The sequence below is a fragment of the Streptomyces sp. NBC_00203 genome (genome assembly GCF_045206325.1).
In the GTDB taxonomy this organism is placed as follows: Bacteria; Actinomycetota; Actinomycetes; order Streptomycetales; family Streptomycetaceae; genus Streptomyces; species Streptomyces lutosisoli.
In genome coordinates, this window is record NZ_CP108126.1 from 228,809 (window position 1) to 458,462 (window position 229,654).

At 68.6% G+C, this 229,654-nt stretch carries 195 protein-coding genes, 1 tRNA gene and 35 pseudogenes (2 of these 231 cut by a window edge); 134 read left to right on the forward strand and 97 right to left on the reverse strand.

Annotation, left to right across the window (positions count from 1 at the left end):
• Positions 1–660: the 3' portion of a nitrous oxide reductase family maturation protein NosD gene (locus tag OG975_RS01170; protein ID WP_406326734.1), read on the forward strand. The gene continues 441 nt to the left of window position 1, outside the view; only the last 660 of its 1,101 coding nucleotides appear in the window; its start codon lies beyond the left edge, outside the window; its stop codon occupies positions 658–660.
• A 46-nt stretch (positions 661–706) separates the two neighbouring features.
• On the opposite strand, the gene OG975_RS01175 is transcribed toward OG975_RS01170, so the two are convergent.
• Positions 707–1,090, reverse strand: coding sequence for a hypothetical protein (locus OG975_RS01175; protein ID WP_406326735.1), 384 nt, complete (start codon positions 1,088–1,090; stop codon positions 707–709).
• 105 nt (positions 1,091–1,195) lie between these two features.
• Here OG975_RS01175 and OG975_RS01180 point away from each other — a divergent pair.
• The 3 genes and pseudogenes from OG975_RS01180 to OG975_RS01190 form a co-directional block, all read left to right on the forward strand.
• Positions 1,196–1,665 (forward strand): annotated as a pseudogene (locus OG975_RS01180) (PHP domain-containing protein); the annotation flags it as partial.
• Positions 1,666–1,785: 120 nt separating this feature from the next.
• Positions 1,786–2,337 carry a GNAT family N-acetyltransferase gene (locus tag OG975_RS01185; RefSeq protein WP_406326737.1) on the forward strand — a complete coding sequence of 184 codons (552 nt, stop codon included), beginning with the start codon at positions 1,786–1,788 and terminating at the stop codon, positions 2,335–2,337.
• Positions 2,338–2,599: 262 nt separating this feature from the next.
• A complete protein-coding gene (locus tag OG975_RS01190; RefSeq protein WP_406326738.1) occupies positions 2,600–3,199 on the forward strand; it encodes a DinB family protein in 600 nt (199 codons plus the stop codon).
• Between the two features lie 145 nt (positions 3,200–3,344).
• On the opposite strand, the pseudogene OG975_RS01195 reads toward OG975_RS01190, so the two are convergent.
• Positions 3,345–4,558: pseudogene (locus OG975_RS01195) on the reverse strand (RNA-guided endonuclease InsQ/TnpB family protein).
• 51 nt (positions 4,559–4,609) lie between these two features.
• Here OG975_RS01195 and tnpA point away from each other — a divergent pair.
• On the forward strand, positions 4,610–5,038 hold the full coding sequence (gene tnpA / locus OG975_RS01200; protein ID WP_406326739.1) for an IS200/IS605 family transposase: 429 nt from the start codon (positions 4,610–4,612) through the stop codon (positions 5,036–5,038).
• A 463-nt stretch (positions 5,039–5,501) separates the two neighbouring features.
• Here tnpA and OG975_RS01205 read toward each other — a convergent pair whose 3' ends face one another.
• Entirely contained in the window at positions 5,502–5,846 is a 345-nt protein-coding gene (locus tag OG975_RS01205) for a hypothetical protein (protein WP_406326740.1), read from the reverse strand.
• A gap of 241 nt (positions 5,847–6,087) precedes the next feature.
• Between OG975_RS01205 and OG975_RS01210 the strand changes: the two are divergent.
• A pseudogene (locus tag OG975_RS01210) lies at positions 6,088–6,529 on the forward strand (IS630 family transposase); the annotation flags it as partial.
• A gap of 7 nt (positions 6,530–6,536) precedes the next feature.
• On the opposite strand, the gene OG975_RS01215 reads toward OG975_RS01210, so the two are convergent.
• The 3 genes from OG975_RS01215 to OG975_RS01225 all read right to left on the reverse strand — a co-directional run bounded on the left by OG975_RS01215 (position 6,537) and on the right by OG975_RS01225 (position 8,877).
• Positions 6,537–7,055 (reverse strand): hypothetical protein, encoded by a 519-nt coding sequence (locus tag OG975_RS01215; RefSeq protein ID WP_406326741.1) that lies wholly within the window; start codon positions 7,053–7,055, stop codon positions 6,537–6,539.
• Positions 7,056–7,093: 38 nt separating this feature from the next.
• Positions 7,094–7,381, reverse strand: a complete 288-nt coding sequence (locus OG975_RS01220) for a hypothetical protein (protein ID WP_406326742.1) — start codon at positions 7,379–7,381, stop codon at positions 7,094–7,096.
• A 206-nt stretch (positions 7,382–7,587) separates the two neighbouring features.
• Complete coding sequence (locus tag OG975_RS01225) at positions 7,588–8,877, reverse strand: RNA-guided endonuclease InsQ/TnpB family protein (RefSeq protein ID WP_406326743.1); 1,290 nt, start codon at positions 8,875–8,877, stop codon at positions 7,588–7,590.
• 28 nt (positions 8,878–8,905) lie between these two features.
• Here OG975_RS01225 and OG975_RS01230 point away from each other — a divergent pair, with 28 nt between their 5' ends.
• The 4 genes from OG975_RS01230 (at position 8,906) to OG975_RS01245 (ending at position 14,050) form a co-directional block, all read left to right on the forward strand.
• Positions 8,906–9,115 (forward strand): Arc family DNA-binding protein, encoded by a 210-nt coding sequence (locus OG975_RS01230; RefSeq protein WP_406326744.1) that lies wholly within the window; start codon positions 8,906–8,908, stop codon positions 9,113–9,115.
• A 434-nt stretch (positions 9,116–9,549) separates the two neighbouring features.
• Entirely contained in the window at positions 9,550–10,095 is a 546-nt protein-coding gene (locus OG975_RS01235) for a hypothetical protein (protein ID WP_406326745.1), read from the forward strand.
• Entirely contained in the window at positions 10,092–12,209 is a 2,118-nt protein-coding gene (locus OG975_RS01240; protein ID WP_406326747.1) for a SpoIIE family protein phosphatase, read from the forward strand. Before OG975_RS01235 ends, OG975_RS01240 begins: the two co-directional genes overlap by 4 nt.
• An 896-nt stretch (positions 12,210–13,105) precedes the next feature.
• The gene (locus OG975_RS01245; protein ID WP_406326749.1) at positions 13,106–14,050 is read left to right on the forward strand and encodes a hypothetical protein; all 945 of its coding nucleotides are present in this window, start codon (positions 13,106–13,108) and stop codon (positions 14,048–14,050) included.
• A 668-nt stretch (positions 14,051–14,718) separates the two neighbouring features.
• Here OG975_RS01245 and OG975_RS01250 read toward each other — a convergent pair.
• The 4 genes and pseudogenes from OG975_RS01250 to OG975_RS01265 form a co-directional block, all read right to left on the reverse strand.
• The gene (locus tag OG975_RS01250; RefSeq protein ID WP_406326750.1) at positions 14,719–15,468 is read right to left on the reverse strand and encodes a transposase family protein; all 750 of its coding nucleotides are present in this window, start codon (positions 15,466–15,468) and stop codon (positions 14,719–14,721) included.
• A gap of 414 nt (positions 15,469–15,882) precedes the next feature.
• A pseudogene (locus OG975_RS01255) lies at positions 15,883–16,284 on the reverse strand (transposase family protein); the annotation flags it as partial.
• Between the two features lie 16 nt (positions 16,285–16,300).
• Positions 16,301–17,395 (reverse strand): IS110 family transposase, encoded by a 1,095-nt coding sequence (locus tag OG975_RS01260; RefSeq protein ID WP_406326752.1) that lies wholly within the window; start codon positions 17,393–17,395, stop codon positions 16,301–16,303.
• A gap of 233 nt (positions 17,396–17,628) precedes the next feature.
• Positions 17,629–17,991: pseudogene (locus tag OG975_RS01265) on the reverse strand (transposase family protein); the annotation flags it as partial.
• 390 nt (positions 17,992–18,381) lie between these two features.
• On the opposite strand from OG975_RS01265, the gene OG975_RS01270 reads away from it, so the two are divergent.
• The 4 genes and pseudogenes from OG975_RS01270 (at position 18,382) to OG975_RS01285 (ending at position 21,140) form a co-directional block, all read left to right on the forward strand.
• Entirely contained in the window at positions 18,382–18,801 is a 420-nt protein-coding gene (locus OG975_RS01270) for an FKBP-type peptidyl-prolyl cis-trans isomerase (RefSeq protein WP_330301739.1), read from the forward strand.
• A 100-nt stretch (positions 18,802–18,901) separates the two neighbouring features.
• Positions 18,902–19,135 (forward strand): annotated as a pseudogene (locus tag OG975_RS01275) (transposase family protein); the annotation flags it as partial.
• Positions 19,136–19,323: 188 nt separating this feature from the next.
• Positions 19,324–19,887, forward strand: a complete 564-nt coding sequence (locus OG975_RS01280) for a DinB family protein (RefSeq protein WP_406326753.1) — start codon at positions 19,324–19,326, stop codon at positions 19,885–19,887.
• A 278-nt stretch (positions 19,888–20,165) separates the two neighbouring features.
• Positions 20,166–21,140 (forward strand): GNAT family N-acetyltransferase, encoded by a 975-nt coding sequence (locus OG975_RS01285; RefSeq protein ID WP_406326754.1) that lies wholly within the window; start codon positions 20,166–20,168, stop codon positions 21,138–21,140.
• A gap of 149 nt (positions 21,141–21,289) precedes the next feature.
• On the opposite strand, the gene OG975_RS01290 is transcribed toward OG975_RS01285, so the two are convergent.
• Positions 21,290–22,456, reverse strand: coding sequence for an acyltransferase family protein (locus OG975_RS01290; RefSeq protein ID WP_406326756.1), 1,167 nt, complete (start codon positions 22,454–22,456; stop codon positions 21,290–21,292).
• Between the two features lie 106 nt (positions 22,457–22,562).
• Here OG975_RS01290 and OG975_RS01295 point away from each other — a divergent pair.
• Positions 22,563–22,722 (forward strand): annotated as a pseudogene (locus OG975_RS01295) (IS5/IS1182 family transposase); the annotation flags it as partial.
• Between the two features lie 127 nt (positions 22,723–22,849).
• Here OG975_RS01295 and OG975_RS01300 read toward each other — a convergent pair.
• Positions 22,850–22,963, reverse strand: a pseudogene (locus OG975_RS01300) (IS5/IS1182 family transposase); the annotation flags it as partial.
• Between the two features lie 309 nt (positions 22,964–23,272).
• Positions 23,273–23,671 (reverse strand): hypothetical protein, encoded by a 399-nt coding sequence (locus OG975_RS01305; RefSeq protein WP_406326757.1) that lies wholly within the window; start codon positions 23,669–23,671, stop codon positions 23,273–23,275.
• 274 nt (positions 23,672–23,945) lie between these two features.
• On the opposite strand from OG975_RS01305, the gene OG975_RS01310 reads away from it, so the two are divergent.
• Positions 23,946–25,463, forward strand: a complete 1,518-nt coding sequence (locus OG975_RS01310; RefSeq protein WP_406326759.1) for a hypothetical protein — start codon at positions 23,946–23,948, stop codon at positions 25,461–25,463.
• 362 nt (positions 25,464–25,825) lie between these two features.
• On the opposite strand, the gene OG975_RS01315 is transcribed toward OG975_RS01310, so the two are convergent.
• Complete coding sequence (locus OG975_RS01315; protein ID WP_406326760.1) at positions 25,826–26,308, reverse strand: winged helix-turn-helix transcriptional regulator; 483 nt, start codon at positions 26,306–26,308, stop codon at positions 25,826–25,828.
• Positions 26,309–26,397: 89 nt separating this feature from the next.
• Between OG975_RS01315 and OG975_RS01320 the strand changes: the two genes are divergently transcribed.
• The 3 genes from OG975_RS01320 (at position 26,398) to OG975_RS01330 (ending at position 29,814) form a co-directional block, all read left to right on the forward strand.
• Positions 26,398–27,105: a nitroreductase gene (locus tag OG975_RS01320; protein WP_406326761.1), complete on the forward strand. Its 708-nt coding sequence runs from the start codon at positions 26,398–26,400 to the stop codon at positions 27,103–27,105.
• 519 nt (positions 27,106–27,624) lie between these two features.
• Positions 27,625–29,187, forward strand: a complete 1,563-nt coding sequence (locus tag OG975_RS01325) for a flavin-containing monooxygenase (RefSeq protein ID WP_406326762.1) — start codon at positions 27,625–27,627, stop codon at positions 29,185–29,187.
• Between the two features lie 351 nt (positions 29,188–29,538).
• Positions 29,539–29,814, forward strand: coding sequence for a hypothetical protein (locus OG975_RS01330; protein ID WP_406326763.1), 276 nt, complete (start codon positions 29,539–29,541; stop codon positions 29,812–29,814).
• A 53-nt stretch (positions 29,815–29,867) separates the two neighbouring features.
• On the opposite strand, the gene OG975_RS01335 is transcribed toward OG975_RS01330, so the two are convergent.
• Positions 29,868–30,077, reverse strand: a complete 210-nt coding sequence (locus OG975_RS01335; RefSeq protein WP_406326764.1) for an Arc family DNA-binding protein — start codon at positions 30,075–30,077, stop codon at positions 29,868–29,870.
• Between the two features lie 28 nt (positions 30,078–30,105).
• Here OG975_RS01335 and OG975_RS01340 point away from each other — a divergent pair, with 28 nt between their 5' ends.
• The 8 genes from OG975_RS01340 (at position 30,106) to OG975_RS01375 (ending at position 40,103) form a co-directional block, all read left to right on the forward strand.
• On the forward strand, positions 30,106–31,395 hold the full coding sequence (locus OG975_RS01340; protein ID WP_406326765.1) for an RNA-guided endonuclease InsQ/TnpB family protein: 1,290 nt from the start codon (positions 30,106–30,108) through the stop codon (positions 31,393–31,395).
• Between the two features lie 881 nt (positions 31,396–32,276).
• Positions 32,277–32,768, forward strand: a complete 492-nt coding sequence (locus OG975_RS01345; RefSeq protein WP_406326766.1) for a DUF2975 domain-containing protein — start codon at positions 32,277–32,279, stop codon at positions 32,766–32,768.
• Positions 32,768–32,989 carry a helix-turn-helix transcriptional regulator gene (locus OG975_RS01350; RefSeq protein WP_181648025.1) on the forward strand — a complete coding sequence of 74 codons (222 nt, stop codon included), beginning with the start codon at positions 32,768–32,770 and terminating at the stop codon, positions 32,987–32,989. The genes OG975_RS01345 and OG975_RS01350 overlap by 1 nt, the downstream gene beginning before the upstream one ends.
• Positions 32,990–33,100: 111 nt before the next feature.
• Positions 33,101–33,616: a transposase family protein gene (locus tag OG975_RS01355; RefSeq protein ID WP_406326767.1), complete on the forward strand. Its 516-nt coding sequence runs from the start codon at positions 33,101–33,103 to the stop codon at positions 33,614–33,616.
• Positions 33,617–33,895: 279 nt separating this feature from the next.
• Positions 33,896–35,158 carry a D-alanine--D-alanine ligase gene (locus tag OG975_RS01360; RefSeq protein WP_406326769.1) on the forward strand — a complete coding sequence of 421 codons (1,263 nt, stop codon included), beginning with the start codon at positions 33,896–33,898 and terminating at the stop codon, positions 35,156–35,158.
• 95 nt (positions 35,159–35,253) lie between these two features.
• Positions 35,254–36,087, forward strand: coding sequence for a hypothetical protein (locus OG975_RS01365; RefSeq protein ID WP_406326771.1), 834 nt, complete (start codon positions 35,254–35,256; stop codon positions 36,085–36,087).
• A gap of 741 nt (positions 36,088–36,828) precedes the next feature.
• Positions 36,829–38,940 (forward strand): trehalose-6-phosphate synthase, encoded by a 2,112-nt coding sequence (locus OG975_RS01370; protein ID WP_406326772.1) that lies wholly within the window; start codon positions 36,829–36,831, stop codon positions 38,938–38,940.
• Between the two features lie 572 nt (positions 38,941–39,512).
• The gene (locus tag OG975_RS01375) at positions 39,513–40,103 is read left to right on the forward strand and encodes an isochorismatase family protein (protein WP_406336109.1); all 591 of its coding nucleotides are present in this window, start codon (positions 39,513–39,515) and stop codon (positions 40,101–40,103) included.
• 73 nt (positions 40,104–40,176) lie between these two features.
• On the opposite strand, the gene OG975_RS01380 is transcribed toward OG975_RS01375, so the two are convergent.
• Positions 40,177–40,335 carry a hypothetical protein gene (locus OG975_RS01380; protein WP_406326774.1) on the reverse strand — a complete coding sequence of 53 codons (159 nt, stop codon included), beginning with the start codon at positions 40,333–40,335 and terminating at the stop codon, positions 40,177–40,179.
• A gap of 25 nt (positions 40,336–40,360) precedes the next feature.
• On the opposite strand from OG975_RS01380, the pseudogene OG975_RS01385 reads away from it, so the two are divergent.
• Positions 40,361–40,885, forward strand: a pseudogene (locus tag OG975_RS01385) (hypothetical protein); the annotation flags it as partial.
• Positions 40,886–40,961: 76 nt separating this feature from the next.
• On the opposite strand, the gene OG975_RS01390 reads toward OG975_RS01385, so the two are convergent.
• The gene (locus tag OG975_RS01390; RefSeq protein ID WP_406326775.1) at positions 40,962–41,102 is read right to left on the reverse strand and encodes a hypothetical protein; all 141 of its coding nucleotides are present in this window, start codon (positions 41,100–41,102) and stop codon (positions 40,962–40,964) included.
• A 111-nt stretch (positions 41,103–41,213) separates the two neighbouring features.
• Here OG975_RS01390 and OG975_RS01395 point away from each other — a divergent pair, with 111 nt between their 5' ends.
• Positions 41,214–41,570 carry a hypothetical protein gene (locus OG975_RS01395; protein ID WP_406326776.1) on the forward strand — a complete coding sequence of 119 codons (357 nt, stop codon included), beginning with the start codon at positions 41,214–41,216 and terminating at the stop codon, positions 41,568–41,570.
• Between the two features lie 58 nt (positions 41,571–41,628).
• Here OG975_RS01395 and OG975_RS01400 read toward each other — a convergent pair whose 3' ends face one another.
• From OG975_RS01400 to OG975_RS01410, 3 genes and pseudogenes are all read right to left on the reverse strand, one after another.
• Complete coding sequence (locus OG975_RS01400) at positions 41,629–41,766, reverse strand: hypothetical protein (protein WP_406326778.1); 138 nt, start codon at positions 41,764–41,766, stop codon at positions 41,629–41,631.
• Positions 41,767–41,769: 3 nt separating this feature from the next.
• Positions 41,770–42,006, reverse strand: a pseudogene (locus OG975_RS01405) (integrase core domain-containing protein); the annotation flags it as partial.
• 34 nt (positions 42,007–42,040) lie between these two features.
• Positions 42,041–42,169: pseudogene (locus OG975_RS01410) on the reverse strand (transposase); the annotation flags it as partial.
• A gap of 68 nt (positions 42,170–42,237) precedes the next feature.
• Between OG975_RS01410 and OG975_RS01415 the strand changes: the two are divergent.
• A pseudogene (locus OG975_RS01415) lies at positions 42,238–42,927 on the forward strand (IS5 family transposase); the annotation flags it as partial.
• A 33-nt stretch (positions 42,928–42,960) separates the two neighbouring features.
• Here OG975_RS01415 and OG975_RS01420 read toward each other — a convergent pair.
• A complete protein-coding gene (locus OG975_RS01420; RefSeq protein ID WP_406326779.1) occupies positions 42,961–43,326 on the reverse strand; it encodes a hypothetical protein in 366 nt (121 codons plus the stop codon).
• Positions 43,327–43,885: 559 nt separating this feature from the next.
• On the opposite strand from OG975_RS01420, the gene OG975_RS01425 reads away from it, so the two are divergent.
• From OG975_RS01425 to OG975_RS01435, 3 genes and pseudogenes are all read left to right on the forward strand, one after another.
• A complete protein-coding gene (locus OG975_RS01425; RefSeq protein WP_406326780.1) occupies positions 43,886–44,284 on the forward strand; it encodes a hypothetical protein in 399 nt (132 codons plus the stop codon).
• A pseudogene (locus tag OG975_RS01430) lies at positions 44,215–44,661 on the forward strand (transposase family protein); the annotation flags it as partial. The gene OG975_RS01425 and the pseudogene OG975_RS01430, both read left to right, overlap by 70 nt.
• 88 nt (positions 44,662–44,749) lie before the next feature.
• Complete coding sequence (locus tag OG975_RS01435; RefSeq protein ID WP_406326781.1) at positions 44,750–45,016, forward strand: LuxR C-terminal-related transcriptional regulator; 267 nt, start codon at positions 44,750–44,752, stop codon at positions 45,014–45,016.
• Here the strand turns inward: OG975_RS01435 and OG975_RS01440 are convergent.
• On the reverse strand, positions 44,934–48,464 hold the full coding sequence (locus OG975_RS01440; RefSeq protein WP_406326783.1) for a CHAT domain-containing protein: 3,531 nt from the start codon (positions 48,462–48,464) through the stop codon (positions 44,934–44,936). The genes OG975_RS01435 and OG975_RS01440 overlap by 83 nt on opposite strands.
• Before the next feature lie 70 nt (positions 48,465–48,534).
• Between OG975_RS01440 and OG975_RS01445 the strand changes: the two genes are divergently transcribed.
• A complete protein-coding gene (locus OG975_RS01445) occupies positions 48,535–48,891 on the forward strand; it encodes a hypothetical protein (RefSeq protein WP_406326784.1) in 357 nt (118 codons plus the stop codon).
• Entirely contained in the window at positions 48,888–49,784 is an 897-nt protein-coding gene (locus OG975_RS01450; RefSeq protein WP_406326786.1) for a hypothetical protein, read from the forward strand. Before OG975_RS01445 ends, OG975_RS01450 begins: the two co-directional genes overlap by 4 nt.
• 152 nt (positions 49,785–49,936) lie before the next feature.
• Here OG975_RS01450 and OG975_RS01455 read toward each other — a convergent pair whose 3' ends face one another.
• Together OG975_RS01455 and OG975_RS01460 are read right to left on the reverse strand one after the other, a co-directional pair.
• Positions 49,937–50,098: a hypothetical protein gene (locus OG975_RS01455; protein WP_406326787.1), complete on the reverse strand. Its 162-nt coding sequence runs from the start codon at positions 50,096–50,098 to the stop codon at positions 49,937–49,939.
• Positions 50,099–50,113: 15 nt separating this feature from the next.
• Positions 50,114–50,206, reverse strand: a pseudogene (locus OG975_RS01460) (hypothetical protein); the annotation flags it as partial.
• Positions 50,207–50,279: 73 nt separating this feature from the next.
• Between OG975_RS01460 and OG975_RS01465 the strand changes: the two are divergent.
• Entirely contained in the window at positions 50,280–50,489 is a 210-nt protein-coding gene (locus OG975_RS01465) for a hypothetical protein (RefSeq protein ID WP_406326789.1), read from the forward strand.
• Here the strand turns inward: OG975_RS01465 and OG975_RS01470 are convergent.
• A complete protein-coding gene (locus tag OG975_RS01470) occupies positions 50,474–50,854 on the reverse strand; it encodes a hypothetical protein (protein ID WP_406326790.1) in 381 nt (126 codons plus the stop codon). The genes OG975_RS01465 and OG975_RS01470 overlap by 16 nt on opposite strands.
• A 71-nt stretch (positions 50,855–50,925) precedes the next feature.
• On the opposite strand from OG975_RS01470, the gene OG975_RS01475 reads away from it, so the two are divergent.
• A protein-coding gene (locus tag OG975_RS01475; RefSeq protein WP_406326791.1) for an IS3 family transposase occupies positions 50,926–52,127 on the forward strand; the annotation gives its coding sequence in 2 pieces (ribosomal slippage) (positions 50,926–51,217 and positions 51,217–52,127; 1,203 coding nt in all).
• Between the two features lie 316 nt (positions 52,128–52,443).
• Here OG975_RS01475 and OG975_RS01480 read toward each other — a convergent pair.
• Together OG975_RS01480 and OG975_RS01485 are read right to left on the reverse strand one after the other, a co-directional pair.
• Positions 52,444–53,235: an alpha/beta fold hydrolase gene (locus tag OG975_RS01480; protein ID WP_406326792.1), complete on the reverse strand. Its 792-nt coding sequence runs from the start codon at positions 53,233–53,235 to the stop codon at positions 52,444–52,446.
• A gap of 174 nt (positions 53,236–53,409) precedes the next feature.
• A complete protein-coding gene (locus tag OG975_RS01485) occupies positions 53,410–54,453 on the reverse strand; it encodes a saccharopine dehydrogenase family protein (RefSeq protein WP_406326793.1) in 1,044 nt (347 codons plus the stop codon).
• Between the two features lie 127 nt (positions 54,454–54,580).
• Between OG975_RS01485 and OG975_RS01490 the strand changes: the two genes are divergently transcribed.
• Positions 54,581–55,516, forward strand: coding sequence for a helix-turn-helix domain-containing protein (locus OG975_RS01490; RefSeq protein WP_406326795.1), 936 nt, complete (start codon positions 54,581–54,583; stop codon positions 55,514–55,516).
• A gap of 9 nt (positions 55,517–55,525) precedes the next feature.
• On the opposite strand, the pseudogene OG975_RS01495 reads toward OG975_RS01490, so the two are convergent.
• The 6 genes and pseudogenes from OG975_RS01495 to OG975_RS01520 all read right to left on the reverse strand — a co-directional run.
• Positions 55,526–55,629, reverse strand: a pseudogene (locus OG975_RS01495) (IS5/IS1182 family transposase); the annotation flags it as partial.
• Positions 55,630–55,794: 165 nt separating this feature from the next.
• A protein-coding gene (locus OG975_RS01500) for an IS5 family transposase (protein WP_406326694.1) occupies positions 55,795–56,741 on the reverse strand; the annotation gives its coding sequence in 2 pieces (ribosomal slippage) (positions 55,795–56,307 and positions 56,310–56,741; 945 coding nt in all).
• 488 nt (positions 56,742–57,229) lie between these two features.
• Entirely contained in the window at positions 57,230–58,438 is a 1,209-nt protein-coding gene (locus tag OG975_RS01505) for a tyrosine-type recombinase/integrase (protein WP_406326796.1), read from the reverse strand.
• Positions 58,439–59,224: 786 nt separating this feature from the next.
• Positions 59,225–61,144 carry a hypothetical protein gene (locus OG975_RS01510; RefSeq protein WP_406326797.1) on the reverse strand — a complete coding sequence of 640 codons (1,920 nt, stop codon included), beginning with the start codon at positions 61,142–61,144 and terminating at the stop codon, positions 59,225–59,227.
• A gap of 147 nt (positions 61,145–61,291) precedes the next feature.
• Complete coding sequence (locus OG975_RS01515; RefSeq protein WP_406326798.1) at positions 61,292–61,930, reverse strand: nucleotidyltransferase domain-containing protein; 639 nt, start codon at positions 61,928–61,930, stop codon at positions 61,292–61,294.
• A 97-nt stretch (positions 61,931–62,027) separates the two neighbouring features.
• Complete coding sequence (locus tag OG975_RS01520) at positions 62,028–62,207, reverse strand: hypothetical protein (RefSeq protein ID WP_406326800.1); 180 nt, start codon at positions 62,205–62,207, stop codon at positions 62,028–62,030.
• 230 nt (positions 62,208–62,437) lie between these two features.
• On the opposite strand from OG975_RS01520, the gene OG975_RS01525 reads away from it, so the two are divergent.
• The gene (locus OG975_RS01525; protein ID WP_406326802.1) at positions 62,438–63,055 is read left to right on the forward strand and encodes a hypothetical protein; all 618 of its coding nucleotides are present in this window, start codon (positions 62,438–62,440) and stop codon (positions 63,053–63,055) included.
• A gap of 279 nt (positions 63,056–63,334) precedes the next feature.
• A complete protein-coding gene (locus OG975_RS01530) occupies positions 63,335–64,306 on the forward strand; it encodes a hypothetical protein (protein ID WP_406326803.1) in 972 nt (323 codons plus the stop codon).
• A gap of 783 nt (positions 64,307–65,089) precedes the next feature.
• Here the strand turns inward: OG975_RS01530 and OG975_RS01535 are convergent.
• A complete protein-coding gene (locus OG975_RS01535) occupies positions 65,090–68,737 on the reverse strand; it encodes a Z1 domain-containing protein (RefSeq protein WP_406326804.1) in 3,648 nt (1,215 codons plus the stop codon).
• Between the two features lie 988 nt (positions 68,738–69,725).
• On the opposite strand from OG975_RS01535, the gene OG975_RS01540 reads away from it, so the two are divergent.
• On the forward strand, positions 69,726–71,621 hold the full coding sequence (locus tag OG975_RS01540; RefSeq protein ID WP_406326806.1) for an SMI1/KNR4 family protein: 1,896 nt from the start codon (positions 69,726–69,728) through the stop codon (positions 71,619–71,621).
• Between the two features lie 618 nt (positions 71,622–72,239).
• Here OG975_RS01540 and OG975_RS01545 read toward each other — a convergent pair.
• Positions 72,240–75,218: a hypothetical protein gene (locus tag OG975_RS01545; RefSeq protein ID WP_406326807.1), complete on the reverse strand. Its 2,979-nt coding sequence runs from the start codon at positions 75,216–75,218 to the stop codon at positions 72,240–72,242.
• Between the two features lie 68 nt (positions 75,219–75,286).
• Here OG975_RS01545 and OG975_RS01550 point away from each other — a divergent pair.
• Positions 75,287–75,443: pseudogene (locus OG975_RS01550) on the forward strand (transposase); the annotation flags it as partial.
• A gap of 421 nt (positions 75,444–75,864) precedes the next feature.
• On the opposite strand, the gene OG975_RS01555 reads toward OG975_RS01550, so the two are convergent.
• Both OG975_RS01555 and OG975_RS01560 read right to left on the reverse strand, forming a co-directional pair.
• Entirely contained in the window at positions 75,865–77,688 is a 1,824-nt protein-coding gene (locus OG975_RS01555) for a TnsA endonuclease N-terminal domain-containing protein (RefSeq protein WP_406326809.1), read from the reverse strand.
• 529 nt (positions 77,689–78,217) lie between these two features.
• Positions 78,218–78,316: pseudogene (locus OG975_RS01560) on the reverse strand (3-oxoadipate enol-lactone hydrolase); the annotation flags it as partial.
• Between the two features lie 24 nt (positions 78,317–78,340).
• Here OG975_RS01560 and OG975_RS01565 point away from each other — a divergent pair.
• From OG975_RS01565 to OG975_RS01595, 7 genes and pseudogenes are all read left to right on the forward strand, one after another.
• Positions 78,341–78,772: pseudogene (locus tag OG975_RS01565) on the forward strand (TraM recognition domain-containing protein); the annotation flags it as partial.
• Positions 78,773–79,260: 488 nt separating this feature from the next.
• Positions 79,261–79,731 (forward strand): hypothetical protein, encoded by a 471-nt coding sequence (locus OG975_RS01570; RefSeq protein WP_406326810.1) that lies wholly within the window; start codon positions 79,261–79,263, stop codon positions 79,729–79,731.
• A complete protein-coding gene (locus tag OG975_RS01575; RefSeq protein WP_406326812.1) occupies positions 79,728–80,483 on the forward strand; it encodes a hypothetical protein in 756 nt (251 codons plus the stop codon). The genes OG975_RS01570 and OG975_RS01575 overlap by 4 nt, the downstream gene beginning before the upstream one ends.
• Before the next feature lie 74 nt (positions 80,484–80,557).
• Positions 80,558–80,848 (forward strand): hypothetical protein, encoded by a 291-nt coding sequence (locus tag OG975_RS01580; protein ID WP_406326814.1) that lies wholly within the window; start codon positions 80,558–80,560, stop codon positions 80,846–80,848.
• Positions 80,849–80,903: 55 nt separating this feature from the next.
• Positions 80,904–81,104 carry a hypothetical protein gene (locus OG975_RS01585; RefSeq protein WP_406326815.1) on the forward strand — a complete coding sequence of 67 codons (201 nt, stop codon included), beginning with the start codon at positions 80,904–80,906 and terminating at the stop codon, positions 81,102–81,104.
• 44 nt (positions 81,105–81,148) lie between these two features.
• Positions 81,149–81,817 carry a DUF317 domain-containing protein gene (locus OG975_RS01590; protein WP_406326817.1) on the forward strand — a complete coding sequence of 223 codons (669 nt, stop codon included), beginning with the start codon at positions 81,149–81,151 and terminating at the stop codon, positions 81,815–81,817.
• A complete protein-coding gene (locus OG975_RS01595) occupies positions 81,774–82,607 on the forward strand; it encodes a hypothetical protein (protein WP_406326819.1) in 834 nt (277 codons plus the stop codon). The genes OG975_RS01590 and OG975_RS01595 overlap by 44 nt, the downstream gene beginning before the upstream one ends.
• 131 nt (positions 82,608–82,738) lie before the next feature.
• On the opposite strand, the gene OG975_RS01600 is transcribed toward OG975_RS01595, so the two are convergent.
• Entirely contained in the window at positions 82,739–82,951 is a 213-nt protein-coding gene (locus OG975_RS01600) for a chaplin (protein ID WP_406326820.1), read from the reverse strand.
• Between the two features lie 206 nt (positions 82,952–83,157).
• Here OG975_RS01600 and OG975_RS01605 point away from each other — a divergent pair, with 206 nt between their 5' ends.
• The 4 genes from OG975_RS01605 to OG975_RS01620 all read left to right on the forward strand — a co-directional run bounded on the left by OG975_RS01605 (position 83,158) and on the right by OG975_RS01620 (position 86,695).
• Positions 83,158–83,289, forward strand: a complete 132-nt coding sequence (locus OG975_RS01605; protein WP_406326821.1) for a hypothetical protein — start codon at positions 83,158–83,160, stop codon at positions 83,287–83,289.
• 469 nt (positions 83,290–83,758) lie between these two features.
• Positions 83,759–84,553, forward strand: a complete 795-nt coding sequence (trpA, locus tag OG975_RS01610; RefSeq protein ID WP_406326822.1) for a tryptophan synthase subunit alpha — start codon at positions 83,759–83,761, stop codon at positions 84,551–84,553.
• Positions 84,546–85,013 carry a hypothetical protein gene (locus OG975_RS01615; protein ID WP_406326824.1) on the forward strand — a complete coding sequence of 156 codons (468 nt, stop codon included), beginning with the start codon at positions 84,546–84,548 and terminating at the stop codon, positions 85,011–85,013. Before trpA ends, OG975_RS01615 begins: the two co-directional genes overlap by 8 nt.
• Positions 85,014–85,426: 413 nt before the next feature.
• On the forward strand, positions 85,427–86,695 hold the full coding sequence (locus tag OG975_RS01620) for a hypothetical protein (protein WP_406326826.1): 1,269 nt from the start codon (positions 85,427–85,429) through the stop codon (positions 86,693–86,695).
• A gap of 51 nt (positions 86,696–86,746) precedes the next feature.
• Here the strand turns inward: OG975_RS01620 and OG975_RS01625 are convergent, their stop codons facing one another.
• Positions 86,747–87,769: an LD-carboxypeptidase gene (locus OG975_RS01625; protein WP_406326827.1), complete on the reverse strand. Its 1,023-nt coding sequence runs from the start codon at positions 87,767–87,769 to the stop codon at positions 86,747–86,749.
• Positions 87,770–87,862: 93 nt separating this feature from the next.
• Between OG975_RS01625 and OG975_RS01630 the strand changes: the two genes are divergently transcribed.
• From OG975_RS01630 to OG975_RS01670, 9 genes are all read left to right on the forward strand, one after another.
• Entirely contained in the window at positions 87,863–88,078 is a 216-nt protein-coding gene (locus OG975_RS01630) for a hypothetical protein (protein WP_406336780.1), read from the forward strand.
• A gap of 261 nt (positions 88,079–88,339) precedes the next feature.
• Complete coding sequence (locus OG975_RS01635; protein WP_406336111.1) at positions 88,340–89,611, forward strand: DNA cytosine methyltransferase; 1,272 nt, start codon at positions 88,340–88,342, stop codon at positions 89,609–89,611.
• On the forward strand, positions 89,611–90,735 hold the full coding sequence (locus tag OG975_RS01640) for a DnaB-like helicase N-terminal domain-containing protein (RefSeq protein WP_406326828.1): 1,125 nt from the start codon (positions 89,611–89,613) through the stop codon (positions 90,733–90,735). Before OG975_RS01635 ends, OG975_RS01640 begins: the two co-directional genes overlap by 1 nt.
• A 497-nt stretch (positions 90,736–91,232) precedes the next feature.
• Entirely contained in the window at positions 91,233–91,676 is a 444-nt protein-coding gene (locus tag OG975_RS01645) for a hypothetical protein (RefSeq protein ID WP_406326829.1), read from the forward strand.
• 215 nt (positions 91,677–91,891) lie between these two features.
• Positions 91,892–95,038: a tetratricopeptide repeat protein gene (locus OG975_RS01650; RefSeq protein WP_406326831.1), complete on the forward strand. Its 3,147-nt coding sequence runs from the start codon at positions 91,892–91,894 to the stop codon at positions 95,036–95,038.
• A gap of 1,068 nt (positions 95,039–96,106) precedes the next feature.
• Positions 96,107–97,657, forward strand: coding sequence for a hypothetical protein (locus OG975_RS01655; RefSeq protein ID WP_406326832.1), 1,551 nt, complete (start codon positions 96,107–96,109; stop codon positions 97,655–97,657).
• The gene (locus OG975_RS01660) at positions 97,654–98,475 is read left to right on the forward strand and encodes a hypothetical protein (protein WP_406326834.1); all 822 of its coding nucleotides are present in this window, start codon (positions 97,654–97,656) and stop codon (positions 98,473–98,475) included. The genes OG975_RS01655 and OG975_RS01660 overlap by 4 nt, the downstream gene beginning before the upstream one ends.
• Before the next feature lie 25 nt (positions 98,476–98,500).
• On the forward strand, positions 98,501–102,958 hold the full coding sequence (locus tag OG975_RS01665) for a hypothetical protein (RefSeq protein ID WP_406326836.1): 4,458 nt from the start codon (positions 98,501–98,503) through the stop codon (positions 102,956–102,958).
• Complete coding sequence (locus tag OG975_RS01670) at positions 102,955–104,016, forward strand: Wadjet anti-phage system protein JetD domain-containing protein (protein WP_406326837.1); 1,062 nt, start codon at positions 102,955–102,957, stop codon at positions 104,014–104,016. Before OG975_RS01665 ends, OG975_RS01670 begins: the two co-directional genes overlap by 4 nt.
• 39 nt (positions 104,017–104,055) lie before the next feature.
• Here OG975_RS01670 and OG975_RS01675 read toward each other — a convergent pair whose 3' ends face one another.
• On the reverse strand, positions 104,056–104,232 hold the full coding sequence (locus tag OG975_RS01675; protein WP_406336782.1) for a hypothetical protein: 177 nt from the start codon (positions 104,230–104,232) through the stop codon (positions 104,056–104,058).
• Between OG975_RS01675 and OG975_RS01680 the strand changes: the two genes are divergently transcribed.
• Together OG975_RS01680 and OG975_RS01685 are read left to right on the forward strand one after the other, a co-directional pair.
• Positions 104,200–105,804, forward strand: a complete 1,605-nt coding sequence (locus OG975_RS01680; protein WP_406336112.1) for an ISAzo13 family transposase — start codon at positions 104,200–104,202, stop codon at positions 105,802–105,804. The two genes, OG975_RS01675 and OG975_RS01680, sit on opposite strands and share 33 nt — an antisense overlap.
• A 72-nt stretch (positions 105,805–105,876) precedes the next feature.
• A pseudogene (locus OG975_RS01685) lies at positions 105,877–106,101 on the forward strand (transposase); the annotation flags it as partial.
• Positions 106,102–106,138: 37 nt separating this feature from the next.
• Here OG975_RS01685 and OG975_RS01690 read toward each other — a convergent pair.
• Positions 106,139–106,351: a hypothetical protein gene (locus OG975_RS01690; RefSeq protein ID WP_406326838.1), complete on the reverse strand. Its 213-nt coding sequence runs from the start codon at positions 106,349–106,351 to the stop codon at positions 106,139–106,141.
• Positions 106,352–106,516: 165 nt separating this feature from the next.
• Here OG975_RS01690 and OG975_RS01695 point away from each other — a divergent pair.
• Positions 106,517–106,714 (forward strand): annotated as a pseudogene (locus tag OG975_RS01695) (helix-turn-helix domain-containing protein); the annotation flags it as partial.
• Between the two features lie 3,327 nt (positions 106,715–110,041).
• On the opposite strand, the pseudogene OG975_RS01700 reads toward OG975_RS01695, so the two are convergent.
• Positions 110,042–110,652 (reverse strand): annotated as a pseudogene (locus OG975_RS01700) (IS5 family transposase); the annotation flags it as partial.
• A gap of 93 nt (positions 110,653–110,745) precedes the next feature.
• A pseudogene (locus OG975_RS01705) lies at positions 110,746–110,954 on the reverse strand (ISAzo13 family transposase); the annotation flags it as partial.
• Here OG975_RS01705 and OG975_RS01710 point away from each other — a divergent pair.
• The 4 genes from OG975_RS01710 (at position 110,892) to OG975_RS01725 (ending at position 115,662) form a co-directional block, all read left to right on the forward strand.
• The gene (locus OG975_RS01710; RefSeq protein WP_406336783.1) at positions 110,892–112,157 is read left to right on the forward strand and encodes a hypothetical protein; all 1,266 of its coding nucleotides are present in this window, start codon (positions 110,892–110,894) and stop codon (positions 112,155–112,157) included. The pseudogene OG975_RS01705 and the gene OG975_RS01710 overlap by 63 nt on opposite strands.
• Before the next feature lie 37 nt (positions 112,158–112,194).
• The gene (locus OG975_RS01715) at positions 112,195–112,953 is read left to right on the forward strand and encodes a hypothetical protein (RefSeq protein WP_406326840.1); all 759 of its coding nucleotides are present in this window, start codon (positions 112,195–112,197) and stop codon (positions 112,951–112,953) included.
• 54 nt (positions 112,954–113,007) lie between these two features.
• A complete protein-coding gene (locus tag OG975_RS01720; RefSeq protein ID WP_406326842.1) occupies positions 113,008–114,636 on the forward strand; it encodes an ISAzo13 family transposase in 1,629 nt (542 codons plus the stop codon).
• A gap of 261 nt (positions 114,637–114,897) precedes the next feature.
• Positions 114,898–115,662 (forward strand): SDR family NAD(P)-dependent oxidoreductase, encoded by a 765-nt coding sequence (locus tag OG975_RS01725; protein ID WP_406326844.1) that lies wholly within the window; start codon positions 114,898–114,900, stop codon positions 115,660–115,662.
• A 52-nt stretch (positions 115,663–115,714) separates the two neighbouring features.
• Here the strand turns inward: OG975_RS01725 and OG975_RS01730 are convergent, their stop codons facing one another.
• The gene (locus tag OG975_RS01730; RefSeq protein ID WP_406326845.1) at positions 115,715–116,323 is read right to left on the reverse strand and encodes a TetR/AcrR family transcriptional regulator; all 609 of its coding nucleotides are present in this window, start codon (positions 116,321–116,323) and stop codon (positions 115,715–115,717) included.
• Positions 116,324–116,703: 380 nt separating this feature from the next.
• Here OG975_RS01730 and OG975_RS01735 point away from each other — a divergent pair, with 380 nt between their 5' ends.
• A complete protein-coding gene (locus tag OG975_RS01735; protein WP_406336114.1) occupies positions 116,704–117,897 on the forward strand; it encodes an IS630 family transposase in 1,194 nt (397 codons plus the stop codon).
• 728 nt (positions 117,898–118,625) lie between these two features.
• Positions 118,626–118,930, forward strand: a pseudogene (locus OG975_RS01740) (transposase); the annotation flags it as partial.
• A gap of 37 nt (positions 118,931–118,967) precedes the next feature.
• Here the strand turns inward: OG975_RS01740 and OG975_RS01745 are convergent.
• Positions 118,968–119,576 (reverse strand): TetR/AcrR family transcriptional regulator, encoded by a 609-nt coding sequence (locus tag OG975_RS01745; RefSeq protein ID WP_406326847.1) that lies wholly within the window; start codon positions 119,574–119,576, stop codon positions 118,968–118,970.
• Positions 119,577–119,633: 57 nt separating this feature from the next.
• On the opposite strand from OG975_RS01745, the gene OG975_RS01750 reads away from it, so the two are divergent.
• A complete protein-coding gene (locus OG975_RS01750; protein ID WP_406326849.1) occupies positions 119,634–120,533 on the forward strand; it encodes an alpha/beta fold hydrolase in 900 nt (299 codons plus the stop codon).
• Positions 120,534–120,793: 260 nt separating this feature from the next.
• On the opposite strand, the gene OG975_RS01755 is transcribed toward OG975_RS01750, so the two are convergent.
• Positions 120,794–122,089: an MFS transporter gene (locus OG975_RS01755; protein WP_406326851.1), complete on the reverse strand. Its 1,296-nt coding sequence runs from the start codon at positions 122,087–122,089 to the stop codon at positions 120,794–120,796.
• A gap of 237 nt (positions 122,090–122,326) precedes the next feature.
• Between OG975_RS01755 and OG975_RS01760 the strand changes: the two genes are divergently transcribed.
• Together OG975_RS01760 and OG975_RS01765 are read left to right on the forward strand one after the other, a co-directional pair.
• The gene (locus OG975_RS01760; RefSeq protein WP_406326853.1) at positions 122,327–122,794 is read left to right on the forward strand and encodes a hypothetical protein; all 468 of its coding nucleotides are present in this window, start codon (positions 122,327–122,329) and stop codon (positions 122,792–122,794) included.
• 458 nt (positions 122,795–123,252) lie between these two features.
• Positions 123,253–124,514 (forward strand): annotated as a pseudogene (locus OG975_RS01765) (RNA-guided endonuclease InsQ/TnpB family protein).
• A gap of 157 nt (positions 124,515–124,671) precedes the next feature.
• Here the strand turns inward: OG975_RS01765 and OG975_RS01770 are convergent.
• Positions 124,672–125,889 carry an MFS transporter gene (locus OG975_RS01770; RefSeq protein WP_406326854.1) on the reverse strand — a complete coding sequence of 406 codons (1,218 nt, stop codon included), beginning with the start codon at positions 125,887–125,889 and terminating at the stop codon, positions 124,672–124,674.
• Between the two features lie 80 nt (positions 125,890–125,969).
• Here OG975_RS01770 and OG975_RS01775 point away from each other — a divergent pair, with 80 nt between their 5' ends.
• Complete coding sequence (locus OG975_RS01775; RefSeq protein WP_406326855.1) at positions 125,970–126,467, forward strand: MarR family winged helix-turn-helix transcriptional regulator; 498 nt, start codon at positions 125,970–125,972, stop codon at positions 126,465–126,467.
• A gap of 668 nt (positions 126,468–127,135) precedes the next feature.
• On the opposite strand, the gene OG975_RS01780 is transcribed toward OG975_RS01775, so the two are convergent.
• Genes OG975_RS01780 through OG975_RS01790 form a run of 3 tightly spaced genes read right to left on the reverse strand, consistent with a single transcriptional unit; the run spans position 127,136 to position 128,588 of the window.
• Positions 127,136–127,690, reverse strand: a complete 555-nt coding sequence (locus OG975_RS01780; protein ID WP_406326856.1) for a TIGR03086 family metal-binding protein — start codon at positions 127,688–127,690, stop codon at positions 127,136–127,138.
• Positions 127,687–128,229 (reverse strand): SRPBCC family protein, encoded by a 543-nt coding sequence (locus OG975_RS01785; RefSeq protein ID WP_406326857.1) that lies wholly within the window; start codon positions 128,227–128,229, stop codon positions 127,687–127,689. The genes OG975_RS01780 and OG975_RS01785 overlap by 4 nt, the downstream gene beginning before the upstream one ends.
• Positions 128,226–128,588 carry an ArsR/SmtB family transcription factor gene (locus OG975_RS01790; RefSeq protein WP_406326858.1) on the reverse strand — a complete coding sequence of 121 codons (363 nt, stop codon included), beginning with the start codon at positions 128,586–128,588 and terminating at the stop codon, positions 128,226–128,228. Before OG975_RS01790 ends, OG975_RS01785 begins: the two co-directional genes overlap by 4 nt.
• A gap of 730 nt (positions 128,589–129,318) precedes the next feature.
• Between OG975_RS01790 and OG975_RS01795 the strand changes: the two genes are divergently transcribed.
• On the forward strand, positions 129,319–132,921 hold the full coding sequence (locus tag OG975_RS01795) for a patatin-like protein (protein ID WP_406326859.1): 3,603 nt from the start codon (positions 129,319–129,321) through the stop codon (positions 132,919–132,921).
• Between the two features lie 51 nt (positions 132,922–132,972).
• Here OG975_RS01795 and OG975_RS01800 read toward each other — a convergent pair whose 3' ends face one another.
• Entirely contained in the window at positions 132,973–133,410 is a 438-nt protein-coding gene (locus tag OG975_RS01800) for a hypothetical protein (RefSeq protein WP_406326860.1), read from the reverse strand.
• Positions 133,411–133,929: 519 nt separating this feature from the next.
• The gene (locus tag OG975_RS01805; RefSeq protein WP_406326862.1) at positions 133,930–134,079 is read right to left on the reverse strand and encodes a hypothetical protein; all 150 of its coding nucleotides are present in this window, start codon (positions 134,077–134,079) and stop codon (positions 133,930–133,932) included.
• A 450-nt stretch (positions 134,080–134,529) separates the two neighbouring features.
• Between OG975_RS01805 and OG975_RS01810 the strand changes: the two genes are divergently transcribed.
• From OG975_RS01810 to OG975_RS01830, 5 genes are read left to right on the forward strand one after another with little or no spacing between them, the layout of a single operon-like run.
• On the forward strand, positions 134,530–135,795 hold the full coding sequence (locus tag OG975_RS01810; protein ID WP_406326863.1) for an acyl-CoA dehydrogenase family protein: 1,266 nt from the start codon (positions 134,530–134,532) through the stop codon (positions 135,793–135,795).
• Positions 135,792–136,604, forward strand: a complete 813-nt coding sequence (locus OG975_RS01815) for an SDR family NAD(P)-dependent oxidoreductase (RefSeq protein WP_406326864.1) — start codon at positions 135,792–135,794, stop codon at positions 136,602–136,604. Before OG975_RS01810 ends, OG975_RS01815 begins: the two co-directional genes overlap by 4 nt.
• Positions 136,601–137,371 carry an SDR family oxidoreductase gene (locus OG975_RS01820; RefSeq protein WP_406326866.1) on the forward strand — a complete coding sequence of 257 codons (771 nt, stop codon included), beginning with the start codon at positions 136,601–136,603 and terminating at the stop codon, positions 137,369–137,371. Before OG975_RS01815 ends, OG975_RS01820 begins: the two co-directional genes overlap by 4 nt.
• Positions 137,368–138,522 (forward strand): phosphotransferase family protein, encoded by a 1,155-nt coding sequence (locus tag OG975_RS01825; protein ID WP_406326868.1) that lies wholly within the window; start codon positions 137,368–137,370, stop codon positions 138,520–138,522. Before OG975_RS01820 ends, OG975_RS01825 begins: the two co-directional genes overlap by 4 nt.
• Positions 138,519–139,547 carry an SMP-30/gluconolactonase/LRE family protein gene (locus tag OG975_RS01830; RefSeq protein ID WP_406326869.1) on the forward strand — a complete coding sequence of 343 codons (1,029 nt, stop codon included), beginning with the start codon at positions 138,519–138,521 and terminating at the stop codon, positions 139,545–139,547. Before OG975_RS01825 ends, OG975_RS01830 begins: the two co-directional genes overlap by 4 nt.
• On the opposite strand, the gene OG975_RS01835 is transcribed toward OG975_RS01830, so the two are convergent.
• A complete protein-coding gene (locus OG975_RS01835) occupies positions 139,537–140,550 on the reverse strand; it encodes an AraC family transcriptional regulator (protein ID WP_406326870.1) in 1,014 nt (337 codons plus the stop codon). The two genes, OG975_RS01830 and OG975_RS01835, sit on opposite strands and share 11 nt — an antisense overlap.
• A gap of 433 nt (positions 140,551–140,983) precedes the next feature.
• Here OG975_RS01835 and OG975_RS01840 point away from each other — a divergent pair, with 433 nt between their 5' ends.
• Together OG975_RS01840 and OG975_RS01845 are read left to right on the forward strand one after the other, a co-directional pair.
• On the forward strand, positions 140,984–142,081 hold the full coding sequence (locus OG975_RS01840; RefSeq protein WP_406326871.1) for a hypothetical protein: 1,098 nt from the start codon (positions 140,984–140,986) through the stop codon (positions 142,079–142,081).
• 106 nt (positions 142,082–142,187) lie between these two features.
• On the forward strand, positions 142,188–142,535 hold the full coding sequence (locus OG975_RS01845) for a protein-L-isoaspartate O-methyltransferase family protein (RefSeq protein ID WP_406326872.1): 348 nt from the start codon (positions 142,188–142,190) through the stop codon (positions 142,533–142,535).
• 5 nt (positions 142,536–142,540) lie between these two features.
• On the opposite strand, the gene OG975_RS01850 is transcribed toward OG975_RS01845, so the two are convergent.
• Entirely contained in the window at positions 142,541–142,993 is a 453-nt protein-coding gene (locus OG975_RS01850) for a YbhB/YbcL family Raf kinase inhibitor-like protein (RefSeq protein ID WP_406326874.1), read from the reverse strand.
• Positions 142,994–143,103: 110 nt separating this feature from the next.
• Between OG975_RS01850 and OG975_RS01855 the strand changes: the two genes are divergently transcribed.
• From OG975_RS01855 to OG975_RS01865, 3 genes are all read left to right on the forward strand, one after another.
• Positions 143,104–143,664, forward strand: coding sequence for a nucleoside-triphosphatase (locus tag OG975_RS01855; protein WP_406326875.1), 561 nt, complete (start codon positions 143,104–143,106; stop codon positions 143,662–143,664).
• Positions 143,665–143,993: 329 nt separating this feature from the next.
• Positions 143,994–146,057, forward strand: a complete 2,064-nt coding sequence (locus tag OG975_RS01860; protein ID WP_406326877.1) for a DUF4139 domain-containing protein — start codon at positions 143,994–143,996, stop codon at positions 146,055–146,057.
• Between the two features lie 8 nt (positions 146,058–146,065).
• Entirely contained in the window at positions 146,066–147,628 is a 1,563-nt protein-coding gene (locus OG975_RS01865) for a mucoidy inhibitor MuiA family protein (RefSeq protein ID WP_406326878.1), read from the forward strand.
• Positions 147,629–147,804: 176 nt separating this feature from the next.
• On the opposite strand, the pseudogene OG975_RS01870 reads toward OG975_RS01865, so the two are convergent.
• Positions 147,805–148,166: pseudogene (locus OG975_RS01870) on the reverse strand (alpha-ketoglutarate-dependent dioxygenase AlkB); the annotation flags it as partial.
• Positions 148,167–148,551: 385 nt separating this feature from the next.
• Here OG975_RS01870 and OG975_RS01875 point away from each other — a divergent pair.
• Together OG975_RS01875 and OG975_RS01880 are read left to right on the forward strand one after the other, a co-directional pair.
• The gene (locus OG975_RS01875) at positions 148,552–151,098 is read left to right on the forward strand and encodes an ATP-dependent Clp protease ATP-binding subunit (protein ID WP_406326879.1); all 2,547 of its coding nucleotides are present in this window, start codon (positions 148,552–148,554) and stop codon (positions 151,096–151,098) included.
• A gap of 30 nt (positions 151,099–151,128) precedes the next feature.
• Positions 151,129–151,410, forward strand: a pseudogene (locus OG975_RS01880) (NAD(P)/FAD-dependent oxidoreductase); the annotation flags it as partial.
• A gap of 349 nt (positions 151,411–151,759) precedes the next feature.
• On the opposite strand, the gene OG975_RS01885 reads toward OG975_RS01880, so the two are convergent.
• Positions 151,760–152,749 (reverse strand): helix-turn-helix transcriptional regulator, encoded by a 990-nt coding sequence (locus OG975_RS01885; protein ID WP_406326881.1) that lies wholly within the window; start codon positions 152,747–152,749, stop codon positions 151,760–151,762.
• A 93-nt stretch (positions 152,750–152,842) separates the two neighbouring features.
• Between OG975_RS01885 and OG975_RS01890 the strand changes: the two genes are divergently transcribed.
• Both OG975_RS01890 and OG975_RS01895 read left to right on the forward strand, forming a co-directional pair.
• Entirely contained in the window at positions 152,843–153,241 is a 399-nt protein-coding gene (locus OG975_RS01890) for a VOC family protein (protein ID WP_406326882.1), read from the forward strand.
• A gap of 49 nt (positions 153,242–153,290) precedes the next feature.
• Positions 153,291–154,387 (forward strand): annotated as a pseudogene (locus tag OG975_RS01895) (IS481 family transposase).
• Between the two features lie 319 nt (positions 154,388–154,706).
• Here the strand turns inward: OG975_RS01895 and OG975_RS01900 are convergent.
• The gene (locus tag OG975_RS01900; RefSeq protein ID WP_406326883.1) at positions 154,707–155,375 is read right to left on the reverse strand and encodes an NAD(P)-dependent oxidoreductase; all 669 of its coding nucleotides are present in this window, start codon (positions 155,373–155,375) and stop codon (positions 154,707–154,709) included.
• 180 nt (positions 155,376–155,555) lie between these two features.
• Between OG975_RS01900 and OG975_RS01905 the strand changes: the two genes are divergently transcribed.
• The 5 genes from OG975_RS01905 (at position 155,556) to OG975_RS01925 (ending at position 160,988) form a co-directional block, all read left to right on the forward strand.
• Positions 155,556–156,041 (forward strand): MarR family winged helix-turn-helix transcriptional regulator, encoded by a 486-nt coding sequence (locus tag OG975_RS01905; protein ID WP_406326885.1) that lies wholly within the window; start codon positions 155,556–155,558, stop codon positions 156,039–156,041.
• Between the two features lie 149 nt (positions 156,042–156,190).
• A complete protein-coding gene (locus tag OG975_RS01910) occupies positions 156,191–157,900 on the forward strand; it encodes an FAD-dependent monooxygenase (RefSeq protein ID WP_406326886.1) in 1,710 nt (569 codons plus the stop codon).
• Between the two features lie 64 nt (positions 157,901–157,964).
• Positions 157,965–158,924: an MBL fold metallo-hydrolase gene (locus OG975_RS01915; protein ID WP_406326887.1), complete on the forward strand. Its 960-nt coding sequence runs from the start codon at positions 157,965–157,967 to the stop codon at positions 158,922–158,924.
• Between the two features lie 193 nt (positions 158,925–159,117).
• Entirely contained in the window at positions 159,118–159,903 is a 786-nt protein-coding gene (locus OG975_RS01920; RefSeq protein ID WP_406326888.1) for an MBL fold metallo-hydrolase, read from the forward strand.
• Between the two features lie 71 nt (positions 159,904–159,974).
• On the forward strand, positions 159,975–160,988 hold the full coding sequence (locus OG975_RS01925) for a zinc-binding dehydrogenase (protein ID WP_406326889.1): 1,014 nt from the start codon (positions 159,975–159,977) through the stop codon (positions 160,986–160,988).
• A gap of 344 nt (positions 160,989–161,332) precedes the next feature.
• On the opposite strand, the gene OG975_RS01930 is transcribed toward OG975_RS01925, so the two are convergent.
• The 3 genes from OG975_RS01930 to OG975_RS01940 are packed head-to-tail and all read right to left on the reverse strand — an operon-like array spanning position 161,333 to position 162,558.
• Positions 161,333–161,992: a TetR/AcrR family transcriptional regulator C-terminal domain-containing protein gene (locus tag OG975_RS01930; RefSeq protein ID WP_406326890.1), complete on the reverse strand. Its 660-nt coding sequence runs from the start codon at positions 161,990–161,992 to the stop codon at positions 161,333–161,335.
• Between the two features lie 58 nt (positions 161,993–162,050).
• Positions 162,051–162,251 carry a helix-turn-helix domain-containing protein gene (locus tag OG975_RS01935; RefSeq protein WP_406336115.1) on the reverse strand — a complete coding sequence of 67 codons (201 nt, stop codon included), beginning with the start codon at positions 162,249–162,251 and terminating at the stop codon, positions 162,051–162,053.
• 1 nt (position 162,252) lies between these two features.
• On the reverse strand, positions 162,253–162,558 hold the full coding sequence (locus OG975_RS01940; protein WP_406326892.1) for a TetR family transcriptional regulator: 306 nt from the start codon (positions 162,556–162,558) through the stop codon (positions 162,253–162,255).
• 235 nt (positions 162,559–162,793) lie between these two features.
• Between OG975_RS01940 and OG975_RS01945 the strand changes: the two genes are divergently transcribed.
• The 3 genes from OG975_RS01945 to OG975_RS01955 all read left to right on the forward strand — a co-directional run bounded on the left by OG975_RS01945 (position 162,794) and on the right by OG975_RS01955 (position 166,071).
• The gene (locus OG975_RS01945) at positions 162,794–163,786 is read left to right on the forward strand and encodes a zinc-binding dehydrogenase (protein ID WP_406326894.1); all 993 of its coding nucleotides are present in this window, start codon (positions 162,794–162,796) and stop codon (positions 163,784–163,786) included.
• A 69-nt stretch (positions 163,787–163,855) separates the two neighbouring features.
• Complete coding sequence (locus tag OG975_RS01950; RefSeq protein ID WP_406326896.1) at positions 163,856–164,206, forward strand: VOC family protein; 351 nt, start codon at positions 163,856–163,858, stop codon at positions 164,204–164,206.
• A 764-nt stretch (positions 164,207–164,970) separates the two neighbouring features.
• Positions 164,971–166,071, forward strand: coding sequence for a hypothetical protein (locus OG975_RS01955; RefSeq protein ID WP_406326897.1), 1,101 nt, complete (start codon positions 164,971–164,973; stop codon positions 166,069–166,071).
• A gap of 351 nt (positions 166,072–166,422) precedes the next feature.
• Here OG975_RS01955 and OG975_RS01960 read toward each other — a convergent pair whose 3' ends face one another.
• From OG975_RS01960 to OG975_RS01975, 4 genes are all read right to left on the reverse strand, one after another.
• Complete coding sequence (locus OG975_RS01960) at positions 166,423–167,025, reverse strand: sugar O-acetyltransferase (RefSeq protein ID WP_406326898.1); 603 nt, start codon at positions 167,023–167,025, stop codon at positions 166,423–166,425.
• A gap of 406 nt (positions 167,026–167,431) precedes the next feature.
• Entirely contained in the window at positions 167,432–167,896 is a 465-nt protein-coding gene (locus OG975_RS01965; RefSeq protein ID WP_406326899.1) for a hypothetical protein, read from the reverse strand.
• A 307-nt stretch (positions 167,897–168,203) separates the two neighbouring features.
• The gene (locus OG975_RS01970; RefSeq protein WP_406326901.1) at positions 168,204–168,638 is read right to left on the reverse strand and encodes a VOC family protein; all 435 of its coding nucleotides are present in this window, start codon (positions 168,636–168,638) and stop codon (positions 168,204–168,206) included.
• A gap of 192 nt (positions 168,639–168,830) precedes the next feature.
• A complete protein-coding gene (locus OG975_RS01975; protein ID WP_406326902.1) occupies positions 168,831–169,568 on the reverse strand; it encodes a VOC family protein in 738 nt (245 codons plus the stop codon).
• Between the two features lie 141 nt (positions 169,569–169,709).
• On the opposite strand from OG975_RS01975, the gene OG975_RS01980 reads away from it, so the two are divergent.
• The 7 genes from OG975_RS01980 (at position 169,710) to OG975_RS02010 (ending at position 177,725) form a co-directional block, all read left to right on the forward strand.
• A protein-coding gene (locus OG975_RS01980; RefSeq protein ID WP_406326904.1) for an IS5 family transposase occupies positions 169,710–170,584 on the forward strand; the annotation gives its coding sequence in 2 pieces (ribosomal slippage) (positions 169,710–170,054 and positions 170,057–170,584; 873 coding nt in all).
• A gap of 75 nt (positions 170,585–170,659) precedes the next feature.
• Positions 170,660–171,319, forward strand: a complete 660-nt coding sequence (locus OG975_RS01985; RefSeq protein WP_406326905.1) for a hypothetical protein — start codon at positions 170,660–170,662, stop codon at positions 171,317–171,319.
• A 227-nt stretch (positions 171,320–171,546) separates the two neighbouring features.
• Positions 171,547–174,291 carry an AAA family ATPase gene (locus tag OG975_RS01990; RefSeq protein WP_406326907.1) on the forward strand — a complete coding sequence of 915 codons (2,745 nt, stop codon included), beginning with the start codon at positions 171,547–171,549 and terminating at the stop codon, positions 174,289–174,291.
• A 96-nt stretch (positions 174,292–174,387) separates the two neighbouring features.
• Positions 174,388–175,212 (forward strand): alpha/beta fold hydrolase, encoded by an 825-nt coding sequence (locus tag OG975_RS01995; protein WP_406326908.1) that lies wholly within the window; start codon positions 174,388–174,390, stop codon positions 175,210–175,212.
• 19 nt (positions 175,213–175,231) lie between these two features.
• Positions 175,232–176,056 carry an alpha/beta fold hydrolase gene (locus OG975_RS02000; protein ID WP_406326909.1) on the forward strand — a complete coding sequence of 275 codons (825 nt, stop codon included), beginning with the start codon at positions 175,232–175,234 and terminating at the stop codon, positions 176,054–176,056.
• Positions 176,057–176,075: 19 nt separating this feature from the next.
• Complete coding sequence (locus OG975_RS02005) at positions 176,076–176,873, forward strand: alpha/beta hydrolase (RefSeq protein WP_406326911.1); 798 nt, start codon at positions 176,076–176,078, stop codon at positions 176,871–176,873.
• 60 nt (positions 176,874–176,933) lie between these two features.
• The gene (locus OG975_RS02010) at positions 176,934–177,725 is read left to right on the forward strand and encodes an MBL fold metallo-hydrolase (RefSeq protein ID WP_406326913.1); all 792 of its coding nucleotides are present in this window, start codon (positions 176,934–176,936) and stop codon (positions 177,723–177,725) included.
• Positions 177,726–177,806: 81 nt separating this feature from the next.
• Here the strand turns inward: OG975_RS02010 and OG975_RS02015 are convergent, their stop codons facing one another.
• Complete coding sequence (locus tag OG975_RS02015; RefSeq protein ID WP_406326914.1) at positions 177,807–178,394, reverse strand: TetR/AcrR family transcriptional regulator; 588 nt, start codon at positions 178,392–178,394, stop codon at positions 177,807–177,809.
• A gap of 169 nt (positions 178,395–178,563) precedes the next feature.
• Between OG975_RS02015 and OG975_RS02020 the strand changes: the two genes are divergently transcribed.
• Entirely contained in the window at positions 178,564–179,523 is a 960-nt protein-coding gene (locus OG975_RS02020; protein ID WP_406326916.1) for an alpha/beta hydrolase family protein, read from the forward strand.
• A gap of 145 nt (positions 179,524–179,668) precedes the next feature.
• Here OG975_RS02020 and OG975_RS02025 read toward each other — a convergent pair whose 3' ends face one another.
• Positions 179,669–179,812 (reverse strand): hypothetical protein, encoded by a 144-nt coding sequence (locus OG975_RS02025; RefSeq protein WP_406326917.1) that lies wholly within the window; start codon positions 179,810–179,812, stop codon positions 179,669–179,671.
• Here OG975_RS02025 and OG975_RS02030 point away from each other — a divergent pair.
• From OG975_RS02030 to OG975_RS02055, 6 genes are all read left to right on the forward strand, one after another.
• A complete protein-coding gene (locus OG975_RS02030; protein ID WP_406326918.1) occupies positions 179,811–180,002 on the forward strand; it encodes a hypothetical protein in 192 nt (63 codons plus the stop codon). The two genes, OG975_RS02025 and OG975_RS02030, sit on opposite strands and share 2 nt — an antisense overlap.
• Positions 180,003–180,332: 330 nt before the next feature.
• Positions 180,333–180,926 carry a TetR/AcrR family transcriptional regulator gene (locus tag OG975_RS02035; RefSeq protein ID WP_406326919.1) on the forward strand — a complete coding sequence of 198 codons (594 nt, stop codon included), beginning with the start codon at positions 180,333–180,335 and terminating at the stop codon, positions 180,924–180,926.
• Between the two features lie 138 nt (positions 180,927–181,064).
• On the forward strand, positions 181,065–181,802 hold the full coding sequence (locus OG975_RS02040) for an NADPH-dependent F420 reductase (protein WP_406326920.1): 738 nt from the start codon (positions 181,065–181,067) through the stop codon (positions 181,800–181,802).
• Positions 181,803–182,096: 294 nt separating this feature from the next.
• The gene (locus tag OG975_RS02045) at positions 182,097–183,437 is read left to right on the forward strand and encodes an NtaA/DmoA family FMN-dependent monooxygenase (RefSeq protein ID WP_406326921.1); all 1,341 of its coding nucleotides are present in this window, start codon (positions 182,097–182,099) and stop codon (positions 183,435–183,437) included.
• Positions 183,434–183,943, forward strand: a complete 510-nt coding sequence (locus OG975_RS02050; protein WP_406326922.1) for a flavin reductase family protein — start codon at positions 183,434–183,436, stop codon at positions 183,941–183,943. The genes OG975_RS02045 and OG975_RS02050 overlap by 4 nt, the downstream gene beginning before the upstream one ends.
• 123 nt (positions 183,944–184,066) lie before the next feature.
• The gene (locus OG975_RS02055) at positions 184,067–185,080 is read left to right on the forward strand and encodes an LLM class flavin-dependent oxidoreductase (RefSeq protein ID WP_406326923.1); all 1,014 of its coding nucleotides are present in this window, start codon (positions 184,067–184,069) and stop codon (positions 185,078–185,080) included.
• Between the two features lie 115 nt (positions 185,081–185,195).
• Here OG975_RS02055 and OG975_RS02060 read toward each other — a convergent pair whose 3' ends face one another.
• Both OG975_RS02060 and OG975_RS02065 read right to left on the reverse strand, forming a co-directional pair.
• Positions 185,196–185,351 carry a hypothetical protein gene (locus tag OG975_RS02060; protein WP_406326925.1) on the reverse strand — a complete coding sequence of 52 codons (156 nt, stop codon included), beginning with the start codon at positions 185,349–185,351 and terminating at the stop codon, positions 185,196–185,198.
• A 71-nt stretch (positions 185,352–185,422) separates the two neighbouring features.
• Complete coding sequence (locus OG975_RS02065; protein WP_406326927.1) at positions 185,423–185,587, reverse strand: hypothetical protein; 165 nt, start codon at positions 185,585–185,587, stop codon at positions 185,423–185,425.
• A gap of 110 nt (positions 185,588–185,697) precedes the next feature.
• Here OG975_RS02065 and OG975_RS02070 point away from each other — a divergent pair, with 110 nt between their 5' ends.
• The gene (locus tag OG975_RS02070; protein WP_406326929.1) at positions 185,698–185,859 is read left to right on the forward strand and encodes a hypothetical protein; all 162 of its coding nucleotides are present in this window, start codon (positions 185,698–185,700) and stop codon (positions 185,857–185,859) included.
• Between the two features lie 10 nt (positions 185,860–185,869).
• On the opposite strand, the gene OG975_RS02075 is transcribed toward OG975_RS02070, so the two are convergent.
• A complete protein-coding gene (locus OG975_RS02075; RefSeq protein ID WP_406326930.1) occupies positions 185,870–186,604 on the reverse strand; it encodes an alpha/beta hydrolase in 735 nt (244 codons plus the stop codon).
• A gap of 609 nt (positions 186,605–187,213) precedes the next feature.
• Between OG975_RS02075 and OG975_RS02080 the strand changes: the two genes are divergently transcribed.
• On the forward strand, positions 187,214–187,522 hold the full coding sequence (locus tag OG975_RS02080) for an acetyl-CoA synthetase (protein WP_406326932.1): 309 nt from the start codon (positions 187,214–187,216) through the stop codon (positions 187,520–187,522).
• A gap of 39 nt (positions 187,523–187,561) precedes the next feature.
• Here OG975_RS02080 and OG975_RS02085 read toward each other — a convergent pair whose 3' ends face one another.
• A complete protein-coding gene (locus tag OG975_RS02085; protein ID WP_406326934.1) occupies positions 187,562–190,219 on the reverse strand; it encodes a glycosyl hydrolase in 2,658 nt (885 codons plus the stop codon).
• Between the two features lie 103 nt (positions 190,220–190,322).
• A pseudogene (locus tag OG975_RS02090) lies at positions 190,323–190,778 on the reverse strand (L-tyrosine/L-tryptophan isonitrile synthase family protein); the annotation flags it as partial.
• 97 nt (positions 190,779–190,875) lie between these two features.
• Between OG975_RS02090 and OG975_RS02095 the strand changes: the two are divergent.
• Both OG975_RS02095 and OG975_RS02100 read left to right on the forward strand, forming a co-directional pair.
• The gene (locus tag OG975_RS02095) at positions 190,876–191,622 is read left to right on the forward strand and encodes a hypothetical protein (RefSeq protein ID WP_406326935.1); all 747 of its coding nucleotides are present in this window, start codon (positions 190,876–190,878) and stop codon (positions 191,620–191,622) included.
• Positions 191,623–191,896: 274 nt separating this feature from the next.
• The gene (locus OG975_RS02100) at positions 191,897–192,439 is read left to right on the forward strand and encodes a DUF1707 domain-containing protein (protein WP_406326937.1); all 543 of its coding nucleotides are present in this window, start codon (positions 191,897–191,899) and stop codon (positions 192,437–192,439) included.
• A 17-nt stretch (positions 192,440–192,456) separates the two neighbouring features.
• Here OG975_RS02100 and OG975_RS02105 read toward each other — a convergent pair.
• Positions 192,457–192,795 (reverse strand): annotated as a pseudogene (locus tag OG975_RS02105) (transposase); the annotation flags it as partial.
• Positions 192,796–193,245: 450 nt separating this feature from the next.
• Here OG975_RS02105 and OG975_RS02110 point away from each other — a divergent pair.
• Positions 193,246–193,797: an SMI1/KNR4 family protein gene (locus OG975_RS02110; protein WP_406326939.1), complete on the forward strand. Its 552-nt coding sequence runs from the start codon at positions 193,246–193,248 to the stop codon at positions 193,795–193,797.
• Between the two features lie 111 nt (positions 193,798–193,908).
• On the opposite strand, the gene OG975_RS02115 is transcribed toward OG975_RS02110, so the two are convergent.
• Positions 193,909–194,553: a DUF3592 domain-containing protein gene (locus OG975_RS02115; RefSeq protein WP_406326941.1), complete on the reverse strand. Its 645-nt coding sequence runs from the start codon at positions 194,551–194,553 to the stop codon at positions 193,909–193,911.
• A gap of 258 nt (positions 194,554–194,811) precedes the next feature.
• Here OG975_RS02115 and OG975_RS02120 point away from each other — a divergent pair.
• Both OG975_RS02120 and OG975_RS02125 read left to right on the forward strand, forming a co-directional pair.
• Positions 194,812–194,885: transfer RNA gene (locus OG975_RS02120), tRNA-Met, on the forward strand.
• Between the two features lie 155 nt (positions 194,886–195,040).
• A pseudogene (locus OG975_RS02125) lies at positions 195,041–195,387 on the forward strand (hypothetical protein); the annotation flags it as partial.
• Positions 195,388–195,454: 67 nt separating this feature from the next.
• Here the strand turns inward: OG975_RS02125 and OG975_RS02130 are convergent.
• Positions 195,455–195,985, reverse strand: a complete 531-nt coding sequence (locus OG975_RS02130; RefSeq protein WP_406336116.1) for a kinase — start codon at positions 195,983–195,985, stop codon at positions 195,455–195,457.
• Between the two features lie 344 nt (positions 195,986–196,329).
• Entirely contained in the window at positions 196,330–197,643 is a 1,314-nt protein-coding gene (locus OG975_RS02135) for an MFS transporter (protein WP_406326942.1), read from the reverse strand.
• A gap of 106 nt (positions 197,644–197,749) precedes the next feature.
• Between OG975_RS02135 and OG975_RS02140 the strand changes: the two are divergent.
• Positions 197,750–197,984 (forward strand): annotated as a pseudogene (locus tag OG975_RS02140) (transposase); the annotation flags it as partial.
• A gap of 109 nt (positions 197,985–198,093) precedes the next feature.
• Here OG975_RS02140 and OG975_RS02145 read toward each other — a convergent pair.
• The 3 genes and pseudogenes from OG975_RS02145 to OG975_RS02155 form a co-directional block, all read right to left on the reverse strand.
• Positions 198,094–199,200 carry a winged helix DNA-binding domain-containing protein gene (locus tag OG975_RS02145; protein WP_406326943.1) on the reverse strand — a complete coding sequence of 369 codons (1,107 nt, stop codon included), beginning with the start codon at positions 199,198–199,200 and terminating at the stop codon, positions 198,094–198,096.
• Positions 199,201–199,298: 98 nt separating this feature from the next.
• A pseudogene (locus OG975_RS02150) lies at positions 199,299–199,535 on the reverse strand (aldo/keto reductase); the annotation flags it as partial.
• Between the two features lie 209 nt (positions 199,536–199,744).
• On the reverse strand, positions 199,745–200,158 hold the full coding sequence (locus tag OG975_RS02155) for a VOC family protein (protein ID WP_406326945.1): 414 nt from the start codon (positions 200,156–200,158) through the stop codon (positions 199,745–199,747).
• Positions 200,159–200,324: 166 nt separating this feature from the next.
• Here OG975_RS02155 and OG975_RS02160 point away from each other — a divergent pair, with 166 nt between their 5' ends.
• Positions 200,325–201,332 (forward strand): helix-turn-helix transcriptional regulator, encoded by a 1,008-nt coding sequence (locus OG975_RS02160; RefSeq protein ID WP_406326947.1) that lies wholly within the window; start codon positions 200,325–200,327, stop codon positions 201,330–201,332.
• A 159-nt stretch (positions 201,333–201,491) separates the two neighbouring features.
• Here the strand turns inward: OG975_RS02160 and OG975_RS02165 are convergent, their stop codons facing one another.
• The 3 genes from OG975_RS02165 to OG975_RS02175 are packed head-to-tail and all read right to left on the reverse strand — an operon-like array spanning position 201,492 to position 202,851.
• Positions 201,492–202,220: a thioesterase II family protein gene (locus tag OG975_RS02165; RefSeq protein ID WP_406336118.1), complete on the reverse strand. Its 729-nt coding sequence runs from the start codon at positions 202,218–202,220 to the stop codon at positions 201,492–201,494.
• Positions 202,127–202,348 carry a hypothetical protein gene (locus OG975_RS02170; protein ID WP_406336119.1) on the reverse strand — a complete coding sequence of 74 codons (222 nt, stop codon included), beginning with the start codon at positions 202,346–202,348 and terminating at the stop codon, positions 202,127–202,129. Before OG975_RS02170 ends, OG975_RS02165 begins: the two co-directional genes overlap by 94 nt.
• Positions 202,258–202,851 carry an AMP-binding protein gene (locus OG975_RS02175; RefSeq protein WP_406326948.1) on the reverse strand — a complete coding sequence of 198 codons (594 nt, stop codon included), beginning with the start codon at positions 202,849–202,851 and terminating at the stop codon, positions 202,258–202,260. Before OG975_RS02175 ends, OG975_RS02170 begins: the two co-directional genes overlap by 91 nt.
• Before the next feature lie 400 nt (positions 202,852–203,251).
• On the opposite strand from OG975_RS02175, the gene OG975_RS02180 reads away from it, so the two are divergent.
• The 3 genes from OG975_RS02180 (at position 203,252) to OG975_RS02190 (ending at position 205,770) form a co-directional block, all read left to right on the forward strand.
• Entirely contained in the window at positions 203,252–203,848 is a 597-nt protein-coding gene (locus tag OG975_RS02180; RefSeq protein ID WP_406326950.1) for an SDR family NAD(P)-dependent oxidoreductase, read from the forward strand.
• Between the two features lie 1,055 nt (positions 203,849–204,903).
• On the forward strand, positions 204,904–205,356 hold the full coding sequence (locus tag OG975_RS02185) for an iron chaperone (protein ID WP_406326952.1): 453 nt from the start codon (positions 204,904–204,906) through the stop codon (positions 205,354–205,356).
• Positions 205,357–205,533: 177 nt separating this feature from the next.
• Positions 205,534–205,770 (forward strand): hypothetical protein, encoded by a 237-nt coding sequence (locus OG975_RS02190; RefSeq protein ID WP_406326954.1) that lies wholly within the window; start codon positions 205,534–205,536, stop codon positions 205,768–205,770.
• A gap of 151 nt (positions 205,771–205,921) precedes the next feature.
• Here the strand turns inward: OG975_RS02190 and OG975_RS02195 are convergent, their stop codons facing one another.
• The gene (locus OG975_RS02195) at positions 205,922–206,797 is read right to left on the reverse strand and encodes a PhzF family phenazine biosynthesis protein (protein WP_406326956.1); all 876 of its coding nucleotides are present in this window, start codon (positions 206,795–206,797) and stop codon (positions 205,922–205,924) included.
• A 119-nt stretch (positions 206,798–206,916) separates the two neighbouring features.
• Here OG975_RS02195 and OG975_RS02200 point away from each other — a divergent pair, with 119 nt between their 5' ends.
• Together OG975_RS02200 and OG975_RS02205 are read left to right on the forward strand one after the other, a co-directional pair.
• Positions 206,917–207,744, forward strand: a complete 828-nt coding sequence (locus OG975_RS02200) for an SDR family oxidoreductase (RefSeq protein ID WP_406326958.1) — start codon at positions 206,917–206,919, stop codon at positions 207,742–207,744.
• Positions 207,745–207,807: 63 nt separating this feature from the next.
• Positions 207,808–208,566 carry a PIG-L family deacetylase gene (locus OG975_RS02205; RefSeq protein ID WP_406326959.1) on the forward strand — a complete coding sequence of 253 codons (759 nt, stop codon included), beginning with the start codon at positions 207,808–207,810 and terminating at the stop codon, positions 208,564–208,566.
• 120 nt (positions 208,567–208,686) lie between these two features.
• On the opposite strand, the gene OG975_RS02210 is transcribed toward OG975_RS02205, so the two are convergent.
• Positions 208,687–209,040, reverse strand: coding sequence for a VOC family protein (locus OG975_RS02210; RefSeq protein WP_406326961.1), 354 nt, complete (start codon positions 209,038–209,040; stop codon positions 208,687–208,689).
• 87 nt (positions 209,041–209,127) lie between these two features.
• Positions 209,128–209,985: a class I SAM-dependent methyltransferase gene (locus OG975_RS02215; RefSeq protein ID WP_406326962.1), complete on the reverse strand. Its 858-nt coding sequence runs from the start codon at positions 209,983–209,985 to the stop codon at positions 209,128–209,130.
• A gap of 128 nt (positions 209,986–210,113) precedes the next feature.
• Here OG975_RS02215 and OG975_RS02220 point away from each other — a divergent pair.
• Positions 210,114–210,227, forward strand: a pseudogene (locus tag OG975_RS02220) (IS5/IS1182 family transposase); the annotation flags it as partial.
• A gap of 54 nt (positions 210,228–210,281) precedes the next feature.
• Here the strand turns inward: OG975_RS02220 and OG975_RS02225 are convergent.
• A pseudogene (locus OG975_RS02225) lies at positions 210,282–210,548 on the reverse strand (IS701 family transposase); the annotation flags it as partial.
• Positions 210,549–210,710: 162 nt separating this feature from the next.
• Positions 210,711–211,031, reverse strand: coding sequence for a hypothetical protein (locus OG975_RS02230; RefSeq protein WP_406336120.1), 321 nt, complete (start codon positions 211,029–211,031; stop codon positions 210,711–210,713).
• A 468-nt stretch (positions 211,032–211,499) separates the two neighbouring features.
• Between OG975_RS02230 and OG975_RS02235 the strand changes: the two genes are divergently transcribed.
• The 3 genes from OG975_RS02235 (at position 211,500) to OG975_RS02245 (ending at position 213,918) form a co-directional block, all read left to right on the forward strand.
• Positions 211,500–211,997 (forward strand): N-acetyltransferase, encoded by a 498-nt coding sequence (locus OG975_RS02235; protein ID WP_406326964.1) that lies wholly within the window; start codon positions 211,500–211,502, stop codon positions 211,995–211,997.
• Between the two features lie 359 nt (positions 211,998–212,356).
• Positions 212,357–212,776 (forward strand): YciI family protein, encoded by a 420-nt coding sequence (locus OG975_RS02240; protein ID WP_406326966.1) that lies wholly within the window; start codon positions 212,357–212,359, stop codon positions 212,774–212,776.
• The gene (locus OG975_RS02245; RefSeq protein WP_406326968.1) at positions 212,773–213,918 is read left to right on the forward strand and encodes an RNA polymerase sigma factor; all 1,146 of its coding nucleotides are present in this window, start codon (positions 212,773–212,775) and stop codon (positions 213,916–213,918) included. Before OG975_RS02240 ends, OG975_RS02245 begins: the two co-directional genes overlap by 4 nt.
• Before the next feature lie 196 nt (positions 213,919–214,114).
• Here the strand turns inward: OG975_RS02245 and pflA are convergent, their stop codons facing one another.
• From pflA to OG975_RS02285, 8 genes and pseudogenes are all read right to left on the reverse strand, one after another.
• Positions 214,115–214,852 (reverse strand): pyruvate formate-lyase-activating protein, encoded by a 738-nt coding sequence (gene pflA, locus OG975_RS02250; RefSeq protein ID WP_406336121.1) that lies wholly within the window; start codon positions 214,850–214,852, stop codon positions 214,115–214,117.
• 5 nt (positions 214,853–214,857) lie between these two features.
• Entirely contained in the window at positions 214,858–217,116 is a 2,259-nt protein-coding gene (gene pflB / locus OG975_RS02255; protein WP_406326970.1) for a formate C-acetyltransferase, read from the reverse strand.
• A gap of 146 nt (positions 217,117–217,262) precedes the next feature.
• Complete coding sequence (locus OG975_RS02260; RefSeq protein ID WP_327426079.1) at positions 217,263–218,186, reverse strand: carbamate kinase; 924 nt, start codon at positions 218,184–218,186, stop codon at positions 217,263–217,265.
• A gap of 9 nt (positions 218,187–218,195) precedes the next feature.
• Positions 218,196–218,711: pseudogene (locus OG975_RS02265) on the reverse strand (arginine deiminase family protein); the annotation flags it as partial.
• Between the two features lie 51 nt (positions 218,712–218,762).
• The gene (locus OG975_RS02270; RefSeq protein WP_406326972.1) at positions 218,763–220,244 is read right to left on the reverse strand and encodes an APC family permease; all 1,482 of its coding nucleotides are present in this window, start codon (positions 220,242–220,244) and stop codon (positions 218,763–218,765) included.
• A gap of 211 nt (positions 220,245–220,455) precedes the next feature.
• Entirely contained in the window at positions 220,456–220,896 is a 441-nt protein-coding gene (locus OG975_RS02275) for a pyridoxamine 5'-phosphate oxidase family protein (RefSeq protein WP_406326974.1), read from the reverse strand.
• Between the two features lie 134 nt (positions 220,897–221,030).
• Positions 221,031–221,717 (reverse strand): helix-turn-helix domain-containing protein, encoded by a 687-nt coding sequence (locus OG975_RS02280; RefSeq protein ID WP_406326976.1) that lies wholly within the window; start codon positions 221,715–221,717, stop codon positions 221,031–221,033.
• Positions 221,718–221,736: 19 nt separating this feature from the next.
• Complete coding sequence (locus OG975_RS02285) at positions 221,737–222,807, reverse strand: zinc-dependent alcohol dehydrogenase family protein (protein WP_406326977.1); 1,071 nt, start codon at positions 222,805–222,807, stop codon at positions 221,737–221,739.
• Between the two features lie 418 nt (positions 222,808–223,225).
• Here OG975_RS02285 and OG975_RS02290 point away from each other — a divergent pair, with 418 nt between their 5' ends.
• From OG975_RS02290 to OG975_RS02305, 4 genes are all read left to right on the forward strand, one after another.
• A complete protein-coding gene (locus OG975_RS02290) occupies positions 223,226–223,810 on the forward strand; it encodes a hypothetical protein (protein ID WP_406326979.1) in 585 nt (194 codons plus the stop codon).
• 36 nt (positions 223,811–223,846) lie between these two features.
• Positions 223,847–224,137: a dsRBD fold-containing protein gene (locus OG975_RS02295; RefSeq protein ID WP_406326981.1), complete on the forward strand. Its 291-nt coding sequence runs from the start codon at positions 223,847–223,849 to the stop codon at positions 224,135–224,137.
• 190 nt (positions 224,138–224,327) lie between these two features.
• Entirely contained in the window at positions 224,328–225,269 is a 942-nt protein-coding gene (locus OG975_RS02300; protein ID WP_406326983.1) for a pyridoxamine 5'-phosphate oxidase family protein, read from the forward strand.
• A 98-nt stretch (positions 225,270–225,367) separates the two neighbouring features.
• Positions 225,368–226,360, forward strand: a complete 993-nt coding sequence (locus tag OG975_RS02305; protein ID WP_406326985.1) for an Acg family FMN-binding oxidoreductase — start codon at positions 225,368–225,370, stop codon at positions 226,358–226,360.
• A gap of 249 nt (positions 226,361–226,609) precedes the next feature.
• On the opposite strand, the gene OG975_RS02310 is transcribed toward OG975_RS02305, so the two are convergent.
• The 3 genes from OG975_RS02310 to ppdK all read right to left on the reverse strand — a co-directional run.
• Entirely contained in the window at positions 226,610–227,491 is an 882-nt protein-coding gene (locus OG975_RS02310) for a universal stress protein (RefSeq protein WP_406326987.1), read from the reverse strand.
• A gap of 129 nt (positions 227,492–227,620) precedes the next feature.
• Complete coding sequence (locus tag OG975_RS02315) at positions 227,621–228,439, reverse strand: universal stress protein (protein ID WP_406326989.1); 819 nt, start codon at positions 228,437–228,439, stop codon at positions 227,621–227,623.
• Between the two features lie 28 nt (positions 228,440–228,467).
• Positions 228,468–229,654, reverse strand: partial view of a pyruvate, phosphate dikinase gene (ppdK, locus tag OG975_RS02320; RefSeq protein WP_406326991.1) — the end only. 1,444 nt of this gene lie beyond the right edge of the window; the window shows 1,187 of its 2,631 coding nt (coding positions 1,445–2,631); its start codon lies off the right edge, out of view; its stop codon occupies positions 228,468–228,470.

Genomic DNA, 229,654 nt, shown 5'->3' on the forward strand with positions numbered 1-229,654 from the left:
GCAAGGGTGACACACATCCAGGACACGCCCATGGCTCCGTGCTTCCGCAGTGCCAACTCCATCCTCATCGGCTACCTTCCGGTCGGCACCGGTTCGGCGGACATCCGCGATTCCACCATCACGGACTACCAGGGCTCCGGCATCGTCGTGCTCAACGAGGGCTCACGCGCCACCTTGGTCCACAACGTCGTGACAGGGCAGAAGCGACTGTCGACCGACGGGATCGAGTTCGTCGGGGCGATCGGCAGGATCGAAGAGAACGCCGTCAGCGACAACGGGTGCCGCCAGCCCGATCCGGGGTGCGGGACCGACTTCTTCACCCAGTTCCAGCATGCCGGCATCCTGGCGGGCGGCCCCGGGACAGTTATCACCAAGAACCGCCTCACTGGCAACCAACTGGGCATCTACGCCTACGACACGGCGGAGATCAGCCACAACAAGATCATCAACAGTGGGTTCTTCGGGATGGCCCTCCAGGACGGCTCGTTCACGGCCACCAAGGACACGATCCGGGGCGGGGCGGGAGGCGTGGCGGTCGTCGCCTCGGCCGTCGACACCACGGCGCGGCTGAACCACGTGGAGATCAAGAAGACCACGGGAGACCCGATCCAGAAGTTCGAGTGCTGCGGCTTCACCGCCACGGTGACCACCAAGCCGTAGCGCATGCCCCGCCAGACCCGGCGAACGTTCCCGGTCGCAGCACTGGCTACCGAGCCGCCTCGCGGAAGAGGGCCAGGAGGGTCTGGGCAGGCGGGGCGGCCGGGTCGAAGAACTGCTTGGCCAGCGCGGGTGGCACATCCGCTCCATGCATGCGGACCTCATGGCAGCTGAAGCAGAACGCCGCCTCGAACAACACCAGGTCGAGGGTGTCCTCGTATGCCCGGACGCTCCAGCCTGGCGAGAAGCCGCAGCGGTGCTGTTCGCTGCCGGGCAGGGTCTCGATCAAAGTCAGGGCATCGGCGGCCTCGCTCCCGGCCCAGTGGGTGACCACCTCGCCGGGGTAGGGGGCGCCCAGCTTGGTCGGGAGGGCGGAGATCCTTACGACTTCGATCAGCACAGTGGCTGCAACGGCTTGTGCGGGGAGCTGCATGGACGCAGTCTGCCTGCCAGGCCGACGGGCGCCTACAGCGTGTCCCATGAAAGGCAACCTGCCGCACGAAAGCGTGGGACGCCGAGACCCAGCACGCCACCCGTCGTGCGGTCCGGCTACTCGGCCCGGTTCGGCGCATCCCTGCCCGATGCCCTCGTACGACGAGCTGCCGAACGCGGCATGACGATGCTCGCGCTGACCGACCGGGACACCGTCGCCGGCATGGTCCGCTTCGCCAAAGCCGCTGCGGCCGCCGGGATACGGCCCCTCTTCGGGGTGGACGTCGCGGTCGCCCCGCTCCAGCCCCCGGCACCGCAGCGCGCACGGGGCCGTACGCCGGTCCGTGGCGGGGCGCACGTGGCGGAGGCCCCGCTGCGGGTCACGCTGCTCGCGCAAAGCGCGGCCGGATGGGCGCGGCTGTGCCGGCTGGTGTCCGCCGCTCACGCCCAGGCCGACGGCTCAGTGCCGGTCGTGTCCTGGCCGGTGCTGCGCGAGTACGCGGACCAGGACCTGGGGTGCTGCGCGGACCAGGACCTGGGGTGCTGCTCGGATCCTCTTCCACCAGGCCCACCTTGACGACATGTCACCGGGTACGGGTGGCCCGGCCGCGTTGGTGAGGGTGAGGCCCCGGGCCGGTGGGTTGATCGGTCGGCGAGTCTTGATCGCTTCTGAGCCTGCTGGTTAGGTTGGCCGGCATGACCGACCACAGAGCCCTCGCCTGGCCACCTGCCCCGATCAAGACCGAGCGGCTCGTACTCCGCGAGTCCGAGGCCCGGGACCGCGAGGCGGTCATCGAGCTGAACGCCTCACCAGAGGTGAGCACCTACCTCGGTGGCCCTCGACCGCGTGCCGAACTCGAACGCACGGTGCCCGAGGTGCCCGGGCGGCGCCCTGGCTTCTTCGTGGTCCAGCTCGACGGAGCGACGATCGGCACAATCCAGCTCGACCCGCACGCCTCCGAGCTTCCGGGCAGCAACCGCCGTCGGGAGGCCGGGGGGACCGGGCTCGGCTACTTGTTCCTGCCGGAGGTGTGGGGACGCGGGTACGCCACCGAGGCGTGCGCAGCGGCACTCGACTGGTTTGCCGGCGCGCTTCCCGGTGAGCCGGTGGTGCTCTACACCCAGACCGCCAACGTCCGCTCGATGCGCCTCGCGGCGAAGCTCGGGTTCACCGAGCTGGAGCGATTCGAGGCGTACGGCGCCGAGCAGTGGTTCGGCGTGTGGTCTTCGGTCGCGCCGCTCGCTTGAGCTCGTGCTCGACAGCGCGGATCCGCGGGGCCATCGCCCGACGGCCGCTCCCTGCCCCGTGGAGGAGCCTGCTGCCTATCCCACAGCTGGAGTACGCCTCCGGGGACGTCTCATTTGATGTTGTCGGTCAGCCGTCAACAGGAGCTGAAATACACCAACTTGGTCACCCTCGTCTGGTGTCCGCGTCTGAACCTGGAAGCAGCGTCGTGCGTTCTCCGATAGAGCCCGACTGATGTCAGTGCCGGGTGGAAGACTGCCCGGCATGATCGAACCGAATCCGAAAGCGGACCTTCTCCGTTACCTGCAAGACGGGCGTGACGCCCTGCTGTGGAAGCTCAATGGGCTCTCGGATTACGACATCCGCCGCCCACTGACCCCCACAGGCACGAACCTACTGGGGCTGGTCAAGCACGTCGCCGGCGTGGAGTTGGGGTACTTCGGCGACACGTTCGGACGGCCGTTCTTCGAAGAGGAGCCGCCGCCCTGGTGGTATACGGAGAACGCAGAACTCAACGCGGACATGTGGGCCACAGCCGACGAGTCACGCGAAGAGATCGTTGGGCTGTATCACCAGGCGTGGGAGCACTCCAACAGCACAATCGCGACGCTGACGCTTGACGCGATCGGTCACGTCCCGTGGTGGCCGGAGGAACGGCAAGAGGTGACGCTGCACCACATCCTTGTGCGCGTGATCTCCGATACTCAGCGGCATGCCGGCCACGCCGACATCGTGCGAGAGCTCATCGACGGAGCCGTTGGGTGCTTGGAGGGCAACGACAACATGCCACCAGGAGATCAGGCATGGTGGGAGAACTACCGGCGCCGGCTGGAACGCGTGGCGCGGGAAGTCGCCAACGGTTGATCTCGCCGTGCTGCTGCCGACGCAACCGGTTCCGGGGTCGGCCATGTGGCACCGTTCAGCTGGCTTCGGCCTGCGCTTTCGTGTGAGCGCAGCGGTACAAGTCTGCGTCGTGACTCCTCCCCCGGCTGAAGCCGGGGGCTTCTCGTTACGCCGGGTTGGCGTCGCGACGGACCAGCCCGGCCCGTAGAACATTGGTGGCTCCGACTGTGTCGGCGTGCGCGGTGTGGCCGCAGACGACGCAGTGGAACTTCTTCTGTGTGGGCCGGTTCTCCTTGGCGGTGTGCCCGTATTCGGGGCACTCGCGGGAGGTGTTGCAGGGGTCCACGGCGATCACTTCCCGTCCGGCGCTTTCAGCCTTGGCGTGCAGGATCGTCAGGAACACCCCCCATCCGGCATCGCTGATCGACTTGTTGAGTCCGGCCTTCGCGGCGGCCCCGTTGGGCAGGAACGCGCCTGCCTGTTCGGGGTCGGGCTTGGGTGCGGGGGCCTTGCTCATGTTGCGGATCTTGAGGTCTTCGTGCGCGATGAAGTCGTGCTCACGGACGAGGCCGAGGGCGGTCTTGTGTGCGTGGTCAAGGCGCTGGCGGCGGACCTTGCCGTGCAGCACGGCGACCTTGTCCACGGCCCGCTGGTGGTTTCGAGTGCGCTTGTCCCGGCGGACACGGGGAAACCGGCTCAGTGCCTGCTGTGCGGCTTCGAGCTTCGCGGCGGCCTGACGCCCGTGTCGCGGGTTGGGCACGAAGGCGCCGCCCGAATCGGCGAGGAAGCTGGCAAAACCCAGGTCGATCCCGACCACGCTGCCGGTCGCGGGCAGCGGCTGCGGCTGGGCCTGTTCGGCGGTGAGCACGACGAACCACTTGCGGCCTCACGCCTGACCGAGATCGTCTTGACCTTGCCGGCCACGGCGCGGTGCTGGTTGACCTTGACGTGGCCGACGCCTTGGAGGCGGACGCGGGTGACGGGATCGTGCGGGGTGGAGTCCCATCGGCAGCCGTCCCCGTCCTTGGGGAATTCCACCGTGTCGAACCAGTTGACTCCGCGGAACCGCGGGTATCCGGGCGTGTCACCGGATGTGACCCGGCGGAAGAATGCGGCGAACGCCTTGTCCAGGCGGCGCAATGTCGCCTGCTGCGAGGAGAACGACCAGCGGCCCTGACGCTCCGGGTCGAATGCCCGGATCTCCTTCAACTGCGCGGACTGCATGCCGTACTTGACGCTGGTCTTCGACGGGTGCCGCCAGGCGTCGCGCCGCTCCTGCAACGCCCCGTTGTAGAGGGAGCAGTGATCCCGCAGCATTTCGCCGAGGGCCTGGGCCTGGCGGACGGTGGGCCGCATGAGGAACTTGTACGCACGGATCATCCAGCCCACCCCCCTCCGGTCGACTCCTCTTGATCCTACTACACTTGGTATATGTCACCACGCTGGGAGCCAGATCCCGACATTCGACGGGGAAACCACGTCATCCACAACCTGCATGCTCACTTGGTGTTTGTCACCAAGTACCGGCGTAAGGTCTTCAACGGCGAGATGCTGACGCGCTGCGAGGCGATCATGCGGGACGTGTGCGAGAGCTTCGGCGCGGAGTTGCGCGAGTTCAACGGCGAAGGCGATCACGTCCACCTGCTCGTGCACTACCCGCCGAAAATCGCCCTGTCCAAGCTCGTCAACTCCCTCAAGGGCGTCAGCTCCCGATACCTGCGGGCGGAGTACACCGGCCGGATCAACCGGATCGGCACGGGGTCCGTCTTCTGGTCCCCGTCGTATTTCGCGGGGTCCTGCGGAGGCGCACCGCTGAGCATCGTCAAGGATTACATCGAGAACCAGAAGCGGCCTGTCTGACCGTCAGAACGAACGCGCAGAGAGCTCCGGCGCTCCGCGCCTCCGGGCCAGCGATCGCATTCCCGCCCGGCCTGAAGGCCGGGATTCCCTGCGAAGATCAAGGGATGGAGCGCGACGGCTGGTGCACGTCGGCGCGGGAGCGGCAATCTCACCTGTGACCAGCCGCGAAGCCAACAAGGTCATGTGAGAGAGCGAGAACGTTGCGAGAACGGGACAGCCGCAGCCGCCTGTTGATCCCTCCGGCTGCCGTTCGGCTCGGCGTGCACCGGCGCTCGGCCGAACGGCAAACCCGTTCACCACCCACCATCAGGGCTTCGTGACCTGCGGAAAGAGGATGTGACACAGGCGCTCACGGCGATGACGAGGAGCCTCACCCGTAGACCCGAGCCGCTGTCACCATGCCTCTGACGAATGCAACTGCCCCTCAGAGAAAGGAACTTGACCATCGTTCGGCGGGTTCACTTCACCCGCTTGGCTGGACAGTGATCAACAAAAGACCCTCGGGATCAGCGAAGTCCCTGGCGAGCTCCGCGGTGACGTCTCCGTTCTGCGGATCGTCGTCCGCGCGCTCCTTCAGATAGTCGTTCAGCCAGCGAACCGACGCCAGCACGTCCGGATCGTTCTTCCAAACGTCGCATGCCTCGCTCTGACCGTCCTTCGGCTCCGATTTCCAGCCGTCCTCTCCAAGACCCTTGATGTACTCGCCTGGAAAGAAGTCAGCCCGCTCCGGCCTGACGACGAGGTATCGGACCTCGTAACCCTCCGCCCCGGCGGGGTTGGACGTACTGATCCCCTTCAGCACCTCCATTTTCCCGACGAGTTGACTCTGGACCTCGGACGAAACCTGTTCTTCCTGGTCCAACTGGCCCCAGATCAGGGCTCCGCCGCCCCCCCAGCAGCAGGAACAGAAGCGTGGCCGCCGTGAAGAGGAGCCACCGACTCTTCCCTGTCATCGTCGGTCCGCCACCTCCCAGAACCGCAGCGCGACTTCGTAGCGCTTCCTATAGCCCGCCTCTCGCTCGAACATCAACGGCGCCCGCTCCTTGTGCCTTCGGGTCCTGCTCCGTGAGGAGGGCGTCTCGTTTCAACGCGTGAAGACCTGGAAGACCTCACGCGACCCGGACTACGCGGCCAAGAAGGCTCGCATCGAGCATCTTTACGCGATTGCCGATGGCGAGGTCATACCCGGGGAAGGCGAGCCCGAAGTCGCCTTCTGCATGGACGAGTTCGACCAGCTCAACTTCCAGCTCCACCCCAGCCGGCAATGGGCCGAACGCGGCGGCCGGCACAAGGACCCTGACCGCGGGGCCTCGGCCGCGGCGTCGGGCGACCTACACCCACCCGCACAGGGTTGGGCACCTGTTCGCCGCCTACGACCTCGCCGGCCACAAGGAACAGGGCAGCATGATCCGCCGCTACATCATCTGGCGGAACAAGTACGCCGCCGACGAACGTCTCCGCGAGGTAGTGGCCAGGGCGAATGTTGCCTGATGCGGCGCTAGGACCTGATCCAGGCAATCGAGAGGACCAGAGCCGTGCCGAGCACAGTGCCGACGGATTCCAGGATCGCGTGAACAACTAGGCCAGAGCGGTCAGCCACAGCCCAATCCCGGCCTGCATAGATCGGTATGTCCGTCACGAACTCTTCATCGTCTGCGAACGTCAGCCCTTCGATCTCGCCTCTCCCCCGCTGTCCGCCAGGCAGACGCCACGCTCCCCGGCATGGGCCGTTCCAGTCGCAGTGCACGTATCCTTCCGTCTTCGTCTGGTGCCCGTCGATGAACCGGTAGGTGTTCTTCGCGGCGAACCACAGCGGCAGCGCAAGCGCACACAGGCACACGACCAACATCACCCGCTGCCAAGGCTTGAGCCCAGTTATCAGATCTGCGCTCCACGACCATGGGCCCACGCCCCGCACCTCACCTTCCATGACCACCACATCGGATCCCAGATGGCCGACGGCGTTCCTCTCAAAGCATGGCAGGCCGCCACCAGCCGATTCAGGAAAGCGCACCAAGAGCCTCAAGCTGCCCGTCCGGCAACGGCAACCCGTAGTTACCCCACCGTGAACTCGACGTTCTCCTGATCGAATCGCTTTACGTCATCCACGCACAGAGGGTAGGCGCAGGCGGTTCCGCCCGTAGACAAGGCGAACATAGCCTGATGCGGCACTGGGGCCGGGTCGAGTCCGAGCACGCCGCCCTCTCCCCGCGCCGCACCGTCCGCCTCTTGCTCACCCATCCCGACCACCTGCGCGAGGACCAGCACATCCTGTGTGATCAACTCGCCGCCGCCTGCACCGAGATGACCGTCCTGGCCGCCCTGATACGCGACTTCGCCCAATTACGACCCCGGCCGAACACAACGTCAACATGCTGGCCCACTGGATCACCCCGACCCGGGCCGCCTCAACCGGACGGACAGCGCGAGCGCACGGAACTGCTGGAGATCCGCGATCTACCAGACGGGCACCGGGCCCTCCTCACGATCGTGGATGCGCGGTCGCCCCGACATTCGCAGAGCCTGGGTCTTTTGACATCCTCCCCCTCTTAAAAGAGGGGGATTCCAACCCAGGTGGGTTGAGGTTCACGGACGCTCGAACGGCTGGTGGCCGTTGTCGTCCCTCCGGCACCGGCTGAGCGCCGGGGGCGGGGAATCCCGCCCTGTCCTGCCGCGACGTTGACTGCTGCATTGGTGTCCGCGTTGCAGGTGAACCCGCAGGACACGCAGAAGAACTCGGCTTGGCTCTTGCGCGAGTTCTTCTCGATCCATCCGCAGGCGCTGCACCGCAGACTCGTATAGGGGGCGGGTACGTCCTCGACCCGGCCAGGGGCTTTGTGCTCCGTGCGTTGCCGGAGCAGGCCCCAGCCCTGGGCGAGGATCGCCCGGTTCAGCCCGGCCTTCTGCCTGACGTTCTTGCCGGGCTTCTCGACCGTCCCCTTCGCGGAGGCGGTCATGTTCTTGATGTTCAGCTTCTCGAAGCGCACCAGGTCATAGGTGCGGGCGAGCATGGTGCTGGTCTTCTCGCACCAGTCCTTGCGCCGGTCAGCTTCGCGTGCCTTGAGCTTGGCAACCTTGACGTACTCGGCCGTTTTCCGCTCGCTGCCCTTCGGCGCGCGAACTGCCCGCCGCTCGTGCTTGCGGATCCGGGCCCGCTCCTTGACCGTGAGCTGCGGGCAGTTCAGCCTCCGCCCGTCCGACAGAGCGGCAGTGATCTTCACGCCCCGGTCGATACCGATGATCTCGCCTGCGCCCGGGGCATCGATCGGCTCGGGGATGACGGCGAACGCAATGTGCCACTGACCGCCTCGGAAGGTGACGCGGAACGTCTTCGCCTTCGGCAGCCCGGCGCGGGTGAGCCTGAAGCGCACCCACCCACAGCCGGGCACCCTGACCTGAGCCCACCGCCGGTTCAGCTTCTGCACGACTACCGAGCGGCCCATGACCTGCTTGCCCGTCTTCGGGTTCAGCTTCGGCGACCCGTCCGCCTCGAACTCCCCAACCCGGTCGGTGCCGATGACCCGGAATCCCTCGTGCACGTACTTCCTGCGCCACGTCGGCTCACCGAAGCCGGAGGTGAAGCGGGCGTTCTTGGCCTGGGCGAAGTCCTTCAGGGCCTGCTGCTGCACATCAGCATTACCCGCACGCAGCCATTCGTTGTCACGCCGGGCCTCGGTGAGCTGGCGGCACTGCTCGGCGAAGCCGGGCGCAGCCCTGCGGCCCCGGTACCAGTGCGAATGCTGCTCCACGGCGAGGTTCCACACGTACCGGGCGTGCGCGCAGTGATCGAGCATGATGCCCGCCTGCCCGCCCGTCGGGTACATCCGGAAACGTGACATGCCGTCATAATGGCGGCAGAATGACGGCATGGTCAAGTTCACACTTCGTCTCCCCGAAGAACTCCACCAACGGCTGACCGACCAGGCAGACACCGACCGGCGGTCCCTCAACTCCGAGATGCTGCACCTGCTTGAGGTCGGCCTCAGCGTCATCTCTCCCGAAACGCCGGATCGCCCCGGCGGCGATCCGGCTTCCCCTGCCCCGCGACGCGGGAGCGGGCAATCACCCCAGCCCTGAAGGACCGGGCACCCCGCCCGAAAGCAAGGTGGTACCCGGAGCACATGAGCCTCTACAACGACTGGGAGTCGGCGCCGGCGGCAGCCGAAGCCGACCGGCTCGAAGGGGACGTCAGGAGGGCCAGCCACGGCAGGCGTAATTACTCCAGCGGCGAGTCCGCAATGTTCTGGCCGAACCGAGTGAGCAGGAGCGCGGCCGGACGCCGCGCTCTTCCCCCCTGCTCCGGAGCGGTTCTCGTCCGAGTTGATTGCGGTTCGACGCAGTCCTCCCTTGCCACCCTCACTGTCAGCGGCCGGATGTCTCTCCGCGTATCGGCTCGCGGCGGGCCCATCCGTACACGGCCTCTGGTTCGGTGCGTGACCGACCGCTGCCGGGCAGTGAGGCAGCCGCCGACTGGAGAGCGGGCTGGTGCTGCCGGGGTGACCATAGGAGGTGTGGAGGAAGCGCAGCTGGCAGCCGCCTTTGCCGGGCGGCTCCGGGAGCTGACCGTGGCGCCCTTTCTGTTCGCAGGCAGCGGCATGTCGTGGCGCTGCCTGGGGCTTGCGGGCCGGGAAGAGCTGCTGGAACAGCAATGCGCCGACTTTCTCCGGCCGCACGCCTACTACCGTGCCACGGCGGGCGCGGATCTGCCCGGTGTCGCACGTTTGAGCTCGGGACGTCCAGGAGCTGTGGTGGTCCGATGCGTACGCCGACCAACCAGTCGGCAAGGAGCCGGCGGACACCCAGTCGGCTCACAAGATCCCCCCGCTCCACCCACGCCCGGCGAGCTGGAAACCCCCGATCTGGTGGAGCTGGTCAGCTTCTCCCCCCTCCTCGACCCTGGCATGTACCAGCTCGATGAGCTGCGGGAGGGTCTGGCGGAGCACATGGATGACCGCGGGGCGGGGAGCACGCACAAGACCGGCTTCCACCTGCGCGTGTGCCTCTCCGACCTCCTGAAGCACGGCCCGGACTCTGCCCACATGGGAGGTGCGGGATGAGAGAACCGAACCCGGTCGAGGAACTGATCAGCGGCGCCGCACAGGACGCCGGCGGCTGGCTCGGCGCACTGCCAGTGGCACAGGTGGCCACCAGCGCCGACGGAACGATCGTGCGCTGGAACCGCGCCGCCGTCGAGCTGCTCGGCTTCACCCCGCAGCAGGTGATCGGACGGCACATCGCCGAGCTGTTGCACCCGGGCGCGGACCGAAGCCTTGGCCGGTCGCTATGGGAGGCGGCGGCCGGCGGCCGGGGGGTGATGGGCACGGTCACCGCCTGGCACCAGGACGGGCACCCCGTGGAGCTGGAGATCTGGGCAAGTCCCGTTCCCGACCGGCGTGACGACGCCTCCGCGATCCTGATCTTCGCCGCCGAGGCCCATACGGCCCGGCGTATCCGCGGATCGTCGGCGGTATGGGACGGATTGTTCGCCCGCTCCCCGGTCGGCATCGCCGTCCTGGACACACAGCTGCGATTCCTCCGGGTCAACCCGGCCCTGGAGCGAATGAACGGCCTGTCGGAGTCGGCACACGTCGGCCGACGCCTCGCCCAGCTGCTGCCCGAGGTCAACGCCGAGGACATGGAGGAGGCGATGCAGCAGGTCCTCGACAGCGGTGAATCGGTCTTGGACCGCCGCCACACAGGCCGCACACCGGCTGACCGCGACCGCGACCGCGTGTGGTCATGCTCCTACGTACGCGTCGAAGACCCCGGCGGCCGGGCCATCGGCGTCATCGCCTCCCTGCTCGACATCACTGACCAGCAGCGCGCCCATTCCGAAGCCGAAGCAGGACGGCGCAGGCTCGCTCTGCTCAGCGAGTCATCCATCCGGATCGGCTCCAGCCTGGACCTGGAGCGCACCGCCCAGGAACTCGCCGACCTCGCCGTTCCCCACCTCGCCGATGCGGTCACCGTCGACGTCCTGGACACCCTCGCCCACGGCGACGAACCCGGCATAGGCCTGACCGGCGGTGTCGCCCTCCGCCGCCTGGGCAAAGCCCCGCTGACCGGCTCCGCGGTCGCTGATGTCCTCGCCCCGCTCGGCCGCACCCTCGACTTCCCAGCGGCCGCCCCCTACACCCAGGCCCTCGCCGGGCGCCAGCCGTTCCTGATCGCCCGCCTCGACGAGAACGCCATCGCCCCCGCCGCCCGCCACACCAGCAAGCCGGCGCAGCTGCTGAAACTCGGCGTGCACTCGTTCATGATGGCCCCGCTCGTCGCCCGGGACCTGGTGCTGGGCGTGGCGACCTTCTACCGCACGCGATCAGTCAGCCCCTTCACCTCCGAGGACGTGACGCTGGCCGGTGAGCTGACCGCGCGTGCCGCCCTCAGCATCGACAACGCTCGCCTCTATCACCGCGAGCACGACACCGCGCTCACCCTGCAGCGCAGCATGCTGCCTCAGCACATCACCCCACCGCCCGGGATCGAGGTCGCCCATCGCTACTTGCCCGCCAGCGACGTCAACGAGGTCGGCGGCGACTGGTACGACGTGCTGCACCTGCCCCGAGGCAGAGTGGCCCTCCTCATCGGCGACGTCATGGGTCACGGCACCCAGGCCGCAGCCGTCATGGGACGGCTCTCCGCCAGCGTGCGGGCACTCGCCCGGCTCGACCTCGAACCCGAGGAACTGCTGCACCAGTTGGAAGCAGCCCTCGACGATCTCGCCGAGCCGATGCTCGCCACCTTCCTCTACATCGTGATCGACCTGACGACCGGCCGCTGCCGCATGACCCGCGCCGGCCACCCGCCGCCCGTCACCGTCAGCCCCGACGGCACCGTCCACGTGCTCGACCTTCCACCCGGCACCCCACTCGGTGTCGGAGGCACCCGCTTCACCACCACCGAGACCACCCTGGAACCGGGCAGCATCCTCGTGCTGTACACCGACGGCCTCATCGAGTCCCGCGGCAGCGACATCGACGAACGCCTCGCTGAACTGACCCATCTGCTCGCCCAGCCCCACCCGTCCCTGACGGGACTGTGCGACAACCTGCTCACTCACCTCTCGCCGGGCTCCGCCGACGACGACATCGCCCTGCTGATCGCCCGCCTCCCCGGCGGCGGAACCGACCCGCACCTGAGCACGGAAGCGTACGCACCCCTTCCTCGGTGATCCTCCGCCCCAGGCGGACCCAGTCGCCCAGCTGCCCCCCAGCGCTCGGATACGGTCCAGGCATGGACACATGAGACGCGGAGGCCGTACAGGCGCAGATACAGGAAAGGCTTTGCCGACGATCCGCCTTTCTGAAACCACCTTTGAGTCCCCCACCCGGTTGTGTGAAGAAGACCAGAAAACCGGTGTTGTCACCGTCCGGATCAGCCGTGAGCCGCAACTCGAGTTGTGCGAACCGGAGCGTTCCGAACTCGGCGACCGGTTCCGGCAGATCGAAGAAGCCTCGGTACGTATAAGTGCCTGTCAGGAACGTGGCGTCCATCACGATCTCCTGTCGGTTGCGACCGATGTCGCCCTATTTCACCCTGAGGGTCGTGGAGGCAGGCAGACCGCGACTCGGCAGCCGCCAAACTCGGCTGCGACTCGTTGAATTGGGGGCGGCTGTGTTCCGTAGACGTCGTACTCCGCAGACGGTGTCCCGGGCGCCTGCATTCCTGCTGGCTCGGCCAGACGCTGTTCGACGGATTTCCCGAAGACGACCCAGATGGGGTGTTTCGTCAACGGCGGCGGGAGACCTGATCTCTTTCCTTTTCACCGCCGGTGAGGAGATCTCTCTTCTGCGACTTGAGGACTATTCATCCCGGTGCGATATGACGGTGTGTCCGCATGCCCGGCACCGGCCGGTTGTGGCTTGATCGTCGGGCGGTCCCAGGCAGGGACCGGAACATCGAGCCCATTCGGCATCCCTGATCGAGGAGTCCCGAGCGTGAGACTGGCCATGCGCCATGGGGTATCCCCACGACGTGGCGCCGGGGCCACAGCCGAACGGCTGCGGCATCCGGTGCGGCGCAGCGCCCTCCTGCTCGCCATGGCCGGCGCTGCCGGCCGCTTTGGTGGTGCCCCTGGCCACGCCCGCCTCGGCGGCGCCCGTGACCGTCACCTTCACCCCCGGCGCCAACCAGCCCTTCACCGTCCCGTCCGGCGTCACCCAACTGACCATCACCGCCACCGGAGCCGCAGGACAGAACGGAACCAACGGAGGAGTGGGCGGTGACGGCTCCACCGTCACCGGCACCGTCAACGTGCCGTCGGGCACCACCATCCTCTACGTCAACGTCGACACCGGCGGAGGCACAGCGGGCGGCAGTTTCGCCGAGGGCGGCGCCGGCGGCGGAGCCAGCGACGTGCGCACCTGCGACTCCACCAGCCCCAGCTGTTTCCTCACCGGCGTCACCGCCACCGACCCCCGGCTGATCGTCGCGGGCGGCGGAGGAGGCGGAGGAGCCGGCGTTGACCTGTATCCCGCCCCCGAGACGACCGGAGGAGACGCAGGAGTTACCGGTCAGACGGGCGGCAGCAGGCCCAACGGTGGCGGAGGAGGAGGCGGGGGAACTCAGACGACCCCCGGCGCGGGTGGAGCCGCATGCGGAAACGTCGGCCCCGTAACCAGCACACCCGGCACCCCCGGTGGCGGCGGTACCGGCGGCAACGGCGGCGATCCTTACTCCGGCGGAGGCGGCGGAGCCGGCTGGTTCGGCGGCGGCGGAGGCGGCGGCTGCAACCAGATTCTCTCCGATGGGACGGAAGGGCCCGGTGGCGGCGGTGGCGGGTCCAACCGCGTCCCGGCGGGCGGTACCTCCGGACCTGCCACCGGCCCGGCTGCGGTGACCATCACCTACGAACAGGCCGACGGGAACAATGGCGGAGGCACCGGGTCGCTCCTGCCCATCAACCTCAGCGGCATCCTCCCGATGTTCAACAACAGCAGCGTCAACAACAACATCAAGAGCCCCGGCGCCGGCAACACCACCACACAGAACCTCGGCCTGAACACGCCCTGAACCACGGCACGCCGCTCAGGACGTGCGGTGAGGTGAGCGGCCGTCGATGGCGGTCCCGGCGGATGCCGACGGGACCGCCATCGGTCTCTCGCTCCGTGATCCGCGGCGGCAACGACTGCTGTCCGACCGCGACGGCCATCACGCCCAGGCCCATGGGCGGCAGCCGCGGAGCCTGCCCGGCTCCCGGTCGTGGTCGTCCTCCGGATCCGGCGGTGCGGCGGCCTGGCGGCGGGCTCCCGGGACTGATTAAGAAGAGCCTTGGACCCGCGGACTCACTCTCGTGCAGGCTCATGGCTGTGAGTGGTTGGCCCAGATCTAGACCGACGTCGTGTTGATCCAGAGCCGTTGGGACTTCTCCGACAACATGCCGGGGCGGACCGCATTTTGGTCGGATCGCCTGTCCGGGTGAGCACCGCGAGCCCAGATTCAGTGAGCTCTCTCAGCGTTGCCGCTCCAGGGTGAGGACGGCTGCGCAGATTGACGACATTCGATTCGGGCTGCATCGGGCTTTGCGGGAGATCCGCCAGGACTTCAGTCGTAGGACGCCGCGCTCGACCGGTGCCCGTGCCGCGGACAGCGCCCGGTTGACGGTCTGTTGGGTGCGCGCGAGGTCGCGTCCCGCGTCATGTCATCGGTCGAGGCTGTCACATTTGGGTCATTGAGCGTTTTCAGCGTTGCCTCTCCAGGGTGAGGACGGCTTTGGCGATGACGGTCATGCGGTTGGGGCTGATGTGGGATCTGCGGAAGATCTGCCAGGACTTCAGCCGTGCCATGGCGCGCTCGACCGGAGCCCTGGCTTGGGCAAGGGCCCGGTTGACGGTGTGCTGGGTCGGGGTCAGCTCTCCGCCTGGTGGCCGTTTGAGGCCGGTGGTGACCCAGGTGCCGGCGCCCGTGTAGGCGCGGTCGGCGAGGACGGGGACACCCTGGCGTTCGCAGATCCGGATGATCTGGTGGGTGCGGGCTGCGGTGAGATCGTGGGTGCCGCCCGGCAGGGCGGGCGAGATCCACAGCAGCTCGCCTGTCGGATCGGTGAGGACCTGGACGTTCACTCCGTGCCGGCGGTGCTTGGCCGAGTAGTCCGCGCGGCTGTCGCCGACGCGGTCGCACTCGGCGAGGGTTCCGTCGAGGAGGACGAAGTCCGGGTCGTTCTCGCGCAGGGTCTTCAGCAGACCCGGGGCCCGGTCGGCGAGCAGGTTCGTCACGGTGGTGACGTAGGCGTGCGCGGTGCCGACGGATATGCAGAAACCAGCCGCGATCCTTACGAGGGTGTCGTGGCGGCGCAGGTACACCAGAGCGACGAGTGCGCGCTGGTGCGGCGGGAGCTTGCACCGCCGGTCACCTTCGCGGGTGACGATGAGCATGGTGACCCACTCGACCAGGGCGTGCGGGAGGTCGAGTGCGGCAGAATAGGGAACCAACAGGGCTCCTGTGCCGGTGGGTTGAGACGTCGAACACCTCCCTCAACGGCACAGGAGCACTGTCTGTTGCGAAACCCATTCTCACGCCGCTTCCGTCATCCGACCGGTGACCACGCTGAAAACGCTCCGTGTTCGGCCATGAGCGCATGGAACTGCTGCTGCTCGTAAGGGACCCCGGGCGGTAGGGCCGCAACATGCCAGTGGACATGAGTGTTTCCTTGCTGCGACCCCAGCGACAGCAGATACACCCGCTCCGGCGCCAGCACTTCTTCAACCGCGAGCGCCACATGGCGCACGGCTGCATCATCAGCACGTAGCCGTCCTCGGAGAACCCGCTGACGACGTCTTTCACGTGCGCCTTGGGTGCGACGAGAACCTTTTCCGGCACCGTGAGCCACTGAGCCTTTTCCATTCTCAGTCTGAGCTGGCCAGATGGAGGGTGAGGACGGCTTGGACGATGCTCGTGATCCGGGTCGTCGAGCAGCGGAGCTTGCGGAGGATCCGCCAGGACTTGAGGGTGGCGATGGCTTGTTCGACCAGTGCCCGGACCTTCGCATGGGACCGGTTGACGGCCTGCTGACCGGCGGAGAGGCTGTCCCATCGGCCTCGGTAAGGGAGACGGACCGTGCCGCCTGCGCCCTGGTAGCCCTTGTCCGCCCAGCAGTTGATGCCGGCCTCGGCGAGAGCGTCGATGATGCCGTGCTCGCGTGCGGCCCGGACATCATGGACGGCACCGGCCAGGGCCGGTGAAGCCCAGAGGAGACGCCCCTTCGGGTCGGCGATGACCTGCACGTTCATGCCGTGCTTCTTGTGTTTGATGCCCCTATGTTCGTCAAGCTGCGGTGGCTGTGGTTGGCAGCGGGATGCTGGACCGGATGATCTTGTAGATCGCTCGGGCGAGGTACCGCTTCAAGCAACGGATGATCTCGCGTTTGGTCCGTCCTTGTGCCGTTCGCCGTGCGAGGTAGTCGCGGGTGCTGTCATGGCAGCGCAGGCGGGTAAGGATCACTCTGAACAAGGCCGCGTTGGCCTGGCGATTACCCCCTCGGTTGAGTCGGCGACGCTGAGTCTTGCCCGAGGACATCTCGACAGGGCTGGTGCCGCACAAGGCGGCAAAGGACGCCTCGCTGGCGAGACGTTCAGGGTTGTCGCCAGCTGCGATGAGCAAGGTGGCGGCGGAATCCTGGCCCACGCCGAACAGTTGCAGTAGCTCTGGCGCAGTGTCGTTGACCTGGGCGGTCAGGTGTTTCTCCAGGCTGCGGATCTCCTCGGTCAGGTGCTGAATGCGCCGGGCCAGCAGCCGCAGTGTGTACTGGACGGCGTTGTCGACGTCAGCCCGAGGGATCGGTTCGAATTGTGCGCACTGGCTGACCAGTGCTGTGGTGCTCAGCCCGGCCAGGTGCTCACGCAGTGCTGGGTCCGCCGATATGAGCACTGATTTGAGCTGGTTGATCGCCTGGGTACGGGACTTGACGGCAGAGTCCTTGGCGAGTTTGAACAGCCGCAGCATTTCCGCGGCCCCGTCGCCAGCCTTCGGTACGGTGGTTGCGCGCCCGGAGATGACCGAGCGGGCGGCGGCTTCGGCGTCCACGGCGTCACTCTTGCCGTGCCGGCGCCGTAGTGCACGGTCGGGCCGATTGACCTCGGTCACCGCGACCCCTGCCGCGCGCAGGTGCCGGCACAAGCCCGCACCGTAAGACCCCGTCCCCTCCACGCCAGCGCGCAGCACCGGGCCGAAATCTCTTGCCCAGGCGAGAAGCTCGTCATATCCGACAGCCGAAGCGGGGAATCCGCCGCTGTCCAAAAGCCGCCCGCCCTCTGTCACAACCGCGGCAACGTGCACGTCCTTGTGGGTGTCCACGCCGAGGATCACTGGCTCGGCAAACTGCTCGCTATTACGGGCTTGAGGCGTGACGGGCGCGGTCATAAGGCTCCTTGCCTGGCTTCGACGGTCGGATGGCCGACGCTGGCCCAGAGCAAGCAGTCAGGACTGTGACGGCGCTTTGCGGAGCAAGGCCCCTATTGAGACACGCATGCGCTGGACAAGCGGTAGCAGGCACCGCTCCGGCCGGTGATCGACAGACCAAACACAAGGCACCAAGGGCCAGCCAGAGTACGAGTCAGACCACCGGCCGAAGCGGAGCAGAACCCATACTCACAGCCCGAGTAGAAGGGACGGTCGGCGGCGATCCGGTCGATCGGCAGAAGCGTCCCGTCCAGGATCAGATACGCCTTCGTCGACGCGGCCCGTACTGCTTCGGCGAGCGTGGGGGCGAGGGCGGCCAGGAGCTCGACGGCCTCGGTGACATACCGGTAGACGGTGGTGGTGCCGATCCCGAAACCCGCCACGAGCTGGGCATAGGGCTGGCCATTGCGGAGGTGGGCGAGAGCGAGCAGGGCCTGACGGCCCGCGCTCAGGCGCCGCCATCGGGTGCCGAGAGCGCGGCGGTGTTCCCTCAGACGGGCGGCGAGGAAGCGGAGGGCAGAGCTGGACACGTCGACGCCCGACGGGTAGACAAGCATGCGAAGCCTCTGGTGGAGACGGTTCTCTTGGTCGAAAACCCATCTACCAGGGGCTTCATCCGTCTGTCAGGCCAACTTCCAAGCCGACGCCGGAGGTTGGAAAAGACTCACTGATCCATAAACGCGCGTGGTCAGCGTGGCGTAGACCAACTCGTGTCTGTAGTCAGGGTCTCCCTTGAGGAACGCGCAGACGAAACACGGCCCGAGACGCGCCCTGGTTTGGCCGGCTCTCCCTCCGGTACATCCCCCGGACGCGAGAGCCGTGTTCCGTGGCACGGGGTGCACCTCGGAGCATGGGCATTGCCGGTAGCGTGATCGCCTGCCGCATGGAATGTCCATGTGTCCGGCCGGCCCGTGCGAGGGATTCCGGTGGCGAGCGATGGGACCGCGATGAGCGAACTGACGAAGCCCAGAATCGAGGTTCCGGAGGGTGACGCGCCCACCGAGCTGACGATCCGGGACCTCGTGGTTGGGGACGGCCCCGAGGCGCAGCCGGGCAGGGTCGTCCAGGTTCACTATGTAGGGGTCACGTTCGCGTCCGGAAGAGAGTTCGACTCCTCCTGGGAGCGGGACCGGCCGTTCAAGTTCGCCGTGGGCGGTGGCAGGGTCATCAAGGGCTGGGACCGGGGAGTAAGGGGAATGAAGGTCGGCGGCCGGCGCGAGATCATCGTTCCCCCGCGTCTCGGTTACGGCAAGCAGTCACCCTCTCCGTTGATCCCGGCGGGCTCGACGCTGATCTTCGTCGTGGACCTACTCACGGTCGTGGGCGGGCCCGCCGGAGCGAGGCCCGGCTCGACCGGCTCGGCCTGAACCTGGCGCTCCTGAGAGGCCGGGGACACCCTGTCGCTGCCACGTATGGACAGTGGCACTCCTCGACAGACACCTCCTCAACCCGTGGCGCGCGAGATGGCGGCCCGTCACAGGCGCCGGCACCTGGGTCACCACCGGCCTCAAACGGCCACCATGCGGAGAGCTGACCCCGACCCAGCACACCGTCAACCGGGCCCTTGCCCAAGCCAGGGCTCCGGTCGAGCGCGCCATGGCACGGCTGAAGTCCTGGCAGATCTTCCGCAGATCCCACATCAGCCCCAACCGCATGACCGTCATCGCCAAAGCCGTCCTCACCCTGGAGAGGCAACGCTGAAAACGCTCATTGAACCCAGCCCAGCCAGCCGGGTTGTTAATGTCAAACAGCCGCTCGCGGCGGCGCGGCCCGAAGGGCACATCAGCCCCCAGCGTCATCTCCCGGTGCGGTACGCTCTCGCGGCCCACGGCCGGCGACGGCGTCCGCGAGGGCCGCAGCCAGGTCTCCGTTGTATGTAGTGTGCGGAAATGGCAAGAAGCGAGCGACTCGCGGACCAGCTGGACCGGCACTGGCACAAGAACCTGCGGCCACGGCTGGAGGGTCTTACCGACGAGGAGTACTTCTGGGAGCCGGTGCGCGGCTGCTGGAGCATCCGCCCGCGTGGCACGTCGGCCGCACCGATGTCGGCAGGTTCGGGGGAATGGACGATGGACTCCGCCTCCCCTGACCCGGTGCCGGCGCCGGTGACCACGATTGCCTGGCGGCTGGCGCACATCATCGTCTCCTGCCTGGGCTATCGGGTCGGATGGCACTTCGGCGGCCAGGGCGTCGACTCCCAGACATTCGCCTTCGCGGGGACCGCTGACGAGGCGCTGAAACAGCTCGATGAGATGTATGGCAGATGGAACGCGGGGGTCCGCGAGCTCTCGGACGCTGACCTGAAGAATCCGCCCACGGTGGGTCCCGAGCGGTTTCCCATGGAGGGCATCGTCCTGCACGTCAACAGGGAGCTGATCCATCACGGCGCCGAGATTTCCCTGCTGCGCGACCTCTACCGCTGGCAGGACGGAGCCGTACCGCGCCGAATATGACTTTCCGGTAACCGGCGATCGAGCTTCGGAAACCTACGTGGACTCCGTGACGCTCCGTGGCTGCGAGCTTCAGTGAGCCTTTTCCATTCGGCATTCCTCCGGCTCCTCGGAGGCCCCCGGCGGACCGGGGCCCAGCGGGTCGTCGACCGGCAGGAAGACGGCCGCCCGGTCGTCGGGGAACGCGGCCGCTCGATCCTTGAGGTACCGCCGGACCTGTCGCTTCGCCCGCGGCGCACGTCCGTGGTGCGATGGAACTGGGGGCGGAAAGGAGAGCGATCATGCCCGCAGCGAAGCGAACGAGTGTCGCCGCCTCGGTGTCGGTCCGCGCGCTGGTTGAGCCGGACCTGGATCGGGCCGACGAGATCTTCAGGGTCGCCTTCGGGACCTTCCTCGGGGCCCCTGAGCCAGAGACGTTCTTCGGGACCGCCGACTATGTCCGCACCCGCTGGGCGGCAGATCCACACGCGGCCTTCGCAGCGACCGTCGAGGGCGAGGTCGTCGGATCGAACTTCGCCGCCAACTGGGGCAGCGTCGGGTTCTTCGGCCCGCTGACCGTACGTCCGGATCTGTGGGACCAGGGCATCGGCAGGCGCCTTATGGAACCGGTCATGGCCTGCTTCGACACCTGGGAGAACCGCCACCTCGGCCTATTCACCTTCTCCCACAGTCCCAAGCACCTCGAGCTCTACCGCCGGTACGGTTTCTGGCCCCGATTCCTTACAGCCATCATGAAGAAACAGGTAGCCGTCAGTGCCGCAGTCCCCGGCCGAGTGCTGTACGGCGAGCTGACCGCCGCTGAGCGGCCCGACGCACTGAGCCTCAGTCGCGCACTGACGGGGGCCGTGTACGAGGGCCTGAGCTTGGAGCGCGAGATCATGGCCATACAGGCGCAGGGGCTCGGTGACACCATCCTCCTCGAGGGCGCCGACTCCGACCTCGACGGTCTGGCTGTCTGCCACTGCGGAGCGGGGTCGGAGGCCGGTGAGGACGTGTGCTTCGTCAAATTCGGCGCCGTACGCCCTGGCCCGGACGCCGCGGACCGGTTCGAACGACTGCTGAATGCGTGCGAGCAGCTGGCCACCGAGAGGGGACTGGGGCAACTGGACGCCGGAATGAACCTGGCCCGCGAGGATGCCTACCGGCGCATGGTCGACCGCGGTTTCCGTACCTGGCTGCAAGGCGTGACCATGCACAAGCCTAACGAACCTGGCTACAGCCACCCAGACGCCTACGTGATCGACGACTGGCGCTGAGTCCACCGCCATACTCGGCTTCGGGGAAGACCCGATGCCGTCAGGAGACGAACGACCGTCGCTGACCGCCCGTCACCGTTCCTACTGACCACGTCGGCATACCGCAGGGATCACGAGACGTCAGCCCCTACGACACCACGCTTTTAAGGTCAGTAGTCGGATACGGACGCTGTGCTGTGTTCAAGGCGGCCGGACGACACGGCGCGGGTGCCCCGAGCGAAGCGCGCCTGGATTGGCCGTTCGTACCGTCGATGGACCAGCAGAGCCACCACCTGCGCCGCCACCATCAACCCCGCTGCAAACAGGACGCCGTTCAGCACGGCGAACCGGTGATTGACGCCGACGGCCTGCCGGGCGGACATCAACAAGGGAAAGTGAACGATGTAGAGGGCATACGAAGCCTCCCCCAGCGTGACCACGGCCGGCCGGGCGAGCAAACGGCTCCGACCTTGGATGTCTCGCACGGCCAGCCCGGCAATGATCAAGGAGAAAGGCACGCCATAGCTGGCCCCGAGGCAATACGTCAGAGGAACGAATGGAGTTGCGGCGAGTACCGTCGCCAAGACTCCGATACGGATCGGCGCGTTCAACCGTGGCCAGGACCCCTCCTGGACGAGGCGCGCGGTGACGATTCCGAGCATGAACTCCGTCAATCGCACGGGCGGGAAGACGTAGGCGAACCAGAGCGCGTTCAGACCGAGCGGCCAGCCCGGGAGCGCTCGCCCACCGAGCGCCATCGCCAGTGCGGGGAACGTGAGGATCGCGCAGGAAAGGGCCAGCCACGCGCAACGCAGCCCGGTCCGGGTCAACCTGCGGGCAGCAGGAATCAGCACCGGGAAAAGCAGGTAGAAGAAAGCCTCGCAACAAACAGACCAAGACGGGTCGTTGAAGCCATTGAATACTTCCGGAGCAGGCACCCAGACCTTCACCAGGAACAGCTCTGCAGCCCCGCCCAGCACGGTTGCGCTGCCGCCGACCGCCATGGGGCTAGGGGCGGTCGTGACCACAAAGAAGAGCGCACCCAGAACCCAGCCCAACGCGTGGTTGGGGTAAATCTTCCCAAAGCGGCGTCGCCAGAAGGCTCGGGCACGATCCCCCGGCCGGTACGACCAGGCAAGTACGAAGCCGGAGAGGACAAAGAACCCGGATACCGCGGAGGTGGCAAGCGGCGCCGCTGGGACGGAAAGCACAGCCTGCAGTTTTTCGCTGAAGATTGCCGAACCCGACAAGGCATGGGCCATCAGGACACAGGCCGCCAGGAGGAAGCGCAACCCGGTCAGTGACGGAAGTCTTTCCGAGCCGGCAGGAGACAGCATGCGACCGTGTCTCCTTCGCTCCGGGGCACAATTTGATACCCAGTGAGCTCTTGCTCCCGGAGAGAGGTGTTCGAAGTCTCAACCCACCGGCGCTGGAGCTACCCGGTTGGTTCCCTATCCTGCCGCACTCGACCTGCCTCACGCCCTGGTCGAGTGGGTCACGATGCTCATCGTCACCCGCGAGGGTGAACCGCCGCCGCAAGCTCCCGCCGCACCAGCGTGCCCTGTTCGGCCTGGTGTACCTACGCCGCAGGTCGGTGACTGCGGTGCCCGGTAGCTGGTCAGGGTGGCGGCGTGAGGGTTGTTCGGGGTGGTCATGCTGATGTTGGGCGGATGTCTCGGGTGTAGATCATCTGTCAGCGGGCTCCTTCGAGGTTCGTCAGGACGATCAGGTCGTGCGTGCGGCGGGAGCTTGCAACGGCGGTCACCCTCGCGGGTGACGATGAGCATCGTGACCCACTCGACCAGGCCATGGGGCAGGTCGAGTGCGGCAGGACAGGGAACCAACACGGCTCCTGTGCCTATGGGTTGAGACGTCGAACACCGCCCCCAACGACACGGGATCCTCGTGCGTTGCGCGCCCTCCCCCGTCACCCGATCAGTGGCCACAGCGAAAGAGCTCAGTGGACGATAGAGCCACCGGCCGCCCACTGACGGCAGCTCCACTCCGCGGACTCCGCTCCGTCTTCCTCACCGAACTGCCGCCGCCAGCACAGGAAGTCGAGGTTCTTCCGCATCACCCGCGTTCGATCTGCTCAGAGGACAGCCCTGCCTCCCGGGCCAGATCCTCTGTGCTGCTCATCGACTCGGGCCGGCTCAGTTCAGCAGCGCCGAGATGCGCTCGACGGTCTTCTGACCCGCACGCTGCTTGATCAGGCCCTCCTTGGCAATCGCCCGCACGTGCAGGGTGGTGGTCCGCTCGCCGTTGCGAGTCGCAGCGACGGTGACCACCACCGGGTTCATGTTGAGGGCTCCGCCTCCGGTGAGCACGCGGAGCGTCACTCGGTCCGTTGCTGCCTCTACCAGTTCTGGGTTCGCGCCAGGGGACAGCTCGACAAGCACAGCGCGGACGCGTTCAAGAGCAAGGTCGAAACCCAGCGGCAGTTCGCGGTCGAACTCACTGATGTCGTTCTTGAGGAACCGGGAGGCGATCTTCCCGCCGCGGTTGATGCGGCCGAGGGCTTCCGCCAGGAGTTCGTCCTCTGGCTGCGGCATCCGGCGCCCCCTTCTTACCTGCACGATCGAAACGGCTCCGCCAAGACTGCTCTACCCCACCGGTGTTTTCAACGGCGGCGGTCCGTTGCCGCGTCTGTCCAACGCCTGCGAAGCGCCGTTGAGTCCCACCGCAGACGAGTTCAAAAGCTCAAGGAGCGCTTCAGTTGGCGGGTTTCGCCAAGTACCGCGCCAGGGACGTGCCCGGTGCCGCCACCAACTCGTTGACGTCGAAATCCAAGAGCCATTCGGTCACGGCCCAGGCAGGATGCCCTCTGTGAACCATGTCCTGTGCGGGCTCGCCGCCAATACCGCCCTGCCGCCCGAGCTGATCGACCGGCTGATCGCGGTCGCGGACGCCGACGTCGCCGCGGACCTCGCCGGCCGCGCGGACCTCTGCCATGCGCAGGCGGTTGCGTTGAGCTCACACGTTGAGGAGAGCGCTGTACGGCTTGCCTACGAGGGCCGGCTGACCGCCGCCGACATCGATCCCGCAGTTCAGCCGTACGCCGCCCTCGCCTTGCTCTACGAGCGTGCCGGCAGCCCCGAGTGGGCGCGCCTCCTCGCGGCAGATCCGGACTCTGAGTGTCGGGAGAAGCTGGCTGCCTGCTCCGGCCTCCCGGCCGACGTGGTGGAGACGCTCGCCGCGGACTCGGACGTACGAGTTGTCGCGGAGCTTGCGTTGTGGACCACGCCGGAAGTGGCAGCCAGGCTTGCAGGGCATCCGCACGCCGAGGTCCGCCGCGCGGTGGCGGCCAACGAGGCGACACCCCCGGGCGTACTGGCGGCGTTGATCACCGGTGAGGGGCTGCCTCCCGCGCAGCGGTGCCTGGTCTGCGACCGCGAAGCGACGCCGTTCGTGCACGATCCGCAGTGCCCGCGGCCCGACTGCGATCTGCTGCCGGGCGCCTCCTGCGACGGGTCCCACGAGTCCACCGTGCACGACATGCAGGAGGCGGCACTGCGGAACCCGGCGACACCCACCGAAGCCGCCGTCGGCTTCGTGGACCACCCTTCAATGCTGCTGCGCTGGGCGCTCGCCGCCAGGCCCGACCTGCCCTCAGAGGTGTGCGGACAGCTCGCCGTAGATCCCATTCCCGGCGTCCGGTCCAGCCTCGCCGAAAATCCCTCGATCGACGATGCCTTGATGCGCGTGCTGGCCAGTGACCGTGGCCACGATGTGCAGCGCAGGCTCGCACACAACACGCACGTGCCACTGGATGTGCTCATCCACCTGGCCGGCGCCACCAAAATCGGCGCCACCCTGCTGCCGCGTGTCGCTGCCGCCTCTCCTGCCGAGCTTGAGGAGCTGGCCCAGTCGCCGAACCCGGCCGCGCGGATGCTCCTGGCCCAACGACGCGATCTGCCGACCGAGATCCGGGACGCGCTGGCCACCGACGCCGACGCGAAAGTGGTCAAGTCCATCGCTCCGCACCCGGGCCTCTCCGAAGCACAGCTGCGTGCCATGGTCCACCGGCACGGGGTCCGGGTCGTTGCCAAGGTGGCGGCCAACCCGGACGCGACTCCGGCGCTGCTGGAACAGCTGACCCGGCACGAACCATCGGTACAGAAGGCGTTCCGTGAAGTCGCCCGGCATCGCAATGCGACGGCCCCGGCGCTGCTCGCCTGCTTGGCGGACAGACAGGCGAGGCCCATAGCCGCCGGCCATCCGGCACTCCCGCCGCCGGTCATCGTAGAGCTGCTCACCGACGCCGACTGGCAGGTAGCGGAAGCGGCAGCCGCCAACCCGTCGCTGCCGCTTGCTGTCATGTCGGACCTGGTGCCCTACCCGTAGTTGCCCTGTCTGCCACCTGGAACCCTCAGCCCCGCCAACGCAAGGGCCAACCCGTCAGATGAGGCGCACAAACAGCTGGCCCTCACGGTGTGGACGGCGTCGACGGCCTCGCTCAGAGACGGGATCCCGGTCCGCTGCTCGCGGTAGCCCATCCCGGCGGGCAGGGAGTCCGGCGCCTTGTCTGTGGACGGTCACGCAATGCGCCACGGCTGCGGTCACGGAAATCCCCGGGTCCTCGACCGGTTGCGCGTCCTCGCTCTGGCCGGTGCCTGAGCCGTCACCCCGCTCGCTCGCAGGCCCGTCGAACTGCCCGGCCGACCTCGTCACGAGTGGAGCAGGCCCCCGGTGGCTCGGACCGTCCGTCACTGGTCTGACTCACCTTGGGATTGGCTGAGGTGGGCGAGGATGCCTGGTCCTGGCTCCGGGATGATGTCGTGTGCGGTGACACCGGTTCCACACGTGTCGCAGGTGAGCCGCACATGGGCCTCGCCGGTGCAGTCTCGGTGGCGGTAGCGCGCGGGCGGTCCGTCGGGTGCCATGTAGGTGTCGCCCCAGTCCCTGATCGCGATAAGGATCGGGTAGATGTCGTGGCCCTTGCGGGTCAGGCGGTATTCCGGGTGGTCGCCGTCGTCCGCCTGCCGCCGGTCCAGGATGCCGTGCTCGACCAGCCGCCCAAGGCGGTCCTGCAGTCGGCTCCGGGAGATGCCCAGTGCGCTCTGGAACTCGTTGAACCGGCGAACGCCGGCGAACGACGCCTTCAGGACCAGCAGCGTCCAACGGTCACCGAGGATCACCAGCGGGCGCGTGATCGAGCACGGCAGGTCAGCAAGGTCTTCGTAACGCACACCACGACTCTACCCGGGCAGTTTCAAAACGAGACCACCCCGGCTAGTGTGCGGTCTCGAAACGAGACCACATTGGCGGAGGCGTCCCCTTGAACCCGACCAGCACCCACCCCGGCACCAGCACCGACCTGCACGAGGCGCTGAGCCGGATCCTCGCCGACCGGTTCACCTGCCGCCAGTTCCGACCCGACCCCATCCCCCGGGAGACCATCGACCAGCTGCTGCAGCTGGCCCAGCGCACCCCGTCCTGGTGCAACACCCAGCCCTGGCAGCTGCACATCACCGAAGGCGCCGCGACAGAGCGGCTTCGCACCAACCTCCTGGCCCACGTCCAGAGCCACTCGGAGTCGCCCGACTTCCCGTTCCCCGCCCAGTACACCGGCGCCTATCGGCAGCGCCGACGCGAATGCGGCCTCCAGCTCTACGGCAGCCTCGGCATCGTGAAGGGCGACCAAGAGCGAACCTTGCGTCAGCTGCTGCGCAACTTCGAGCTGTTCGACGCGCCGCACGTCGCGATCATCACCACCGAGGCCGACCTCGGCGTCTACGGAGCCGTCGACTGCGGCCTCTACATCAACACGTTCCTGCTCGCCGCGCACAGCCTCGGCGTGGCAGCGGCCCCGCAAGCCGCCCTCGCCGCCTACTCCGGCTTCCTCCGCGACCACTTCGGCATCCCGGACAACCGGCGCGTGGTGGCAGGCATATCCTTCGGCTACCCCGACCTCGACCATCCCGTCAACGCGTTCCGCACCAACCGCGAAGAGCCGGAGAACGTCGTCACCTGGCACACCGACTGAGACCGCACACACGGATCAGGCCACCAGGGGCGTTGCGCGCGACCGCCGCCCCTATGGGGAATCGTGACCGCGAGGGTGGGGAATTATGTGACGCTCAAGCCGCCTGAGGTGGGAATTACGTGGCCGTGCGCACTTGTCTGACGAGCCGGTATCACCGCCCACGACGCGGCCATCGGCGTCGTACAAGACGACCTGCTGGGTGACACCACCGGCAATCTCGTCGCGGGTGCTGTTAGTGACCTTGACCGACAGATTGTACGAGAGTGGGGCGTCCGTGTACCTGCCCGACCACGCCCCTACGCCGGTCGTGACCTGGGCGAACTCCGGAACGCCGGGAAGGCTCGCGCAACAGTTGGCGCAACCGACAACCGCAGCAGTTGGCGCAGCCCGGCGGGCGTCTGTGCTGGAGGGCGGTGTCGACCGAGCAGCAGAGGCTGGATGACCGTGTCTTCCTCGCATCCTCTCCCGTTGCTCCTGACAGGGGAGCTATAGCTCTCGGTCTTGGGGAGGAGCAGGCGTTTGCAGCACGATCCGTCACGCGGTGCGTCAGAAGGCAAGGATGCCCATGTCATCGTGGTCGGTGCGGGCTTCTCCGGCATCGGTGCCGCGATCCGGCTGCGCGAGCAGGGATTCGGTGACCTCCTGGTGTTGGAGAAGGCTCCACAGCTCGGGGGTACCTGGCGGGAGAACACCTATCCGGGCTGCGCGTGCGATGTGCCGTCCTCGCTCTACTCCTACTCCTTCAGCCCCAACCCCGGATGGAGCAGACTCTTCGCAGGGCAGCGGGAGATCCACGACTATCTCCGGACGACTGCGGAGCAGTACGGCGTAGGCGAAGCGTTGCGCTGCGGTGTCCATGTGCTGCGGGCCTGGTGGGATCGGTCCGCGGGGCGTTGGCGGTTGGAGACGACCGACGGCGACTACAGCAGCGAGGTGCTGGTCATGGCCACGGGCCCCTGGCACCGGCCACGGAGTCCTGAGGTGCCGGGGCTCGCCGAATTCCCCGGTCCGGTTGTCCACACCGCGCAGTGGGACCACACCGTGGACCTGGCCGGCCGGCGCGTGGCCGTGGTGGGGAGCGGGGCTTCGGCCGTACAGGTCGTCCCGGCCATCCAGGAACAGGCGGCAGCGGTGCACGTATTCCAGCGCACCGCCCAATGGATCCTGCCCAAACCCGACTTCCCGGTCCCTCGGGCCCTCAACTGGTGTCTGCATCATCTGCCCGGCGCGCAACGAGCCATGCGCAGTGCCCAGTTCAGGATGCAGGAGGGCTTCGGCTACGCCTTCCGCCACCCACGGCTCGTGCGCCCCCTGCAGGCAGCTGCCCGTGCTCACTTGCACCTCGCGGTCCGTGACCGGGGCCTGCGACAGGCGCTCACGCCGCACTACACCCTGGGCTGCAAGCGCCTGCTGACCTCGAGCACCTACTACCCAGCGCTGGCAAGGCCCCACGTCCACCTTCACCCCACCGCTGTGTCCGCCGCTCGCGGGAACCGCCTCATCGGCGCCGACGGCACCCAGACCGAGGCCGACGTGGTGATCCTGGCCACCGGCTTCCACATCGGCGAGCTACCGCTGGCACGACGCGTGCACGGCACGGACGGCCTGACCCTGCACGAGACCTGGGCCGAGGGACCCGAGGCCTACCTCGGCACCACCGTCAGCGGCTTCCCCAACCTCTTCCTCCTCCTGGGCCCCAACATCCTCAGCGGCTCCACCTCCGCCATCACCGTCCTCGAAGCCCAGCTCACCTACCTGCGCGCAGCCCTGACACACCGACGCCGGGGCGGCTACACCTCCCTGGACGTGAAACCGGCGGTCCAGGCCACGTACAACACCGCGTTGCAGGACGCGCTGCGCACGACCGTGTACGACGCCGGCCACTGCTCCAGCTACTACCTCAGCCCCAGCGGGCAGAACACCTTCTCCTGGCCCTGGTCCACCGGCCGACTCATCCGCAGCCTCAGCCACTTCGACCCAGCGACCTACACCCTTCAAGCACCCTCTCTGCCCAGCCCCCGGTCCGCGCCCATCACGCCGCATCACACCAGCACCGTCGGTAAGAACGAAACCTCCGCGTGACACAGCAGCCGCCACGACAGCCTCACGGCCGCGCCCGAGACACTCGTCTCCGACAACGGTCACGCCGCGAAGGGGCCCCGGCAAAGTCCGTGAGGCGAAACCCTCAGCGGGCCGCGCGGGGCTGGGCGCGAGAAGGGCGTGACACCGCCATAGTTAGACGGACAGACCGGGAGTCATGGCCTGTGGTCCTGAGTATGTCGATGACGGGCAGCAACGCCTGTTGGTGAGTTCCAGCAACGACCGGGTGGGGGTCGGCGTCTGGAATACGGCCACGTTCGGCATGGTCGAGGTGGCAGCAGAGGTCGGGCGGCTGGGGCGCCGTGTCCGGACTGCGGCCGCTTCTCGGACCGGGTGCACGACCGCTATCACCGTAGGTTGAAGGACCTTCCGCTCGCTGAACAGGGCTTCGTGATTCGGTTGACGGTCCGGCGTTTTATGTGTGGGGCGGGGGACTGTCCGCGTCGGACATTCGCCGAGCCGATCTCCAGGTTGACAGTCCCGTACGCATGGTTCACCACCCGGCTCAACCACGTCCTGGAGCGAGTGGGGCTCGCGCTGGCCGGGCGGGCCGGCGCCCGGCTGGCCGCTGAGCGGCTCGGGACCCCTCGGCCGGCGGGCCGAACGTAAGAAGGCCGCGCACACCCTGGTCCACCTTGCTTTCGGGCAGGGTGCCCGGTCCTTCAGGGTCGGGGTGAGTGCCCGCTCCCGCGTCGCGGGGCAGGGGAAGCCGGATCGCCGCCGGGGCGATCCGGCGTTTCGGGAGAGATGACGCTGAGGCCGACCTCAAGCAGGTGCAGCATCTCGGAGTTGAGGGACCGCCGGTCGGTGGCTGCCTGGTCGGTCAGCCGTTGGTGCAGGTCTTCGGGGAGACGGAGCGTGAACTTGACCATGCCGTCATTCTGCCGCCATTATGACGGCATGTCACGTTTCCGGATGTACCCGACGGGCGGGCAGGCGGGCATCATGCTCGATCACTGCGCGCACGCCCGGTACGTGTGGAACCTCGCCGTGGAGCAGCATTCGCACTGGTACCGGGGCCGCAAGGCTGCGCCCGGCTTCGCCGAGCAGTGCCGCCAGCTCACCGAGGCCCGGCGTGACAACGAATGGCTGCGTGCGGGTAATGCTGATGTGCAGCAGCAGGCCCTGAAGGACTTCGCCCAGGCCAAGAACGCCCGCTTCACCTCCGGCTTCGGTGAGCCGACGTGGCGCAGGAAGTACGTGCACGAGGGATTCCGGGTCATCGGCACCGACCGGGTTGGGGAGTTCGAGGCGGACGGGTCGCCGAAGCTGAACCCGAAGACGGGCAAGCAGGTCATGGGCCGCTCGGTAGTCGTGCAGAAGCTGAACCGGCGGTGGGCTCAGGTCAGGGTGCCCGGCTGTGGGTGGGTGCGCTTCAGGCTCACCCGCGCCGGGCTGCCGAAGGCGAAGACGTTCCGCGTCACCTTCCGAGGCGGTCAGTGGCACATTGCGTTCGCCGTCATCCCCGAGCCGATCGATGCCCCGGGCGCAGGCGAGATCATCGGTATCGACCGGGGCGTGAAGATCACTGCCGCTCTGTCGGACGGGCGGAGGCTGAACTGCCCGCAGCTCACGGTCAAGGAGCGGGCCCGGATCCGCAAGCACGAGCGGCGGGCAGTTCGCGCGCCGAAGGGCAGCGAGCGGAAAACGGCCGAGTACGTCAAGGTTGCCAAGCTCAAGGCACGCGAAGCTGACCGGCGCAAGGACTGGTGCGAGAAGACCAGCACCATGCTCGCCCGCACCTATGACCTGGTGCGCTTCGAGAAGCTGAACATCAAGAACATGACCGCCTCCGCGAAGGGGACGGTCGAGAAGCCCGGCAAGAACGTCAGGCAGAAGGCCGGGCTGAACCGGGCGATCCTCGCCCAGGGCTGGGGCCTGCTCCGGCAACGCACGGAGCACAAAGCCCCTGGCCGGGTCGAGGACGTACCCGCCCCCTATACGAGTCTGCGGTGCAGCGCCTGCGGATGGATCGAGAAGAACTCGCGCAAGAGCCAAGCCGAGTTCTTCTGCGTGTCCTGCGGGTTCACCTGCAACGCGGACACCAATGCAGCAGTCAACGTCGCGGCAGGACAGGGCGGGATTCCCCGCCCCCGGCGCTCAGCCGGTGCCGGAGGGACGACAACGGCCACCAGCCGTTCGAGCGTCCGTGAACCTCAACCCACCTGGGTTGGAATCCCCCTCTTTTAAGAGGGGGAGGATGTCAAGAGATGCTCGCCCAAGGCCACTCACGCCGGGCGATTGCCCGGCACCTGGGCTGGGGCCTGAACACCGTACTCCGGTACGCGAGCGCCACGCGCTGGCAGGACACCATCCGCGACAACCGTCCCCGACCCAGCAGGCTGGACCCCTACAAGCCCTGTCTGGAGCGCCGATTCGCCGAGGGATGCACCAGCGTCACCCGCCTACACTGCGAACTCGTTGCCAACAACGCGCCCGTCAAAAAAGATGGTCCGCTCCCACGTCGCCACTCTCCGCGGGGCTCCGACCGGCGCGCCGCCCCGGCCTCCGACGGTGCGCCAGATGACCGGCTGGCTCACCCGGCACCCCACCGCGCTGAGCGAGGACGACCGCGCCGGCCTGAAGGATGTCCTGGCACGCTGCCCCGAACTGGACACGGCTGCCGGGCATGTCCGTGACTTCGGCGAGAAGGCCCGGAGTTCGAGGACATGTACACCGAGGCCATGGCCCAGATCATCGAGGCGAAGCGCGAGGGCCGTGAGGTCCTTCCCTGAGGCGCCGGAGCCTGAACGGCCGGGCGAGGTCCTCGACCTGATGGCCGCGCTGAACGAATCCGTGGCCCAGGCCAAGGCGTCCCGCGGCGAGGGCTCCAAGCCGAAGCCGAATAGGAGGGCTGCGCCCCAAGGCTTCGGCGTAGTCGGATGGCGTCCGATTTGTGGCTAAGCGAGGTCGACTTCGGCAAGATCGAAACCCTTCGCATCGCGCCATGCCGCGGGAGGGGCGGCGGCACCCGCCATGGTGCGAAATCGCTGCCCGCCCTCCGACCCAACCCTTGCTTCATCTATCGAGATTCGATAGATTCCCATCGTATATCGATGGAAGGATGGGTCATGGGAGAGCTGACAGTGCGCGCGCTGCGCACCGTGCTCGTGGTGGTGCTCACCGGCACCGTGTTCGTACAGGCATTGATGGTGTGGGCGTTGGTCAGCGGGAGTGACCCGGAGGACGGGTCGCTCCCGCTGACCCCGCTGCGCGTGATCACGATCCTGGGCATCGGGACGGCCCAGGTCGCCCTGGTCTGTATATGGCAACTGGTAACGATGGTGCGACGCGGAACCGTGTTCTCCCACGCCGCCTTCCGGTACGTGGACGTCATCATCGGCGCGATCGTTGCGGCTGCCCTCGTGTGGTTCGCGGTCACGGCCCTGAATGCGCCCGGCCAGCGGGACGACCCGGGCGTCACCCTCATCATGGGCGGGATTGGCGTGGCCATCCTGGGAGTTGCGCTCATCGTGCTCGTGCTGCGGACGCTGCTCGCCCAGGCCGTCGCCCGCGACGTCGAAGCGACGCAGATGCAGGCCGAGTTGGACGAGGTGATCTGATGCCGATCGCCGTCGACATTGACGTGATGCTGGCCAGGCGGAAGATGTCCGTGGGTGAGCTCGCGGACCGCGTAGGGATCACGCCCGCCAACCTGGCGGTACTCAAGAACGGCCGCGCCAAGGCGGTGCGCTTTGCGACGCTCGCCGCGCTTTGCGAGGTGCTCAAGTGCCAGCCGGGCGACCTGCTTCGCTGGGAGGCCGAGGACAGCGCGGGCGAATGAACCCTGCCTGCCGACGCGTCATCGCCGATCCCGCTTGTCTTCGACCAACTCCGCGAGCATCCCGGGGCCGTACCCGGGGAGATCCCGGGCCTGCTGGAGCGTCTGGCCGAGGTGCTCGACCCTCGCGATCCGCGCGGCGTACGGCACGCTCTGGTCGTCATGCTTGCGCTGACCGCGTGCGCGGTTCTGGCCGGAGCGACCTCCCTGCCGGCGGTGGGTGAGTGGATCACCGACGCCCCGCCGTCCGTCCCGATCCGCTGCCCCCGAAGCGGTGCCTGCCGGCGGAGGCGACGGTGCGTCGGTTGCTGGGCCGCATCGACGGCGACGCGTTGGACCGGGCGGTGGGCCGCTGGCGGGCCGACCGGCGCGCTGGGGCCGACGGCCGGCTGCACGCAGTGGCGGACGACGGCAAGACCCCGCGCGGAGCGGCCAGGGCCACGGGCCGCAAGATTCATCTACTCGCCGCCTGCGACCACCTCTCCGGCCTGGTCGAAGTCGGAGAAGGAGTGGGTCCAGCCCCTCGACTTTCTTGTCGTCCAGGCGTTCGACCAGTACTTCGACGAGCGTCACGAGATCCTCGGGGCGGGTGTATTGGCCCAGGAGCAGGAGGCAACTCTCGTCGCGTAGCGGTTGGGAAGCAAGCTTCCCGCGTGGGCCATCCGGAGTTGCTCGGTCCGCTGATGGTCTTCCGCCGGTCGTCGGTGAACTTCGTGCCGCACTTTGCACACACGGGACGGCGGGCTCACGCTCGACTCTTCGGCGGCTTCACCCGAAGTGGCCCTGTACAGCGGCGCTGCCCAGGCCGCACAGGATGGCCTCGGGATCGAGTTCGGTGGTGCCGGCAGCGCTACCCAGAAGGCTGAGTAAGAAAGGCGTTCACGCCCTAGGAGGCATATAACCTACTGCATGAAGGCTGTCGTGCTGTGTGGCGGGGAAAGTGCCGAGCGAGACGTGTCTCTCGACTCTGGAATGTCGGTAGCTCGCGCGCTCATCGATCTGCGTTACGAGGTTACGGTGGTCGATCCGGCCGCAGATGAGCCATTCGTGTGTCGATCGAGCTGTGACCCCGGTGATCTGCCACAGACTACGGTCACTACTGAACTTCCGGTCACTGATGTGCCCGAGAGCCGGAAGAAAATCTTCGCTACGCTTACGTCGGAAGCGATGGTCGCTACACTGAAACTGGCAGATGTGGTATTTCCGGCGCTGCACGGGGGTTGGGGTGGCGACGGGCATGTCCAAGGACTACTGGAAATGGCCGATGTACCTTTCACGGGTGCGGGGAGCGCGGCGTGCAGTTTGGCGTGGGACAAGCAGCGAACACTACGTGTCCTGCGGGATGCAGGCGTCACTGTGAGCCCTTGGGAGGTGCATCGAACGGGCGAAAACGAGCATCAGCCTGGCGTGCTGAGTATGCTCGATGCTGGCCCTGTGGTGGTGAAGTGCCTCACCGGTACCAGCTTCTCAACCCTATTTGTGGCCGAAGATGCCGATGAAGTGGCTGCTGCTCTCGCGGAAGCCCCAGCGGGCGAGGAATGGCTTATTTCACCGTTTCTGTCGGGGAGGGAATTCACGGTCAGCGTCCTCGGCGATCGCATACTTCCGGTGGTGGAGCTTGAGTACAGCGGTCCACTGTACGACTTTGAAGCGAAGAACCGGCCAGGAGCATCGCAGCGTCTGTGCCCCGCTGAAATCACCGCCGAACTCCGGGATTTCCTGCAGGAACAAGCGCTACTCGCCCATCGCTCATTAGGTTTGGGCCCCGCTGAATACTCACGCGTCGACTTCCGCTGCAATAACCACGGAGAGCCCCACTGCCTTGAAGTGAACGCCTGCCCTGCTCTGCGAACTGGCGGTGGTTTTGCAACCGCAGCCAACGCCATCGGATGGTCCTTCCCTCAACTCATCAACGAGATCACCAGGCTGCCTCCACGGCCTCCATCTCCGGCCGACCTGGTCAGCCCGCCGGCGCCTTCGACCTGGAGCATGTCACCGGCGACGTCGACACCCGGTACGCGGATGGCCTCGAGTGAAATGTGGTCTGACCGGAGCTGCGTTGCCGTTGGTGATCTTCGCCTGTGTCGGTGCGTGGCTGGTTCTTGCCCGGGCCTGTTCCCATCCCGCTCTGCCGTCGTTGACTCTGGCGGGCAATGTGCCCGGCCTGACTGAGGGGAACGACTGAGATGACCGGTGTGCGGAAGATCGGCACAGGAGTACCTGCCGCCAGCAACTCGCAGAACCACGGGGCCCATGCCCCGGAGGGTATGACGCTCTTCGACCACATCTACGACCAGCCGGATCCCCGGGCCTACTTTCGCGTGCTGGGTTCGCTGGAATACCAGACGCCCCACCATGGGCAAGGCATCTTCCGGCGGGCCCTTTCGGCATACGAACAGACTGAGCCCGCGGCAGAACCGGCCACGGTGCTGGACATCTGCTGCTCATACGGCATCAACGCAGCCCTGCTCAACCACCATGTGACGCTGGATGACCTGTATGAGCACTACACATCGCCGCAGGCCACCGCGCTCACCACAGCCGAACTGATCGAGTGGGACCGCGACTACTACGCGGCGCGGCGGCGCCATGACGCGGCCCGGGTGATCGGAGTCGACATCGCCGCGAACGCCATCTCCTACGCACATGCCGTCGGCCTGCTGGAAGAAGGGTTCGCCGAGAACTTGGAAACCGCGGCTCCCTCCTCGGCCCTGTGCCGCGCGCTGCTGCATACCCGGCTGATTACCCTCACCGGTGGGGCGACGTTCCTGTCCCCACGTACGTTCAAAGCGGTCCTGGCCCATGTCCACGGCCCGGTGTGGGTCGCCGCGTTCGTGCTGCGTACCTGCTCGTACGCGTCCATCGCGGCGTACCTGACTTCGCACGGCCTGGTCACCGAGAAGACCATCACGCACACGTTTGCGCAACGACGCTTCACAGACGCAGATGAACAGCAACACGCGATCGCCGCGGTGATCACCGCTGGCGAAGACCCTCGGGGGAAGGAAACCTGCGGCTACTTCCACACCTCACTGCACCTCTCGCGCCCTCAGGAACACACGACGGCGTTTTTGCTGACCGACCTGATGCCGAGCCTGTGAGAGGACCAGCCCCACCCATGTGCGGGCACCCTGTTACTCGCAAACGAGGATCAACAACAGCATCAAGCCGCGGGAAGGCCCACTGCTGTCGGAACTCGTTAGCACTCCGGCCCCTGGCGAGCGCGCTGGTGCCTCCCAAACCGCTTCGGCAATCGCTACGACAGCGAGGGAATGGCCCACGGTTACGGGTCACCGGACGGGCCACGCCCCGCACACTGCTGCGGAAGCCCATCGCTGAGCCGCGTGGCGGTCGTGTCTCGTGGTGTAGTCACTGGCCCAGGGCAGTGGAGTGAAAAATCCGGGCCCCGCGAATGAGGTGGGCCGCGCGCGGCTAGAGCTTTGGACAACGGTCGTTGCGTGTGTGGTCGCGACAGCCCGATCGGATGGGACCAGCCGCGCGGTCGACGGTGGCCTCCACGCCGTGCCGATGTCGCCATGCCGTGGTCTTGGAGGTCCCTGTGTCGCCAGCCGACCCTGCCATCGATCGACTGGTGGAGGCCGCGCGCCATGCGCCTGCCGGCCTGATTGCTCGGCTCGTGGAAAGCGACGACTTTCGCGAGACGCGACTTGGGCAGGCAATCCGGGACCTTCAGAGAGCCCCATCGCACCCGGACGCAGCTGATGCGGGGACTGTCGTCGACCCGGTGACCCACGACCCTGGTTGGTGAAGCGCCCGCGCACTCCGGCACAAGGGCGGATTTTCGCGCTGCTGTAGCTGGTCAGGACCTGAAGGGACCGTCTGTGGGCGAGAAGACCGGCTCGGCCAGGGTGCTTGTGACCGACCTGGACGGCACGCTGCTGGGAGGCGATGGACACGATCGGCGCCGTCTGCGCGACGTCCTGAACCGGCACCCTGACATCACAGTGGTCTTCGCGACCGGACGCAGTCTTGCTTCCGTACAGGCGCTCCTGCGAGACGATCCCCTGGTCCCGTCCCCGCGCTGGATCATCGCCGACGTCGGGGCCAGCGTCATCGACGCCATCCGGATGGTCCACCTCGAAGACATACAGGCGAAGCTGCGCGCCGGATGGCCGGGCGCCCACCGGGTTCGAGCGGCGCTGCAGCAGTTCCCGCAACTCGTGTACCAGGAAGGCGTGCCCCAGGAGGGACGCTGCTCCTTCTATCTGAACCCCGAAGGTCTCTCGGACGACCTCAAGGCCACGGTGAAAGCGCTGGGATGCTCCTGGTCGTACGCCTTGGGCCGGTACTTTGACGTCCTGCCGGCCAGGGCGAGCAAGGGACGTGCAGTGCGGCTGCTCGGCCGCAGGCTGGGGTGGCCCCGGCAGGCGATGCTCGTGGCCGGGGACTCCCTCAACGACCTCTCACTGTTCTCCCAGGGCACGTACGCGGTCGTGGTCGCCGATGCGGAGCCCGCTCTGGCTGCCGGCATCCCACCGAGCAAGCAGGTCCACCACTCAGCCCTGGACGGAGCTGCCGCCGTCCTGGAGGGGATGGAACGCCTCGGCTGGCTGGTCCGCCGATCGGTGGTCGTCGGCTATCACCGCCCACCAGTGCGCTGGCTTGACGGCGGCTGGCGGCCGCCATCCAGTCCCAACGGCATCCTGCCGACTTTGCAGGCCGCTCTCACCGACGAGCGCCTGGACGCTGTGTGGGCAGCCGCCTATATCGGCGAGGCACCGCCGCCCGCCGAGCCCATGATGGCCATCGACGGCTTGCCGCTGTCCCTGCTGCCGCTGCGTGCCGAACGGTGGGCGGGTTACTTTCACCGCGTCTGCAAGGAGACGCTCTGGCCGGCCTTGATGTCCCAGCCCGGCCTCATCCAGGACCGGCCTGCCCACTGGGCCGACTATGAGGAGGTCAACGCCGCGTTCGCCCGCCATATCGGCTCCCTCGCCGCGCGGGGAAGCACGGTCTGGTTGCACGACTACAATCTGTGGCTCGTACCGGCCGTCCTCAGGGCCCAGCGGCCCGACCTGGCCATCGGGCTGTTCCACCACACGCCGTTCCCCCACCCGGACGTCTTCAGCCGCATTCCTGCAGCCGGGCAGCTGCTCAACTCGCTTGCATGCCTGGACTGGGCCGGCTTCCACACCGCCGACTGCGCCGACAACTTCCGTCGGCTCCTGACTAGCACCGCAGGGCCCACGCCGCGCGTCGGCGTGCACCCCCTCGGCATCGACCGCCAGGCCGTCGCAGACCTCGCCAGGACGCGCCCCCAGCCGCGGCAAGGGAAGGACGGCAGCCAGCTGGTGCTGTCCGTGGAACGACTCGACTACGCCAAGGCGCCCGTCCACAAGATCCGCGCACTGGATGCCCTCCTGGCCAGCTCGCCCCGGCTACGGGGACACGTGCGCTACCGCCTGGTCTGCCCACCGCCGGAGGTCGGCATCCACGCCTACGACTCCACACGCTCGGAACTTGAGAACGCGATCAACCGAATCAACCACCGCTGGGGCACGCACGGGTGGGAGCCCGTCGACTACATCCCCCGCAATCTGGACTTCCCCGAGGTCGTCGACCACTACCTGGCAGCCGACGTGTTCTGGGTGACCTCACTCGCCGACGGGATGAACCTCACAGCCCAGGAATACATCACCGCGTGCCACGCCATCAACCGTCCCGGCGTTCTGGTTCTGTCCCGTCATGCGGGAGTCGCGCAGCACCTGGGAACCGCGGCCTTGCTGACCGATCCACTGCGGCCACAGGACCTGGTCGACACCCTGCGCGCGGCACTGGCCATGACGGTGCACGAACGCGCCGCACACATCACACGCCTGGAGGGCCTGCTCAACACCCCGCCCCCAGCCGAGTGGGCCCACACAGTCATCGCCGCCATCCGTGGCGCCAGGGCATCGCTGCAGGGAGAGTCTAATCAACGGCGGATCTGCTGATCATGGAAGCGATGTGAGATGAACGAGGCCGCCGTGGAGCCTGAGGTGCAGGACCAGCCCGGCATCCGGCCAGCTTGGAAGCCAGGCGAATGCGCCACCTTCGGTATCGATCACGTCACAGAAAGTGGCGCACTGGAATGGGTCAACACGGACAGCGGGGCCCCGGGGATGTCATTGCCGAGGCGCCCGCGTCACCGCGGCCGGAGGCATGGCCACCGGCCTTGACTGACCATCGGCACAGCCGTTGACGCCGAGATTGATCTTGCTTGTCTGATCACTGAGCGTCCGGCGGGAGTGGGTGCTGAGGTGTGACCCAGCCCGGCCAGGGTTCTGAAGTGGCGACCTACGCGGGCCGATCTTCGGCGTCGGCACGAACAACGGCGTCACCCTGACCGGCGACCCGACCGACCCACCGCTCCCATTCCCTGTGGCCCCCGCGTGGGGACTGGAGGCCCGCTGCACCTCGTTGCCGCGCGCTGCGCCGGTCGGGTGATCGACCCGCGAGTGGCGCGCCCGCCCGTCGGCGGAAGGGCGATCATCGGGGAAAGGTTCAGCCGAGGGAAGGGCTTTCCATACGTCGTGCATTGATCATCGTCGATGTGCAGAAGGACTTCTGCGAGGGCGGCAGCGTTCTGGTGAAGGGCGGCGCGGACCGGGCCGCCGCTATCGCCGAGCTGGTCCGGCGCGCCGACGGGAAGAAGTACGCCTTCGTCGTCGCCACCCGTGACCACCACATCGACCCGGGCGCCCACTTCTCCGAGAACCGCGACTTCCAGGACTCGTTCCCTGTGCATTGCGTTGTCGGCAGCGAGGGAGGCGAGTTCCATCCGGACTTTGCGCCCGCCGTCGACTCCGGGCACGTCGAAGAGGTCTTCTTCAAGGAAGCGCACTCCGCCTCGAAGAGCGGTTTCGAGGGCTCGGCTCAGGATGGCACGACACTGTCCGCCTGGCTGAAGGCCCGCGACATCGCTGACCTCGACGTCGTCGGCATCGCGACCGATCACTGCGTGAAGGCCACCGCACTGGACGGAGTGCGCGCGGGCTTCACCGTGCGGGTCCTGCTCGACTACACCGCTGGCGTCGCCGCTGACACCACGCGCACCGCACTCGCCGAGCTGTGCCGGGCCGGTGTCGCGCTGAGCGGCGAACCTGTCGTCGCCTGAATAGGCCGGTTCCGCATCACGGACTCCTGGGTAGGCCCTGTATACGAGGTAGCAAGTAACCCGCCGGTAGCTTTCAGGGCTCCGTCGCGGCGCTCTTCTTCGGCTGGCGGAGCACGGTCTCCTCGCGGTCGAGGTGCCCGTAGACCGTGGAGCGGGGAACGTTGAATATGTCGGCGATCTGCTGGACGGTCTTCTCGCGGGCGTCGTAGAGCTGTTGATGGCGGAAATTCATCACTCAGGGCCGGGACACACCACTGATGGGTGATGATGTTGCGGCGAGCCTGGACCTGAGAAACTACGAACTCCTCTGGCCCGCATCGCTGTTCGCCTCTGACGGCGGGCGCATCCTTCGGTCCTCGAACTCCTCTTGGGAGGACCGGGCGAAATGGCTCATGGCGGAGGCCCTGGCCGACACGACTGCGGTCGCAGGCTTCGAGGACCTGCCCAACCATAGTGTGCCCACGGGCGACCCCTGGGCATCTACTGCAACCCGCTGGGGCAACCGGGCCGGGACGGACCAGCGGGAGTGGTTCACCGAGCTGGTCAGTCGTGCTGCCGAGATCCGGCACGCGGCCGTGCCCCGGCCCTACTGGCCGCAGCGTTGTGGCAGCGGGCTCTCCCACGACGGCAGCACGCCACGGGATATCCGGCGCGACTTCGCGCGGATCATCGGCGAGTTCGTCGACAACAGGTACCTGGTCGAAGTGTTCGGCGAGGAATGCGTCGACGACTCCAATGACCTGCCGGACGCCTCCGAGGTGATCGACCGGCGCCTCGGCGTCCTCGGCTCAACCCGGCCGCCAAGCACGGCCGGGCCTTCGGCTCCTACGGCTTCTACGGCTTCTACAAGTCCATCGGCTACACCCTCGGCCCGGCCAGACCGGCGGCGGTGATCAGCAGCCCTGCGGTGACGCCCCCGCGCGCGGTGAGACGGCCGCCGTCCAGGGCGCGTCCGGCCCGGGGCTGGACGATCGCGGCGCAGGCGGCGAGCACCGACACCGCAGCCCCGGTGCCCAGCGCCGCGGCGGCGGTGAGGTCGACCCGGCGTCCGCGCGCAAGGTCCTCGAGGAGTTCCTCGCCGCCGCGTCCTCGGGTCGTACCGAACGTCTGGTGGCGCTCCTCACCGACGACGCGACCGCGATCTCCGACGGCGCGGGCCTGTCCAGGACGCTGTGGCGCTACGAGACCCCCGAGCGCGTCGCCACCATGATGCGGACCGCCTTCAAACCCACTCCCGCGAAGCGGCGCCTGGTCGGCGGCTCGCCCACGATCCACATCGGGCAGGTCAACGGCTGGCCCGCCGTGCTCGTCGTGCTCGAGGACCGGATCGTGGGCGCCACGGCGTTCGAGATCAGCGACGGCAAGGTGGCGGAGCTGCACGGCTTCGCCGCCGCGGAACGGCTCGCCCGCCTCACCGGGATGTGGCGGCAGTGCGAATCCGACGCGGCGGCCATCGGCCAGGGGTGACCGGCGTCTCCGCCGCGTAATGCGCAGTTCCCGCGGATAGCGCGAGGCTGGGGCGGTATCACGGCGTCAAAGCCAGTCCGGTTTCGGTGTTGAATCCGTCGAGCAGTCCGGACTGGTACTGCATCCGTTTGAGGCGGGTGCGGGCCAGTACGGCGAGTTCATCGATGCTGGGGCCTTGACCCGGAATCTTGGACACGGGCTATGCGGCTGGGGCCAGGGTAGTTGATGTTGTGTCGAGTGCTGTTTCGTAGGCGATGGGACTGCGTTGTCCGAGGCTGGAGTGGCGGCGTCGGGTGTTGTAGCGGTGCAGCCAGCGGAACAGGTCGAGGCGGGCTTCGCGCTCGTCGGCCCAGACGCTGCGGCCCTGGAGCGTCTCCCGCTTGCAGGTCGCGTTGAAGGACTCGGCGAGTGCGTTGTCCGCCGAGCTGCCGACGGCGCTCATGCCCCCTGGGTCGGTTCGCCCCGGCCGCCCGTACCCAGTTCCGCAGCGTCTCCGGGTTGACTCCCAGATCCGCGGCAACCGACCTGATCGTCGCTCCAGGACGCGACTGGTACAGCGCGACCGCATCCGCCTTGAACTCGGCGGGGTAGTGCTTCATGACCACGAGATGTCCGTTCTCAGATCCTCAAGATCTAGTGTCTCGTGTGTCCAAGATCAGGGGTCAAGGCCCTCCTCTACGTCGACCGCACCGGCATTCCCTGGCGATACCTGCCACATGACTTTGCGCCGTGGGAGACGGTCTACGGCTACTTCGCCTCCTGGCAGAAGGAAGGCGTCTTCGACCAGCTCAACGGTCTTCTGCGTCGTCTGGTGCGGGAGGCCGAAGGCCGCGACGGCGAGCCAAGCGCCTGCGTGCTGGACGCGCAGAGTGTGAAGACCTCCGCGAACGTGCCCGCGGCCAGCCAGGGCATCGATGCCGGCAAGAAAATCGCAGGCCGCAAACGCCACATCGGGGTGGACACCCTCGGCCTGCTGCTGGCCGTCTGGGTCACCGCGGCGAGTGTCTCCGACAACGTGGGCGGCATGCATGTGATGTCCCGCATCGCCGCCACGAACCCCCGCGTGACCAAGGCCTGGGCCGACACCGGCTACCGCACCAAAGCCATCGACCACGGCGCCCGCCTCGGCATCGACGTGGAAGTCGTCCAACGCGACCCCGGCGTCAAAGGATTCAAAGTCATCCCCCGGCGCTGGGTTGTCGAGCGGACCTTCGGCTGGCTGATGCACCATCGCCGTCTCGCCCGCGACTACGAGGCCCATCCGCACCGCTCCGAAGCCATAATCCACATCGCGATGATTGACCTCATAAGCAGACGACTCACCCGCGAATCCACCCCGAACTGGAAGTACTCATAGCTGCCGGTTGACGCAGGCGGAACGCGGGCGCTCCTATCCGGTGGCCGGTCGCCGAGCCACACTCACCCGCGCGTCATCGCTCCTCATGGTCTGCGGCCAGCGCTCATCGATGACCATCGCCGCTCCATGGCAGGCGCCGCAGGCGTTCTCCCGCTCCAGCAACCACCCGTGGTCAGACGGCGACATGCCGACTTCCTGGATTCCGCACAGGGTCCTGTCGAAGATTCCGAAGGCGTGGGAGACGTCAGCAGGAAGGCCGTTCGCAACGGCCCTCTCCCAGCGCATCTCCATCGGCAGGTACGGCGGCCGCGCGATCTCGAACCACTCACCACCTATATGCGTGGCGGCGTAGCACCAGGAGCAGGACCAGATCTCCTCCTGCCACGCAGTCGGCGGCACGGGCCATTGCCACATCACGCTTCCACACACATCACACTCCACGAGCGGATCCTGACACGCTCACGCGCACGGCCACTAACCCATGGCCTGCCGGGACTTACCAAACACCCTTGCCAGGACAAAACGCTCTTTGAGACGTCGAAGCTCGCTCCACAACTGCCACATGTCGCCATGGCCGGCACGCTACTGGCTCCGACCACTCTGCGTATCCTGATCACCGCGGGCGCAAAGCCTGACATTGCCGGAGGGCAACTGTGGGCCTGCGCACCCTCGTTGTGGATGCCTGAAGCTGGTTGATTTACAAGCCGGTCAGGATCGAGCCGGACCGGCCGGTCAACCGACGCGTCTCCCCCGAGCTGACCGCTCAGTAGGTGCCCGATGACGACCTGCGTCGTCTGGCCGCATACAAGCTCCTCGCCGCCTACGACTCGCACCAGGCCGGGCAGCTCGCCGCAGTCGCCGGGGACCACAAGGCGACACAGCGTCTCGAGCTCGGCGACCCGTCCAAGCTCATCGACACCGCGCTCGGCTACTCCTCGGCTCCGAGCAGTCCATCGCGGTGCCCGGCGCCGAGCACGCCGAAGAGGAGCAGCCCCCCGAAGCCCTGCGGGCCGCCGAGGTGCAGGACCGGCTGCGGGAGTGGGGCGACAAGGAGCTGCTGCCGCTGCGCATCCAGCAGACCGAACGGTGTGCGGTCCGCGCCGGCGACGGCGTCTACACCCCCGCCTGGGACCCGGCCAAGAAGCGGGCGCTGCTGCGCTCCGTCGACCCCGGTTTCTACTTCCCCGAGTGGGAAGACGGCGAGCAGGACGCGCAGGAGCTCCCCACCCGGGTGCACTTCGCGTGGGAGCTGCCCGAGGACACTCGCCGCGGCCTCAAGCCCCGCCCCTTGCCGAGTGCGACCGGGTCGGCGACGGATGGGCCGACTACTCGCACAAGCACCGCCGGCACGGGGTGAACGTGCAGGTGGTCACCGATCCTGCCGGCCGGCTGCTGTAGCTCTCACCCGCCTTGCCGGACCGAGCCCACGACCTGACCGCTGCCCGCACCCACCGGATCATCCGCATCTGCGAGCGCCAGGGCGTCCCCATCCTGGCCGATCTCGCCTACCAGGGCGGCGGCCCCTGGGTGACCACGGGCATCAAACGCAGGCCCTGGCAGGAACTCACCCTCACCGAGAAGACCGTCAACCGGGCCCTGGCCACGGCACGGGCACCGGTCGAACGCGGCGTCGCACGCCTGAAGTCCTGGCGCATCTTCCGCAGATCCCGATGCAGTCCAAACCGCATGACGTCAATCACCAAAGCCATCCTCACCCTGGAGCGACAACGCTGAAGAAGCTCACTGATCAGGCTTTCCCCCGGGGCACCGCGACCGCATCGCCACGCTCACCCCGCGCCAGCGGGAGACGCTGCATCTCCTGGTGGAGGGTCTGAGCAACAAGCTGATCGCACGCGGGCTCCGGATCTCGGAACACGGTGCCAAACGGCTCGTGGCCAACGTCCTCGCCGAGATGAACTGCCCCAACCGCACCCAGGCAGCGAGAGACCAGCTCCGCGTCGGTCACCTGGACCGGCCCGAACGCGGGGGTGGCACCGTCCAGCAGCTCAGTCGCCGACGTGCACGTGCGCGGCCCACCGCGTCGGCACGGCCGTGTAGGCGTCCCTCATGCGACGTGAGGTCTCGGTGAGCGCGGTGGCCGCCTGGGCGGTGTCGGCGGGCCGGGTGCCGTGCGCGGTGAGCGCCTCGTACACCGCCACGGCGGTCTCGGTGCTGTCCGCGGTGTGCCACAGCGTGCCGATGACGCCGCGGAAGCCGGCGAGGTGGAACGCCGATGCCAGGTTCAGCGGCTCGTCCAGCAGCGCCGGGTCAGGACTGGCTGTGTCGCACGCGGACAGGAACGCGAGCTGCGCTTGCGTGGTGCGCAAGTCGCGCACGAACGACGGCACGAACATCCCGTTGTCGAGCATCAGCCCGCCGAGGTCGGGGTGCCCGGCGGAGCTGACCGCACGGCCGTGGCAGGCGAAGTGGGCGATCGCATGGTCGTGCAGGCCATCCTTGATGGCGTCCGCGGAGGCGGCGGAGTCCATGAGCACAGTAGAGCCGGGCAGCAGCGCGGCCACCGCCTCGGCCTCGTCGCGGGCGCTCGGCAGCGTGGGCAGGCCTTCACGCTCGCCGACGCCGACGACGAGCGCGGTGGGCCGGGGGTGCTGCCGCGGGGGCGTGTGGACGGTGTCAGCGAGCGCGGTGAGCGACGGCGTGTACGAAGCGACAATGCGGTCGAACACGGTCAGCCCCGCGCGGTCGCGGTGCCTGCCTGCCGCGTGCAGCGGCAGCCCTGCCATGACGCCGACCGGACACCACCACAGCCGCGAGTCCGCGACCCGATCCAGTACCGGCCCGGCCGTGGTGTCCCACAACCACTCCAGCACGGCGTGCACGTCCAGCTGTGCCTGCTCGCGCCGGTCGAACGAGCACCCAGGGGCCTTCACGTCAGCGAGCGCCGCCCGCAGCTTCCTGAGCTGGGCGCGGGCTGTACTTGAGGTCATCTGCCGCAACGGCACGGTCTCGACGGGCCGCAAGTAGTCGCCGGGAACGACGAGCGCGGTGCCCGCCGCGCTGACGATCACCGCGGTGTGCCCGATCAGGCGCTCGCGCAGCATCTCAAGGTCCGGAGGGATCAGCAGGTTCTCAAGCCCCCGCACCGCCCGCGCCCCCTGGATCAGCCCTTCCCGCCGCGCCGCGAGCCGCCTGATCCGTTCCACGGCCTGCGGCCGCGGATCCCAGTCCCTGGTGGAGGTCCGGCCGGCGTACTCCACCTCGATGTGGAACGTCAGGTCGGAGTAGAAGTCGGCGTCGGCGAGATCCTTCTCCACCCGGCTGAGTTCCTCGGCGAGCTCCGGCCGGATCTTGAGCAGCTTCGCCCAGCCGCGGCGGATTCCCCAGGCATCGCCGAACAGCACGGCCCGGCACTGTTCGAGCAGCTCCAGCGCCCGGTCCAGCTCGCCGGACCGCGCCCCGGCGTCCACCACACGGTCGGCGAGCCCGTCCAACTGCCGCACCGCCCGCAGCCGCTGACTTCGCGGCAGCGCCCGGCTGATCGTCGCGGGAATGGCTGCGATCACGCGTTCCAGCGCGTTCAGCGTCGTCGCCGGGTCCGCCTCGGCGAGTATGGCGGCCTGCCCCCGCTCGCACAGCATCCGGTGCTGCGCGGTGGCGGCCGGGTGCGTGCCGACCGCCCGGTAGTGGGCGATCGCCTGTTGGCGCAACTCGTCGGCGCGCGGTCCGCCGAACGTCGCGAGCGCTCGGGCCGAGCGCGCGAGTGCGAACGCCCGCAACGGCCACCAGTGGTGGTCCCGCGGCGTTTCGCGAACGGCTTTCTCGGCGAGGTCGAGCGAGTCGTCCAGTGCGTCCAGGTCGCCGCACTGGTGGTACCGGTGGTAGAGCAGGTCGGCGATCGTGCTTTCGATGCGCGGGTTGTCGGGGTGGTCGGGAGCCAGCAGTGCGAGCGCGGCGCGGTAGGCGCGTTCGGCCTCGCGAAACGGCTCGGCGTCCGTGACGTCGGTCGCGACCGCCTGCGCCTGCAAGGCGGCGGCGTAGTTGTAGAGCATTCCGATTCGGCGTACGTCGTCCTCGGGAATGGCGGCCACTGCCTGCGCGCCCGCCTCGACGGCCCGGGCGAACAGAGCGTGGTCCCCGGACTCGGCCACGTGCCGCGCGGCGGTGGACAATCGCGACCAGCGCAACGGGAGGTCCTCATCGCCGGGCGGGGTCAGCGCGACGGCCTCCTCCGCGACGGTGACGGCCTCCTGGCCGGCCGCCGGGTTGGCGCCGAGTTCGAACTGCCTGACCAGCGTGGACGCCAGGTTGGAGAGCCGCACTGCTCGCTGGCCTTCGTCGCGGGCGGGCATCTCCAGCACGGCGCGGGCCGCGGCGACCGCGACCGTCGCGTCGTCGGGGGAGCCGGTCTGGACGGAGAGGGTCTTCGCCGCGTGGGCGAGCGCTTCCAGCAGCTCGGCTCTGCGTGCGTCGCCGGGTGACGTGGTGAGCATCGCTTCGAAGACCGTGTCGCAGGCGAGCCCGATCGCCGCGGTGTCCCCGCCGAGCTCCCAGAGGTCGGTGTGCCGGTCGTAGAGGTCCAGGAGTACGTCCAGCCTGTCCTCGTGGTCGAGCGGCAGCCCGATGGCGAGCAACCACGCCTGGTCTCGCCGTTCCATCAGTACGCCAGGCCCGATGTCCTGCCGCCGCAAGGCTTCGACCTTGTCTCGCTGCGCCTGCAGTGCGTGGGGATCGCGGTGGCAGGTCCGCAGGAACCGCGCCACGTCCGGCCCGATGCGGCTGCTGACCTCGTGTTCGAGCTGAGCGAGCGCGGACAGGGTCACCGTGTTGCCGAAATCCCGCTCCAGCGCGTCGGCGAGGTCGCGGCAGGTGACGAACGCGCCTGCCAGATAGATCGGCGCGGCGCCGCTCGCGTAGAGGTCCGACTCGTACTGCGCGAGTTCGACCACGATGTCGCGCCACACCGGACGTTCGCGCAGTGCCAGCTGGGCGGCGGCCCGGTAGTCGGCGAGCACCTGATCTCGTCGCCTGCCCGCGTTCACCCGAGCGCGGGCGCGATCGACCAGTCGGCGGGCGCGTTGCGGGTCGGCGTGGGGCGTGCGGGCCAGCGCCCAGTCCAGCGCGTTGAGGACCTTCTCGGCGTAGTCGTTCGTGCCGTCGTACTCGTCGAGCATGAGCAGCAAGGCGCACTGGTCGACGGTGAGCGCGGCCTTCATCCGCTCGTCGTCCACAGCGTCCAGCAACGCGGTGTAGGCATTCACGAAGTCGACGAGCGACTCGGGGTCCTGGCATTCGAGGAAATCCGCCCGTGCCTCCACCAGCTCCCGGTACTGCTCCGCGGCGGTGACGGCGGCGACCACGGGATCGGCGTCCCCGCCCACGACGGACGCCCAGAACTCCCGGTCGATCAAACCGTCGAACCCGCTCTGCGCGCGGTAGCGGAGCCAGTACGCCTGCGCGAGGTGCGGCAACAGGTGCCGCGGGCACTGCGGCGGCGGCGGGAGGGCGGCGGCGAGCAGTGCGCCGATGTCGGCGGAAGACTCGAAGTTCTCGACCACCAACCGGACATCGTCGTACACGCGGTCCCCCGATCCGTTCCCTCCACGGTAGCGTTTAAGTGGATCGTGGCGAAGGGGGTTCGGAGTCGGCATGGCACCAACGAGCGGTCCGCGTGTCGGAACTCTTTGCGAGCAGGCGGGAGAGGCGTTGGCGGAACGCGCCGCGCGGTACGGCGTGGCGGACGTGCTGGCCAGGGTCGTCGAGGCGGCTTCCCGGGGCGCGGTGTCCGAAGCCGACCTCGACCTGCTCGACAGCGCCTTCGCCGAGCACGGCATCGACAACCTGACACGGACGTACCGCGACTTCGCCCGGTGGCCGGGACCACGGAACGTGGTCGTCACGGCATGGAAGTGCCCGACCGGCGCGTGCCCGCGCAAGGCGACCGACAAGCAGCCGTCGTGCCATCTCACCGGGCAGCCGTTCCGCGAGATCAGGGTCGAGCTGTGAACGCCTTCCTCACGGAGCTCGGCAAGAACCTGGCAGGTCGCTGGGCCGCCGTACTCGCACTGCCGGCCGCGGTGTTCGTGGCCGTCGTGGTGGCGGCGGTCGTACTCGGACCCTCGCACGCACTCGACATCGCGCTGCTGCGGACGCGGGTGATGGCGGTGTCCACGGGGCCGGCTCTGGTGTGGACCGCGGCGGGGTTCCTCGCCGCGACCGCCGCGGTGGGGCTCGCGGTGACGGCGTTGGGCGATGCCGTGATCTGCTCCTGGGGAGCGACGGGCACTGGCCTCGGCAGGCCGTTCACCGCGCTGCGCCACCGCCGCTGGCACCGGGCAGAGGCGAAGGCGGACACCGCGATCAGGGCGGTGCTGGCCGACCCGGACAACCGCCAGGCCAAGGCCAGGGCGCGTCGCGCCGTGCTGCGCCGCGACGCGATCTCCGAGACCGAGCCGAACTGCCCGACGTGGGCGGGCGACCGGCTACGTGCCGTCGCCGACCGCGTCCGCCGCGGCACCGGCCTCGACCTGACCACCACGTGGCCGCGGCTGTGGCTGGTGCTGCCGGACGCGGCACGGGTGGAGGTGACGACGATCCAGGAGCGGTGTGCCTCAGCCGCCCGCACGCCGGTGTGGACTTTGGCCTACCTGGTCGTCGGCGCGTACTGGTGGCCTGCGCTCGTGCCAGGACTTTGGCTGTTGTTGGTATCGCCACGGCGGATCCGCCGCTCGGTGGATGTGTACGCGGACCTCGTGGAGTCCTCGGTCGACATGCACAGCCGTGACGTCGCCCGCCAACTCGGGTTCGAGCTGACGGGCCGGCTGACCCCGGAGATCGGCGCGCAGATGACCGAGGCGTTCCAGAAACACCAGCCATCAGCCGATCCGGCCCACCAGTAATCCGACGCACTCTCACGGACCAGGATCCTGCGGCCCTGAGCCATCGTCCGCTTCTCCCGGATCTTGAAGTCCATCGCACCCCTACGGCTGGGGTGTTGCGACGACCACTAGAACCCAAGCAACCGGCGGGGCCGCTTCGTGTCACACAGCCCCTATGAGCGGGGTCCTGGCTGCAGCTGTTTGACCAGGTGGAAGACCTCCCGGGCCGCGTAGCGTTTGAGGCAACGGACGATTTCGCGCCGGGTCTTGCCCTCCTTGATGCGGCGCTCGCAGTAGTCCTGGGTGCGCGGGTCGACCCGCAGGCGGGTGAACACGATGCGATGAAGCGCGGCGTTGGCCTGACGGTCGCCGCCGCGGTTGGGACGACGGTACTGTCGGCGTCCCGAGGAACGCTCGACCGGACTGTACCCCGCACAAAGCAGCTGGTAGTGCTGGAAGGCGGGTGGTCCGGTTCGAGGGCTTCATCGTTGGCCGAGAGCGCGGTGCGCTGTGGGTGTGGACGAACTCCTCACCGAACAACTCACCGCCGCCGAACGCACCACGGAATGCCTGGACATCACTCGCGAGACGATGCTGGAACTGGCTGCCGAGGACGGCATCGAACCGCCCGAGCCGCTGCCGCCCGGCTACCGCGAGGTCCTCGCCGCCTTCGAACCTGCCCCGGACCCCACCTCACCCGCAACACGCACTCAGAGCTGGTTGTAGGTGTCGCACCAGAACCAGTCGTCAGCCTGTGACACCGGCACGTCGCAGGATGCCAACCGCCATTCGTCGTCAATAGTGCCGTTGTTGTCCTGGCGGTGGCCGTGGATCCAGACCTTGCCCTTGAACCACCAACCCGGCACCTTGGTCCACTTGTCCGGACTGGCCATCCAGTCGTGACAGACGCTGAGGTCACTGCCCTGGCTGGGGCCACAGACCTGGATCTGGTCCGAGTAGTGGGTCGCAATGACGACCTGCTGGCCGTTGGTGCCGGCCGCCGCGGAACTGGCACCCGTGAACATTCCGGTGACGGTCAGGACCGCCGCAGCCGCGATGAGACCAACCCTGCGTGTGGTCGGCGTGGGCATGCTCGGGGCCTTGACCCCTGATCTTGGACACACGAGACACTAGATCTTGAGGATCTGAGAACGGACATCTCGTGGTCATGAAGCACTACCCCGCCGAGTTCAAGGCGGATGCGGTCGCGCTGTACCAGTCGCGTCCTGGAGCGACGATCAGGTCGGTTGCCGCGGATCTGGGAGTCAACCCGGAGACGCTGCGGAACTGGGTACGGGCGGCCGGGGCGAACCGACCCAGGGGGCGCCGGGCGGAGGTGCCGGCGGAGTCGTCCACGCCGTTGGAGGAGGAGAACGCGGCCCTGCGCAAGAAGGTCCGCGAGCTGGAGGAGGAACGCGAGATCCTGCGCAGGGCGGCGAAGTATTTCGCCGGGGAGACGCGCTGGTGAACCGCTTCCAGTTCGTCGCCGACCATCAGCGCCGCTTCGGCGTGAAGCGGCTGTGCACCATCCTCGGCATCGCCCGCTCGAGCTTCTACTACTGGCGCAAGACCGCAGCCCGCCGGGCGGCCCGCCAGGCCGCCGACGCGAAGCTCGCCGCCCGGATACGCACGGTTCACCAGGACTCGGACGGCACCTACGGCGTCCCCAGGATCACCGCCGAACTGCGCGAGGGAGGCGAGTGTGTCAACCACAAGAGGATCGCCCGCATCATGCGCCAGGTCGGCCTGGCCGGACTGCGGCTGCGCAGGAAGCACCGCACCACCATCGCGGACCCGGCCGCCGCGAAGGCAGCCGACCTCATCGGCCGCGACTTCACCGCAGCAGCGGTGATTACGAAGTACGTCGGCGACATCACCTATCTCCCGCTGGCCGGCGGGAAGTTCCTGTATCTGGCCACGGTCATCGACCTCGCATCCCGGCGCCTGGCAGGCTGGGCGATCGCCGACCACATGCGCGCCGAACTGGTCACCGATGCCCTGGCCGCCGCCGAGCGGTGCCGCGGCAGCCTTGCCGGCGCCGTCATACACACCGACCACGGAGCCCAGTACACAAGCCGGGCGTTCGCCGACGCCTGCCGCCGGGCGGGCGTGATCCAGAGCATGAGCGCCGTCGGCAGCTCGGCGGACAACGCACTCGCCGAGTCCTTCAACGCGACCTGCAAGCGGGAGACGCTCCAGGGCCGCAGCGTCTGGGCCGACGAGCGCGAAGCCCGCCTCGACCTGTTCCGCTGGCTGCACCGCTACAACACCCGACGCCGCCACTCCAGCCTCGGACAACGCAATCCCATCGCCTACGAAACAGCACTCGACACAACATCAACTACCCTGGCCCCAGCCGCATAGCCCGTGTCCAAGATTCCGGGTCAAGGCCCGTCATGGCCGAGGCGGTTACCTGGTCTCCTGCGCCGGGAATTCGAGGCCAGGCGTTCGAGGATCTCGACGGCGCTCTTCGCTCAGGCGAAGGGGGCGGGGGGTCTCGCCCTGAAGGGAAGCCCCAGCAACGGACCGCCTGGTTCGGGTCCTTGGGCGTCACCGTCGAGCGGGTCCCGGCCGACAACGCGTGGTACTACAGCGAGAACACCGGGTTAGTTCTTCCCGGTTAATCCGGTTAATCCGGCAGCGTCGGCGGTCGGCGCGGCGGACCGGTCATCGCGGTGGTTCAGATGCCCGCGAGGAACTCCTGGACCGCGGTGGCGAAGCCCTCGGGGTCGGCCTGTTGGACGAAGTGGTCGGTGTCCAGCCGGCGGTAGACCGTGCCGGGGCGCCTGGAGCACATGGCATGGGCCTGTTCGGCGGGCAGGACCTGGCTGCGCAGCCCATGGATGAGGAGCGCGGGGCAGTCGGTGGCGAGCCACTGTTTCCAGTGGTCACCGTGGACAAGGTTCTCGGAGTCGACGGTGTCCTGCGGGTGGAAAGGCAGCCGCCAGCCGGCGCCGCCGGGCAGCGGGCGCAGCACGGGGCCGAGAACGGCGGCGAGGGGTCCGCAGGCGGCGGCCAGTTCCTCGCGGGTGGCAGCGGTGTAGGGGAAGTTGAGCACGAAGGCGAGGGGGCTGGTTCCGTGGTCGGGGAGGTCGACGGCGGTGTCGATATTGATCAGGGCCTCGACCAGTTCGGGGCGTTCGGAGGCCAGGTGGTAGGCGTTGATCGCTCCGAGGGAGTGGCCGAGGAAGACCGCCCGGTCGATGCCGAGGTGGTCGAGGAGGGCGAGGAGGTCGGTGAGGTAGCCGATGCGGGTGTATTCGCGGGCGCGCTGGGAGTCGCCGTGGCCGCGCTGGTCAGGGGCGATCACGCGCCACTCAGGGCCGAGGGCGGAGGCCAGGGCGGCGAAGGACGCGCCTTCGGAGAGGTGGCCGTGCAGTGCTACGAGGGGGCGGCCGTTGCCGCCGTAGTCCAGGTAGGACAGGGTGCGACCGTCGAAGGTCATGGTGGCACGGGTGGGCAGGGCGGTCATCGCGGTGATACTCCCTCGGTTCGAGGTGCGGGGCAGCGGGTTCTTGCCGAGGTCGACGTCTGAGGCGCTTGTTCTATACAACCGAATAGATGAGGTGGAGGGACCGGGCCCTGGGGCCGCGGCGCGCTCGGCGCGTAGGAAGCAGACGACAGCCTCGCGGGTGGAGGGGTGGGGTCAGGCGATCTGCTTCTGTGGGTTCAGGTCGAGGGTGATGTGCGGGGCGAGCGCGTGCAGGAAGTCCGGGGCGTCGAAGATCTGCCCGGCGGAGGCGACGCCGGTGGTCTTGGTGCGGCCGGTCAGGACGCGCTCGAGGGCCTCGGCGACCAGGGGCGCGGTGACCGCGTAAATGTCCTGGCCGCCGGCCGTGGCCCGGCGTTCGGCTCCGCCCGAGCGCACGACGACGTCGACGAGGAAGGTCTGGTCCGAGCGCCCGCTCTGGTCGGCGGCGGTCGGGGCCGGTGTGTCGGGGGTGGCGATGTCGCGGACGGCCTCGGCGGTCATGTAGGTGGTCACTTCGGGGATGGACAGGTGCTGGGGGACGGTGACGACGTCCGCCATCGTGAACTCCCCGATCACCTGCCGGGGCCCGATCGGGTCCGGGAAGGTCCACTCCAGGGTGGGTGCCTGATCGGTGCGGCGCTCCCACTGTCCGCCGCTGTAGCGCAGGCGGTGGTCGCCGCGCCGCTCGCGGGAGACCGCGCCCGAGAGCCGGGTGCCGGCGGTGGGGTGCCAGCTGCTGAGCGCGTAGGCGATGTGAGCCTCGTCGGCTTCGGTCCAGTCGCCCATCGCCGCGGTGGCCAGGAGGTCGCCGAGACCGCCGAAGAAGGCCATGGCCGGGACGATCACCGCTCCCGCGTCCCGGGCCCGCTCGCGGTAGTGGGCGAAGGTGTCGAGATTTGCCTCGAGTTCGGCGGCCACGTCCAGGTACGGGATGCCCGCGCGCAGCGCGGCCTCGATGACGGGGCCGGTGGTCGAGGCGAAGGGGCCGGCGCAGTTGATGACCGCCGCCGTTCCCGCCAGAGCCCGGTCCAGCGAAGCCGGGTCCCCGACCGACGCCACCCGGGCCTCCAGCCCGTGCTCGCCGGCCAGCTCCTCCAAAGCCTGCGCATTACGCCCCGACGGCACCGGGACGAACCCGCGCGCGGCCAGCTCGTCGACCACGAACCGTCCCGTGTGACCGTACGCGCCGAAAACCGCCACCAGCTGACCTGACCCCATGAGACTGCTCCCCTGCACCCGGACGCCCGCTGCGATGCTGATCCGCTGCGGCCTGACACCCCATCCTGTCCTCGCGGCAGCACCCCGCACGAGCGTCGGAAACGACATGCCGCGTACAGTTTCGGACATGCCCACTGTCGCGCTGGCCGTCACCGATGGCATGCTCCACTACGAACTGTCCGTGGCCGTCGAGATCTTCGGGTCCGACCTGACCCACATCGTGGACCCCTGGTACGACTTCGCCCTCTGCGGGAACGCCCCGGTGCGCGTCGACCGCTTCCGCCTTGAACCCGACCACGGACTCGACCACCTCGCGCACGCCGACACGGTGATCGTCCCCGGCTGGGCCGACACGGACCGCGAACCGCCACCCGAACTGGTCGAGGCGGTGCGCGCCGCTCACGCGGCCGGTGCCCGCGTGGCCTCACTGTGCACGGGCGCCTTCGTCCTGGGCGCGGCAGGACTGCTCGACGGGCGGCGCGCCACCACACACTGGGCCCACACGCGGGAATTGGCCCGGCGCCACCCAGCGGCCACCGTCGATCCGGACGTCCTCTACGTCGACAACGGCGACGTCCTCACCTCCGCGGGCAAGGCCGCCGCCATGGACCTGTGCCTGCACCTGGTCCGCCTCGACCACGGCTCGGCCAACGCCAACAAGATCGCCCGACGTCTGGTCATCCCACCCCACCGCGACGGCGGCCAGGCCCAGTTCATCGCCACCCCCCTCCCCGCCCCCGGCAACCACCCCCTGAGCGAACTCTTCCCCTGGGCGTTGGAGCGACTGGACCAACCGCTCACCGTGGAAGACCTGGCCCGCCAGGCCCGCATGAGCTCACGCCACCTCGGCCGGCACTTCAAACACCTCACCGGCACCACACCGCTGCAGTGGCTCCACACCCAACGCATCCGCCACGCCCAGGAACTGCTGGAGACCACCAACGCCACTGTGGACACCATCGCCGTGGCCACCGGTATGGGCACCGCCACCACCCTGCGCCGCCACTTCCACCGCAGCATCGGGGTCCCACCCGACACCTACCGCCGCACCTTCCGCCCCTGACACGGCATTTCATTTGGGGAGTCGGCGGTAGCAGAGGAGGGCAGCTGCGAGGGCGAGGAAGTGTCGGGCTTGCGCTCGTATCGGCGGTGGAGTCGTCGGCATCCGCCAAACCAGGCGGTTGAGTCGGCCGCGCGGCGAGGCGCCCGCCGTGGCAGGTCCAGGGTTCGACCATTCCGTGCGGAGCGAGTTCCGGGTCCCCCTGGTGACCGACCGGGCGCCACGGCGTCTGTTGGACCTGATCCTGGGCCGGCTGCGGGAGGCCAGCCTGTTGGTGCGGCCTAGGCCGTTTCTGATGGCTCTTGGACGGTGTCGCGGAGCCAGATGACGATCGCCGTGGCTGCCAGAGTGCCGTTGAAGATGTAGTCGCGCTTGTCATACCGGGTGGCCACCGCGCGGAACTGCTTCCACTTGTTCACGCACCGCTCGACCGCGTTGCGTTGACGGTACTGAGCCTTGTCGAAGGCCGGGGGCCGGCCGCCGGAGCGTCCGCGGTGCCTGCGGTGGGCCCGCTGGTCATCGGGCTGCGCGATCGTGGCCTTGATGCCACGCCGTCGCAGGTAGGCGCGGTTGTCGCGGCTGGAGTACGCCTTGTCGCCGCGCACCCGGTCCGGCCGGCTGCGCGGGCGCCCTGGTCCGCGGCGCCGGATCCGTAAGCCGTTCAGCACCGGGACGAACATCGGGCAGTCACCCCGCTGGCCGGGCGAGGTCAGCCAGTGCAGCGGGCGGGCCCGGTCGTCGGAGAGCAGATGAACCTTGCTGGTCAGCCCGCCCCGCGAGCGCCCCAACGCCTCGCGCCCATCGGCCTCCTCACGCGCCCCGCCCCCTTTTGCGGGTAGTCGGCCGGGGGCTTTCGGGGCGCCCCGGCCGCGTGCTGATGCGCCCGGCAAGAGGTCGAGTCGATGTTCACGGCCCACTCCTGCTGCCGGACCAACTGGCCGGCGAGCGCCCCGTCCGGGTCACCGGCATCCGCCTCGATCTGCAACTCCTCAAGGACGGCCTGCCAGGTGCCGTCGGCCGACCAGCGGCGATGCCGCTCGTAGACGGTCTGCCAAGGGCCGTACCGCTCCGGCAGATCCGGCCAGGGCACGCCGGTCCGGGCCCGGAACAACACCCCGTTGATCACCTTGCGATGATCCGCCCACTGCCCGCCCGGTTTGCCGTTGCCGGGCAGGAGCGGCTCGATCTTCTGCCACTGCGCGTCCGTGAGCTCGTGTCGCCGCACCATAAGGGCGTCCTGCCCGGCAACCCACGAGATCCACCCAGCCCACCAAGAGCCATCAGAAACGGCCTAGTGGCCAGCGCACCGATTCCACGCATGTCCTGGCCGCGGTGCGCAGGCTGAACCGGCTGGAGAACACCGCGGAACACTTGCGCGCCGCGCTGAACGCACTGGCCGCCGCGGCTCCCGACTGGCTCTCGACCCTGAGCAACGCTGAGGCCCCCTGCCAGCACCTGCCCGGCGGGGGCCTCAATGACCATCACGTGTCACGTTGCTGTCACCAACACCGTGGATACACCCGGACCACAAGGGCCCCACCTGCTTGAAAGACGTCGATCGAGACCACGTGGACGCCAGAAGACGGTTCCGACTACCTGTGCCATGTTGTCGCGAGGGAAGGGCCCAGGATCAGGACTGGAGCGTCTTCTGGCCCGTCAAAGCGGTATTGCAGGGTGTTCGTAGTCGTCTCACTCACCCGAGCACGCTCCCACGTCTCACATTTCTCTCACGACAGGGGTCGGGAGACCGGTCAGGCCGCTCCAGGTATCCGCCGCCGAGCGGAGGTCTTCCACGTCCGGCTTCACGTACCAGCGCTTCGTCGTCCTGACGTCGGCGTGCCCCGCCCAGCGGGCGAGAAGGTGGTCAGGAACCCCATGGTTCGCCAGGTAGGTGAAGCAACTCGCGCGGGCATCGTACAAACGCACACGCCGCAGCGCATTACCGGCCATGACCTTGTACGCCTGCTCGCGCAACTGCCGCACGTCGAGCGGTGCCCCGAGATCGTCCACCAGCACGTACCCGCTGTCCTCGTACGCATGCCCCGCCGCCAGCTTCTCGGCTGCTTGCTGGGCCTTGAAGCTCCTGATGGCTTCTCTGACGGGAGCGGGCAGCGGAAGGCTCCGCTTGCCGGTGAGCGACTTCGTGTCCTTCTCCACCACGGTCTTGTTCTCCATCAATGTGCGGGTGTTGGCAACGACCAGGGTGGCTTGGTCCAGATCCAGATCGGCCCAGCGCATGCCGCACACCTCCGCCGGGCGCAGACCCATCAGCGTGAGGAGGAATGGAGCGTAGAGCCGGTGGTCCTTCACGGCACGCACGAAGGCATGGACTTCCGCGACACTCCAGGGCGGCACCTCAGCCTTGGCCTGGCGCTCGGCCTTGCGCACCTTCCGGGGGATCGTGATCTCCTGGGCGACATTCACCGCGACCAGGCGCCGTGTCACGGCCCGGTTGAGGGCCTCCTTCAGCCGTGTGAGGGACATCTCCACCGAGGTGACCCCGAGCCCGGGACCGGCCTTCGTGTCACGTACGCGGCCCTCCCGAAGGGCCCACAGCATCCACGCCTCGACATCGTCCTCGGTGAGCTCTTGGAGTCGAATGCGCCCCAGCCTGCCCCGGACACGGTCCAGGGTCACCCTGTAGGTGGAGATCATCGCTTCTTCCAGGTCTTCTGCCTTCTTGGCGAGCCACTGATCGAGCCACTCGTTCACGGTCATCGTGTGGCGTGGCACGAGCGCCCCTTCGTGGCGCCGGACCGTGATACGTGCGTACTCGGCCTTCGCCTCCCTGAGCGTGCCAAAGGTACGGGTCAACTGCTTCCGCTTCCCCGTGGCCGGATGGGTCCCGACGTCGACCACAAATCGGTACCGAACCTGCCCCTTCGCGTTCGGCGGCAGCTTCTTGATCGGATCAGACAGAATCACTCACTCTCCTTGGGTGCGTGGAAACTCCCCATCAGCGAAGGCACCGCTGCATTTCAGCGAGCACCGCGGTCATCAGGGCAGCAGACAACGGTGCTCTCCCCGTCCGGGGCTTGCAGCGCTGTCTGCTTCATCCGCCACGGCTCCGCTGCCAAGCACAGCCGAGCGCGAACACCCTCAATGATCGGGACGATCCCCGGTTTCGGTAACCGGGGATCGTCTGCTATGTATCGCCTCGCGAGGCGAGAGCTTGTCCGTCGCGGCTATATCGACCGCCCTCGGAGGGCCACCCTGTCGAACCCAGGTCAGGTGGCACACGACGAGCGACAACGATCACCGGCGAGCAGGTCGGAACCGCAGGTCCTCGACACATTCCAGAACACCAACGATGCTGGCGACAGTCCGCGTTGCCGCTCCGCAATACAACGCTCAACCTCACCCACGCGTGTACTTCAGCGCGGGTGCACTGCTACGCGCTCAGCGATCCGACCGTGATCGTCTCGCGACTGCCGACACTTTCGTGAAGCGCGGCTGTCTCCTTGCTGCGCACCGATGGGGCTGGGCTCCCGGCGGCAGCAACTTGACCCGGCTCATCGGTGAACTCGTCGCCCGTCATGGACAAGTGGGGCAGCCGAGCAACCTCGCAGGCTCCCCGAAGGTGCGCTGGCGGCGCACGTACGAACAGCAGGGTCCCGGTGGCTGCTTGCAGGGTTGGGGTAGGAGTGATCGACTCATGCGTGCCGGCGTTCGGCGTCAGCTCGCCACGGTCGCCGTGTGGGGTGTCAGTGTTCAGCCTTCGGATGCCATGGCTGCCGTAGCCGCGGCCAGGATGCGGTGCAGGACGGGGACCGGGATGGCCGGGTTAGTGACCGCCGCGCCTGCCGTGTCGCGGTTGTGCAGCAGCCCGGCCTGGACGCGGGCCGGCAGCCGCGGATTGCGTATCGCGGTCCCGCGGACGTGGGCCGCCGAGTCGTTCAGCAGCCGCACCGCATCGGCCGGTGATAGCCGAGGGTCCTCGGCTGCGCGGCAGCGCACCTCGGCTTCGGGGTCGCGGGCCAGGCGCGCGACGTCGGCCGGCGTGGACTCCGGATCGTCCAGGGCCAAGCGGCGCATCCGCCCGCTGGGGTCGTCGGCGTAACGCAGTAGGCCGGTACGGGGGAAGTTGGGGTGGCTCCGGGGGCGGTCGGGGTGGCTGAAGCTGCCGTCCCACCAGTGCCAGACCTCCAGCAGCAGGTCGGCCGGCGCGTCGTCGCATGATTCGGCGAGGAACAAGCGGACCACCCGGTCCTCGTCCCGCGCCAGACGCTCCACGACGTCTGGTGGGAGATGTGCGGCACGGGCCACGCTGCGGCGGATGAGCGGATGGGACGACGCAGCCAGGCGGCGCATCGCGTCGGTGTCGCCTTGCAGGTCCGCGACCCAGGGCAGGGTGTGCGACATCAACGTCGGGTCGAAGACGTAGCGCGCCTGGGCGCGTTGCTCCTCGGTGAGGTCGGGGCGCAGTGCCACCGTGGAGCGGATGTCGTCGCGCGGATCCTGTGCCAGGACGGCGACGCCGTGCGCGCCCAGGCCCGGGTTGGCGGCCAACGCCCGGCGTACTTCCGTGTCCCTGTCCCGGACCAGCTCCGCCTCCAACTCGGGCTCGAAGCGGCACCGTTCGAGTGCATGCCGCTGGGCGGGTAGCGCGGCGAAGACCTTGCGGGGCATGGGGGTGTTGGTGTGGTGGGCGAGCAGCGCCGCCGTTCGCACCGCGTTGTCCGTGTCGGCAAGCAGCCGCTCCTGCAGCGGCGCGGTGAGGTCCTCCCACCGGGCGCAGGCAGCCGTTCGTACCCGTGGTTCGACGTCGGACGCGAGGCTGGGGAGGTGGTGTGCGGGGAGCCCCGGGAGTTCGGCGGCCAGGGCGCGGGATGGCCCGGCGAGGAGGTCGTCGTACAGATCCGCGGGAAGCTGGGCGCCCCAGGCGCAGGCATTCTCGGCCCAGAGCACGCGCCGCTTCGGCGACGGTTCGGCGCGGACCAGGCGTACCCACTGATCGGACGTGAGCTTGGGCCGGAAGGTGTCGGCGGGCCTCGAACGTACCCGCGGATCGGGGTGCGCCACGGCGGCGTCGAGGACGGCGGGCCGGTCACATCCGTGCAGGAACCCCTCGTCCACATCCAGCAGTTGGATCAGCAGCTCGTCCGTTGCGGCCGAATTGGACCCGATCCCGTCCGCCCAGTGCAGAGGCCACGCAGGCTGGCCGGGCACCGCCGCCCACACCTCGGCGCGCTCTGCCTCCGTCTCTCGCCCGGCGGCCATAGCGGCCCCCTCCAGCCGCTCCGGCAGGCGGTCGAGGGCCGTCACCCGAGGCCCGTCCGCACATGGCGCCTCCGCCAGCAACACCTGCCCGTCGAGGGAGAGCGCCACGAACCCGGGGTCACCGCTCAGCCCCGGCGCACCATCGCCGACGCAGCGGACCCGGGTCCACCAGGAGTCGTTCCCGCCGATCCGATGGCCCAGGACAGCCACCAGGAACTCACCGTCGGCATCGCAAAGACGGCGCCACCACGCGGCGTCGAGCCCTTCTCGGGTTGCGCCGTCCGGCGCCGCAATCCCCCGCGCGATTCGCCAGGCGGCCTCCGGTGGAAACAGGCCGCCCGGGAGCACATCCTCGACGACCGCGAGTCCGGCACGGACGAGCAGTTCCTGGAGTCCCTCTCGGTGCTGCACCCGGTCATGATCCCCGCCGGCTCGCGGCGGGACAAGGCCCTCAGCCCAGGCACAACCGACCCTCACCCGCGCATACGCCGGTCGTATCGACCGGCCCCACAGCAGGATCCGGACGAGCCCAGCCACTCAACCAGCAGCCGGTGCCACTCATCCCGCCAACTCCGCCAGCCACGGGTGCCCCGGATGTACAAGCTCCAGCCACCCGCTAAAGGTTTCCCGCCGCGCCCGGCCAAGCAGCGGCAGCACCCCTCGAAAGTCTTCCTGGTCCTTGGGCCGTTGTGCTTTCGCCTTAAACAACAGCACCAGCTCCGGTACCAGGTACGGAACCCCGTCAGCCGCGTGCTCAATGATCGAGCCATACGGTAGCCGCAGCCTCTCGTCCCGTCGGCAGATCCACGTATCGCCCTCGTGCGGCTCGCGGAAGACGTCAAACAGGAATTGGCCGCTCACCGGATCCCGCACCCAGGTCTGGTGCGTGGCCGCCAGTTGCTCAGATCCCGCTCCCGGCCAGACCCGCCCCGACCCCACCGCGTCAAACACGCACTCGGGGAAGCGGTGCCGAATCTCCAGGAATCCCGCCGCGGGCACAGTGATCTCCAGATCGCCGTGCGGCCGCGACTGCTTCCCGCGGAACAGGTCCAGCGCCCACCCCGCCGCGACGCACCAGGACGCCTCAACCCCATCAAGTCGTTCCGCAACTTGTTCCGGACTCCAGGCGTCCGCCCAGCGAGCCTCCAGCTCGTCCGCATCAAGCACAGCGCCGCCCGGCGGCAGGGAGTCAGCCATCGGCACAACGTACTGCCGAACCTGCCCCGGGTACGGCCGTCTTGTAGGCACCGCCCCGCAAGACCATGTCGAGGCGATCCGTAGGCCCGCGAGATCATCACGCCGATACGGGTTCACTACCAGGGTCGTTGGTGAAAACGCCGCTCGGGCAGAGTCTTTCGGCGAACGACTGGAAGTCATCGGCCAACGTGAAATCTGTTTTGAGGCCGATTCCGGCGACGTCGCCGCCCACACCACGCTCATCCAGCCCCTCTTCCCCACACAGGCCATCGCCCACGATCCAGGGTCACGCTCCCACGCTCCACCACGACACGACTACTGGGACTGGGTCGCATGATCGTGTTACGAGCTCTAAAGATCAGTAATCTCCCGCGACGGCGCTCGCGTGTGAGGCAGCGCACCACTGGAATCCCATGAAGCTCTCAACCCAACCCAATTAAATGACATCCCAGATTATCTTTCAGCTTCCACGAATCGCTATACCATGCTTGGGGATACCCTGAAGGCTTGAGAGCACACCCCTTCACAGCAGCAGGGGAAATCATGATCGACCTTATTTCAGCGTTAAGGGTGGGACAGACGGTAAGGGGATTCATCGAAGGTGGTCCACTTACGGACGCGTTAGCGGATCTCGGCCTAGAAGCGGCACTTGACGCCCTAGGGAAGTCACCAGACGCTCGCGATCGGCGCTCTCAAGTATGGTCAGCCGTCAACCATCTTGAGGCCGCGAACGCGGCGTACTCATCAGTGGTGAACAAGCGAGGCAAGTTCCTCACCTGGACGGCTCCTGCACACCTGGAACTCGTGGTAAACCGCAGAAGGTACATACTGTGCCTGATGGCTATATGTTACCGGTACCTCGAAGAGGAAAAATTATGCCATCAGGCTTTGCAACACGCAACCGCGAAAGATTATTACGAGCAATACCTGGACGAGCACAGCATCGCCCACATCCTAGGTATGCTACCAGTCGGATTCACGATGATAATCATTAACCCTTCGAACTGGTTCGCGCAGATTAGGGAGGGTTTTGAATTTAACAAAAAAGAAGCTGGGGAGGTTAGAGAAAAAATTCTCAGCCTCCCCCCAGGAGAACTACCCCCGCAGCTCCCCCCTCGAGGGTAACCTCACTTCCCGCGACGGCACTCGCCGTCACCGTCGGCAAACCAGACTGGGGCATCGATCGCGCTCTCCGCCTCGTCCAGCGCCATGACCGGCAGCCGCTGTTCCATGGACGCCCGTGCTCGTGATCAATGAGCAGCACGGTAGGTGTGTTCACGCGGGAAGGGGTGCCCCTGTGGATAATTCCTGCGTTGAGGTCTACTCCTGAAGGTGCGGCTCTGGCTCTGTGAACCTTCATGCAGTGAATTGCGATTGCTGAATCTGCCGCCCCAAGGAGGGAGCATGAACAAACATCCCGAATCGATCACTACAGCCCTATTTGAAGACGGTGCATCCTTCAACGCACTGACCTTCATCGTGAGCATCGTCGCGATCCTTGTGGCAGCAACCGCCGTCCTCTACCAGAGGAAATCCATACCCAGGAGGCGCCTGGACATCACAATCGGGGCTGTGGCTCCACTGGCATCTGCGACTTCAGTATCCGGCCTCGACATCTCGCACAACGGCACCTCGCTCACAAATCCACACATTACTGGAATTGAGCTTAAAAACTCGGGGAAAGTAGATCTGCCGAGTTCGCAATTCGACCAGAGCGAGCCGCTCGCCATCGACTTCCACGCTCCTATCGTAGAGGCAGTCCAGGAGGCCGACCCTCTCGCCACATTCCGCCCCACATGGAGCAAGTCGGGTTCGATCATCTCGGTTGGACCGACGCTACTTCCTCGGGGTTCCATCGCGAGCTTCCAAGTTCTTACCGATGGTGAGCCCAACATCACCACACAGGCAGAACTAACGGACACCGAGGTGAGTATTTCGAAGCGTGGTGCCACCGTCACGCCCCGGCCGATACTCGGAAAGCGGACAGGGCAAGCAGCTGTTGCGATTATGGCCGCTTTCGCAATATTTACTGGCGTAATGTCATTTAAACTGATCACGGAGGGAAGTTTAAAGACTACTAAAATTGAAATCGCCGAAGCTAGCGTCACGCCTGGGGGAAAGATAGCGGTCTGGGGTAAGAATTTCCCGTCGAATTCAATAGTTCTCATAGAGCTTCGCTGTATCGGGTCCGAGTATCACGATAAGACCGAAGTCGGCGCCAACAGCGAAGGAGGATTTAGGAAGGTAATCACTATACCCAGAAGGAACCCTAAGCCGTGGGAGGCGGAAAGTTGCGACGTTTTCGCGGTAAATCTTTACCCGTGGAACCAGAAGGATGTCATTTCCATGGATCATTTCGATCTTCAGGTGCCTTGATCACGTGGCCTCGTAGTGGTGTGCGCGTCCGCCGCGCCAGTGGATGAGCGGCACCCCGAGCGCGACGGCCTCCGCATCGTCCAGCCCGGCCAGCGGACGATGAGGCTACCTCCCCTTCCCCGTCAGCCCCTGCCGAGGAAGTCCCGTGCGCCGCGGAGCCTGGTGCTCAGTCGACGTTGCGTGGCGTTGCTGTCGAGGCGCACGTCCAGGGCTCCCAGAAGGTGCGTGTCGGCCCGGCGGCCAGCAGGCGGCAGGGAGGGCTCGATGCCCTCGCGCCACAGCCCTACGCCGCACCGCCCGCGACTACCGTCGCCCCCGCCCCCTGACCGCCCTCGGCCTTACCTGACAAAACCAGACAAGATCACTTCGTGCAATGCCCCTGGCCCATCCCCCGATCCCTGAAACCACCATCCCTGCACCTGCAGGGTGGCACCCCCGTCGCCAGCCGTCACGCAGCCGACATGCTCCATCGAGCTGGACATCGCCTTGCTCGACCGTGCGGCACGCGCACTCGGGACCGCCGGCCATCAGGAGACCGTCATCGCCTCCCTTGCCCTGGCTCTTCGGAGCCAGCAGCGGGCCGCGGAACTCCACCAACTCCGCGAGTACGTCAAGCGCATCGCTGCCACTGCCCAACAAGCGCTCCGAGCCGCAGGCTCCTCCCCTGCCTGACTGTGACGTCGTTCGGCAGGTCCTGGCGCGAAGGGTCTTCCCCGGGGCGGAGACGGCAGGCCGCTGACCGCGGACCGTCGGGACTGCCTGAACCGCACAAGACGCTTTCGCCTACCTGTCGATGATGGGGCGATCGGGCAACGAGGAGTCCTTGGCGCGGAATCGGACCAGAGGAGGTTGCGGAGCCGCTTCGTCCTTCGAGTCGCCAGGCGGGAGCAGGGTGAAGGCAAGAGAGACCTGGGACGGGTCGACCGGTGTGCCGGGCAGGTACGTGGTGTGTTGGTAGGCGTCACCCGCCTCCAGGACCGGGTAGAGCAATGCGATCCCCCTGCGATCCGGAAGGCTCGCACGAAGAGCCCGGGCGGCCAGGCGATGTGCGGGGCCGCTGATGGCGCCGAAGAGCGGCCCCCTACGCCGACTGCGGACGAAGAGGGAGAGCTCCGGGGACCCCAGCACAGATCCGGCCCGGCGCTGCGGCGGAGCTAGCTGGGGGGCGAGGATGAGCCAATCCTCGATGCCTGCACCGGTCGTGCTTGCGGTCTGCAGATAGGCGAGGTGCGGTGCAAAATTGCCAGGGGCCAGCCACTCCAGCCTGCTGAGCACCTCAAGGAACTGCGTGTGTCCGATGACAGTCGTGTACGCGGAGAAGGAGGTCTCCTGCCGGCTGCCGTCGGCCGGCACGGAGACGGGGACCAGGGGGCTCTGGAAGGTGCCAAGGATCGCGCGCCACCGCTCCGTGTTTCGGCGCTTCGCGCCGATGTCCAGGGGGTAGCCCGACGGTTCGATCCAGCTCCCCGGTGACCGGACCTCCACGAGTTCGGCATTGTGCATCTTGGTGGGACTCGTCGGCTTGAGCCAGGGCAGGTACTGGGCCACCAATGGCGGGAGTTGCGCCGGAGTGATCATCGGCTTGCCGTCCACCAGGTGTGCGTAGTCGGCGAGTTGAGACCGGAACTCCTCCTCATCGCGGCACATCGTTGCGAACGCCTCGTAGAGATCGATCTCTTTGTTCCCAGCAGCTTCACCGCGACTGATGTAGAGCCGGACCAGGTCGGCATAGCCTTCGCGGAAGCCGAACCAGCGGCCCATCTGCATCAGGGTGTCCGCCTGTGAGGCGGCACGGCGGTAGTAGCTGATGGTGAGGCCCTCGACGGTGAAGCCTCGGGCGAGCTTGGCGCCCCCGACTAGGATCTTCCATACGGGGCGCTGATCGAAGTCCACGCTGGCGCGCTCGATATCCCTGTCACCGTTGACGATGATCACAGGCTTCTCTGAGCCGTCGGCGATGCGGGCACGCGCGGCATCGATATACGGGATCAGCTCGTCGAACGAGACAGGGCATGCGAGGTCTTCGGCCCGGTGGGCGGATACGGGGGCAAAGTCCAGGTCGTAGAGCGCCCTCAGCCGATGAAGAGCCTCGGCCTTGAGTGGGCCGGGGACGTACCAGAGCTTAAGGAGACGATCCATGAGCTCGCGGTGGTCGGCGATGCGCACGGACTCGTGGACCAGCATGGTGTGGTGACGGTAAGCGATACTTCTCGGGTCGAGGGCTTCGCGGTACAGCTTGATGGCGCCCGACAGGACAAAGGCATCGAGGGCCTGTTGCAGAGAGGAGTCGTCGCCCGGTTCGGCTTCGTGGATGGCGCGGACATGGGCCATCTCCTGGGAGTTGGCGACCGTTCGCTCCTCAGGAGGAATGGCAGAGTCCACGTCGTGGAAGTCGCGCGCCCCCATGTACCCAGCCGGGCGGGGCAACGAGAGCACGAAGTCCTTTGGGAAGACGTCCTCCGCATCGTGCGGATCAATGAGGACATTGGCGAACGGCGTAGCCGTATACGCAACGTACTGGGCTCGGGGAAGCAGGCCAAGCAGTTCGGAGAGGAGTCCGTTGATGGCGCTGCGCGCACGGCCTTCACCTTGATGCCCAGGGTGCAGCGTATTGACCGATCCGTGGTCGGACTCGTCGTCCACGATCAGAGCCGGAATCTCCTGCAACTGGGCACCGAGTCTGCGCAAGTCCCTGATAATCGAGCCGAGCACGGCCTTGTTCTTCTTGACCACCATGAGCCGGGCGGCCGTGCGATGCAGGTTGGCCGGGTGGTACAACGGCAGCGTGGGGTCACGCTTCTCGAACTCGAGCGCGGTGATCCCCTGTTGCAGGGACTGGTAGTCGCTGTTCAGGGTTGTGAGTCGGAGAACGTCGAACGCTCCGTGGAGGGATGGAAGCCCGCCGTGAGTCAAGAACTCTCCCGCCCTCCACTCCGGCTCCAAGGCGTACTCGCAGTCCTCTTCGGGGGCTCCGCGCAGAATGTTCTCGCGACCGACCAACTCCTTGTCGATCCGCCGTTGTGTCTGGGCGCGGAGGATGTTGAGAGAGCCACTGAGGATGATGACCAATCGGTAGCCGGCATCGACGGCCTTGGCGACGACCCCAGTAATGCTGGCGGTCTTCCCGGACTGGACGTAACCGATGACCAAACCCTTGGACTGGTAGGCGGCAGCATCAGTGGGGTCCGCGAGACGCGCGACCACTTGGGTAGCGCTCTCTCCCACGGTGGCCACGGCCTCGGCGGTCCATCCCTTGATTTGTGCCAGGTAGCACTGGTAGGCGGGCCAGTACCAGGGGCGGCCGGGCTGGTGAGTGGGCGTGTACCACAGGGTGAACTCGCTACTGATGATGATCGGTCCTTCAGCGAAGGAGATCGGGATCAGCTCCGTGAGCACTCTGCGGGTCGCGGGCTCCAGTGCGAGGCGCTCATACACCGAGATGCGGCGCTCGGCAGTACGGGGTGGGGTGGATGTCCAAGCAGGCCGTTCCGCGTGGTCCCATTCGGTGAGGCTTCGTCGCCACAGAGCCATGAGCGGGGCAGCGGTTTCGCCTGACGCCAGGTGACTGCGGAAAGTGAACTGGCTCGCGTCCAGAGCACCGGCACCCGATACAGACAGATGGTCCTCGGACCAGTATTCGAGGGCGCGTGCGAGCGGACGGGGGCCGTTGGCGTGCATGGCTCCCAGCGCCAGGGAATGCACCTCGAGCGCAACGTCATCGACAGCGGCGTCGCCACCGACCTGTAACGGTACGAGTTCGTCGAGCGCGTCGCGATGCAGCTGATCCAGCCCCAGACGCCGATAGCTGGCCACGCGGCGCTCGGGGGTGCACGGTCCGGTGTCCGTCCAAGTCAAGGCCGGGGCGCGATCGTACTGGTTCAGCGCAGTGCGCCAGCGGCGATGGGTGTCGTGTGAGATGGAGGTGACGGCATCGCGTGCACCTGCCGCGCGTAGCGCGGCATACCGCTCCAATTCGCTGAGGAGGTCATCGGAGGTGTCGGCCAGCGGTCCGGTGGAAAGGCGCAGCTGAGTCTTCAGCCTGTGGTTCTCTGTTTGGGCCCGATCCAAGGCGCCCATCGTGGCCAAGTGCTGGAGGGTCGCCGTCTCGTACTGCACTTTCTGATTGAGCATGCGCGCCGTCAATGTCCGGATGCTGCCCTCTCCGTGCTCCGCCTTCTCCTCAGCCCTCTGGCTGTGGAGGTTCCGCAAAGTGGTGGCGTCTTCCGCGGTGAGACGGGTGCCGGCCAGCTCGATGGCCTTCTCGATGAAGTCTTTGGACGGAAGGCGGTTCCCGCTCAGATATCGGCTCACCACCGACACGCTCAGGTGATGTCGCCTGGCGTATTCCCTCAGGGTGATCTGCATGACCTCGAACGCACCGCGTAGGGCTTTGGCCAGGGCTTGATGGAGTTCAGGCAGCTCCTTGCTCAACTCCCGCAGGTTTCCGCCTGCCCAGTGTTCTGACGGCACCAGACAGTCCTACCGGTTGTTGGGCTGACTCGTCTCTGTTGCCAGGGATTTGGCAACAGACCTGGTCTGTTGCGCTGTGATCCGGCAACGCGTTGCCACGGGCGCACCAGAGTCCCGTGCGAAACGGTCGGGGCTCGGCCATGCCCGTGGCCCTGACCCGATGTGCGCGTCACGCACGTGAGGAAGGCGAACGATGCGAAAGCGTCCAAGGAAGTCGAAGATCTCCCCTCGGAATTCCCGACGTGCGCGTCGGATGATCCGCCGGGCCTGGCTGCTATTCGGCCGGTTCGTGCTCCGCGGTGCGGCGACCGCGTTGGGCGCCACGCTGGCAGCCTGGCTCACCTGGTGGGTACGGAGTCGTTGACTGGGGCTTCACCGCATGGGCCGAGGCAGGCGACTTCATGGTGCGCGATCTGCTCTCAGCGCGCCACCGCCCAACTGCATGCAGTACCTGGCATCTTCAACGAAGCAGGCCCCGTGCATTGAAGGCGTTACATTCCGTCACTCGCGATCAGGAACTTGCTGTCGCACCATGCGTGCCGCCTGCCACGTGAGCCAATGGACCATGTCCCCCTCACGTCACAAAGCCCCGCCAGGTGGATGCGGCGGGGCTCCGCCATCCCAAAGGCTGTCCCCGAACGCAGGAACCCCCGTCGCCACCTGGCCGACGGGGGTTCCTCAGCTGTCACGACAGCCCCTACAAGCGGGGTCCTGGCTGTGACTATCTGACCAGGTACAAGACTTTCCGGGCCGCGTCGCGTTGCCGGTACCGGGCCAACCGGGCGGTCAGAATCGTGAGGACGCCACAAAAATCGGCAGGCCCCTATCGGGACACGCCCCGCCAGCCCGGCACCGACAACGCACCATCCCCGACCAACCGCCGTCAAGAACGGACGGCGGATGCCTTCTGAGTGACTCGTTGTCAGTGGTGGCTGGCACGATCTCGGTCATGAGCGACGAGTCTTTCAACTGGCAGGACCTCCTCGGCCGTTGGCAGGAGGAGTGGGTTCCCCGCGCCGAGCACGAGGAGGACTGGGACGGCGGTCCGGGTCCCGTCAGTCTGGGCAGGCCAGGGGCGGACGAGGCCGCGATCACCACGGTCGAGAAGCGGCTGGGGAAGCGACTGCCGCCCTCCTACCGCCAGTTCCTGGCCGCGAGCGACGGATGGCGTGTGGAGCAGACGGCCGGGGTCTATCAGCTCGGTGGGATCGCGGACATCGACTGGTCCCGGGATCCGTACGAGTTGACCGAGGTGTACGAGGAGAATCTGGGCGACGACCCGCGCGAGCAGGAAGTCCTGCTCGCCGGCATGTGGCAGCGATCGCTGCGCCTGGAGACAGACTCCGATATGACGCTGGCTCTGCTCGACCCGGGCGACCGCGACGAGCACGGCGAGTGGGCGCTCTACATCTACAAGGGCTGGAGCGGTGAATACCCGGACCGCTACCCGTCGTTTCGTGCCTACATGGAGGCCATGTACCGGAGCTTCCACGGCGACCGGGTGGGGCGGCCGGGCTTCGAGAACGCCACCACTCGCGCCCAGGACGCCCGGGTCGAGGAGGCCCGCCTCCTCGCCCTGCGCGGACGGCATGAGGAGGCCCTGCCCTTGCTCGAGGAGGCGCGGTCCTTCGGACGACCGAACAGCGCCAATCTGCTGAACCAGTTGCAGCATCTGGCGGCTCCCCGCGCTCAGCGGGACTACGGCTCCCTTGTGGCTGACCCCCGCTATCTGCCCGAGCTCCTTACGGTGTCGGCCATCGAACCGGCCTCCGGCGAATGGCGACTGGGCGGAGACGACCACTGGCTGGGGATGATGGCCGCCCGTGGTGTCGACCGGGAAATCGCCGAGGACCTGTTGAGCGCGCTGCGCGACGGCACCCATCGCTATGCGCCGCCGGGTGCGTGGGGCCGGGCCGTCAACGAGGCCCGGGAGTCGGCCCGATGGGGAGCGACCGATGCTGCGTGGCGAATGCTGCGCGACGCGCTTACGCAGTGGATACCACCTGGGCCTTTGCTGCTCGCGCCCCTTGGCCTGCTCGCCGATCCGGTTCTGGGGTCGCTGATCACCCCGCAGCGCGGGCGAGAGATCCTCGCGACTCCGCGCGCAGGCGAGTCCGGGCCCGCTCCCGAGCCGGCGCCCGATCTCGACCCGCCGGGTCTCACCTGGCTGACGACGACCGGGATACATGGGCGGCCGTTCGATGCGTACCGCTGCGTCTGGGTCGAGGGCGCCGACCCCGCCGGCCTACCCGCTCTGATAGGCGACGAGGGTGCCGAACTGAGTGAGCCCGTGCACGCAGCCAGGGCGTACCGGCCGTTGAGGCAGAACCACGAGCGGGAGGGCGTCGAGCTCTGGGAGGACCGGGCCGCGGTCATGGCCGGCCGCTGCAGCGAGGGGTGGGCCTTCGCCTTCGACGGCCAGTCCCGCCAGGGCATCAACCACCTGTTCCAGTCCCCCGCCGCGGCCGCCTCCGCGTCGGGTCGCGCCGTGGTGGTGTGGCGTGAGCCGCAGCGGCACTTGGCTGATCACCCGGCCGCATTCCATGTCTCGGTGGCCGAACGCGGCGTGGAACTCTATGCGTTCACGGTGCGGGGCAACGACATCCGGCGCTCGGGTGCGATACCCAACACCCTGGATCCCGCGCGATTTGTCGGCTCACCTGACACCCATCTTGACCGAGAGGTACGCCTGTTGGAGACCCTGCACGCCGAACTGGGCATCTCGCTTCCCTGTTTCGCCCTGTCCCAGGGCAGCCTCCCTATGTTCACCACCCGGTCCTGGACCCGGGCGCCGCGCGAGGGCGAAGGCTTCGCCTACCTGGGCTTCGTACGGCGTCGCCCCTGAGGCGACGCTACCGCAGAGCCGCGACGACGGCCTCGGCCACCCGGGCGAAGAGGCGGTCGTCGTATTCGGCATTGTCACCCTGCCCAGCCGTACACCGTGGCTACACCGCCGCTGCTCCCCTGGGCAGCGCGTCCAGAAGCACAACAGCGCGCACCTGCCCCGGGAAACCATCAGCGCGTACCAGCGCGCCCGCGCACACCTACAAATACTCTTGAGACAGCGGCGAAACCATATCCGGAGGCACTGGCAGCAGCCCGGCCACGCTTCGCCCCATCCCAATCCCAGTGGTCATCTTCGACAACGACAGCTGCATGCCTTCTGGGGCGCCGAATCAACACGGCCCTTTCGGCGAGCTCCCTCCGGCGTACCACCGGACTGGTACGCAGCCACCCGCTCAACCGATCGCTGGCCCCTCCAAAGGAGCCACGCTCAACCACGGCCGCACGGATCGGCCGCAGTGAACGGTTCGGGCGGACGATCCGTCAGCCGGTCAAGTTCCACCGGCCCTGGCCAGCGGGACTACAGCCTCGCCCCATTCATCCCGCGGGTTACTTCGGAGGATCCACATCCAGCCTCGATCGCGCCAGCAGGGCGCTCCCAAACGACGCCCGCAGCAGGTCAGCCCGCGCCGCTAGCAATCTGCCCATCGGCTTCCAAACCATACTTGCGCAAGCGATCGCCTTCGTCGTGACGCCCTAGTTCCTTCAATAGATCCGCCATCTCGGCGATAGCGAACGGTTCTCCCGCCAAGATTGCCTTGCTGTACCAGGAAATTGCCTCCTCGCCCTTGGCTTGTCGCGCAGTGAGGAATGCCATGAGATGGAGCGCCGATGTGTGGCCTTGTTTGGCGAGCTTCTTCGCGCGCGACACTGCCTCGTCAACTCGCCCGAACTGTTCAGAAAGCCCTGCCATGCGCCAGAGGGCGAAGGCATGTCCTTGCTCAGCCAAGGAGCCCAGCCAACGCAGCGCCTCGTCCTCGCGCCCCGACGCGACCAGCAGCTCGGCGGCCGTGTGAAGCACTGCCATGTCCACACGCCTCTCGGGCTCCAGACACCAGCGCAGCGCGTCGTCAGAACGCTCTGCCTCCATGAGGATGTCGAGATATGCGGCTGAGGCGAATGGCCTGCCGACCGTCGCGAATGGCTCCAACCACGTTGCAGCTTGCTCAAGTCCTTCACATTTCATGGCCAGTTCAGCTCCGACACCGAAGGCCATGTCGTGGCCAGCGTCGGCCGCACGCTTGAAGGCCGAGAACGCCTCGGCCGAACGGCCGGCCTGAGCAAGTGTGTTGGCCGTGACCATCAGGTCGGTGGCGCCCCCTTGAGCCAGCTCGTTCAGCCAGGCAAGGGCCCTATCAGGACCATCGGTGTTCCACACCATGCCTACGGACTGCCGAATCGCGAGTGCGTCTCCAGAAAGTGCTGCTCGACGGTAGAACTCAAGTGCCTCTGCTAGGCGGCCGTGCTGCTGAAGCTTCTCACCGGCTTCGCGGGCGGCAGCGGCGTCACCGCGGTCGGCGAGTCCGCCAAGCCAGGAGATTGTCTGATCCGTACTGCGCGAGTTCGCTGTCAGCTCGACGACCCAGGAGAGCGCGAGCTCATCTTTGGCTTCGGCCAGTCGTGTCAGCTGGTCGACTACTTCATCCTTCTGGCCGAAAGCCTCCGACAACTCGACCAGGTTCGCATAGGCGTCCTCGTCCCTAGCCTCGACTGCGCGCTGATACCAGCGCAAGGCTTCCTGGTACTGCTCGGCTCGTTCCATCAGATCGCCCGCGAGCCAGGCAGTGCCTTCGATGCCCGCGGCGTCGGCACGCAGATGCAGCTGGAACGAGTATCGAAAGAGACCGCGGTTTCGGGCTTCCCAGGCCAGCCCGACAAGATCATTCACCTCTGCATGTTCGGGAAGCGCACTCCAGAGCGAAGCCGCAGCAGGCCCGGTCGCCCGACTCGACCGTCCGTGGTGATCGAGATAGTCGGCAAGACGAAAATGGGGTTCCGCGTGAACTGCCTGACCGGGACGGGGGCGCACCAGGCTGAGAGGACTGGTCGCACCGCGGCAGGGCTGTTGAAGCACGGAGAGGGTTTGGTCGAACCAACCCTCCCTCAGAGCAGACCATTCGTCATCGGTGAGATAGCCGACGGCAGCCAGTTCCAACAGCGTACGAGGCAGTGCTCCACTGCATCCGATCCGGCGGGCATCCATTGCTGCATGGATCACGGCCTGCGCGGGGGCCGGGGCAGTCGTATAGCGCTCCATGAGTGCGAAAGCAGCAGAGAGGTACTGGACAATCCGTCCGTCGCCGACTCGGTGAAGTGCCTCTGCCAACCGCCGGTCCTCGTATGCTGCTCTGCGCGCTTCCAGCAGAGCTGGCTCATCGAACGAACGGGGGACGAGGACACTGTGGCCGGCAAGCAGCAGGCGGGCTTCTCGGTGCCCATCCGGTGCGCCCGAAGCGGGCGGCAGGGTAAGCCTTTCCCAGTGCTCCGGCCAGGCTGTTCCCAAGACCACGACCGGGCCCCGGGCGGGATCCTTGAGTAGCTCCCTCAGCGCCGCGGCCACCTGCTCGCCCAGCTGAGGCGACGCCAGGTAGGGCTCGATTTCGTCGAACCAGACCACCGTCCGCGGCCCGACGGACAGCACGCCATTTAGGAGTGCCTCCGCTGGGCTTGGAGCAATCGGATACCAGAGTCGCCAGTCGCCCGGTAGCGCCTGGATAGCCTCCCAGCATGCTCGTGTCTTGCCCGTGGAGGAGTCGCCAACAAGTACAATCAGAGCGCTCTGTTCGGCGGTGGCCCGTGCGACGAGCTGGCCCACCCGCATGTCGTGTTCCCGGCTGATGTAGGCCGGCAGCGGGGACAGCCGGTCACCGGGTTCCCTCTCTTCGGCCTCGATGACGCGGTGCACCTCCAGAGCGAACGGATCGGTGAAGTCCCGGATCGGGGAGCCCACCACGGTATGGGTGTGCTGCGTGGCGGGATCCGGACCGTCTGCGCAGAACCCCTCTGCCGTCGCCCGCCCGAAGAAGCGGTCAACCAAGGCACGTTGTGGCAAGAGCAGGTCCGAGAGCTGCTGCCGGCCCCAGAGTTCAATGTCGAGTGGATGATAGTCCGTACGCAGTTGATGGAGCCGATCCTCCACCGCAGTGTCACCGGTATAGGCAGTGGTGACCAGCACGAAGCGAGTGGCGTCGAAGGGGCGGGTTCCTTCGACATACATCCGAACCGCATCTGAGAGGGCATCGGCGGTGAAACTCTGCCAGCGCTTGGCCTGATAGACGGTCAGGCTGCCATCGTCGAAGTACCCCACGACATCGATGCCGTGCTGCTTCTGCCCGTTCCTGCCGTACAACCTGGACCGGACCGCACCCTCAACTTCACGGGCCAGCGCCACGATCAGATGCTCGAGGCTCTCCCAGGACAACTGCTCTACCTGAAGGAGCAGCGGGGCTGTCACCGTGAGCGGCGGAGGAAGATCTCGAGGTGGATCCACAAGCCTGTGACCAGCATCGATCTCTTCCCAGAGTTGTTCCACGTCCTCTTCCCCCGAGTCGGCTGCGGGAATCGGCTCGGGGGGATCGTGCTGCGGGTTCGTCGTCATGCGGTCATGATGCATTCCGCCACTGACAATGGGACCAGATCCACGATCGGACGGCCCTGATAGCCGGGCTCTGGCATGACGAGGACTTCGCTGACTGGGACCCGCGCGACGGGCGCCCCGGCCGCTCACCCGCCCAGCTCGCCACCGTCTGCGTGCTGCAGTTCCTGCTCGGCCTGTCGGACCGGCAGGCAGGCAGCCGAAGCTGTTCGTTGCCGCATCGACTTCAACCCGGTCCGCCTGGGCAAGAACCCCACCCGGCCCAAGACCCGGATCCTCGCCGCTGGCGACGACGCCTGCCGGCTGCTGGAACGCCTCCACCGGAACGGCCCGCAGGCCGGGGCCCTGCGACAGATCGTCGTGCACACCCGTGGCACAGCACCTGAACGTTGCTGTCTATGTCCTCGCCACCGAGGGACAGCGGGCGCACATGGCCCAGGTACACCCCGTCCCCAGGGAAGTTCGCCCAAGCACCAGTCACACCAGGCCGAGCCTCGTTCCCTGGTCTCGCCGGCAGAGCCATGCCAGGGCATCAAACCGCATCGCACGTCGCCTACCGCCTGAGCGGCCTGCCCGAACCGAGGAACGGTCCTGGTGTGCTTGGTCCTGAACCCCGCATCATCCGCGCTGAGTTACTGCCTCACCGCATTCAACGCGAGGGGGCAGCGGGCGCGGGCCCGGTCTCCGCAGGTAGACGGTCGGGAGTGTGCACAATCGGCTCCGAGGGGGTGCCGAGGCTGTTTGGCGGTGGGGCCGGGCGGAGCCGGTAGGGACGACTATGCCATGTCCAGCCACGCTTGAGGATCAAGGAACACAGGCCCAACGTATCCAGGGGCAGCGATCCGGCTGCGGCTCGGACCTGTGGCCAGGAGAGTTCTCCCTGCGCCTCGAGGGCGGCGGCCAGTGTGGTCTCCAGACGCGGGTCGACCGTGCGTTGTTCGAGGAGTCTGCGGGTGCGGTTGCCATCCGTGGCCACGAGGCCCCAGCCGCGGTTCCGGCAGAACTCCACGGCGGCTCGGTACTTGGCGACATTGACGACCATCGCCATTTCGTAGACTGGTTTAACCTCGATGAGGATGCAGCGACCGTCCACGGTCGCAGCCAGGAGATCCGGGTAGTAGGTGCGCTGTTGCCCGGCGAACTGGTAGCTGATGGCCAAGGGCTGTTCCTGGTAGTACGCGATCTGCGGTGCGAAGCTGAGCAGTTGGATCACTCGCAGCTCCGTCTCCGACTCGTACGACACATCGCGGTCCAGCTTCGGGCAGTGCCATACCCCGAAGCGTCCTCGGTCGACGTTCTCCGTCTCTCGGAGAGCTTCCAATTCTGCATGTGGCGGGGCCGGTTCGGGGTCGCCGAACCAGTTGACTTCGTCGGCCAGTGCCGCCCAACGTCGGGTGGCACGTTCGATGCGCCCCTGTCGTGCCGCTTCGCGACGGGCAGTCTCGTGCCGCAGGATGCGTATCGTCGACGCCTCTGCGGCCAGGTTGTCCGCACGCACCTTGTCGGCGCCGGCCAGCCGTGCCAGAAGGGGTATCGCCTGCCGAGGCGCTACCGAGGACAGCAGCACGTCCGACAGGTCGAGTAACCGTTCCGCGGCCGAGGGACCCGCCTCGGACGGAACGCGCTCCACACAGCTCAACTCGGCCAGTACCTGTCGGAGCTTTCGGGAAGCCGGGGCGTCGGAGTTCGCCAGGCGGCGGATCGCCCTCGTCTGCAGCTGGCGAACCCGCTCCCGCGAGATGCCGAGGGCCTCGGCCACCTTCTCCAGGGTCTGGGCCGGTCGATCGTCAAGGCCCAGGCGGCAGGAGAGGACCTCCTGGTCCCGCTCAGCAGGCATCTCGCCCACGGCCGCGGCGACCAGCTCCCTCAGGACGAGCACCGTGTCGGCATCGCGTTCGGCGATCAGCGGCCAGTCGGCCGTCAGGCGCACGGCACCGGGGCACACGCATTCGAGCAGCCAGTGGTCCAGCAGCAGTGTTTCACCGTCGTGCCACAGCCGCCGGGCCGCTGTCCGCCGTACGGACACGGCTGTAGCCGCTAAGTCGTGAACCACTTGTCGGGCGAGGAAAACCTCGCGCCGTTCGGGACGCAGCACATGGCCGGTCACGTGCTCCCAGTCCGCCAGCACCTCGGCCGTCACGCCCGCCGCGGTAGCCGCCGAAGGCTCGGTCGAGGAATCCTTGCTGTGGCGCGCACGACGTTCACGGCGACGCCGCTCGGCACCCACGTCCTGCCATGCGTAGCCCGGCTCCGCGGCCAGCCGAGCTCTCAGCCACTCCAGCGGATCATCGACGGCCGAGCCGGACTGCGGAACGAACTGGTCCAGACGCGCGTGGACACCGCCCGCCGTACGGCCATGCCGCTCAGCAAGCTCGGACAGAGCCAGCCCTTCGCGCACACCTTCGACAAGCTGAGCCTCCTCCTGTTCACTCCAGGCACGGCCACGCCTTGATCCGGGCGCCTCATCCTGCACGCTCTCTCCCCCACAGTTCCGGCCGACTGTGGGGGCAGTATGCCCCCTGGTACCGACAACCCTCCGCTACGGGCCCCTGGGCTTCCGCGGCCGACCTGGCTGAGCGCCGGTATCAGCCGAATCAGCCTTCCTAACGACAGGTCACGTCGGATCGCTGTGGACCGCTGCCATCCTTTCAAGGCGTCTGGCAGGCATACCAATTGTTCCGGCTTCCTTTCCACCGCACCCATCGTGCGGTGAGCACACAGCCCCCATGAGCGGGGGCGTGGCCGTAGCTGTTCGACCAGGTGGAAGACCTCCCGAGCCACATTCCCCTGCAGGCAGCGGATGATCTCGCGCCGTGTCTTCCCTTGCCCGTCCGCCGAACACGGAGGCCCCCGTCGGCACCATCAGACGGGGCTCCTCAAATCACACGCGCTGTCACACGCGTGTCACCGACACCGTGGACGCACCTGGACTACAAGGCCCCACCTGCGTGAACGGCCCCAACCCAGACCACATGACCCCCAGAAGACACTTTCGCCTACCTGTGCCATGTGGTACCCAGTGAGGGACCCAAGATCAGGACAGGGGCGTCTTCTGGCCCGTCAAAGCGGTATTGCAGGGTGCTCTTCGGTGTCTCACTCACTCGCCTGACCCTCTCATCTGTCACCTGCAGAGCTACCGGCAGGGCCAGAAAGTCTGGGGCGACGCCGGCATGGACGCCATGTGGAGCGCCTCCACGATCAAGGTCATCGGGTCCGGAATCGACGACCCGGACTTCGCCGACAAGCTCAGCCGTCTGATCGGCGATCACGACGTCGAGACCACTTCCACCTCGACCTCCGAGTCCGGCAAGTCCACGTCCGTCAGCATGCGGCAGGAACGCATCCTGGCCGCCGACGCCATCCGGGCCCTGCCCAAGGGCACCGCGCTCTGCTTCGCCACCGGCATGCGCGCGGCCATGCTCGACCTGCGCCCCTGGTATCTCGAGCCCGGCGCCGACTCGCTCTCCGCCGCCTCCGCCCGGGCGTCCAAGGACATCACCGAACGCGCCGTGGCCAAGGCTGCCCCGAAACAGTCCGACTTCGGCAAGGCCGCATGAGTGCGACACCACGACGCGCTCGCCCTTCAGCCCGCTGGCAGTGCCGAGCCTGATCCGGTGGTGCAGAGGTCACGGCGAGCCTCGAACGCCGCGTTGATCGGCCGTGCTTGGCGAAGTCGCGCACCGACTACGGCCAGCAAGACGATCCACCACACCTGGAACCGCCCATGCCACAGATCCACGACGTCCCCGACGACTGGACCCCCGCTCACCGTTGCTGTCTGGAATGCGGCAACAGCAACCCCGACGTCACGCTGCGGGCCATCACCCACCCCGCAACGAACCAACAGGCTCTCGCCTGCACCCGGCATATCTCGGAGGTGTCCGCCGTCCTCGATTCCTTTGCATCCGCGCCAGGAGCACCGGCCGAGCAAGCGTCGGCGCCACTGCCCTCGCCGCCGGGTTCGCCCGGCCAGTCAAGACATCGCTGACCGCCCCCGCCCCTGGGAGACGCACTGCACACCTACGAACCCATCGATCTGCAGGACATGGAGCCGCACGAAGCCGTGGACGCGGTCGCCGCCGACCTGCGCGACCACCCGATCCCCGGCGACCGGCATGGCTTGTTCACCGCGAGCCGCCACATCGAGCTGCTGTGCGCCCTCGCCGGCCGGCTGGCAGGCGACGCCGAGTACCTCTACAACCACGACAGCGCAGGCGGGCCGGCCACGCCATCGGCCGAGAACCAGAGCCGGACGGCGGCGCATGTGGGGCGCGCCATCGCCCACTACACCCAGGCCCTCGCCCCGCTCGTCGCGCTCGCGCAGCCCGGGTCACAGGCCATGCTCCAACAGCAGCTCGACGCGATCGACCTGAACAGCCGCCTGCGTGTCCACCTCGACGACGCCGGTCGGGCCCTGGCCGAAGCCCGCGTCTGCCTTCGCCTGCGCCGTTCCACGACACCCGCCGCGACCGCCACCGTGCCCGTGTCAGCCCCGACCGGACGGCGCCGCTCATGAGCACGCTGCCCGCCGAACCCCTGCTGTTCGACGTGCCCACGCCCGTCGAGCGGCTGCTCCACCTCGCTGGCCAGTACACCCGGCACAACGACGCGCTCGACCTCCACCTTCGCGCTGCCACCGAGCCCGAGCCGCAGGCCCATGCCGCCTCCGCTCAGCGACCGGCGGCCGACACCCGCATGGCCGCCCGAGCCATCCACGGTCAACGGCTATACGAAAGCACCGAGTTGGCGGAGACAGTTGTGCGGCTGAAGCAGCTCGCCTTTCTCAGCGCCGCATCAGCGGACCACGGCGTACAGGTGGCGCGTGAACTGACCGCCCTAGCTCCCGAGACCACGGTGAGTTGCGCAGTGAGTCTCGCCTCAGAGACACGGCGCCGTCGCGGGGCGAGCGCCATCGCGCCAGATGTGCGGCTCACTTCCGACCAGCGCTCCGCCCTGGTGCAGATCGCCTCCGGCCACGTCGTGGCCAGCAGCTCCCTGGGACGGGAGTTCACGCGCTCCCGCGATCCCAAGGTCTTGATGAGCACCCTGCGGACGCTGGTGTCGAAGGGCTTGGCCGAACGCACTCCGAATTCCGCGCTGCCCGCCTACCGCGGTGGCCCGCCCCAGGACCGCGTACGCCTCACACCCGCCGGCGTCACCGTCCTCGCCGCCGGCATCGGCCTACCTGCGGCCGGGCCAGACACCGCTCTGGGCGCGACGCCCTGCCCGATACCCGCCGCCTCACAGGCCGCCACCCGAAGCCGCTGAACCGCCGCCCACAGGAGTCACCCATCCCCACGCCCCCACTCGACCTGCACGAACAAGTCCGCCAGCTTCGCCAGTTGGCCCAGGACTTCGAAGCCCTCCGCGCCCGCGTACGCGACGTCTCCTACACCCCTGGCGCAGACGCGCTGCGCCGCATCAGCCCTCTCCTGCTCACAGCACAGGACCTCACGGCCACCGCCCTGGTGCGTCTGACCGCGCTCGACAACAGTGCGTACGCCAACATCGCCGGCAGCCGCGCCAGCCTGGAGTTGCTGGCCTCGGTCGTGTCCTCTTCGTCGCTAGCCGGCACCGACCTCGCCCACGCGCTGCTCGCCAACCCCTACGAGGACCAGCAGACGGTTGTATGAGAGTTCCCAACGCGGACTGGGCGTCACACGCGTAGCCACCGACGACGGCGCACGCGTGTCCATCGCCACCTATCGGGCCCTGGCCAAGCACCGGATGGTCACCGCCGACACCAGCACCTCGCTGTACCACGGCCAGAAGATCACCGTCACCGAGCAGGGCCAGCGAGCCCTGGCCAAGCCACGCCCGCACGCCGCGCTGACCGCCGCCGCGACCGCCCCGCCCAAGGTCGCGGTGAGACAGGGGGTACGCCGGTGAACCCGTACACGCACGACGCCCGGGTCATGGTCTCGCCTCGGTACATGGCAGGCGCCGGAGACCGGATCGCCGACGTGATCGGCCCCCTCATCCACCTCTTCGGCTGGCGCCACGAGCACGACGCCGCCTCCGGGCACGTCAAAATCGACAGCCCCGACGGCAGCATGTTCCTCGACTTCAACCCGCTGCACCCGCTCGGTCGGTGGGTCACCGTTGCCCACCATGAGCCGTTCTGGGAAGTGATGTTCAGCAGGCAGGCGCCCCTGGAGGCGGTCGCCGCCGTCACCCAGGCACTGCCTCAGCTGCTCGGCGATGCCCGACACGCCGAGAAGACCCCGATCACAGACATGCCCCTGGAGCAGCTCGCCGAGCTGAACAACTGGTCCGCCGACGGCGGCATTCTCACCTCACCCGACCTGTACTGCAGCCTGCGGCACACGCCCGGCGAGGACATCCCCTGGCAGGTCGAGCACCTCTACTACGAAAACGAGCCGCTGGCCACCTTCACACAGGACACCCCCGAGGCGCTCGTCCGCAACTTCTTCGCCCACCTGGCCACGCCCTTGGCCGTGGAGCGGGCCTACGCCGATGTCCCCCTCAGCACACGGCACGCGGACAGCGCCCTGACCACCCCTGTCCGCGGCGCCTCGGTGAACCCGCACGTCCATCATGCCCTCACCCACCTGGACCGCGCCTCTGCACGCCGCCGCTGACGCCGCCCCGAAACGGAACCCCCTGCCCCAGAACATCGCGTCCACCGCCCCAGCCGAACAACTCCTGCTCCTGGGTGCCGACTTCACCCGGTACAACGACGCCCTTCTGCGACACCGGATCAACGGTCCCAGCCCCTCGACATTCCTCACCGCCCAGGCCGCCGCCGCCCAGCACCTGGCCCGGGCGGCGCTGGACATCGTGGACACCCTCAACGCCCAGCGGATGTACCACAGCCCCGTGATCCGCTCCGTGTACGCACGCGTGCGTCAGCTCGCTCACCTGGCCACGGACACCGCCGATCACCTTCTGGACGCCGCCGAAATCCTCGACAACACGCGCACCGGGCTCCCCGTCGAGATCGATGACTCGCTCCTGGTCGTGCTGACCGGCCAGCAGGCCCTCGGGGAGGCCGGCAGCCGCCTCACGCTCGTCAGAGATCTGACCGCGCTCGGGGCCGACGACGCACTCACGGCCGCCGAGGCGTACGTCGCCGAGCGGCTTCGCCGGGGCTTTTCGCTCCCTCACCAGCCACCCGTCCTCACCGCGGCCCAGAACGCCGCTCTGCGCGCCGTCGCACGCGGCGAGGTGACGATTGCCGACAACAGACCCTACGTCCGCGCCGACGACCTGCGCGTGACGATCAGCACCGTGCGCGCCCTGGAGGCCCGCGGCCTCGTGGCCCGCGAGGAGTGCCCGCTGTGGCTCACCGACGAGCGGGTCCACCTCACCCCTGGCGTTGTTCACGAGATTGAGCAGCGCTTGTTCACGACTTTGGAAGGCGTCCGGTGAGGGCGCTGTTCGAACTCCGCAGTGACCTCATGAACCTGCTGACGTGCCGTCGTTCTCGTGGTGTCTGGGGCCAACCGTTGCGGGGTGTCCCGGGCGCCAGGACGAGACCCGGGCGCCCGGGAGCGTCATCATCAGCAGGGGGCATTCCCGAGCACGTCGACGGCGTTGCACTCGAGCGTGACGGGGACATCCACGTACTGAACGTTGACGGGGAGGACCGAGATCCCCTGGGAGTTGACGACGTTGCCGAAGCCCGGGTCGGGGTCAGCCGCGGCGGCAGTCGCGCCTCCGAGAACGGCTGTGGCAGCTAGGGCCACGGCTGTGAGAACGGTGCGTATGCGCATAGCGCACTCCTCTGCGTTAGAAGGATCAATCGCATCAGGAGATGACCGCTTTGCGATCCGCTGAACCGACCCGAGTTCAAGATCACCCGTTCCAGTGCGCACGTGCCCCGCACCGCTGCGGGCTGTACGCCCGACGTCGTAGCTGTTCGATTCGCCAGCCCGGTGGCGGCGCCTTCCAAAGTCGTGAACAAGCGCTGCTCAATCTCGTGAACAACGCCATCACCCCCGACGGCTGCCGTGATCTCGCCGCCTCCTTCGGCCGACCCAAGCTCCTCGCACCCACCACGGCGCGACCCGCAGCGGCCCTGCCCCAGGCCACCGCCGGCCGCACCCGCTGACCCCCGCACCCGATCCTCGGGAGACCCCACGCCAACCGACGCCCCGTCCCGCACGACATCGCCCTCGCGCTGCCCGCCCAGGTCCAACGGACGCCACGCCCCGCGACGTCGTCGTCCACTTCACCCTGCGCTGTCTGGCCGCCCCGCGCTACGACCACCGGTCTTCCGGCGGCCCCGCGAACGGCATCGCCCAGTCACTGCGCACACGCCTCTACGGGCTGCCGGACGATCCCGGCCCCGTGCCGACCTCGCTCGACGAACTCTTCCAGTGAGGGACCGCCACACGCGACGGCGGACAGCACCCGCGAACTCGCCGACGGCCTGGACGACATCCACCCCGCCTTCGGCAACCGCCCCTCCTCTTCAGCAGAACCCCAGTCACACGTCGCAGCGCGAGCCCGGCTTCAGCGGCCGAGCGCCACCGCTGACCTGAAGCGACAGCACACCTACCGAGAAAGACACCATCCTGGTGACCACCGCCCCCCTCAACACGCTCCTCACCCAACAACGGTGCGCGCTGGGCGTGTTCATCCCTGCTGGCCTGCACCGGTCGGACACCCAACGCCGACAACTCGGCCGTCTCGCGGAAGCCGGGGCTGACCTGTTCGAGGTCGGTCTGGCCACCGCGGACGCGGTACTCGATGGTCCCGTCATCCAGGCCGCCTACCACCGCGCCCTGTCACACGGGAACGTCCTGGACCGCACCCTCCGTGCCATCGAGCACGCCGCGTCTCTGCGGCCGACCGTGGTCATGACCTACTGGGACCCCGTCCGTCGCCACGGCCCCGAACGCCTGGCCCGCCGGGTCACCGACGCAGGCGCCACGGGTATCATGGTCGTCGACCTGCCCGGTAACGAGACACTCCGGTGGCACGACACTGCGCGGGACGCGGGCCTGGACACCCCGCACCTCATCTCGCGCACCACACCCGACGCCAGCCTTCCGGCCGCGGTCGAGCGTACGTCCGGCTGGCTCTACGTACCCGCCAGCACGACCCTCACCGGCTACCAGGGCCCCCTCGACATCCCCGGGCTCGCCGACTTCGTCCAGCGCCTGCGCAGGACGAGCCCGCTGCCCGTGGTCTCGGGGGTGGGGATCTCCACCCCCGCCCTCGCAGCCCGTGTTGCCCCGCTGGTGGACGCCGTCGTCATCGGTACCCCCATCGTCCGCGCACTGATGGCTGGCCCCGGTCTGGCCTCCGATGTGACGGCCGCGTTCGCTCAGACCCTGCACGCAAGCTCGCTCGGGCAACACCATGGCTGACCGCCCCGGCCTGCCCGAGATCCTCGACCTGATCGAGGCCGACGCCCGCGACCTGCACCGGGCCCTGCGCACCAACACCATCGGTCACGTGCAGGCGCTGACGGCCAGGATCACTGACGCCCAGACGCTCTCCCACACTGCTCTACAGCTGTTCGTCAACCTCACACAGCAGCCTCTGCGCTCCGCGCCCGCACACCTGCTGCTCCTCGACCGCGTCGCGCACATCGCCAAAGCCGCCCAGGACGCGGGCGCCGAACTCAGCTCGGCGCTTACCCGCGCCATGGAGAACCAGCGCCGTCGAGCCCACGCCACACACGAGCCGCTCGTCCTTCTCCGTCCCTCGCCCCAGCAGTACGTCGAGTCAGCCACCGATCTGCTCGATGCCATCCCCGCTCTGTGTCAGGCCATCCAGCGCGACTCGCTCACGACGTTCAACATGCCTGCGAGCGAGTCCCGTTGATGTCCGACATTCGTACCCGTCACACCCAGGACTGCCCATTTCCAATCAGCCTCAGTTCCGCGCCCTCTCCCTGGGCGCGGGTCTGTACCGAGTGCAGCGTGTTGCATGCAGTCTGCGGCGGTACGGCATGGTTCTGTTCCGGTCCATGAGCGATCAACTGCGGGGGCTCAGCTCCCGCTCCGGGGTCTGGTTTCTGCGCCGCTGCGAGCCCGACCGGGTGGTGCCGTGGTACGCCTCCGACCCGGTGCTGGCTGAACGGGGCTGCATCGAACACGACCCGGTCACCGGCCTGATCCTCCTGCGCGGCAAACACTGGAAGGGCGTCCGCCACCCCGACGGCACCCCTCGCGCCGAAGGGGAACAGCGAACCGACCCCTGGGTGGTCACCACCCCCGGTCGTCACCGCCGTCACCGTGCTCCAACGTCTCCACGACGCGCGACTGCTGTTCCCCAACACCCTCCTCGTCAACGGGAAATCCGAGGCTGGACACCTGCGGGAACGCGTCGGCCGAGCCCGCAACGACTCCGGCTGCAACAAGGACATCACCGAACTGATCGACTGGATCAACGACTACTGCGCGGCCCGGCACCGCGACGACGCGATTCCCGCCGACCCCACCAATCCGAAGATCGCCCTCAGCCGCCTGCGCCGCACGCTCGCCTGGTTCATCACCCGTCGCCCCCGCGGCCTGGTTGCCGCCGCGATCCAGTACGGCCACGTCCGCGTCAACATGACCCTGGGTTACTCCGGCAACTACGCCTCCGGCTTCCCCGACGACCTGGCCTTCGAGGAATGGCTCGCCCGTCTCGAATCTCTCGCCGAAGCCCACGACCAGCTCCAGGCCGGCGAGCACGTCAGCGGCCCCGCCGCCGACACCTACCGCCACCGCGTCGCCGCCTCCGCCAAGTTCGCCGGCCGCATCCTGCGCACCACCCGTGAAGCCCACACCCTGCTCACCAACCCCGACCTTCAGATCTTCCCCGGCCAGGGCATGACCTGCGTTCTCGACCCCGCCCGCGCCGCCTGCCGGCTGAGTACTGACGAACGCAGCAGTCGCCGCACCCCCGACATCGACGACTGCAGACCCTCGTGCGTGAACATCGCCCGGACCGACCGCGACATCGACTTCCTGTGCGCGCGTCGACACCCTGCAGGCCATCGTCGACGACCCGCTCGCCCCACCCATCCGCCACGCACGCGAACAACACGAACTCGCCCGACTCCAGCAGGCCATCGCCAATCACCAGGGGCCCCGGCCATAAGCACCCACCGCACAGTCGAACGCGACGCCATCCAAGCGGCAATGCAACGCCTCCTGGCCGGCACGCCGACCCGCTCCACCGGCGCCCTGACCGTCGTCCAGCTCGCCGCCGAGGCCGGAGTCAAACGCTGGGTCCTCACCCACAAACACCCCGACCTCCGCATGGAATTTGAAGCAGCCCGGGAATCCGTGAACGGAATTCCCGCCGCATTCCAAACCCTCCAGGCCAAAGTCGACGATCTCGAAGCCGCACACAAACGGCTACGCCAGCACAACAGCGAACTGACCGAACGAAACGAGATCTATGCCCAAGTCATCCACGCTCTCACGACCGAACTCGCCCAACTCCGCAGAGCCCAGACACTCCCTCCCAACGTCCGGCGGCTCCCTACCGACACCACCGAATCGCCCCGCACCTGAGTCTCCGGCGCTCCGCGCCGAAGGAGCCGAGACGTGGGTACTCCGCGTTGCTCAGCCGACCGGTCCCCTCACCATGAGAGGCCGTACCGCCGGTTCAAGCAGCGACAGTGTCCGCTGCTGCGCATCGAGGCCGACGCGGATGCCGACCGGCATCGGCAGATTCGGGCCGGCATGTCCGAACTCGACGTTGCCCAGGACGGGGATGTCGCGGTCGCCGAGGACGTCGAGAACCAGCTCGGGGAGGGTCGGGGACGTGTCGGGCGAGTCGAGTCCGTCGATCGCGTGCGGGACGCCCACGACCATGCCGGAGATCCGGTCGAGGATGCCGGAGTGCCGCAGTACCTGCAGATAGCTCCACACATGCGATGCCTGGCCGCCCGCCTCCTCCCAGAAGAGCACCGCGCCGTCGAACCGTTCGAGCGGCAGCGCGAAACGTGTTGCCTGCGCCAGCGCGATGCGATTGAGCAGCCCGCCGATCAGCCGGCCTTCGGTGCGACCGGCACGCCAGCACTCCCACGACGGGGTGGCTGGCAGCGCACCGATCGCCTCGCCGCCGGTCAGCAGCGTCGAGTAGAGCTTTTCAAGTTCCGCTCTGCGTGCTGCTGACGCGGCCTGCCAGTGCCCGCCGAGTCCGAGGGTGGCCACGTCGGCATGGAATCCGACCAGACCCGTGCGCGCATAGAGCACCAGATGCAGCAGTGAGATGTCGCTGTAGCCGAGGATCGGCTTGGGGTCGGCCGCGATCGCCTCAACGTCGATCAGGTCGAGGTAACCGAGCGCCGTCTGGCCGCCGTCATGCGCGATGATCGCGCGCACCTCAGGATCACGCAGTAGTCCATTGAACTCCTCTGCGATCTCCGCCGGCCGCGTCGCGCTCCACCAGTGGTGCCGCCCTGCTTCGAGGAGCGGTGCCCGACGCACGCGGAATCCCATCCGCTCGATCACGACCACCGCCTGCTCGAGGTCAGGCTCGTAAGCAGCGTGGAGCGGCCCGGACAGCGATGCGATAACGACGAGATCTCCGGGCCTCAGGGCACGAGGGCGAAGCAGTTGAGGCAGTGCAGAACCGGTCACCGACGCAGTGTCCCAACACTCGCAACGTCACGCTACACATTTACCGATCGGCTCCCTCCCAGGTTGGAAAAGGCTCCGTGGAACGGAATTCCCGTGACTTTCCAAACCCTCCAGGCGAAATTCGACGACCTCGAAGCCGCACACAAACGACTACGCCAGCACAACACCGAATTCACCGAACGAAACGAGATCTATGCCCAAGTCGTCCACGCTCTCACGACCGAACTCGCCCACCTCCGCAGAGCCCAGACACCCCCTCCCAACGTCCAGCGGCTCCCTACCGACACCACCGCATCGCCCCGCACCTGAGTCTCCGGCGCTCCGCGCCGAAGGAGCCAAGAGGTGGATACAACAGCCCCGAATAGGTGACAGAGGCGCGGGAGTCCAATCCAGCACCCTCCTCGCCCTGTCCGCCCCAGGAGCCCTTCCCAAGGTCGACTACGCGATATTCGCCGACACCGGCTGGGAACCAGCAGCCGTCTACACCCACCTGAACCGCCTCGAACGAGAAATCGCCGCACCCGCAGTCGAACCGGTGCAAGACGACTTCGGACTGGCTTCTTGAGGCGGATCATCCTCGACCTGTTCGCCGGCCCCGGCGGCTGGAGCCACGCCCTCACCGTCCTCGGCGAGCGGGACATCGGCCTGGAGTGGGACGAGTGGGCTTGCAAGACCCGTGCCAGGGCCGGGCAGTTGACGATCCGGACCGATGTTGCCCGCTATCCGGCGTGGATCTTCTCCGGCCGGATCCTCGGGCTGATCGCCTCCCCTCCATGTCAGGCGTGGTCGATGGCGGGCAAGCGCCTCGGTCTGGTCGACCAGCCGCTCGTCCACCAGGCCGTCGCCGACCTCGCCGCCGGCCGCGACACCCGTGAGCAGCTGCTCGGCGCGTGCGCGGACGAACGGTCTCTTCTCGCGGCCGAGCCCATGCGCTACCTGCACGCGCTGAACCTGGTGGGCGAGCCCGAGTGGGTGGTCATGGAGGAAGTCCCCGACGTCCTTCCGCTGTGGCGGCAGTACGCGGCCATCCTGCGGACCTGGGGCTTCTCCGCCTGGACCGGGATCCTCAATGCCGCCGACTACAGCGTCCCGCAGACCCGGAAGCGCGCGATCCTACTCGCTTCCCGCGTACGCACCGCCGAACCCTCGCCTCCGACCCATGCGAAGGCCGCCGAGCCGGAGTCGCTGTTCGGCCCCGGCCGCGCCCGCTGGGTGTCCATGGCCGAGGCCCTGGGCTGGGGCGCCACTGACCGTCCCGTGCCCACCGTGTGCGCCGGGGGCGGTCCAGGAGGCGGCCCTGAACCCTGCCCCTCCGGCTCACGCAAGACCCTGACCGACGCCGGCGCCCGCGGCACCTGGGCACCCCACCCCGACTCCGAACTCGTCCTGGCCTCCCGCAGGGAGGGCTCCGGCTGGGCCGCCCGGCACGGCGCCCGCGAGAACCGCCCCGCAGATACTCCGACCCCCACGTTCACCGCCGAGGCGCACCGCTGGTCATGGTCACTACGCAGCAACAACCAGTCCAACGCCACCGTGCGCCGTGCCGACGAGCCCGCCGACACGCTGTTCTTCGGCCACCGCGCCAACGAGTGCACCTGGATCGCCGACACCGCCTCCGGTCTTCCGGACGGCGAGCACCGATCGGCGCCCGCCCCGATCAAGATCACTGCCCGGGAAGCGGGCGTGCTGCAAAGCTTTCCCGCCGACTATCCGTGGCAGGGCAACAAGGGCCAGATGTTCTCGCAGATCGGCAACGCCGTCCCCCCGCGCCTCGCAGCACACCTGCTCGCCCCGCACCTCAACAAGCCCTTCAACCCTGCTGACTTCGCCCTCGCCGCCTGATGACCCACACCCCCGAACCGGACGAGGACGACGACCTCGACCTCGCACCGGCACCGAAGCCCGTGCACTACGCCGAGCAGGCCCTGCTCGGCGCCCTCCTCCTCGAACCTGCGCGTCTGGCGGACACCGAGCCGCTGATCGCCCACCACTTCGACAGCCACACCCACGCCGCGCTGTTCACCGCGATCCGCACGCTCCCGCCGCCCGACCCCGACGACCACGCCAAGGACACCGCCTGGCTCAACGCGGTGCTGGACCACGCGCGTCCCCACGCTCCCGGCCTGAACGCCTCCTACCTCCACGCCCTCATCCAGTTCTGCCCGCAACCGAAGCACGCTGCGGCCTACGCCAGGATGATCCGCGCCGACAACGCCCGCCGGATCCTGCGCGCCCACGCCGAACGCCTCGCTTCCGCCGCGACCGACCCGGGCCTGCCCAACCGCGCAGCCACGACGCTCGGCCTGGCCGACGACATCGGCCGTGTCCTGGACTCCCTCGCCGAACAGTTCGCCCCGCACCCCGGCTCCTTCCCCCGCACGACATTCCCCCCGGATGTGCCACGGCAGGCCGACGAGGAGGACCTGGACGAAGAACGCCTCCTCCTGGCGACCGCCACCGCCTATCCGGCGGAGGTCCAGCAGATGCGGTGGCTGGTCACGGACGACTTCCTGCTGCCGCTGCACGCCGCGCTCTGGCAGTCCATCACGGCGCTGACCCACCGCGGCGACATGGTCGACCCGGTCACCGTCCTCGGCGAGGCCCAGCACCGCGGACTGCTCACCGACTCCCTCACCCCCAAAGACCTGATGGCCCTGGTCTCCACGCCCGCCGGCTCCCCCGAGCACTGGGGCGAGAAGATCCTGAAACGCGCCCTCCTCGCCCGCGCCCAGACGGTCGCCGCACGGATCACCGCCTACACCGACGACCCCGCCAACACCCCCCACCAGCTCATCACCGGCAGCCGCCGCGCCCTGGCCGACCTCAACGCCCTTCGCACCCGCTGGAACCGCGCCACCGCACCCACCCCCGCACCCTCCGCCAGTACCCCCGCGCGGTCGGCGCCGCGTCCCCAGGCCGGACCGCCACACCGGCCGACCGTCACCGCCGCGCGCACCCACCGATGACCTCAACCACCGGGCCGGGCCGGCCTCCACGGCCGGGCCCGGACTCGAAGCAAGCCCGACTCCATCTCCGCCAGCAACAACAACACAATGTCCACGTCCTGCCGATCGGTACGGGGGCCGGAGGACCGTGCTCCCGCTGCTCTGCACACAAATGAACCCAGACCCCCGGTCCCCGCTGAACGCCTCCTCCTGGCCGATCACCCGGCGAAGGGCTTCCGGGAGCGCGATGCTCGCCTTGACGGCTGTCGCCTGCGGCACTGCCCGGCTGGGTGGCTGCACTTCCTCGATGACGCCGCAGACGGAAGCAGCCTGGTCGCCGGTGCGTCATCGGCCCGCTGCCGGGTCTCGGCACGCGTTTGCCGTTGACCGGCTCTAACCGGCTCTCTCAGCCGGAGAGCACGGAAACCCGGCGAGCAACGGACACTTCGGATACCGCCGCAGGTGCCGCGGGGCTACGCTCAGGAGAGCAAGTGCGCTGCGCTACGGGGGTGTTTGTGATGGCGGGACTGTCGGGGGCAGCACGGGCTGCCGTCTGGGCGTCGGCGGGGCTGTGCGCCGCAGTGCTGGTCGGGCTCGCGGTCGTGGCCGCGGTGGTAGACCTGGACACGGCGGATCGTGCGGCCAGTGTGGTGGGCGCCGCCCTGGGCGCCGTGGGACTTCTCGTCTCGGTTTACGCCCTCTTCAGACCAACCCCAGGCCCGTCACCCTCGGGCACGGGTGCGACCAGGCACGTCCGCTCCCGCGGCCGCCGCGCCATGGCAGCCGGCGGGAACATCAACGAAAACACCTTCGGAACCCGGTCCACAGTCCGCCCGTCGGCGCCCACTGCAGCGCCCACGCCCCCGGTCGACGACGTCGACGTACGGGCACGCGGCCGTGACGCGCTGGGCGCAGGCGGAGACATCACCCGCAACGCCTTCGGCGACGACAGCCACAGCTGATGAGTGACGGCACACCACCGCCGGCTCCCCCTCACACCCACGTGGAAGTGGGCCGAAGAGGAATCGGAGCGGGCGGACACATCAAGTACAACGCCTGGGCGGCGGGCAGCTCGGTGGAGCACCACCAGCACTATCATCAGGCTCCACGGCCTGCCGTCGAATGGCCCGTGCGTATCGGCGCCCTGCCCCCGCGAGCCGGTTTTTACCAGCATCGCTTGGAGGAGGACATGCTGCGCCGATGGCTCGAGGGCGGCAGTACGGCCGTCCTGACCAGCGGTGAACAGGTGCTGTCTGGGATGGGCGGGGTCGGAAAGACCCAACTGGCTGTCGACCTCGCCCACTCCGTGTGGGACTCTGATTCCCCAGTGGATCTGGTGGTGTGGGTAGCGGCCAGCGAACGGCAGGCGATCACCGACGTCTATGCCCGGGCAGCACGCATGATCCTGACCGATCGCGAGATCGACCAGGACGAGGAACTGGTGGCCCAGGAGTTCCTCACCTGGCTGAGCACCACTGAGCGCAGCTGGCTAGTCGTCCTGGACAACGTCACGGCCCCTCGCGACCTCAACAGCCTATGGCCACCATGCACGTCGACTGGGCGCACCTTGATCACGACCCGCTCACGCGACGCCGCTTGGACCACAACGTCCCGCACAGTCATCCACGTTGGCGTGTTCACCGCCGAGCAGTCGCTCGCGTACCTGCGGCGGGCGCTCGACCGTACCGAACGTGGCCACCAGCATGACACGGACGCCCAACTGGCCGCGCTCGCTGATGAGATGGGCCATCTGCCGATCGCCTTGGCCCAGGCGGCCGCCTATCTGGTGGACGCCGACCTGGACGCGTCGGCCTACCTCGAGCTGCTGGCCGATCAGGCCCACTCCCTGGACGAGGCACTGCCACAGGAGGTCGCGCTGCCCGACGGGCACCGCGACCCCGTTCCAGCGGTGTGGGAGATCTCCGTACGGCGGGCCCAGGAGTTGCGTCCGACGGGGTTGGCGCGGCCTCTGCTGGAACTTGCCGGGGTACTGAACGGCGCCGACATACCCGATGGCCTGTTCGCCACGGAGGCGGCATTGGAGTACCTGGAGGCGCGACGCTCCGTCCCCGGGATGCGGGCGCCGAATGCGCGGGAGGTGCGGGAGGCGCTACGGGTTCTGAACCGGCTCAACCTGCTTGACCACAGCACAGGTGACACGGCTAAGGGCTGGCCTGGTCAGGTACGAATCCACCAGCTCGTACAGCGGTCCGTACGCGAAGCCACTCCTGACCTCTCCCAAGTCGTGCGGGCTGCCGCAGACGCGTTGGAGAGCTCGTGGCCGGAGACCGAGCGCGATCGGAGTCTGTGTCAGCGGCTGCGCGCGAACGTACCACCGCTTCGGCTCCATGGGCTGGAAGCACTGTGGCGGCCCGCGGCGCACCCCGTCCTGAACACGTACGGCGCCAGCCTCGGGGAGTCCGGTGCGTCGGCTGCTGCCGCCGAGTACTACGCGCACGTGTCCGTCGAGGCCCACCGCTTCCTAGGGGAACGGCACCCGCAGACTCTCAGCCTGCGGGCCTGTGCAGCGCATTGGCGCGGGCAGACGGGCGATGCGGCCGGGGCCGCAGCGGCTCTTGCGGAGCTGCTCCCCGAACAGGAGCTGCTCCAGGGGCCCCGCCATCCCGCCACCTTGACCCTGCGTGCGAACATCGCCGGCTGGCGAGGAGAGGCCGGAGACGCCGCTGGTGCCGCCCATGCCTTCGAATCCCTCGTGCCCCTGCACGAAGAAGTGCTGGGCCGCGACCATCGCCTCACCCTCAACGCCCGCCACAATCTGGCGGCCTGGCGGGGTAAGGCAGGGCATGCCGCCGGGGCGGCGGAAGCATATGCGCAGGTCCTGGCCGATCGGGAACGCGTGCTGGGCCCTAGCCATCCCGACGCCCTCAGCACCCGGCACAGCCTGGCGACCTGGCGGGGGCGGACAGGCGACCCGGCCGGCGCGGTGGCACTGTTGGAGCAGCTCGTGGCCGACTGTAAGCGCGTTCAGGGCCCGGACCATCTCAGCACCCTCTCCGCCCGCCACAACCTTGCCGACTGGCGCGGAGCCGCAGGGCGCCCTACCGAAGCGGTCGCCGAGCTGGTCCAGGTGGTAGCGGACATGCAACGCATACTAGGGCCCCAGCACTTCATGACTCTCGAGGCTCGTCACGACGTGGCCTCGCTGCGCGCCGAAGCGGGAAACCTGCGGGTCGCAATCACCGAGCTCGAGCAGGTACTGGTGCTCCGTGAGCAGACACTGGGCCGGGATCATCCGGCGTCCTTGGCCACGCGGCACAATCTCGCCGGCTGGCGAGGGGAGGCGGGCTCGGCAAGTGAAGCAGCGACCGCCTTCAACGCGCTGGTCGAGGACATGCAGCGCATCTTCGGGCAGCGGCATCCCGACACCCTGACCGTTCGCGGAAATCTCGCCAACTGGCTCGGCCTGGCAGGGAACCCCGAAGCGGCGATCGAGGTCCTAGAGGCACTCCTGTCCGATGAAGAGCGCCTCCTATCACCGGGGCATCCGGCGACGTTCCATACGCAGCACAATCTTGCCGTATGGCGCAGTGCGGCGGGTGACCAAATCGGAGCAGTGCGGGTGCTGGAATCCCTGGTGCCAGTCATGCAGCAGGCGTTAAGTCCCGACCATCCCAAGACCCTTGACGTCCGTCACGACCTGGCCTGTCTACGGATCGATGCAGGGCAAGCCGATGTCGCCGCCCGCGAGCTGGAGCAGGTTCTCGCAGACCAGCAACGCGTCCTCGGCCCGGACCACCCCAACGTGCTCACGACCGAGCGTAACCTGACTGCATTGCGCGAACAGCGGGGGAACGCCACCACCGCAGTTGGCGAAAATCACCGAGACTCTTCCGGCGGTACGGGCTCAGCGGATCCCGTGCACCGGCTGGTCGCCTCCGCCCACTCCCGCGCCATCGCTCTGGCCGACGCAGAAGACCTGCCTGGTGCGGTGCGCGTGCTGGAGGAGCTCGTGGCGGAGTTGCACACCACGGCCGACCCCGATCACCCAGCCGCCCTCATGGCACGCAACCAGATCGCCGCTTGGCGGGGCATCGCCGGTGACACCACCCGCGCCGTCGAGGAACTGGAAGCGCTCCTGACCGACATTCGGCGCGTGGCCGGGGAAGACCATCCGGCCACGCTGACCGTGCGCCATAACCTCGCCGCCTTTCACGGACAGGCAGGAGACATCCCCCGTGCCGTCGCCGAGCACACGCAATTGCTCAGCGACGAGATCCGCATCCTCGGCGAGAACCACCCACAGACCAAGAAGACCCGGGACAACCTAGCTCACTGGCACACACAGGCAGACGATTCCTCCTGATCAACCCTGACCCTTGATCAGGATGGGCCCCGCATCCCGGCCCCCTGCCGCAGCGCTACGTGGTCGACCTGTGCGAGTGCGCCTGGGAATGTCATGCACTGGGTGGGGCACCCTGGCACCACGAGGACTTCGATCTCCATATCTCCAGGCTGGCGTGCCTGAGCATGGCTCAGAGCACGAACCCGCCACGCGCTCACCAGAGCTCCACTCCACGAGGCCGCACGTCTCATCCGCCTGACCTATCTGGTCCACCGCGGTGGCCCCTTGGACCCGGTCACTGTGCTCTGGGAGGCCCAGCACCGCGGGCTCCTCGCCGACGGCCTCGCCGCCAGCGACCTGATGCACCTCGTCTCCACACCCGCTGGATCACCCGAATACTGGGGCGAGAGGGTCCTTCAATGAGCCCTGCTGGACCGCGCGTTCGCCGTCGCCACACGGATCACCGCCTACACCCAGGACCCGGCCAACACGCCCCATCAGCTGATCACCGGCAGCCGTGACGGGGAGTTCAAAGCGACCGTTGACACAGCCCGGCGCTGCCCACTGGCGCACCCGGCAGGAGTCCCATCTGATCCGCCCGCCACATCACCGGCTCCGTCGGCTTGGCGATCCCGCGCAGGGCCTCAGCGGACATCCGTCACGCGGCCACGACCAGGTCCTCGCAGAGGCAGCGAAAACACGGCGGCCGGCCCGCCAGGCTCCGCGCGTCCAGGACGAGTCCGGCCGCACACCGACATCGGCACCTTCACCTGCCACCAGGCCCCCGGCAGCCTGAGACTCACCCGCACCACGGGCGCCCTCCACCTGTGACGCCGCGGCACCCGAGACCCCCTCACCCGCTCGGGACCAGAAATCTACTCCGGCAACGGCTACACGCCATCCCTGACCGACAGCACTGGCAGGTTCGGCAGCTTCACTCTCGACCTCAAGCGAGCCCCCTGGGCTCCAATGCATTCACCGATAGCCACACCAGAATTAAGTCATTAGTTCGAATTCCACAGTCATTGTCAGTGCCGTGTTTTAGCGTGAACTCAGCGCACCAGAAATGAACTTGGGGGGACAGAACTGGTGATCTTCGAAGAGCCGTCGACAGTCTACGAGAGCATCACCTCACGGATCAGGGCCCTGGCCGTGGGCTCCCCACTGATGGCCCTGGACAACAGCAAGGCCAAGAAGGAACGCGGGTGGGACCGATACCGCATGGCCGAGCTGGCCTTGGCCGCCATTGACTTCGTGACACTGCGCACGGACATGACCTCGGCCGTGCGCCAGGAAGCTGTCGTGGAACACGTGTCCGAGTTCGCCGCGCTGCAGCTTCCGAACCGGACAGGGGAGGAGTACCGGGCGGTCGCCCGATGGGTGACCGAGCGGCTGATCAACACCGAAGAACGCGACCGCGCCTTCCACCACGAAGTCGGGCATGTGACCGACGACGGATACGAGACGCGCACAGCATCCTTCCAGATCCTCAAGGAAGTCCCCGATCATGTGGGGCAGGCCGCGCTCATCGCCACAGACGCGGCGATCACCGTGCTGGTGCATGCGATCGACGTCGACATCGCCTCGGAACAGATCGCCGCGGAGGCCAAACTGGAGGCCCTGCTCAAGCGTTCACGGATCAGCGAGGCGTGGCAGGCCGCCCAGAACGCACAGATCCACAGCATCCGGTACGCCAAAGACATCCACGGGCGCATCGAATCGATGAAGCGCAATGTGCGGGCGGTGGACTGGGACACAGAAGTCAAAGACACCGTCGATGAGGCTCTGGAGCACGTTCGCAGCCGGTCCGAGGCCGAGACGATGCAAAAGGAGCGGGTCAACCAGCTGTTGGAAGCCACCGACGATGGCCGCAAGCGCAGACAACTGCAGGACCTCGCAGAACTCATCCACGAGTGCTGGAAACGTCATGCGGTACTGATCAAGATGCTGATGGAAGTCGGTCCGGAATTCCGGCGGCAACAAGACCGTCAGGTATTCGTAGCTCCGGCGATTCACACCCGCGTACATCTGTATGAGCAGCTCCTTCAACCGGTGCTGGAGCTCTCCCTCGACGCGTGCCTGGGTCCCTTGGAGGCTTTCACTCGCGCGGTCATGGGGCCTGTGCGCCCTCGTGTGATGTACCTGCCTGACTACCTGGAGGGGCTCGCCCAGGTCGCCGACGAGGCCGGTGGGGAGCTGGTGCCGGTCCAGGACGAGTACGACTGGTCGCAGATCGATGCCCCTTCCGCCTTCGGCGACGAGCAGCACCACGTGGTGGACACTCTGCTGGCAGCCGTCACGGGCCAGGGCGTGCGGCTCTCGGCCCTGCTGGAGACCACGCGCCAGCCCGGCCCGGGAACAGGCCCGGACGCAGGAACCGACGAGCTGCTCACCCTCCGCGTCCAGCAGTTGTTCCGGCTCATTCCCGTGCGCCAGCTCGCCGGCGGCGAGGCTGCCGTGGTGGCCGTCGACGACGGCACGGTCCTGGATGACGAACGCTCCGGCGGCAGCGACTTCCTCCTGGTCCGCACCCGGAGCAACCCCATGACGCAGGAGATGGACACTCCACTGCCCGCGTTCCCCACACCGCGCCGCCCGCAAGGCCCTGACGCCCACTCGCTTGATCAGGAGAGTGCATGAACCGCCACGAGGATGCTGCCGAGGCTGCCCGGATGGTCGCCTTCGCCATGACCCGCCGCAAGGCGCCCGCTCGCTCCGGCGAATACGCCCGCCTCGTCCAACGCTTCGATACCGAGCCGGACTTCGCGCAGGTGGTGTGGAAGGTCGCCCAGGGATTCGACCTGAAAGTGCTGGAAGTCCATCCTCTGACCGGGCTGGTCCTGGGCACTACGCCCGAGACCGACTTCGCCGTGTCCATCTCCGACCTCGTCCCGCAGACCTCCGATCGCCCCCTGTATCTGCTGGCCCAGTTGACGATTGCGTCCATGGTCTTTCCCCGCCCCGAGGACCTCGACGATGACGAGCATGTCGGGCGGATCTCGGTCCGGCAGGTCGATGACGAGGTCCGCATCCGGGCCTCGACCATTGAACGCCGTCTTGCACAAACTGGCGAGGACGTCGATCCGCCCTCCGGTCAACCGGGGTTGGAGGGGCTGTGGCGGGCCTACCTGCGCCGCAACGCCACGGGCAAGACCAAAACGCAGACAGGCAGAGCGCCGCAGGCGTCTACAAGAGCCCTGGTGAAAAGGGCGTTCACTCATCTAGAAAGCCACGGCTTCGCAAGCAAGGTCAGCGACGAGGACGCCGGCACCTACGTCACCCACGTCAAGTACCGGCTGCAGATACGCGACCAGGCCGCGCGCGACATGCTGCGGGAACTCGCAGCGCTGGGCGTCGCAGCCCTGCCCACGGACGGCGCACCCAGCCACGCCCAGCCGTCACCGAAGGCACAGCCGTCGCCGGACGATGCCGTGCCGGCAAACGGCCTGTTCAGCTGACCGCCCTCCCCCAAGGACTCCTTCCATGTATGAGCTCAACCGCATCCTGCTGCGAAACTTCGGTCCCCGCGATGCCCGTTACGAGGACGTGCCGCTGGACTTCTCTGGTGTCGGCGCCGAGGTGGAGACCGCCTCGCTGATTCCCGACGCCGGACACGTCACCCAGCGCCCGGCACCCGCCAGCCTGGTCATGCTGCAAAACGGCGGCGGCAAAGGCGTCTTACTGACCGGCATCACCTGCACCACCATCCCCTTCCACCACCAGGATCTGGAGACGCTGCGCAACTTCACCATCTCCATGGCACAGCCCTCGCACGTGGTGCTCGAATGGGCCGACGCCCGCACCGGACGCCTGCTGGTTACCGCACAGGCCCTGGCCCCCGAGCGCGACGGCAAACTCCAGCGCTGCTTCTACAGTTTCCACCCGTGCGCGGCCCTGGACGCCGACCGGCTCCCCTTCCACCGCGAGGGGCACTGGACTCCGTACGAGGACTACTGCACCGAACTACGCGACTGGAAAGAACGCGTGGAAGCGCTCGAGCTGCACCTCGTCGACGGCCAGGAGAAGTGGGAGAAACACCTGCGCGGTCTCGGCCTGCAGCCCGAACTCTTCGACGTGCAGCGCAGGATGAACGCCAAGGAGAGCGACGCCGCCGCAGCCTTCACCACCAACACCGCCAACGCCTTCGTCGAATGGCTCCTGCGCAAGGCCACAGACGACGACCAGTACACCGAACTGGGCACCGCCTTCCACGGTTATGCCGCCGCGCACGACCAGCGTGCCCAATGGGAGAGGGAGCGGCACTTCGCGGTGGAGATGCACCGCGCATGCGAGGACGTCGCCGGCCTCCACGGCTTGTACTCACAGCATGCCGGTGCAGCCCAGAGCGCCGAGAAGCACCTCGTACACCTCACCTCTACGGTCCGTGCGCGTCACACCCAACTCACCACCACCGAGAGCGACAGAAACGCCGCCCTCAAGAATACTCACGGCTCGCTGGAGGCCGCGAAGAGCAGCAGCGCTCTCGCCCACGCGCGCGTCCGGCACGTGCAGTTGTGTGCCCACACTCTCGAGCTGGGCGAGATCACCGCTCAGCAGGAGGCCACTCAGAAGGAAAAGCAGGAGGCGCAGCATCAGAGCGCGGCGTGGGCGAGCGTACCGATCGCACTACGCCACGCACAGGCCCAGGACGACAACAACCGCGCCCAACAGGCCCTCGTCCAGGCCGAACGCACCGCCGCCCCCTACATCCAAGCCCTCGACACCGCAGCAGCAGCACTGCGCGCCGGCTACACCCGGGCCGAGCAAGAGGCCCGCGAAACAATCCGTACGCACCACCGTGTGACAGGCGAGACGCAGAAACAGATCGGCCAATGGCGTACCCGCAGCAACGAACTGCTCACCGCGGCGGGCGACGCGCAGGCAGAATCCCGCATTCTGCAGAAGCAGACCGACGACTTCGCATTACGCCTGAGTGCCGCCCGCGAGCTAGACCTTCTCGCCCCGCAGGAAAGCGCCGCCGATGCCGCCGCCCGCACCCGGGACGACGCGCGCCACAGCGAGCAGCTGCTCCGGGAAGCCGACCAGGCCCGCAAGAGCGTCAAAACCGAACGGGACCGAGCCCACACCGCGCTGTCGAAGCAACAACAACTGGCCTGGTCCGCGCGAGGAGCCGCGACGGCGGCACAGGAGGAGACCAGTCGGCTGCGCGCTCAAGCTGAGGACATTCGCAGCAACCCGCTGTGTGGCGAGCTCCTGGAGGCCAGCAGCGACGAACTGGGCGCCAGCGACGCATTGCGCTGGCTGAACGACCACGCCGACGCCCTGCAGCAGCTCGCCGAGCGCCGCTCCGGCGGGCTCGAGACCACACTCACACACAAGCGCATCGACCTGCAGAGCGATCAAACCCTGCTCGCCCTCCTCGACACCAGCGAGGGCCTGCTGCCCGCCGCCGCAGAGGTACGCGACCTGTGCGGAAAACTGTCGGAGCACGGGATCCACGCCGTGCCCGGCTGGCAGTGGATGCACGACAACGTCCCGACCAGCGAGCGCCAGCAGGTCATCAACACGCACCCCGACCTGGTCGGCGGGATCATCGTGGGCGGCCTTGACGGCCTGGACACCGCCCGGACCCTGGTGGAGCGCCTTCGCCCGCTGCCGTCCGCCGCCGTGACCGTGGGCACCGGAGAGCGGATGCTGAGCACTCAAGCAGCACCCGATGCGGGCCGGTTCGTGGTCGAACCCTCCCCCGCCCTCCACGACGAAGAAGCCGCCGCACACGAACGCGCCGCGGTCGATGCCCGCATCACCGAGGTCACCCGCGAGGTGAATTCGCTCAGTCAGCGCATTACCGCTGTACGCGACCTGCTCCGCCAGATCGCGAACTGGCGTGATGCCTGTGGTCTCCGGCCGGTGTCCGAGCTGCTCGGTCGACTGGAACTCCTGGAGACCGCTGCTGAGGAAGCCGAGAGCAAGCTGGCCGAAGCCCGCACCGCAGCAGGTGAGAAAGAGGCTGCGCTGCAGGTCGCCGAGGATGAATACGACCGCCGTACCGAAGGGCTTAAGGCCGCGCAGCAAATCGCCGAGAAACTGGCTCGCCTGGCGGAAGGGGAGTCCGCTGCTGACCAAGCACAGGCCCGGATCAAGGTCCTCACCGGTGAAAAAATCGCACGCGACACCCAACTCGAGTCCCTGGCGGGCCAGATCGATGAGGCGGACAAGGAAGTCCTGCGTCTCGCGCGCGCCATCGAATCAGCCGAGCAGGCTGCAGAGGGATACGTCCGGTCGCGCGAAAAGATCACCAGCACGTCCCAGGCAGAGCAGGCGCACGATGACTCCGGCGCACCGCTGTTGCCCCTCCCCTCTCTCCAGCACCGCTACCTGCAAGCGCAGGACGAACTGAGAGGCGTTGAGGTCGGCGAGGACCAGCAGGTGCGAGCGGCGACAGCGCAGAAGGCGCTGCTCGCCAGCCAGGAGGAATGGGACGAAGTCCCCGAATCAGTCCGGGGACTGGCCCTGGCCCACAGTCGAGATGGGCGGGCTGGTGACGCTGTTCAGCGCGACGCGATTCTGCGCGCCCTCACCGTCGAGATCGACTCCTACGACACGGCACTCCAGGGACTCCGGGATCAGGCGAGCCGGCTTGAAGAGCGTGTCAGGCATTTGGAACCGGCAGTCTTGCCTAACGACGAAGAATCAACCGCCTGGACCCCGGCCACCGTCGCCGAGGCCCGCGAGCTGGAAGTCAGGGCAGCAGGCGAACTGGGCACGGCTCAGAACGAGGAACGTCTAGCCCATGACGCCTTCAACACCGCTCGCCGCAATCAGACCAGTTCCACCAAGGACCTGGCGGCATTCGACCGGGTCCTGCCGATGCTGGAAACTGCAGTCCACGGCCTGACCGTCCCGCCGGACCAGCCGCCCTACAACGGCACTGCCGAAGCCGCCACATCCGCCGCCCGCCAGGCGGTCGCCGCCCACACCACCTGCCGGGACACAGCGCGCCAGACAGAGCGAAAGCTGGAAGGAAGCGTCAGCCGGCTCAAAGAAGTACCCATCGATGTCCGATTCGAACGACTCGACATCCCCCTGCGTACACAGATCTCCGCCCTGGACAGCCACCACATCCCAGCGATGGCCGCCACCTGGACCAACGCACTGGCTTCCCGCATCGCAGCCCTGACCTCAGACCTCGAAGGCATGGCCAAGGCCCGCGAGACCCTCGCCTCACACCTCAGCGGCCACGTCACCGACCTCCTGCAGCGCCTCGACCAGGCCAGCCGCTTCTCCGCCTTCCCCGAGGGAGACGCCCCCTGGTCCGGGCAGAAGTTCCTCACCATCCGCTACAAGAAACCTGACCTTCCTGCCCTCACGGCCCAGATGCACGAATCCATCGACGCGCTGGCCGGCAATCAGCGCACCCGCAACCTCAAAGGCATCGACGTCGTGATGCGCTGCCTCCTGGCAGCAGTCCCCCGCGGGTTCACCGCAGAGGTCATGAAGCCCAATGCCTCCCAGCGCCTGGACCGCGTCCCCGTCGAAGAGATGAGCCGCGTCTTCTCCGGCGGCCAGGAACTGACCGGAGCCATCCTCCTGTACTGCGCACTCGCCGCCCTGCGCACTTCGCCCGGCCCCCGCAGCCGTACCCGCAACGGCGGACTGCTCCTGCTCGACAATCCCATCGGCCGGGCCAACGCCGGATACCTCGTTGACATCCAGATGGAGATGGCCGCCGCCCTGGGAATCCAGCTGATCTACACCACCGGACTGAGCGACGAGGACGTCACCTCGCGCTTCCCCATGCGCATCCAGCTCCGCAACGATGCCGAAGCTCGAAGCGGCCTCGCCCTCATCCGGCTCGAAGAGCACGTACGCAACGCCCTCATCCCTACGCCGCGCATCGCCCCCGACCAAGACGCCGCTGAACCCGCCGGCATGCTCACCTCGGCACGCCTCTACAGGAAGCAGGGCGGCGCTCAGTGACCTCACCGCCAGACCAGGTCGAGGCGCCGCTCTCCCCCGCCGCGGCACAACTCAGCGCCGCTCTCCAGGCCCGCGCCGAACGCGTAACGGTCAGCCGGGCCAGCGTCATGGAGGCATTCCGGGAAGCTCTACCGGGCGCCGCCAGCGGCGACAACGCACGCAGCACCCTCGCCACGCTGCTGTATGAAATCGCCGAACACGGCATCATCGGCCTCCCCACCTCCCGCACCAAATGGGACGCCGGCCACCCGGCCCTTCCGGAACAGGTCCGGATACCCACCGCACAGTCGACGAAGCCCTCCAACCCACACCAGCATGTGTCATGGCGACCAGAACTCAACTGGGCCTACGATGCCCAGCTAACAGCGTCCCAGACCGAAGACCTCCTCGCCTGCAACCGCTGGTTCCGAGACTCCCACAACCAACCAGCCCGACGCATTCCGCTGCCCCTGCGCGAGCGCTCATACGAAATCTTCCGCTTCGAAAAACGCCTCGATACGCTGATCACCGGAGCGCTTTTTGCCCCGGGCAGACTGACCCTCGAGCAACTCGCTACCTACCGTGAACCGCCCCCGCTGGCCCATCGCAGGCTTGGTAACGGCGACACGGTCCTCGTAGTGGAAAACAGCGACACCTACGCCACCCTGCGCCACCTGCTCGAACCCGCCCCCGGCCGCATCGGATACATCGCCTTCGGTTCCGGACGAGCCTTCGAAGCATCCGTAGAAAACATCGCCGAGTTCCCCGACATCCACCGCATCGTCTACTACGGCGACCTCGACGCCGAGGGCATCGCCATCCCGGCAAGAGCCTCCATCAACGGCACACCGCACGGCCTGCCACCGATCGAACCGGCAACTGCGCTATACCGCCTGCTGCTCGCCCACCAACCCACTGTCGGCGACATCGTCGACATCGAACGAGCCCACAATCTAACTGCCTGGATCCCCGGAGAGCTTCAACCAGCAGTGCACACTCTGCTGACCAAGGGACTACGCCTCGCGCAGGAGGCAACCAGTCGGAACGAACTCAGCACCGAGCGCGACTGGCGATGGTGAGCGTTCTCTTAGGCACCGGTCGATCGAGACACCTACTGCTTAGGGCGTGCAGATCAATAACTCGTGGCTTTCCGGTTGATGGCTCGTTGGTCTGGCATGAGCGCGCTGGAGGAGCAACAGACCGTGCTGGCAGCCAAGTTCGGGGCGATTTTGCCGCACCTCGACGAGCGGCAGCGTCGCCTGTTGATAGGGGCGGAAGCCCAGTCCCTCGGTCACGGCGGGATCAGAGCAGTCGCTCGCGCCGCCGGCGTCCGTGGGGCCAGGATGTCTGCCGGAATACGCGAACTCGGCTCCGGAGAAGCCCCGTTGGGACGCATCCGTCGGCCCGGCGCCGGCCGCAAACGTGTCGCCGACCTGAACCCGGCCGTCCGCAAGGCGCTCCTCACGCTGGTCGAGCCCGACGTTCGCGGGGATCCCATGTCGCCGCTGCGCTGGACCACCAAATCCACCCGCAAGCTCGCCAAGGAGCTGACCCGGCAGGGTCACCGGATCTGTGCGGATACGGTGGGCGACCTCCTGCGTGAGGAGGGCTTCAGCCTGCAGAGCAACGCCAAGACTCTGGAGGGCAGGCAGCATCCCGACCGGGACGCGCAGTTCCACTACCTCAACGAGCAGGCCCGCGACCACCAGGACGGCGGGGCTCCGGTGATCAGTGTGGACACGAAGAAGAAGGAACTGGTCGGCCCGTTCAAGAACAACGGCCGTGAGTGGGAGCCGAGAGGCGAGCCGGTGCGGGTCGACACCCACGACTTCCCCGACCGGGAGCTGGGCAGGGCAGTGCCCTACGGCATCTACGACGTTGCCGCGAACACCGGCTGGGTCAACGTGGGCACCGACCACGACACCGCCGCGTTCGCCGTCGAATCCATCCGCCGCTGGTGGAACGGCGCCGGGCGGACCGCCTATCCCACGGCCGGCCGGCTGCTGATCACCGCCGACGCGGGCGGCTCCAATGGCTACCGCACCCGCACCTGGAAGACCGAACTCGCGCGGTTCGCTGCCGAGTCCGGCCTGACCATCACCATCTGCCACCTGCCTCCCGGAACATCGAAGTGGAACCGGATCGAGCACCGGCTGTTCTCCCACATCACCATGAACTGGCGCGGCAGGCCCCTGACCAGCCACGAAGTCATCATCGAAAGTATCGCCGCGACCACCACCAAGACCGGCCTGACCGTGCACGCCGAACTCGACACCAACCCGTATCCCACCGGCATCCAGGTCAGCGACGACGAGATCGCCGCCCTGCCGATCACCCGGCACCGCTTCCACGGCGACTGGAACTACACCCTCCACCCCCAACATCCACTGGACGCGACGGCGATCAACAGCACGTCAGACCAGGCCTCGGCGGACAAGCCGTCCCGCCTCACGCGGCGTTCGCTGCAGGACCCCGAACTGACCGGTATGACCCGCCGACAGCTCAGCGAGCTCATCGACGCCCTGACTCCCGCGCTGGAGGTTCAACGCGAGCAAGTGCTCCGCGCACGCCGCGGTCACGAGCGCCTGATGGCCCCCGGCACAGGTGCCAAAGCCAAACTCACCCCAGCCGACCGGGTCCTGGTCACCGTGCTCCACCTGCGCAAACTCGCCACCATGGACCTTCTAGGCCAGCTCTTCGGGGTCACCGCCATGACCATCAGCCGTGCGAAACAGGAAGTCCGCCCGCTCCTTGAGGCACACGGCCACCCCGTCAGCACCTCTACCGCCCGCCTCCGGACGCCAGCAGACGTCGCGACGTTCCTCGCTCCCGACCCCGCCAAGACCAAGGTCAAAAAGACGAGTTAAAGATCTGCACGCCCTTACAACGGCTAACACAATGAGGTGGATCGGCGCCGGTGACCGTGTCCGGGGCGGGAGTTGAGCGTTCGGCTCGGTCTGGGGACATCGCCGTGGACTGTGTCGGATGAGCTGTGGGATCGCCTGGAGCCGCGGCGCGAACGGTGCTTCCGGTACCTGGGCCGCAAGGCGTTAACGTGCCGGGATGTGTTGTGCGGGATTCTCTACGTGCTGCACACCGGTATCGCGTGGGAGTACCTCGGTGGTGGCTGCCGACGGAGAATCGCCCGCGCCAGAGATTGCGGCGGAGACCGGAAACGGATTCCGGGCCGCCGCCAGTGATTCAGCGAACTCCGTTGGAAACTGTCCAGAACAAAGTCAGGACGGCCACCTCCATGACGAGAACGCCGACGAACGTCGCGCCGCCACGCACAATGCTGCCGGCAGGATGCGTGCCAGCAAGCCACGAGAGTACGCCTGCGGCGATTCCCGAAATCAGGGCGATCACGGCGCCCATCGCCAGCGCAAGCACAAGAAGGGTCATCTGAATCGACACGGCCACTCCTCCGGTTCAGGGAACTCTGACCTGGACGATGGCCGCGAGGGCCAGCTGGCCGCGACCTTGCGTCGGACAGCGACCTACTGCTGCACTGGTCAGACATGTTTCCGCTGTCGGACGGGATCGGACACAAGCCGGACGGACGGACGGGTGGGTGAGGTCGTGAGGTCGGAGCCAGAAGGTATCCCGGAGGCGGTCTGCGATCTCAAACGCGCGCTCGGCAGGGCCTATCGGCGGAGGTACCCGTCGCTGCGGCAGCTCGCAAGCAAGGCGGGGATGTCGCCCGACACAGCGTCCCGGGCCATCAACGGGCCGATTGTGCCTACCCCAACCAGTTTCAAGAAGATCCTGCGAGCGTGCGGCCTGCCGGTACTTGATGACGGCCGGTACGACAACGATTGGGACAAGCTGTATCGAGCGGCGGCGAGCGCGAGAAATCCGATCGGTAGGCAGCGCCCCAAGATCGCCACGGCCCCGGCAGGTGACGCGTTGGGCCAGCCGCAGGAGATCGAAGAAAATCAACCGTATGTGCACAACAGCCACAGTCTGCTGGGGACCATGGCGCTAGCATGTCGTACGCAGGAAATGGAAGAATTGAGCCGGTGGAGCGATCGGTCCGCGACCGAAGAAAGCATTATGTGTGTTGCGGGTCCCGGCGGCCAGGGGAAAAGTGCGCTCGCCTGGAGCTATTTCTTGAATTCCGAACCCGCCGCCATTCGAATCTGGCACGGCTTCGGGCACGACGCAGACAATGCCGAGGGACTCGCGAGAACTTTGGAAGGCGCGTCGCGAGTTATGTTGGGCGAGGCTGCTGACAGGACGAGCGCCATCGCAAAATTGCGTCAACGAATGAGCGTCGTCGGTGGTGTTCTCGTTCTGGACGCTTTCGAGCATCTATACGGAACCTCTTCTAGGCTCATCGATGCACTCAGTTCAGAATTCCGGACGATCGCTAATCCACTCGCCGAAAATGTCATCCGCCAGTTCGCGGCGACGGAAAACGTCCGGATCATCATTACGTGCCGGGTGACGCCCGCATTCCTTGACGACCCGGCTTTGAATGCTGACGTGCGGCGTATCGATCTCGGCCCGATTGATCCGGCATTGGCGGCACCATTCTGGCAAAAATTGAACGTATCGGGAACCAGGAACGACCTGGCCACCGCGACCGCCGCCTTGCACGGTAGCCCCATCCTCATGCGGCTGGTAGCCCGCCGCATCCTCATGCGCCGAAACGGGCGAATCAATGAATGGCTCGTGCAGGACAGGGCTCGCATCAGCCTCGATCACGGAGACGAGCTGACACGTAACCTGATTCCACAGCAGATTCTGGAAGACCTGTCCGAGCCCGCTCGCCGGATGTTGCTGCTGCTGGCCGTCTCGCGCAGGAAGCTCAGCGAACAACAATGGACCGATCTTGCCGCCGGTCGTATGTGGCTCGGCATGGCGAGGAGTGAACCGGAGTCCGACGACGCTGACGAGGACCTGAAAGATGTCATACTTGCCCTGCGTGAAGCCGATCTGGTTCACCGAGATGACGCTGGCGACTATGACGTGCATGAACTACTCGCCGATACCGTCATTCAATCCGCCAGCGAAGAACTGGTGAACGACGCCTACCGGAAACTACTGTCGGCCGACGGTGAACTTTATCTGCCTGGCGCCGGTTGGAATTGGTCAGAGGTGTCACGAATGGGAGACCCTCGCGAAGTAGCGGCTAATACGGGTAAATTCCTGGCCTTTCTGGATCAAAATGCATATGAAAGCGCGTGGCACGTGCTGGGAACCAAGCTGTATCCAGCACTACGGCATAATCTGGGTGACCTTCGCCAACTTCGTGCGCTGGTCGCGTTCTATCAACTGGCCCAGATTCGAGCGGGGTCCGACAGATTCCAAGCGGCGTTCGCTGTTGATCTGGCAATGTCGGACAGCGACTGGCAGGAGGTCCTGAGGCTGCTGGGCGACGGTGATCGGCGATTTATGGATGCCGGTGATCTCTCGACGCGAGCCCTCGCGCGATCGGCGTTAAACGATTTTCAAGAGGCGTACAGGGATGGCACAGCGGCCTGGTTTCACGGATTGCGCGAGCTGACGCTCGACAATGCGGTGGAGAACGCAGAATTCATGATGAGTGACGACAGCGGAATTTTTTGGGGCTACGCCATCCACTGCTCCGGGTACCACAAGCACGTGGAAGCCGCGCTAGCGTTGAGTAGCGTACTTCGAGCCCGAGGCTATCTGCGGGTGGGACTGCTTGTCGCGTTGGAGTCCTTCCCGAGCGGCCACGTTCACCCGGGCCAGATCGCTCGGCACTGGCTGGAGATCGCCACGTTGCTCTCGGGTTGCGGCCGTGCCACCGCCGCACGCCGGGCGTTCGAACTCGCCGAGAGACACGCGCATGCGGACGGCATCAACGAGGTCATGCTGTACGTCAGAACGGTTGACCTGGAACTCAAGTACGACGCCGGCACAGAAATCTCGGACGGCGATTTCTTCGACGTCCTGATTGCTGTGACGCGCAGCGGGCACGGTGCCCTCGCGCGGCGACTGCTCGCACTTCGCGGAAACGAGGCGTCGCAGAACACACTCCTCGCATCAGTCGCATGGCAGTACGGCCTCGACATGAGCGATATTTCGGACCGTCCCTCAATAAATGAGGGCGCCGATGACCTCATGGGTGAAATAGAGCAGTTGTCGAGCCTGCGCAACCCCGGGCAATGGGTTGAATTCCGCATTCTCCTCGCAAGGCCGTGGGAGGAGGGGTTACGAGCTGGAAGTGAGAGCGAGGCCGCCCGTCAGCGGTATGACGAGGACGACAATGCCGATCAGTCGCAGGTCAAAGCGGAATTGTTCGAGGAGGCGTGGACAGAAGTCCTCGGTTTCGCCGGTGGCGCCAACGAGACCGTGGGGGACTGGCTCCGCCGGGTAGACGTCGAGATTGGTGGCGATGGAGAGTCCCACGCCGACTCCGCCCTCGCCTGCCGCGCGGCGACCGACCGGTTGGTTCTGGTCGAAGACGACAAAGATGCCGCGCTGTTACTGTCAAAGAGCTGGCGGTATGGCGATCCGAGCGCAGCTTTCGACTTGCTTTCGGCGGCGGTCTTCTACGAGCCGACAGGTGGTTTCGACTACATGAGCGAACAGCCCGTTCGCACTGCCATGATCGAAGCGGCTCGCGCCTCCGATAGCTTATGGGAAGCGGCGTCAGTTCTCACCCGCATGCTGAACATCGGCTGGGATAAGGTCACTCTGGCGCTTGAGGTGTCGAACATATGCCGCGAGGTCGGCGACTTCCAACGAGCCCTTTTGATCTCGCTGTCGGGCAACAATATGGTCAACGCGCTGGGTCCGGGCAGGCGCAGTGATCCGGACGACCCAGTCATCAGAGTGGCGTTGGTCGTCGGCGCCGGCTTCGACCTGATCGCCTGCGGCCTTCCAACCGATCATGCGGTGGACGCCGTGGAGAATGGATTGTCTGGCCGTCAGATGATCCTCGGCGGGCCGACGTCCGGTGCGCGGGTCGCGTTCCTCGGTGCCGACGCCCGGGATGAGGCATCCAACGGGGACGACTCGCCGGTCGGCGGTATCTGGGGCACGGTTCGATCTTTGGATCCTGGCACGCTCGAACGCTCGGCGCTGGAGCTCTTCCGCAAGGTCGTCGGCTCCGAGGGAACCGGCAATAATGACATCGATTCCTGGAGACGCCGACAGATGAGTAGGCTCCGTTCGCGGGAATTTCCAGACCCCGATCGGCTGGCCCGCAATGCCTTCGAGGCGATTCGTGGGCACTCGGCGCTGACCCAGAGACTCGATCAGATCTGACTGGGTGACGTCGTTGCGGTTGCCGCCGGTCAGCAGCACTGCCAGCGGGGTCCCGTGCCCGTCGGTGATCACCTGGTGCTTCGAGCCGGTCCGTCCCCGGTCGACCGGCGATGGGCCCGTGTGCTGCCCCCTTTTAGTGCCCTGACGTGGGAGGAGTCGACCACACAGCGGGACCAGTCCAGACGCGATGCCGCGTTCAGCTCGGCGAGCAGGACCTCGTGCAGTCGTTGCCAGACGCTGGCCTCGTTCCAGTCCCGCAGGCGGCGCCAGCACGTCATGCCCGAGCAGAAGCCCAGGTCCTTGGGCAGGTATTCCCACTGGATGCCGGTGTTCAGCACGTACAGGATCCCGCACAGCACCTCCCGGTCCGACAACGGCTTGCGGCCGGGATACCGGAACCTGCGCTCGCGTTGCGGAAGCAGCGGCTGCAGGCGGTCCCACAGCTCATCCGACACGACCCACGGCGACGTCCCCATACCGAGCCGAGCGCTCAACTACCGCTCCGGGCACGGCGATCAGGGCCGATCCACCTCATTATTGTGTTAGCCGTTGTAAGGGCCTGTAGATCGTTAACGTGTCGTATTGATCGTGTTGGGTGTGCTGGTTTGGGCGTGGAGCCGGGCTGGAGGAAGGAGAGGGCGGCCGGTGGGGTGGCCGCGGGCGGGATGACGATGCCATGTGCCTTGAGTAACCGCCTGTTCTTCAGAAGCGTGCGATGCATGGCGGTGAGGCTGGTGGCGAACAGTACGGCGAGGGCTCCGGCGGCCAGGGCGATCCGGCCTGCCTGGCCAGCGTGAAAGCCGTGGCTGATGACCACTCAGGGCGCGTACGATACGGGGCCATCCAGGCGGATGATTCCAAGATCGGACGAACCATGTCAGCGTTGACGGCTCAGCTTGATGACGGCCAGCTTGCCCTGATGACCACTATGGCTGAGCCCTACCTCAAGAAGGGGCAGTGGCCGGTCTGGCACTACGTCGAGGCTCAGCTCGACCGCCAGGGTCTGGATGCTGCGTCGGTTCTCAAGTCGTTGCCAAGCGTGGGGTCTCCGCTCATCGGGCAGCGTTCATATGGACTGGCGTGGTACGACCGGAACCAGCTTGCAGACGATAGCCGCCCGGTTCTCACGGTCGCCGCTGGCCTCCATGTTCCCCAACTTGAGCGCGTCTTCGGCGAGCATTTCATCACCATCTTGCAGTACCTGATTAAGTATCAGCAGGCCATGACTCCGTCACCGGACAAGGTGGAGAAGGGATATGTAACGTCGGACGACATCCGAAGGGACTTCTCCGCCGCGACGCCTGAGTTCCTGGGGGCACTGCCTGGTATCTTCCGCCACGAACCAGTATTGCGGAGCGGGTACTCGACGTGGGGCACCAGCAACGGCTGGCGGTTTGAGCTGAACCGAGAACTCGTCAAGTATCGGAATGTCAGCAACCTCAGTGAATATGTTTCACAGGTCACTGAAATCCTGCTTGAGGAGCGCCTTCTATTCGAGGCAACCCATTCCGGGGCTCAATACGCACAGAACATCATCATCGGCGCGTCGGAGGACCTGGCACCAACGGCTACTCCTGCCGTCACAGTTCCGGTCTACGTCAACGCTGGCCTCGTTGAAGAACTGGAGCAGAAGCAGGGTCAGGCCACCTGGAGTCTCGACAAGCTGTTGCAGTTGCTGCGCGAGCTGAACGACTGCTACGCGGAAGATCACGTCTATGCCTGCCATGCACTAGTACGGGCAGTCATCGACCATGTCCCGCCGATCCTTGGGGCCAACTCCTTTGAGTCGGCGGTCAGCAACTACAAGTGGACCCGGACCGACAAGAAGTACATGGCCCGGTTGCTGGAATTCAAGAACCAGGCGGATGATGTACTCCACCGGCGGATCCGCCCTAGCAAGGACGTCATCGCTATGCACGACCTGTTGCCCTTCGGGGCTTACCTCAACGCCCTGCTACGAGAGTGCATCGACAAGCTGTAGTGGTCAGCGCAAAATAGATCGTGGGAAAGGAGGCGGCATGGCGACAAAGGCAAAGCTGGAGGGCCATACCTTCGATTTGGATGCCTTGGTGGAAATCTTCCGCGAGGGCGACCCGAAAGTTAGCAAAGAGGAGGACGGCTACTACCTGAACTCGGCTGAGTTGGACGGCCTAATGGACGACGGTGGGCGGTTGTTCGAGGCAGCTACTCACCTTCTCCAGCGAGTGACAGGTGTGGCACGTGTCCTGGACAGCAGCTTTCGGCCCGTCAGTCTGCCCGGCACCTTCGTGGAGGATGACGGCACAGGTAACGGGCGGCGTCACCATATTGTGCAGGCTGACACTGCAGTGGTTCGGTCCAAGGCGTACGGCGTATTTCTGTCGGTGGGTGATGGACAGTCGCCACCATCTCAACCCCCGCCCCCACCACCGCCAGAAGGACCGCCGTACATGCAGTTGGCGCCGAGCCACGTCGATGTGGCCGAGACTCTAGAAATCCTGGGCAGGTCAAGCGTTTCACTAACCTGGATCGATCTCTACAAGGTCTATGAGATTGTGCGTGGCAACGTAGGGGGCGATAAACCGCTCAAGGCGACGCAGTGGGTGTCCAGTGGTGATCTGTCTGCGTTTACGGCATCAGCTAATCGACCTGATGTGAGTGGCAGCGAGGCGCGTCATGCGAGAGCTACCGGGACCGGGCTTCCGAAACGGACGATGAACCTGGCCGAGGGCGAGGCTTTCATCCGCAGTCTGGTATTGGCCTGGTGGAACTACCTCGGTGGTCAGCCTTCAGCCTAAGGGCTTGAAGGGAATCAAGGTGTTGCTTCCCGTCCTGAAGCTCGTTGGTGTGGTATGTGCATCCCGGATGAGACTCGTGATCAACTCGCCGTGAAGTTCGCGGTGTTGCTCCCACATCTGGACGAGCGGCAGCGACGGCTGTTGATGGCTGCGGAGGCCCGGGGGCTTGGGCACGGCGGTGTCCGAGCCGTCGCACAGGCCGCTGCGGTCAGCGAGACGACGGTCCGCAAGGGCGTGTTCGAACTCGAGGCTGGTGAGGAGCCTCTGGGGCGGGTGAGGCGTCTGGGCGGGGGCCGCAAACGGGTCGCGGATCTGAATCCGGGGCTGCGACCTGCACTGTTGGCGCTGGTTGAGCCGGATGTGCGGGGTGACCCGATGTCGCCGCTGCGGTGGACGGTGAAGTCCACGCGCACGCTTGCGCAGGAGCTGACGCGGGCCGGGCACCGCGTCAGTGCCGACACCGTCGCCGGCCTGCTGCGGGAGGAAGGCTTCAGTCTGCAGGCCAACGCCAAGACGATCGAGGGCAGCCAACACCCGGACCGGGATGCCCAGTTCCGCTACCTCAACGAGCAGGCCCGCGGGCACCGGGACACCGGCCAGCCGGTCATCAGCGTGGACACCAAGAAGAAAGAGCTCGTCGGCGAGTTCAAGAACAACGGCCGCCAGTGGCGGCCGACGGGTGAGCCGGCGCCGGTGAACGTGCATGACTTCGCCGACCCGCAGCTGGGCAAGGCCGTCCCCTACGGCATCTACGATCTGGCGGCGGACACCGGCTGGGTCAACGTCGGCACCGATCACGACACCGCCGCGTTCGCGGTCGAGTCGATCCGCCGCTGGTGGCGCGGTCAGGGCCAGCCCGCCTACCCGCAGGCGGCACGACTGCTGATCACCGCTGACGCGGGTGGCTCCAACGGCTACCGCACCCGGGCCTGGAAACTCGAACTGGCCCGACTCGCCGCCGAAACGGGACTGACCATCACGGTGTGTCATTTGCCGCCCGGCACATCGAAGTGGAACAAGATCGAGCACCGGCTCTTCTCGCACATCACCATGAACTGGCGCGGCCGACCGCTGACCAGCCACGAAGTCATCGTCCAGTCCATCGCCGCGACCACCACCCGCACCGGACTACGGGTGACGGCCGGGCTCGACACCAACACCTATCCCACCGGCGTCCGTATCGGTGACGCGGAGATGGCGGCACTGCCGCTGACCCGGCACGCTTTCCATGGCGACTGGAACTATGCCCTGCACCCGCAGCCCTGCCCTGCCGTCCCGGCGGCCCGGTCTCCGCAGGAGCCGGCCCCGCAGTGGGACCAGGCCCTGCTGTCCGATCCCGCCCTGACCGGCATGTCCCGGCGCCAACTGGACGTCCTCACAAGGACTTTGGCTCTCGACGGCGATGCCCGGCGCGGCCGTCCGCCCCGGCTTGCCTTCCCCGAACAGATCCTGGCCACCGTGCTCCATCTGCGGGTCGCCCTGGCCGCGGAACCTCTCGCCGTGCTCTTCGGCAGCAGCCGCACCGCGATGCACCGCACCCTCCTGAAGAACAGGAAACTGCTCGAGGCACACGGCATCGTCATCCCGCCCGCGACGACGCCACCCGTCGCCCTCGCGGCCCTCCAGTCTCGGGTCCTCGCCCAAACCAGCGAGCCCCACAACAAGATCAAGACGACGTGTTAATGATCTGCAAGCCCTTAGTGTGCGGTTCCGGAAGTCTTTCGGGGGTTGACTTCGGAGCCGGTCGCGGGTGTTTTCGTCGGCCGGATGTTGGGGCTGGATCATTTCACAGCGCCGGAACATCACACATTTTGGACTTGCAGGTCCAATTTTTTCGTCGCACAGTGGCACTCCGCCCTGGCTTTCCAGGGCCCCGACCGGCCGAACGCGCCGTGTGGTTCGGCCGTGCGGTTTTTAGCGGAGATCGAAGCAACGGAGTGGACCATGTCGATGCGCCTTGAGGGCAAGACTGCCCTGGTGACCGGAGCAACCAGCAACATCGGACGGGCCATCGCGGAGGCGTTCGCCGCGGAGGGGGCGCACGTCGTCGTCTCGGGCCGCAGCGCCGGACGCGGCAAGGAGGTCGTCGACGGCATCCGCACCCGAGGCGGCCGCGCCGACTTCGTACAGGCCGCCCTGGACGGTAGCGCCGCGGCTTCGCACGCACTGGCCCGGGAGGCGACGCGGGTCCTCGGCGGTGGCATCGACGTCTTGGTCAACAACGCGGGCATCTATCCCGGAGACGCCACAGCAGCCACTGATGAGAAGACCTTCGACCAGGTCTACGCGGTCAACGTGAAGGCCCCGTTCTTTCTCACCGCGGCCGTCGCACCCGCCATGGCGGAGGCCGGCAGCGGAGCGATCATCAACCTGGGCTCCTGGATCGCCCGCTTGGGCATTCCGATCGGCGCCCTCTACAGTTCCACCAAGGGAGCCGTGGAAACCCTGACCCGGGCCTGGGCAGCGGAGTTCGGACCGCAGGGCGTCCGGGTGAACGCGATCTCGCCGGGCGTCGTGCAGACGCCCACCCCCGGCGAGATCCACCCCGGCGAGGCCATGATGAAGGGCACCCCCGCAGGCCGGATGGGAACCCCCGATGCCATCGCGAACGCCGCCGTCTACCTGGCCAGTGACGAGTCGGCTTTCGTTCACGGCATCGTGCTTGACGTCGACGGCGGCCGCACAGCCGTTGCTGTCATCGCCGGCTGACACGCGCTATCGCCCTGGGCGAGGCTGATGTGTGAAGCGTTCTGGCGCCGGGTCACGGCACTGCGCTGCCCGCGCGGCGCAGGTCCGTGATCCCTTGGCTGAGAGCGGCGCGCAGGTGGGTGGACTGACCCGTCGACAGCAGGATGGACACGCCCCCTTGAATCGCGGCGAGCAGCGCGGCAGCCCTGGTATCGACATCGAGTGCTGCGGGAAGCTGGCCAGCGGCCTGTAGTGAGCGGATGCCCACCGCCAAGCTCTCCTGCCAGCGGCGCATCAACTCGATCACGATCGCTCGCGCGCCGGGGGTCGAGCGCCCGATCTGCAGAAACAGCGACCCGAGCGGGCACTCGTCCCCTTGGGCCTCATAGCGCTTGATCACCACATCCCGCCACTGCTCCCAGGCTTCCCACGAGTCCAGACAGCCCAGGTACGGCTGCTGGTCGTCCAGGACTTGATCTGCCTCGAACTGGGCAACCGCGACAAGCAGTTCGTCCTTGCCGGCCGGGAAGTAGTGGAACAGCTGACTCTTGCTGGTGCTAGTCCGCGCCATGATGTCGTCCAACGTCGCCGAACCGACACCCTTCTCCCGCAGCACCGCCGCAGCCCCCTCGACGATCCGGCTCCGCGTCGCCTTCCCCTTCGTCGTCAGCTCCCCGCGCATGACCCGCCTCCTCAAAATGGACTGCAAAGTCCACTGTAATCCGGCGTCCCTGCCGCGATCGACTGCAGCGAGCTACCAGAGGGGTGGGCGGTCGAAGTCCACTCACCGCTCGCGCCTCCCGGACCGTGTCACGTGCCCCAGAGTGCTTGAACGACCCCCATGGATATCCGCGAGGCAGTTCGTTCGGCAACGGCCCCTTCGTCCAGGCGTACCTGAAGCCTTCTGACGAACCCAGACAGCCACTTCTGCCGATCGGCTTGCCTGCCTTGCCTGTTACCTCCGCGCGTCCGATAGTCCTGACTGCCACAGAGCGGCACCTGCTGAAGAAGGCCGCCTGGGGGCACAAGACTCCGCACCAGGCCCGATTACCGGCGCGGATCGTGCTCTTGGCGGCTCGGGGCAGGTCCAACGCAAGTATCGCCGTCGAGACGGAGGTAAACGTGGACACGGTGCGCACCTGGCGGGGCCAGTTTGCCGAGGGCGGCCTGCCAGCCCTGGCCGACCGCAAGCGCAGCGGGCGGCCGGCCCGCTTCACCCCCGTACAGGTCGCCGAGGCCAAGGCCCTGGCCTGCCAGCTCCCGGCCGAGACCGGGGTGCCGTTGGCGCGCTGGTCGTGCCCGGAACTGGCCGCCGAGCTGACCGCCCGCGGCGTCACCGACAGCACCTCGGCGTCCACCGTGCGCCGCTGGTTGCGACAGGACGCCATCAGACCCTGGCAGTACCGGTCCTGGATCTTCATCCGGGACCCGGACTTCCGCGCCAAGGCCCAACGCGTCCTTGACCTGTACGCCCGCACCTACGAAGGCGAACCCCTCGGCGCGGACGAGTACGTGATCTCCAGCGACGACCCGACCCTGGCCCCCGGACAGGCCAGGGCGATGCGTGTCAACCACGAGTACGGACGCGGCGGGGCCCTGGCCTACCTGGCCGCCTACGACGTCCATCAGGCAAAAGCCTTCGGCCGTTGCGAGGCCACCACCGGCATCGTGCCGTTCATGGCCCTGGTCGAACAGGTCATGGCACAGGAGCCCTACGCGGGCGCAAAACGCGTCTTCTGGATCGTCGACAGCGGCTCCTCCCACCGCGGCAAGACCTCCATCGACCGCCTGGCCGCCCGGTTCCCCAACGCCGTCCTGGTCCACACCCCGGTCCACGCCTCCTGGCTGAACCAAGTGGAGATCTTCTTCTCCGTCATGCAGCAAGGTCGTGACACCCAACGACTTCACCGACCTCGACCAGGTCAGGGACCGGCTCCGAAGGTTCGAAGACCGCTACAACGCCACGGCACAGCCGTTCCAGTGGAAGTTCACCACCTCCGACCTGGACGATCTGCTGGCCCGTCTCGACCGGCACACACTCACCGACCGACACCAAGAATCCTCCGTCGCCCTGGTCGCCTGATCAACCCCCGAAGGACTTCCAGCGCCAACCACTTAGCGCAACACCCTAGCGACTCGGTCAGCCGACCAACGAGACCAAAGACGCCTCCACCAAGCCGACTTCACCGGACGCCAAGGAGCCGCTCGCATCCTCTAGTGAGAACGGATGGCGCGAGCGGCTTCTTCCATGACTGACGGCCCGTCAAAAATGCCTTACGGCGCATCAGATCGAGCGTCATTTCAGCGTCAAGATATCGCCCGTAACGCACACAATGCACAACGAGAAACCTGCAGGTCAGCGGCCCTTTTCGACAGGTTCAAGGATCGCGACGCACTCCACATGATGCGTCATCAGGAAGGGATCGGACGCAACGCCAAGCACAGCCCGTCACAGCAGTACGCCACGGCCACCGTGCCCGTTACCACGTCTCGGCTTCAGGTACTCGACAGCGGCGAGCCCGAGTACGACGGAGCCCACGAAGGATGCTGCAGCCCCTCTTGACCAGTCACAAGAAGAGTCCCTGCCGATTGTCCTGCGGGGCCCCTTTCTTGTCACCGGCGAGTCACAGCCCCTATGAGCGGGGGTCTGACTGTCGCTGTTTGACCAGGTGGAAGACGACTGATGATCAGCGTGAATGGTTCAGCCGGCTCGGTACAGAAGTCAACGCCGCGCTGCCCCGCGAGGAGAGCGCCGCGGTGGAGTGGATATGAGGGGTGGCAAGTCTCCGGCTCGAGAGGTTCTGAAGATGCGGGTGGCCCGCCAGTGTCGCTGGCGGGCCACCCGCATCTTCAGAACCTCCCAGCTGCGTACGAGTTCTTCATGCGCCACCGCGTACGGACTTATGAGCTCGTAACACGATCTTGTTGAACGGTCCTGGCCGGGCGTGACTGTTGTGACGGTCTGATCGCTCGGGTGGGTGTGTCTGCAGGGCATTCTGTATGTCCTGCACCAGGACATCGCCTGGCAGCTCCTGCCCCTGGAGCTGGGGTTCGGCTCGGGCAGACCTGCTGGCGACGCTTGGACCGCTGGCGGCAGGCAGGCGTCTTCGACCGGTTGCACCGCATCCTGCTCGCGGAGCTGAACGCGGCCGGCGAACTCGAAGGGACCCGCGCGTGCGTGGACAGCTCCCACGTCCGCGCCAAAAATGGGGAGACGGGACCGGTCCGTCGCCGGTCGACCGGCGGAAGACTGGCAGCAAACACCATCTGATCTGCGACGGGAAGGGCAGTCTCTGCAGATGCATTGGCGACGGAGTCGTTCCCGCCTATCGCGGCCCCGACGGTTCGGCCGGTCGATTCGGCGGAGCCTCGGCATTCTTTGCGGCGGCTGCCGCGACGGTTGCCAGGTCTTCGCCCGAGAAGCCGGCGCGGCTCAGCACCGCCAGAGATTTGTTCGTCGCCAGCGTGCACAACGCCAGCTCTGCCGCCTCCTGCTCACCGGCCCCCGCCGCCAGCAACGCCTGCTCCAGCCTCGCCCGCAAACCGTCGATCACGGCGCGGACCATCGCCCGGCCCTCCGCGTCAAGCGCCGGGAACTGCGTTGCCGACACCGTGAGCAGGCAGCCATCCGGGACCGTCGGGTCGGCGATACGGTTCAGGGCGACCTGCAGGAAGGCGGCCACAACGGCGCTCGGGCTCGGGTGGGGGCCGGACAGTGCCTGCTCGTACAGCGGGTGGTAAGTCTGCGCGTACCGTTGGAGGCTCTTGCGGAAGAGGGCGCTCTTGTCGCCGAAGGTGCCGTAGAGCGAGCCCCGGCCCAGGCCCGTGCCCTCGGCCAGGCGATCGATCGAGGCCTCCGAATAACCCCAGCGCCAGAAGACGTGCATCGCGCGTCGTAGCGCCTCGTCCACGTCGAACTGCTTGCGGCCTGCCATGGTCCGTCACCCTACACATCCTGTACCGATCGTTCAAAGATGGGTAGGGTCGACGGCATGACGAGCTTGAGTTCGCTGCGACTGCCTGACGGATTCCTTGACGTCTTCACCAGCCGGCTCGTGGAGGTGAACGGACTGCGGCTGCACGCGGTCACCGGTGGGGACGGCCCGGCGCTGCTGCTGGTCGGCGGGTGGCCCCAGACCTGGTACGCCTGGCGGGAGGTGATGCCCGCGCTCGCCCGTGAGCACACCGTCGTCGCCGTCGACTCGCGCGGTGCCGGGCTCTCCGACAAGCCCGACGACGGGTACGACTCCGGCACACTGGCCGCCGATCTGGTCGCGTTGATGGCCGCGCTCGGGCACGACCGGTTCGACGTGGTCGGCCACGACATCGGTACGTGGACCGGATACGCCCTCGCCGCCGATCACCCCGAGCGGGTGGGCCGGCTCGCCATCCTCGAAGCAGTGATCCCCGGCCTCACGCCGTCCCCGCCGTTCTTCGGCCCGGCCGCGGTCAACCTGAAGCTCTGGCAGTTCGGCTTCAACCGGCTCACCGACCTCAACGAGGAACTGGTCCGGGGACGGGAGCGGCTCTTCTTCGGCTGGCAGTTCGCCACCAAGGCCGCCACGCGGACCGCGATCCCCGCGTACGCCGTCGACGTCTACGTCGACGCCATCGCCGCGGATCCTCGCGCGCTGCGGGCGAGCTTCGCGTACTACCGGGCGCTGGACGAGACGATCGCGCAGAACGAGCAGCGCAGCAAGACCCGGCTGACGCTGCCGGTGCTCGCCGTCGGCGGCGCGCTGTGGAGCGGCGCGAATGCCGCCCAGACGATGCGGCTGGCGGCCGACGACGTCACGGAGGTCGTCCTCGACGACTGCGGCCATTACCCGGCCGAGGAGCAGCCGGTGCGGTTCGTCGAGATCCTGCAGGACTTCCTCGTGGCCAACCGGTAGCAGACACGCCACACGGCTGAACTTCGCGAACGACAGGCGGAAGCTTCACAAACTCCGCTACGTCGTCGAGCAGGGCTTCGCCCTCCTCCACCAGTTCAAACGTGGGTGCCACTACCTCGCCCAAGCCATCACCGAAGACCTGGCATCCATGCAGGATCACCAGGCGGCGTCCACACAGCAGACGACCGGCCCCGCACTCACCGCCGCCCAGTACGACGCCCTTCACACCACTTCCCTGGGCCCGGCATTTCCCCGGGGGGTCAATCAACGTTCCGATTGATCTCGATCCGCCGAAGCGAGGGCACCAGCAACGGCAAGAACATCGCCGCCGCTGCTACCCCGCCGCCGGTAACCGCGACCGTCGCGGTTCCGAAAGCCACGGCGAGGAAGGGCGTGGACAGCTGGCCGATGGGAGTGGGCATGAAAGACCAGAACTCGTCGTGGGCGCCGACCCTGGAGAGCAGCCGTTCCGGGATGTGGGTGTTGTTGACGGTCTCCCACACGACGGTGAAGAACTCGGCGACCACTCCCGCCACGAATGACCCCGCTGCCAACCAGAAAGTGTTCGCGCCGGCGCCGAGCAGGATCAGCGGGACGGCAGCCAGCGACATCGAGGCCAACGCTGGCCCCATCGGCCGTCGCACGGTCAGCTTCACCATGACCACGCTGGCCAGCAGCGCCCCGACACCGCGCGCGCTCAGCACCACACCCCAGCCCTCGGCGCCGATCGTGTCGTTGGCGATCACCGGACCAAGGATCTGCCAGACCCCCATGTTCAGGCCATTGTTGACGGCGAAGGCCGCCGTCACCGCCCAGATCCACGGCTGGGAGCTGAAGTAGCCCCAGCCTTCCCGCAGCGCGCCGAGCATCGTCGGATCGTCCGCAGTACGCGGCAGCAGGTCCGGCAGCGACATTCGGGCGAAACACGCGGCCGCCAAGAGGAAGGACACGGCGTCCGCGGCGATCGCCCAGCCGCCTCCCACGGAAGCGGTCAACAGACCAGCCGCCGTCGGACCGAGGATCTTCGTGGTGTTCCTGACGGACGCCAGCAGGGAGCTGGCCCGCTGGATGCCGCGTCCTACCGCGAGATTCGCGACGATGCCGCGCAGCGCGGGCTTGGTCAGTCCCTGGAAGACGCCGTTGAGGGCGGACAACGGCAGCAGGAACACCGGGTGCTGGTGGGTCAGGAGGACGAAGGCGACACCGGCCTGGGTGAGGCCGGCACCCAGACTGGTAACGCGGAGGACGGTGTCGCGCCGGTGGCGATCCGCGACACCTCCGCCGAGCAGTAGAGCCGCGACCATCGGGACCAGGGCCGCAGTGGTGACTGCGGACAGCCAGGCCGCACTGTCGGTGGCCTCCAGGACACCGAAGGCCAGAGCGACGGGCGACATGGCGCTGCCGGCCATGGAAATCGACTGCCCGCCCAGAAACCACCGGAAGGCAGCGGAGCGGAGCGGCCGCCCGGACGCGGGGCCGGTACTGGCTACCCGCAACGCCTCATCCCCGACAGATGGTTCACGGTCTCTGCTCTCTGACACATCTGCTGCAGGCACAAGGCGCCACCTTGTCAGCGCAGGCAGGACGCCTCAAGTGGTTTTGGCGCAGCGGTCGCGCCGCTTCGAGGCGTGGCCACAGCAGTACCAGGTCGAACCCCCAACCTGCCCCTGATCCCCCTGAGTTGAAAGGTCACACCCCTGTCTCAATTCTCAATAACTTGTCCCTTTCATGGAAATGCGCACCCGATTCCATGCCCGACAGCCCCTCGACCCCTCACGCCCCGGATCCGCCCCATGACCGCCACCGAACACCAGACCGCTCAAGCCCGCACCACCCGGAACTCACCCGGCACCACTGCGGGCGTGGCCTCACCGCTCATCGAGAGCGTGCCCGCCTACGCCGCCGACCCCGGCGACCGGTACACGATCTGGCACCTGGTCCGGCGGCTTCGCCGACGCAACAACGGCCGCCCACTCACCGCGCAGCAGCTCATGTCCGCACGTCAACGCACCCACGCGGCCGTCACCTTCCTGAACTGGCTGACGGCCCACGACCTCACCCTGGAGACCTGTCGACAGGCCGACCTCGACCGGTGGCTCACCGACGACTCCGCCACCCACCGCCAGACGGCCGGGCACTTCATCCGTTGGGCCCACTCCAACAAGCTCGCTACCGTCCACGTCCCCGCCGTCCGCTGGAACGTCCCCACTCAGCCGCTGGATGACGAACAGCGAACAACTACGCTGACCACTGCCGCATAGCAAACGGTGTCCACGACTCAGGGGGAAGCCCCACCCCCGCCGGAACGAGCCGACAGGGGTCCACATCAGTCACAGCGGTCGCATACGTGTCACCAACAGGGTCGACGCAGCTGCACCACAAGGACCTGAACAGGCCAAACGCTCCCGGCCTGGACCACGCAGACGCCAGAGACGGTTCCGCCTACCTACTCACCTGGTCCCTTGCGAGGAGGCCCCGGCGTTCACGCCGGGGAGGAATCGCATCCAGTGACAGCGACGCGGAGCGTCGCCGCATCCTGCTTCCCGGGCGCGGAGCGCCGCTGCGGCTTGCCCGGCGGAGCTGGGTGTAGGCGAACGCGTGTGCCTGTGTTCGCCGATGGGGGTGATCGCGGCGGGAGATGGGCGCGGATGTACGGATCTCGCACGTATGGTCGTCCGGCAGGGCTTGGGCGGCCGGAACTTGGACGGGGGGTGAGGGTGTGGCGGAAGTAGCAGGGGCCGACGGAGCGGGGCATGCCCGGTACACCTTCCGGCTTCGCGTGCGGTCCACCGCCCGCACGCTGCTGGCGGCGGAGTGGGACCGGTGCCGCTGGGTGTGGAACGAGTGCGTGGCCAAGTCGAAGCAGGTGCATGCCTGGAACAAGAACCGTCCCGAGGGCACCGACAAGCGCACCTGCGGCCCGGCGCAGCTCGACAAGATGCTGACCGACGCCCGTGCGCGCACGCCGTGGGTGCGTGAGGGCTCCAGTGTTCCGCAGCAGCAGCTCATCCGGGATTTCGGCAAGTCGAAGGCGAAGGCGCAGAAGGACATCTGTGACCGGGTTCCGCAGCACCGCCGGGCGGGGATGCCGCAGTGGAAGAAGAAGCGCGAGACGTTGCCAACGCTGAACTACACCCGGCGTGGCTTCCGTCTCAAGGACGGCAAGCTGCACCTGGCGGGCGGCATCGCCTTGACGGTGGTGTGGTCGCGAGACCTTCCGGCCGACCCGTCATCGGTGCGCGTATACCAGGACAGCCTTGGGCACTGGTACGCCAGCTTCGTCGTCCCCGCCGAGGTGGAGCCGCTCCCCGAGACCGGCCGCGTGATCGGCATCGACTGGGGTGTGAAGGAGACCGCGACCACCACCAGCGACGCCCATGACCTCGCACACGCCCGGCACGGGCAGAAGGCCAAAGAGAAGCTGACCCGGTACGACCGGATGATGGCCCGCCGCAAACCGAAGAAGGGGAAGACCGGGTCGAAGGGCTACCGCACAGCGAAGAAACTTCGGGCCAAGGCGCACCAGAAGGTCGCTCTGCAGCGCCAGGACACGGCCCGCAAGTGGGCCAAGTCCGTCGTCCGCGACCACGATGCCCTGGCCGTCGAGGACTTCAAACCGAAGTTCCTTGCCAAGACCACCATGGCCAAGAAGGCCGCCGACGCCGCCATCGGCGCCACCAAACAGGCCCTGATCGAGATGGGCCGCAAGCACGCACGCCGCGTGCACCTGGTACATCCCGCGCACACCACGATGGACTGCGCGCACTGCGGAGCGAGAGCCAAGCACGCTCCCCCACTGCCTTAAGGGCGTGGGGGGACCCCCAGCCGCTGGGAGAGCGCACCCACACCTGCACCGCATGCGGAACGGTGAGCCCACGCGACAAGAACTCCGCACGCGTAATGCTCGTCCGGGCTGGTCTCAACCCGGCTGGTGCTGAGGGCATAAGACCACCTGGGGCGCCGCCCCGGATGGCTGCCTGAGCCAGGAATCCCCTTCCCTTCAGGGAGGGGAGGATTCAATGTGGTCCCATCCACGGTGCTGGGCCTTCGGCATGGAAGGCCCAGATCCGCCCCGGCGGCGGAGCCGCAAAGTGTCACAGCCGGGAAGGGGCGGGGTGGGGGAAGCCGCCGCAGGCGGCTACGCCCCCACCGGCTGTGCCTGCGCCGGCTGCATGCCGAAGCTTCGTACGCCCGGCACGAATGCCGTGCCCACGCAGGCCGTCCCCACCAACCCCGCCGCAATCCACAGCGGCACCGAAGCCCCCCACGCACCGGCCGCCAATGGCGCCAGCACATAGCCCAGCGGCATCGCCGCAAGTGAAAGCAGCCAGTCGTACGACGTGACCCGGGCCAGTGCGACAGCCGGAATCGCCGCCTGGACCGACGTCTCCCAGACCGGGCCGAGGAAGCCGAGCCCGGCCATCGCAACGCCGTACGAGCCAAGCACCAGCGGCGCAGCGGCGCCTGCCGCCAGCAGGCCGAGCGGCAGTACATACGTCGCCAGCCCCAGGTTGGCCAGCAGAATCGGCCGCTTGGGCCTGGCCCGCCCGGCCATCAGTGAGCCGCCCAGCAGGCCGATCGCTCCCACCTGAAGCATCACGGCCCATACGGCCTTCCCGCCCAACTCCTCGTCGGCGAGGCCCGGTCCCAGGGTCATCAGGACCGCCGCGGCACCGTTCCAGGCCGCATGGCCGATCAGGCTCGTCCAGTACCAGTCACGGCTGCGGACCTCGTGCCAGCCCTCGGCCAGATCGGCCAGCATTTTGCGGCGTGGGATCGGCACGTGCCGTACGCGGATCACGGCAAGCATCGCCGCGCTGACGGCGAAGGACGCGCCGTCCAGCACGAAGGCCCAGCCGGGGCTTGCCGCGAGCGTCAGGACGCCGGCGAGGGCGGGCCCGCCGACGCGGGAGCTGCTGCTGACCACGCCGAGCAGCGCGTTCGCCTTCAGCAGTTCTGACGGCTCCACCGTGCCCGTGATCAGTGCCGGAAGCGTCGGCATCGCAAAGGCGGAGGCCGCGCCGCCGATCGCCTCGGCGACGGCGATGTGCCACAACTGTGCGTTGTCGGAGAGGAGTTCGTAACCGACGAACAGCTGGGCCGCGCACCGCACAAGGTCCGTGGTGAGCGCCACGGTTCGTGAGTTGAACCGGTCGCCCACGACGCCGCCGACCGGCAGGAGCAGGAGCTTCGGCACCATCGCACAGCCGAGGACGAGCGCCATGGCAGACGCCGAGCCGGTGACGCCGAGGACGGCGAAGGCGAGAGCGACCGGCACGACGGCGTCGCCCACGAGGGACAGGGAGCGGCCGATGAACAGCAGGCGGAAGGAATAGTTGCGCAAGGGATGCGGCATGCCCGCCAATGTAATTTGGTACCGAACTATTCGTCAACGAAATATCTTGTACCGAAGTACATCGCCGTATGCTGCAGGGCATGGAGCCCCAAGACTGGACCGACGAACACGTCGAGCTCTGGCAGGCCGTACTGCCCGATCTCGACCCGGACATCGAGGGCGCGGTCACCCGCATGAAGAGGCTCTCGGTCCATCTGCGCAGGGTGCGCGAGAAGTCCCTGGCCGACTTCGACCTGGATCGCCAGGAGTTCGACACCCTCCACAAGCTGGCCGGCCGCGGCGGCGACGCGACGCCCTCCGACCTCGCCGCCGACCTCGACCTGGCTCCGGCCTCGGTCACCGGCCGCCTGGACACCCTGGAGCGGCGCGGCTTCGTCCGGCGTACACCGTCGAAGTCCGACCGCCGCCGGGTCGATGTGGAGCTGACCGAGCTGGGCCGCGCGACCTGGCTCGGTGCGATGGATGTGCTGGGCGACGAGGAGTACCGCCTGCTGGGGACCCTCTCGAAGGGCGAGCGCAGGCAACTGGCAGACATGCTCCGCCGCATCATGGTGGTCGCCGAGGGCGGCGGCGCCTGACTGGGCTCTGCGATGCGCCGTGCGGCCGCGGCTGAGCCCAGTACGCGGCAAACGCCCGGCGGGATGCGATCGGGGATCGAGTCGTCGTTCGGGGGCCCAGCCAAGCGATAGAGGTGCTCACACCCGTGGTGGTCAGCCGCAGGGCGCGCGCGAGGGAGGCGACGATCTGGGCCGAAAGTGCCGTGGCGAGCACGCTACCGGCCGGCCTCGGGCGGACGGCTCGAAGTCTCCGCAGCCGCAACCGGCTCGCGGAGTAACGAGCGTGCGCCTGGCCGGTGTTGAGCGCCACGTCGTCCTCATCGCCGCCGGCCACCGTGGAGGAGTCCGCCGCCGTAATCGCGCCCGGTCCAGGATCGTGAGGTCACCTCTGGCACGCGCCGCCGTCCCCGGCAGCCGCGCCTCCCATAGCGGCGCCGGTCACGTCTCCCCCAGGTGACCGGCGCCCCGGGCGACCTGACCGAACCTCCCGGCGACCGTCACCGCCCTGTTCGCCGCGTGCGCGACGCTCTCGGTGACCCGGTGGGGTTCAGCGTCCCCGGCGACCACTCCAGCCCGGTGGATCGCTGAGCCATCACACGGCGACAAGGTCTCCGTCAGGCCCAGAGCCACTGGGCCCCTCCGATCCTACGAATGACCGGCGCGGACCCGCGCTGGAAGGCAGGACACGTTCAAGGCTTGCGGCCGATGAAGGCAAGCAAGCGAGTCTGTACGTCGGCGCTTTCGGGTACCTCGACCCGTGGACCGTACTGCCCGCTCTTGCGGAGCACGTCGTCCAGCGGCAGCATCCCGTCGAGCAACTGGGCGCACCTGTCGGGGTCGAGGCGCTCCTCCTGGCCGGTGGACCGCGCCAGGTCCCAGGTGTGCATGAAGACGTCGGCGGTGTAGAACCGGTCGACCGCCTGGTCCAGCGCGACCTCTCCGATGTGCGGGTTCGACAGCATCCTCTGCGCCGTGGCCGGATCGTCGAGGAGGGCCTGCACCCCGTCGCTGTGCACCGTCCAGGCCGCCACCGGGTCGTCGTCCACCGACGGCCCTTTCGGCAGTTCGACTCCGGCGCCGGCCTTCAGGAAGTCCGGGAACCACTCGACAAGGTGACGCACCACATCCCGGGCGACCCACCCCTCGCACGGCGCTGGGTTGTCCCATGCCCCGGGACGCACTCCGCGCACGCGGTCCGTGAATACCCCTGCGACGGTGCGGTGTTCATCGGCTGCCCTCGTCATGGTCTCAAGCCTTCCATCTCGGTACGTTGGTCGGTGTTGCCGCTCTGACGGCCGCTGAGCAGCTCGTCAAGCAGCTCGTAGCCTTCCCGGACGCCGCGTTGCATGCCGCTCTTGATCATCGAGTCGCGGGCTTCGATGGAGTCCATGAGGGATTTGGTGGTGACCCGGGTGCGACCGCCGAGGTCCTCGAAGGTGGTTGTCTCCAGGCTGACGCCGTCCGGGAAGCCGTCGTAGGCGAAGGTCTGCACGAGGCGCTCGTTGAGACGTACCTCGTGGAACACGCCGCGGAAGCCGTACTCCGTACCGTCGTCCTCGCGATGTACGTAGCGGTACGACCCACCGGTGTGCGCGTCGTACTCGTCGATCCGCATGGTGAGCCGACGCGGGCCGAGCCACTGAATGACCAGGTCAGGATCGGTGTACGCCCGGAACACGAGCTCAGGCGAAGCACCGAACTCCCGGGTGATGAGGATCGTGGGCAGAGCAGGGTCGGCCACGATGTGCGTCTCGTCCCGGCGATTGGTCTCCGCGCCGCTCATGATGCCGCCTCCTTCGTCGGGGTGCCCGTCCCCGGTTGCTCCTTCATGTGCTCGAGGACGGCATCGAGCCGGCGGAAACGGTCCTCCGCTTCGCGCCGGTAACGTTCGATCCATTGCGTCATCAGGTCGAAGACCTCGCCCTCAAGGTGGCAGGGCCGCCGCTGGGCGTCCCTGCTGCGACTGATCAGACCGGCGTCTTCCAGAACCCTGATGTGCTTGGACACGGCCTGCACCGTCACGTCGTACGGCGCGGCCAGCTCATTGACCGTGGCATCCCCGACGGCCAGCCTGGCCACGATGTCGCGCCGAGTCGGGTCGGCCAGAGCGGAGAACACTCGGGACAGCCGGTCGTCGGCCATCTCGCACCTCACATATTCAACTGATCGGTTGAATAACGCTACGTCCGGACCCGCGAAGTTGTCAACCGACTGGTTGAATAGCGGTCGACTCAGGAGGGTTACGACCTCCGTCCAGGATGTGAACGAGGTGTCGGAGGCGGGCGGCGCGGTGCGTCGCGAGTGGTGCCATGACGCAGATTCACCAGCGTGGCCGACAGCCGGTCGACGAAGACGAACTTGTGCTTCGCCCCTGCCCCCACAGCCCGCCTTCGCGGCCGAGCCACGAGCCGATCCCGATGCCGGTCGAGCCACAACGGCCCGACCTCAGCGATGAGTTCAGCGATCACATCCGGCGACAGCCCCACAGGCCGGTGATGCTGCCGAGGACTCAGTTCTGATTCGCTGGCCAGAACGCCGCCGGATCGCAGTGGGCCGGGCACGCCAGCAGGTAGACCTCGTTGCCAAGAAACAGCCCGTAGGTGTCGGCCCCAACGCTGCAGGCCTGCTCTGATTTGGCCAGGATGCAGGCTCGCCACGGGCGGTTCGCCGGCCCAGCAGTGCGGAGCGGTGATGGCGATGATCGCGCCGTCGGGACGGTCCGGGGAGGGCTGCGCCGCGTACAACGCCAACCACCGGTGGACCACCCGCGCCAGAGCATCGGCACGTCACACGCAGGAAGCGGAGGGCCACGATCGGGTGATAAACGCTTCCGGGTCCTTCCGCGGCGCTCCGCCCGGGAGAACCCTTGAACATGGGCAATACGACAAAGCTCGGACCCACTACCCAGGAACTGCGGATCGCCACGGCGATGACCGGCGGCGTAAGCCTGGCGATCTGGATGGGCGGCGTGGCCCGCGAGCTGAACCTGCTCCAGCAGGCGGCCTGGTGGCGTAACGCCCTCCAGGAGGACGATCCCCTGCCCGAGCCGGACGACACCGCCGGCGGCGACGAGCGGGCCAAGGCCCTGTATCTGCGTCTGCTGGAACTGCTGGACACCACCGTCTCCATCGACGTGCTGTCCGGCACCAGCGCGGGCGGCATCAACGCCGCGCTGCTGGGCCTGGCCAGGGCCAGGTCGTGGGACCTCGGGCCACTGCGCGACTTCTGGCTGAAGTCCGGTGCCTTCGAGACGCTGCTGCGCGACCCCGCGCAGAAACAACCGCCTTCGCTCCTCCAGGGCGACGGCGTACTGTTCCGCGAACTGCTCAACGGAATCAAGGAGTTGGGCCTGGCCTCACCGCCCGGGAAGCCGTCGCGCGGCACCGTCGCCGACGACGTCACCCACGGTACGCAGGTCTTCATCACCACCACGCTGCTCACCGGAGAGACGGGACGGTTCACCGACTCCTACGGCACCCAGGTCCAGGACGAGGACCACCGGGGCCTGTTCGTCTTCGACGAGCGCGTCCTGGGCAACGAGTCCGGCGAGCAGGCCGTGGCGCTGGCAGCCCGCAGCAGCGCCTCCTATCCGGCGGCGTTCGAGCCGTCGTTCCTGCCGTACGACACCCCGGTCGACGGGACCCGCGACGTTCCCGCGCGCCCTGCGATGAGGAAGTACACCAACATCACCCGCTCGCATTGGGCCGCCGACGGCGGTCTGCTGGCGAATCGGCCGATCAGACCGCTGCTGCGGGCCATCTTCGACCGGCCGGCGGAGCGTCAGGTGCGGCGCGTCCTCCTGTACGTCGTCCCCTCGGCCGGCGCCGCGCCCGACCCCCGTACGGCACCACCGCAGGAGTCCTTCAAGGAACCGTGGACCCTGGGCGAGGCCCTGATGAAGGACCTCGGTGCCGCGCTCAGCCAGTCCATCAGCGCCGAGCTGAGCGAACTGCGCGACCACAACGACCGCATGGACGCGATCCGGGACACCCGCCGCCGTATGGCCGAGCTCGGCGCCCGAGGGCGTATGGCGGCGCGGGCACTGGCCGAGTGCCGGGAGCGGCTCGGCGAGGACGAGGTGGCGGATGCTGCCGTGGGCCGGCTCCTGACCCCGCAGATGTACGAGGACTTCCGGATCCGGGAGGGCACCTGGCTGGCCCGGCCGGTGAACACCGCGCTGATGCGCGCCCTGACCACCCGGCCGGCCAAGGCGCTGGCTCAGGCGTGGCTGGCCGCGATGGCTCCGGGCGGCGGCGCGGAGGAGGTCTGCCGGGACGCCGCGGTGAACGCGGTCACGGCGCAGTGGACCTTTCCGGAGGCGGACGATCGAGGCGACGTGCTGTACGGGCGGCTGGCCGACTTCGGGGTGGCTCCGTTCGACGGTGCGAAGGCGACCGTGCTGGCGATGCTCCGGGAGGCGTTCGTGTGCTGCCCCGAGCAACGTACGGAGCTGGCGAAGGTCGTACGCCGGGTGCACCGGGCGTTCGTACCGGACAAGCGGCCGGACGTCGAGGAACTCGTCGAGCGTGCGATGAACGAGGGGCAGGCGCGCGGCTCGGCCCTTGGGGACGTGGCGGGCGACGCCGCGCGGGCGTACTGGGACCAGCGCGGCCGGCCGGCCCCTGCACCGCAGGACGGCGACGGGGAGGATCTCTCCCTCAAGGGCGCGTGGTCCAGGCTCGCGGCCGCCGTGATCCTGCTGCGAGAGCTGGTCCCGCGGCAGAGCGCCCAGCAGGCGGCGGTCGCGCCGCCGGTGGCCACCACGGCCCAGGGAAGACGTCAGCGGGCGGCCGCGGAACTGGGCACCTACTTCGGATTCCTTCCCGATGAGCGCGACGGCGTCGCGCTCGCGCTCTTTGAACTGCACGTGGCCACCCGTTCCGTGCTGTCCGTGGGCACCGAGGTCGAACAGCCGGTCGAACTGGTGCAGGTCAGCGCCGACACGCGGTGCGCGCTCGCACCCCGCCGGCCGACCGCCGCGAAGAAGCTGACCGGGCTGCAGCTGCACCATTTCGGGGCGTTCTACAAGTCGTCATGGCGGGCGAACGACTGGACCTGGGGCCGGCTGGACGGCGCCGGCTGGCTGGTTCACCTGCTGCTGGACCCGCGGCGCGTTCTCACCGTCGTACCGGACGCAGAGGGAGGGAAGAGTCGGGCCGAAGCGTTCTACGAACAGTTGCGCATCCTCTTCTCCGACGGCGAGGACCCGGACCAACCCATCGACGAAGCCCCGGACGGAACCGTCACCCGGCTCACCAAGGAGGCGATCTGCGGCGAGCTGCGCTTCCTCGACCACCCGGACGAGCGCGTGCCATCCAGCCTGCCCCTGACGTCGCTGTGGATCGCGCAGAGCTGGCAGCGGTGCGTCGCCGAGGTCGAACTGCCCGTCATCGCACGGGAGATGCTCAGTACACCGGCCACCCGGACACACCCATGGGCCACGCAGGTGCTCGACGTCGCAGGCAGCCCCGAGCGGGCCCGGGCAGCCGCCCAGACCGCGGTCGCCGCGGTGATGAGCGGCGACTGGACCGCGCAACAGCGGGAACTGATCGAGTGGGAACAGCGAGCCGCCGAACAGAGGAAACCGAGCAACGAGCAACAGCGGGCCGCCGGGCGGCGAAATCCGGGCGAGTCACCACAGCGAACCGCCCAGCCGCAGAAGCCGGTCGCCTCGGAGCGCCAGACCTACGACCCGGTCACACGCGCGGACCCTGCCGCCCTCGCCGCACTGCTGGCGTCCTGCCCGGTGCCCGACGAGACCTTCGCCGGCGAGCTGGGGCAGCCGCTGCTGACCCGCACCGTCAGCAAGGCCGTCGCCGTGGCCACCGCCGGGGTTTACGAAGTGCGCCGGATGCCGGCGCCGCTGAAACCGTTCCTCACCTCGACCCGCACCATCACGCTGGCCGGCTACCGCGCCTCCGCCCTCACCCGCGGCCGGTCCCGCACTCTCATCCTCACCGGCGCCGCCGCGCTGACCATCGGTGTCCTGTCGATGATCCAACACGTCACCTGGCTCGGCCTGACGGGCACGGTGCTCGCACTCCTCGGCTCCTATCTGCTCGTCCTCGGCACCTGGGCGCACTGGCGCAAGGCGCTGGTCGCCGCGGGAGCGCTCACCGTCGTGGTGGCGGTCTTCTTCACCGGCTGCCCGGTCGGCCGCCGCGTGCTGTTCGGCACCGGCGGCAACGACACCGGGGTGGTCGGCCGGGACGTCGTGCCGTGGCTGCGCACACCGTGGTGGCACCCGATCGTCGCGCTGGCCGGAATCGCGCTCCTGACGCTGCTGTTCAGCGGGGTGTTCACGGCGGCGGGGCGGGGGATCCGCCGCCGCGTCGACCGGCCGACGGGGGCGCCCACGACCGCCGGGCCGACATCACAGTCCGGCTCCGACTCCGGCGCCGAAGTGGCTACCGTCCAGACGAAGGAGCCTACCGGCCACACGGAGCCGCACTCCGGGCGGGGAAGCCCCAGGTGATACGGCCTCAGTGGTCCATCAGGGGCCGGGGGACGCCGATACCAAGGTGCTTCAGCTCGGCGCCGAGGAACGGGCGGCTGGCCGTCTGGGCACAGGTCGAACCTCAGCCGCCTTCTGGACCGGTCCGCAGCGTCTCGGCAGCGGGAACTCCCGGCCGTCCTGGGCGATGACCTTGGCCGTGGTGAGGCCCGCGAGGAGGCTGGTGCGGTGCCAGTCGACCACGTACGACCTGCCGTTCGGGCTGACGCACACGACCACCTCCTTGGTGTGGTGCAGGACCGCCAGGTAGTCCATCGGCACCGTCAGCCGCCGGGCGGCGGCGAGCGGGGGCGTGCCGTCCGCCGGCCGGATGCGGAGCACCGTGTCGAGCACCGGACCGTGGTCCTGCAAGATGGTCCTGCCACGCATCTCCAGGAACCGGGCACACACCAGGTGGCCGCCACGACGCGACCAGCGTCGGCCGACAGCGCCGAACCTGCCTGTTCGCACGGGAGTTGGTCCACCAACAGGCGGGGCTTCTCGCCCGGCTCGGTCACCGGTGCCCGGTGTTCGGGTCCTGGAACGCGACCGTCACCGGTATCCCGGCTTCCTGGAGCCGCCGTGGGCCGACTGCCCCACTTCCACGATCCGCGCCTTCACCACACCGCCCGCTGGACCCCGGTCACCCCGGCGAGCGAGCGCCCGTAGCCGAGCAGGGCCAGGTCGGCGGGAGCCGACCACCAGTACGCCAGCACCTCGTGACCGTGCATCAGATATCCACCCGGAACAGGCCGCTGCTCGCATCGACGATGGCTGTGAGCCGCCGGCCCACGCGGAGGGCGGGGTGGCTCGTGCGCTTCCACGTCGTGTCGAACGTCCGGAACCCCGACCCGCTGACCGCAGTTCGACCTCCGGGCCGGGAGTCTCTCCGTCCCAGTCGAAGTCGGTCAGGTCGGCGATCTCCGCGGTCGCCGGGGCTCCGGCGGCGTCGAGCCGCCGGTTCTGTTCCCTCTCGGTGGCGGTGTGGCATCAGAGGATGATCGCCACTCTGCGGCTCCGGCCGGGGCGGACCTCCAGACGAGGCCGCTCCCAGATGCGGTAGCGGGCGTCGTCGACGTAGCCGAACTCCTCCAGCACCCGGCCGTCGAAGGAGAGCAGGACGTGATCGTTCGCGGGCACGCATCGTCGTGCGGGTCTCGGTGTGCTCGCCGGGCACGGCGCCGATGTGGGAGGTGGCCTCGGCCTCGATGAGTTCCTGCAGCATCCGCTGGGCCAAGACCCTCATCAACTCGATTCCGTCCGCCGTACGCAGTGACTCCATCAGGCGGAGCAAGTCCTGCTGGGACAAGGCCATCGCGTCACCTCTCACCTCAACGAGCCTCTCTACTCGGAGAGTTGAGCGATGGCCCGACCCATGACCAGGGGCTACGCAGAGATCGCTGCTACACCACGTGGTGGGACACCATCACATGTCGAGCGCGAGTTCCCCCTCGGTGCCGACCAAGCCCTGCTGGACAGCCTCGCCGGGCGGCCTGTCGGGCCACGACCGACCAGGCCGTGTCGTCTCTGATCAAAAATGTGTCGTGCTGAGTCAAGAAGGTCGGCCGCCCGCCCCCTAGCGTGATGGCCATGGACTTCAGCCCTTCTCCGCGCGCCGCCGAACTCACCAAAGCTGTGCGGTCGTTCATCCGCGACGAGATCGCCCCCGTCGAGCACGCATTGCAGCTGCGCCAGGCCGAGGCGCGCCGCGCCGGCGGCGAAGTGGAGCTGTGGCAGGTGCCTCGGGAGATGCACGAGCTGCGGCGCACAGCACGGGAACAGGGGCTGTGGAACCTGTTCCTGCCCGCGGGGCACGAGGGGCCGTACGCGGAGCGGTTCGGTACGCGCGGCGGCACGGGGCTGTCGAACGTGGACTACGCCCCTGTCGCCGAGGCGACCGGGTGGTCGTTCCTGGCTCCTTATGTTTTCAACTGCAACGCGCCGGACACCGGAAACGCCGAAGTGCTGTTGCGCTACGGGTCCCAGGAACAGAAGGACCGCTGGCTCGACCCGCTGCTGGAGGGGCGGATCCGTTCGGCGTTCGCCATGACCGAGCCGGGCGTGGCGTCCTCGGACGCGACCAACATGCAGCTCAGGGCCGTGGTCGAGGGCGACGCCGTCGTCCTGAACGGCCGCAAGTGGTGGACCACCGGCATCGGGCACCCGGACTGCGAGGTCCTCCTCGTCATGGGGCTCACCGATCCGGACGCACCCAAGTACGCCCGGCACTCGATGGTCCTGGTCCCCCGGGACACTCCCGGGGTGAAGGTCGAGCGGATGCTGGACACCATGGGATTCCTCGACGAGCCCTTCGGCCACGGCGAGGTCTCCTTCACCGACGTCCGCGTCCCCGTGTCGAACATCGTCGCCGGCCCGGGACGGGCCTTCGAGATCGCCCAGGGCCGCCTCGGCCCCGGCCGGGTGCACCACGCGATGCGCATGATCGGCCTGGCGGAACGGGCTCTGCAGCTGGCCTGCGAGCGCGGCCTGGCCCGCACCGCGTTCGGGAAGCCGCTGGCCGACCTCGGTGGCAACCGGGAGCGCATCGCCGAGGCGCGCATCGCGATCGACTCCGCGCGTCTGCTCATCCTCGACGCGGCCTGGAAGCTCGACACCGTCGGCGCCGCGGGCGCGCTCAGCGAGGTCAGCGCCATCAAGGTCGCGGCGCCCCAAGTCGCCCAGCAGGTCATCGACTTCGCGATGCAGATCCACGGCGGTGCCGGCCTGTCCAGCGACTTCCCGCTGGCCGGTGCCTGGACCGCGGCACGGGCCGTCCGCCTGGCCGACGGGCCCGACGAGGTGCACAAGGGCGTCGTCGCCCGTATCGAGCTCGGCAGGCACGGGGCGTCCCGATGAGCCGCGGGCCCGGCGGCCGCCGGGTGCTGATCACCGGTGGCGCCTCCGGCCTCGGCGCCGCGCTCGCCTCCCGCTACGCCCAGCGCGGAGACCGCGTCCTCGTCACCGACCTGGCGGCCGAGGCCGAGGTACCAACGGGCGCGCTGTACCAGCGACTCGACATCACCTCGCCGTCGGAGTGGGCCGGCGCTCTGGAACGCGTCCGCCTCGACCTCGGCGGGCTCGACGTGCTGGTCAACAACGCCGGCATCGCCGCCGGCGGGCGCGTGGACCGCCTCGACGACGCGCACTGGCGGCGGGTCCTCGACGTCAACGTGCTCGGCGCCGTGAACGGCTGCCGGACCTTCGCCCCGCTGCTCAAGACCCAGGGACACGGCCACGTGGTCAACGTGGCCTCCCTGGCGGGGCTGGTCCACCCGGCGGCGATGAGTTCCTACGACGCGAGCAAGGCGGCCGTCGTCGCTCTCTCGGAGAGCCTGCGCCACGAACTCGGCCCGTGGGGCGTCGATGTCACCGTAGTGTGCCCGTCGTTCTTCCGTACGAACCTGGCCGCCTCCCTGGGAGGCGAGGACCCGTTGATGGACGAGGTCGCCGCCAAACTGATCTCCCGCGCGCCGCTCGGAGCCGAAGAGATCGCCGCGCGAGTTCTGAAAGGCGTCGACGCCCGCCGCTTCCTGGTCCTGCCCGACCGGTCGGCGCGGCTCGCCTACTGGACGAAGCGCCTGGCACGGCCCCTGTACGACCGTCGGATGCTCGCCTCCGGAGCGAAGATCCGGCAGGCCGAACTGCGCGAGAAGGCACCCGTATGACCCGTATGAACAGTCCGATCAGCAAGAACGGCGTCGTCCTCATCACCGGAGCGAGTTCGGGCCTGGGCGAGGAGATGGCCCGCCAGTTCGCCGCCCTCGGCTACGACCTGGCCCTGTGCGCCCGGCGTACCGACCGCCTCGACGCCCTCGCCGACGAGATCCGCCTCTCCACCGGACGCAGGGTCGAGACCGCCGCCCTCGACGTCACCGACAGCGTCGCCGTCGCGTCGGTCTTCCACGAGTTCGCGCAGCGGTACGGGAGCATCGACCGGGTGGTCGTCAACGCCGGCATCGGCAAAGGCGCCCCCCTCGGAACCGGAAGGGCCGATGCCAACCTGGCGACGGCACTGACGAACTTCGTCGGCGCGCTCGCCCAGACCGAAGCCGCCCTGGAGATCTTCCGCCGGCAGGGCCGCGGTCACCTCGTGCTCATCTCCTCCATGTCCGCACTGCGCGGCATGCGCAGGTCCATGACGACCTACGCGGCGACCAAGGCCGGGCTGGCCTCCCTCGCCGAGGGCCTGCGCTCGGAGAACATCAAGGGCCTTGACGTCTCGGTCGTCCACCCGGGATACATCCGCTCGGAGATGAACGCCCACGTCGAACAGAAGACCCGGTTCATGGTCGACACCGAGACCGGAGTGCGCGCGATGGTCGGGGCCATCGAGAGGCGCCGCGCCAAGGCATACGTACCGGCGTGGCCGTGGGTACCCATCGGGATCGCCATGAAGGTACTGCCTCTGCGGATCGTCCGGAGGCTCACATGAACGCCCGTACGAACAAGGGAAGTACCGACGTCGCCGGGGCGCGCCCGGTCCGTGACGAGGACTCCTTCGACGTCGCCGCCATGGCCGCCTGGCTCGCCGAGAATGCCACGCCGGGCAGCACGGACCTCGACCTGTCCGCCGTCCCGGAGGTGCGGCAGTTCTCCGGAGGCGTGTCGAACCTGACCTATCTGCTGCGTTACCCGGACGGCGACCTCATCCTGCGCCGCCCCCCGAAGGGCACGCACCGCAAGGGCGCCCACGACATGGGCCGCGAGCACCGCATCCAGACCCAACTCGGACGGCTGCTGCCCCACGTGCCGCGCACCGTCGCCCTGTGCGAGGACCCGGCGGTCATCGGCACACCGTTCTACGTGATGCGGCGCCTTATCGGCCCGATCCCGCGCAAGGACCTGCCACGCGGGGTGGTACTCGACCGGGAGCAGACCGCGGCCCTGTGCCGCAACGTCATCGACCTGCTCGTGGACCTGCACGCCGTCGACCTCACGGCCACGGGACTCGGTGACCTCGGCAAGGGCGACGGGTACGTACGCCGACAGGTCGAGGGCTGGTCGGAGCGCTACCGCACGGCACGCACCTGGAACGTCGGCAGCTTCGAGCGGGTGATGCGGTGGCTGGCCGACCACCAGCCGGCCGACCGCCCGCACACCCTGGTGCACAACGACTTCCGCTTCGACAATGTCGTACTCGACCCCGAGAACCCTACGCGGCCTGTCGGTCTGCTCGACTGGGAACTCGCCACTGTCGGCGACCCGCTCATGGACCTCGCGAACAGCCTCGGGTACTGGGTGCAGGCCGACGACGGGAGGTACATGCAGGCCTTCCGGCGTCAGCCCACCCACCTGCCCGAGATGATGACCCGGGAGGAGGTCGTGGCGTACTACTGCGCGCGCACCGGGACCGGCGTGACCCACCGGGAGTGGGCCTGGTACCAGGTCTTCGGCCTGTTCCGCGTCGCCGTCATCGCCCAGCAGGTCTATCAGCGGTACCTCACCGGGCAGACCACGAACAAACAGTTCCGCCTCTTCGGCGTCGCGGTCGTGCTGCTCGAACTGCGGTGCCGCCGCATCATCGCCACCGCCCGACGGATGTCCCCCGACATCGCCGACACCCAGGTAGGGAAGCAGCCATGACCTCGAACAGGGAGCCCAACGCCGTGCCCCTGACCCGTCGCCTCCTCTCGCCCCGCCGCTGGACGCCGCCCACGGCTCCCGCCGACGAAGGGCGCACACCCACCACGCGCCGCCTCGCCGTCGCCCGCCGGATCACGAGCGGCGGGCACGGCCCGGAGGACGTGATCTTCGACGGACAGGGCAGCCTGCTCACCGGTCTCGCCGACGGCAGGATCGTGCGCGTCGACCCGGCCACCGGTGCGTGCACGGTGGTGGGCGACACCGGAGGCCGCCCGCTGGGACTCGAACCCTCCGCCGACGGCAGCGTCCTGGTCTGCGACCACGACCGGGGGCTGCTGCGGATGTCCGCCGACGGCTCGGTCGAAGTGCTGGTCGACACCGTGGCGGGCCGGCCGCTCACCTTCGCCAGCAACGTGGTCGAGGGTCCGGACGGGACCATCTGGTTCACGGTGTCCACGCGACGCTGGGACCTGGAGCACTACCTCGGCGACGTCATCGAGCACTCCTGCACCGGAATGCTCGTCCGCCGTGACCCCGACGGCACCGTCACCGTGCTGCGTGACGACCTGAAGTTCGCCAACGGCCTCGTCCTCGCCCCGGACGCCTCGCACCTGCTGGTCGCCGAGACCACCGGGTACCGGGTGAGTCGCTACTGGCTCACCGGCCCGAAGGCCGGGAGCGGCGAGCCGTTCGTGGAGAACCTCGCCGGCATGCCCGACAACATGAGCCTGGGCAGCGACGGGCTGCTGTGGGTGGCGATCGCCGCACCCCGCAACGCCCTGCTCGACCGACTGCTCCCGCTGCCGGGCTTCCTGCGGACCTTGGTGTGGAACCTGCCCGAGGCCATACGTCCCAAGGCCACGCCCATCGCCTGGGCCATGGCCTTCGGCCTCGACGGCCGCCTCGTCCACGACCTGCGCGCGGACGACGGTTCGTACGGCTTCGTGACCAGCGTCGCCGAGTACGACGGGACCATGGTGGCGGGCAGCCTGCACGAGGACGACCTCGTCGTGCTCAGCCTCTGACCCGTGCCTCGCGGCGCAGCGCGGTCGGTGTCCGGCCCCACCAGCGTCGGGCGCAGCGGGTGAGGACCGCCTGTTCGGCGAAACCGACGAGGTTGCTGACCTGGGCCAGTGGCATGTCCGTCGTGGTCAGGTAGGTGCGGGCCCGGGTCCGGCGCACCCCGTCGAGGATCGAGGCGAACGGCTCGCCCTCCGCGGCAAGTTGGCGCTGCAGGGTCCGTGGGTGCACGGCGAGGACCCGGGCGACGTCGACGAGGTCGGTGGAACCGGTCCCCAGAGACTGGTCGAGCACCGCGCGCACCTTCGCGGCCACCACCGGCCCGGCCTCGGGAGAGTGCCGGGACAGGAAAGCCAGCGCGAGCCGGCGCAAGGTCTCGTCGACCCCGTCGAGCGGGCGCGACAGCAGGCTCGACGGAACCCGCAGCAGCGCGCTGTCCCGTCCGAAGCGGACCCGGGCGCCGAAGGCGTCCTCGTACCGCGTCCGTGCCCCCACGGGCTGATGAGGCAGATCGACCGACCGCAGGCCGTAGCCGCCACCGACGAGGAACATGACGGCGCGGTGGACGAACAGCGTGGTCATGTCGGTGGCCTGTGGCAGCGGCCGTACGCCCGCGCCGAAGGAGTACCGCAGCCCGATCACCCCGCGCGTCCCGTCGGGGTCGTCCACCAACGCGACGCTGAGGTCGCGCGCGTGGACGAACAGATAGCGGGAGGTGCACTCCAGCGCGTCGGCGACCGAAGCGGAGTGCTGGATCGCCACCGCCAGCGGGCCCAGCATGCCGAAGTCCTGCGCCTCGGCCACCCGCAGGCCCAGGTCAGGACAGCCGAGGTCGGCTGCGGCGATCTCCAGGACCGCGGCAAGAGCGGTGTCCTCCACGAGCAGCTCATCGGTGTCGAGCGCCCCGTCCGGCAGCCCGGCCTTCCGGGCGTACGCGTTCGCGTCTCCGCCGAGACCCTCCACGACCTGCCGGAACTTCTGCAGACCTGCCGACCGGACCAAGGACACCCGCTCAGCATGACGTTCGTGTCGCCGGGGATCAAGACGACTCCATCGCCAGTGGACGGTTCCTGGTGCTGGAGCGAGGTCATCGCGCAGGTGGCGGCTGCCGACCGCCCGCTCTCGCGGTGGACATGGCGGGGCATGGGCTGCGCGCCCGTCGGTCGGAATGCCTCACCAGACGCCCGTACGACTCCGAGGCGCTGGCCACCGAAGTCTCGCCGGTGGCGGACGTGGACCTCGACCAGCCGGGTGACCTGCTGGTTTCGCAGATCAGACAGCTCGGCCGCGGTGGCCAGGTCCCCCGGCTGATCGTCGTCCACCCACAGGTAGCCGGGGCGAGTGTCACCGGGGCGGCCGACGAAAACCACCGGCGGTCCCGGCACTGTCGCCCATGGGCGCGCATCATCAAAGGAGGGGAGACCATCGACGAGGAGTGGCGATGCGGTTGTCGTTCCTTGAACCCCTCTACGCGGAGCCGGGCCCGTTCGCCTCCGTATACCTGGACACCTCCCGAAACGTCGAGCATCCCGAGCGGGCGATAGCGCTGCGCTGGCGGCGGCTGCGCGAGAGTCTGTCCCGTCAGGGCTCGGACCGGGCGCTGCTGAACGTACTGGAGGAGGTGGTCGGCGCCGACACAGAGGTGCCGGGGGTGCACGGTCAGGCCATCTTCGCCGCCCACGGCACGCTCGTCCTGGACGGGGAGCTGCCCAGGCCGCCCGAGCACGACTCCGCGCGCTACAGCACCCTGCCGGACGCGATGCCCCTGGTCACCCAGCACGTTCCGGAGATCCCCTACCTGGCCGTAGTCGTCCACTACGGCGGCCTTCCGACCGCCGAGACCCACGGCTGGGTAACTCTGGAGGCGGAGACCGGCACCTGGCCCGCGTCCACCGTCACCCCGGGTGAGCGGCTGCACCGCAGGGTCGCGGTGGCGACCTGGCACCGCACCTCCCTCCGGCTCGGCCACCGGCTGGACGAACGGGCGCGGCGCGCCCATGCCGACGCGGTCGTCGTGGGCGGGGACGAGTGGGCGTGCAACGTACTGATCCGCCGCCTGCCGCACACCCTGCGGGACAAGGTCGTACGCGTGGGCGGCCGGACCCCCACCGACACCGGACGCGCCCTGCTGGAGCCGCAGCTCGACGGCGTCTTCCGCGGCCGCATGGCCGCGCACGACCGGGAACTCGTGGACATCTTCATCGGCCGGCGTGCCCTGCACGGACCCATGACGGAGGGGCTGGCCGCCACCGTCGCCGCCCTCCAGCGCGGCCAGGTCGCGGCACTGCTGCTGAACCGGCCGCCAGGGTCTTCGCTGCGGCTCTGGGCGGGCTCCCAGCCCACTCAGCTCGCCCTGTCCGAGGCGGAGCTGATGTCCTTCGGTGTGCGGGCCCCGCGCGAGGAGCGAGCAGACGAGGCCCTCGTCCGGGCCCTCGTCGGCACCGGTGCCGAGCTGGTCGTCGTACCGGAGAGCGAGCTGAGGCTGTACGAGGGCGTGGGCGCCCTGCTGCGGTACGCCGACCCGGGGACCCCGACCTGACGCCGGCGCGCTGCGCCTCCCGGATCACGGGTCGCCCCTTCCGCCCGACCCGGATCGCGTCGCGCGCGGAACATGCCGACACTGGGCTGGAGCGGCAGCGCGGCGGATGAGAGCGGCGGATGGGGCACATGGACAGAAACAGGGCGAGGCCCGCCTGCGGCTGGCCGGGCAGGGCGTCGGCAATGCCGATGTCGTGCTCAGCGACGGGACCCTCGGGATGCCGACCCGTGCCCCGTACAACGCCGTCATCGTCTGCGCGGCCTTCCCGCGCGTGCCTGAGCCGCTCGTGGATCAGCTCCGCACCGGTGGCCGGCTCGTCCAGCCGATCGGACAGGGCGGGCAGGAGCGCGTCGAGCTGTACGAGCGGCGGGCCCGCGGCTTGGTGCACCGCAGGACGGTCACCGCGGCCCGGTTCGTCCGGCTGTGCGGCGCCCATGGCTACGACCAGCGGTGACGCGCTCAGCGCTGATAGGTCCCGACCAGGGTGCCGGAGGCCAGCTCCCTGCCCTTCAGGGCACGGTGCACGTCCTCGGCGCCCGGGTGGTCGTGCAGCGGCAGCGGCTCGGACAGGGCGTACAGGCGGAAGAAGTAGCGGTGCGGCCCGCGCCCCGGTGGAGGCATCGGCCCTCCCCAGCCCACGTGGCCGAAGCCGTTGGGCCACGGCAGGCCCCCTTGGGGCTTCTGGCCCTCCGCCGCCCCGCTGATCCCCGGATCGATGCCGGTCACCAGCCAGTGCAGGAAGGTCGTCCCCGGCGCGTCCGGGTCCTCGCACAGGAGCACCAGCTCCGTGGCCTCGTGGGGCACCCCCGACCAGGTCAGGGGCGGTGAGATGTTCTCACCCTCCCCGCTGTAACGACGGGGGATCACCGTTTTGTCGTCGAACGCGGTGCTGCTGAGTTGAATTCCGCTCATGCGCGCCGCCATACCCGCAACGGCGGCACCGGCACCGGTCCGCGCCCCAAAACCCCTGTTTGGCCGAGCCCACTCGTGCCGCCTCTGGAAGCGGGAGTGACGATGGCAGTGTGCCGACAAGGATCCTCCTCGAGGGCCGCCCTGGCGCGGGCAAGACGACCGCCCTGCGTCGGCTGGCCGCGCTGCTGCCCACCCACGCGGCCACCGGCTTCACCACGGAGGAGATGCGGCAATCCGGCGCCCGCGTCGGCTTCGCCCTGGAGACCCTGGCAGGCCGGCGGGAGGTGCTCGCCCATGTCGACCTGCCCGGTCCGCCACGGGTAGGGAAATACGGCGTCGATCTGGGCGTCCTGGAACGACTGGCGCTGCCGACGCTTCGGCCGGCAGCAACCGAGGAGGCAACAGGGCGGCTGGTGCTCATCGACGAGCTGGGGCGGATGGAACTGGCGTGCACGGCGTTCCGGCACGCGGTCGACGCGCTGTTCGTCGCGGAGGTCGACGTCGTCGCCACGGTCCACACGCACCGCGATCCGTTCACCGACGCCCTCAAACGGCGCGCCGACATCGAGGTCGTCCAGCTCACTCCGGCAAACCGGGACGTCCTGCCGGGGGAGCTCGCGGCCCGGCTGCAGCAGCCCCGGACGCACGGAAGGCCTCCCTCTCACGGATGAGAGACCGGCCTCAGACCTGCTGAAAGCAGAGTCTGGGCGACAGGATGTGAAGTCGCCCGGTCGGTGCGACCGGCAGCGCCCATAACCGCCTCAGAAGGAGCATTGGGCATTCGAGCGGCCGCCCGCTTGCGTGCGGGCAGCCGTAGCCGTAGCCGTAGCCGTCCACAGCAGCACTGCAGTGCATGCCACCCGCTCCCTGTAGGAGGCCGTGAAACGGCTGCTCAGCGAAGGGCGTGTGGTTCTGGACGCCATCCTCCTGATGCGACGCGTTCGCGCAGACCGCCCGGGCGTAGGCTTCGCTCAGCATGGACGCGACGGGGGCGGAGCACATGACGGCTGAGTCAACACAGAGGTGGGGGTCGACCCTCGATTCGGTCGTGGTGTACGCGCAGGGCGCGGTCTGCCGACGCCTGGCCCGGGGCAGCCTGTCGCCTGACGGCCGGGTGCGGGTGACGGGACTGCCCCGCTCGCTGGACCCGGGCTCGCTGCGGGCCCGGGTCCTGGGCGCCTCCGGGGTGCGAGTCACCGAGGCCCGGGTGGAAGTCGAGGCCGAGCCGCTCGGCACCGGCACGCCCGACGAGTTGCGGCGCGAGGTCGAGCGGCGGAGCGACGAGTACGCGGCGGCGCAGGGACGCCGGGACCGACAGCTGAGCCTGATCGAGGAGGTCAGGGCTCTCCACCCGGTCCCACCTGCCCGCAGGCGCGAGGACCCGCACCGCCGCACCCCGGTCGACGCGTGGCTGGAGCTCGCCGACTTCGTCGACGAGCGGCTGGCGGGACTGCACAACCGCCTCGTCGAGCTGGAGGAGGCACTGCGCAACGTCGAGCACGAGCTCACCGTCGCCGCCGACAGGCTCGCCCGCGCCTCCACCGACGCGCCGTCAGCGCACGTGGAGACCACGGTCTGTGCGGTCCTGACCCTCGACGGCACCGGTGATGCGGAGGTGGAGCTGGAGCTGGAATACGGGGTGCCTGGCGCCGTCTGGGTGCCGGCCTACCGTCTCACTCACCGTCAGGGCGACGGCAGCGGCCGTCTGGTGCTGCGCGCCTCGGTCGCCCAGCGGACCGGCGAGGACTGGACCGGCGTGCGCATCGCTCTGGCCACCGCCGATCTCCGGCGCCGCACCGACCTGCCGAGGCTCCACTCGATCCGGATCGGACGCAGTCAGACCGCCCCCGCGCCTTCTGGCTGGCGCGAGCCCCCGGCCGGGCTCGTCGACCTGTTCTCCGGTTACGACGCGGCAGGCCCCGGCCCAGCCACGACCGCCGCACCCACGGCTGTCGGTGCCGGCTCCGCGTCCGGTCCCGTTCCACCGCCGGCACCGCAGAGCTACGGCGGTCCGCCGGCCGCAGTCCCGGTGCCCGGCGGCGCAGACGGCACACCCCCGGAAGTCTTCGGCGGCGGGATGCCCGCCCTCCCGCAGCCGGCCGGATCGCGACCGGGCGACAGGCCGCGTACCGGCCGCGAGCCCTCCCTCGCTGGTGCCCCCGCAGCCATGGCGCCCGCGGCTCCTGGCCGGGCTGCGCCGCCACCCCCTCCGGCACCGGTAGCCGGTCCGCCGCAGCCGAGCGGTGCCGAGCTCGACTATGCCGCCCTTGTTCTGTGCGGCCCCGACGAGCAGGGCGGTCGCAGAGGCCGGCTGTTTCCCGACTCTCCCTTCGACCCGGTGGCGGCCGAATACCGTCGCCGCGCCGAAGCGGTGGCCGCGCTGCCGCTGCCCGGACAGGCCGTGCGGCCCCGCGAGTCGGCGGGTTCCTTCGACCACCGCTTCGATGCCACCGCCCGCGCCGACATTCCGTCAGACGGTACCTGGCACACCGTCACCGTCGGCGAGATCCCGGTCGGCCTGCGTACCGAGTACCTCTGCGTGCCGTCCGTGGAGCAGACCGTGTACGCGACGTTGGTGCTCTCCAACGCCACCGACCAGGTACTGCTGGCCGGCCCGGTGGAGGTCACCGTCGACGACGACTTCCTGCTGACCGCCGCACTGCCCACGCTTGCCCCCGGCGGTGTCCGCCGGGTGGGCCTGGGGCCGGCCGAGGGCATCCAGGTCACCCGCCGTGCGAATCTGCACGAGTCGACCTCGGGCCTGCGCAACAACACCACCGTGCTCGACCACCGCGTCCACGTGGAGCTGGCCAACCGGCTCGCGAGGCCCGTCACCCTGGAAGTCCGCGAGCGGGTGCCGGTCACCTCCGAACCGGACGTCCGGATCGAGGAACGGGCCGACTGGACGGCACCCGAGGAAGGCACGGAGCCCGATCGGCATGCGCCAGGCACCCGTGTCTGGCGACTGGACCTGCCCGCAGGCGCCACTGCCGCCCTCGACGGCGGCTACGAGATCCGCATCCCGACCGGCAAGGCCCTGGTCGGCGGCAACCGCAGGAGCTGACACACGCCATGTCCACGGCCCCGAAGTCGATCGCTCTCCCCGTCACCGCCGTCACGTGCCTCGAGGATCGCGCCCATATCGAGCGCACCGTCATGCTCGACCTGGAGGCCGGGGTCCAGCGGCTGCGTCTCGGGCCGGTCAGTGCGCTGGCCGTCGACCGGACCCTCCATGCCGAGCTGACCGCCGATCACCCCGCGACCGTGCTCGACGTGCGCATCGTCCGCAGCTGGACGCCGCGCGGACCGCTGCCGTCCACCGACGACGACTCCGCCCTGCGCCACCGCGTACACACCCTCGAAGAGGAGCGGCTGGCCCTGGGGCAGCGACGCGACCGGCTGCATGCCCGCCGTGACCTGCTCAGCCGCCTCGCCGCCGATCTGCTGCGGGAGATCGGCGAAGGCGCCGGCTCCGGAGAGACGGAACGGCCCCGCTGGGCCCGCGAACTGGACAGGGTGGACGACGAGCGCGACGCACACGGCGAGCAACTCCGCACCGTGGAGGCCCGGCTGGCTACCCTCGCTGTCGAACTCGGGGAAGCCCAGCGGGCCATGTATCTCTCCGAGGAGGAGCCCGCCGCGCTGGTCGGCCATATCGAGTTGACCGTGGAGGCCGCGGTAGCCGGGCCGGTCGAGCTGCGCCTGAGCCACCTCACCCCGTGTGCACTGTGGCGGCCCGCCTACCGGGCCGTGCTCGACGGGGACTCCCTGACGCTGGAGAACGACGCGATGGTCTGGCAGCGCACCGGTGAGGACTGGTCGGACGTACGGCTGACACTGTCGACGGCCCGCTCGGCGCTGGCCACCGATCCGCCACGGCTGGGCGAGGACCGGCTGACGCTCAAGGACCGATCCGCAGCGGAGCGCCGCACGGTCGACGTCGAACTGCGCGAGGAGGAGATCGGGGCCCTCGGCCCGGCCCCGGTGCTCGGCCTGCCAGGGTTGGACGACGGCGGCGAGGCGCGGGTGTTGAGATCTCCCGCGCCCGTCTCGGTGCCTGGTGACGGCCGCGCCCACCGAGTGCCGCTCTCCGCATTCACCACGGCCGCGCGCAGTGAGTACGCCTGCTCACCGGAGTTGTCCCCCCTGGTCACCCAGGTGGTGCGGTTCGACAACCTGTCCGGCCACGCGCTGCTCGCAGGGCCCGTGGACCTGGTCCGCGGCAGCGGCTTCAGCGGCTGCGGCACGCTGGACTTCACCGCCCCCGGCGCCCCCGTCGAGCTGGCCTTCGGCAGCTGCGACGACTACAGAGTGATCCGGCATGCCGAGGAGTCCCGCGACTCCGCCGGTATCACCCAGCGGACCGTGGTCACCCGCACGGTCCGACTGCACCTGTCCCGGTTCTCCGCCCCCGGGGAGCACAGCGAGCGGGTGGTCGTCCTTCGGGAGCGGATCCCGGTCTCCGAAGTCTCGGCAGTGGAGATACGCCTGCGCAAGGATTCGTGCTCCCCGGCGCCCGACGTGGTCGACGCCGAGGGCATCGCCCGCTGGGACATCACCCTCCCACCCGGCAGCCGCCGCACGGTCACCCTGGTCTACGAGCTGTCGGCGAGTACTAAAGTCACCGGGCTCTGAGCACGGTGGGCCGCTGCACGCCTGCTGATGCAGGCCTGATCTGGGCTCCCGCCCCAGCCGGGGGCCATCTCGCACACCCGAGGGACATGAGAGCCGGTCACCACTGGCCGCCGGTACGCGGCCGGTCGCGACCGGGCGCTGCGAGGGCGGGCCTCCCGCCTGCCGACAGCACGTACGCCGTCGCGGTAGTGGCACAAGCCGACCGTCGTGAAGGGTTCGCCGAGCTCGGCGGCGTAGTGCATGGAGAGTGCCTGCCGCGCCTCGTCGAGGACGCGGTGGGGCAGCGGTTCGCCGGCACGGTAGAGGGCGAGCAGGCGCGGGACGCCCACGACCCGCTCGCACATCTGCCGCCGCTCGGCCTTCCAGGGAACGTCCGTGGCCAGCTGTTCGAACAGGGCGTCGGCGCCGCTCAGCCAGCCCGGCAGGGGGTCGGTCCACGCGCCGTCGCCCAGCGCGGTTCTACGGAGCGCGTCCCGTGGGAGTAGAAACACGTCGTCGCCCTATCGAACAGAGATCCCTGGAGCTGGTCCGTCGCCATGACTACAGGCCAGCCGCATTCGAACGCGTGAGCTATTAGAAGCGCACCCCGGACCTCCGCCACCCCTGGCACCGGGTGGCACCCCTGGGCACCCGGCGGCACCGGTGGGTACCGCGGTACGGCCCGGACCCCTGAGGGTCCGCCCCGGCAGGCGTCGGCCATCCCGCGCGCCAGGATCCGCGGATCGATGCGCGCCACACACCCCCGCTTCCTGCCACCCCTTGCTCCCGTCCACCGACACGCGGCGCCCATATCGCCTAAATTAGGGCAAGTGGGGTTGCGGCTGTCTGTGGTAACGCCGGACTTGCGGGACCGCGTCCGAAACGGCTGCACGTGCACCGAGAGAGCGTGGCCCGGTCCGGCCGGGCCACGGGGACGGATAGCTATGACCGACAGCCAGCGGGGTCCCGAGAACCACGGTCCGGACCCCCTCGGAGACTTCCTCTCGCACTTTCTCGGCACCGGACAGGGTGGAGAGCCGCCCGACCCGCGGCGCATCGACTTCAGCCGTCTGCTGAGCGGTCCCGCACGGCAACTCGTCTCCGTCGCAGCGTCCTATGCCGCCCAGCACGGGAGTACCGACCTCGACACGGAACACCTCTTGCGGGCCGCGCTCTCCACCGAGCCGACTCGTCGCATGGTCACGCGAGCGGGCGCCGATCCCGACGCGCTCGCCGCCGAAATCGACCGGCAGGTCGGGGAGGGGCCGCCACGCCAGTTCATCGCCGTCACCCCGGCAGTCAAGCGCGCTCTGCTCGACGCCCATGAAATCGCGCGCTCCACCGGCGCCTCCTACATCGGCCCGGAACATGTGTTGGTGGCACTCGCCGCCAACCGCGACTCCGCAGCGGGCCAGATGCTCAACGCCGCACACTTCTCGCCGCCCGCCGGCGCCCGGGACGGCCTCGCGCCCGCGCCCGGAAGCGCCGGCCAGCGTACCGGCCCCGGCGAGCGGAACACCCCCAACCTGGACAAGTTCGGGCGCGACCTCACCGACCTGGCCGGGGAGGGCCGTATCGACCCGGTCATCGGCCGCGACGAAGAGATCGAACAGACCATTGAGGTACTCGCCCGCCGAAGCAAGAACAATCCCGTCATGATCGGCGAAGCCGGAGTGGGCAAGACCGCCATCGTCGAGGGACTGGCCCAGCGCATCACGGACGGCGACGTGCCGGACATCCTGCTGGGTCGGCGTGTCGTCCAGCTCGACCTCTCAGGAGTCGTCGCCGGTACCCGCTTCCGTGGGGACTTCGAGGAACGACTCACCGGCCTCATCGACGAAATCCGCGCCCACTCGGACGAGCTGATCATCTTCATTGACGAACTTCACACCGTCGTCGGGGCGGGCGGCGGCTCCGAGGGCGGACCGATGGACGCGAGCAATATGCTCAAGCCCGCCCTGGCCCGCGGCGAACTCCATGTCGTGGGGGCCAGCACGCTCGAGGAGTACCGCCGCTACATCGAGAAGGACGCCGCGCTCGCCCGCCGGTTCCAGCCGGTTCTGATCCCCGAGCCCAGTCCGGCGGACGCCGTCGAGATCCTGCGGGGTCTCCAGGACCGCTACGAAGCCCATCACCAGGTCCGCTACACCGACGAGGCACTGCTCGCCGCAGTCGAGCTGTCCGACCGCTATCTCACCGACCGCTACCTGCCCGACAAAGCGATCGACCTCATGGACCAGGCCGGCGCACGGGTCCGGCTGCGCTCCTCCACCCGCGGCACCAACGTCCGCGCCCTGGAACGCGAAGTGGAGCAGCTCACCCGGGACAAGGACCAGGCCGTCGCCACCGAGCAGTACGAGCGGGCAACCGAGCTGCGCGACCGACTCGCCGAACTCGAGCAGCGGATCGCCGAGGGGAACGACGCACAGCAGCCCCGCAGCCATGTCGCCGAGGTCACCGTCGAAGACATAGCCGACATCGTGTCCCGTCAGACCGGAGTTCCCGTCAGCAGCCTCACCCAGGAGGAGCGGGACCGGCTGCTGGGCCTGGAAGAACATCTGCACCAGCGCGTCATCGGCCAGGACGAAGCGGTGACCGCGGTCGCCGACGCCGTCCTGCGTTCGCGGGCCGGTCTGGCCGACCCCAGCCGCCCGATCGGGAGCTTCCTCTTCCTCGGCCCCACCGGCGTCGGCAAGACCGAACTCGCCCGCGCGCTCGCGGAGGCGCTCTTCGGGAGCGAGGACCGGATGATCCGTCTCGACATGAGCGAGTACCAGGAACGGCACACCGTCAGCCGCCTGGTCGGCGCTCCCCCCGGCTACGTCGGCTTCGAGGAGGCCGGACAGTTCACCGAAGCGGTGCGAAGGAACCCCTACTCGCTGCTGCTCCTGGACGAGATCGAGAAGGCGCACCCCGACGTCTTCAACATCCTGCTGCAGGTGCTCGACGACGGGCGGCTCACCGACTCCCAGGGCCGCACGATCGATTTCAAGAACACCGTCATCGTCATGACCAGCAACCTCGGTTCACAGGCCATCACCGGTCGCGGCGGCGCGATGGGCTTCGGTGCCGGCGACGCGGACGCCGACGAGCAGGCCCGCCGCGAGCGGGTGCTGCGCCCCCTGCGCGAACACTTCCGGCCGGAGTTCCTCAATCGCATCGACGAGATCGTGATCTTCCGCCAACTCGCCGACCAGCAGCTACGGCAGATCACCAACATGCTGCTGGACGACTCCAGGCGCCGGCTCCGCGCCCAGGACGTCACCGTCGATGTCACCCTGGCTGCTGTCGAATGGCTCGCCCAACGCGGCTACCAGCCCGAATACGGCGCCCGCCCGTTGCGCCGTACGATCCAGCGCGAGGTCGACAACCGGCTCTCACGCATGCTGCTCGACGGCAACCTGCAGCCACACAGCCGCCTCCGGATCGACGTCGCCGACGGTGAGCTGACCATCCACAATGAGGAAGAACCACGGGGCCCCGCGAGCTGACCGCGAGCGGCGCGTCCCGGAGAGCTCCTCCTGACCCACACATCGGGCCATGTTCCGCGCCGGCTCTTCCTGATCGATGCTGACGTGATCGTGGTGGGGGCGGGGCTGGCGGGCTCGGCCGCAGCCTTTCACCTCGCCAAGGCAGGCATCGATGTCCTGCTTCTGGAGAAGGCCCACTTTCCCCGGGAAAACGTGTGCGGAGACGGCTTGACTCCGCGAGCGGTGCACCAGCTCATCCGGATGGGCATCGACATCAAGGCTCCGGGGTGGACGCGTTCACGCGGTATGCGATGGGTGGCCGGTGAGCATCAGAACACGGTCGCGGAATGGACCGTGCCGGTGCGGGCGGCGGGGTCGAGGCTCGACGACCTCGGCGGGCTGGGTGAAGCGTCGCCTGGACCTTCGTACGGGCCGGTAGCAGACCAAGATCCAGACCATTCGCGGACCAAACAGACACCGTCGCGGGCCATTCCGGGCATTTAAGCAGGGCAGCCAGCACACGAGCCCTGTACCAACAGCAGACGAAGTACCTGCTGGCGGGCTTGGCACGCCCATACGACAACTGCGCGCGCTGCTCAGTTGGTGCGCCCGGACTTGCCCTCTGCAGTCCCACCGAAGCAACTCACTAGCTGTGCCATCTCATGACATTGGATCCTCGCGGTCAGGCTTGGCGGGCGTAGGACGCAAGGCGATCGGCGAGCGCGGTGACGCGGTCGCGCAGTTCATCGGGGCGCTCGATGACGAACGGCCGGTCGAGTGAGGCGAGTACTGGAGGCAACCAGTCGAGCCGCTCCGCCCGCAGCTCGACGCGCAGCCAGCGCTCGGTCGCCCGGTCCTGGCCCGCCGCGGGCTCGTGCTCCTCCAGGCTCGCGACGCTGGCGGGAAGGTGGGCGCGGATCTGCTCGACCGTCCCGTGGATCCGCAAGGTCACCTCATGCCGGTACTCGGCCGTGGCGAACGCTGACAACACGCGCTGTGCCGGACCGGGACCCGCCGGCGCTTCGAATGAGCCGGGCAGGGTCCGCGCGTCCGCGATGCGATCGAGCCGGAAGGTTCGGTCCCCACCGATCCGGGCGTCCTTGCCCGTGACGTACCACCGGCCCGAATGGGCGACGATCCCGTACGCGTGCAGCGTGCGTTCGCTGCCCCGCCCGTCACGGTCGGTGTAGCGGATCGAGACCGGTCGGCGGTGGCGCACCGCATCGGCGATGGTGAGCAGGACCCCAGCGTCCGGGGTGTCGAACTCTCCGGGCTGTTCCGTGAAGGCGAGAGCCTCCAGAAGTGTGTCGAGCCGACGGGCGATGTGCTTGGGCAGCACCCTCCGGATCTTCGCCGATGCCGTCTCGTTTGCCGTGCGCTCCGTCGTCGTCAACCCTGCCCGGCGGCCGGCGACCAGGCCGAGCAGCACGGCCAGCGCCTCGTCGTCGCTGAGCATGAGCGGAGGCAAGCGGTACCCGGGGGCGAGCCGGTACCCGCCGTAGCGGCCGCGCACCGATTCCACGGGCACATCGAGTTCGATCAGCTGGTCCACATACCGCCGCACGGTGCGCCCTTCGACGCCAAGCCGGCCGGCGAGTTCGGCCACCGTCCGGGTGCCGCCCGACTGCAGCAGCTCCAGGAGTGTCAGCACTCGGGCAGTGGGTCGGGGCATGTGCACAACCTAACGCGAATACAGGACCGATTCTGTCCACTATTTCTCCTAGCCTGCGCAGTGCACGCCTCCAGCACAGCCAAGGAGATCCCCATGGAGTTCGTCTCGATCCGCATCATCACCAGCGACGTAGCGCGCCTCGTCGAGTTCTATGAGCGAGCCACAGGGGCGCGGGCGACGTGGGCCACCGAAGACTTCGCCGAACTCAAGACCGCGGGCGCCACCCTCGCGATCGCCGGCACCCGCACCGTCCCGCTGTTCGCCCCGGGCTCTGCCCGCCCGGCGGACAACCACAGCGTGATCACTGAGTTCCTCGTCGACGACGTGGACCGTGTTCACCAGAACCTGACCGGCTTCGTCACCGACTTCGTCAACGAGCCCACCACGATGCCCTGGGGCAACCGGTCGCTGCTGTTCCGCGACCCCGACGGCAACCTCGTCAACTTTTTCACCCCCGTCACCCCGGCGGCTATCGAAAAGTTCGCACGCTGACGCCACGCACAGCCGCTCATGCGGGAGCCCTGAGATCCCAGGGCTCCCGGTGAACGCGGCCGCCGAGTCCAGGAGCGCCACCAGCAGGGGGCACGGGAACGCACCGCTGACCCCCGAAGGACGCCTGCGCTTGTGCCTGCGGATCGATGCCGGACGTCCGATCGCGCACGTCGCTGCGGATGCCGGGATCTCCCGCCGCTGCCTGGCCAAGTGGTACGCCCGCTGGCGGGCGCACGGCGAGACCGGACTGCTCGACCACTCCTCCCGCCCCGTCACCAGCCCCGCCTGCACCCCCGAGGACAGCGCCGACCTGGTGGAGGCGCTGCGGCGGCAGACCAAGCACGGGCCAGCCCGGTTCACCGCCGACCTACAGTGGCTGCACGGCGTCACACTCGCGCCGGCGACCGTCCACCGCATCCTGGTGAGGCGAGGACTCAACCGTCTCCGGGACCTCGATCCACCGACCGGCGAGCAGCTGCGCGAGGTCATCCGCTACGAGCACGACCGGGTCGGCGACCTGGCCCACGTCGACGTCAAGAAGCTCGGACGTATCCCGACCGGCGGCGGCCGGCGGATGCACGGCGTCGGCACCGAGTCCGCCCGCGCCTCCAAACGCACCGCTCCCGGCACCGGCAAGGTCGGATACACGTACCTGCATTCGGCGCTCGACGACCACTCGCCTACACCAAGGCCCTGGGCGATGAGAGGGCCATCACCGCGGTCGCCTTCTGGCACCGGGCCGTTGCCTTCTTCGCCGCCCACGGCATCACATCGATCCGCCGCCGCCTCACCGACACCGGCGCGTGCTACCGGTCTACGACCTGGGCTGACGCGCTCGCCGAGACCGGTACGAAGCACAAGCGGACCAGGCCGTACACGCCGCGCACGAACGGGAAGTTGGAGAGGTATAACAGGACGCTCTCCCACGAGTGGGCGTACGTCCGCGACTACACAGCCGAGCGTGAACGCCGCGTCGCACTCGCGGAGTTCGTGAACTACTACAACCACGAGCGGCCGCACGCCGCTCTCTGCGGCCGACCGACCATCAGCCGGACCGCCGGGAGCGACTACCGGATCGTCTTCGACCAGCCGCCCGAACCACTCGCGGACATCCCGCAGCAGCTCACCTTCGAGGACTTCGTGTAACCAAAGTCCCGAGACACCACAACTAGCCGAGAGAGCTCAACCGGACCTGACGGTTGGTGTTGCTGGGCGGCGAAGCCGCTGGAACGGTAGGAGAGCAGCGGCATCTCCACGCTGCTTCCGTCACTGAGCACGATGGAGCCCACGCATACCCGTGCCGCCCCAGGCGGGCTCGCCTCTCCCCGCCCCCCACATGCGAGCTTGGGGCGCACCCGCGGATCGTCCCATCACCCTCACAGCGTGTCCGTGCGAAACCCAGCGGGGGCAAGCCATGGCCCCGCAGATCCGACGGCCGCGCGTAACGCCCCCACGAACGTCCCGCTCAGGCCTCGTGCCCCTGCGGCTGCCACCCCTTCTCGGTCGTGACCAGCACCCGCTGCCCGGCGAGGCCGCGATCGCCGGCGATGTCGACGAGGGCGCTCGCGACGTTCGCGAACGGGAGGGTGGGCAGGCCGGGGACCTTGGCGACCTGTTCGAGGCGCTTGACCGTGGCGGCGGGTGCGGCGGGGGCCTCCTTGAGGTTGACGGGGTGGACGATCGTCCAGTTCAGGCCGCTTGCGGGCAGGCTCTTCTCCGAGAGCTCCTTGTCCTTGAAGATCGCGGCGACGACGGTGCGGTAGACCAGCCGTCCGAGGAACGACGCCTTGGCCGCCGTGTCGCCGACGCCGAACGCGGAGACCAGCACGAACCGCTCGACACCGGCGTCCTGTGCCGCGGCGGTGATGACCGGCAGGGTGCGCTGCATCAGGTCGATGGGCTTCTTCGCGCGCAGGGCGACCCCGATGGCCGAGATCACGGCGTCGCTGCCGGCGAAGGCCTTCGCCATCGCGGACCGGTCGTCGAGGGAGCCCTGCACGACGGTCAGCCCGGCCTGCGGCCGCACCGCGTCGGGGTTGCGGACGTAGGCCACGACCTCGTGCCCCTGGGACAGCGCCTCCTTCGTCAGGTGTGAGCCGATGTTGCCGGTGGCGCCCAGCACGACGATCTTCATGGTTCTTCTCCTCTGCTTCCCGGCTGCGCGGACGGCATCCGGAGGGCTTGCGTGGGCTTCCACAGGGGGCTTCCACGGGGCCATTTACTTCGAATTCGAAGCATCTGGGTAAAGTGCTTCGAATTCGAAGCGCATACTTGACGGTAGCATACTTCGAACTCGAAGCAAGGACGGTGGACCATGGAGCCGACACCCCGACACATCGCGGCCTACTTCGCCCTCATGGAGGCCGGAGCCCTGCTGCAACAACTGGTAGAGCAGCAGTTGCGCCGCGACGGCGACCTCAGTTACATCCAGTTCCGCGTCCTGGCCCAGCTCGCCGAGGCACCCGACCAGAGCCTGCGCATGACGGATCTCGCCGACGGGGTGGTCTACAGCCGCAGCGGACTGACCTATCAGGCCGACCGCCTGGAGCAGAACGGCCTGATCGTCCGCGCCCCCTCGCCCGACGACGAACGCTCGGTGACCGTGACGATCACCGAGGCCGGCCGGGAAGTGCTGGCACGGGTGATGCCCGGCCATATCGACCTCGTCGCGCAGGAGCTCTTCGCTCCCCTGAATGAGCAGGACGTCGACGCGATGGCGGACGTGCTCACCCGCGTTCGCGATCACCTGCGCACCGCCCCGCGACGCCCGACACCCCGACGGCGCCCCACGACGACCTGACCCGCCCCAACCCGATCCACGGCCACCGCCTCCCTCGACGACACGACGCCGCCCCATGACCGGCCGACCCTTGACAGACTTATGGCATAAGCACTCTACTGCAGCCACCCTTACGGCATAAGTCAATGGCTTTGGGACGGAGCCCTCTTATGACCCCTTGGACTGCCCCTCGGACAACACCGCCTCCACCGGCGTCCACGGCGCGGCAACCGGTGATCATCGTGGGCTGCGGCCCCGTCGGGCTCGGTGCCGCGCTGGAACTCGCGCGCTTCGGCGTGCCCACTGTCGTCCTTGAGCGGCGCACGTCGCCGTCGCGGCACCCGAAGACCCGTAACTTCAACACCCGCACGATGGAGATCGCCAGGGGCTGGGGCCCGGCTGTCTACCGGCGGCTGCGCGGCATCGACACCCCGGACGGCTGGAAGAGCCCCATCCGCTTCTTCGACACCGTGGTCGGCAAAGAGTTCGGCCGGATCGACTCCCGAGGCTTCGAAGGGCCGGGACCCGAGGTCAGCCCCGCGCTCCCGGTGATGTCGTCACAGGACCTGATCACGGAGATCCTGCGCGAAGCCGCCGCGGCGACCGGCCTGGTGGAGCTCCGGTTCGGCCACCGGGTCACCGAACTCACCTCCGGCGCGGGCGACTTGGACGCGGAAGCGGTCGTCCAGGTCACGGACGAGAGCACCGGTGAGTCGTACCCGCTGTCCGGCGCGGCCCTGGTCGCGGCCGACGGCGTCGACAGCCTCGTACGGCAGTCGCTCGGCGTGCGCCTCGAAGGCGAACAGGGCATCCATCACTTCGTCAACTGCTACTTCCACTCCCCCGTGGAGCAGTACGTCGGTGAGCGGACCGGAGTGCTCCTGTACGTGGCCAACCCAGACGCGCTCGGTGTGCTGCAGCCCCTCGACGCGAACGGCCGCTGGCTGTGCCAGATCTCCGTGCCGCCGGAGCAGTGGAACCGCGAGACCTGGACGGACGACAGGGTGCGCCACTGGGTGCGCGCCGCGGTCGGGGTGCCCGGCCTGGAGGTGGACGTACGGAGTGTGGGCGTGTGGCGGATGAACGTCACGGTCGCCGAACGGCTCGTGCACGGGCGGGTCGTGCTGTGCGGGGACGCGGCCCACCAGTTCCCGCCCACCGGCGGACTCGGCGTCAACACCGGTCTGCAGGGCATGCACAACGCCATGTGGAAGCTCGCCCTGTGTGTGCGGGGCCTCGCCGACTGGTCGTTGCTCGACACATACGACACCGAGCGCCGGCCTCCGGCACGCCGGACGGCCGACCAGAGTTACGAGAACTTCCGCAACGTCGCCCGGATGGGCGCCGCGGCCTACGGCTTCGGCGAGGACCTCGATCCGGACGCGATCCTGCGCGAGACCCGCCGGTACGGCAACCACCTCGGCGTCGAGTTCGGCACCGTCTACGACTCCGCCGCGGTCGTCCCGGACGGCACCCGACCGCCGACGGTCGAGGACGACTACTCCGACTACGCGCCCAGCGCCACGCCCGGCTGCCGGGCCCCGCACGTCCGCCTCGGCCCCGGCGGCGCGCTGTCCACCCTCGACCTGTTCGGCCCCGGCTTCACCGTGCTCACCGGCCCGGACGGCACCGCCTGGCGGGAGGCGGCCGTGACCGCCGCCCGCCGGCTGCGGCTCCCGGTGGCGGGTTACACCGTCGGCTCTCCCGGACTGACCGACCCCGACGGCCTGTTCCTGCGGCGTTACGGGATCGGCTCCGAGGGGGCCGTCGTCATCCGCCCGGACGGATACGTCGGCTGGCGGTCCGCCGACGCACCGACGGCGGCCGGCGAGGAACTCACGGAGGCCATCGAGCAGATCATCGGCCACGGGGAGTACTGACGACTCATCATCTACGTTGTCCGCATGGTCACTTGAGCAAGGACGAGGAGAGGCGAGGACGAGGATGGATATCGATGCCGGACGCCGCGTTCCGGGTGTGGCAGCCATGCTGCGGGGCCTTCGGGCGCCCAGCATCGCCCCGTGGACGCACCTCTACGAGCCACCGGTGCCGCTTCGGCCGGGGACCCCGCACACCGTGTTCCTCGGCGTCTCCACGATCCTGCTCGACGACGGTGACACCGCGATCCTGACCGACGGGTTCTTCAGCCGTCCCGGCCTGCTGCGCGTGCGGTTCGGCCGGGTACGACCGGACCGCGCCCGCATCACCGCGGCCCTGCGCCGGGCCGGCATCGATCGCCTCGACGCCGTGTTCGTCGTCCACTCGCACTACGACCACGCCCTGGACGCCCCCGAGGTGGCCGCGGCCACCGGCGCCCGACTCATCGGCTCCGCCTCGACCCGCAACATCGCCCGTGGGCATGGCTTCCCCGACGAACGTTTCCAACTGGCCGTGACCGGCGAGCCGTTCACGATCGGGCGCTTCACGCTCACCGCCCTGCCCGCCCGGCACAGCCCGGGCGACCTGGCCCCCGGCCGGATCGACCGGCCCCTGAGGCCCCCGGCCCGCGCCACGGACTACCGGACCGGCGACTGCTACACCCTCCACGTCCGCCACGGCGAACGCGAACTGCTCCTCCACGCCAGCGCCCACAGCCTGCCCGGCGCCCTCGACGGCCGTCGCGCCGAGACCGTGTACCTGGGGATCGGCGCGCTGGGCAAGCAGGACGAGGCGTTCCGGGAGGAGTACTGGGACCGGCTGGTCACGGCTACCGGCGCCCGGCGGGTCGTGCCCGTTCACTGGGACGACTTCACGCGCCCGCTCGACCGGCCGCTGCGGCCCTTCCCCGCCTTCTTCGACGATTTCACGGCCACCATGACCTTTCTGACCCGCAAGGCCGAACGCACGGGAGTCACCCTGGCCCTGCCCGCGCTGGGTCGACGGGCCGATCCCTGGCCGCCCTGACCCGGGGCGCGAACTTGACATCACTTATAGCGTAAGTCAACCTTGGGGGAGGTGAGCATACGCCGTAAGTCTGACGGCATTCGGTGACGCTCAAGCAGCCGTCGGCCCCATGCGCTTCGCCCACGCCGTCGGGAAGATCGTTCTCGAACGGTCGTTGCCGTACGGAACCCTCATACCTCCAAGGACACCCGCCATGAAAGTCCACCACCTCAACTGCGGCACCATGCATCCGCCCGGCGCCCGTCTCGTCTGCCACGTCCTGCTGATCGAGACCGCGAACGGCCTGGTCCTCGTCGACTCCGGCTACGGCCTCGACGACATCGCCGACCCCAAACGGCGGGTCGGACCGGCGCGCCGCTTCATCCGGCCGGTGTTCGACCCCGAGGAGACCGCCGCCCGCCAGGTGGAGAGGCTCGGGTTCCGCCGGGACGACGTCCGCCACATCGTGCTCACCCACTTCGACGCCGACCACATCGGCGGCCTCTCCGACTTCCCGCACGCCCAGGTCCACCTCACCGCGGACGAAGCGCGCGGAGCCGTCCACGCCCCCACCTGGCGGGAGCGGATCCGTTACAGCTCCGCCCAGTGGGCGCACGGCCCGAAGCTCGTCGAGCACCGTCCCGACGGCGAGAAGTGGCGCGGGTTCGCCGCGGCGAGGGAGCTCGACGCGATCGCTCCCGGCATTGTCCTGATCGCCCTCCCCGGCCACACCCGCGGCCACGCCGCCGTGGCGGTCGACGCGGGCACGCGCTGGATCCTGCACGCCGGCGACGCCTTCTACCACCACGGCACCCTCGACGGCCGCTCCCCCGTCCCCGTCTCCCTGCGCGGCATGGAGACCGTCGTCGGATACGACCTGAAGAAGGTCCGCGACAACCACTCCCGTCTCGCCGAGCTGTACCGGCGCGCCGACGCCGACCTCACGATCGTCAGCGCCCACGACCCGATCCTGTACGAGAAGGCGCGCGCCGGCGCGTAGCAGGCGGCAAGCAGCCAAGCGGTAAGCAGCGCGGCAAGCAGCCGAGCGGTAAGCAGCAAGGAGAAGGCAACATGGCGACCATGCGCGCGGTACGACTGCACTTCCCGAGCCGTGAGCTACGGGTCGAGGAGGTCCCACGGCCCGTCCCCGGCCCGGGAGAGGTCCTGGTCAGGGTGGAGGCGGCGGGTGTGTGCCTGTCCGACGTGCACCTGATCTCCGGCGCGCTCGGAGGTGCGCTGCAGGGGCGCGCCGAACCACTGGTCCTGGGGCACGAGGTGTCCGGCACCATCGCCGGGCTCGGCCCGGACGTGGGCGACTGGCAGCCCGGCGACCGCGTCGTGCTCCAGGCGGGCGAGCAGCGCGACGGCAAGCTCCTCACCCGCGGTGTCGACTACGACGGCGGCTGGGCCGAGTACACCCTCGCCCGCGTCGGCACCTTCGTCACCCTGCCCGACTCCATCCCCTTCGAGCAGGGTGCGATCATCCCCGACGCGGTCTCCACGCCCTGGGGAGCCATCACCCTCACGGCCGATGTGCGCCCGGTCCAGGCAGTCGGCGTCTGGGGCATCGGCGGTCTTGGGGCGCACGGCGTGCAGTTGCTGCGGGCCGTGGGGGCCTGTCCGATCGTCGCCGTGGACCTCTCCCCCACCGCCCGCGAACGCGCCCTGGCCTTCGGGGCGGACCTCGCCCTCGACCCGGCCGACGGCGACTTCACGGCGAAGGTGTTCGCGGTCACCGGCGGCGCGGGCCTTGAGGTCGCCTTCGACTTCGCTGGCGTCGACGCGGTACGTGAGCAGGCGCTGTCCGTGCTCGGCCGGGGTGGGAAACTGGTGCTGGTCGGGCTGAGCGGCACCCCGGTGACCATCACGGACAGCACCGCGTTCAGCGTCCGCCAGCTGCGAGTCCTGGGCCACTACGGCTCCGGCGAGGCCGCGGTGCCCCAGCTCATCCGTCTCGTGGAGGCGGGCCGGCTGGACTTCGCGCGCTCCGTCTCGGACGTCCTGCCACTCGACCGGGCGGCCGAAGTCGTGGAGCGGCTGGAGCACAAGAAGGGCGATCCGATCCGCCTGGTACTGCGTCCCTGAGCACGCCGCCCCGATGTGTTCCCACAGGGGAGGTACGACGAGGCCCGGACGACTCGCCGTACCTCTCCCTCATCCTGCTCCGGCAGCCCCACGCACGGCATGCTCCGGAGCGGACACCCGCCCGGCCCTCGCAATCGGCGTGGCCATGACCGCCCACTACGACCGCAAGGGCCACAAACGCCTTACTCCGCTGCCCCCGCCGCCGCGATGGAGGACAACGAGATCCGCATCCTCGCCCTGACCGCGGGTGGTGCCACGGCCCCGGTGGGGTGACCGAGGAGCAGACGGGCCGGGCATGTCACCTTCGCTTCGATCGCGGTGACGACGGCCCGGCCCGGTCGGTGTCAGGAAGATGCTTGGGCGCGGCGGCGGACGGCGTCGAGGAGGAGCTCCAGGCCGAACTCCATCTCCGCCTCGTGGTCGCAGACGGCCAGTTCGGCGGCTGCGGCGGCCACGGCGGGCAGCCCGCTGTCGATCAGTTCCTGCTCGCGCATGGCGATCACGCCCGGGATGGCGCCGGCGTACGTCGGCGCGAACCCCACCTCTCGCGAGAGCGTTCCGATCAGGAAGGCGATGACGGCTCGCAGCACGTGCACGGCGGCGGCGCCTTCGAGACCGGCGCGGTTCAGGAGACGTAGCGCCATCTCCACCACCGGCATCGCGGCGGGCGCGTTCAGACGGCGGGTCAGCACCAGGGGCGCGGAGCGGGGGTACTTGAGGGCGGCGGAGCGGAACGCCCTGGCCAGGCTCCGCACTCCGTCTTCCCACGACATCTCGTCGGCCTCGGGGATCCGGATCCCTTTCAGGATCACGTCCGCCATGGCGTCGAGCACGTCCGCCTTGTCGTCGACGTGGTTGTACAGCGACATGGTCCGCACCCCGACCGCCGCCGCGATCTTGTGGAGCGACAGCTTCTCCATGCCCTCCGTCTCGGCCACCACCAGGGCTTGACGCACGATCTCCTCCCTGGTCAGCGGGCCACGTCGGGTCATCCTCTGCGCCATCGCCCATCCTCCGGTCAGCGGTATTCCTTGCGCCACCTATCAACTTATCTCATAAGTTTCAAGCCCTACGAGGAGTCAGTTCTTCCGCGGAACGCCGCAGCAGCCCCTCCATGAGGGCCCGCTCGCACGGAAAGCACCGGTAAAGAGTGCCCGGTGACACGCCCGCATGCCGGGCGACGGCGTTCATGCCGACGGCTTCGACACCGGTGGCCGCGATGAGCTCCTCCGCCGCATCCAGGATCCGCTCGGCACGGCGCAGATCACGCCGCTGCCGCCTCCTGCCCTCCGGCGCCCGTGCGTCGCGGGCCCCCCGGCCCTCCGTCGTACGGCACCCCCACCTGCGCCGCCAGACCGGCGATCAGCGCCTCCGCGACACCGTCCAGCAGGGCGTCCTTGTTCGGTACGTGGTCGTAGAGCGACATCGCTTCGACGCCCGGCTCGCCCGCGAGTTTCCGCAAGGAGAAGGAGTCCGGGCCGTCCCGGTCGATCTCTGCCAGGGCGGCATCGACGACCTTGTCCCGCGTCAGGCCGAGCCGCCCGCCCCGGCCGCCGCCTCGGACCTTCATCCGGCCGCCCTTCCCGCTCCCGCCCCGGTCACGAGGCATTCACGCCGGAGCCTTGACACAACTTATTGCGTAAGTCTAGCTTGAGGAAACGGCGCACATACACCGTAAGTATTGAGGGCTCGTTACCTGCGCATCACCAGGCGAGCACACGCCCTCCCGCCCGCGGAAAATCTCTCCGGGCTCGCGAGGCGCACTCCCCTCCACGCCTTTTCCACATCGCAACGGAGAACCACTGATGACCAGCACCATGCGCGCGCTCATGGGCGGCGCCGGACCCGAGTGGGACATCCGGGACGTCGACGTACCGGCACCGGGGCCGGGACAGATCCGTGTCCGCGTCCGGGCCGCCGCCGTCAACCGGGCGGACCTGTACATGCTCCAGGGCACGTACAACCCCCGGGCGAAGACGAGCGACCTGTTCACGGCCGGCCTCGAATTCGCCGGCGAGGTCGACGCGGTCGGCGCCGACGTGGGCCACCGTGCCGTCGGCGACCGGGTCATGGGGGTCACCCTGGGCGCCTTCGCCCCCTACGCCCTGGTCGACCACCGGCATGTGATCACGGTGCCGGAGTCCCTGTCGTGGACCGACGCCGCGGCGCTGCCCGTGGCGCTGGCGACCGAGCACGACGCCCTCACCCAGGGCGGCTTCGGCCTGAAGCAGAGCGTCCTCGTCGTCGGCGCCACCTCGTCGGTCGGCCTGATCGGCGTACAGCTGGCCAAGGCGCTCGGCGCGTCCCAGGTCATCGCGACCACCACCTCCGACGGCAAGGCGGACGCCCTGAAGTCCATCGGCGCGGACGTCGTCGTCAACACGGCGTCCGAGAACCTCGCCGAAGCCGTGGCCGGCGTCACCGGCGGCGCCGGGGCTGACCTCACCCTGGACCACGTGGGCGGGCAGCTCTTCGCCGACACCTTCCTGGCCACGCGCGTCGGCGGCACCGTCGTCAATGTCGGGCGGCTGGCCGGGGCCGAGTCCACCATCGACCTCAACCACCTGTCGTTCCGTCGCCTCCGCGTCATCGGCACGACCTTCAGCGTGCGCACGCCCGACGAACTCGCCGACGCCTGCGCAGCACTCGCCTCCGACGTCGTACCCGCCGTGGAGGAAGGCCGGGTCCGAGCCGTCGTGGACCGCGTCTTCGCCTTCGACGACGCCAAGGCAGCGGCGGACCACATGCGTTCCAACACAGCCGTCGGAAAGATCGTGCTGGAGCTGCCGGCGGCGTGACACCGCCCGCCTCCGCCCATCCCCTCCCCGCCGTTCCCCTCCCCCGCAGAAGGAAGAGAGAGCCGCACCATGAGCCGCATCTTCGGTCAGATCGCCCAGATCGGATACGTCGTCCGCGACCTGCACGCCGCCATGGACTTCTGGGTCGCCCAGGGCGTCGGCCCCTGGTTCTACCAGGAACCCGTGTCGCTGGACTGGTTCAAGTACCGAGGCACCGACTCAGGCATGCAAATGGCCGCCGCGGTCGCCAACTCCGGTGACATACAGATCGAGTTGATCCAGCCGCTCAACGACGAGCCGTCCATCTACAAGGACTTCCTGGACGCGGGGCACGAGGGTGCGCAGCACGTCGCGTACTGGTCGAAGGACTACCAGGAGCTCTACGACCGCGCCCTGTCCCTCGGTTACACGGTCGCCTAGGAGGGCGCGATCCAGGGCGGCCGCTTCTCCTACCTCGACACCGAGACGCACCCGGGCACGGTCATCGAGATCTCCGACATCAACAGCTCCAAGGGCGAACTCTTCGCAGCGCTACGGGAGATGGCCGCCAGCTGGGACGGCACCAACCCCATCAACAAGATCGGCTGACACCGCCGTACGAAGGAAGGACGAAGAAGTCCATGGAATACCCCGACCTGACCGCACTCCCCGCCGATCTCCAGAAGATCGCCGCCGAGCGGTCCGCCGTCAACATCTACCGCATGGTGTTCCACTCGCCCGCGCTCGCCCCCGCCTTCCTGCAGATGGCCGACGCGATCTTCCAGGGCGCCCTCCCGCCTTCTGCGCGAACTCGCCATCCTCCGGGTCGGACACGCCTACCGGGCGCCGTACGAGATCCACCACCACGAGAACATCGGCCGGCTCCTCGGGCTGGACGACGCCGGTATCGCCGCCGCCGGGACCGGCTCGACCGAGGAACTGTCGGCGGAGCAGACGGCGATCCTCGCCCTGACCGACCGCCTGCTGGAGCAGCACACCCTGACCGAGGCCGACCGCGCCGAGGCGCTCGCCTTCCTCACCGCCGGGCAGCTCTCCGACCTGGTCCTCACGGTCGGCTTCTACCAGCTGGTCTGCAACTTCCTCAACACCTTCGGTGTGACGACCGAGGGCGAGAAGGCCCCGTACTGAGCCCCGCTGAGCCGCACTGAGCCGCATTGAGCCGCACCGAGATCCCTGGAGCATCCATGAAGCTCGCCTGGCAGGACTCCGATGTCCTCGACATGCCCACCCTGGGCACCCGCGTCACCGCTTTCGACGGCCTGACCGAAGTGCCCGGCGGCTACGGCGCCAAACTCACCTGGGCCCGCGATCAGGCCAAGGTCTTCCGCGCCGAGTTCGCCGCGACCGGCACCCCGGACAGCGTCACGACCTGCGACCTGATCACACTGCCGTACCCGACCAAGTTCGGCCTGTTCCGGGCCAGTCGGGCGATCGCACCGTTCCTGTCGATCACCAACCGGATGCTGGTCGTGCGGTGGACGGAGAGCGACGGACGGAAGCGGGTCCTGCTGTTCGAGCCCAGCGATCACGAACTGGGCCAGAACACGCCGTACTTCGCCGCACTGATCCGGCGCACCCCCAAGCCGTTGCAGTCGCTGCTCACCACCGAACACGGCACGGTGCTGAGCCACTTGGCCCGGCTCGGCATCAAGCCGGAGGACGTCGACTACCTGCTCTTCGACCACCTGCACACCCAGGACCTGCGCCGCTGGGTGGGCACCACCGGCCCGCAGCGCGACCTCGGCGGCGTCGTGGAGCCCGCCTTCCCCAACGCCAAGGTCATCGTGCAGCGTCACGAGTTGCTGGCCATGTCCCAGCTGCACCCGCTGCAACAGCCCTGGTACCAGCCGGAGACCTACCAGGACGTGCGGCCGGAGGCGTTCCTCCCCGTCGACGGTTCCCTGATCCTCGGACCGGGCGTCGCCGTGATCGAGACCCCGGGGCATGTGCTCGGCAACCAGACCATCGTCCTCAACACCTCCACCGGCATCTGGGCGAGCAGCGAGAACGTCATCGCCGCCGAGTGCCTGACCCCCGAGCACTCCCGCATGCCGGGCATCGCCCGCTGGGCCCGCACCTGGGGCCAGGAGGTGGTGCTCAACGCCAACACCATCGAGACGACCGCGGAGCAGTACAACTCGCTGATCCTCGAGAAGACGCTGGTCGACCGCTCCCAGGCCGACCCCCGCTTCCTCCAGTTCTTCCCCTCCAGCGAGCTGACGGCCTCCTGGGCCAACCCGGGGACGTCGCCCACGTTCACCCACAAGGCGATCGCACACTCGTGATCACCATGATCACGGTGTGAGCTACCCGTACGCGGTGCGGTCACCCAGGGTGTTCAGGACCCCGGTCGTTCGTCGCCGGAGTCGGCGCGGACGAGGATGCCTGCGTTCGTGCACAGGTGCAGGATGCTGTCGTGAAGGGAGTTGAGGGTGTCGACGTAGCTGTCGGTGCGCGGCCGGATGAAGTTCGCCTGACTGTGGGACAGTGCGTGCCGGCCTGGGTTTCCTGACGGCCCTCGGTATCGACGTGCTGTCCGGCAGACGCTGCCCAGCAGGATCTTGCCCGGATCGTGCACTACCCGCGGCTTGCGCCACGGTGCCGGCACCGCCGATATCGCCGCGTCCAGGCCGGGGCTAACACCCCGCAAAGCGTGTGGTGAGGTCTTCGTCCGTGATGGGGCGGAGCACACGGCAAGGGGTTCCTACCGCGACGGTCATGGGGGGAATACTGCGGCTGACGACGCTCCCGGCGCCGATGACCGATCCATATCCGACACGGACGCCTGGCAGGACGACCACGTTGCTGCCGATCCACACCTTGTCCTCGATCACGATCGGTTCCGAGAACCTCCCGAAGTCCACGCGCCGCGAGGGGTGCACGGGGTGTCCCGTCGTGGTCAGTGTCACGCTGGGCGCGATCATGACACCGTTGCCTATACGGATGTCCACGTCATCGACGAACGTGAGGTTCACGTTCCCGAAGAAGTCGTCACCGATATAGACGTTGCTTCCGAACCCGGCGTGAAACGGCGGCAGCAGCACCGTGCGTTCTCCGACTGATCCGAAGATCGCAACGAGCAGCGATCGACGCTTTTCCGTTTCGCTCGGTGGTGTGTGGTTGTACTCGAAGATCTGCTCGGTGCGGCGTCGAGGTGCCTGGAAGGCTGCTTCCGACTCGGTATAGACAAGCCCCTTACCGATCCGGGCCAGGACTTCTTCCTCATGACCTTGCGGCACAGCAGACCCCTCCGCTCATCAAACCCCTCAAACCCAGGCGCGACGCGCCCCCATCGATCGAGCGCAGCCAGAGCCTACGTGCACCGCGAAGACACCATGAGCCCTTTTCCGACCTCTGGTTGTCGTCTACATGTGCATCGTCTCCGACACCGCGCCCCCACCACACCCCATACCGGGGGCACATGGGCGGTGTCGTCGGCACGCAGGTCAGACCCATGACGTCGGCGCCGGTGAACCGCGGTTGGGCGCCGAGTGCGAACACGCCCGGCTCCCCCTTTCAGCGGCCTCTCTACAGCGCGCTGCGCCCGGATCGGCACGAGGTACAGCCGCGCCTCGCCGATGTCGAAGACCGGATCGAGGCCGAACTCCAGCGCCGTACACGTGGATCAACTCAGTTGGGCTGGTCTCAGTGCCGTAGCCGCTGGCTCGCTGCGTTTCGGACGCGGCGGGACCGTCCACGTTCGGCCAGCAGTCCGAGGGCCTCGGATGAGGCCACGAACTGCGTGGTGGAGGCCATCCGTTGGAACCAGTCGGATGCTGCGGTGAGCTCTTCGGCGGTCCATGGGTTGCCCAGGGCGAGGGTTCTGAGCAGGGTCCACTCGTGCAGGCGCCGGGTGAGGAAGTCGCGATCCGCGATCGCCTCTGCCATGGTCTGGGCCCAGACAGTGAACTGTGGGCCGGTCAGGAGGTCGGCGGCCCGGCGGTCGAGATGGCGGCCCACCGCGCTGTCCGCCATCGTCGCGTCCTGGTCGTGCAGGACGACAGCCACCAGGTCGGCCTCGTCCGTCTCGGCGACGGTGGCCAGGGCTTGCAGGTAGTGGGTGAAGCGCCGATGTTCGGCGGGCTCTTCGTCGAGGTGGGGGCTGGTCATGCCGCGATTCTCTCCGGCCGCTCGACCAGCCGGCCGCGCTCGACATGGGCTCCTGCCCGGATCGGGCAACCAGGTGGGGTGCGTTGACTGCGTGCCGGCGGGCCTGCGCTGATTCGATCAGATTCGGTCAGAGCGGACTTCCTGCCATTCCGCCTCGGTCATGTCGGAGGTGTAACACCGGGCCCGGTCCGGATAAGCGCCCGCGTTACCGAACCGGTGAGCGAGGGCAATCGCACTGCGACACGGTTCGACTGATCAAGCCCGCCGGCCGGTAAGCGGAAGCCTTCCTAAAGCCAGCGCCCTGCCCTCAATCCAGGCAGAATTCGTTTCCCTCCGGGTCGGTCATCACGATGATCCCCTCGTCCATGCCATTGGGCTCGAGCCGGTACAGCCGCTTCGCTCCCAGGCCCTCCAGCCTGGTGGCCTCCTCCTCCAGCGTGGCCATCCGCTCGTCCCCGGTCAAGCCGGGTGCTGCGCGCACATCCAGGTGCAAACGGTTCTTCGCCGTCTTTCCCTCCGGGACCTTCTGGAAGAACACCCGCGGCCCCTTGCCGTCCGGATCCGTGATGGCCGACCGGTCGTTGTGCTGCTCAGGCGGCACGCCCCACGCCGTCAGCGCAGCCGTCCAGTCGGGGAAGCCCTCGGGCGGTGGCTGGACGCGATAGCCCAGCGCCTGAGCCCAGAACGTCGCCTGCGCGCCCGGGTCGGCGCAGTCGTAAGTCACCTGGAATTCCTTGGCCATGCCGCCTCCGACCGCTCGAAACCTGCCCACGTCCTCGCCCCGGTCGCCTCCCCGGAACACACCGCCATCCTCGCACCGCCCTCGGACAAGCCGCTCGCCGATCCCGGAGTCAGTCACCCGCCCCCGCGAAGCCATTTCCCGCCGCCGAGCAGAGTTCCTGCTCACGTGTCGGGGCGTCGACAAGGCTCCGCGTCAGGACCGGGCGAGGACGCAGAACTCGTGGCCCTCCGGGTCGGCCAGACACGTCCACGGGACGTCGCCCTGGCCGACGTCGAGGTCGGTGGCGCCGAGGGCCCGCAGCCGGGCCACCTCCGCCTCTTTGTCGTCACCGGGATCCGGCACCAGGTCAAGATGGACGCGGTCCGGCACGGTCTTCACGCCAGTGCGGCGGAACTCGAGATACGGGCCGACGCCCTTGGCGGAGCGCCACACCACATGATCGTCGGTCACCTCGAGCAGGGCCCAGTCCATCGCCTCGTCCCAGAACCCGGCCATGGCCCGCGGATCCGCGCAGTCGACCACCACCCGGCCGATCGGCCCGATGTCCCGGTAGATCTCACGAGGCTCCAGCACGCAGAACTCGTTGCCCTCCGGGTCGGCGAGGACCGTCCACGGCACATCGCCCTGGCCCACGTCGGCGGGCGTCGCACCGAGAGCCTGGAGGCGCGCGACCAACTCCGCCTGATGGGCCGCAGAGGTGGTGGCGAGATCGAGGTGCACACGGTTCTTCGTTGTCGTCTTGGGTTCCGGGACGGCAATGACGTCGACGCAGACGCCGACCGGGTCCTGCCAATCGAAGCCGACGGGTTGAGCGGCGGTCGCGCCGGGTTCCGCGCTGGTGACACGCCAGCCGAGCGCCTCCGCCCAGAACCGGCCGACCGCCGAGTCATCGAGAGCCTTTATGTTCACCAGGACCGGTCGCAGGGTCATGCCGCCGATCCTAGGCACCCGCTCCGCGATGACGCAGGTACCGTCGCGGAACGGAGATCAACTCGCTCGCCAACGCAATGCTCAGCTCGCCAACTAGGGTCTGTTGCGAAAGTGGATCAAGGTCGTGGATGATCAAGCGCCGTGGGGCGTGGAGATCTGACGAATGGCCAGTGGGCTCGGCTGGAGCCGTTGCTGCCGCTGGGCAAGAAGCCGGGGCGGCCGCCGACGTGGACGCGTCGGCAGTTGATTGACGGCATACGCTGGCGGACCAGGACCGGTGCGCCGTGGCGGGACGTTCCGGACCGGTACGGGCCGTGGGACCGGGCCTACGACCTGTTCCGTCGTTGGCAGCGCAACGGCACCTGGAAGCGGATCTTCGAGCAGCTCCAGGCCGAAGCCGACGCGAAGGGCCTCATCACATGGGACGTCAGCGTGGACTCCACCATCGCCCGGGCGCACCAGCACGCCGCCGGGGCGCGTAAAAAGGGGCAGCGCAGAAGGAGTCTCCCGGCGGGGTCGACACCGAGCCCGACGACCACGGCCTCGGGCGTTCGCGCGGCGGATTGACCACCAAGTTGCACCTGGCGGTCGAGCAGGGTCAAAAGCCCCTCTCACTCATCGTCACCGCCGGGCATCGGCATGACAGCCCGCAGTTCCAGCCGGTACTGGAGGCCATACGGGTGCCCCGGATGGGTCGGGGCCGGCCGCGCACCCGGCCGGACAAGGTGCGGGCCGATAAGGCTTACGGCTCCCGAGCGAACCGCGCTTACCTGCGCAGACGTGGCATCGGCTGCACGATCCCGGAGAAAGCTGACCAGGTCCGCAATCGCAAGAAGCTCGGCTCCCGAGGCGGCCGACCGCCGAAGTTCGACAAGGTCGACTATCGCGAGCGACACGCGGTGGAGTGCGGGATCAATCGGCTGAAGAGGCACCGTGCGGTGGCGACGAGATACGACAAGCTGGCCGTCCGCTACGAAGCGACCGTACAGGTCGCTGCCATCAACGAGTGGCTGTGACAAGCCGGAGCGGGGGCAGAAAGTTCCTGGGAAAACCTTTCGAGGACACCACCACTGACCTGCCACCCTGGTGAGATGCTGCTCAAACTGACCGGTTCCAGCTGTTCGGGCAAGACCACGCTCGCTTACCCCGTGAGCGAGCGGCTGGGGCGGCTCGCCGTGCACGACTTCGACGAGCTCGGCGTACCGGAAGGCGCCGATCGCCAGTGGCGAAACCGCATGACCGAGATGTGGGTGCGGCGTGCGCTGGAGTACCAGGCCCGTGGAGTCGACCTCCTGCTGACCGGGCAGTCCCCGCTGGGAGAGGTCCTGGCCAGCCCCTCCGCCCCGTTGCTAGATGGCATCGCGGTCTGTCTGGTCGACGTGTCCGACGAGCTCCGGCGCGGCAGGCTCACCAAGCGCGACTCGGACCGGTGGGACGCTCCGGCGGTTGACGCCTTCCTCGGCTGGGCCGCCTGGCATCGCAAGCACGCTGAGGATCCCCGATACCGACCCGACGCCATCATCGACGACAGCTGGCCCCGTATGGCCTGGCACCGCTGGACCGGGTGGACCGCCGACGATCAGCGATGGTGCACCCACCTGCTCGACACTACGGACCAGCCTGTCGCGGAATCCGTAGATCAGGTTGAGCAATGGGTGACCGAACAGCGCGACACGCTCCGATCCGGCCGTCTCCCCCTGTCGCGGGGCTGGTCAGACCAGACAGCCGCCCGAGCCGACCACGACTCATGATCCACTTTCGCAACAGACCCTAGTGCACTCCGCCTCGCCACATGAAGTACTGAGCCACACGACCGCGGCGAAGCGGAGGGAGGCCAATGACTTGTGCAAGCTTCCCGCAAGTCCGGGCGCGCATATGCAGGATGGGCAGCACCAGCGGAGGGTGCGGGCGCAATGTACGTGGGGGAACCGCGTCGCCGTTGACCTTGCCACCCGACCTTTTTGAAGGGTTCGGTGTCATGCTCAAGGGGCGGGTCAGGGAACGTGAAGCGCTCGATCGGTTCGTCGCGGAGCTGCGCGAGGGATTGAGCGGTGTCGTTCTCCTACGCGGTGACGCCGGCATCGGCAAGACTGTGTTGCTGGAGCATGCGGCCGGCGAGGCCGCCGACCTGCGCGTCCTGCGGGTGGCGGGCGTGGAAGCGGAGTCCGGGTTCCCTTTCGCGGCGCTGCACCGTCTGCTCGTACCGTTCCTGGACGGTCTCAAGGAGCCCGGCGCGCTGCCCGAGACGCAGCGCGCGGCGCTGCGGGTGGCGTGTGGACTGGCCGACGGCCCGGCCGCCGATCAGTTCCTGGTGGGTCTTGCGACGCTCACGCTGCTTGCGGAGGCCGCGAAGCAGCGGCCTTTGCTGGCCTGCGTCGATGACGCCCAGTGGCTCGACGAGGAGTCCTTGGGCGTGCTCGCGTTCGTAGGCCGGCGAGTGCACGCCGAGGGCGTCGGCCTTTTGTTCGCCGCGCGGACCGGATTCGATGCGCCTCCTGGCCTTCCGTCGACCGAAGTCGCCGGTCTGCAGGACGAGTTCGCTCTGGAACTGCTGCGGGAGACTGTCCCCGGACAGCTGGACACCCGTGTTGCGGCGCGGATCGTGGCCGCCACTGCCGGGAACCCGCTGGCACTGGCCGACCTCGGGCTGGAACTGTCCGCCGACCAGCTCTCCGGAGGGCTCGCGCTGCCCGAACCACTGCCCGTGGGCGGCAGGCTGGAGGCGCACTACCTCCAACAGGTTCGCGAGCTGCCGGAGCCGACGCAGACCTGGCTGCTCCTCGCCGCCGCAGAACCGGGCGGCGACCTCGGTTACCTCACGAGCGCGGCACGTCGGCTCGGGATCGGCACGGAGGCCTCCGGTCCGGCCGAGACCGCGCGTCTGGTGGTGCTGCACGCCGCCGCGCAGTTCCGCCATCCGCTGGTGCGGTCGGCTGTGTACAGCGGCGCTACCAGCGTCGAGCGGAGGCGGGCGCACCAGGCGCTGGCGGAGGTCACCGACCGTCCGGCCGACACCGACCGGCGGGCCTGGCATCTCGCCGCGGCCGCCATCGGGACGGATACCGCCGTCGCCGCGGAGGTGGAACGCGTGGCCGACCGGGCGGGCGCGCGGGGTGGCTACGCCGCGCGCGCCACCTTCCTGACCCGGGCAGCGGAGCTGACACCCGAAGCCGACGTACGAGCGGGGCGGCTGCTGGCGGCGGCCGAGGCGGCGCTGCGGTCCGGGGCGCCGCTGCAGGCGGAGTCGCTGCTGGACGGGATCGATGTGCGGCTGCTCGGCGATGTCGGCCAGGGCCGGGCGCTGTTGGTCCGGGCGACCACGGGCCTCGCGCTGGGCGGCGCGGGTTCGTTCGCGCAGGCGCCGGCGCTGTGCGTGCGCGCCGCCCAGTTCCTCTCCGACGGTGCTCCGGACCTGGCTCGTGAGGCGCTCCTCAGGGCGATCGACCGCGCCATCACCGCGGAGCACCTCATTCGGGACACGACGCCGACCGAGATCGCCCGGGCCGTGGAGACGCTGGTGCCGCGCACGGTTAAGGCGACCGGCGTCGACCTCGTGCTGCGCGGCTTCGCGGCCCTGGCCACCGACGGCTACGAACGCGCTGTACCCCACCTGCGTCGGGCCTGCGCCATGGTGCTGGACCCGGGCACCCCGGAGGAGGAGGTGCTACGTGCCTATCTGCCCGCCGTCACCCTGTCGATGATCCTGTGGGACGAGCAGACGCACACCGCTGTCATCCGGCGGGCGGCTGTCGTCGCCCGGCGGACCGGCGCCCTGTGGCAGCTGGACTCCGCGCTGTACTGCGCCACGATGTCCGAGACCAATCTCGGCGAACTGGCCGCTGCTGATGACCTGTTGGCCGAGGGGCATCAGATTCGTGCGGCGATCGGCGCGAACGACGACGTGTGGGCTGTCTACCGGCATCCCGAGCTGCTCGCCTGGCACGGCGAGCAGGGCGACCTGGACGCCGTTCTGCGCGGGTCGATGGAGGCCGGCACCTGGCTCGGCATCGGCGCGGTCGAGTCCATCGCCCGCATCGGCATGGTGGTGCTGGCTCTGAGCCGCGGCGACTACGCCGAGGCGCGCACCATCGCGCATGAACTGATCGAGCACGATGTGCTCGGGGTGCATTCCCGGCTGCTCCCCCACCTTGTCGAGGCGGCGGTACGCTGCGGCGACCGGGTCCTGGCCACGGCCGCACTGGGGACGCTGGCCTCCCGGGCGACGGCCTCCGGCACGCCCTGGGCCCTGGGCCTGCTGGCCCGCTCGAATGCCCTGCTCGCAGCCGTCGGCGACGCCGAGCCGCTGTACCGCGAGTCGATCACCCTGTTGTCAGGCACCGGAGCCCGCTCCGATCTCGCCGTCGCCCACCTGCTGTACGGCGAGTGGCTGCGCCGCCGTAAGCGCCGCAAGGACGCCCGCGAGCAACTGCGTACGGCCGTCGCGATGTTCGACGCCATGCGGGCCTCGGGATACGCGGCGCGCGCCGCCCAGGAACTTGCCGCCACCGGGGCGCAGCCCCAGCGCGGAACGGCCGGGACGACGAGCGCACTGACCCCGCAGGAACTCCAGATCGCGCGCCTCGCCAAGGGCGGCGCGACCAACGCCGAGATCGCCGCCCAGCTGTACATCAGCGCCAGCACCGTCGACTACCACCTTCGGAAGATCTTCCGGAAGCTCGACGTGACGTCCCGGCGCCAGCTCCACCAGGCGTGGGACGACTGACTCCGGGTCACGACTACGCGCTCCACGGGATTCGAGCACCGTCCGCCCTGGCCGACGCTTGGGCGACCGGGCAGATCCTGCAGACGGGAGCATTCCATGCCATACGTCACCGCGAGCGACGGGGCGCAGATCTACTACAAGGACTGGGGCACGGGCCGGCCGATCGTGCTCAGTCACGGCTGGCCGCTGAACTCGGACAGCTGGGAGGCACAGCAGCTGTTCCTCGCCTCGAACGGCTTCCGTGCCATCGCCCACGACCGCCGTGGGCACGGCCGGTCCACCCAGACCTGGCACGGCAACGAGATGAACACCTACGCCGACGACCTCGCCACCCTCATCGACACGCTCGACCTGCGCGACGCGACGCTCGTCGGCTTCTCCACGGGCGGCGGCGAAGTCGCCCGCTACGTCGGGCGGCACGGCACCGCCCGCATCGCGCAGCTCGTGCTGGTCTCCGCCGTACCGCCCTTCATGCTCAAGACCGACGACAATCCCGGTGGCATGCCGATCGAGGAATTCGACGCGATCCGCGCCGGGTCGCTCGCCGACCGCTCGCAGCTGTACCACGACCTGGCCGACGGCCCGTTCTTCGGCAACAACCGACCCGGCGCCGACGTCTCCCAGGGCATCCGGGACGCGTTCTGGCGCCAGAGCCTGCAGGCCGGACACCGAAGCGCCTACGAGTGCGTCGCGGCCTTCTCGGCCACCGACTTCCGCGCCGATCTGGACGCCTTCGACGTACCCACGCTGGTCATCCACGGCGACGACGATCAGGTCGTGCCCTTCGAAGTGGGCGGCAGGGCGTCGGCGGCCCGCATCAAGAACGCGACGCTGAAGGTCTACCCGGGCGCGCCGCACGGCATCACGGACACGCACAAGGACGAGCTCGGCACCGACCTGCTGGACTTCCTCAATTCCTGACTCCGGAAGGAACCATCGCATGATTCCCGAAGGTCAGCCCCGCCGTCGCGTTCTCGGCGGCCTGCTCGCGGCGGGAGCGGTCACGCTCGGCGCCGCCCCCGCCTCGGCCTCCGCCCGCTCGGGCGGCGGTACGAGACCGACCGTCGTGCTCGTGCACGGCGTGTTCGCCGACTCCTCCGGCTGGAACGACGTCATCGCCCGGCTGCTGAAGGCCGGCTTCCCGGTCATCGCCCCCGCGAACCCGCTGCGCGATCTGGCGGGCGACTCGGCGTACGTCTCCAGCGTCGTCGACACCATCCCCGGCCCCGTCATCCTGGTCGGGCACTCCTACGGCGGCGAGGTCATCACCAACGCCGGACGCGGTCACTCCAACGTCAAGGCACTGGTGTACGTCGGGGCCTTCGCACCCGACGAGGGCGAGAGCGCACTGCAACTGGCCGGCATGTTCCCCGGCAGCAGGCTCCCGGACGCGCTGGTGACCCGCCCGTTCCCGCTGCCCGACGGCACCACCGGCACTGACGGCTACATCGACCCGGAGAAGTTCCACGAGGTCTTCGCCCAGGACCTGCCGACCTCCGTGACACAGCTCATGGCGGCCACCCAGCGCCCCGGCAGCGTAGGCGGGTTGGCGTCCGGCAGCGGCGTACCGGCCTGGAAGAGCCTGCCGTCCTGGTACGTGATCCCCACCGCCGACAACGTCATCCCGGCCGCGGTGCAGCGCTTCATGGCGGGGCGCGCCGGGAGCACGACCGTCGAGGTGAAGGGCTCCTCCCACGTCGTGATGATGTCGCACCCCGACATCGTCGTCCGCCAGATCCTGGCCGCCCACCGCGCCACCCGTTGACCCCCTGGAAGGAACATCGATGAGCGCACCGGACACCATCGTCCTGATCCACGGCTTCTGGGTCACTCCTCGCAGCTGGGAGCACTGGATCGACCGCTACGAGAAGCAGGGCTACCGCGTGCTCGCGCCCGCCTACCCCGGCTTCGAGGTGGAGGTCGAGTCGCTGAACGCCGACCCGACCCCGATCGAGAAGCTGACGGCCCCGCAGATCGTCGAGAGTCTGGCGAACGTGATCCGCGGGCTCGACAAGCCGCCCGTCCTGATCGGCCACTCCGCGGGCGGGGCGTTCACCCAGGTCCTGCTCGACCACGGCTTCGGGGCGGCCGGAGTGGCCATCAACTCCGCACCCACCGAAGGCGTGAAGACGGTCCCGCTGAGCCAGGTGAAGTCGACCTTCCCCGTGCTCAAGAACCCCGCCAACCACCACAAGGCGGTCGGCCTCACCCATGAGCAGTGGCACTACGCCTTCACCAACACCTTCACCGAAGAGGAGTCCCGGGCGCTCTACGAGCGTTACGCGATCCCCGCCTCGGGCCGCATCCTGTGGAACAGCGTGCTGGCCAACCTCCAGCCCGGCCACCAGGACATCTGGGTGAACTACCACAACGACGACCGTGCACCGCTGCTGTTCCTCTCCGGCGAACTGGACCACCTCATGCCGCCCAAGGTCCAGCAGTCCAACGCCCAGCACTACAAGTCGAACACCGTCACCGAGATCAAGAAGTATCCGGGGCAGCCGCACCTGATGCCGGCCTCGCCAGGCTGGGAAGAGGTCGCGGACTACGCGCTGTCGTGGGCCCTGTCGCACGCCCGATAGCCACCAGCACGCCCGGGGCGGTCACACCCGCCGCCCCGGGCCACCGGAAGGGATCACCGCATGACCGACGTCCGCGTCACCCACATCGGCGGCCCGACCACACTGATCGAGGTCGGCGGCTGGCGGCTGCTGACCGACCCGACGTTCGATCCGCCGGGCCGCCGCTACCGGTTCGGCTGGGGCACCTCCTCTCGTAAGACGTCCGGCCCCGCCCTCGCCGTCGCGGACCTGCCGCCGGTCGACGCCGTGCTGCTCAGCCACGACCACCACGGCGACAACCTCGACATGGCCGGGCGCGCCCTGCTGCTGGCCGCGGACGCCGTACTCACCACGACGTCCGGAGCACGACGGCTCGGCGGCAACGCCGTTGGCCTGGCGCCCTGGACGACCGCACGCCTTCAGGCCCCAGGACGCACGACGATCGACGTCACCGCGACACCCGCCCGCCACGGCCCGCCGCTGTCCCGGCCGTTCACCGGGGAGGTCACCGGCTTCGCGCTGCACTGGCCGGGGCAGCGGCACGGCGTGCTGTGGATCTCCGGAGACACCGTCCTCTACGACGGCGTACGACACCTTGCACGTCGCCTGAACGTGGGCACCGCCCTGTTGCACATGGGCGGCGTGCGCTTCCCGCTGACGGGACCGATCCGCTATTCGATGACAGCCCGTCAGGCTGTAGAGCTGTGCCGTCTCCTCACCCCGCGAACCGCCCTCCCCATCCACTACGAGGGCTGGCACCACTTCCGCGAGAACCGCGACGCCGTCGAACGGCACCTGGCGTCGGCCCCCGTCGACATCCAGGACCGCTTCCGCTGGCTGCCCGTCGGAACGGGGGTTGACCTCGGCGTGTGACGGCGCCGGCCGGTGCCGATGCTCCAAGGCCAGGGAGCGAGGAGGGCGTTGTGGGGACGATCTTGGCGTTGGGGTAGCTCGCTACGGTCGCTGCAGCCCGCGCAGGAGCAGTTCGATCAATCGGCGGGGGTCATAGCGGGGGTCACTGTCGTGTCCGATGCAGAGGTTTCCGATGCCGCGCATCAGTTCGTAGGCGTGCGTGCCGGGATCGATTTCGCCCGCGTCGGCGGCGGCGTCGAGGAGTTGTGTGCAGACGGGCACCAGGCGGTCGAGGAAGTAGGCGTGGAGTGCGTCGAAGCCGCTGCTGTCCGATTGCAGTGCGTTGGCGAGGCCGTGCTTGGTGACCAGGAAGTCGACGAAGAGGTCGACCCACTGGCGGAGTGCCGAGAGCGGGGACTCGGCACCGGCCAGCAGGTTCGGGCCTGCTTCGGCGCAGGCTTCGACCTGGTGGCGGTAGACGGCGACGACGAGATCCGCGCGCGTCGGGAAGTGGCGGTAGATCGTGCCCATCCCGACGCCGGCTCTGGCCGCGATCTCCCGGATGGGCGCGTCGACGCCGGAGCTGACGAACACCTCGGCGGCGGCTTCGAGCAGCGTCTGCTGGTTGCGCACCGCGTCGGCCCGCTTGCTCCGGGCGGACGCCCCTCTGGACGGGCTTGCAGCGGGCACCACGCTCTCCTTCCGAGGACGGTTGACGAAACGGAACAGCGCTCCGTATCGTAAACGGAACGACGCTCCGATTTCAGGGTAGCTGAAGCCGGGCGTTCCTGGCCCCGTCTCGCCCGCTGCCCGGCCGCATGAGCCGGGCCGCAGAGGCCTTCGAAGGGAAATGCGCGTCATGAGTGAATCGACTTACACGGCCGACACCTTCAGCCCGCCCACTCCGGTCCTCTCGGTCAGTCCGGTCGTGCTGCCGGCTCCCGGCCGGGCTGTGGACCTTCAGGTACGCGTCTCCGCCCCGGTGACAGGGAGCGAGCTGCCGGTCATCCTCCTCTCGCACGGTCTCGGCTTCTCGAACAACCTCTCCTCGCTGAATGGCTACGCCCCCCTCGCCAACTTCTGGGCGGCACATGGCTTCGTCGTCATCCAGCCCACCCATCTGGACTCCAGGACACTGAGCCTGGATCCCGACACCCCCGGAGCGCTTCCGCACTGGCGCTCACGGGCCGAGGACATGAAGCGCATCCTCGACCAGCTCGACGTGATCGAGGCAGCCGTCCCCCAGCTCGCCGGGCGCCTCGACCGAAGCAAGGTCGCCGTAGCCGGGCACTCGATGGGCGGGCACACCGCGAGCCTGCTCCTGGGCGCCCGGCTCACCGATCCGCACGACGGAACGGAGGTGAACCTGGCCGAGCCGCGGATCAATGCGGGCGTGCTGCTGGCCGCACCCGGCCGAGGCGGCGACGCCCTCACCGAGTTCACGGTCGAGAACTACTCGTTCTTCCTGACCACGGACTTCTCCAAGATGATCACACCCGCGCTCGTGGTCGCCGGCTACAAGGACGACTCTGCCCACCTGACGGTCCGGGGCCCGGACTGGCACATTGATCCGTACATCCTCTCCCCCGGCCCCAAGTCCCTGCTCACCCTGTTCGACGCGGAGCACGGGCTTGGCGGGATCTCCGGATACGACGTCGCCGAGACCACGGACGAGAGCCCCGAGCGAGTCGCCGCGGTCGCGCGGCTCACCTGGGCCTACCTCCGCACCGAGCTCTATCCCGGGGACTCCGCCTGGCAGTCAGCGCGTGACGCGCTGACAACCGGCCCCAACCCGCCTGGACGAATCGAATCCAAGTAGGCGAAGGGACACCACCGCCGTCGTCGCCGGCGTCGTCGTCGTCAAGCTGCGGGGGCGGTAGGTGGGGTGAGCTGGTAGCGCCGTCCGTCGCGAAGCAGGAATCAGAGGACGTTGACGCGGCGACGGGCCAGGGACGACAGGTCGGTCATCGCCCCGCGAACAGTTCCGGCGTTCCCGTCGTCCCGGTGGTGAGGGTCGGGTCGCCGTTGAGGATCCGCTGGCGCAGTGCCGACAGTTCCCGTCCCGGGTCCAGGCCCGGCTCGTCGAGTGCCTCCTTCACGATCGTCATGAAGCAGCTGCGGGTCCTCCGCTCACTGTCGGGTACGAAGCAGGACCTCACCGAGCTCTACGAACTCATGCGCGGCGGACAGCTCAACCCGCCGATCAACCGGATCACGCCGGAGGGCATCCCGGAGGGACTGGACCGGCTGCGCAAGGGCGGAGTCGCGGGCCGCCTCATCGCCCTGTACGAGGACTGAGGCGGGCGCGGCGCGAGCAGTGCCCACCGCGATGAGGTGCAGCGCATGACTGCCCCCCTTGAGGCGCTTCGCCGCCATGGGCGCCCCGCACGCGCGGCCGGTGGTTGCGCACGCTCACGCACCGGCTCCGGCCGTGCGGTCCGGTCCGCCGGAGGGCTCCGCTCTGCGTCTGGCCGGGTGCTTCCGGCCAACCTGCCTCATGCCGCGCTCACCAGCGGGTCAGCGGCGCCCGATTTGACCGGAGGGTGCCTCCGGTTTACCGTGGAGGCGATTCGGAGCTAACCTCCGTTTTCGATTGGGTCACCTTAGCGGAAGAGTGCGGGAGGGCGTATGAACGCCAGGGAGCAACAGGGGCGCAAGATCCGCGCCGACGTCCTGCGTAATCGCGCGGCCCTCCTGGATGCCGCCCAGCGCCACTTCCTGCGGGACGGGGTCGGCACGTCGCTGGAGGCGGTCGCCAAGGACGCGGGCGTCGGGCCGGGAACGCTTTACCGGCACTTCCCCACCCGTGAGGCCCTGCTGGCGGTCGTACTCCAGTCCCGCACCGCGGAACTGGAGGCCCGCCGCGAGGGCATCGCCGGCATCGACGACGCCGGCACGGCGCTGACGCAGTGGCTGCGGGCGATGGAGGACTACCTCAGCGCCTACAGCGGACTGCCGGAACCCCTCATGGCGGCGACCCGGGCGCAGGACCCTGACAATCCGCTCACCGTCCCCTGTGACGAGCTCATCGCCACGACCGATGCGTACGTGCGAGCCGCACGGCGCACAGGGTACGTACGCCCGTCGACCACGGGCTACGACCTGTTCCTCGCCGCCTGCTCGGTCGCCTGGGTCAAGGGGACCGGCGCCACCGAGGAATCGGTCGACCGACTGCGGGCGCTCATCGCCAACGGATACCGCGAGCCGGACGACCGCACCTAGCGGTCGGCACCTCGCTCAGGGCCGGCCGCCGGAAAGCCCCGGCGCCCCGCGGGATCCGGCAATGGCCCGGCGATCCCACCACCCCGTCATCACATCGCGCCACCCTCAGGGGTGGCACAACCTTCGTAGGGACAAATCATGAAAATAACCGTTATCGGCGCTGGAGCCATCGGCGGAAACCTGGCCCGCAAGCTGAGCCTGGCCGGTCACGACGTCCAGGTGGCGGACGCCCGGGGGCCCGAGGCCGTCACGGCCGAGGTGCTGGAGGCCGGCGCCCGCGCGGTGGCCCTGGATGCGTCGGTCCAGGGCCGGGGCGCGATCATCCTGGCGATCCCGTTCGGGGTACAGGGGCAGCTGGCGGAGCTGTTCGCCACCGTCCCCGCCGAGACCGTGGTCATCGACACCTCGAACTACTACCCGCACCTCAGCGGGCGGATCGAGGCAGTGGAGGGCGGCGGCCAGGTGGAGAGCGTGTACACCTCCGAGCTCCTTGGCCGGCCCGTGGTCAAGGCGTGGAACGCCGCCCTGGCCGAGACCCAGCGCACCCGGGGTCTTCCGGCGGGCACTCCGGGCCGTATCGCCATCCCGGTGGCCGGCGACTCCGCGGAGGCGAAGAAGGTGGCGATGAGCCTGGTCGACGGCACCGGCTTCGACCCGTACGACGCCGGTGCCCTGGCCGACTCGTGGCGCCAGCAGCCGATGGGCCCCGCCTACTGCACCGAGCTGACCCTCGATGAGCTCCCCGCTGCCCTGGCCGCGGCCGACCGCGTCAAGGACGCCGCCGTCCGCGACAGCATGCTCGAGCGCTTCGCCGCCCTCCCCGACAACCCCACCCTGGACGACGTCGTCGAGATGAACCGCGCCGCGCACCGCTGACACCCCAACCCTGCACAGGACGGCGCTCGCGCGGGGCCGCGGCACCGGAGACACGACGGGACGCGCCCAACGTCTGCGCATGCCCCGGTGCCGCGGCCTCGCGCGGTTGCGGCGCACGGCTGCTCGTCAGTCACACAGGCGCGGCGGACCCGGAAGCGCCCAAAACCATCGACCACACTCCGCACTCCCGGCCATCGCATACCGCCCCCTTTGCAATACGGAGGCAGTCTCCGTATTATCCAAAGGTAATCGGAGGCAATCTCCGTTTTCTCTTGCCCGCTTGGAGGCGCCCCCATGACCCGCTCACAGATGCTCCTGGCCATGCAGTTCACCAGCGGCTACGGAGCCGAGCCCGGGGCATGGCGGCTGCCCGGGGCGAACCTGTCCAGCTACACGGACATGGACCAGTTCGTGCGCTACGCACAGGCCGCCGAGCGCGGCAGGATCCAGCTGCTGTTCATCGCCGACACGCCGGTCCTGGACGTGGACCTGGAGACCGAGCACCCGCACCACCCCATCGACCCGCTCCTCGTCCTCACCGCGATAGCCCGCGAGACCGAGCGGATCGGCCTGGTCGCCACCGCCTCCACCACCTTCAACGAGCCCTACACCCTCGCCCGCCAGTTCAAGGCCCTCGACGTGATCAGCCACGGCCGGGCCGGCTGGAACGCGGTCACCACCTCCGACCCTGCGGCAGCGGCGAACTTCGGCTCCCCGATCCCGCCCCGCGCGGAGAAGTACGAGCGCGCCCACGAGGTCGTCCAGATCGTGCAGGCCCTGTGGGGCAGCTGGGAGAAGGACGCCTGGGTCCGCGACGTCGAGGGCAAGCGGTTCGCCGACATGGGCAAGATCCAGCCGGTCAACCTCCAGGGCCGCCACGTCACCTCCCGCGGTCCGCTGCCCATCCCGCCCTCCGAGCAGGGCCAGCCGGTTATCTTCCAGGCGGGCGGCGGCGGTTACGGCCTGGAGCTGGCGGGCCGGTACGCCAGCGGCGTCTACGCCAACCCGATGACGATCGACGACGCCATCACCCAGCGGGGCGCCCTGCGGGACGCCGCCAAGCGGGCCGGGCGCGACCCGGACGAGGTGAAGATGTTCGCCGGCTTCATGCCGACCATCGCACCCTCCCGCCAGGCCGCCCTGGAGCGGCGCCGCTTCCTGGACGAGTCCGTCGACCTGCGCCAGCGCGTGCGCTACCTGGGCGCGATGATCGGTCTGCCGCTCAGCCACCAGCAGCTCGACGAGCCGCTGACCGCACGCCAGTTGGCCGATGCCGCGCCCAGTCCGCACGACGCACGCTCCGCCCGCGCCCTGGAAGTGGCGCGGGAGGGCTGGACTCTACGAGACGTCCTGGCGCACGGCGTCATCGACTACCACCCGGTCGTCGCCGGCACCGCCACCGACGTGGCCGACCACATGCAGAAATGGTTCGAGGCCGGAGCCTGCGACGGCTTCTCCCTCGCGATCGACGTCTACCACGACGGCGTCGACGCGTTCGTCGACCAGGTCGTCCCGATCCTGCAGGAACGCGGCCTCTTCCACCACGACTATGAGGGACCCACCCTCCGCGACCACGTCGGAGCCCGCGACCAGTACGGACTCGACCCCCGCGTCACAGAAACGGCCCGGTCATGACCACCACCCACCTCCCCGGCACCGTCACCTTGCAGGCGTTCCGCGACGCCATGGCCACTGTCGCCTCCCCCGTCGCTGTGGTCACCGCGATGGACGACGGCCCACGCCCGCACGGCACCACGGTCAGCGCCTTCGCCTCGCTGTCCCTGACGCCCCCGATGGTGCTGGTGTCCCTGGACAACCGCTCCCAACTCCTGGCGATCATCCGCCGCACCGGACGCTTCGGCCTCAACATCCTCGGCATCCACCAGGCCGGACTCGCCGCCACCTTCGCCCGGCCGGGCCGGGACACGTTCGACGACGTCATCTGGTCGCCCAGCGAGAACCTGCCCCGGCTGCCCGGCTCGGCGGCATGGATCGCCGCCGAGGTAGACGAGTACGTCACCGCCGGCGACCACACCGTCCTACTCGCCCACGTCCGCGCCGCGGAATCCGGCGGGGAGGGCCCCAAGCCGCTCACCTACCACCAGCGTTCCTTCGGCACGCACACGCCACTGGCCGCCTGACCGGCGCGGTCATCCCCACAGCCCACGCCGCGCCTCCTGGGCATCCCCTCTCGCGTCGTGCGCACAAGGCAATTCCGCTTTCCGGCGGCCCCCAACTGGGCCGCCAGCAAGGACAGATCCACCATGAAACTCTCGCTCGTCGAGCTCTCCACGGTCGCCCCCGGTGGCGACAAGGCCCGAGCCCTCAGGGACTCGGTCGACGCCGCGCAGCAGGCGGAGGACCTCGGCTACCACCGCATCTGGTACGCCGAGCACCACGACTCCGCCAGCACCGCTTCCTCGGCCCCCGAGATCCTCATCGCCCTGGCGGCGGTCGCCACCTCCCGCATCCGGGTCGGTTCCGGTGCGGTGCTGCTCAACCACTACAGCGCCTACAAGGTCGCCGAGACCTTCCTCCAGCTCGAAGCCCTCGCACCGGGCCGCATCGACCTCGGCCTCGGCCGCGCCACCGCGGGCCCGGTGGTCGACCTCGCTCTGCGCCGCGACCGTGACGTACCGCCGACGGACGACTTCGCGGAGCAGGTCCAGGAAGTACTCGCCTACTTCAACGGCGGCTTCCCCGCCGACCACCCCTTCGCGCGCCTGAGCCCGGCCGCGGGCGTCGCCTCCCGGCCCGAGGTGTGGATCCTCGGCTCCTCGGGCAACAGCGCCCGCATGGCCGGTGAACTCGGTCTCGGCTACGCTTTCGCGGGCTTCATCAACCCCGACGGGGCCGAACGTGCCCTGCTCCGCCACGGCGCGTTCTCCGCGGCCGACGGGCCGGCTGGCGGGCGCGGCATCCTCTCCGTCAGCGTCGTGGTCGCCGACACCGACGCCGAGGCGCGGCGGCTGAACTGGTCCAGGACCGCAGTGATGGCACGCCTGGCCCGCCAGGGGACCGCGGCCCAGATTCCCACGGTCGAGGAGGCCGAGCGGGAACTCAGCCAGGAACAGAAGGACACCCCCACCGTCATCACGGACGGCCGCTGGCCCCGGCAGCTCGCCGGCAGCCCGCAGACCGTACGGGATCAGCTGGAGCAGATGGTCAAGGCCACCGGCGTCGACGAGGTGATGGTCCAGGACATCATCGCGGACCCCGCGGCCCGGGCGCACTCCCGTGCCCTGCTGGCCAAGGCCCTTGACCTCGCCGCTCGTTGACGGTCCCCGTGCAGGGGGCGTTGGGCAGATCACTGGTGCGGACGGCGAGGAAACGCGGCAGGCCACGTCGATGGGTTGCCTCGCCGTGTTGGGGACACGTTGGTAGATGTCCGGTTCAGCTGCATGATCCGTACAGGGCCCGTCCGGGGCGGGCGGCGGGCAGGCGGCGGACGTTACCGGGGTCTGCGGCCACCTGTTTGCAGGTGAACGGGACCACCGTGGTGAGTTCTTCGTCCTGGGCCCACCCGTAGAACAGGGACAGGATGCTCATGTGCTGGTTCCCCGTGGAGGCGGCGAACCGATCCCTCAGCGGGCCGCACGCGCGGTGCACCGCGTAGGCGTTCAGGCCGGCCTCAACTCGCTGCTGCTGTCGAAGAGTTGGATACCCAGGCTGGCCAGGAAGAGCGTCCAGTCCCGCACCACCCGAACGTAGGTCTCCCGGGAGTTCGGGGCCGGGCAGCCGTTCGCCGGGAGTTCCTGGGCCGAACCCACCGGTGCGGTCCGCATCCGAGCCAAGATGGCCCGCGCCGTCGAACTCGCCACGGTCACCTGCCCGGCGATCCGCAAGGTACGGGCCGAGTGCCTCACGGCGTGGGCCCAGCTGATGGAGGGCGCTGGTGGCCGAGCGCCGCCCCGACCGGCCGGTACAGCCGATGGCCGGTACCGCCGCGATCGGGGCGGCTGTGCATCTGCCGGCCACCGCCATCGAGGAGGGCCGGGACCTGTCCTCGATGAGCGGCCTCCTGGCCGACAGCGCCTACCGGCTGCTGCCGGCCTGACGGCCCGGCCTCACTTCAGGTGCCGGGCGAAGAACTGGGCCGCGGCGTCCCCCGCGAACTGCGGGACGCCGGTGTGCCCGCCCATGTTGGCGTGCAGCGTCTTCTCCTTGGAGCCGAAGGCGTCGAACAGGTCCAGGGCCTGCTGCCGGTCGTTCCCTTCGTCGTCCCACTGCAGCAGGACGTGCAGCGGAATGGTGACCCGGCGGGCATCCTCGAACATGGCGGCGGGCACGAGACTCCCGGCGAACAGAACGGCGGCCGAAATGCGCGGCTCGACCACCGCAAGCCGGGTGCCGATGGAGATCACTCCCCCCGAGTACCCGACCGGGCCGCCGATCTCGGGCAGCGACAGGAGGGCGTCCAGGGCGGCCTGCCATTCCGGGACCGCCCTTTCGACCAACGGGAGGACGAGCCGGTTCACGATCTCGTCGTCGACCGGCTCTCCGGCCTCCATAGCCCGGCGCAGGTCGGCACGGGCCTGCTCGGCGGCGGCCCAACGGGGCCGGTCACCGCTCCCGGGGAGCTCAATGGTGGCCGCGGCGAAGCCATCCGCCGCGGCGTGCCGGGCCCGCCCCGCCAGCCGGGGGTACATCTTGCGCAGTCCGAGCGGGGGGTGGCCGAGCAGGATCAGCGGCGCCGGTGCGGATGCGGACGCGGGCGTCCACAGGATGCCGGGGATCTCGCCGAGGGTGAATTCTCGCTCGAGGACGCCGTCGTCGAGACGCTGTTCAGAAGTGAAATGCATGGTCGTGCCTTTCGGGAGTGCTCAGAGCGGCGCTCCCGGACGACCTATCGCCCGACCGTGACCCCGGAGGGGAGCACCCATGTCGATACTGTGTTCACGGGTACCACCTCCTCGTTCTCTCGCACGGCCTCCGGAAGATTAGCGGTGGTCGCCGTGGTCCGCCAACGGGTTTTTTGCGGAGGCTACGTGGCCGGCCCTGACCTGAGACGGCCCGCGCATTCCACGAGCGGCCGGCCCCGGCCGACGGCCCGCGCGACGCTCGTTGAAACCATGCCCAGCAGGGACGCCACCACGGGACCCTCATCGGCCACGGCGGGGCATGCTGGTGGTCGTACGAGCGGGCCGGGAGGTGTTGGCATGCGGGGCTGGGCTGGGGGATGGATGGTCGCCGGCGTATTCGTCCTGGCGGCCTGCGGGGCGTCGGCGGGTGGCGGATCGGCCGCGGGGCCGTCCGGGAGCCGCTCGGCAGGGCTGTCGGGTGCCTCGTCCTCGGCGGCACCCGCGAGCCCGACCGTGCCCGTGACTCCCACCGGGCCAAATCCGTCCGGGCCGGCCACCACTCCCCCCGCTTCGGCGGGAAGCTGTGCCGCCGGGGAAGCCACAGTCACCGTGACCCCCGCTGACGCGTCCGACCAGCGGCTGTGCGTGCGGCCCGGGACCGTGGTGTCCCTCGTCCTGGAGCCCCGAACGGACGACAAGCGGTGGACGGACGTGCAGAGTTCCGCGCGGGTCTTCGTGCTGCCGACCGGCTGGCGGTTGGACGCGGACGGCACCGCCCGCGCCTCGCTGCGGTGCGCCGGTACCCGGGCCGGTACGGCCGACGTCACCGCGCTGGCGAAGGCGCCGGACGTGGCGGGCGCGCCGCGCGTCGCCTTCACGCTGCACGTGAATGTGGTGCCGTACACAACGCAGGGGTGACCCCGGTGAACCCGGGATCACCCCTGCGACGCCGCTTCGTCAGTCGCAGTCCCGCACCTTGATCGTGTAGATGCCGCGGCCGTGGGTGGCCGCGTACAGGGTGGTGCCGTCCGGGCTCAGCTTGAGCTGGAGCACGGCGACGGCCGGGAGGTTGCCGACGCGCTGCCACGTGGTGCGGCCCGGTGCTCGGTAGACGACGCCGAGGTCGGTGGCGACGGCGAGGCCGCCGTTCGGCGTGACGACGGCGGAGTTGGTCGGCACGTCGGGGAGGTTCTTCGAGATGTCCTTCCAGGTGGTGCCGCCGTCGGTGGACTCGAAGACGTGGCCGACGCCGGCGCCGGGCCCCTCGGTCCAGTGCCGGGAGAAGCCGTTGACCGCGAGGAAGACGTGGTCGGCGTTCTTGGGGTCGATGGCGAACCCGCTGAGGTAGCGGTTGGGGACGGTCCCGTCCGCGCCGGTGGCCGGCAGGGTGATGTCGTGCCAGCCGGTGCCGTCCGCGTTGCCGACGGAGATGCCGCGCGTGAAGCCCTGGTTGTTGCAGGGGCCGCACCAGGCCGCGTAGACCTTGCCGCCCGAGGCCGCGACGGCGGTCGCGGTGTGCCCGGCGCCCAGGTCGTACACGCTGGTCCACTCCGAGCCGCTGCGGATGGCGTAGCCGTGGGTCTGGACCCAGATGTGGCGGCCGCCGGCGATCCAGGTCGAGCTGTTCTTCGCGTCGGCCGTGATCGGCGCGATGAAGCGGGCCTCGCCGGTGGCGTTGTCGGCGGGGGCGACGTTGTACGACGTGATCTTGCTGGAGTCGGTGATCCAACTGCCGTCGTTGACGGCGCAGTTCTGGGTCACCTGGATGGCGAGGTAGACATACTCCTCGGCAATGTTGCAGCCGTTGGCCGGGTCGGTGAGCGTGTCGCCGCCGTCGCCGCCGAAGTTGGAGCCCATCACCGTGTCATTGCCGCGCAGGATGGACTGGCCGTTGTCCTGGAGGCCGCCGGTGACGGAGACTCCGCCGTAGGTCAGGTCCTTGCCGACACCCACCGAGTAGTACTGGAGGGTGTCGATGGTGCCGTCGTTCAGGGACGTCCAGTCGGTGGCGTGCCCGGAGGTGTCCTGGGCACCGTTGAGCAGGCGCTTGTAGACGCCGCCGTCGTTGCCGACGTAGACGAAGCTCTTGCCGTGGTAGCTGCCGATCGCGACGCCGTGCTGGTCGGAGTGGGTGGTCTGGTTGCAGTCGCCCGTCTGCTTGGCCGGGTCGATGCTCCAGCAGGAGAAGCCGAAGTTCCAGTACGGGCCGACCGTCGACCAGCTGCTGCCGCCGTCCTTGGTCTCGTAGACCTCCTCCAGGCCCGCGTACACATGCTCCGCGTTCGCCGGGTCGACGGTCAGGAACTGGTTGTACCAAGCCTGCACGCCTGGCATGTAGCCGCTGGAGGTGAGCGCCGAGCCGTCGGCGGCCAGGCCCTTGTAGTCGGCGATCTGCGTCCAAGGACCGGTGGGAGAGCCGGACTTGGACACGTAGATGCCCTCGAGACCGCTGTCCGGGTTGGTGTTCAGCTGCTCCGGCGACTGATCGATGGCGTAGTAGCGCGAGCCGTCCGCGGAGCGGGCGAAGGTGACGTTGCCGACGTTGTCCGCGTCGGACGGCAGGTCGCCCAGGCCGCTGGTGATCCGCGTCCAGACACCGTTCACCTTGGTGTAGAAGCCGTTGTAGTCGTCACCGCTGCGCCAGCCGACCGCGAGGACCACCTTGGAGGGGTCCTTCGGGTCGATCGCGATGTCGTTGGCGATGTTCTTGTACGCGGCCGAGGGGTCGCTCGCGAGTGAACCGCCCGGCAGATAGTCGGGGTTGGGCGCGAACTCCAGCTTCCAGGCGCCCTTCAGCGTCTTCGTGGAGTGGCTCCACACACCCTCGCTGGTCGCCGCCCACACCTTGCCGCCGCCGAAGCGCAGCTCGTGGACGGTGGTGGACTCCAGCTCGTCACCGCCGACCCGGCTGCGGGAGGAGAACGTGCCGTGCCGCGGGTCTGACAGGACGTAGACGCCGCTGCCGAGGTACGCGTCCGCGTTCGTCGTCGCCTCACCGGTGCCCAGCCACAGCCGCCCGCCCCCGTCCAGCGCGAGCGCGCCCGTGGACTGCGAGGACAGCCGGTCGCTGATGGGCTGCCAGTGCCCCCCTCCGGACCTGGACCGCCACACTCCGCCGCCCGCACTGCCCGCGTACACGGACCCGTCGTCATCGGCGGCCATCGCGGCCATCCGCCCGGTGACATTGCCCGAGCCGCCGCTGGAGTTGGAGTCGTAGTCGCGGTAACGCGGGTCGTCGGAGTTGTAGGGCAGGTCGGTGACGTTCCGCCAACTGCCGCCTGTGCCCGGCAGACTGCTCAGACTGTCCCACGCGGCGCCGTAGGCGCCGGGCGCGACGATGCCGGGCGAGGTGCGGGCCTCGGCGTACTGGTCCGCGCCCTCGGCGATCTCGTCGGCCTCGTTGCCGTCGTCACCACCGTCATCCTCCGCCTTCGCCCTGGGCGTGATGCCGCCCACCGACTGCGCGCGTTCGGAGGCGAGTTGGGTGAGTGCGCGGGCCCCGAAGGGGCTGCCGTCCGAGCCGGACGCGGCGCCTGAGGGTATCGCGACGAGTGCGGCGGACGCGGTGATGGCGCAGATCGTGAGCCATCGTCTCTTGCGGGTCGGTGCTGACACCAGATCCTCCTAAACGGGCATTGATACAGCCGTCGCGGAGACCCGATCAGGGTGGGAGGAGGAGCGCCCGACGCTTGAACAGGTTTTGACGAGAACCTGCCACTCACCACATCCGTGCCGGAAGCTGCATGAGGATCCATGTGCCATCGGTGCGGTGCGGGGGCGGCCGAGCCGAGCGCCACGGGGTGATCCAGACGTCACGGGCGTCGAGGAGCCGGATGCCGGACTTGAGGGCGCCGATGGGCTGGGGGTGGATGGAGAGGCGTACCGCGTGGGGGTGGTGCTCGGCGATCAGATCGCCCCAGGCTCGGCCGCGCTGGATGACGCCGTAGGCGCGCTGCCGGCACTCGCACTGGAGGGCGGAGCGGGTGCCGGGGTGGTCGGCGGTGTCCTCGACGAGGAAGCGGGTGATGCCTCGGCAGAGGGGCAAGTACCTGGTCGTCGGCGCGGGTTCCGGCACGCAGGGCGTCCAGGGCGAGGCGTGGCGATCGTGGACACGGGCGCGTCTCGTGTCGCGCGGAAGGTCGCCGAGTACGTGCCGGAGGTCGAAGACGGACAGACGGACAGTCTGTGGAGTGTTGGCTCGAACGCAGCCCGCTGCGGGGTGCCGACCGCCCCAGCGGACCGGCAGGTGATCGCCGCTCTACGCTGGCGGCATGACGGGATATCCGGGTTTCGGCGTGCTGCTGGCCAAGTTGTGCGATCGCAGGCAACTGGACATTGGCACCCTGGCACGGCGAACCGGAGTCTCCGAACCCGAGATCCAGGACGTGTTGGACGGCGTCGTACCGACCCCATCGCTGCTCCGACAGCTCGGACCCGCACTCGGTCTGCACGCCGAAGACATATTCGTGTTCGCCGGGGTGACCGTTCCGGATGACCTGGCTCCCCTGGACACAGAGGCCCGGAGGTGGGTCCCGTACGTCGTGAAACATGCTGTAGGCCTCCCACCGGAGAAGCGGAGCGAGTTGCGCCACCTCGTCCGGTCGTTGCCACAGCACGAGTTCATGCACTCTCCGCCGTTCCCGCAGATCTATGACCCGCCTGCTGGGCCGCCCGGGGCCCTGCTCGTCCGCATGCTCCGATACCGGAACCTGGATTGGATGGGCACGGCCAGGACCTTTCTCCTCCTGACCGGCCGGTACTGGTCCGCGTCCACGTACGGAATGGTCGGCGCCGGCCGCAAGGAGCTGAGTCGCGACCTTGTTGTCGATTTCGGAACCGTGCTGGGCATCCCGGCTGGCGATCTGGCCGCTCTGACCAGCATCACACTGCCGGAGGAGCCGCACACCACGGAGCCGACGGCGGCCGATATGGCCGATCTGATCTGGGACCTGCGACGCCTGACCGCCGACCAGGTGCGGCACGTCGTCGAGGCGGCAGCGTCCATGCGGACAACGTGACCACACAGAACGCAGGCCCCATGCGCGTGCCGCGCAAGCACGTGGAGACCGTGGACGGAGAGGTGATCCGGCTGGGGTCGTTCGTGGACAACAGCCGCCGCAAGGCTGCGAAGTCGAGTGCGGAACCCCGCGCTGATCCAGTGCTTTGACCACATGAGTTCGCCGGGTTGGGCGATCAAGGCCATCGTGTCGAGTGGCCGACCTTCCTGTCGGATGCCTTGCCGCGACGGACCTTGGCACGTTCGCATCGCCGGTACAGCACTAGAGTGAAATGGTGGCCTCTTTGCCGGAAGACCCGACGCGACTGATCAGAGAAGACGACCGCGACACGGCCGTGCAACGCCTGCAGGAGGCGTACGCCGAAGGGCACATCTCGCACGAGGAGTTGGACGAACGCCTCCACCAGTTGCTCACCGCGAAGACGCACAGCGAACTCGTGTCGGCTCTGGCCTCACTCCCGGAGGAGAATGAGGGCACCACGTCCACGATTGCCGTCGCAAGCGGACGGATCCAGCGGCGCGGCGTATGGCGGGTACCTCGGATCCTCAAGGTCGAGTCCGCATTCGGAAGGGTGCACTTGGACCTGTCCCGGGCGGTCATCGAGCATCCGGTAGTCGACATCGAGTTGCAACTCGGCACCGGCAAGGCCAAGATCACGGTGCCTCGCGACGCGATCGTCGACGCCGAGCATCTGCGCACCGGGTGGAAGGACTTGCTCTACAAGACCCGGCGACGCTCCCGCCCCGGCGGGCCGAGGATCCGGATCTCTGGGACCATGGGGTTCGGACGGTTGAAGATCCGCCACGCGCGGCGTTGAGGCCCCAACCGGCACCGGCGAGTTAAGGGCTGACCCAGCCGGGCCGGACGGGTGGTGGCTGTCGCGATGACGAAGTACTCGTCGTCTTCGCTGAGCAGGCGGGGACGGCCTCCCTCTCACCGAGGGTCCAAGCACGCCAGGCCGATCTCGTTGAACCGCTGGATCACGTCCCGGACAGTGTCCTCGGCGGCCCACATCAGTCGGGCGATCACCTGCACGCGGTTCCCGCCGACCGAGGCCGGCAGCATCATCGCCCGCCGGTAACACACCGAGCTGGTGCTGCCCCGGCGCACGATCTGCTGCAGCCGCTGCCCCTCCTGATCGGTCAGTCCGGGCACACGGACAGGCTCGGCCACCGCGCCTCAGCAGTCGGATCAGACGTCACCGCGCGTCCAACCGCCACGACCACCAACCCGGCCTACCTATGCGGTCACAGCACCGGGCGCTCTCGGCATGCGCTGGTAGGCACTGCCGCATTGATCGGGTGGGGTAGGACCCGGGCAGGATCCGTGCCGAACTCAGGCGGCATGAATCCACTGCGCTTCCCGGCGTCCCCCGGCCGGGTATCCGGTCTGTCCGGCGTCGCGCACGACCCCGCCGTCGCGCGCGTGGAACTCTGCGCCGCCCGCTCCGTGCGGCTGAGACGTGTCCGGCCGGTCACGCACCTCGTCAAGTGGCCAACGACTGAGGCGGGCCTGACAGATGCAGGGGATACACCACGCGGCGGGACACCATCCCGCCACCGGCAGGGGCGTAGCGCGGAGGTACGGCGCACGGGGTGCGGACGCCATTGTTACGGTCGCGGGATGGAGAGCTGGGACGAGGACGGTGTACGCGCGCGGATACGGGAGATGGCGGCACAGGACCCGGGGCGGGAGCGCTTCGGGGCGGACACACACCGCTACGAGTTGACGCCTCCGCTGCCCGAGACGGAGATCCGGGCGTTCGAGGAAACCCACGGCATCGATCTGCCAACGCAGTACCGGTCCTTCGTCGCGGAGGTAGCCAACGGCCGCGCCGGTCCCTGCCACGGGTTGATGCCATTGGCCGTCCCCCGCCCGGAGGCCGGCGAGGAGTGGGCCGTGGACGACGAGTGGGAGCAAGACCGGCGGCTGGGCCGACTTGCCCGGCCGTTCCCACTCACCGAACCCCTGCCCGGCCGGATCAACCCACTGACCGATGCGCTGCCCCAGGGCACGCTCATGCTGGCCGAACAAGGCTGCGGCATCTTCATCCGGCTGATCCTGAACGGCCCGCGAACCGGCGAGATCTGGCAGATCGATCCGGACTGGGGCGGCTTCGTCCCAGTGAGCCCCGACTTTCGCACCTGGTACACCGACTGGCTGGAGAGCCCGTGACCGCGTGTCACGTCGTCCGGACCAACCCACTGGCACGGAGACAGAAACAGTGGGGCCCGGGTCACTCAGTGCGGACGTGCTGCCGCCGTAGAGAATAGGTGTCGGCTGCGTTCAGAGAGCGAGTAGCCGGACAAGCAACACCACCAACGTGCCCGCTGTGATCACCGACCCCAACACGGTGAACACCAGGTCGACCGTCGCTCCGTCCCAGCCCTGGATCGCAAACCGGCGGGGATTTTCCGGATCGTATTGGACCATGATAAAGGTCCCCACGCCGAAGTCGCCTCCGACCAAACCGCGGCCAAACCTGGATGAGTACTCGCACTCGCGACCGTCCCGAGTCGTCCAGGCTGCGACCGGGTGGTAAAGCGTGGCGCCTTCGTCGTCTCGCCTGACATCGTGGCGGACGATCCGACCCTCTACGGTGACACCTGCGCGACGGATCGCGCTGGCGCGACGGAGTCCGTACACGCCGAAGCCGAGGAAGACCGCGCCAATCGTCAGCGGGATGAGCGAGAAGAGCCATTCGTGTTCCATGTGTGGTGCGACGCGTGCGTGGGGGTGTCGGTTGCGAGTGGGGCGGCTGTGGCCGCCTGCCTCCACCACTGTTCCGCGCGCTCGGCGGCACAACGTGGCGTTGACGTTCTGCTGGTGCGGCAGGAGGATTTCCGTGTCCAGCGTCCAGCCGTGCCCGACCGCCTGCCCCCGCTCGCGCAGCGCCTCCAGGACGGACAGCGACTTCTCCCAGTTCCTCATCCATTCCCCCGACGGTGTGCGTCCGTACGCGTTCGCCGACCGTAGACGTCGATGCCGGTCTGGACAGTGCCAAGGCGGGGAAGGCCAGCCCATCCGGGGAATCCGTCCGGCGCTCAGTGCACTCTCGGTAGAAGCCTGCGGATTCACGGCCTGCCCGCCGACGAGGAAGTGGCGGCCTCGACCGCCGACGCCCCTCGCGGCGGACAGGCGATCATGGTCTCGGGGCCGGGATAATTGGCGTAGGGTAGAGCTATCCGACGCGGGGTGGAGCAGCTCGGTAGCTCGCTGGGCTCATAACCCAGAGGTCGCAGGTTCAAATCCTGTCCCCGCTACTGAAGCCTGAGGGGCCGGCACAATGTGCTGGCCCCTCAGGCTTATCCAGCCCTGGGGCACACGGCGCTGCAGCACGCGCGTCAGGCGGGCCGAACTACGCCGTGGGCACCGCAGTTGGACTATTCATCATCGGGATCGCACACAGGTACTGCGTTTGTCGTCCGGTGCCGGGAAGTTCCGCACGGACGTCCTGGCCGGGAAGGTGACGAGGCGGGCCCGGCAGAAGCTGTCGGCAGCCGCTGGCGCCAAGGGCCACCGCTTCTACGACTGAGCCGTCATCGACATGGCCGAACCCCACCCAGGCAGCCATCGGATGCTGATCCGCCGCAACCGCACCACCGGCGAACTCGCCTACTACCGTTGCTGGTCGCCGACCCCGGTGCCCCCGGCCGCGCTGGCGCGCACGATGCGGCCCACCGGCTATGCAGGTCCGCCTGGCGACGTCGCCACCAAGCCCGCGCCCAAGCCAGCCACTACCGGCGACAAGCCGCACAGGCATGAAGATCACGATCTACGGCTGGAGTACTGCGGGAAGCGACCGGAGGGCACACCCAGCCTCCTGGCGCTTCTACGAGAGCGCCAGGAGGCCGGTCAGGCCGGTGTCGAGCATGATGCGATCGACGGTGGCGGCGAGAGTACTGTCGGCGGCGATCACGGTCTCGGTTCCGCCGGGCAGGAGATCGAGTTCCCGGTACCAGTCGCGCAGATCCCTCTCGCCCACCTCGCCGGCGATCGGCTTGGTGGCATGGCGGGCGAGGGTCTCCGCGAACGGCACGTGCAGGTAATAGCTGTGGGTCGGACCGCGGTGGTCCGCGCGCAGCTGCGCGAGCATGTCGCCATAGCGGTCGGCGTACAGGATGCCCTCCAGAACGACGTGATACCCGGCGTCCAGGGCATAGCGGGCGACGGTGTCGATCAGCCCGACGTTCACCGCGCCCGGCCGGTCCCGCTCGCGCAGCACGACCCGGCGAAGGTTGTCCTGGCCGACCAGGGCCAGGCCCCGGCCGAACTTCTCGCGTAGGCCGCCCGCCACGCTCGACTTGCCCGACGCGCTGTTGCCCCGCAGGACGACCAGCCGGGTCTCTTCCGTGCCCACCATCACGGCGGCCAACCTACTAGCAACCGGTGACATTGCCCGTCCGCTCACAACGACGGCCCGAACACACGGTTCGGACCCTGCAGTTCGAACGCAAGGAGCTCCACGTCGGTGTACTCCACCAAGGGGGCGTGGGCGCGGCGGCCACCGAAATGGTCTGGCAGCTGGACGAACTGCAGCTGTGGCGGCAAAGCGCGACTCAGCTTCCGCCCCGGCAACGGAGAGCCCTGACCGAGGCGATGCGAAACCTGTCCCGATCAGCCGCTGAGGGCAGAAAATCTCCTTCGGCGGGCCGACATGACCCGCCCGCAGGCCGGCCCGGGGCAGCGGTCCGCACATCATCTCGGTCACACGGATATCCGGAGGGGCTCCGGCACGTCGTCAGCGAGCCGCTGGACAGCACCCCGGAAGATCCAGCCGATGGCCGCCCAGGCCAGCACGGCCGCGAGGAAGAACGAGACCACGTTGCCCGTCATCGCGGCGACGGCGCTGCCGACGACAGGGCCGAGCGCGTTGGCTCCCCAGATGAACGGCAGCGCGGCACCGTTGACACGCCCCATCGCCTGCACGGGAGTTGCCTTCTGAATGAGCGTGATCAGAGCCACGTTTGTCAGCGGCCCGGTGAAGCTGGAGATGCCCTGGGACACCACGACTACCGCGAACGCGAACTGCTTGCCCCCCAGCGTGGCGGCCGGCAGCAGCACGAACGCGAGGCCGAGCAGCGCGTGCGTCAGTACGAGTGTGCGCCCCATCCCCAACCGCTCGCTGATCCGCCGGGACAACGCCGCGCCGACGAGTACCGGGACGCTGCCCAGGCTCAACGCCAGGCCGAGCTGCCCCGCGGAGAAGTGCAGATCCTGGTAGGCGTACACGATGATCATCGCGAGCGTCGACGAGACCGCCAGGTTGCCGAAGGTCGCCATCAGCATGAGGGAACGCAGCACGCGGTTGCCGAGGGTCAGCGCGACGCTGTTCCGGATGTCCCGGAGCGTGGCGGCGAGGCCTCGCTCGGCGGGCGCCGGCCGGGCTTCCTTCTCTCGGATGAACATCAGCATCACGGTGGCGACGAAGTAGGACGCCGCGTCGGCCCCCACGGCCCGGGCCGCGCCGATCAGGCTCACCAGACCACCGCCGGCCGACCTGCCCACCGTCATCGCGATCGACTTGCTCAGCTGGGTCTTGACGTTGCCCTCGACGAGGTCGGCACGGTCGAGTACCTGCGGGATGTACGCCTGGTACGCCAACTGGAAGACCACATCGAAGACGCCCTTGAGTAACGCGGCAACATACAGGTGCGCCAGGGTGAGGTGGCCGAGGACGGCGGCCAGTGGCAGCGAGCCAAGGATGACGCAGCGGGCGACGTTGGCGAACTGCATCAGCGGCCGTCGGCGCAGCCGGTCGGTGAAGACGCCCATGACCGGAGCGAGCAGTACGAACGGCAGCCACTGCAGTGCTACGAGCGCGCCGACACCGACGGCGCCGGTACCCAGGACGAGGATCGCCAGCGACGGCAGCGCCACGACGCTGATCTCACTGCCCATGAGGCTGATCGACTCCCCGGACCACAGGAAGAGGAATGCACGGTTGCGGGCCAGGACCGACTTCGGGCGGGTTGCGTCGATTATTGGATCTCCGACAGCACTCCGCGTGGAACGCCGCACGATTCCCCCCTGGATTGGCTATGCGCTAGCAAATAGGCGATATCTTGCCGTGCGCACCTTCCCGGGAACAAACGCTTTCTAGCCGTGGTGCTGGAGGCCTTCGAGGACCGGCGACGTGAAGAAGGGCACTCGCACCGTCGGGTTCAGCGCCAGTACGCCAGCGCCGTCGGCAGGATCAAGAAATCCCAGGTCGCCGTCTATCCCGTCTACGTGGGCGCCCGGGAACACGCGGCGGTGAACCGGAGCTGTACATCCCGCGCTCCTGGACGTGCGTCCCTGACCACTGCCAGGCAGCAGGGCTCGGCGTGGACACTGTCTTCGCGACCAAGCCGGAAGTGGCCCACGACGACGATCAGAGCTGCGGCCACTCGGTCAGGTGCGGGAAGCAGATCGGTGTCCTGGACGGCGACGGCAGGGTCGTCGCCGCAGTCCCGTTCGGGGTCTCACCTTTCAGTGGGTAGAAGCTTCGATCCGTACGCGATCGTTGTCGCAATCGCCGTCGGTCAGAAACGTGGCCAGTGCCTGTCCCTCTTCGGTGACAGTCGTGCGATCGGCTGCGGAGAAAGGCCGAAGCGGGGTGATGACGAGCAGGTTGTCTTTCACAGTCCAGGTGGCAGACACGCGACCGTCCACCAGAACGACACGCTCACCGGCGACCGACAGCCCAAGATGGGCATCGTCAATGATGCGGCTGCGGTCGCGGTAGCCGAGGATCGCGTTGTCAAATGCCGGCAGGAACCTGACGGGCGCGGGTGTGTCCGGGTGGGGGCGCGGCGCGTCAGGGATGTCCAACAGTTCGCGGCCTCGTTCGTCGCGGAAGGTGATGAGTTCTTCGTGCACGGCCTTGACCGCGGCGGGGAGTCCGGCGAGACCGCACCAGGCACGCAGATCGGCCGTGGCGGCGGGACCGTAGGCGGCCAGATAGCGCCGAACCAGCGCTTGTCCGGCTGGGTCGGAGCCCGCCGGTACCGGCGGCGCGATCTCGCGCCCCAGCCATGATGAGAGGGGCACGTTGCGTACGCCCGCTTTGGTGCGCCACAGTCCGCGCGGGGGCAGTTGGGCCACCGGGATCAGAGCGGCGACCAGCAGCTCGCCCAGCACCCGGGGTGGTGGCGCGGGCCAACGATCGCCGAGTGCTTGGACGAGTTCGGCCATGGTGCGGGGTTGGCCGTCGGCCATGACCGCCCGGCCTGCCGCCGCGACCTCTTCCGGGTTCACCCCGGCGAGCTCGCGGCGGTAGGTGGCCAGCACCCGCTGGCGCAGCATGGCGTCATGGCGGGCTCGCCAGGCCAGCGCATCCCCGGCCGTGACGAGGTGGACGGTGCGGCGCATCAGATGGGTGCGCACCACCTCCCGCCCGGTCAACAGGTCGTCCAAAGCGGCGGGATTGAAGCTGCGCAGCCTCGACCACAGTCCGACAAACGGCTCCTGCGGTTGCTGCGCTTGCATCCCGCACAGGTGCGCAACCGCATCGTGGACCGGGACGTCGCTGCGGGCGAGCAGGAACTGCCGGGCGAGAGTCGCGCGGTTGAGGGCACGGGTGGCTAGGACAGTCATCGCATCACGCCGCAGCCCACTCGTCTGCCGGACGCCTGCGCAGCGCCGAGCGCGTGACAGCGGGCGGGCTGTAGGGCACGTCGAGTGAGCCGAGGTCGATACCGCGCGGGACGATCGTGACGGTTGGGCCCTTCGCCCATCCTGCAGTTGACCTTCGTGGCCGGCACAACGTCGTCGCGGCGGCCCCTGAGGGCATTCCCGACGATCCCCTCGGTCTCGCTGTAGGAGTACACATCGGCGGTGTCGAAGAAGTTGATACCGGCGTCCAGCGCCCGGTGCACCAAGCCGATGATGCAGTCGTCGTGATCGGGGTTTCCGACCTTGCCGAACATCATGGTGCCCAGGCAGTAGGCACTCACCTCGATGCCGGTTCGCCCCAGCTCGCATATTTTCACCGTGACCCGGTTCCCTTCTCCACTTCCTGCAGGTCCGCATGGTGCGTTCCTCGCGGACCTCGTCGACAGTCGCCGGTCCCCCGATGTGGCGCAGGGGAGGTGCGGTGCGGGGACGGACGTCTGCCGCACCGCGAAGGTGGTCACCCGTATTACTGGCTCGCGACGTCCAGGACCCAGACGACGCCGAAGCGGTCCGTGAGCATGCCGTAGAGCGGCGCCCACTGCGCGGGCTCCAGCGGCCGCAACACGGTCGAGTCGCTGGACAGCTTCTCCCACAGAACGGTGATCTCCTCGGCGTTGTCGCCGCGCACGGATACGAAGAAGGAGTTCTCACCCTGGTTCCACGGCATCTGGGACGGCACGTCGTAGGCCATGGCGTGGAAGCCGTTCTCCGCGGCCACCTCGCCCCACATCACCCACTCCGCCTCGTCCGCGTTCTGCACGTTGCCCGCGTCCTTGTAGGTGACGGCGACGGTGCGCCCGCCGAAGACGGAGTGGTAGAACTCGAGCGCCTCGCGAGCGTCGCCCCGGAAATTCAGGTGAGTCGTGGTCGTGACGGACATGGTTGGCTCCTTGCCTTCGATTCGTTGCGGGAGCGCCGGGCGCGGACGCCACGGCTGCGGGCCACGGTTGCCGGAGTTTCTGATCGCTCCCGTTCGGTGGCTCGGAGATGAACGTTCCATGGGTAGAGGACAGGTTGTGTCCTCTACCCACGGCAGAATGTGCCCGGTGCAGAAGACTTCCTCGCGACTGCTCGCGCTTCTCTCCCTGCTCCAGACCCGCCGCGATTGGTCGGGCGAGGATCTGGCCAGGCGGATGGACATCAGTCCACGCACGGTCCGCCGCGACATAGACCGCTTGCGGGAGCTCGGCTATCCGATCATGGCCTTCAAAGGGCCCGACGGCGGATACCGGCTCGACGCCGGCTCACAGCTGCCTCCGCTGCTGTTCGACGACGACCAGGCCGTCGCCCTAGCCGTGGCCCTTCAGACCGCAACTGTCACCGGGACCGGCATCGGAGAGGACGCGGCACGCACCCTCAACACCGTCCGACAGGTCATGCCCTCCCGGTTGCGTCACCGGATCGACATGCTCCAGGTCACCGCGGTCGCGCCGTCCGGCGCCCACCCCGGGGCGCAGGTCGACAGCCGCGTACTCATGGCACTCAGCGCCGCCATCCACGCCCACGAGGAACTGCGCTTCGACTACACCCCTGCCTTCCCTCCCACGCCGGACCAGGACGGCAGTGCCGCACGACGGCAGCGCCGGGTGCAACCCCATCACCTGATCACCTGGGGCGGACGCTGGTACCTCCTCGCCTGGGACCTCGACCGCGAGGACTGGCGCACCTTCCGCGTGGATCGCCTCTCGCCGCGCACCCCCACCGGCCCCCGCTTCACTCCACGGGAGCTCCCCGGAGGCGACGTGGCCACTTTCATCACCGGTAGATTCCGAGGCTCCGACGGTCCGGGCGACTGGCCCTGCCGCGGTGAGGTGATCCTCGACCTGCCCGCAAGCGCCGTCGCCCCCTATGCCCCGGAAGGACTCGTCGAGGAACTGGGCCCGGACCGCTGCCGACTCGTTCTCGGCTCGTGGTCATGGCCCGGCCTGGCCTCCGCCATCGGCCGATTCGACGCTGACTTCGAAGTCGTCGGACCGCCCGAACTCAAGGACGCCCTCGCCCGCCTCGCCCGCCGCTACGCCAACGCCGCCGCCGATGGGCGCACCGCGCCATGACACTGTGCCCCTGTTCTCCAATTTGGAGCCTGCCGCCGAGCAGGTCGCCACAGGGTACGGAACGGTGCGGGGCCGACCCGATCATCCTCATCCGCACTGACGGCGCAGTAGTACGGCCGCCAGCACGCCTCGGAACCGGTTCTGAACCCTGGGGGCCGGTCACCAGCCGGCCAGGCCCGGGGCCGCCGTGTCCACCTCCTCCGCTATCTGCGCCGCGACCGCCGGGATCTGCTCGTCCCTGTAGAAGTGCGCGCCGGGGAAGAAGTGCTGGCCGAGCAGGTGGTCAGCGCCCTCGGCCCAGGCCAAGAGCTGTTCGCGGGTGACCACGTGGTCGTCCTCGCCGCCGAAGAGCGAGCAGGGCACGAGGATCCGGGCACGGTCCGCGGGCCTGGGCCGCCAGGTTTCGACCAGTCGGAAGTCCGCCCGCAGACGGGGCTCGTACACCGCCCAGATGTCGTCGTCCTCCAGGATCGCCTGTGGCAGGCCGCCCATGACTGCCAGGGCGGAGCGCAGTCCGGCCGCGGGCAGGGTGTGAAGAGGGGTGCCGCCGAAAGGGGGTTGCTCGGTGAAGGGCGCCTCGCAGGCCGAGATGCCGAGCCAGACGGGCGTGTCCAGGCCCCGTTCGCCGAGCTGGAGCGTCATCTCGTACGCGGCCAGGGCGCCCATGCTGTGCCCGAAGAGGGCGAACGGCGCGTCCAGGAGCGGGTGGACGTCCTCGATGACGTACGCGGCGAGGTCGGCGGCGGTCTCGCACACGGGCACCTTGCTGAGCGGCCCCCGGCCGGGCGCCTCGATCAGGCAGATGTCCCAGTCGTCGGGGAAGTGCGGAACCCAGCCGGTGTAGGCGAGATGGGAGCCACCAGCGTGGTGCAGGACGAACAGCCGCAGGGCCGGGTCGCCGACGGGGCGGGGGCGCCGGGCTCGGTCACGCCGGCGACCAGGTCGCGGACGGCGCTGTGCGGGACGACGACGCCCTTGGGAACACCGGTGGAGCCGGAGGTGTAGCCGACGCACAGCGGACTCGCCTCGTCGACAAGGGCGTTGGGCGCCGCGTCGTCGTTGGCGGCGGGCTCGTCGGGGTGTCGGGCGCGTCAAAAACGGTCAGCAGGGGTGTGGCGGCGTCGACTTCGAAGGAGCGGCTGCGGCGCTGCGTGCCCCGGCCCACGACGACCGCCTGCGCCCGGGCGTCCTTGAGGACGGCGGTGACGCGGTCCTGCGGGGCGTGGCCGTCGAGGGGCAGGTAGGCGGCGCCGGTGCGTACGACGCCGAGGAGCGCGACGACGAGGTCGGCGCCCCGGTCCAGGTCGAGGGCGACCACACTCCCGGGGCCGATGCCGTGTTCGGCGAGGCGGGCGGCCATGCGGCCGGAACTCTCCCACAGGCGCCGGTAGCTGAGTTCGCGGCCGGCGGGTGCCTCGCGTACGGCCAGTGCCGCGGGCGCCTCCCGTACCCGCTCGGCGACCAGACGGTGAACTCCCCCAGCATCCCCGCCTGTTGACCGGACGCGTGGCGCACCCATGAATCCCCCTCATGTTCTGTCGCGGATCACCCGAGCTCTCACCGGGCGCGAGGAAACGACAGAATCGCCCCAGACGTACGGGGGCCACGGCAACCGGAAAGCAGGGTGCGACGGTCGGGCCACATTGCCCGGATTCGCACGGGTTCCCAGGGAAGGGATTCCACTCAACTTCCATATTACGGAAGATCAATTCCGTCTTACGGTAGACTATGCTCCGCGTCTCGACACGTCAATGATCAATCACTCAAGGGGGCGGAAATGATGGACAGCCGCGTCGCACTCATCACCGGTTCGTCGTCAGGGATCGGAGCCGCCGTCGCCGGCGGCTGGCCGCGGAAGGCTTTCGGATCGTCGTCAACTCGGCCCGGAGCGAGGTGGCGGGAAGGATCTCGCGACCGAGTTGCCGGACGCGGTGTACGTACAGGGAGACGTGGCCGACGGTGCGGACGCCCGGCGGATCGTCCAGGCCGCGATCGACGCCTACGGCCGCCTCGACATCCTCGTGAACAACGCGGGCACCACCCGCTTCATCCCGCTGGACGACCTGGAGGCCGCGGACGTCGAGGTCTGGCGGGAGATCTTCGACGTCAACGCCTTCGGCGCATGGCAGCTGACCGCCGCCGCCGTCCCGCATCTGAGGAAGTCCGACGCCGCCTCGGTCGTCAACATCTCGTCCGTCTCAGCCACCCGCGCCCTGGGCAGCTCCGTCCCCTACGCGGTGAGCAAGGCCGCACTCAACCACATGACCCGCCTGCTCGCCTCCCAACTCGGCCCCGACATCAGGGTCAACGCGGTCGCGCCCGGCCTGGTCGACACCCCCTGGTACGACGAGGCCGAGCAGGTCTGGGAGAGCTCCCGGGAGTGGATCACCGCGAACACCCCGCTGCATCGCGTCGGCACGCCCGAGGACGTCGCCGAGGCAGTGCACTACCTCACCCACGCGGCGTACACGACGGGCGACGTCCTGACGGTGGACGGCGGTCGCCACATCGTCTGACACCGGCGCCCCGCCCTTGGCGAGCAGACGGCCCCATGGCCGACAGCATCCTTGAGCAGGCCTTCCGCGCGTTGCGCCGCTTCACGCACGAGAGTTGTACGAAGGTGCGAGCCTGCCCGGCCTCGCGGCATCCGGCGCGGACGATGACTGGCAGCGCGTGGTGCGACGCCGGCGTCGCACCACCCTGTCGCGGCAGGGTTGTTGAAGCCGAGGGGCAGCCTGATCCGGGTGGTGCCGGGGAGGATGAGAGCGGCCCTGACGAAGCCGGGACGTGCCAGTACGGTGCTCCATCCGCAACAGAGACTGAAGTGCTTCCGGCCGGGTCTCCGCAACGTCGGCGGCCCTACGTCGGGCTCCCGTCATGCTGCGGATCGCCCCCATCGGGGGGCCAGTGCCGTCGAATCGTGGGGCACGATGGCCGAGTTGTAGGGTCCAACCGGGGGTGATCGTGTGACTGATCGCAGCTGGGACGACGACAGTGAGTACCGCGACGCAGTCCAGCGCGCCGAACGAGCAACACGGTTCGGCTGGGCAGCGGTCACCGGCACAGCAGGGGTGCTCGGCTGCGTACTGATCGCCATGGCCGTTGTCTGTATGGTCGCAGTCGTGGCGTGCCTATACGTCGTGGTGGCGATGGATTCCTAGAACTTGACGGGCCGCTTGACCATGGTTGCGGCAGTTGCGGTGCCGAGGAAGACGTATCCGCACCCGCTTCAGGTCCGGAGTAATGAAACGCCGGGAGCCGAAGTCCTCTGGAACTGGCCGCAGTTCGAAGTCTCGGAGTCGCGGTGCTGAGGTACCGGGATATCAGGATGTCGGGATGTCGGGGGCCGGCCCGCAGAAGGCCGAGGCGTGCCAGGGACTCGGCGGGCGGCTCCCCATCACCGGCTCGTCGTGCCCCCGTGGCGATGGAGAAACGCGCGCCCGGCCTCGTCGAACTCGATGAGCAGGTCAGAGATGAGCAGACAGGTGAAACACTCCCGGCTGTCGGTGGGCCGGGATATGGTCCCCTCGCAAGATCCCGCACATCAAGATCTTCAAGGGGGAACTCCGCCATGAACAACACCGACAGCAGCAAGCACGAGGGATTCACGGCCGAGGAGCGGGCCGCGATGAAGGACCACGCCAAGGAGCTCAAGACGGCAGCCCGCCGCAGCTCGCGCGCGGACAAGGCGGCGGAGGCGGAGCGGGACGTGCTCGCGAAGATCGCCGAGATGCAGGACTCGGACCGGATCATGGCCGAGCGCGTCCATGCCGTCATCACAGCCAGCGCACCGACCCTCGCGCCGAAGCTCTGGTACGGGATGCCCGCCTACGCGCTGGACGGCAAGGTCGTCTGCTTCTTCCAGAGCGCGGAGAAGTTCAAGGCACGCTACGCGACGCTCGGGTTCAGCGACCAGGCGAAGCTGGACGACGGCACAATGTGGGCGGCCGGTTTCGCCCTGACCGAGGTGACGGCCGACGTGGAGGCGCGGATCGGTGCGCTCGTGAAGCAGGCGGTGAGCTGAGGCGCGTACGCGGTGGAGAAGACTCGGTCGGCGGCGCGCGCAATCAAGCCCAGCCTCTTACGCTGATCAGCTGTGACTGACAGAGCTCAGCTATGGCTGCACAGCGGACTCCGCCCTTTCCAGGTAGTTCACTGCCAGGTGACAGGGCACCGAGGACGATTCGGAGTGGAGGCCGCGGTGGTCGCTCCCGCATCCGACATCCCGGCCTTCATCGACTTCGTGAACCTCACGGACAGCCGGGAACACCCACGCCCGGAGGACTTCCCGGCAGTCGGGACCATGGTCGACGCAGTTGCGCTCGACATCATGCCCTGGGGTGAGCTGCGCTTGACGGCCCGTCCGTCGTCACTCACACGTCAACGGCTACGGGACGCGACCACTCATGAGAAGGAAATGCCTCCCGGGGACTCCTGATGTCCGCCGAAGTCATCCGCCAATAGCTCGGGCGGACAGGTGCGATGGAGCACCCGGGAGTGGATGAGGCACGGGCCCGGCGATCACGGAATTGCGATCCGCTGTGACCACGGGAGAGATCTGTGCCTGGACTGCCGTCGTGGCTGGCGCTTCAGCCGATACGAGTTCCTGCGCCGCCGACATGGACGCGCCGGTCTCCGGCGCGCAGCGTCACGGTGAGCTCGCCGGGGCGGCCCAGGTCCTCGCCCTGATGCAGGGTGAGGACGGCGTCCTCGGGGACCAGGCCGAGCTCACGCGCGTACGCACCGAACGCGGCGGCCGCGGCGCCGGTCGCCGGGTCCTCGACGACGCCGCCGACAGGGAAGGGGTCACGGACATGGAAGACGGTGGCCGACTCCCGCCATGCCAACTGGATCGTGGTCAGGTCCAAGCGGTGCATCAGGGCTTCGAGGCGCGCGAAGTCGTACGCGAGATCTGCGAGGCGGGCGCGCGTCGCCGCCGCGAGGACGAGATGGCGGGCGCCGGCGAACGCGATACGGGGCGGGAAGGCCGGGTCGAGATCGGCTACCGGCCAGCCGAGCGCCGCGAGTGCCTCATCGAGGTCGGCGTCGGCGATCTCCTCGATGTGCGGCTCGACACTGGTGAGCGTGGCCTTGAGCGTCCCGCCCTCCTCGGCCACCTCCACCGGCACGGTCCCGGCCCGCGTCGCGAACACCAGCTCCCCGGCGCCAATCCGCTCGGCAAGCGCGACGGCGGTCGCGACGGTGGCGTGCCCGCAGAACGGCACCTCGGCCTTGGGGCTGAAGTAGCGGATGGTGTACGCCCGTCCCTCCTGGCCGCCGAGGCCCTCCGGGGGCGCGGTCAGGAACGCGGACTCCGAGTATCCGAGATCGGCGGCGATGGCCAGCATGTCACTGTCGTCCAGGGCGCTGGCGTCCAGAACTACGCCGGCGGGGTTTCCGCCGTCGGGGGCACTGGAGAAGGCGGTGTATCGCAGCACCTCTGGCCGCGGCGCATTTGTCGTCATGCTCGCGGCAACACGGGGCAGGCCCGCGGCCATTCCCGGATGGCTGAGTACGCGAGTTGCGACTCTGGCTCAACTTCTGTGGTGCTTCCTCTCGGCACGGCGGGCTAGGGTGTCGCGTCGTGACCGTTTTGATCGTTGGTGGTTCCGGGTTCTTGGGTGCCGAGCTGGTCCGGCAAGCGGCAGCGTCCGGGCACACGACGGCCGCGACCTACGCGACCAGGCCCGGGAGCACTCAAGACATCGCGTGGCACGCCCTCGACCTGCGGGATCCCGGAAGTGTGGAAGCGGTCGTGACCAAGGTCAGCCCTCGTGTCATCGTCAACGCATCGAGCGGCAAGGCGGACTGGGCGGTCACCGCCGAGGGTCCTGTCCGTCTGGCGATGGCTGCGGCGAAGTCCGGCAGCCGGCTGATCCATGTCTCCAGTGACGCCGTGTTCTCCGGCGCTCGCGTCCACTACGACGAGTCCTGCCTGCCCGATCCCGTCACCCCGTACGGGGCAGCGAAGGCCGCGGCGGAAACAGGGGTTCTTCTCGTTCATCCGGACGCCGTGGTCGCCCGCACCTCGCTGATCATCGGCGACGGGCAGTCCGTACACGAACGTGCCGTGCACGAACTTGCCGCCGAGCCCCGTACCGGCGTCTTGTTCACAGACGACATCCGTTGCCCGGTGCATGTGGCCGACTTGGCCGCAGCTCTCATGGAACTCGCGTCGGGAGATGCGAGCGGCATCCACCATCTCGGTGGCAATGAGGCCCTCAGCCGTCACGAACTCGGCATCCTCATAGCCAGGCGCGACGGACTCGACGCCTCCCGACTGCCCACGGGTCTGCGCGCAGACAGCAAGCTTCCCGGGGGCCTCGACGTACGCCTCGACAGCCGCGCGACCCAGCGCAAACTCCGCACCCCGCTGCGCGGCGGCCACCAGTTCCTCACCCCGGCGGTTTGATGAACTGGGCGCGTCATCAAGGCATACGATCAGGCTCCCTTCGCTCTGGAAGGTGATCTGTCGATGCCGGTGCCGAGTCTGCTCGCGGTTTTCGCTCACCCGGACGACGAGTCCCTGTGGTCGGGCGGAGTGCTTGCCCGGCACGCGGCCGCAGGAGCTCGAACTGCGGTTGTTACGGCGACCTGGGCCGCTCACACTCAGCGCGGCGCGGAACTGGCCGAAGCACTTCGGATCCTCGGCACAGACGAGCCGCGCATGCTCGGTTACGCCGACGCCTGGGCACCTCAGTCAGCTCCGGGCGGCGTGCGGTTGTGCGATGCGCCGCTCGACGAGACGGTGGGGCGGTTGGTCGCGCAGTTGCGGGAGTTTCGCCCGGAGGTCGTGGTCACCCACGACGCCTACGGTGGGCTGACCGGTCATCCAGACCATGTGCACACCCACCGGGTGACCACGCTCGCAGTCCAGGCAGCCGGACTTGAACGGCTCTATCCGGGTGCAGGTGACCCCTGGCAGCCGAGCGCCCTCTACCTGGCCACGCATCCGCACTCGGCCGTACGGACGCTGAGCGACCTGGCCCGTGCGGGGAAGGCGATGAACAGTGTTCCGGACGAACGGATCACCGCGACCGTCGATGTCAGCCCCTGGCTGGAGCAGAAATGGGCTGCCGTGCTGGCCCATCGCACCGAGGTGGAGCGAGGGGCCGCACCGGGTCTGTTTGCCAGCCTCCCGGCAGCAGTCCGAGAGCGGATTCTCTCCACCGAGTGGTACATCCGCCAGGACACCGTCTCCCCCGTCGCACATCAAACCGAACTGACAGCTTGAGCATCACGGGCCACAGTGATGAGACGGCGAATTGGGACATGGCCGCGCGGGCCTGAAAATGGTTCACACCTCGACAACCTGGTGGGCCACCAGCACGTCACCGCCTGCGTGAAGACGCGGTCAGGCGGGCTGCCACAGCTCGACCCGATTGCCCTCAGGATCGGTGACCCAGCCGAATCGACCGACACCCTCCATGTCCTGCGTCTCTTCAGCCACGTCCGCTCCCTTGGCGCGCAATTGCGCGAGCATCGCTTCCAGGTCGCGGACCCGGAAGTTGAGCATGGTCTGCTGGGCGCGGGACCCGAAGTAGTCGCTCTCGGACTCGAACGTCGCGAACACCGTCGGCCCGGTCTCCTGACGCCACAGACCGTTCTCATCGGCGTCCAGGCCCAGGCATTCGCGGTACCACGCGCCCAGGGCCACCGGGTCGGCGGCCCGCAGGAAGTAGCCACCGACTCCAAGCACACGTTCCATGCCGCCATCTTGCCAGGACGGTGATCGGGCGTGGTGGCACCACACCATCGCCCGCTGCACACCCCCGTCTCAATCCCGCGGGAACTCCTAAGCCGTCGCCACGAGCAGTTCCTCTGCACTGGACGTCCGAAGACGGTCCGTCCTGTCGGCGAAGTAGCGCTGGTTGAGCATGGCCCCCGACACATGCCGGGCCTCTTTGAAACCGGTATCGCGGGCCAGTGCCAGCATCTCCTCCGGGGTGAAGAAGCTGATAAAGGGCGTCCCTGATGCTCGGGCGCCGTGTTCCGCCGCCTGGCGCATGGGGCGAGCCTCCTCATCGACGAGCTCCAGTGGCGGCATGAACGACATGGCCAGCGTGGAACCCGGGGCGAGCACGGCCACCTGGCGCAGTGTGGCCGCGTTCGCGTCCTTGGTGAGGTACATGGAGACGCCCGTGGAGGCCACCACCGCCGGCTGTCCCGCATCGAAGCCGGCGGCCACCAGCTGCTCCCACCACGAGTCGCCCGCCTCGAAGTCAACCGGTACGAGCCGCAGCCACTCGGGGACACCGAAGCCGAGCTCCATCAGGCGCTGCCGCTTCCAGGCCTGCGGACCGGGCTGGTCGACCTCGAACACCCGCAGGCGGGAGGCGATCTCCGGCCTGCGCTGGGCGAAGGTGTCGAGGCCGGCGCCGAGGATGACGTACTGGCCGACGCCCTGACCGACCTGCTCGACGACCAGATCCTCGACGAAGCGAGCCCGGGCCACGATGCCCGCCCGGACGCGGCTCATGGCGTGCGGGTCCATGTCCGGGCGTCGGCGCCATCCGTCGTCCGGGGCCGCCAGCCGCAGGCCGATCTCGTCCTCGAGCACGTGTGGCGGCGGATCGACCTGGACGTGCATGGCCCGCCACAAGGCGACCCGCTCCGCCGTACTGTCCACCGCCGCAGCTCGCTCGTCGCCCATGATGATGTCTCCTCCCGTTGCAAGGTCGTCCCTCGTGCTTCGCAACGCTAGGCAGGAGGATGCTTACGGCGCTTCTTCAGAATTGCGCTTCGATCACCGGCTCCAAGGTCGGCTTCCAGCCCGTGTTCGTGCCCGAACGTCGCCGTTACCCCAGCGATCTGTCCGACGCCCAGTGGGAGTTGGTCGAGCCGGTCTTGACCGCGTGGCGGGCCGAGCGCCGCGGCCGCGGGCTGGAGGGCCGGGATGAGGAGCCGAGTGCGGGTGGTCGAGGCCCGGTCCTTCTTCACAGAGCCGGTCTCGTCGACGATGAGAACACCGCCGTCTGCCCCGAGGTGTTCGACGGCGTAGGTACGGACGTCGTCGCGGACCTCGTCTCGGACGGCATCCGCGTCCCAGCGGGAGTAGCGCGGCAGGTGCTGCATCGGCCCGGGCCGGGCGCAGCCGGCCCGCTCGGCCAGCCGCCAGCAGTCCTTTCGCTCGACACCCGACACCAGCCCGAGCAGGTAGGCGCGGGCGGTCGCCCGGGGCTCAATCCGCCCGAGCCGACCGGCGATCCGGGCCATGAACTGGTCGAACACCGCCCACCAGCGGACGGGGTCTATGCCATGGCCTGCGGCCACCGCACGATCTCCAGGAGTGCACACAACCGCCGATGACCACGCTGTGGCCGTACCTATTCTCAGCCCCGCTCATCCGTCGCTTCGGGCGCGATACGACGCCGTGTCCTATGCGATGCCGGGACCGTCGAGGAAGCGAAGCAGCACGGCAGCCTCCGCGCGGAGCCGCGCGGCTCGGTCAGCGTGCGCGGGCGCTGTCAACTGCGCTGCAACCTCCAGTCGCTCGGCGGCCTCAGCGCGCACGACATCCACCACACTGCGCTCGCTCAGCTCACGCCGCGCTGCTTCGGTGACGCCTACGCCAACCGGCGACTGCTCAAGGGCCAAGCCGCGGAGTTCAGCTTCGTCCACTGGCACCGCCTCCGCGTTGTCCAGCGCAGCAAGCGTTGCGCGCAGGGCACTCACCGCGGCCTTGTCGCGGGCGCGCATCGCTTCCGGCAGTGCTTGACGCATACGTAGACGCAAAGACATGCCGGTGACCTTATGGCGCCGCCCCGGGACCCACAACGCGATATACGTGCAGCACCAGACTCCCCGCCAACCGAGGCGCTACACCCCCGGCAAGATCGCGAAGTCGGACTGGAGTACGGGAGTACTGGACCGGAGGCGAGCGCGACACCTCACATCGATCGGAGGTCGACACGCTCGTCTCCGTGGCCCAGAACGTCGTAAGCACCGGCGTGACCACCGTTTGGGCGGTCATCCGGCTCCTCGTACGGCGGTGCCGTGAAGGTGAGTTGAGGGAAGGTGGCGGCGGAGACGCTTGGCGCGCGTTCGAGGTGGAAGTGGGACCGGCCTTGGAGAACGGGCGGCTGGCTGCGCAGCACTGGCACGGCCCGCACACCGCGCAACGCCGCCTGGATCATCCCGCGTCGACCGGCTGTAGCCTCGGCCCTTATGAGTTGGCTTCCTGAGGACTTCGCCCACCCCGTCTACGTGCCCGTGCCCGACACCGCGCTTCACCTGCGGCCGATCCGGGAGGCGGACACCGCGCTCGACTACCCCGCTGTGATGGGCTCCCGAGAGCGCCTGTGGGAGATCTTCGGCCCGGCCTGGGCCTGGCCGAAGGAGACGATGACCTATGAAGAGGATCGCGTCGACCTGCTTCGGCACGAGAAGGAGATAGCCGCGCACCAGTCGTTCAACTATGCGCTGCTGGACGAGGAGGAGACGGCGATCCTCGGCTGCGTCTACATCGACCCGCCCGAGCGCACCGGCTCCGACGGCGAGGTCTCCTGGTGGGTGGTGGACGACCTCGTCGGCGGCGAGGTGGAGCGCGCGCTCGACGCGCTGGTGCCGCAGTGGATCGCCGCCGACTGGCCCTTCCAGCAGCCCCGTTGTCTGGGCCGCGACATCACCTGGCAGGAGTGGCTCGCGCTGCCTCGCGCCTCGTGATGTGAGGTACTACGTCCTTCTCGGGTACGGAAGCAGAGCTGATCACCTTTGCTGCTGGCCGACTGGAGAAGCTCTGTTGAGAATCGCTCCTCGCCGCCATGCGCGACCTCGTCGATGAGGTCCACACCGTGCGCCCAGATGGTCTTCCGTACGTCGGTAGGAGAGGTGAGCGCTGCGACGGCTCACGTGCGGGCACCGTGAGATCACTCACCGATGTCGGGATCGCCACGAGACGGCACACCCGGGTTCGTCCGCGAGAGCCAAAAACTATTTGGCGGCGATGTCGAGAACCCGTGTCCGGCTCCGTCCCCGCAGTGAACGCGACCACAATGGGTCGCACAGCACCGAGGAGAACCACGATGGCCAAGTACCTGCTGCTCAAGCACTACCGCGGCGCCCCGGCTGCGGTCAACGACGTCCCCATGGACCAGTGGACGCCGGAGGAGATCTCGGCCCACGTGCAGTACATGAACGACTTCGCGGCCCGGCTGGAGAAGACCGGCGAGTTCGTCGACAGCAAGGCCCTCTCCCCCGAGGGGACGTTCGTCCGCTACGACGGCGAGGGGCGTCCGCCGGTCACCGACGGCCCGTTCGCCGAGACCAAGGACGTCATCGCCGGCTGGATGGTGATCGACGTCGACACCTACGAGCGCGCCGTGGAGCTGGCCGGTGAGCTGTCGGCCGCCCCCGGAGCGGGTGGCAAGCCGATCCACGAGTGGCTGGAGCTGCGCCCGTTCCTGGGCGTGCACTCCACCACTACGGAGTGCACTTCGAAGTGAACGAGCTCCTGTTGAGGAGCCTCACGCCGAGCGTGCTCGCCATCCTCGTCCGCCGCGGAGCAGACTTCGCGGCGGCCGAGGACGCCGTACAGGACGCGCTGGTCGAGGCAGTCCGGGTCTGGCCGGACGATCCGCCGCGGGATGCGAAGGGCTGGCTGGTCACCGTGGCCTGGCGGAAGTTCCTGGACGCGACCCGGGCGGACACCGCACGCCGCCGGCGTGAGGACCGTATCGACGAGGAACCTGCACCCGGGCCCGCACCCGCGGCGGACGACACGCTCCAGCTCTACTTCCTGTGCGCCCATCCGTCGCTGACGCCGTCGTCCGCGGTCGCGCTCACGCTGCGCGCCGTGGGCGGGCTGACCACGCGCCAGATCGCCCAGGCGTACCTGGTGCCTGAGGCGACCATGGCGCAGCGCATCGGTCGGGCCAAGCGCACCGTCTCCGGCGTGCGGTTCGACCAGCCCGGCGACGTCGCCACCGTGCTGCGCGTCCTCTACCTGGTCTTCAACGAGGGCTACTCCGGCGACGTCGACCTCGCCGCCGAGGCCATCCGGCTCACCCGGCAGCTCGCGGCCGCGATCGACCACCCCGAGGTGTCGGGGCTGCTCGCCCTCATGCTGCTCCACCACGCCCGGCGCGCCGCCCGGACCGCGCCCGACGGCAGCCTGGTGCCGCTCGCCGAGCAGGACCGCGGCCGGTGGGACACCGCGTCGATCGCCGAGGGCGTCGAGATCCTGCAGGCGGCCCTCGCCCGTGACCGGCTGGGCGAGTTCCAGGCCCAGGCCGCCGTCGCGGCGCTCCACGCCGACGCGCCCACGGCCGAGGAGACCGACTGGGTGCAGATCGTCGAGTGGTACGACGAGCTCGCGCGCCTGACCGACAGCCCGGTCGTCCGGCTCAACCGCGCGGTGGCCGTCGGCGAGGCAGACGGACCGCGCGCCGGCCTCAACGCACTCGCGGCGCTGGACGACTCGCTGCCCCGCCACACCGCGGTGGCGGCCTACCTCCACGAGCGCGACGGCGACCTGGCGACGGCGGCACGGCTGTACGCCGAGGCGGCCCAAAAGGCACCCAACCTCGCCGAGCGCGACCACCTGACGCGCCAGGCTGCCCGGCTCAACGCCCGTCGGTGTCGCTGACGGGTCGCGCTCGGATTTTCCCGCGGCACTGGTGCGGCCCCATGGCCGGATCGGCTGCTTGATGCTGTTGGTCGACACGTTCACCAGGACCTTGTCGACCTCGTCCAGCACGGCGCCGCCACCGTGGGAGCCTGCGCTCCCTGGCACGCGCCGCCCACCGTGCCCTCCCGTCGTCGACGACCCCAGTAATCAGGCCTCAGTACGCGGTGAGCCCGTGTTCCCTGAACTGCTCACGGACGCGCTCCGTCAGCGCCGGTTCGGGAACCGGGTTGTCCCGCAGCGGGAAAGGGACCCCGAGTGCCTCGTACTTCGAGGCGCCCAGCTTGTGGAACGGGAGGACGTCCACGCGGTCGACATTGCCGAGACCGGCGACGAAGCGGGCGAGCCCGTTCACGGCCTCCGGGTCGTCGGTCCAGCCGGGGACGAGAACGTAGCGGATCCACACCGCGATGCCGAGGCTGTCCAGGCGGGTGGCGAAGTTGAGCGTGGGGGCCAGTTCTCCGCCGGTCAGCTTCCGGTAAGCCCGAATGTCGAAGGACTTGATGTCCAGGAGTACCAGGTCTGTGTCGGCGAGGAGTTCGTCGGAGGCGCGCTCACCGAGGAAGCCGGAGGTGTCGAGTGCGGTGTGCAGCCCCATCTCCTTGCAGCGGTGGAGGAGTTCGGCGGTGAAGGCGGGCTGGAGCAATGGCTCGCCTCCCGTGATCGTCACCCCTCCCCCGGCCGTGGTGACGAAACCCCGGTACTTCTCGGTCTCCGCCATCACCTCGTCGACCGTGACCTCGCGGCCGTCCCGCATGTGCCAGGTGTCGGGGTTGGCGCAGTACAGGCACCGCAGCGGGCAGCCGCTGGTGAAGAGGACGAACCGGGTCCCGGGACCGTCCACGCCGGTGGACAGGTCCCAGGAGTGGATCCGGCCCGTCGTCACGACCTTCATCGCGCTCACAGCGATCCGTGGAAGGTGCGGCTGATCACGTCGAGCTGCTGCTCACGGGGCAGACGGACGAAGTTGACGGCGTACCCGGAGACGCGGATGGTCAACTCCGGGTACTTCTCGGGGTGTTCCATCGCATCCTCCAGCGTGGCCCGGTCCAGGACGTTGACGTTCATGTGGAAGCCGCCGGAGGCCATGTATGCGTCGAGGATGCCGACCAGGTTCCCGGCCCGCTCGCCGGGCGCGTGTCCCAGGCCCTCCGGGGTGATCGTCGTCGTCAGTGAGATGCCGTCGCGGGCCTGCTCGTACGGCAACTTGGCGACCGACAGGGCGGAGGCGGCCACACCGTGCCGGTCACGCCCGTTCATGGGGTTGGCCCCGGGCGCGAAGGGCTGTCCGGCGCGCCGGCCGTCGGGGGTGTTGCCGGTGTGTTTGCCGTAGACGACGTTCGAGGTGATCGTCAGTACGGACTGGGTGTGCTCGGCGTTCCGGTAGGTCGGGTGCTTGCGCACCTTGGCCATGAAGGACTCGACCAGGCCGGCCGCGAGGGCGTCGGCGCGGTCGTCGTTGTTCCCGTACGCCGGCCAGCCGCCCTCGGTCTCGAAGTCGACGGCCAGCCCGGTGTCGTCCCGGATCACCTTCACCCGGGCGTATTTGACGGCGGACAGGCTGTCGGCGGCGACCGAGAGACCCGCGACACCACAGGCCATGAAGCGGTGCACCGGGTGGTCGTGCAGCGCCATCTCGATGCGCTCGTAGGCGTACTTGTCGTGCATGAAGTGGATGACGTTGAGCGTGTTGACGTACGTCCCCGCCAGCCAGTCGAGCATGCGGTCGTACGCCGCCGACAGCTCCTCGTAGTCCAGGTACTCCCCGGTCAGCGCGGGTGCCCGGGGCGCGATCTGCTCGCCGGTCAGCTCGTCCCGGCCGCCGTTGATCGCGTACAACAGGGCCTTGGCGAGGTTGACCCGTGCCCCGAAGAACTGCATCTGCCTGCCGACCGCCATCGCCGACACACAGCACGCGATCGCTGTGTCGTCCCCGGTGCGCGGGCGCGTCAGCTCGTCGGACTCGTACTGGACGGCGCTGGTGTCGATGGAGACCTGGGCGCAGAACTCCTTGAAGCCCGCGGGCAGTCGGGGCGACCACAGCACGGTCAGGTTGGGTTCAGGGGCCGGGCCGAGGTTGTAGAGGGTCTGCAGGAAGCGGAAGGAAGTGCGGGTGACCAGCGGACGCCCGTCCGTGCCCATGCCGCCCAGGGACTCCGTCACCCAGGTCGGATCGCCGGAGAACAGCGCGTCGTACTCGGGGGTGCGCAGGAACCGTACGATCCGCAGCTTGATCACGAAGTCGTCGATCAGGTCCTGGGCGCGGGACTCGTCGAGCGTCCCCTCCTCCAGGTCCCGTTGCAGGTAGACGTCCAGGAAGGTGGAGGTGCGGCCCAGCGACATGGCGGCGCCGTTCTGTTCCTTCACGGCGGCGAGATAGCCGAGGTAGAGCCACTGCACGGCCTCGCGGGCGGTGGTCGCGGGGCGGGAGACGTCGCAGCCGTACGAGGCCGCCATCCGCGTCAGTTCGTCCAACGCCCGTGTCTGCTCGGCCAGTTCCTCCCGGTCGCGGATGACGTCGGACGTGGACGGTTGTGCGTCCAGCAGGGCGCGCTCCGCGTGCTTGGCCTCGATCAGTCGGGCGGTGCCGTACAGCGCCACGCGCCGGTAGTCGCCGATGATCCGGCCGCGACCATAGGCATCGGGCAGTCCGGTGATGATCCCGGCCTTGCGGGCGGCGCGCATCTCGGGTGTGTAGGCGTCGAAGACACCGTCGTTGTGGGTCTTGCGGTAGGTGCCGAAGACGCGGGTGACGAAGGGGTCGGGCTCGTAGCCGTATGCCTTCAGGCTGTTCTCGACCATCCGCAAGCCGCCGTTGGGCATGATCGCGCGCTTCAGCGGGGCGTCGGTCTGCAGGCCGACGATGAGCTCCCGCTCACGGTCGATGTATCCGGGCGCGTGCGAGGTGATCGTCGACGGGGTCCTGGTGTCGACGTCCAGGATGCCCCTGCGCCGTTCCTCCGGGAACAGGGCGCTGACCTTCTCCCACACGGTGCGGGTGCGGTCCGTCGGGCCGGTCAGGAAGGCCGCGTCGCCCTCGTACGGTGTGTAGTTGGCCTGGATGAAGTCGCGTACGTCGACGCGCTCGCGCCATTGCGTTCCGGCGAAACCGCGCCATGCCTCGAGCGCGCGTGTCCCGGCTGTCACTGTCGCTGTCATCGCCGGTTCTCTCCCTTGTTCCGCACTGGAATGTCTCCCTTTCCATACTCGTGCGACACGATCGCCGTCAGGAGGGCCGGGCAGGGCCCACGCCCCCGCCGTGCGGCCCCCCGGCGGGGGCCGTCCGGCCCCCTTGTCACGGGCCTTTACGCGACTGGCAGATCCGGCCGGACGAGGGTGCCCGCGTTGCCGTGGACGATCTCGTACGCCGCGTCCAGGGATCCGATCGCGGCCAGTCCCCCGGTGTGTTCGACGAACCGCGCGGCGGCCTCGGTCTTGGGGCCCATAGAGCCGTCGGGGAAGCCGCCGCGGCGCAGCTCGGCGGGGGTGGCACCGAGGACGGGCCGCTGACCGGGGGTGCCGTAGCCGTCGTAGACGCAGGGCACGTCGGTGAGGATGAGCAGGAAGTCCGCCTTCAGGTCCTCGGCGAGCAGCGCTGCCGTGAGGTCCTTGTCGATGACGGCCTCTGCTCCGGTGAGTGCGCCGGTGTCGTGGTTGGCGGTGACGGGGACGCCTCCGCCGCCGGCGCAGATGACGAGCGTGCCGCTGTTCAGCAGTTCGTGGACGGTGTCGGTCTCCAGAACGCGTTCGGGTGCCGGGGAGGGGACGACGCGGCGCCAGCCGGTGGTGTCGGCGGCGATGTGCCAGCCGCGCTTGCGGGCGAGCGTGGACGCCATCTCGTAGGGGTAGACCTGGCCGACGAACTTGGTGGGGTGGTCGAAGGCGGGGTCGTCGGCCCGGACGAGGGTGTGGGTGACCAGCGCGGCGATCCGCCGTCCGGGCAGGGCGTCGTGCAGGGTGCGGGCCAGCAGGGAGCCGATCATGCCCTGGGTCTGGGCGCCGAGCAGGTCCAGCGGGTAGGGGGCGCTCAGCGCGGGGTCGGCGGCGCTCTCGACGGCGAGCAGGCCGATCTGGGGGCCGTTGCCGTGGGTGATGACGATCTCGTGTTCCTGCGCGAGGGCGGCGATCGCGGTGGTCACCCGGTCGATGTTCGCCTCCTGGACGGCCGCGTCGGGGCGTTCGCCGCGGTGCAGCAGTGCGTTGCCTCCGAGGGCGATGACGATGCGCATGGCTCAGTCCGACAACCGGTCGTACATCCAGCAGGAGTTGTCGCGTGGGAAGAGGTGGTTGGGCAGCGGGGCGAGCGCGAAGGCCTCGGTGTCCAGCGCGTTCCAGACCAGGCTGTGCGGGGTGGTGAGCGGCAGGTCGCTCTTGAGCATGCCGCCGATCAGGTATCCCGCGAGGCTCTCGCCGTCCAGCTCGGCGCAGCGCTCGCGTACCGCGTCCAGCAGGGCGGGGCCGATGGTCGCGGGGGTGACGACCCGGTCCAGGAGCCAGTCGCGGCCCTCCGGCACGTCCAGGGTCTGGGCCAGCAGGTCGGCGAAGTAGTGCACCCGGGCCCCGTGGTCGCGCAGCACCTGGGCGAAGGCGTCGTGCTCCTCACGGGCGCGCTTGGCCCAGAGGATGTCGTCGAACAGCAAGGAGTCGACGTTGCGCGGGGTCAGCCGGGAGAGTTCCAGGCCGGGGCGGTGCAGGATCACCTGGCGGAGGCGGCCGACTTCGGAGTCGACGTGGAAGGCGGTGGTGGCGTTCATGGCGGGGCTGCTCCTGTGGTCGTACGGGTGCGGGGCTGGCTCGGGGGGCGGTCAGTCGCGGTTGCGGAGGCGGTTCCTCCGGAGGGCACCGGTGCGGCTCGTGGGCACGGCGTGGGAGATCCGCTTGGCCGTCGGGATGGCGGTCTCGGGAGCCCTGTCGTCGGGGAGAGGCCCGGGGGCCGTCGGCTGCTCGCCGTACACCCCTTGGCCCCGCTTCAGCCACACGTACACCGGCAGTCCGAGCAGCAGGACGAACAGCCCGTAGTAGACGGTCTGGTACCCGCTGCCCTGGATCGACCAGTACGAGAAGGCCATCGCGAGGACGGAGACGGTGATGTCGCGGGCCAGCCGCCGGGGGCTGAGGTTCTCGCGTCCGCGGACCAGCAGCCAGTACAGCTGGGCGGCGGCGGAGAAGAGGTACGGGATCACGGCGGTCAGCACGCTCAGCAGCACGATCTTGGTGAAGACGTCGTCGAAGCGCGTGTAGCTGAACACGGTGATCAGCGAGGCAAGGACGGTGGAGGCCACGATGCCGAAGACCGGGACGCCGTTCTCGCCGCGCAGCTTCGCGAAGGCCCCGGGGAAGAGTCCGTCGCGGGCGGCGGCGTACGGCATTTCGGCGCAGAGCATGGTCCAGCCGTTGAGGGCGCCGATGCCGGAGATGATGGCGGCCACCGCGACCGTGTCGCCGGCCCAGGTGCCGCCGAAGATGTTGTTGGCGGCGTCGGTGAAGGGCGCGGTGGAGGCGCCGAGTTCGCCGTGCGAGACGGTGCCGAAGACGGCGAGGGTGCCCAGGATGTAGATGACGGCGCAGGCGAGGGTGCCGTACACGGTGGCGCGCGGCACGTTGCGGCCGGGCTTGCGGACCCGGCCGGCGACCACGGAGGCGGCCTCCAGGCCCAGGTAGCTGAACAGGGCGATGGCCGCGGCGGCCGAGATCGCGCCCAGCGCCGACTGGCCGCTGGCGTTGAAGGAACCGAAGTTGTGCGGGTCGATGAACAGCAGACCGATGGTGGCCATGAAGACCAGCGGGATGAACTTCAGTACGGTGGTGACCACTTGGACGGCGCCGATGTTGCGTACGCCGGTGAGGTTGATCGCGGCCGGGATCCACAGCCCGACGAGCGCGATGAGCACCGACATCGCCGTGCGGTGGCCGGTGTTGACGAACACCTCGACATATCCGACCCACGCCACCACGATCGCGGCGTTCCCGGCCCACGCGGTAATCCAGTACGACCAGGCGTTGAGGAAGCCGGCGAACTCGCCGAAGGCCTCCCTGGCGTAGACGTACGGACCGCCGCTCGCCGGGACACGCTTCGACAGCGCCCCGAAGGTCACCGCCAGCGCGAGCGCGCCGAGCGTGACGGCGCCGAACGCCACGAGCGAGATCGGCCCGTACGGTGCCAGGGCGGACGGGAGCGCGAAGACTCCGGTGCCGATGATGCTGCCGATCACGAGCGCGGTCGCCGAGGGAAGGCCGAGGGCCGCCCTGGGGGACGGCCTTTCGTCGCTTCTTTGGGTGCTGGACATGGCTGTGCTCCTTGCGCGGGTCGCTGGGGACGGGCTGCGGATGACTCGATCCGCGAGCGATCCTGCTCGGCGGCCGTCATCGCGGTCAGTGGCCACCCGTCCCCCGCCGGGCCCATTGGTCCCGTTCGGGGAGTCCCGAACGGCCCTGTGCTCCGCCTCCCAGGTGGGTGGGGATGCGGAGCACAGGGCCGTTGACGTGGCGCAGGTCTGGTCAGGAGGACAGGTCCACCCCGTACATCGTGTGACCTCCGACGAGTTGACGACCGGTCACCAACTCGGGCTCGATACGGATGAAGACCTCGTCGGGCGAGGCCACCCAGGAGCGTGGGCCGGACCGGGTGAGCCGGCCGTTCTCGACGGGATCGGTCACCACCGTCGCGCGGCCGGTGAGCACGACACTCCAGCCGGAGTGCGCCGCCGCATCCACCTCGTCCGCTTCGAAGGCGATCACCACGCCGTCGATCGCGGCCGCCAGCTCCGAATCGGCCGCAGTGCGCATCAGTACCGCAAAGTCGGTGTCCAGGCAGAAGTTGACCGGCAGGACGGCGGGCAGGGCATGGCGCGTGTGGACGACGCGGCCGATCGGCGCCCGCTGCAACAGACGCAGGCACTCCTGGCGGTCGAGTTCACGGAAGCCGTCGTTGGGATTCATCACTGGGTTCAACTTTCACGGGGTACGGCCGTACACGTTTCATCCTCTGGGGCGGCGAGGGACGAGGCGAGGGCCTGTCGGTCCAGAACGGCCGGAGAACGGCCGCCCTTCGGAATCCGCTCCTGACCATGGGGTCAGCGCACCGCTATCCGGCGCCCGGTGGTTTCGACGGGTTCGAGGCGCACCCATACATCGCGCTCGCCGCCCGCCCACGGTCCGCTGTACGCGAGCTCCGTCAGCCGGCGCACGGCGTCGGGGTCCGTCACGGCCCGGGCGAAGCCGCGTATGAGCACGCTCCAGCCCTGGCTGAGCGCCTCGTCGATGTGGTCGACCTCGAAGGCGACGTGCGCCCCGACAGCTGTGGCCGGTACGGCGTCGGCTGCCGTCCTGAACATGACCTCACCGTCGATGACCGTGTAGTTCAGGGGGACGATGACCGGCCCGTCCGGCGTTTCCATCGCGATCCTGCCGACGCCGTGCCTGGAGAGCCGGGTCCGGCACTCCTCGGCGCCGAGTTCGATCAGCTCGGGGTGGCGGGCGGCCCGGCCGATACCGGGTGGAAGATCGGCGTCGCCGCCGCGCAGGGCCGCCACGCTCGTCTGCAACGCGTCCGCGAGCCGGATGAGGACGGCGGTCCCGGGCATCGCGGTGGACTGTTCCTCCAGGTACTGGACGTAGCCGGGAGCCGTGCCCGCCCGGGATGCCGCCTCCTCCCGGGTCAGTCCGAGTTCCTCGCGTCGCTGAGCGATGCGACGCCCGATGTCGCCCCGTGTGCTGTCCGCGGTGGCGGACACGGCATTCGACGGTGTCTGCTCCGACATGGCCGTTCACTTCCTCGTCTCAGGACGCCCTGACCGTCAGGGCGTCGTGCTGCGGTGCGCCGAGGACGACCTTGAGCGCGCCGGTGTCGGCGGCCCGTGAGAAGACGTCGTAGGCCTCCTCCATCGCGTCCAGCGGGAAGGTGTGGGTGACCAGGGACGACGTGGGCAGTTGCCCGGCGGCCGTCATACGCAGCAGGGTGGGCGTGGAGTAGGTGTCGACCAGGCCGGTGGTGATCGTCACGCTCTTGATCCACAGGTCTTCGAGGTGGAGTGTCACGGGCTTGCCGTGCACGCCGACGTTGGCCACGTGTCCGCCGGGCCGCACCATGCGCGTACACGCCTCGAAGCTCGCCGGCACCCCCACCGCCTCGATGACCACATCGGCCCCCAGGCCCTCGGTGAGGTCGGCGACCAGCTGCTCCGCCTCCTCCCCCGCCATGGCCACCGCGTCGGCGCCGAGGCGCTTGGCCGCGTCCAGCCGGGCCGGGGCCAGGTCCACGGCGATGATCTTCCCGGGGGTGTAGAGCCGTGCCGTGGCGATCGCTGCGAGCCCGATCGGCCCGGCTCCGACCACGACGACGGTGTCCGCGGGCCGTACCCGCCCGTTCAGCACGCCCACCTCGTAGGCGGTGGGGAAGATGTCGGCCAGCAGCACGGCGTCCTTGCTGTCCACGGCACCCGGCAGCAGATGCGTCGACAGATCCGCATGCGGTACGCGGACGTACTCGGCCTGCGTGCCGTCAATCGAGTGGCCGAGGATCCAGCCCCCGCCGCCGCGGCACTGCCCGTACATGCTTTCCCGGCAGTAGCGGCAGCGGCCGCACGCCGTGATGCACGAGACCAGGACACGGTCACCGGGGCGGACCGTGCGGACGTCGCCGCCCACGTCGACGATCTCCCCGACGGCTTCGTGTCCGAGCACCGTGCCGGGGCGTACCTCCGGTACGTCGCCGTTGAGAATGTGCAGATCGGTCCCGCAGATCGTGACGGCGTCGACACGGACGACCGCGTCGGTGGCATCCTGGATACCGGGATCCGCCACGTCCTCCCACGCGGACTCTCCGGGACCGTGGAACACGAGTGCTTTCATGACGATTCCTTTCCGGACCTGGCGGATGCCTGTGGCGGGGGCGACGCCGTGTGCGTGCCCTCTTGCACACGACAACCGCCTCTCTGGGGATCACCGGCTCTGACGGTGGTGGGACGCCCTTCGACGACCTCCTCGCGCGTGGATTGACCTTGTATGTCCAGCCTGAGCGTGACATCCGCTGTCCGCTTGGGCCGGTCGGTCCCCATAGAGGGACCAGGCAGGGCCGTTCAGGCCGACCGACGGCCTCGCATACGAGCACGGCGTCGTCCTTCCTCGCGAGACAAGGGCCGAACGGCCCGCCGCCGGATGCCGGGGAGCACCGGACGGCCCCACGATGCCGCCCGGTCGGCCCCTGCCCTCGCGTGGTCCCCGATGCCACCGTCCTGTCTAGGACGAGACGACGAGGAGGTGCAGTCAGATGCGCGGCAGCAAGCGTGTGAGGCAACTGCTGTGGCGGTGGCGCAGCAATCCCCTTCGACGACACGACGACGTCGTCGAGGCCTGGATCGTGCTGGCCGTCTGGGCGGTCATCGCGATCGGCGGCACCCTGGCCGGCGTGCTGACAGCGCATGCCGCCGACGGGTCCTTCGCGCGGCTTCGCCAGGAGCGGCACTCGGTCCAGGCCGTCCTCGTCGGGAGTGCGGACCAGACAGTGGCGGTCGGGGCGGACACGTCCTACAACCATGTCCGGGCGACGGTCCGCTGGACGGCGAAGGACGGCTCCCAGCACACCGGCCGGGCCCTCGTGGAAACCGGGCGTCAGTCGGGATCGAAGGTCGTCGTCTGGCTGAACAGCAAGGAGCAGCTCACCACGGCGCCGACATCCGCCTCGTCGGCCGCCGTCGAGGCGGCCGTGCTCGGAGCCGGAGCCGCACTTGCCTTCGGTGGCCTGGCGTTCGCCGCCGGACGGGTCGCACAGTGGCGGCTCGACCAGCGGCGCTACGACCAGTGGGGGCGAGAGTGGGATCGGGTCGGACCGCGGTGGCGGCGCAAGACCACGTGAGGTGTCACCGGTCCGTACGAAGGTGAGGAGAAAGTGATGCTGCATACGGTGGAGTGGAAGGTTCGCCTCTACCTCTCCGAGGACGGAGGAACGACCAAGGCACGTGTAGTGGTGAACACGGGAACCACGACCCTCACCGGCCACGGGGCCGCGCACTGCAACCCCGCGGACGCCGATGTGCCCGAGATCGGTGACGAACTCGCGGCGGGCAGGGCCATGCACGAGCTCGCCCAGCAACTGGTCAACACCGCCGAGCGCGACATCGAGGGCCTGGACACGCCCGCCACTGGACGAAGCCCTCGCCCGGTGGCCGGATGGGCCATGTGACGGACGCCTGCGCGGCAGCCGTGTCAGGAACCGGCCGCCACCGGATGCGACACCGGCGACATCTGTTGAAGGGCCGGTCGGCCGGAGAACGGTCCGTTCGGCACCCGTGGTGGGGCCGCCCGGGTCATGCGGCGGCGCTCTGCGCGTGGCACGTTGGGTACAGCACCCTTCTGAGGAAGGAGTGGCGACCATGCGAGCTCACCTCGGCGACCAACTCGTTATCGAAAGCGCGGCCACCGGCGCCAACAGGCGCGACGGCGAAATCGTGGGACTCCATCACGAGGACGGAACCCCTCCCTACGACGTGCACTGGTCGGATACGGACGAGGTGACGCTCGTGTTCCCCGGGCCCGACGCCCACATCCGTCACCTCGAACACGGGCCAGGAGAGAGCCCTGCCCCGGTTTCCCCGCCGAGCACGGACGAGGCACGGCAGCAGACGGGTGCCGGGTCCGGCACGCCCCCGTCGGACGGGGCGTCCCACACCGGTGACATCGGCCGGCGCATAGCCGCCGAACGCCGGCGACAGGGGCTGACCCAGGCGGAGACAGCCCGGCGCGCCAAGATGGCGCCCCAGTACCTGGCCTACCTCGAAGAGCGGTCGGCCGACCCGAGCCTGGCGACACTCATCAGACTGGCCGCCGCGCTGGGCACCTCCGTCGCCGCCCTGCGCGGGGGCGGAATCGATCTCCCGCCGGGCCAGGGCCAGGCACTCCTCGATCCCCAGCTCCGGGACCTCGGCCCGGAGGAATGTCGCGCCCACCTCTCCACGCACGGCCTGGGCCGCGTCGCGGTGTCGACCCCTCACGGACCGGCGGTCATTCCGGTGAACTACGAGGTCGTCGACGACGCGATCGTCTTCCGGACCGCGCCGAACTCGGCCCCGGCGGAGGCCGTCGGAACGGAAGTCGCCTTCGAGGTCGACCATGTGGACGAGGCCATGAGCCAGGGCTGGAGTGTGCTGGCCGTCGGCTCCGCGCAGGCGGTCACCGAGCCCGACGCGGTGCGACGGCTGGCCGATCGCGCCCACAGCAAGCCATGGGCGGGGGGCGAACGTGAGCTGTGGGTGTCGATCAGGCCCACCCAGCTCACGGGGCGTCGCATCAGTCCGCCCGATCAGAGCGGGCACTGACTGCGCTTCTCCCGACAGGCATTCCACCGCGAGGATCCCGCGGCATACGAGGCGCGGGCCCCGTCCAAGGGCTCGCCGACTTGCGAAGGGAGGCAGCGGTGAGCCAACGAGCACTCTCCCCGGAGCGTGTGGCGACCCTGGTCCGCGACGCCACGGCCGCGCCGTCGATGCACAACGCGCAGCCATGGCGCTTCCGTTACTTTCAGGGCAGCCGCACGTTCCAGGTGCGCGCCGATCTCGGCCGAACCATGCCCCACGCCGACCCCGACACCCGTGCCCTCCACCTCGGCTGCGGCGCCGCCCTGCTCAACCTGCGGGTCGCGGTCGCCCACGGGGGCTGGTACCCGGCGACCCGGCTGCTGCCCGACCTCGCCGACCCCAGCCTGCTCGCGACCGTACAACTGACCGGGTTCGGCAGCGGCGAGAGCGACCTTGCCACGCTGTATCCGGCGATTCACCAGCGGCACAGCAGTCGTTTCCCGTTCGAGGAGACGGAGATACCCGAGGCCGTACGGACGGCGCTGAGCGAGGCCGCCCGCCTGGAGGGGGCGTCACTGTCCTTCGCCACCGCATGGCATCTGCAGCAGGTGCTGGAGCTCGTCGAGGAGGCCGAGGCACGCAATCGGACCGACCCGGGCAGCGACGAGGACCTGGCCACCTGGACCCGTACCGGCGACCCATCGGTGCAGTCGACCCCCGACGGGGTCCCGGAGTACGCCTTCGGGCCACGCAAGCGCGGCGGCAAGGCTCCGGTACGCGACTTCGCGGGCATCAGGTCAGTGGCAGGCCGCACCGCGACAGCGTTCGAACGCTCCCCTCAACTCGCCCTCCTCAGCACATCTCGCGACCGCCTGGAGGACTGGCTGCACGCAGGTCAGGCCATGCAGCACGTGCTGCTGCTTGCCACCCTCGAAGGCCTGTCCAGCTCGTTCGTCACCCAGGCCCTGGAGTGGCCGGACCTGCGCTGGCCGCTGCGGGACCCGATGTCGGGCACCGGCCATGTACAGATGGTGCTTCGCCTCGGCTACGGGCCCAAGGGCCCCGACACACCACGCCGCCCGGTACCGGAGATACTCGACATCGAGCCCTGAAAGCGGGAACTCGACGTCCACGACACCCTCCGGGGCGGCGCATGCCCATGGACGCGGTCCAGCCGACGGTGACGTCCGCCGGAGCGCGACCAGCCGCCGCCGAGTACAGATGTTCCGAGCGCGGGATGCGCAGCTTCTTCTCCAGGAGACCGGCTCCGCGCGAGGCGGCCGCCAGGCGGTGCATGAGGCCTTCCCGGTGTGGGCCGCCCACACCGGGAAGGCCTTTCCTGACCGCCGCCGTGCGCTCGGTCAGTCGTGCGGGACCACGGCCACCGGTGCGGCGGCATGGTGCAGCACCGCTTGCGTCACCGGTCCGATGTGCGGGCCCACCGGCGTACGACGGTTGCGGCGCCCGACCACGACCAGCGCCGCGTTGCGGGAGGCGTCGATGAGGTGGGAACTCGCGTTGCCGATCACCGCCTGCTCGTTCACCTCGACGCCGGGGAACTTCTCCCGCCACGGCCGCATTACCTCGATCATGTTGTGCCGCAACTGCGCGCGCAGTTCGTCGTTGAGTTCGAAGTCGAAGGCGCCGCCGTAACCGTAGGTGGACGGCAAGGTCCATCCGTGGACGACGCGGAGCTTCCGCCCGTGCCGGGAGGCGGCTTCGCACGCGAAACCGATCAGGGAACCGTCCGGATGGTCCAGGTCGAGGCCGAGCACGACTTCGCCGCTCAGGTGGTCGTCTTCGACGCCTTCGCCGGCTCGTACGAGGACGACCGGCCCCTGGGTCCTGGCCACGACGGCGAGTGCCACGGAGCCGACGAGGAACCCGGTGACTCCGCCCAGACCCCGGGACCCGAGCACCAGGAGATCGGTCTCCTCCGCGGCAGCCAGCAGGGTGGTGACGGGCTGTTCCGGGATGCGCTCGGCGGTGATGTGCAGGCTGGGGTGGCGCTCGGCGAGCCGGGCCGCGGTCTCCCGCGGCAGGCGGTCGGCCCACTCGCTCTGCGAGTCGTCCACGGGCGGCACGGAGGCGCCCGCCAGCGGGGAGTACGTGTAGGGCTGCCACTGCCAGGCGTGCACGAGGCGCAGGGGCGCGTCGCGCAGCAGCGCCTCGTGGGCGGCCCAGTCGGCGGCTGCGAGACTCTCGGGCGAACCGTCCAGACCGACGGTGACGTTGCGGGACATGTGCGGACCTCCTCAAGGGGATGTGACTCAGTCTCCGGGTGGCAGGCCCACGTCAGGAGGGGCCACAGGTCCCGGCCCGGGACCGACCGGCCCATCCGGCTTGTGTCCCGTTCTTCCGCGAGAGTCGGTTCACACGATCGCGACCGGGCAGTGGGAGTGGTGCAGCAAGGCGGCGGTGACCGGGCCCGGTTGCGGGCCGATGCGGTGGGAGTGGCTGTGGGCACCGAGGACCACGACGGCGGCTTCGCGGGTCGCCTCCAGCAGCGAGTGCTCCCTGCCGGAGTCGACCGTGCGGACCGCCACCTCGACCTGGGGATTGCGCTGCCGTAGCCCGGCGATCGCACGGCGTGGTAGAGCCTGTTCGGTCAGTTCGTGCACAACAGCGTCGTCCCGCGCACGATCCGCGGGGACGGGGGCCGGGGGTGCCGGCGTCCGGCGCCGATGGGTCGCAGAGTGCAGCACACGCAGCCGGACCCCGCGGCGCTCCGCCTCCGCGAAGGCGAACGCCGCGGCATCCGCGTCGGCGTCGCTTTCCAGGCCGAGCAACACCTCGCCTCGCCCGGCAGCTTGGTGGTTCCCCCTGACGACGAGCAGCGGACCGCGTGTGTGCGCGGCCAGCCGCAGGCTCACCGAACCGAACAGTAAGCCACCGATACCGCCGAGCCCGCGCGTACCGACCACGGTGAGCTCGGCGTCCCGACCGTGCTGAGCCAGCGCCTGGACCGGTCCGCCTTCAAAGGCGGAGGTCGTGACGAGCAGGCCGGGAAGCCGCTCGCGTACCCGGGCAGCCGCGGACGCCAGTACCGGGCCGGACTCGTCGAGGTCGGGCACGGCGTACACGATGTCCAGCAGGGCGCCACGCAGCGCCGCTTCCTCGGCGGCCCGGTCCAACGCCCGTACGGCGATGAGCGAACCGTCCACGCCGACGGTCACATGACGGGTGGTCATGTCTTTCCCTCCCCTTGGTCGGTGTTGGCTAGGTGGCCGCGGATGCCCCGTCGGCCCGGTTCGCCAGTGCCGCGCGGCCCGCTTCCAGGCGGGCGGCGGGAACGCGGAACGGCGAGCAGGAGACGTAGTCGAGGCCGGTGTCGTGGAAGAAGTGGATGGAGTCCGGGTCGCCGCCGTGTTCGCCGCAGACGCCGATCTTCAGGGTCGGGTTCGTCGCGCGGCCCTCCTCGACGGCGATCCGGACCAGTCGGCCGACGCCGTCCCGGTCGAGGGTCTCGAAGGGCGAGGTGGCGAAGATGCCTTGCGCCAGGTAGGCGGGGAAGAAGGACGCCTCGACGTCGTCGCGGGACAGTCCCCACGCCGTCTGGGTCAGGTCGTTGGTGCCGAAGGAGAAGAAGTCGGCGGCTTCGGCGATCCGGCCGGCGGTCAGCGCGGCGCGGGGCAGTTCGATCATCGTGCCGATGGGGCAGTCGACGGTGAGCCCGGACGCCTTCGACACCTCGGCGAGTACGCGCTCCGCGGCCGCCCGCACGATCCGCAGTTCCCCGACCGTGCCGACCAGCGGAACCATGATCTCGGCCCGGGGGTCTCCCCCGTCCCGCAGCCGCTCCACAACGGCTTCGGCGATCGCCCGTACCTGCATCTCGACCAGACCCGGGACAACGAGTCCCAGACGAACGCCGCGCAGCCCGAGCATCGGGTTGCTCTCGTGCATGCGCTCCACGGCGGCCAGCAGGCGCCGGTCGTGTGCGGTGGGGCGGGTGGCGACGCGGACGGCGAGGTCGGTGCGGTCGGGCAGGAACTCGTGCAGCGGCGGGTCGATCAGCCGGATGGTCACCGGCAGGCCGTCCATTTCGGCCAGGATGCCGCTGAAGTCGGCCCGCTGGAGCGGCAGCAGCGCTTCCAGGGCGGCGCGCCGCCCGGTCTCGTCCGCGGCGAGGATCATCGCCTCGATCAGTCCGCGTCGCTCGCCGAGGAACATGTGCTCGGTGCGGCACAGGCCGATTCCCTCGGCTCCGTAGCGGCGGGCGCGGGCCGCGTCCTCGGGGGTGTCGGCGTTGGCGCGCACCCCCAAGTGCCGTACGGAGTCAGCGTGTTCGAGGGTGCGGGCCACGGCATCCGTCAAGGCCCCGTCGCGTTCCCCAGTGTCCAGGAAGCGGCCCACCGGCGAGTCGGTCAGTGGCAGTGCCCCGAGGTGGACCGTGCCCGCCGTGC

What these genes read in the sequence shown, in the direction of transcription:
- OG975_RS01445 (WP_406326784.1), top strand. Translation starts at nt 48,535, where the DNA reads ATGGCACCAACGAGCGGTCCGCGTGTCGGAACTCTTTGCGAGCAGGCG.
- OG975_RS01615 (WP_406326824.1), top strand. Translation starts at nt 84,546, where the DNA reads ATGGCTGACCGCCCCGGCCTGCCCGAGATCCTCGACCTGATCGAGGCC.
- OG975_RS01750 (WP_406326849.1), top strand. Translation starts at nt 119,634, where the DNA reads ATGACGAGCTTGAGTTCGCTGCGACTGCCTGACGGATTCCTTGACGTC.
- tnpA (WP_406326739.1), top strand. Translation starts at nt 4,610, where the DNA reads ATGTCACCACGCTGGGAGCCAGATCCCGACATTCGACGGGGAAACCAC.
- OG975_RS01865 (WP_406326878.1), top strand. Translation starts at nt 146,066, where the DNA reads ATGTCCACGGCCCCGAAGTCGATCGCTCTCCCCGTCACCGCCGTCACG.
- OG975_RS01920 (WP_406326888.1), top strand. Translation starts at nt 159,118, where the DNA reads ATGAAAGTCCACCACCTCAACTGCGGCACCATGCATCCGCCCGGCGCC.
- OG975_RS01965 (WP_406326899.1), bottom strand. Translation starts at nt 167,896, where the DNA reads ATGACCAGCCCCCACCTCGACGAAGAGCCCGCCGAACATCGGCGCTTC.
- OG975_RS01970 (WP_406326901.1), bottom strand. Translation starts at nt 168,638, where the DNA reads ATGGCCAAGGAATTCCAGGTGACTTACGACTGCGCCGACCCGGGCGCG.
- OG975_RS01345 (WP_406326766.1), top strand. Translation starts at nt 32,277, where the DNA reads ATGGGAGAGCTGACAGTGCGCGCGCTGCGCACCGTGCTCGTGGTGGTG.
- OG975_RS02285 (WP_406326977.1), bottom strand. Translation starts at nt 222,807, where the DNA reads ATGAAAGCACTCGTGTTCCACGGTCCCGGAGAGTCCGCGTGGGAGGAC.
- OG975_RS01230 (WP_406326744.1), top strand. Translation starts at nt 8,906, where the DNA reads ATGGTCAAGTTCACACTTCGTCTCCCCGAAGAACTCCACCAACGGCTG.
- OG975_RS01875 (WP_406326879.1), top strand. Translation starts at nt 148,552, where the DNA reads ATGACCGACAGCCAGCGGGGTCCCGAGAACCACGGTCCGGACCCCCTC.
- OG975_RS01885 (WP_406326881.1), bottom strand. Translation starts at nt 152,749, where the DNA reads ATGCCCCGACCCACTGCCCGAGTGCTGACACTCCTGGAGCTGCTGCAG.
- OG975_RS01900 (WP_406326883.1), bottom strand. Translation starts at nt 155,375, where the DNA reads ATGAAGATCGTCGTGCTGGGCGCCACCGGCAACATCGGCTCACACCTG.
- OG975_RS01270 (WP_330301739.1), top strand. Translation starts at nt 18,382, where the DNA reads ATGAGCGAACTGACGAAGCCCAGAATCGAGGTTCCGGAGGGTGACGCG.
- OG975_RS02010 (WP_406326913.1), top strand. Translation starts at nt 176,934, where the DNA reads ATGACCGACGTCCGCGTCACCCACATCGGCGGCCCGACCACACTGATC.
- OG975_RS02025 (WP_406326917.1), bottom strand. Translation starts at nt 179,812, where the DNA reads ATGACGATCGTGAAGGAGGCACTCGACGAGCCGGGCCTGGACCCGGGA.
- OG975_RS02030 (WP_406326918.1), top strand. Translation starts at nt 179,811, where the DNA reads ATGAAGCAGCTGCGGGTCCTCCGCTCACTGTCGGGTACGAAGCAGGAC.
- OG975_RS01575 (WP_406326812.1), top strand. Translation starts at nt 79,728, where the DNA reads ATGAGCACGCTGCCCGCCGAACCCCTGCTGTTCGACGTGCCCACGCCC.
- OG975_RS01595 (WP_406326819.1), top strand. Translation starts at nt 81,774, where the DNA reads ATGCCCTCACCCACCTGGACCGCGCCTCTGCACGCCGCCGCTGACGCC.
- OG975_RS02055 (WP_406326923.1), top strand. Translation starts at nt 184,067, where the DNA reads ATGAAACTCTCGCTCGTCGAGCTCTCCACGGTCGCCCCCGGTGGCGAC.
- OG975_RS01950 (WP_406326896.1), top strand. Translation starts at nt 163,856, where the DNA reads ATGAGCCGCATCTTCGGTCAGATCGCCCAGATCGGATACGTCGTCCGC.
- OG975_RS01530 (WP_406326803.1), top strand. Translation starts at nt 63,335, where the DNA reads ATGAACAAACATCCCGAATCGATCACTACAGCCCTATTTGAAGACGGT.
- OG975_RS01730 (WP_406326845.1), bottom strand. Translation starts at nt 116,323, where the DNA reads ATGCGCGGGGAGCTGACGACGAAGGGGAAGGCGACGCGGAGCCGGATC.
- OG975_RS02315 (WP_406326989.1), bottom strand. Translation starts at nt 228,439, where the DNA reads ATGACCACCCGTCATGTGACCGTCGGCGTGGACGGTTCGCTCATCGCC.
- OG975_RS01660 (WP_406326834.1), top strand. Translation starts at nt 97,654, where the DNA reads ATGAACCGCCACGAGGATGCTGCCGAGGCTGCCCGGATGGTCGCCTTC.
- OG975_RS01810 (WP_406326863.1), top strand. Translation starts at nt 134,530, where the DNA reads ATGGACTTCAGCCCTTCTCCGCGCGCCGCCGAACTCACCAAAGCTGTG.
- OG975_RS02110 (WP_406326939.1), top strand. Translation starts at nt 193,246, where the DNA reads ATGGAGAGCTGGGACGAGGACGGTGTACGCGCGCGGATACGGGAGATG.
- OG975_RS01825 (WP_406326868.1), top strand. Translation starts at nt 137,368, where the DNA reads ATGAACGCCCGTACGAACAAGGGAAGTACCGACGTCGCCGGGGCGCGC.
- OG975_RS02060 (WP_406326925.1), bottom strand. Translation starts at nt 185,351, where the DNA reads ATGAGCATCCTGTCCCTGTTCTACGGGTGGGCCCAGGACGAAGAACTC.
- OG975_RS01485 (WP_406326793.1), bottom strand. Translation starts at nt 54,453, where the DNA reads ATGGGGTCAGGTCAGCTGGTGGCGGTTTTCGGCGCGTACGGTCACACG.
- OG975_RS01640 (WP_406326828.1), top strand. Translation starts at nt 89,611, where the DNA reads ATGACCCACACCCCCGAACCGGACGAGGACGACGACCTCGACCTCGCA.
- OG975_RS01715 (WP_406326840.1), top strand. Translation starts at nt 112,195, where the DNA reads ATGGCGACAAAGGCAAAGCTGGAGGGCCATACCTTCGATTTGGATGCC.
- OG975_RS02205 (WP_406326959.1), top strand. Translation starts at nt 207,808, where the DNA reads ATGCCGGTGCCGAGTCTGCTCGCGGTTTTCGCTCACCCGGACGACGAG.
- OG975_RS02175 (WP_406326948.1), bottom strand. Translation starts at nt 202,851, where the DNA reads ATGGGTGCGCCACGCGTCCGGTCAACAGGCGGGGATGCTGGGGGAGTT.
- OG975_RS01770 (WP_406326854.1), bottom strand. Translation starts at nt 125,889, where the DNA reads ATGCCGCATCCCTTGCGCAACTATTCCTTCCGCCTGCTGTTCATCGGC.
- OG975_RS02240 (WP_406326966.1), top strand. Translation starts at nt 212,357, where the DNA reads ATGGCCAAGTACCTGCTGCTCAAGCACTACCGCGGCGCCCCGGCTGCG.
- OG975_RS01775 (WP_406326855.1), top strand. Translation starts at nt 125,970, where the DNA reads ATGGAGCCCCAAGACTGGACCGACGAACACGTCGAGCTCTGGCAGGCC.
- OG975_RS01905 (WP_406326885.1), top strand. Translation starts at nt 155,556, where the DNA reads ATGGAGCCGACACCCCGACACATCGCGGCCTACTTCGCCCTCATGGAG.
- OG975_RS02050 (WP_406326922.1), top strand. Translation starts at nt 183,434, where the DNA reads ATGACCACCACCCACCTCCCCGGCACCGTCACCTTGCAGGCGTTCCGC.
- OG975_RS01280 (WP_406326753.1), top strand. Translation starts at nt 19,324, where the DNA reads ATGGCAAGAAGCGAGCGACTCGCGGACCAGCTGGACCGGCACTGGCAC.
- OG975_RS01380 (WP_406326774.1), bottom strand. Translation starts at nt 40,335, where the DNA reads ATGAATTTCCGCCATCAACAGCTCTACGACGCCCGCGAGAAGACCGTC.
- OG975_RS01285 (WP_406326754.1), top strand. Translation starts at nt 20,166, where the DNA reads ATGCCCGCAGCGAAGCGAACGAGTGTCGCCGCCTCGGTGTCGGTCCGC.
- OG975_RS01760 (WP_406326853.1), top strand. Translation starts at nt 122,327, where the DNA reads ATGACCGCCACCGAACACCAGACCGCTCAAGCCCGCACCACCCGGAAC.
- OG975_RS01815 (WP_406326864.1), top strand. Translation starts at nt 135,792, where the DNA reads ATGAGCCGCGGGCCCGGCGGCCGCCGGGTGCTGATCACCGGTGGCGCC.
- OG975_RS02035 (WP_406326919.1), top strand. Translation starts at nt 180,333, where the DNA reads ATGAACGCCAGGGAGCAACAGGGGCGCAAGATCCGCGCCGACGTCCTG.
- OG975_RS01175 (WP_406326735.1), bottom strand. Translation starts at nt 1,090, where the DNA reads ATGCAGCTCCCCGCACAAGCCGTTGCAGCCACTGTGCTGATCGAAGTC.
- OG975_RS02270 (WP_406326972.1), bottom strand. Translation starts at nt 220,244, where the DNA reads ATGTCCAGCACCCAAAGAAGCGACGAAAGGCCGTCCCCCAGGGCGGCC.
- OG975_RS01785 (WP_406326857.1), bottom strand. Translation starts at nt 128,229, where the DNA reads ATGAGCGGCGCGGAGACCAATCGCCGGGACGAGACGCACATCGTGGCC.
- OG975_RS02280 (WP_406326976.1), bottom strand. Translation starts at nt 221,717, where the DNA reads ATGTCGGAGCAGACACCGTCGAATGCCGTGTCCGCCACCGCGGACAGC.
- OG975_RS02260 (WP_327426079.1), bottom strand. Translation starts at nt 218,186, where the DNA reads ATGCGCATCGTCATCGCCCTCGGAGGCAACGCACTGCTGCACCGCGGC.
- OG975_RS01260 (WP_406326752.1), bottom strand. Translation starts at nt 17,395, where the DNA reads ATGACCGCGCCCGTCACGCCTCAAGCCCGTAATAGCGAGCAGTTTGCC.
- OG975_RS01945 (WP_406326894.1), top strand. Translation starts at nt 162,794, where the DNA reads ATGACCAGCACCATGCGCGCGCTCATGGGCGGCGCCGGACCCGAGTGG.
- OG975_RS01720 (WP_406326842.1), top strand. Translation starts at nt 113,008, where the DNA reads ATGTGCATCCCGGATGAGACTCGTGATCAACTCGCCGTGAAGTTCGCG.
- OG975_RS01365 (WP_406326771.1), top strand. Translation starts at nt 35,254, where the DNA reads ATGACGCTCTTCGACCACATCTACGACCAGCCGGATCCCCGGGCCTAC.
- OG975_RS01710 (WP_406336783.1), top strand. Translation starts at nt 110,892, where the DNA reads ATGCATGGCGGTGAGGCTGGTGGCGAACAGTACGGCGAGGGCTCCGGC.
- OG975_RS02195 (WP_406326956.1), bottom strand. Translation starts at nt 206,797, where the DNA reads ATGACGACAAATGCGCCGCGGCCAGAGGTGCTGCGATACACCGCCTTC.
- OG975_RS02065 (WP_406326927.1), bottom strand. Translation starts at nt 185,587, where the DNA reads ATGCGGACCGCACCGGTGGGTTCGGCCCAGGAACTCCCGGCGAACGGC.
- OG975_RS01975 (WP_406326902.1), bottom strand. Translation starts at nt 169,568, where the DNA reads ATGACCCTGCGACCGGTCCTGGTGAACATAAAGGCTCTCGATGACTCG.
- pflB (WP_406326970.1), bottom strand. Translation starts at nt 217,116, where the DNA reads ATGACAGCGACAGTGACAGCCGGGACACGCGCGCTCGAGGCATGGCGC.
- OG975_RS01350 (WP_181648025.1), top strand. Translation starts at nt 32,768, where the DNA reads ATGCCGATCGCCGTCGACATTGACGTGATGCTGGCCAGGCGGAAGATG.
- OG975_RS02235 (WP_406326964.1), top strand. Translation starts at nt 211,500, where the DNA reads ATGAGTTGGCTTCCTGAGGACTTCGCCCACCCCGTCTACGTGCCCGTG.
- OG975_RS01240 (WP_406326747.1), top strand. Translation starts at nt 10,092, where the DNA reads ATGAGAGAACCGAACCCGGTCGAGGAACTGATCAGCGGCGCCGCACAG.
- OG975_RS02210 (WP_406326961.1), bottom strand. Translation starts at nt 209,040, where the DNA reads ATGGAACGTGTGCTTGGAGTCGGTGGCTACTTCCTGCGGGCCGCCGAC.
- OG975_RS01340 (WP_406326765.1), top strand. Translation starts at nt 30,106, where the DNA reads ATGTCACGTTTCCGGATGTACCCGACGGGCGGGCAGGCGGGCATCATG.
- OG975_RS02000 (WP_406326909.1), top strand. Translation starts at nt 175,232, where the DNA reads ATGATTCCCGAAGGTCAGCCCCGCCGTCGCGTTCTCGGCGGCCTGCTC.
- OG975_RS02300 (WP_406326983.1), top strand. Translation starts at nt 224,328, where the DNA reads ATGCGAGCTCACCTCGGCGACCAACTCGTTATCGAAAGCGCGGCCACC.
- OG975_RS01985 (WP_406326905.1), top strand. Translation starts at nt 170,660, where the DNA reads ATGCTGCTCAAACTGACCGGTTCCAGCTGTTCGGGCAAGACCACGCTC.
- OG975_RS01600 (WP_406326820.1), bottom strand. Translation starts at nt 82,951, where the DNA reads ATGCGCATACGCACCGTTCTCACAGCCGTGGCCCTAGCTGCCACAGCC.
- OG975_RS01305 (WP_406326757.1), bottom strand. Translation starts at nt 23,671, where the DNA reads ATGCCGCAGCCAGAGGACGAACTCCTGGCGGAAGCCCTCGGCCGCATC.
- OG975_RS02275 (WP_406326974.1), bottom strand. Translation starts at nt 220,896, where the DNA reads ATGAATCCCAACGACGGCTTCCGTGAACTCGACCGCCAGGAGTGCCTG.
- OG975_RS01515 (WP_406326798.1), bottom strand. Translation starts at nt 61,930, where the DNA reads ATGGCTGACTCCCTGCCGCCGGGCGGCGCTGTGCTTGATGCGGACGAG.
- OG975_RS01990 (WP_406326907.1), top strand. Translation starts at nt 171,547, where the DNA reads ATGCTCAAGGGGCGGGTCAGGGAACGTGAAGCGCTCGATCGGTTCGTC.
- OG975_RS01955 (WP_406326897.1), top strand. Translation starts at nt 164,971, where the DNA reads ATGAAGCTCGCCTGGCAGGACTCCGATGTCCTCGACATGCCCACCCTG.
- OG975_RS01915 (WP_406326887.1), top strand. Translation starts at nt 157,965, where the DNA reads ATGGATATCGATGCCGGACGCCGCGTTCCGGGTGTGGCAGCCATGCTG.
- OG975_RS01360 (WP_406326769.1), top strand. Translation starts at nt 33,896, where the DNA reads ATGAAGGCTGTCGTGCTGTGTGGCGGGGAAAGTGCCGAGCGAGACGTG.
- OG975_RS01480 (WP_406326792.1), bottom strand. Translation starts at nt 53,235, where the DNA reads ATGACCGCCCTGCCCACCCGTGCCACCATGACCTTCGACGGTCGCACC.
- OG975_RS01205 (WP_406326740.1), bottom strand. Translation starts at nt 5,846, where the DNA reads ATGGAGGTGCTGAAGGGGATCAGTACGTCCAACCCCGCCGGGGCGGAG.
- pflA (WP_406336121.1), bottom strand. Translation starts at nt 214,852, where the DNA reads ATGAAGGTCGTGACGACGGGCCGGATCCACTCCTGGGACCTGTCCACC.
- OG975_RS02045 (WP_406326921.1), top strand. Translation starts at nt 182,097, where the DNA reads ATGACCCGCTCACAGATGCTCCTGGCCATGCAGTTCACCAGCGGCTAC.
- OG975_RS01860 (WP_406326877.1), top strand. Translation starts at nt 143,994, where the DNA reads ATGACGGCTGAGTCAACACAGAGGTGGGGGTCGACCCTCGATTCGGTC.
- OG975_RS02295 (WP_406326981.1), top strand. Translation starts at nt 223,847, where the DNA reads ATGCTGCATACGGTGGAGTGGAAGGTTCGCCTCTACCTCTCCGAGGAC.
- OG975_RS01910 (WP_406326886.1), top strand. Translation starts at nt 156,191, where the DNA reads ATGACCCCTTGGACTGCCCCTCGGACAACACCGCCTCCACCGGCGTCC.
- OG975_RS01745 (WP_406326847.1), bottom strand. Translation starts at nt 119,576, where the DNA reads ATGGCAGGCCGCAAGCAGTTCGACGTGGACGAGGCGCTACGACGCGCG.
- OG975_RS02310 (WP_406326987.1), bottom strand. Translation starts at nt 227,491, where the DNA reads ATGTCCCGCAACGTCACCGTCGGTCTGGACGGTTCGCCCGAGAGTCTC.
- OG975_RS01790 (WP_406326858.1), bottom strand. Translation starts at nt 128,588, where the DNA reads ATGGCCGACGACCGGCTGTCCCGAGTGTTCTCCGCTCTGGCCGACCCG.
- OG975_RS01940 (WP_406326892.1), bottom strand. Translation starts at nt 162,558, where the DNA reads ATGAAGGTCCGAGGCGGCGGCCGGGGCGGGCGGCTCGGCCTGACGCGG.
- OG975_RS01570 (WP_406326810.1), top strand. Translation starts at nt 79,261, where the DNA reads ATGGAGCCGCACGAAGCCGTGGACGCGGTCGCCGCCGACCTGCGCGAC.
- OG975_RS01780 (WP_406326856.1), bottom strand. Translation starts at nt 127,690, where the DNA reads ATGACGAGGGCAGCCGATGAACACCGCACCGTCGCAGGGGTATTCACG.
- OG975_RS02075 (WP_406326930.1), bottom strand. Translation starts at nt 186,604, where the DNA reads ATGCATTTCACTTCTGAACAGCGTCTCGACGACGGCGTCCTCGAGCGA.
- OG975_RS01795 (WP_406326859.1), top strand. Translation starts at nt 129,319, where the DNA reads ATGGGCAATACGACAAAGCTCGGACCCACTACCCAGGAACTGCGGATC.
- OG975_RS01190 (WP_406326738.1), top strand. Translation starts at nt 2,600, where the DNA reads ATGATCGAACCGAATCCGAAAGCGGACCTTCTCCGTTACCTGCAAGAC.
- OG975_RS02115 (WP_406326941.1), bottom strand. Translation starts at nt 194,553, where the DNA reads ATGAGGAACTGGGAGAAGTCGCTGTCCGTCCTGGAGGCGCTGCGCGAG.
- OG975_RS02230 (WP_406336120.1), bottom strand. Translation starts at nt 211,031, where the DNA reads ATGCGCGCCCGCGACAAGGCCGCGGTGAGTGCCCTGCGCGCAACGCTT.
- OG975_RS02005 (WP_406326911.1), top strand. Translation starts at nt 176,076, where the DNA reads ATGAGCGCACCGGACACCATCGTCCTGATCCACGGCTTCTGGGTCACT.
- OG975_RS01290 (WP_406326756.1), bottom strand. Translation starts at nt 22,456, where the DNA reads ATGCTGTCTCCTGCCGGCTCGGAAAGACTTCCGTCACTGACCGGGTTG.
- OG975_RS01225 (WP_406326743.1), bottom strand. Translation starts at nt 8,877, where the DNA reads ATGTCACGTTTCCGGATGTACCCGACGGGCGGGCAGGCGGGCATCATG.
- OG975_RS01725 (WP_406326844.1), top strand. Translation starts at nt 114,898, where the DNA reads ATGTCGATGCGCCTTGAGGGCAAGACTGCCCTGGTGACCGGAGCAACC.
- OG975_RS01470 (WP_406326790.1), bottom strand. Translation starts at nt 50,854, where the DNA reads ATGCCCACGCCGACCACACGCAGGGTTGGTCTCATCGCGGCTGCGGCG.
- OG975_RS01545 (WP_406326807.1), bottom strand. Translation starts at nt 75,218, where the DNA reads ATGACGACGAACCCGCAGCACGATCCCCCCGAGCCGATTCCCGCAGCC.
- OG975_RS02215 (WP_406326962.1), bottom strand. Translation starts at nt 209,985, where the DNA reads ATGGGCGACGAGCGAGCTGCGGCGGTGGACAGTACGGCGGAGCGGGTC.
- OG975_RS02185 (WP_406326952.1), top strand. Translation starts at nt 204,904, where the DNA reads ATGAACAACACCGACAGCAGCAAGCACGAGGGATTCACGGCCGAGGAG.
- OG975_RS01850 (WP_406326874.1), bottom strand. Translation starts at nt 142,993, where the DNA reads ATGAGCGGAATTCAACTCAGCAGCACCGCGTTCGACGACAAAACGGTG.
- OG975_RS02130 (WP_406336116.1), bottom strand. Translation starts at nt 195,985, where the DNA reads ATGGTGGGCACGGAAGAGACCCGGCTGGTCGTCCTGCGGGGCAACAGC.
- OG975_RS01335 (WP_406326764.1), bottom strand. Translation starts at nt 30,077, where the DNA reads ATGGTCAAGTTCACGCTCCGTCTCCCCGAAGACCTGCACCAACGGCTG.
- OG975_RS02040 (WP_406326920.1), top strand. Translation starts at nt 181,065, where the DNA reads ATGAAAATAACCGTTATCGGCGCTGGAGCCATCGGCGGAAACCTGGCC.
- OG975_RS01185 (WP_406326737.1), top strand. Translation starts at nt 1,786, where the DNA reads ATGACCGACCACAGAGCCCTCGCCTGGCCACCTGCCCCGATCAAGACC.
- OG975_RS01540 (WP_406326806.1), top strand. Translation starts at nt 69,726, where the DNA reads ATGAGCGACGAGTCTTTCAACTGGCAGGACCTCCTCGGCCGTTGGCAG.
- OG975_RS02155 (WP_406326945.1), bottom strand. Translation starts at nt 200,158, where the DNA reads ATGTCCGTCACGACCACGACTCACCTGAATTTCCGGGGCGACGCTCGC.
- OG975_RS01840 (WP_406326871.1), top strand. Translation starts at nt 140,984, where the DNA reads ATGCGGTTGTCGTTCCTTGAACCCCTCTACGCGGAGCCGGGCCCGTTC.
- OG975_RS01590 (WP_406326817.1), top strand. Translation starts at nt 81,149, where the DNA reads ATGGCAGGCGCCGGAGACCGGATCGCCGACGTGATCGGCCCCCTCATC.
- OG975_RS02145 (WP_406326943.1), bottom strand. Translation starts at nt 199,200, where the DNA reads ATGACTGTCCTAGCCACCCGTGCCCTCAACCGCGCGACTCTCGCCCGG.
- OG975_RS01845 (WP_406326872.1), top strand. Translation starts at nt 142,188, where the DNA reads ATGAGAGCGGCGGATGGGGCACATGGACAGAAACAGGGCGAGGCCCGC.
- OG975_RS01830 (WP_406326869.1), top strand. Translation starts at nt 138,519, where the DNA reads ATGACCTCGAACAGGGAGCCCAACGCCGTGCCCCTGACCCGTCGCCTC.
- OG975_RS02020 (WP_406326916.1), top strand. Translation starts at nt 178,564, where the DNA reads ATGAGTGAATCGACTTACACGGCCGACACCTTCAGCCCGCCCACTCCG.
- OG975_RS01925 (WP_406326889.1), top strand. Translation starts at nt 159,975, where the DNA reads ATGGCGACCATGCGCGCGGTACGACTGCACTTCCCGAGCCGTGAGCTA.
- OG975_RS01490 (WP_406326795.1), top strand. Translation starts at nt 54,581, where the DNA reads ATGCCCACTGTCGCGCTGGCCGTCACCGATGGCATGCTCCACTACGAA.
- OG975_RS01645 (WP_406326829.1), top strand. Translation starts at nt 91,233, where the DNA reads ATGGCGGGACTGTCGGGGGCAGCACGGGCTGCCGTCTGGGCGTCGGCG.
- OG975_RS01890 (WP_406326882.1), top strand. Translation starts at nt 152,843, where the DNA reads ATGGAGTTCGTCTCGATCCGCATCATCACCAGCGACGTAGCGCGCCTC.
- OG975_RS01995 (WP_406326908.1), top strand. Translation starts at nt 174,388, where the DNA reads ATGCCATACGTCACCGCGAGCGACGGGGCGCAGATCTACTACAAGGAC.
- OG975_RS01820 (WP_406326866.1), top strand. Translation starts at nt 136,601, where the DNA reads ATGACCCGTATGAACAGTCCGATCAGCAAGAACGGCGTCGTCCTCATC.
- OG975_RS02095 (WP_406326935.1), top strand. Translation starts at nt 190,876, where the DNA reads ATGACGGGATATCCGGGTTTCGGCGTGCTGCTGGCCAAGTTGTGCGAT.
- OG975_RS02290 (WP_406326979.1), top strand. Translation starts at nt 223,226, where the DNA reads ATGCGCGGCAGCAAGCGTGTGAGGCAACTGCTGTGGCGGTGGCGCAGC.
- OG975_RS01930 (WP_406326890.1), bottom strand. Translation starts at nt 161,992, where the DNA reads ATGGCGCAGAGGATGACCCGACGTGGCCCGCTGACCAGGGAGGAGATC.
- OG975_RS01665 (WP_406326836.1), top strand. Translation starts at nt 98,501, where the DNA reads ATGTATGAGCTCAACCGCATCCTGCTGCGAAACTTCGGTCCCCGCGAT.